Origin of the sequence: Melioribacter sp., from assembly GCF_049325435.1 — a bacterium.
Lineage (GTDB): Bacteria > Bacteroidota > Ignavibacteria > Ignavibacteriales > Melioribacteraceae > Melioribacter > Melioribacter roseus.
This window is the reverse complement of sequence record NZ_JBMOLD010000009.1, coordinates 1-230686: the sequence shown is the minus strand read 5'-3', so window position 1 is coordinate 230686 and position 230686 is coordinate 1. Positions and strand designations below refer to the sequence as shown.

At 41.5% G+C, this 230686-nt stretch carries 190 protein-coding genes and 1 tRNA gene (1 of these 191 cut by a window edge); 152 read left to right on the top strand and 39 right to left on the bottom strand.

Going from position 1 to position 230686, the window contains the following annotated elements; translation table 11 throughout:
* From ACOYVE_RS06495 to ACOYVE_RS06465, 7 genes are all read right to left on the bottom strand, one after another.
* Positions 1-1522: the 5' portion of a cytochrome c3 family protein gene (locus tag ACOYVE_RS06495; RefSeq protein ID WP_422881313.1), read on the bottom strand. It extends 884 nt beyond the left edge of the window; the window shows 1522 of its 2406 coding nt (coding positions 1-1522); the start codon lies at positions 1520-1522; its stop codon lies beyond the left edge, outside the window.
* Positions 1523-1765: 243 nt separating this feature from the next.
* Entirely contained in the window at positions 1766-2908 is a 1143-nt protein-coding gene (locus ACOYVE_RS06490) for a response regulator (protein ID WP_014856237.1), read from the bottom strand.
* Positions 2909-2932: 24 nt separating this feature from the next.
* Complete coding sequence (locus ACOYVE_RS06485) at positions 2933-3751, bottom strand: response regulator (RefSeq protein WP_014856238.1); 819 nt, start codon at positions 3749-3751, stop codon at positions 2933-2935.
* Positions 3744-5636: a sensor histidine kinase gene (locus ACOYVE_RS06480; protein WP_014856239.1), complete on the bottom strand. Its 1893-nt coding sequence runs from the start codon at positions 5634-5636 to the stop codon at positions 3744-3746. Before ACOYVE_RS06480 ends, ACOYVE_RS06485 begins: the two co-directional genes overlap by 8 nt.
* Complete coding sequence (locus ACOYVE_RS06475) at positions 5633-6727, bottom strand: cytochrome c3 family protein (RefSeq protein WP_422881310.1); 1095 nt, start codon at positions 6725-6727, stop codon at positions 5633-5635. Before ACOYVE_RS06475 ends, ACOYVE_RS06480 begins: the two co-directional genes overlap by 4 nt.
* Positions 6727-7962, bottom strand: coding sequence for an NrfD/PsrC family molybdoenzyme membrane anchor subunit (gene nrfD, locus ACOYVE_RS06470; protein WP_014856241.1), 1236 nt, complete (start codon positions 7960-7962; stop codon positions 6727-6729). The genes ACOYVE_RS06475 and nrfD overlap by 1 nt, the downstream gene beginning before the upstream one ends.
* Positions 7962-8864 carry a 4Fe-4S dicluster domain-containing protein gene (locus ACOYVE_RS06465; RefSeq protein WP_014856242.1) on the bottom strand — a complete coding sequence of 301 codons (903 nt, stop codon included), beginning with the start codon at positions 8862-8864 and terminating at the stop codon, positions 7962-7964. The genes nrfD and ACOYVE_RS06465 overlap by 1 nt, the downstream gene beginning before the upstream one ends.
* A 251-nt stretch (positions 8865-9115) precedes the next feature.
* Between ACOYVE_RS06465 and ACOYVE_RS06460 the strand changes: the two genes are divergently transcribed.
* Entirely contained in the window at positions 9116-11152 is a 2037-nt protein-coding gene (locus ACOYVE_RS06460; RefSeq protein ID WP_041356015.1) for a bifunctional 3-deoxy-7-phosphoheptulonate synthase/chorismate mutase, read from the top strand.
* Between the two features lies 1 nt (position 11153).
* On the opposite strand, the gene ACOYVE_RS06455 is transcribed toward ACOYVE_RS06460, so the two are convergent.
* Entirely contained in the window at positions 11154-11684 is a 531-nt protein-coding gene (locus ACOYVE_RS06455; protein ID WP_014856244.1) for a hypothetical protein, read from the bottom strand.
* A gap of 81 nt (positions 11685-11765) precedes the next feature.
* On the opposite strand from ACOYVE_RS06455, the gene ACOYVE_RS06450 reads away from it, so the two are divergent.
* The 14 genes from ACOYVE_RS06450 (at position 11766) to fucP (ending at position 36576) form a co-directional block, all read left to right on the top strand.
* On the top strand, positions 11766-13214 hold the full coding sequence (locus ACOYVE_RS06450) for a PQQ-dependent sugar dehydrogenase (protein ID WP_014856245.1): 1449 nt from the start codon (positions 11766-11768) through the stop codon (positions 13212-13214).
* A gap of 170 nt (positions 13215-13384) precedes the next feature.
* The gene (locus ACOYVE_RS06445; RefSeq protein ID WP_014856246.1) at positions 13385-15781 is read left to right on the top strand and encodes a GH36-type glycosyl hydrolase domain-containing protein; all 2397 of its coding nucleotides are present in this window, start codon (positions 13385-13387) and stop codon (positions 15779-15781) included.
* An 8-nt stretch (positions 15782-15789) separates the two neighbouring features.
* Positions 15790-16749 carry a glycoside hydrolase family 130 protein gene (locus tag ACOYVE_RS06440; protein WP_051015865.1) on the top strand — a complete coding sequence of 320 codons (960 nt, stop codon included), beginning with the start codon at positions 15790-15792 and terminating at the stop codon, positions 16747-16749.
* Positions 16733-17833, top strand: a complete 1101-nt coding sequence (locus tag ACOYVE_RS06435) for a carbohydrate-binding family 9-like protein (RefSeq protein ID WP_157867356.1) — start codon at positions 16733-16735, stop codon at positions 17831-17833. Before ACOYVE_RS06440 ends, ACOYVE_RS06435 begins: the two co-directional genes overlap by 17 nt.
* Entirely contained in the window at positions 17830-19161 is a 1332-nt protein-coding gene (locus ACOYVE_RS06430; RefSeq protein ID WP_014856249.1) for a glycoside hydrolase family 125 protein, read from the top strand. Before ACOYVE_RS06435 ends, ACOYVE_RS06430 begins: the two co-directional genes overlap by 4 nt.
* A gap of 4 nt (positions 19162-19165) precedes the next feature.
* Positions 19166-21748, top strand: a complete 2583-nt coding sequence (locus tag ACOYVE_RS06425; protein ID WP_014856250.1) for a glycoside hydrolase family 3 protein — start codon at positions 19166-19168, stop codon at positions 21746-21748.
* 175 nt (positions 21749-21923) lie between these two features.
* Positions 21924-24887 carry a TonB-dependent receptor gene (locus ACOYVE_RS06420; protein ID WP_014856251.1) on the top strand — a complete coding sequence of 988 codons (2964 nt, stop codon included), beginning with the start codon at positions 21924-21926 and terminating at the stop codon, positions 24885-24887.
* Between the two features lie 54 nt (positions 24888-24941).
* Positions 24942-26720, top strand: a complete 1779-nt coding sequence (locus tag ACOYVE_RS06415) for a T9SS type A sorting domain-containing protein (protein WP_422881305.1) — start codon at positions 24942-24944, stop codon at positions 26718-26720.
* 99 nt (positions 26721-26819) lie between these two features.
* Positions 26820-28010, top strand: a complete 1191-nt coding sequence (locus ACOYVE_RS06410; RefSeq protein ID WP_014856253.1) for an MFS transporter — start codon at positions 26820-26822, stop codon at positions 28008-28010.
* Between the two features lie 26 nt (positions 28011-28036).
* Positions 28037-29146, top strand: a complete 1110-nt coding sequence (locus tag ACOYVE_RS06405; RefSeq protein WP_014856254.1) for an ROK family protein — start codon at positions 28037-28039, stop codon at positions 29144-29146.
* 22 nt (positions 29147-29168) lie between these two features.
* On the top strand, positions 29169-31511 hold the full coding sequence (locus ACOYVE_RS06400) for a glucosamine-6-phosphate deaminase (RefSeq protein WP_422881303.1): 2343 nt from the start codon (positions 29169-29171) through the stop codon (positions 31509-31511).
* A gap of 99 nt (positions 31512-31610) precedes the next feature.
* On the top strand, positions 31611-32990 hold the full coding sequence (locus ACOYVE_RS06395; RefSeq protein ID WP_014856255.1) for a glycoside hydrolase family 47 protein: 1380 nt from the start codon (positions 31611-31613) through the stop codon (positions 32988-32990).
* Positions 32991-33478: 488 nt separating this feature from the next.
* Positions 33479-35272: an L-fucose isomerase gene (locus tag ACOYVE_RS06390; protein ID WP_014856256.1), complete on the top strand. Its 1794-nt coding sequence runs from the start codon at positions 33479-33481 to the stop codon at positions 35270-35272.
* A gap of 5 nt (positions 35273-35277) precedes the next feature.
* Positions 35278-36576, top strand: coding sequence for an L-fucose:H+ symporter permease (gene fucP, locus ACOYVE_RS06385; protein WP_014856257.1), 1299 nt, complete (start codon positions 35278-35280; stop codon positions 36574-36576).
* Here the strand turns inward: fucP and ACOYVE_RS06380 are convergent.
* The 3 genes from ACOYVE_RS06380 to ACOYVE_RS06370 are packed head-to-tail and all read right to left on the bottom strand — an operon-like array spanning position 36563 to position 42450.
* Entirely contained in the window at positions 36563-38770 is a 2208-nt protein-coding gene (locus ACOYVE_RS06380) for an alpha-L-fucosidase (RefSeq protein WP_014856258.1), read from the bottom strand. The two genes, fucP and ACOYVE_RS06380, sit on opposite strands and share 14 nt — an antisense overlap.
* Position 38771: 1 nt before the next feature.
* The gene (locus tag ACOYVE_RS06375) at positions 38772-40196 is read right to left on the bottom strand and encodes an alpha-L-fucosidase (protein ID WP_014856259.1); all 1425 of its coding nucleotides are present in this window, start codon (positions 40194-40196) and stop codon (positions 38772-38774) included.
* A gap of 16 nt (positions 40197-40212) precedes the next feature.
* Positions 40213-42450 carry a family 20 glycosylhydrolase gene (locus ACOYVE_RS06370; protein ID WP_014856260.1) on the bottom strand — a complete coding sequence of 746 codons (2238 nt, stop codon included), beginning with the start codon at positions 42448-42450 and terminating at the stop codon, positions 40213-40215.
* Between the two features lie 223 nt (positions 42451-42673).
* Here ACOYVE_RS06370 and ACOYVE_RS06365 point away from each other — a divergent pair, with 223 nt between their 5' ends.
* From ACOYVE_RS06365 to ACOYVE_RS06335, 7 genes are all read left to right on the top strand, one after another.
* The gene (locus tag ACOYVE_RS06365) at positions 42674-44608 is read left to right on the top strand and encodes a sodium:solute symporter family protein (protein WP_014856261.1); all 1935 of its coding nucleotides are present in this window, start codon (positions 42674-42676) and stop codon (positions 44606-44608) included.
* 15 nt (positions 44609-44623) lie between these two features.
* Positions 44624-47140 carry a prolyl oligopeptidase family serine peptidase gene (locus ACOYVE_RS06360; protein ID WP_422881301.1) on the top strand — a complete coding sequence of 839 codons (2517 nt, stop codon included), beginning with the start codon at positions 44624-44626 and terminating at the stop codon, positions 47138-47140.
* Between the two features lie 8 nt (positions 47141-47148).
* Entirely contained in the window at positions 47149-50088 is a 2940-nt protein-coding gene (locus tag ACOYVE_RS06355) for a GH92 family glycosyl hydrolase (RefSeq protein ID WP_014856263.1), read from the top strand.
* Positions 50089-50148: 60 nt separating this feature from the next.
* Positions 50149-51330 carry an ROK family protein gene (locus tag ACOYVE_RS06350; protein ID WP_422881299.1) on the top strand — a complete coding sequence of 394 codons (1182 nt, stop codon included), beginning with the start codon at positions 50149-50151 and terminating at the stop codon, positions 51328-51330.
* Between the two features lie 9 nt (positions 51331-51339).
* Positions 51340-53235 (top strand): sodium:solute symporter family protein, encoded by a 1896-nt coding sequence (locus ACOYVE_RS06345; RefSeq protein WP_422881298.1) that lies wholly within the window; start codon positions 51340-51342, stop codon positions 53233-53235.
* 70 nt (positions 53236-53305) lie between these two features.
* On the top strand, positions 53306-53554 hold the full coding sequence (locus ACOYVE_RS06340; protein WP_014856266.1) for a glutaredoxin family protein: 249 nt from the start codon (positions 53306-53308) through the stop codon (positions 53552-53554).
* A gap of 13 nt (positions 53555-53567) precedes the next feature.
* Positions 53568-53840: a co-chaperone GroES gene (locus ACOYVE_RS06335; RefSeq protein ID WP_014856267.1), complete on the top strand. Its 273-nt coding sequence runs from the start codon at positions 53568-53570 to the stop codon at positions 53838-53840.
* 63 nt (positions 53841-53903) lie between these two features.
* Here the strand turns inward: ACOYVE_RS06335 and ACOYVE_RS06330 are convergent, their stop codons facing one another.
* The 3 genes from ACOYVE_RS06330 to ACOYVE_RS06320 are packed head-to-tail and all read right to left on the bottom strand — an operon-like array spanning position 53904 to position 56620.
* Positions 53904-54227 carry a cupin domain-containing protein gene (locus ACOYVE_RS06330; protein ID WP_014856268.1) on the bottom strand — a complete coding sequence of 108 codons (324 nt, stop codon included), beginning with the start codon at positions 54225-54227 and terminating at the stop codon, positions 53904-53906.
* Between the two features lie 3 nt (positions 54228-54230).
* Positions 54231-55394 (bottom strand): thiamine pyrophosphate-dependent enzyme, encoded by a 1164-nt coding sequence (locus tag ACOYVE_RS06325; RefSeq protein ID WP_422881296.1) that lies wholly within the window; start codon positions 55392-55394, stop codon positions 54231-54233.
* Positions 55391-56620, bottom strand: a complete 1230-nt coding sequence (locus ACOYVE_RS06320) for a mechanosensitive ion channel family protein (RefSeq protein WP_014856269.1) — start codon at positions 56618-56620, stop codon at positions 55391-55393. The genes ACOYVE_RS06325 and ACOYVE_RS06320 overlap by 4 nt, the downstream gene beginning before the upstream one ends.
* Positions 56621-56719: 99 nt before the next feature.
* Here ACOYVE_RS06320 and ACOYVE_RS06315 point away from each other — a divergent pair, with 99 nt between their 5' ends.
* Entirely contained in the window at positions 56720-57637 is a 918-nt protein-coding gene (locus tag ACOYVE_RS06315) for an EamA family transporter (protein WP_014856270.1), read from the top strand.
* A gap of 20 nt (positions 57638-57657) precedes the next feature.
* On the opposite strand, the gene ACOYVE_RS06310 is transcribed toward ACOYVE_RS06315, so the two are convergent.
* Positions 57658-58449 (bottom strand): alpha/beta fold hydrolase, encoded by a 792-nt coding sequence (locus ACOYVE_RS06310; RefSeq protein ID WP_014856271.1) that lies wholly within the window; start codon positions 58447-58449, stop codon positions 57658-57660.
* A 64-nt stretch (positions 58450-58513) separates the two neighbouring features.
* Between ACOYVE_RS06310 and ACOYVE_RS06305 the strand changes: the two genes are divergently transcribed.
* From ACOYVE_RS06305 to ACOYVE_RS06285, 5 genes are all read left to right on the top strand, one after another.
* Positions 58514-60937, top strand: a complete 2424-nt coding sequence (locus ACOYVE_RS06305) for a sigma 54-interacting transcriptional regulator (RefSeq protein ID WP_422881293.1) — start codon at positions 58514-58516, stop codon at positions 60935-60937.
* A 509-nt stretch (positions 60938-61446) separates the two neighbouring features.
* Positions 61447-62523 carry a hypothetical protein gene (locus ACOYVE_RS06300; RefSeq protein ID WP_014856273.1) on the top strand — a complete coding sequence of 359 codons (1077 nt, stop codon included), beginning with the start codon at positions 61447-61449 and terminating at the stop codon, positions 62521-62523.
* A gap of 81 nt (positions 62524-62604) precedes the next feature.
* The gene (locus ACOYVE_RS06295; RefSeq protein WP_422881291.1) at positions 62605-63492 is read left to right on the top strand and encodes a hypothetical protein; all 888 of its coding nucleotides are present in this window, start codon (positions 62605-62607) and stop codon (positions 63490-63492) included.
* Between the two features lie 91 nt (positions 63493-63583).
* Positions 63584-65443 (top strand): transglutaminase domain-containing protein, encoded by a 1860-nt coding sequence (locus ACOYVE_RS06290; protein ID WP_422881289.1) that lies wholly within the window; start codon positions 63584-63586, stop codon positions 65441-65443.
* Between the two features lie 14 nt (positions 65444-65457).
* Entirely contained in the window at positions 65458-66153 is a 696-nt protein-coding gene (locus ACOYVE_RS06285) for a hypothetical protein (protein ID WP_014856276.1), read from the top strand.
* Here ACOYVE_RS06285 and ACOYVE_RS06280 read toward each other — a convergent pair.
* Complete coding sequence (locus ACOYVE_RS06280; protein WP_014856277.1) at positions 66147-67427, bottom strand: GWxTD domain-containing protein; 1281 nt, start codon at positions 67425-67427, stop codon at positions 66147-66149. The two genes, ACOYVE_RS06285 and ACOYVE_RS06280, sit on opposite strands and share 7 nt — an antisense overlap.
* A gap of 17 nt (positions 67428-67444) precedes the next feature.
* Positions 67445-68734, bottom strand: a complete 1290-nt coding sequence (gene rimO / locus ACOYVE_RS06275) for a 30S ribosomal protein S12 methylthiotransferase RimO (protein ID WP_422881287.1) — start codon at positions 68732-68734, stop codon at positions 67445-67447.
* A gap of 89 nt (positions 68735-68823) precedes the next feature.
* On the opposite strand from rimO, the gene ACOYVE_RS06270 reads away from it, so the two are divergent.
* The 6 genes from ACOYVE_RS06270 to ACOYVE_RS06245 all read left to right on the top strand — a co-directional run bounded on the left by ACOYVE_RS06270 (position 68824) and on the right by ACOYVE_RS06245 (position 74577).
* Complete coding sequence (locus ACOYVE_RS06270) at positions 68824-69597, top strand: MBL fold metallo-hydrolase (RefSeq protein WP_422881285.1); 774 nt, start codon at positions 68824-68826, stop codon at positions 69595-69597.
* Positions 69598-69660: 63 nt separating this feature from the next.
* Complete coding sequence (locus ACOYVE_RS06265; RefSeq protein ID WP_014856280.1) at positions 69661-70770, top strand: sigma-54 interaction domain-containing protein; 1110 nt, start codon at positions 69661-69663, stop codon at positions 70768-70770.
* Positions 70757-71272 (top strand): LPS assembly lipoprotein LptE, encoded by a 516-nt coding sequence (gene lptE / locus ACOYVE_RS06260; protein WP_422881284.1) that lies wholly within the window; start codon positions 70757-70759, stop codon positions 71270-71272. The genes ACOYVE_RS06265 and lptE overlap by 14 nt, the downstream gene beginning before the upstream one ends.
* Positions 71273-71287: 15 nt before the next feature.
* The gene (locus tag ACOYVE_RS06255; protein WP_014856282.1) at positions 71288-72766 is read left to right on the top strand and encodes a cellulose synthase family protein; all 1479 of its coding nucleotides are present in this window, start codon (positions 71288-71290) and stop codon (positions 72764-72766) included.
* Positions 72767-73417 carry a tetratricopeptide repeat protein gene (locus tag ACOYVE_RS06250; RefSeq protein WP_014856283.1) on the top strand — a complete coding sequence of 217 codons (651 nt, stop codon included), beginning with the start codon at positions 72767-72769 and terminating at the stop codon, positions 73415-73417. It begins immediately after the preceding gene.
* 8 nt (positions 73418-73425) lie between these two features.
* A complete protein-coding gene (locus ACOYVE_RS06245; RefSeq protein WP_014856284.1) occupies positions 73426-74577 on the top strand; it encodes a tetratricopeptide repeat protein in 1152 nt (383 codons plus the stop codon).
* On the opposite strand, the gene porQ is transcribed toward ACOYVE_RS06245, so the two are convergent.
* A complete protein-coding gene (gene porQ / locus ACOYVE_RS06240) occupies positions 74578-75504 on the bottom strand; it encodes a type IX secretion system protein PorQ (RefSeq protein WP_157867360.1) in 927 nt (308 codons plus the stop codon).
* 125 nt (positions 75505-75629) lie between these two features.
* Here porQ and htpX point away from each other — a divergent pair, with 125 nt between their 5' ends.
* From htpX to miaB, 11 genes are all read left to right on the top strand, one after another.
* Positions 75630-76481: a zinc metalloprotease HtpX gene (gene htpX, locus ACOYVE_RS06235; RefSeq protein ID WP_422881283.1), complete on the top strand. Its 852-nt coding sequence runs from the start codon at positions 75630-75632 to the stop codon at positions 76479-76481.
* Positions 76481-77059, top strand: coding sequence for a hypothetical protein (locus ACOYVE_RS06230; RefSeq protein WP_422881281.1), 579 nt, complete (start codon positions 76481-76483; stop codon positions 77057-77059). Before htpX ends, ACOYVE_RS06230 begins: the two co-directional genes overlap by 1 nt.
* A gap of 58 nt (positions 77060-77117) precedes the next feature.
* Positions 77118-77873 (top strand): outer membrane protein assembly factor BamD, encoded by a 756-nt coding sequence (locus ACOYVE_RS06225; RefSeq protein ID WP_014856288.1) that lies wholly within the window; start codon positions 77118-77120, stop codon positions 77871-77873.
* Positions 77848-78324, top strand: coding sequence for an acyl-CoA thioesterase (locus ACOYVE_RS06220; RefSeq protein WP_422881280.1), 477 nt, complete (start codon positions 77848-77850; stop codon positions 78322-78324). Before ACOYVE_RS06225 ends, ACOYVE_RS06220 begins: the two co-directional genes overlap by 26 nt.
* Entirely contained in the window at positions 78263-80398 is a 2136-nt protein-coding gene (locus ACOYVE_RS06215; RefSeq protein WP_422881279.1) for an FG-GAP repeat domain-containing protein, read from the top strand. Before ACOYVE_RS06220 ends, ACOYVE_RS06215 begins: the two co-directional genes overlap by 62 nt.
* Positions 80395-82011, top strand: a complete 1617-nt coding sequence (locus tag ACOYVE_RS06210) for an MXAN_6640 family putative metalloprotease (RefSeq protein WP_422881278.1) — start codon at positions 80395-80397, stop codon at positions 82009-82011. The genes ACOYVE_RS06215 and ACOYVE_RS06210 overlap by 4 nt, the downstream gene beginning before the upstream one ends.
* Positions 82004-82645, top strand: coding sequence for an ABC transporter ATP-binding protein (locus ACOYVE_RS06205; protein ID WP_014856292.1), 642 nt, complete (start codon positions 82004-82006; stop codon positions 82643-82645). The genes ACOYVE_RS06210 and ACOYVE_RS06205 overlap by 8 nt, the downstream gene beginning before the upstream one ends.
* A gap of 1 nt (position 82646) precedes the next feature.
* Complete coding sequence (locus ACOYVE_RS06200) at positions 82647-83306, top strand: heme exporter protein CcmB (protein ID WP_014856293.1); 660 nt, start codon at positions 82647-82649, stop codon at positions 83304-83306.
* Between the two features lie 69 nt (positions 83307-83375).
* Positions 83376-84575, top strand: a complete 1200-nt coding sequence (locus ACOYVE_RS06195; RefSeq protein WP_422881276.1) for a pyridoxal phosphate-dependent aminotransferase — start codon at positions 83376-83378, stop codon at positions 84573-84575.
* Positions 84576-84663: 88 nt separating this feature from the next.
* A complete protein-coding gene (gene mfd, locus ACOYVE_RS06190; protein WP_422881275.1) occupies positions 84664-88041 on the top strand; it encodes a transcription-repair coupling factor in 3378 nt (1125 codons plus the stop codon).
* Positions 88042-88111: 70 nt separating this feature from the next.
* Positions 88112-89437, top strand: coding sequence for a tRNA (N6-isopentenyl adenosine(37)-C2)-methylthiotransferase MiaB (miaB, locus tag ACOYVE_RS06185; RefSeq protein ID WP_014856296.1), 1326 nt, complete (start codon positions 88112-88114; stop codon positions 89435-89437).
* Here miaB and ACOYVE_RS06180 read toward each other — a convergent pair.
* A complete protein-coding gene (locus ACOYVE_RS06180) occupies positions 89411-90097 on the bottom strand; it encodes an SPOR domain-containing protein (protein ID WP_014856297.1) in 687 nt (228 codons plus the stop codon). The genes miaB and ACOYVE_RS06180 overlap by 27 nt on opposite strands.
* Positions 90098-90157: 60 nt before the next feature.
* On the opposite strand from ACOYVE_RS06180, the gene ACOYVE_RS06175 reads away from it, so the two are divergent.
* The 3 genes from ACOYVE_RS06175 to ACOYVE_RS06165 are packed head-to-tail and all read left to right on the top strand — an operon-like array spanning position 90158 to position 92281.
* Positions 90158-91114 carry a type II CAAX prenyl endopeptidase Rce1 family protein gene (locus ACOYVE_RS06175; RefSeq protein ID WP_014856298.1) on the top strand — a complete coding sequence of 319 codons (957 nt, stop codon included), beginning with the start codon at positions 90158-90160 and terminating at the stop codon, positions 91112-91114.
* Positions 91111-91467 (top strand): DUF2007 domain-containing protein, encoded by a 357-nt coding sequence (locus ACOYVE_RS06170; protein WP_014856299.1) that lies wholly within the window; start codon positions 91111-91113, stop codon positions 91465-91467. Before ACOYVE_RS06175 ends, ACOYVE_RS06170 begins: the two co-directional genes overlap by 4 nt.
* Positions 91457-92281, top strand: coding sequence for a phosphatidate cytidylyltransferase (locus ACOYVE_RS06165; RefSeq protein ID WP_422881272.1), 825 nt, complete (start codon positions 91457-91459; stop codon positions 92279-92281). Before ACOYVE_RS06170 ends, ACOYVE_RS06165 begins: the two co-directional genes overlap by 11 nt.
* 28 nt (positions 92282-92309) lie before the next feature.
* On the opposite strand, the gene ACOYVE_RS06160 is transcribed toward ACOYVE_RS06165, so the two are convergent.
* Positions 92310-94445, bottom strand: coding sequence for a DUF5916 domain-containing protein (locus ACOYVE_RS06160; protein ID WP_422881270.1), 2136 nt, complete (start codon positions 94443-94445; stop codon positions 92310-92312).
* Between the two features lie 43 nt (positions 94446-94488).
* Here ACOYVE_RS06160 and ACOYVE_RS06155 point away from each other — a divergent pair, with 43 nt between their 5' ends.
* The 16 genes from ACOYVE_RS06155 to ACOYVE_RS06080 all read left to right on the top strand — a co-directional run bounded on the left by ACOYVE_RS06155 (position 94489) and on the right by ACOYVE_RS06080 (position 115388).
* Positions 94489-96579 carry a GWxTD domain-containing protein gene (locus ACOYVE_RS06155; protein WP_422881268.1) on the top strand — a complete coding sequence of 697 codons (2091 nt, stop codon included), beginning with the start codon at positions 94489-94491 and terminating at the stop codon, positions 96577-96579.
* Between the two features lie 81 nt (positions 96580-96660).
* Positions 96661-98886, top strand: a complete 2226-nt coding sequence (gene purL / locus ACOYVE_RS06150) for a phosphoribosylformylglycinamidine synthase subunit PurL (RefSeq protein ID WP_422881266.1) — start codon at positions 96661-96663, stop codon at positions 98884-98886.
* Positions 98887-98895: 9 nt separating this feature from the next.
* Positions 98896-99780: a YihY/virulence factor BrkB family protein gene (locus ACOYVE_RS06145; protein ID WP_422881265.1), complete on the top strand. Its 885-nt coding sequence runs from the start codon at positions 98896-98898 to the stop codon at positions 99778-99780.
* Positions 99764-100204 (top strand): hemerythrin domain-containing protein, encoded by a 441-nt coding sequence (locus tag ACOYVE_RS06140; protein WP_014856305.1) that lies wholly within the window; start codon positions 99764-99766, stop codon positions 100202-100204. The genes ACOYVE_RS06145 and ACOYVE_RS06140 overlap by 17 nt, the downstream gene beginning before the upstream one ends.
* Positions 100205-100208: 4 nt before the next feature.
* Positions 100209-101189 carry an RHS repeat domain-containing protein gene (locus ACOYVE_RS06135; RefSeq protein ID WP_422881264.1) on the top strand — a complete coding sequence of 327 codons (981 nt, stop codon included), beginning with the start codon at positions 100209-100211 and terminating at the stop codon, positions 101187-101189.
* Positions 101189-102553, top strand: coding sequence for an MBL fold metallo-hydrolase (locus ACOYVE_RS06130; RefSeq protein WP_422881262.1), 1365 nt, complete (start codon positions 101189-101191; stop codon positions 102551-102553). The genes ACOYVE_RS06135 and ACOYVE_RS06130 overlap by 1 nt, the downstream gene beginning before the upstream one ends.
* 60 nt (positions 102554-102613) lie before the next feature.
* Complete coding sequence (locus tag ACOYVE_RS06125; RefSeq protein ID WP_014856308.1) at positions 102614-103009, top strand: Ser-Thr-rich GPI-anchored membrane family protein; 396 nt, start codon at positions 102614-102616, stop codon at positions 103007-103009.
* Between the two features lie 60 nt (positions 103010-103069).
* Entirely contained in the window at positions 103070-104884 is a 1815-nt protein-coding gene (locus tag ACOYVE_RS06120) for a carbamoyltransferase (RefSeq protein ID WP_422881260.1), read from the top strand.
* Positions 104871-105296: an SxtJ family membrane protein gene (locus ACOYVE_RS06115; protein WP_422881259.1), complete on the top strand. Its 426-nt coding sequence runs from the start codon at positions 104871-104873 to the stop codon at positions 105294-105296. Before ACOYVE_RS06120 ends, ACOYVE_RS06115 begins: the two co-directional genes overlap by 14 nt.
* Before the next feature lie 8 nt (positions 105297-105304).
* The gene (locus ACOYVE_RS06110; protein WP_014856311.1) at positions 105305-105463 is read left to right on the top strand and encodes a DUF5989 family protein; all 159 of its coding nucleotides are present in this window, start codon (positions 105305-105307) and stop codon (positions 105461-105463) included.
* Positions 105464-105604: 141 nt separating this feature from the next.
* Complete coding sequence (locus ACOYVE_RS06105) at positions 105605-108430, top strand: TIM-barrel domain-containing protein (protein WP_422881257.1); 2826 nt, start codon at positions 105605-105607, stop codon at positions 108428-108430.
* 10 nt (positions 108431-108440) lie between these two features.
* On the top strand, positions 108441-110861 hold the full coding sequence (gene galB, locus ACOYVE_RS06100; protein ID WP_422881333.1) for a beta-galactosidase GalB: 2421 nt from the start codon (positions 108441-108443) through the stop codon (positions 110859-110861).
* A 10-nt stretch (positions 110862-110871) separates the two neighbouring features.
* Entirely contained in the window at positions 110872-112809 is a 1938-nt protein-coding gene (locus tag ACOYVE_RS06095) for a T9SS type A sorting domain-containing protein (protein WP_014856314.1), read from the top strand.
* Positions 112810-112900: 91 nt separating this feature from the next.
* Positions 112901-113950: an HlyD family secretion protein gene (locus ACOYVE_RS06090; protein WP_422881256.1), complete on the top strand. Its 1050-nt coding sequence runs from the start codon at positions 112901-112903 to the stop codon at positions 113948-113950.
* Positions 113951-114691, top strand: a complete 741-nt coding sequence (locus tag ACOYVE_RS06085; RefSeq protein WP_014856317.1) for a polyphosphate polymerase domain-containing protein — start codon at positions 113951-113953, stop codon at positions 114689-114691.
* Position 114692: 1 nt separating this feature from the next.
* Positions 114693-115388: a DUF4956 domain-containing protein gene (locus ACOYVE_RS06080; RefSeq protein WP_014856318.1), complete on the top strand. Its 696-nt coding sequence runs from the start codon at positions 114693-114695 to the stop codon at positions 115386-115388.
* On the opposite strand, the gene ACOYVE_RS06075 is transcribed toward ACOYVE_RS06080, so the two are convergent.
* From ACOYVE_RS06075 to ACOYVE_RS06065, 3 genes are all read right to left on the bottom strand, one after another.
* The gene (locus tag ACOYVE_RS06075) at positions 115385-116935 is read right to left on the bottom strand and encodes a 4Fe-4S dicluster domain-containing protein (RefSeq protein WP_422881254.1); all 1551 of its coding nucleotides are present in this window, start codon (positions 116933-116935) and stop codon (positions 115385-115387) included. The two genes, ACOYVE_RS06080 and ACOYVE_RS06075, sit on opposite strands and share 4 nt — an antisense overlap.
* 16 nt (positions 116936-116951) lie before the next feature.
* A complete protein-coding gene (locus ACOYVE_RS06070; RefSeq protein ID WP_422881252.1) occupies positions 116952-117866 on the bottom strand; it encodes a DUF362 domain-containing protein in 915 nt (304 codons plus the stop codon).
* Positions 117867-117935: 69 nt separating this feature from the next.
* Positions 117936-118574, bottom strand: coding sequence for a glycosyltransferase family 2 protein (locus ACOYVE_RS06065; protein ID WP_422881250.1), 639 nt, complete (start codon positions 118572-118574; stop codon positions 117936-117938).
* 92 nt (positions 118575-118666) lie between these two features.
* On the opposite strand from ACOYVE_RS06065, the gene ACOYVE_RS06060 reads away from it, so the two are divergent.
* The 3 genes from ACOYVE_RS06060 to ACOYVE_RS06050 all read left to right on the top strand — a co-directional run bounded on the left by ACOYVE_RS06060 (position 118667) and on the right by ACOYVE_RS06050 (position 122964).
* On the top strand, positions 118667-118903 hold the full coding sequence (locus tag ACOYVE_RS06060) for a hypothetical protein (protein WP_422881248.1): 237 nt from the start codon (positions 118667-118669) through the stop codon (positions 118901-118903).
* A gap of 25 nt (positions 118904-118928) precedes the next feature.
* On the top strand, positions 118929-121814 hold the full coding sequence (locus ACOYVE_RS06055) for a protein O-mannosyl-transferase family (protein WP_422881246.1): 2886 nt from the start codon (positions 118929-118931) through the stop codon (positions 121812-121814).
* A gap of 79 nt (positions 121815-121893) precedes the next feature.
* Positions 121894-122964 carry a glycosyltransferase family 9 protein gene (locus ACOYVE_RS06050; RefSeq protein WP_422881245.1) on the top strand — a complete coding sequence of 357 codons (1071 nt, stop codon included), beginning with the start codon at positions 121894-121896 and terminating at the stop codon, positions 122962-122964.
* Here ACOYVE_RS06050 and ACOYVE_RS06045 read toward each other — a convergent pair.
* The 3 genes from ACOYVE_RS06045 to ACOYVE_RS06035 are packed head-to-tail and all read right to left on the bottom strand — an operon-like array spanning position 122944 to position 124731.
* Positions 122944-123483 carry an LOG family protein gene (locus ACOYVE_RS06045; protein ID WP_422881244.1) on the bottom strand — a complete coding sequence of 180 codons (540 nt, stop codon included), beginning with the start codon at positions 123481-123483 and terminating at the stop codon, positions 122944-122946. The two genes, ACOYVE_RS06050 and ACOYVE_RS06045, sit on opposite strands and share 21 nt — an antisense overlap.
* Positions 123480-124310: a hypothetical protein gene (locus ACOYVE_RS06040; RefSeq protein ID WP_422881243.1), complete on the bottom strand. Its 831-nt coding sequence runs from the start codon at positions 124308-124310 to the stop codon at positions 123480-123482. The genes ACOYVE_RS06045 and ACOYVE_RS06040 overlap by 4 nt, the downstream gene beginning before the upstream one ends.
* Position 124311: 1 nt before the next feature.
* Entirely contained in the window at positions 124312-124731 is a 420-nt protein-coding gene (locus ACOYVE_RS06035) for a secondary thiamine-phosphate synthase enzyme YjbQ (protein WP_422881241.1), read from the bottom strand.
* Positions 124732-124853: 122 nt separating this feature from the next.
* On the opposite strand from ACOYVE_RS06035, the gene rocD reads away from it, so the two are divergent.
* The gene (rocD, locus tag ACOYVE_RS06030; RefSeq protein ID WP_014856328.1) at positions 124854-126056 is read left to right on the top strand and encodes an ornithine--oxo-acid transaminase; all 1203 of its coding nucleotides are present in this window, start codon (positions 124854-124856) and stop codon (positions 126054-126056) included.
* A gap of 39 nt (positions 126057-126095) precedes the next feature.
* Here rocD and ACOYVE_RS06025 read toward each other — a convergent pair whose 3' ends face one another.
* Positions 126096-128345: an ATP-binding protein gene (locus ACOYVE_RS06025; protein WP_014856329.1), complete on the bottom strand. Its 2250-nt coding sequence runs from the start codon at positions 128343-128345 to the stop codon at positions 126096-126098.
* Positions 128346-128493: 148 nt separating this feature from the next.
* Between ACOYVE_RS06025 and ACOYVE_RS06020 the strand changes: the two genes are divergently transcribed.
* The 11 genes from ACOYVE_RS06020 to ACOYVE_RS05970 all read left to right on the top strand — a co-directional run bounded on the left by ACOYVE_RS06020 (position 128494) and on the right by ACOYVE_RS05970 (position 138538).
* The gene (locus ACOYVE_RS06020) at positions 128494-129057 is read left to right on the top strand and encodes a phosphatase PAP2 family protein (protein ID WP_014856330.1); all 564 of its coding nucleotides are present in this window, start codon (positions 128494-128496) and stop codon (positions 129055-129057) included.
* An 8-nt stretch (positions 129058-129065) separates the two neighbouring features.
* The gene (locus tag ACOYVE_RS06015) at positions 129066-129857 is read left to right on the top strand and encodes an AMP nucleosidase (protein ID WP_014856331.1); all 792 of its coding nucleotides are present in this window, start codon (positions 129066-129068) and stop codon (positions 129855-129857) included.
* 60 nt (positions 129858-129917) lie between these two features.
* Positions 129918-130370 (top strand): hypothetical protein, encoded by a 453-nt coding sequence (locus tag ACOYVE_RS06010; protein WP_422881239.1) that lies wholly within the window; start codon positions 129918-129920, stop codon positions 130368-130370.
* A 73-nt stretch (positions 130371-130443) separates the two neighbouring features.
* Positions 130444-131184 carry an outer membrane lipoprotein-sorting protein gene (locus tag ACOYVE_RS06005; protein ID WP_422881237.1) on the top strand — a complete coding sequence of 247 codons (741 nt, stop codon included), beginning with the start codon at positions 130444-130446 and terminating at the stop codon, positions 131182-131184.
* Complete coding sequence (locus ACOYVE_RS06000; protein ID WP_422881235.1) at positions 131185-132405, top strand: ABC transporter permease; 1221 nt, start codon at positions 131185-131187, stop codon at positions 132403-132405.
* Positions 132406-132420: 15 nt separating this feature from the next.
* Positions 132421-133653: an ABC transporter permease gene (locus ACOYVE_RS05995; RefSeq protein ID WP_014856334.1), complete on the top strand. Its 1233-nt coding sequence runs from the start codon at positions 132421-132423 to the stop codon at positions 133651-133653.
* Between the two features lie 18 nt (positions 133654-133671).
* Positions 133672-134355 (top strand): ABC transporter ATP-binding protein, encoded by a 684-nt coding sequence (locus ACOYVE_RS05990; RefSeq protein WP_014856335.1) that lies wholly within the window; start codon positions 133672-133674, stop codon positions 134353-134355.
* Positions 134352-135488, top strand: a complete 1137-nt coding sequence (locus ACOYVE_RS05985) for a hypothetical protein (protein WP_014856336.1) — start codon at positions 134352-134354, stop codon at positions 135486-135488. The genes ACOYVE_RS05990 and ACOYVE_RS05985 overlap by 4 nt, the downstream gene beginning before the upstream one ends.
* 90 nt (positions 135489-135578) lie before the next feature.
* Positions 135579-136646, top strand: a complete 1068-nt coding sequence (speD, locus tag ACOYVE_RS05980; protein WP_422881233.1) for an adenosylmethionine decarboxylase — start codon at positions 135579-135581, stop codon at positions 136644-136646.
* Positions 136647-136699: 53 nt separating this feature from the next.
* Positions 136700-138004: an NCS2 family permease gene (locus ACOYVE_RS05975; protein WP_014856338.1), complete on the top strand. Its 1305-nt coding sequence runs from the start codon at positions 136700-136702 to the stop codon at positions 138002-138004.
* A 33-nt stretch (positions 138005-138037) separates the two neighbouring features.
* Entirely contained in the window at positions 138038-138538 is a 501-nt protein-coding gene (locus tag ACOYVE_RS05970) for a DinB family protein (RefSeq protein ID WP_014856339.1), read from the top strand.
* Positions 138539-138567: 29 nt separating this feature from the next.
* Here ACOYVE_RS05970 and ACOYVE_RS05965 read toward each other — a convergent pair whose 3' ends face one another.
* From ACOYVE_RS05965 to rfaD, 5 genes are all read right to left on the bottom strand, one after another.
* On the bottom strand, positions 138568-138963 hold the full coding sequence (locus tag ACOYVE_RS05965; RefSeq protein WP_014856340.1) for a phosphoribosyltransferase: 396 nt from the start codon (positions 138961-138963) through the stop codon (positions 138568-138570).
* A 9-nt stretch (positions 138964-138972) separates the two neighbouring features.
* Positions 138973-139497 (bottom strand): hypothetical protein, encoded by a 525-nt coding sequence (locus tag ACOYVE_RS05960; protein ID WP_157867367.1) that lies wholly within the window; start codon positions 139495-139497, stop codon positions 138973-138975.
* Positions 139498-139600: 103 nt separating this feature from the next.
* Positions 139601-140059 carry an NUDIX hydrolase gene (locus ACOYVE_RS05955; RefSeq protein WP_014856342.1) on the bottom strand — a complete coding sequence of 153 codons (459 nt, stop codon included), beginning with the start codon at positions 140057-140059 and terminating at the stop codon, positions 139601-139603.
* 17 nt (positions 140060-140076) lie between these two features.
* Complete coding sequence (locus ACOYVE_RS05950) at positions 140077-140427, bottom strand: four helix bundle protein (RefSeq protein WP_014856343.1); 351 nt, start codon at positions 140425-140427, stop codon at positions 140077-140079.
* 17 nt (positions 140428-140444) lie between these two features.
* Positions 140445-141419, bottom strand: a complete 975-nt coding sequence (gene rfaD / locus ACOYVE_RS05945; protein ID WP_014856344.1) for an ADP-glyceromanno-heptose 6-epimerase — start codon at positions 141417-141419, stop codon at positions 140445-140447.
* A gap of 118 nt (positions 141420-141537) precedes the next feature.
* Between rfaD and metH the strand changes: the two genes are divergently transcribed.
* Genes metH through ACOYVE_RS05915 form a run of 6 tightly spaced genes read left to right on the top strand, consistent with a single transcriptional unit; the run spans position 141538 to position 150286 of the window.
* Positions 141538-145209: a methionine synthase gene (metH, locus tag ACOYVE_RS05940; RefSeq protein WP_422881230.1), complete on the top strand. Its 3672-nt coding sequence runs from the start codon at positions 141538-141540 to the stop codon at positions 145207-145209.
* Between the two features lie 9 nt (positions 145210-145218).
* Positions 145219-146646, top strand: coding sequence for a RapZ C-terminal domain-containing protein (locus ACOYVE_RS05935; protein ID WP_422881228.1), 1428 nt, complete (start codon positions 145219-145221; stop codon positions 146644-146646).
* Positions 146646-147380 (top strand): nucleotidyltransferase family protein, encoded by a 735-nt coding sequence (locus tag ACOYVE_RS05930; RefSeq protein ID WP_014856347.1) that lies wholly within the window; start codon positions 146646-146648, stop codon positions 147378-147380. The genes ACOYVE_RS05935 and ACOYVE_RS05930 overlap by 1 nt, the downstream gene beginning before the upstream one ends.
* Positions 147381-147394: 14 nt before the next feature.
* Positions 147395-149257 carry a CocE/NonD family hydrolase gene (locus tag ACOYVE_RS05925; RefSeq protein ID WP_422881226.1) on the top strand — a complete coding sequence of 621 codons (1863 nt, stop codon included), beginning with the start codon at positions 147395-147397 and terminating at the stop codon, positions 149255-149257.
* A gap of 10 nt (positions 149258-149267) precedes the next feature.
* Positions 149268-149804 (top strand): outer membrane protein, encoded by a 537-nt coding sequence (locus ACOYVE_RS05920; RefSeq protein WP_014856349.1) that lies wholly within the window; start codon positions 149268-149270, stop codon positions 149802-149804.
* Positions 149805-149830: 26 nt separating this feature from the next.
* Positions 149831-150286, top strand: a complete 456-nt coding sequence (locus ACOYVE_RS05915) for a YhcH/YjgK/YiaL family protein (RefSeq protein ID WP_014856350.1) — start codon at positions 149831-149833, stop codon at positions 150284-150286.
* A gap of 41 nt (positions 150287-150327) precedes the next feature.
* On the opposite strand, the gene ACOYVE_RS05910 is transcribed toward ACOYVE_RS05915, so the two are convergent.
* On the bottom strand, positions 150328-151374 hold the full coding sequence (locus tag ACOYVE_RS05910; protein ID WP_014856351.1) for a 1,9-bis(guanidino)-5-aza-nonane synthase: 1047 nt from the start codon (positions 151372-151374) through the stop codon (positions 150328-150330).
* A 249-nt stretch (positions 151375-151623) separates the two neighbouring features.
* Here ACOYVE_RS05910 and rplM point away from each other — a divergent pair, with 249 nt between their 5' ends.
* From rplM to ACOYVE_RS05830, 16 genes are all read left to right on the top strand, one after another.
* Entirely contained in the window at positions 151624-152064 is a 441-nt protein-coding gene (gene rplM, locus ACOYVE_RS05905) for a 50S ribosomal protein L13 (protein ID WP_014856352.1), read from the top strand.
* Positions 152065-152076: 12 nt separating this feature from the next.
* A complete protein-coding gene (gene rpsI, locus ACOYVE_RS05900) occupies positions 152077-152463 on the top strand; it encodes a 30S ribosomal protein S9 (RefSeq protein WP_014856353.1) in 387 nt (128 codons plus the stop codon).
* Positions 152464-152577: 114 nt separating this feature from the next.
* Positions 152578-153489 (top strand): 30S ribosomal protein S2, encoded by a 912-nt coding sequence (gene rpsB / locus ACOYVE_RS05895; protein WP_014856354.1) that lies wholly within the window; start codon positions 152578-152580, stop codon positions 153487-153489.
* A 61-nt stretch (positions 153490-153550) separates the two neighbouring features.
* The gene (gene tsf / locus ACOYVE_RS05890) at positions 153551-154420 is read left to right on the top strand and encodes a translation elongation factor Ts (protein ID WP_014856355.1); all 870 of its coding nucleotides are present in this window, start codon (positions 153551-153553) and stop codon (positions 154418-154420) included.
* A gap of 80 nt (positions 154421-154500) precedes the next feature.
* A complete protein-coding gene (gene pyrH, locus ACOYVE_RS05885) occupies positions 154501-155220 on the top strand; it encodes a UMP kinase (RefSeq protein ID WP_014856356.1) in 720 nt (239 codons plus the stop codon).
* A gap of 24 nt (positions 155221-155244) precedes the next feature.
* Complete coding sequence (gene frr / locus ACOYVE_RS05880; RefSeq protein ID WP_422881222.1) at positions 155245-155805, top strand: ribosome recycling factor; 561 nt, start codon at positions 155245-155247, stop codon at positions 155803-155805.
* A 162-nt stretch (positions 155806-155967) separates the two neighbouring features.
* On the top strand, positions 155968-158220 hold the full coding sequence (gene pta / locus ACOYVE_RS05875) for a phosphate acetyltransferase (protein ID WP_014856358.1): 2253 nt from the start codon (positions 155968-155970) through the stop codon (positions 158218-158220).
* A 52-nt stretch (positions 158221-158272) separates the two neighbouring features.
* Positions 158273-158899, top strand: a complete 627-nt coding sequence (locus ACOYVE_RS05870; RefSeq protein ID WP_014856359.1) for a L,D-transpeptidase family protein — start codon at positions 158273-158275, stop codon at positions 158897-158899.
* 8 nt (positions 158900-158907) lie between these two features.
* Positions 158908-161028 carry a BamA/OMP85 family outer membrane protein gene (locus tag ACOYVE_RS05865; protein WP_162098599.1) on the top strand — a complete coding sequence of 707 codons (2121 nt, stop codon included), beginning with the start codon at positions 158908-158910 and terminating at the stop codon, positions 161026-161028.
* Positions 161029-161173: 145 nt separating this feature from the next.
* A complete protein-coding gene (locus tag ACOYVE_RS05860) occupies positions 161174-163345 on the top strand; it encodes an Ig-like domain-containing protein (RefSeq protein ID WP_051015868.1) in 2172 nt (723 codons plus the stop codon).
* 305 nt (positions 163346-163650) lie between these two features.
* Positions 163651-164526 carry a YicC/YloC family endoribonuclease gene (locus tag ACOYVE_RS05855; protein WP_422881219.1) on the top strand — a complete coding sequence of 292 codons (876 nt, stop codon included), beginning with the start codon at positions 163651-163653 and terminating at the stop codon, positions 164524-164526.
* Positions 164527-164533: 7 nt separating this feature from the next.
* A complete protein-coding gene (gene gmk, locus ACOYVE_RS05850; protein ID WP_041356027.1) occupies positions 164534-165124 on the top strand; it encodes a guanylate kinase in 591 nt (196 codons plus the stop codon).
* Positions 165105-165395, top strand: coding sequence for a DNA-directed RNA polymerase subunit omega (gene rpoZ, locus ACOYVE_RS05845; protein ID WP_014856364.1), 291 nt, complete (start codon positions 165105-165107; stop codon positions 165393-165395). Before gmk ends, rpoZ begins: the two co-directional genes overlap by 20 nt.
* 77 nt (positions 165396-165472) lie before the next feature.
* A complete protein-coding gene (locus ACOYVE_RS05840) occupies positions 165473-166207 on the top strand; it encodes a uracil-DNA glycosylase (RefSeq protein WP_422881216.1) in 735 nt (244 codons plus the stop codon).
* 4 nt (positions 166208-166211) lie between these two features.
* On the top strand, positions 166212-167672 hold the full coding sequence (dnaB, locus tag ACOYVE_RS05835; protein ID WP_014856366.1) for a replicative DNA helicase: 1461 nt from the start codon (positions 166212-166214) through the stop codon (positions 167670-167672).
* Positions 167673-167689: 17 nt separating this feature from the next.
* On the top strand, positions 167690-168544 hold the full coding sequence (locus tag ACOYVE_RS05830) for an N-acetylmuramoyl-L-alanine amidase-like domain-containing protein (RefSeq protein ID WP_014856367.1): 855 nt from the start codon (positions 167690-167692) through the stop codon (positions 168542-168544).
* Between the two features lies 1 nt (position 168545).
* Here the strand turns inward: ACOYVE_RS05830 and ACOYVE_RS05825 are convergent, their stop codons facing one another.
* Positions 168546-169397: a deoxyribonuclease IV gene (locus ACOYVE_RS05825; protein WP_041356473.1), complete on the bottom strand. Its 852-nt coding sequence runs from the start codon at positions 169395-169397 to the stop codon at positions 168546-168548.
* A 73-nt stretch (positions 169398-169470) separates the two neighbouring features.
* On the opposite strand from ACOYVE_RS05825, the gene ACOYVE_RS05820 reads away from it, so the two are divergent.
* Positions 169471-170352, top strand: coding sequence for an SDR family oxidoreductase (locus ACOYVE_RS05820; RefSeq protein WP_014856369.1), 882 nt, complete (start codon positions 169471-169473; stop codon positions 170350-170352).
* A 4-nt stretch (positions 170353-170356) separates the two neighbouring features.
* On the opposite strand, the gene gatB is transcribed toward ACOYVE_RS05820, so the two are convergent.
* A complete protein-coding gene (gatB, locus tag ACOYVE_RS05815; protein ID WP_014856370.1) occupies positions 170357-171799 on the bottom strand; it encodes an Asp-tRNA(Asn)/Glu-tRNA(Gln) amidotransferase subunit GatB in 1443 nt (480 codons plus the stop codon).
* A gap of 113 nt (positions 171800-171912) precedes the next feature.
* Between gatB and bshB1 the strand changes: the two genes are divergently transcribed.
* From bshB1 to ACOYVE_RS05785, 6 genes are read left to right on the top strand one after another with little or no spacing between them, the layout of a single operon-like run.
* Positions 171913-172614 carry a bacillithiol biosynthesis deacetylase BshB1 gene (bshB1, locus tag ACOYVE_RS05810; RefSeq protein ID WP_014856371.1) on the top strand — a complete coding sequence of 234 codons (702 nt, stop codon included), beginning with the start codon at positions 171913-171915 and terminating at the stop codon, positions 172612-172614.
* An 11-nt stretch (positions 172615-172625) separates the two neighbouring features.
* Complete coding sequence (locus ACOYVE_RS05805; RefSeq protein WP_014856372.1) at positions 172626-173486, top strand: NAD(P)-dependent oxidoreductase; 861 nt, start codon at positions 172626-172628, stop codon at positions 173484-173486.
* Positions 173487-173491: 5 nt separating this feature from the next.
* On the top strand, positions 173492-174964 hold the full coding sequence (locus tag ACOYVE_RS05800) for an SLC13 family permease (RefSeq protein WP_014856373.1): 1473 nt from the start codon (positions 173492-173494) through the stop codon (positions 174962-174964).
* 18 nt (positions 174965-174982) lie between these two features.
* The gene (locus ACOYVE_RS05795) at positions 174983-175369 is read left to right on the top strand and encodes a DUF302 domain-containing protein (RefSeq protein ID WP_014856374.1); all 387 of its coding nucleotides are present in this window, start codon (positions 174983-174985) and stop codon (positions 175367-175369) included.
* 57 nt (positions 175370-175426) lie between these two features.
* Positions 175427-176431 carry a J domain-containing protein gene (locus tag ACOYVE_RS05790; protein ID WP_014856375.1) on the top strand — a complete coding sequence of 335 codons (1005 nt, stop codon included), beginning with the start codon at positions 175427-175429 and terminating at the stop codon, positions 176429-176431.
* Positions 176432-176449: 18 nt separating this feature from the next.
* On the top strand, positions 176450-177979 hold the full coding sequence (locus ACOYVE_RS05785; protein WP_014856376.1) for an alpha-N-arabinofuranosidase: 1530 nt from the start codon (positions 176450-176452) through the stop codon (positions 177977-177979).
* Between the two features lie 84 nt (positions 177980-178063).
* Here ACOYVE_RS05785 and ACOYVE_RS05780 read toward each other — a convergent pair whose 3' ends face one another.
* Entirely contained in the window at positions 178064-178762 is a 699-nt protein-coding gene (locus ACOYVE_RS05780) for a hypothetical protein (RefSeq protein WP_014856377.1), read from the bottom strand.
* Positions 178763-178865: 103 nt separating this feature from the next.
* Between ACOYVE_RS05780 and ACOYVE_RS05775 the strand changes: the two genes are divergently transcribed.
* A complete protein-coding gene (locus tag ACOYVE_RS05775; RefSeq protein WP_014856378.1) occupies positions 178866-180035 on the top strand; it encodes a class I SAM-dependent rRNA methyltransferase in 1170 nt (389 codons plus the stop codon).
* Here the strand turns inward: ACOYVE_RS05775 and ACOYVE_RS05770 are convergent.
* A complete protein-coding gene (locus ACOYVE_RS05770) occupies positions 180022-181182 on the bottom strand; it encodes an MFS transporter (protein WP_014856379.1) in 1161 nt (386 codons plus the stop codon). The two genes, ACOYVE_RS05775 and ACOYVE_RS05770, sit on opposite strands and share 14 nt — an antisense overlap.
* Before the next feature lie 441 nt (positions 181183-181623).
* Here ACOYVE_RS05770 and ACOYVE_RS05765 point away from each other — a divergent pair, with 441 nt between their 5' ends.
* Positions 181624-184065 (top strand): GH36-type glycosyl hydrolase domain-containing protein, encoded by a 2442-nt coding sequence (locus ACOYVE_RS05765; protein WP_041356475.1) that lies wholly within the window; start codon positions 181624-181626, stop codon positions 184063-184065.
* A gap of 987 nt (positions 184066-185052) precedes the next feature.
* On the opposite strand, the gene ACOYVE_RS05760 is transcribed toward ACOYVE_RS05765, so the two are convergent.
* Positions 185053-185125, bottom strand: a tRNA-Met gene (locus tag ACOYVE_RS05760).
* A gap of 162 nt (positions 185126-185287) precedes the next feature.
* On the opposite strand from ACOYVE_RS05760, the gene recN reads away from it, so the two are divergent.
* From recN to ACOYVE_RS05550, 42 genes are all read left to right on the top strand, one after another.
* Positions 185288-186994, top strand: a complete 1707-nt coding sequence (recN, locus tag ACOYVE_RS05755; protein WP_014856381.1) for a DNA repair protein RecN — start codon at positions 185288-185290, stop codon at positions 186992-186994.
* A 67-nt stretch (positions 186995-187061) separates the two neighbouring features.
* A complete protein-coding gene (locus ACOYVE_RS05750) occupies positions 187062-188135 on the top strand; it encodes a DUF6588 family protein (protein ID WP_422881209.1) in 1074 nt (357 codons plus the stop codon).
* Positions 188136-188148: 13 nt separating this feature from the next.
* Complete coding sequence (gene hemW, locus ACOYVE_RS05745) at positions 188149-189282, top strand: radical SAM family heme chaperone HemW (protein ID WP_014856383.1); 1134 nt, start codon at positions 188149-188151, stop codon at positions 189280-189282.
* Positions 189283-189366: 84 nt separating this feature from the next.
* A complete protein-coding gene (gene rimP / locus ACOYVE_RS05740) occupies positions 189367-189831 on the top strand; it encodes a ribosome maturation factor RimP (protein WP_014856384.1) in 465 nt (154 codons plus the stop codon).
* 16 nt (positions 189832-189847) lie between these two features.
* Positions 189848-191095 carry a transcription termination factor NusA gene (nusA, locus tag ACOYVE_RS05735; RefSeq protein ID WP_014856385.1) on the top strand — a complete coding sequence of 416 codons (1248 nt, stop codon included), beginning with the start codon at positions 189848-189850 and terminating at the stop codon, positions 191093-191095.
* A gap of 17 nt (positions 191096-191112) precedes the next feature.
* On the top strand, positions 191113-193764 hold the full coding sequence (infB, locus tag ACOYVE_RS05730; protein WP_422881207.1) for a translation initiation factor IF-2: 2652 nt from the start codon (positions 191113-191115) through the stop codon (positions 193762-193764).
* A gap of 1 nt (position 193765) precedes the next feature.
* Positions 193766-194125 carry a 30S ribosome-binding factor RbfA gene (rbfA, locus tag ACOYVE_RS05725; RefSeq protein ID WP_014856387.1) on the top strand — a complete coding sequence of 120 codons (360 nt, stop codon included), beginning with the start codon at positions 193766-193768 and terminating at the stop codon, positions 194123-194125.
* Complete coding sequence (gene truB / locus ACOYVE_RS05720; protein ID WP_041356028.1) at positions 194118-194819, top strand: tRNA pseudouridine(55) synthase TruB; 702 nt, start codon at positions 194118-194120, stop codon at positions 194817-194819. The genes rbfA and truB overlap by 8 nt, the downstream gene beginning before the upstream one ends.
* Positions 194806-195771 carry a bifunctional riboflavin kinase/FAD synthetase gene (locus ACOYVE_RS05715; RefSeq protein WP_422881204.1) on the top strand — a complete coding sequence of 322 codons (966 nt, stop codon included), beginning with the start codon at positions 194806-194808 and terminating at the stop codon, positions 195769-195771. Before truB ends, ACOYVE_RS05715 begins: the two co-directional genes overlap by 14 nt.
* A 91-nt stretch (positions 195772-195862) precedes the next feature.
* Positions 195863-196132, top strand: coding sequence for a 30S ribosomal protein S15 (rpsO, locus tag ACOYVE_RS05710; protein WP_014856390.1), 270 nt, complete (start codon positions 195863-195865; stop codon positions 196130-196132).
* A gap of 10 nt (positions 196133-196142) precedes the next feature.
* A complete protein-coding gene (gene pnp, locus ACOYVE_RS05705) occupies positions 196143-198254 on the top strand; it encodes a polyribonucleotide nucleotidyltransferase (protein ID WP_014856391.1) in 2112 nt (703 codons plus the stop codon).
* A 55-nt stretch (positions 198255-198309) separates the two neighbouring features.
* Positions 198310-199377, top strand: coding sequence for a tRNA dihydrouridine synthase DusB (gene dusB / locus ACOYVE_RS05700; RefSeq protein WP_422881202.1), 1068 nt, complete (start codon positions 198310-198312; stop codon positions 199375-199377).
* A 21-nt stretch (positions 199378-199398) separates the two neighbouring features.
* On the top strand, positions 199399-200949 hold the full coding sequence (locus ACOYVE_RS05695; RefSeq protein WP_422881200.1) for an Rne/Rng family ribonuclease: 1551 nt from the start codon (positions 199399-199401) through the stop codon (positions 200947-200949).
* Between the two features lie 42 nt (positions 200950-200991).
* On the top strand, positions 200992-201639 hold the full coding sequence (gene fsa / locus ACOYVE_RS05690) for a fructose-6-phosphate aldolase (RefSeq protein ID WP_014856394.1): 648 nt from the start codon (positions 200992-200994) through the stop codon (positions 201637-201639).
* Positions 201640-201642: 3 nt separating this feature from the next.
* Positions 201643-202725: a glycine cleavage system aminomethyltransferase GcvT gene (gene gcvT / locus ACOYVE_RS05685; protein WP_014856395.1), complete on the top strand. Its 1083-nt coding sequence runs from the start codon at positions 201643-201645 to the stop codon at positions 202723-202725.
* Position 202726: 1 nt separating this feature from the next.
* Positions 202727-203446: a 2-phosphosulfolactate phosphatase gene (locus ACOYVE_RS05680; RefSeq protein WP_014856396.1), complete on the top strand. Its 720-nt coding sequence runs from the start codon at positions 202727-202729 to the stop codon at positions 203444-203446.
* 25 nt (positions 203447-203471) lie between these two features.
* The gene (locus ACOYVE_RS05675; RefSeq protein WP_014856397.1) at positions 203472-205940 is read left to right on the top strand and encodes a DNA translocase FtsK; all 2469 of its coding nucleotides are present in this window, start codon (positions 203472-203474) and stop codon (positions 205938-205940) included.
* Positions 205940-206515 carry a LolA family protein gene (locus tag ACOYVE_RS05670; protein WP_014856398.1) on the top strand — a complete coding sequence of 192 codons (576 nt, stop codon included), beginning with the start codon at positions 205940-205942 and terminating at the stop codon, positions 206513-206515. The genes ACOYVE_RS05675 and ACOYVE_RS05670 overlap by 1 nt, the downstream gene beginning before the upstream one ends.
* Positions 206502-207566 (top strand): lysylphosphatidylglycerol synthase transmembrane domain-containing protein, encoded by a 1065-nt coding sequence (locus ACOYVE_RS05665; protein WP_422881196.1) that lies wholly within the window; start codon positions 206502-206504, stop codon positions 207564-207566. The genes ACOYVE_RS05670 and ACOYVE_RS05665 overlap by 14 nt, the downstream gene beginning before the upstream one ends.
* Entirely contained in the window at positions 207553-208200 is a 648-nt protein-coding gene (locus ACOYVE_RS05660) for a hypothetical protein (protein WP_422881194.1), read from the top strand. The genes ACOYVE_RS05665 and ACOYVE_RS05660 overlap by 14 nt, the downstream gene beginning before the upstream one ends.
* Before the next feature lie 8 nt (positions 208201-208208).
* Entirely contained in the window at positions 208209-209075 is an 867-nt protein-coding gene (gene uppP / locus ACOYVE_RS05655; protein WP_422881192.1) for an undecaprenyl-diphosphatase UppP, read from the top strand.
* 1 nt (position 209076) lies between these two features.
* Positions 209077-209688: a peptidylprolyl isomerase gene (locus ACOYVE_RS05650; protein WP_422881190.1), complete on the top strand. Its 612-nt coding sequence runs from the start codon at positions 209077-209079 to the stop codon at positions 209686-209688.
* Complete coding sequence (locus ACOYVE_RS05645) at positions 209689-211158, top strand: sodium-dependent transporter (RefSeq protein WP_014856403.1); 1470 nt, start codon at positions 209689-209691, stop codon at positions 211156-211158.
* A gap of 104 nt (positions 211159-211262) precedes the next feature.
* Entirely contained in the window at positions 211263-212273 is a 1011-nt protein-coding gene (holA, locus tag ACOYVE_RS05640) for a DNA polymerase III subunit delta (RefSeq protein ID WP_014856405.1), read from the top strand.
* Between the two features lie 93 nt (positions 212274-212366).
* Positions 212367-212957: a sigma-70 family RNA polymerase sigma factor gene (locus ACOYVE_RS05635; protein ID WP_014856406.1), complete on the top strand. Its 591-nt coding sequence runs from the start codon at positions 212367-212369 to the stop codon at positions 212955-212957.
* A 3-nt stretch (positions 212958-212960) separates the two neighbouring features.
* Positions 212961-213614, top strand: coding sequence for a hypothetical protein (locus ACOYVE_RS05630; protein WP_014856407.1), 654 nt, complete (start codon positions 212961-212963; stop codon positions 213612-213614).
* A 67-nt stretch (positions 213615-213681) separates the two neighbouring features.
* Positions 213682-213888: a 50S ribosomal protein L31 gene (rpmE, locus tag ACOYVE_RS05625; protein ID WP_014856408.1), complete on the top strand. Its 207-nt coding sequence runs from the start codon at positions 213682-213684 to the stop codon at positions 213886-213888.
* Between the two features lie 113 nt (positions 213889-214001).
* A complete protein-coding gene (rsmB, locus tag ACOYVE_RS05620; RefSeq protein ID WP_226990941.1) occupies positions 214002-215348 on the top strand; it encodes a 16S rRNA (cytosine(967)-C(5))-methyltransferase RsmB in 1347 nt (448 codons plus the stop codon).
* A gap of 8 nt (positions 215349-215356) precedes the next feature.
* Positions 215357-216214: a helix-turn-helix domain-containing protein gene (locus ACOYVE_RS05615; protein ID WP_014856410.1), complete on the top strand. Its 858-nt coding sequence runs from the start codon at positions 215357-215359 to the stop codon at positions 216212-216214.
* Positions 216186-218198, top strand: coding sequence for an NAD-dependent DNA ligase LigA (gene ligA / locus ACOYVE_RS05610; protein ID WP_014856411.1), 2013 nt, complete (start codon positions 216186-216188; stop codon positions 218196-218198). Before ACOYVE_RS05615 ends, ligA begins: the two co-directional genes overlap by 29 nt.
* Positions 218199-218202: 4 nt before the next feature.
* Entirely contained in the window at positions 218203-218727 is a 525-nt protein-coding gene (locus tag ACOYVE_RS05605; RefSeq protein WP_041356030.1) for a hypothetical protein, read from the top strand.
* 64 nt (positions 218728-218791) lie between these two features.
* Entirely contained in the window at positions 218792-219151 is a 360-nt protein-coding gene (locus tag ACOYVE_RS05600; RefSeq protein WP_014856412.1) for an STAS domain-containing protein, read from the top strand.
* Between the two features lie 94 nt (positions 219152-219245).
* Positions 219246-220091, top strand: coding sequence for an HAD family hydrolase (locus ACOYVE_RS05595; RefSeq protein ID WP_014856413.1), 846 nt, complete (start codon positions 219246-219248; stop codon positions 220089-220091).
* Entirely contained in the window at positions 220092-222275 is a 2184-nt protein-coding gene (locus ACOYVE_RS05590; RefSeq protein WP_014856414.1) for an HD family phosphohydrolase, read from the top strand. It begins immediately after the preceding gene.
* A gap of 3 nt (positions 222276-222278) precedes the next feature.
* Positions 222279-223169, top strand: a complete 891-nt coding sequence (xerD, locus tag ACOYVE_RS05585; protein ID WP_014856415.1) for a site-specific tyrosine recombinase XerD — start codon at positions 222279-222281, stop codon at positions 223167-223169.
* A gap of 3 nt (positions 223170-223172) precedes the next feature.
* Positions 223173-224384, top strand: coding sequence for a hypothetical protein (locus ACOYVE_RS05580; protein ID WP_014856416.1), 1212 nt, complete (start codon positions 223173-223175; stop codon positions 224382-224384).
* A complete protein-coding gene (locus ACOYVE_RS05575; RefSeq protein ID WP_014856417.1) occupies positions 224381-226243 on the top strand; it encodes an ABC transporter ATP-binding protein in 1863 nt (620 codons plus the stop codon). Before ACOYVE_RS05580 ends, ACOYVE_RS05575 begins: the two co-directional genes overlap by 4 nt.
* Before the next feature lie 2 nt (positions 226244-226245).
* Positions 226246-227001, top strand: coding sequence for a glycosyltransferase family 2 protein (locus ACOYVE_RS05570; protein WP_014856418.1), 756 nt, complete (start codon positions 226246-226248; stop codon positions 226999-227001).
* Positions 226998-227888 carry an NAD(+)/NADH kinase gene (locus ACOYVE_RS05565; RefSeq protein WP_014856419.1) on the top strand — a complete coding sequence of 297 codons (891 nt, stop codon included), beginning with the start codon at positions 226998-227000 and terminating at the stop codon, positions 227886-227888. The genes ACOYVE_RS05570 and ACOYVE_RS05565 overlap by 4 nt, the downstream gene beginning before the upstream one ends.
* Positions 227885-228382, top strand: a complete 498-nt coding sequence (locus ACOYVE_RS05560; protein ID WP_422881182.1) for a thiol reductase thioredoxin — start codon at positions 227885-227887, stop codon at positions 228380-228382. Before ACOYVE_RS05565 ends, ACOYVE_RS05560 begins: the two co-directional genes overlap by 4 nt.
* Before the next feature lie 1008 nt (positions 228383-229390).
* On the top strand, positions 229391-230002 hold the full coding sequence (locus tag ACOYVE_RS05555) for an outer membrane beta-barrel protein (RefSeq protein WP_157867371.1): 612 nt from the start codon (positions 229391-229393) through the stop codon (positions 230000-230002).
* Between the two features lie 53 nt (positions 230003-230055).
* Positions 230056-230589, top strand: coding sequence for a S8 family serine peptidase (locus ACOYVE_RS05550; RefSeq protein WP_041356033.1), 534 nt, complete (start codon positions 230056-230058; stop codon positions 230587-230589).
* Position 230590: 1 nt separating this feature from the next.
* Here the strand turns inward: ACOYVE_RS05550 and ACOYVE_RS05545 are convergent.
* On the bottom strand, positions 230591-230686 hold a 96-nt coding region (locus ACOYVE_RS05545; RefSeq protein ID WP_422881332.1), incomplete at its 5' end, for an IS3 family transposase.

Here is a 230686-nt window from a genome sequence, read left to right as displayed (position 1 = left end):
TAATTTCATATAAGAAGATAAGCAGATTGTGCAATATCATACCGCCGATAACCGATACAATCAGCCAGAAATAAATATCGGTAACAATTTTTTCAACTTTTGCGGCTTCTTCATTTATAGTAACGTGAGAATAACTTTGGGAAAATACGGGGGTCGCTTCCGGATGACATTTTTGACAGGTTTCAGTTACGTTTGAAATATTTACTTTGGATTCCGGATGTTCCTTAGGCAAAATTTTATGAACCCCGTGACAATCGACGCACATAGCGGCGTCTTTATCGCCCCGCATTACCGCTAGCCCGTGATAGCTGTCCTGATACGATCTAGCCTGATTGCCGTTGATTCCGAAACGTTCGGCAATGCGCGGATTTTCGTGGCAAACCATACAGGTTTTTTGCTGTATTTTACGCGTTTCGGCTCTTTTATCGCCGCCTGAAATCGGCGTTATGTCGTGCTCGTTATGGCAGTCGTTGCAAACAGGAGATTCGCGATAGCCTTTTTTAGCGCGAATCCAGTGAATCGATTCCATATATTCTTCGGCTTCTTTTTCGTGGCATTGACCGCATGTTTCAGGCAGATTGAAAGACGATATCTTGGAACCCTGCTGAACTTTGTTTTTTATATCGTGAACGCCGTGGCAGGTTGTGCAAGTGGCTCCTTTATTGCCTTCCTTTACCATCATGCCGTGTACCGAGGCACTGTATTTCAGACCCGGACTTACCAAACCGATATCGTATTTTTTTGCCATCTCCGGATTGTCGTGACACTTACTGCAAGTAGTTCCGATATTAACCGGATTCACAGGACTCGAGGGGTGGTCGACTTTTTTGATATTATGCGAACCGTGACAGTCCCAGCATTTAGCCGCGTCGTCAATGCCTTCGCTCAAAGCTATTCCATGGATGCTTTCTTTGTGCTGAGCGGCAATATCCACATGGCATAGATAGCAGTTCGCAACTTCCGTAATTTTTAGATTTTTCGGGTGTTTAGAAATATTTTGAGCGATATAGCTGTGGCAGTCTGCACACTCGAGCTTGCTGTGAACGGAAGTGGGCAGCGTTAATTTAACGTCTTCCTTTTTGTGACAGCTGAGGCAATTGTCTTTACTTATCTTTTCGGCATGATAACTCGTAAGCAGAGGTTTGGCTTCGTGGCATTTCGAACAGTAGGTTCTCGAATTCGTTGACAATGAATTCGACGGCTTTTTGACATTATGCGAGCCGTGACAGGAAACGCATCCCGGCGCGTTTTTAATTTTCAACCTGTGATGGATGTCGTTTTCGACCGAAGCCATCTTGTCGTCATGGCACATTGTACAATCGACCTTTTCGGCGCCTTTGTCCATATGTTCTTCGTCTACTACATCCTGATGACAATCCTGACATTCGATAGCTTCGAAATGGACGGATTTTTCGATGCTTACTTCGTGACAGTCGAGGCAATTAAAATCTTGAGCATTTAATTCATGGTTAAATAATATAAATAGAGAACACGCAGTAAAAAGAACGGCTTTACGAATCATTTAGTCTCCAGATAATTTATGCGAAAGTAAAAGTAATCAAATATCGTGCTGAAAAAATGAACGGCTTAAAATTCGAAATTCTATCCGATAATCCGTTTTCTTTATTAATAATGAGAATCTATTTTCGTATTAATAAGATAATGGACTTATATATCCTGTCTAAAAATATTTACTGGGGAGGATTAAGTCAATAAAAATTTTGATTAAAAAAATCCCGCAGTTTTTGCTGCGGGATTAATCGAGTTATTTTTCGAAAAAAGAGCCCGCGACCAAATACCAGTCTTTATCTTCCAGATTTTCGATTCCGCTGAATGAGCCCTCTGTGCCGTTTGCGCTTTTGACTTTATCTTTAAAAGTTTCGAGATATCTGTCGATTTCTTCCTGGTAGAAAGCCACCGCGCTTTTGCCGATTTTTAGCTCGGCGAGTTCGGATTCCAAATTGTCCGCATCGAGCGTGCAAATCCAGTGTTTACCGTAAGGAGTAATGTCGAGCAGATCGATGTTTTCTCTCAACTCGTTGTTTATTGCTTTTACCTGTCCGCTTAAGGGCGAGGCAAATTTGATTACCCGGTTTTTTTGAATCAGACTGAACAAAGTCTGTCCTTTTTTAATAGTCATACCGAGATTCGGAAATTCGATATTGTCGATTTTACCGACGATTTTCTTGGCAAAATCGTCGATACCGATTCTGGCGGCACCCTCCTCGGTAATTGCAGCCCAGCAGTGATTTTCCGAAATAAAAACTCCGCCCGGAATCGAGAATTCACCGCGCCCGATTTTTTCGGTCTCCGGCAAATGAGAAATGTGAACCCGGGGCTTGAGCTGTTTTTTGATACGCTCCTGTCTTTTAATGAGGCATTTTTTGGTGAAATCGAGCAACTCGTCTTCTGTAAACGGCTTTTGAACGTAATCCATAGCTCCGTATTTCATACATTCCACGGCCGATTCAACGGTGGCATAACCGGTGATGATTATTACGTCGATATCGGGTCTCAGGTGTTTTATCGTCTTGGTTACCTCTACGCCGTCCATTTCGGGCATCTTCAGATCTGTAAATACGAAATCGTAATGATGACTTTGAACAAGAGTTATTGCTTCGGGACCCGAATTAACGGTGTCGACCGAGTAGCCGTCGAGCACCAATATTTTCCTGAAACTGTCGAGCACCACGTCTTCGTCGTCGACGCAAAGGATTCGGGCTTTGGGATTTTGCACTTCGGCTCTCTTTAAGGTTTTGACTTCTTTGCCGTAATCTACATTCACGACTTCGGCAAGAACGGCTTCTCTTTCCTTGCGGAGTTTTGACTCTTCATATTTTTTGATGAATATTCTGATTAAAACGTCCGCAATTATTAGCACGATTAAAAGTAATACGAATAGCGACATATCTATTTCTCCTGTTGTTAAAAATTATCTGTCGGAACTGCACGGAATTAAATATTCGATTTCATCTTTCATATTCACAGGGATCACTTTATAGAACCATCCTTCGAAATACGGGTCTTTTTCGATTAATCCGGGTTTTTCGAGCAATTTCTCGTTTCGATCGATGATGCGACAACTTGCGGGCATGCTTAAACTGTGTATTAAGCCGTCGCTGTCGGTTATGTAGGCAGCCGCCGAAGCCTGTAAAATTTTGTCGTTAATTTGAAGGAGCTCAATCTTTTGGACGCCTTCTATTAATTTAACGAATAGATCCGTTGCGCCCGTAACGAAACTGCCGTATGAAAATTCTTCGTTTATCATATTGACCGGCAGATCGGGCTTTATCCACGAGCCGTATCCGAAACGATAGTATTTGGAAGGACAGGGCACATAGAGCAAATCGTTCTTGTTTTTAACCGCTTTGCGATTCAGTTTACTAAAGGCCATACCTCTTTTGATAACGGCGGAAAGTTCGTCGATTGTAAAAGGTTTGGGAAGAAAATCGAACGCGCCGAGCTTTATCGACTTTACCGCCATCTCCGGAGTCGTATAACCGGTAATCATTATGACGGGAGAGTCGAATCCGCCAGAGCCGATCGACTTGAGAATTTCAAAACCGTCTTTGTCGGGCAGCATAATGTCGCAAATAACCAGGTTGTATTTGTTTCCTTTGATTTTTTGCATAGCCGCTTCGTAAGTCTCGGCCGAATCAGACGTAAGATTGTTGAGCTTGCATATTTTAATAATGGAATCGATTATGACCGATTCGTCGTCGATTATCAATATGTCGAAATTGTTATTCATAATTTTCAGCCGGAAGTTTGATTGAGAATGTGGTTCCACTGCCCGGTTCGCTTTTAACCGAAATTGAGCCGTCGTGGTTGTCTATTATTCCCCATACTACCGATAGTCCGAGCCCGGTTCCCTTTTGTCCTTTGGTTGTAAAGAACGGTTCGAATATTCGACTTAAATGTTCCTGGGGAATGCCGCATCCGTTATCTGAAATTTCGATCTCGACGAATTTTCTGGCTCCTGCATTGTCGATTCTTTCCCACTTTTGCCAGTCGTCGTTGAACGAAGCGCACATTTCGACGTAGCCTTTTCCGGGAACTTCGAACTTGAAAACGGGTCCGCCGCATACGGGACAATTTGAATTTCGGTCGAGCAATGACACGTCGCATACAGGACAATGAATGCTCGCGTGAGAATTTTTTTCAATCGGAATACCGAAGTAATGTTGCGATCTTCCGTAGATCGGATCGATGAATACCGGACCTTCGTTATCGCCCGATTTTAATTTTACACGGATTGAAGACATCCCGGCAATTTTATTTTCATTATCGATCAAATTGTGATTCTTGGGACAAAGCGCCGCTTTGATATGCGTATATCCTTTGGGCGGCAAGGTGAGTTGTTTGGTCTTTATTACAATTTCTCCTCCTTCATTGCCGATTGCGTCGATTGCATTCAAAATAAGGTTTAACAATACCTGCTGAATTTGATTCTGATCGGCGGCAATTTGCGGCAAGTTGCTGTCGAGTATTTTTGTAAGTTTTATATTGTTGAGAGACAACTGATTATGCACGACCGATTCGGTTCTTTCGATAATTTCGTTGATATTGATTAGATTTTTCTTGGGCGACGATTGTCGGGAAAAATCGAGAAGGCTTCTTACAATATCGCGGCAGCGCATTGTTTCTCTAACGATTACCTGGAGGTCTTCCTGCAATTCGGGATTGTCCTTGGCTCGTTTCATTAAGTAGCTGCTGTATGTGAGTACGCCTGTTAAAGGATTGTTTATTTCGTGCGCCACGCCCGCTGCAAGCTTGCCGAGCGAAGCCATTTTATCCGACTGAAATAATTGTTGTTGCGTTTCGTAAAGTTTTTTGGTCATGTTGTTGAACGATTTGGCGAGGTATCCCAGTTCGTCGTTGCCAATCTCTTTTATTTCGTAAGTTAAATTTCCGGCGGCAATCTGATTGGTAGCTTTAATCAATTCTTTTACCGGGCGGTCTACCCAACGTTTTACGAATATGCTTATGATTATACCGATTGCAAGAATCGATACGATTGTAAAAATCAATTCCTGAATTTCGTTTCGTTTGATTGTGGCGTCGATTTCTTCGAGCGATATTGTAATATCGAGCACTCCGAGAACCGACGCATTCTCGGGATGGGCATGACAATCGGCTTCGTAACACGATTTCTCGTTGTAAATCGGATTTATTATTCCCATAATTCTCGGGTTCTTGTCGCCGAGTTTGAAAATACGCGTCCTTTGTTTTATCGGCAGACGCTCGAGCGGTTTATTCTCTGCATGGCAGGCGTAACAGCTTTCGGCTTTTTTATCGAGCATTTTTCCGAGGTCTTTCGGATTGCTCGAATAAATTATTCTGCCTTCTTTATTGTAAATTCTGATATTGTCGATTGTTTTATCCTGACCGATTGTCTTCACTATTTCGTCAACATATTCTCTTTGGTTGAGCAACATTCCGTAACGAGTGCTGTTCTTTATCGTTTCGCTGAGTTGATTGGCATGACGTTCGACTTCTGCGAGTAGACAATTCGTCTGGAAATTTATTTTGAAATACGCATTGACGCCTATTATCGAGACGACGGTCAAACTTACTATAAGAATTAACTTCAGTCCGATCTTTCTGAAAAATTGTATTTCATTGAGTCCGTTCATCTTTTAATTGCCTCTCCGGGTTTGTCTTTTGGATACGATTTGTCGTCGTGACAATTATCGCAGCTTTTTATCCGGTACGTCGGTTCCTGATGACAATTTTCGCATTCGAATTCAACGTGAACTTCGTCGAGAATCAATCCGGTAGCTTTGTGGTCGAAGTTGTCAACCGTCCAGATGCCGTGGCAGCTTTTGCATTCCTTTTTCAAGCCGGTAAATTTACCTTTTGTAACGTGGCATCTCGAGCATTTCAAATCGGAATGGAATTTGGAAATGTCGAAACCGGCTCGTTGTTTATGATTAAACGGAGGCTTTTCGATCTTCGCATGGCATACGGCGCACGAATTTACATCTTCGGTATCGTGACATTTGCTGCATTTCGAATGAAGTATAACCGGCGATGCTTTCAAAGCCGATTTATTAACGGCATGGCATTTAACGCAGCTCTCGTTTCTATGGCAGTCGCTGCACTTGTATCCGAAAGTTTTGTTGTGCTCTTCGTGATAAAAAGTTACCAGTTTGCCGTCCGTAAAATCAGTAGTATAAACTTTTTTTACCGGCGCTTTAATTTCCGGGTGAATCGATTTTTTCTCTTTAGCTTCATACGACTCATTTTTTTGCGAGCCTGCAGGGGCATGACAGCTTACGCATTCTACTTCGCCGCTCCATTCGCGATGGCATGAAATGCAAAGACGATGATAAGCAGCTTTAAGGTCGGGTTTGCTTATATCGTTTCTCTTGCGCTGAGGGCTATGACATTTGGAACAGCTGATAATATTTCCCGGCGGATTGTAATGATGACAAATTCTGCAGTCGCCCGACATTACCGACATGTCGGAATGGGCATAATGGTCGAAAATTGAGGGTTCGTAAAGATTCTTTTCTTTTATCTTGTCAATCTTTATAATTCGCGGCGCTTCTTCCGGCTTTTGGTCGATTCGTATTAATTCTTCTCTCGGACAATCTATCAGACACGGATTCTCTTTAGTAGGAATATCGCAAGAATGGCATGTTCTACATTCCAAATTTAATTTCGAATGCTGAGCAAACAGAATAAGAGGCGCCGTCAGTAAAATTAAAATTATTTTTTTCATTATTTACCTCTGATAAAAAATTTGGTTTTGGAAGCCACGGGCTGCGGCACCGATACAATCGGGAATATCATCACAAAAGCTCGGAACAGAAGGATTTCGAGGGCTACAAATCCGAGCGTTACGAGTATCTCTCCGATTGAAGGGAAATAAGCGGCGAATTTATACGGCGGATTGTATGCTATAATGAAGTTGTTAATCCTGTTGAGCAATACTCCGAATATAACAAGAGCCGACCCGATAAAAAGTCCTGCGCGTGTTTTTGTGAGTTTGGGCGAAAGAAATATTCTGAGCGGAATTATAATGCCGAAGAAAATTTCAATTAAAAATAGAACGCTTTCGACGCTAAACTCATTTAGATAAACGAAAGTTTGACGAATCACCATATCTCCGAGTTTAAAAGCGAGATAAATCCCCAACAAAGGAGCGACCATAGTGCCGAGATTGGAAAGGACTTTCAGCTCGGGCTTTAAGCCGAAAGACTTCGATGTAATGAGCGATTCGAAAATTACCATCGGAAACCCTACAGAAATAGCCGAGAGGAGAAAGAGCAACGGCAGTATCGGAGTTTGCCAGAGCGGATGCATCTTCGGTCCGGCTATTACCATCAACGTTCCTAACGACGATTGATGCAAACACGAGAGTACAACCCCGGCGATAATAAAAATGAACATTGTTTTGTCGAGAGTTTTATCGAGTATTCTCAGCAGGGAATCGACGGGCTTGTTTAATGCCGAAAGGAACCCCGGCAGATTAACTCTGCCGATAAATCTTTCCGTTACAATCGGTATGAATTCAATATAAAGAACCGTAAGATATGCCATCACGCACATACCGACTTCGAACAATACGGAATTTCCGTTCCACATTATGAGAGGATGCCATATATAATACCAGCGTCCGAGGTCCATAGCAACGCTGAAAGCCACAAAAGTATAGCCGAGCAGCGCCGTAAGAAGAGCCGGACGCACTATAACATGGTATTCTTCTTTATGCATGATATGGCCCAGAGCGGCAGTAGTAAACCCGCCGGCGGCAAGCGCCACTCCGGCTGCAACGTCTATTCCAATCCAGATGCCCCACGGATACTGATTGCTCAAATTGGTTACCGCGCCGAGTCCGAATATTAATCTTGCCAGTAAAAACAAAATACCGACTGTTGCAAAAGCAAAAATGACAATTACGCCGGGAGTGAAATATTTTGTTTTAAGCGGAGTCGGTTTCATATAATCTTCCATTATTCTTCCCCCTCTTCTGATTTTTTGCGATTTTTATTTATCCACATTACGCCGCCCAGCAGAGCATATAATGCTATCGGGGGCAGGAAGTAGGCGAAAATCCCGTGCTGAATTGCTTCGGTAACGCCCGGAGCCGGGCTGTTGCCCAATTTGGGGAATTGCAGGTCTTCGAATTTTCTGCTTGCAAGATAGAGCCATGCAGTGCCGCCAACTTCGGTTTCGCCGTAAATGTGATTAATGTATCTGTCGGGGTAGAGTTCGATTTTACGCCGTGCAATGTCAATCAAATCTTTTCTTCTGCCGTATGTAAGAGCTTCCATAGGGCAAATTTCGACGCATGCCGGCAACTTGCCTTTTGAAGTTCTGCCGAAGCAGAAATCGCATTTTTTAATTTCGGGTTGAATCGCTTTGTGGTATTCAAAGGCGGGAATTTGGAACGGACAGGCAACCATACAATAACGGCAGCCGATGCACTTATTAGTATCCCATATTACGCTGCCGTTTTCTTCTTTCGAAAATGCGCCGACAATACAAGCCGAGACGCATGCGGGATGGTCGCAATGCATGCATTGTACTTTTACGTCGATCGGAAATTTGGGGTAATCATCGAATTCATATTCGTTTACCACCGTCAAAGAAGTGTGGTCGGGTCGCCGCATTTTTTTCATAACATCCCTGTTGTCGTAAGTTTCCAGAGGCGGGGTCGGCATGTTATGAGCCGTTTTGCATGCCCATTCGCATTTTCGGCATCCTACGCATACAGTCGTATCCACCAGTACGCCCATTCTGTCGTCGGACAAAATGTTTTTCGGAGCGGCTTTAGCTTTTTGTGGCAGTCCTGCAATTACAGAGCCTGCAACCGCCGCTGTTTTGATAAAATTCCTTCTTGTTTGCTTCGACATTTTTCCTCCTTTTGAGACAAAGCCGTAGAGCGCGACTTTAAAATTACTAAATGGAGTTTATTATCTTATTCAAAATTAGATTTTAAAAGAAATTAAGTCAATAAAAAAATAATATTAAGGATATTATTGTATTATTATGCTTTTTGGAATTCTGTGAAATCGGTTGTTTTTTGCGGTAATCTGTTAAATTGTCTTTTTTTAAGAATATATTTTTTTTAGATTCGCACCTAAATAAATTATCGGTTGAGGAAATGCCACGTAAATCAAAGTATGATCTTAATACACTAAGAGAGAAAATCAACAGGATTGACGAAAGTATTATTACTTTGCTCGCCGAAAGAAGACAGCTGAGCAAAGAAGTTATTCTTGCCAAAGAAAGCAATAAGGCGCCCATCCGGGATCAAAAGAGGGAAGAAGAACTGTTAAAAAGACTCGTTAAACTCGGCAAGAAAGCCGGCCTGGACGCTAATTACGTTACGAAAGTTTATTACGAAATAATAGAAGATTCGGTGCGACTGCAACAGGCTTACATTCAAAATCTGATAAATAAAGACGACGAACAAAAGAAACTCGTTACGGTTGCGATTCAGGGAATCGAAGGCTCTTACAGTTATCTGGCAGCTCAAAAATTTTTTGCGGGAAGCGGATATAAACTCAATTTCGTATTCAAACGCAGATTCGACGAAGTAGTGGAAGCGGCGGAAAAAGGCGAAGCCGATTTTGCCGCGCTTCCGATCGAAAATACAACCTCAGGCGGAATAAACGAAGTTTACGATCTGTTGCTCCACACGACTCTTTCGATAGTTGGCGAAGAAAAATTCCAGGTGAGGCATTGCTTTGTGGCATTGGAAGACGTGCCGCTTCAGAAAATTAAAAAGGTTTACGCCCATTATCAGGCGGCTGCTCAATGCAGTAAATTTCTGGAACAAATTCCGAATGCGGCTCTGGAATATTTTGACGACACCGCCATGTCGGTTCAAAAAATTAAAGAAGAAGGAAATATTTATCACGCTGCCATCGCCAGCGAGGAAGCCGCCCGCTATTTCAAACTGAAAATCCTGCGAAAAGATATTGCCAACCAATCCGGTAATTATACCAGGTTTTTGATTGCTTCCAGAAAACCCCTTATGGTTGACGAAAGAATACCGTGCAAAACTTCGATTGTATTGGCAACGTCGCACACCCCGGGCTCGCTCGTCGAAGCGCTTAACGTATTCCGGAAATATAATATCAATTTAACCAAACTAGAATCCCGTCCCATACTCGGGAATCCGTGGGAAGAAATGTTTTATCTCGATTTCGAAGGCAATGCCGGCAATGAAACAGTTCAAAAAGCGCTCGACGAATTGGGGCAACACACGCGCTTTATGAAAATATTGGGAACTTATCCTTCTCAGGAGCTCGAGAAAACTCCCTTGAATTTTGCTTTTATCGACAAAGAAGAGAAAAAGAAACTTTCCGAAAAGGCAAGCGCGCCTGCCGTCAAAACGTCCTCGAAAAGTTATCGGCTTGCAAGCCGCGAATACAAAAACGAAGATACTATTATTAAGGTGAAAAACGTAGTTATAGGAGGAGATAATTTTGTCGTTATCGCGGGACCCTGTTCGGTCGAAGGCGAAGAAATGATAATGAAATGCGCTCTCGAAGCAAAAGAATCCGGCGCGCATATTTTACGCGGCGGATGTTTCAAACCTCGTACTTCGCCTTACAGTTTTCAGGGGCTTGGGTATGAAGGTCTTAAACTTCTTGAAGAAGCCGGAAAATACTACGATCTTCCGGTAATAACGGAAGTGATGGATACCGATCAGGTTGAGGAAGTTGCCAAACATTCCGACATACTGCAAATAGGCGCAAGGAATATGCAAAACTTTGCCCTTTTGAAAGAGGTCGGCAAAACTCATAAACCGATAATGCTCAAAAGGGGATTGAGCGCCTCGATTGACGAATGGCTCAACGCCGCCGAGTATATCCTTTCGCAGGGCAACAGGCAGGTTATATTATGCGAACGCGGAATCCGGACATTCGAAACTGCCACCAGAAATACTCTCGACCTGAGCGCTATTCCCGTACTGAAGGAATTGACGCATTTGCCGGTGATTGTAGACCCGTCGCACGCTATCGGCGAAAGGAATAAAGTGATTCCTCTTGCAAAGGCGGCAAAAGTCGTCGGAGCGCACGGCATTATGGTCGAATTTCATCCCGATCCGCCGAATGCGTTAAGCGACCCCGACCAGGCGCTCTATTTCGAGCAGTTCGAATCGCTTATGAAAGATCTCTATAATATCTGATTCAAAATTGATAGGCGTAAGAAAGCAGGAGCGAGTAATAAGTTGCGTTTGTGCGGGTAAGTCCCAATCCGTAATCGATACCGATTGAAAATCGTGAGTGACGCGTCGGTTTAATCCCTGCGTTAATGCCGAATGTTATTCCTGGTTCCCAGTAATCGACATCCGAAAAAGTACGGTCGTTAATTGCAGCAATTCCGATCCCTTCTTCAATGTAAGAAATCCCGTAAAGGTTCTGTTCGGTTACGGCTTTTATAAAAAAAGATTTGATAAAGGGATAATACCTTCCAGTGCGGTTCTCGGGCAGAAAATATTCGGCTTTCCTTGAAAATAGAAAGCCTCCCCGAATGTTGATATAATCGGGGAATAAAATATCGGTGTCTGCAAATAATATGCCGCACAATGCGCCGACCGAAGCCGAATTCCCTTTGATTGTGCCTCCGCCCGCTCCAATTCCAATTTTAGCGATTTGCGCCTCAACATTGATATATGTGCATAACAGGATGCATATTAATAAAAGTTTAATTATTTTCATTCTGTCTTCCCGGAAATCTTGCAGCTCGGTTACTATTGCGAATAAAACCCGTATGGAAAAATTAATAAGAAAGGATGAGATATGAAAAAATGGATTTATTTATTCATCGCAGTATTCTTTATTTTCGGTTGCGACCATAACAAAGCTCAACTGAAAATAGAACTCGCATTTCCGAATATCGAAGTGGATTATCCCGTGGATATTCAAAATGCAGGCGACGGAAGCGACAGGATTTTTGTTGTGTCTCAACCCGGCATTATCTATGCTTTTGAAAATAAAAGGGATGTGAATTCAAAAAAAGTTTTTCTCGACATAAGCGACAAAGTCTTGTTCGGAGGCGAGCAAGGATTGTTGGGTCTTGCGTTTCATCCCGATTTCAAGAGCAACGGGGAATTCTTTGTTAATTATACAACAGACAATCCGAGAAGAACCGTCGTGTCGAGATTCAGAACCGACGATACTCATTCGGAAGCGTTGAAATCGAGCGAAGAAATTCTACTCGAAATTCAGCAGCCGTATTCAAATCATAACGGCGGACAAATTATATTTTGCAGGGACGGTTATCTATATATCTCGACGGGCGACGGAGGTTCGGCAGGCGATCCTCAAAATAACGCTCAGAATTTAAATTCGCTTCTTGGAAAGATACTGCGTATTGACGTCGACAAGAAAGACGAAGGCAAAAATTATTCGATTCCTGAGGACAATCCTTTTGTAAATATTCCCGATGCGCGGGGAGAAATATATGCATACGGACTGCGCAACGTTTGGAGATTCAGTTACGATCCTGAGACTAATTTGCTATGGGCGGCGGATGTGGGGCAGAATAAATGGGAAGAAATCGATCTTATCGAAAAGGGGAAAAATTACGGCTGGCGTATAATGGAGGGATTTCACTGTTATAATCCTTCGAACAATTGCGACACCTCTGGATTGACTATGCCAGTTTGGGAATACGGTCATAATGAAGAGGGAGGATGGTCGATAACGGGCGGATACGTCTACCGGGGTAAGGACGCAGGCGAACTGGAAGGTAAATATATTTATGCCGATTTTGTCTCCGGCAATATCTGGTCGCTAGAATTAAATGACGGTTCTGTGGTTAATAAATTATTGTTCGACACCGACTATGCTATTTCCACTTTCGGTATAGATGAAGGAAGCGAACTCTATTTTGCAAATTATTCCAACGGAAGAATCTACAAATTCAAGGGCTTGCCCGTTTCTGTAGGGGAAAGTAAAATTCCCTTTGATATGCAGCTCAAACAAAACTATCCGAATCCTTTCAACGGCAGTACGATAATTGACTATTATTTGGGAAAAGGTAGTCGCGTTTCGATGAAATTATATAACATAACCGGGAGGGAAATAGCGAAACTCGTTGATGAATATAAAACTGAGGGCTGGCATCGATATGTTTTCGATACGGCAAATTTAGGAAGTAATTTTTCAAGCGGCGTCTATTTTTACAGATTTACAACGCATTTTATGGCAGACGAAATGGTAGGAAAGATGGTTTTTGTAAAATAATATTTTTTATTATAAAAATAACCAGTCCTTTTTTTTTATACAAGCCAGTTAAAACATTGGGTGTTGTGAATTATTATTTGCTTTTAAAGGAATTATAGTCTAATTTACGGTTAGTTATTTTTAGAAAAAAATATACTAAATGATATTATTTCCTTGTGGGGAGTTTCGAAATGAATTACGGTCATTTTTCCGAGGATGGTAAGGAGTATATTATAACAAATGTTAAGACTCCTACGCCGTGGATAAATTATATTTATAACGGCGAATATTTTTCAACTGTCTCAAACAACGCCGGGGGTATCAGCTATATTAAGAGTCCGTTGCACGGAAGAATTACGAGATACAGAATTAATGATGTGCCTTCCGACAGACCGGGAAAATATATTTATGTAAAAGACGAGGAAACGGGAAAATTTTGGACGTTGAGCTGGCAACCCGCCGGCGCTGATCCTGGAGCTTATAAGGTAATTCATGGTTTGGGATATACTGCTATCGAATCGTTAGTGGATGGTATTCATGCGCGCGTAACATATTTCGTGCCCATGAATAATAATCATGAAGTCTGGAATGTTGTTCTTACTAACAAATCGGGAAGAAAACGCCGTCTGTCGATTACCGGTTATGTGGAATTCGCTCTGGGGCACGGGCTTATAGATTTGATTAACCAATGCGACGACCAGCATTTTAACAGAGCTTACTTTGACAAAAATTTAAATGCCCTTTTTGCAACAAAGACTTACTGGGTTACCGAAACCAACGGCACTCAACACCAGGAAAATAAAGAGTGGAACCAGTGGGCGTTTTTTACATCCAATTTACGGATAAATAGATACGAAACTCTTCGGGAAAGATTTCTCGGTTTCTATAACAGCGAAGAAAAACCCGTCGCAATAACAGAAGATAAATTTTCAAATTCGGCTGCGGATTATGGAAATGTTGTGGGCGCAATAAACGTAAATCTGGAATTGGAGAGCGATCAGCGGGAAAATGTAATCTTTTCTTTAGGCGTTCTGCCGAAGGAGCATTTCGACGATAAGAAAAAAGATATTCCTAAAATTGTTCAACCAGAGTATATAGAATTCTCATTCAAAGAAATAGTGAATTATTGGTCTGAATTCCTGGGACACACAAAGGTTGAAACGCCGGATAGAAATGTTAATATATTCATGAATAATTGGGTGCCGTATCAGGCTAAAGTAGCTTTCGATGTCGGCAGAGTGGCGAGTTATTATTACTGGGGAATAAGCAGGGGATACGGTTTCAGAGATACTTCGCAAGATGTAATTGCGGTAACAATTGCGCATCCTGAAAAAGCCAAAGAACGGATTTTGCTCTTATCCCGGCAAATGTTTTCCGACGGCAGAGTTTACCATCACTTTTATGACGACGGGAAAGGGGAATTAACACGTCACTGCGACGACCCGGGCTGGTATATTCTGGCAGTAACGGAATATATTAAAGAAACCGGAGATTATTCAATTCTGAAGGAGAAAGTTTCTTTTGTTGATAGACAAGAAGGCACAGTTCTGGATCATTTGTTGGCGGTGGTTAATTTTATGAAAAATAATCTGGGACGTCACAGCTTGCCCGTATTCGGACGCGGCGATTGGAATGATACGCTCGATTATATCGGCGGCGACGACGGAGGCGAAAGCGTCTGGGGCGCTATGTTTTATGTGGCAATGCTCAATAAATTGATCGAACTTTTCCAATTCCTTAAAGTTGAGAATCTAACAGAGATACTAAAGTTAAGAGATGAGATTAGAAGAAATATTAATCAGCTTTGTTGGGACGGCGACTGGTTTATAAGAGCTTTCGGAAACGGAGGTATGGTCATCGGTTCCAATAAATCGAAAGAAGGGAAAATTTTTGTAAATACGCAAAGCTGGGCTGCAATTTCGAATCTGCCGGATAAATCTAAAATAAGACGGGCGCTCGACAGCGTCAAAAAACACCTCGACAGCGAATATGGCCCGAAAATCTGCGCTCCGGCTTTTAAAGAAATCGACCCCAACATTGGTCTGGTTACACGATGCGTCCCCGGCAAAAAAGAAAACGGCGCCGTATTCTGTCATCCGGTTACATGGCTCATTCAAGCCGAATGTATTATGAGAAACGGCGAGAGAGCTTACGACTATTTCAGCAAACTGTTGCCTAATCGCGTCGACTCGGATATTTACCAAGCCGAACCCTACGTTTATTCTCAATATATTACAAGCGACGAACATGCGTCTCCGGGAAAAGCAAGCCATTCCTGGCAAACCGGCACAGCCGCTTGGATGTATCGTGTCTTTTATGATTATATTGTCGGAATAAGACCCGATTACGACGGTTTAATCGTCGATCCGGTTATACCAACTTCGTGGAATTATATTCGTATAGAACGTATATTCAGAGGCGCTAAATATATTATCGAAGTTGAAAATCCAGACAAAGTTCAATCGGGTATATCTTACATTCTGGTTGACGGAAAAGAAATCGAAGGAAATAAATTGCCTCTAACCGACAAAAAAATTTGTCATGTAAAAGTATTAATGGGCAAAACTATTGAAACCGCCAATAAATAGAGCCAAATATGCTTGTCAGATATGAACGAAATCCTATATTAACAAGAAAGAACATCCCCGCGGTCAATCCGTATTTGGAAGACGTCTCTTCGGTTTTTAATCCTGGCGCAATTAAATTCAATGATAAATATCTTCTTGTCCTCAGAGTTCAAACCAGGGGCAGAGAAACTTATCTTATGAAAGCTTTAAGCGATAACGGAATAGATTTTGAAGTCGAAAATTCCGTTATTGAGTTTGAGGGCATCGATAAAATCAGAGATGAAATCTACCACATTTATGATACAAGAATCACTCAAATCGGCGAACAATACTATCTTATGTTTGCTATGGATATGGTTGCCGGATGCAGACTCGGTTTGGCAAGAACGGAAGATTTTAATAGATATGAATTTTTAGGAATTGTCTCGAAGGACGATTCAAGAAACGGAGTACTATTGCCGGAGAAAATAAACGGAAAATTTTTGCGATTTGAAAGGCCTAACAGCGTTAAGCTAGAAGGCGGTCCTTTAACGGGCAATACAATCTATCTGTCGGAATCGGACGACCTGATTAATTGGAATTATATAGAACCTGTTATGTCGGGAAGATTTCATTATTGGGACGAAAATATCGGTTCGGGTCCCCCGCCAGTTAAAACGAGAGAAGGCTGGCTGCATATTTATCACGGCGTGGCAACACACTTTTCCAGCTCGAATATTTATCAGGCGGGAGTTTCGTTGCATGAGCTCGATAACCCCGCTAAAATTATTGCGCGCGGCAGTTTGAATATCTTAGAACCGAGAGAAATCTACGAAATGGTAGGACAGGTTCAGAATGTTTGTTTCCCGTCGGGTATGATTGTAGAAAAATATGAGGACGGATTCGCCGCTCTTGACAGCAAAGTGCTCGTCTATTACGGCGCCGCCGATACGGTCGTGGCGCTCGCCTTTACAACAATTAAGGAGCTCATTGATGATGCAAAAATATAATCTATACGCTTTTGTTTTTCTTCTAATTCTTAACTCATTGGCGTATTGTCAGACAATCCCTCGTCCGCAGGTAGAATTTAATCCCCGTTATTATATTGTTCATCGCGCCGAAGAAAAGATAACGGTCGACGGAGCCTTAAATGAAAAATCGTGGCGCGCGGCCGAATGGACTGAAGACTTTATTGATATCGAAGGCGATATTCGACCCGCTCCGAGATTCAGAACACGCGCAAAAATGTTGTGGGACGACGAATATTTTTATGTGGCGGCAGAACTTCAAGAACCCGATATCTGGGCGACATTAACGAACCGCGATGATATAATTTTTTATGATAATGATTTTGAAATTTTTATCGATCCCGACGGAGATACTCACCGTTACCTGGAATTCGAAATGAATGCTTTCAATACGGTTTGGGACCTTCTGCTTATTAAACCTTACAGAGATACCGAAAAAGCCGCATTGCACGGCTATGACATTAAAGGACTCAAATCGGGAGTAAGAATTTACGGAACGATAAATAAACCGGGCGATATCGATAGCTGCTGGACTGTGGAAGTCGCTTTCCCCTGGAGCGCTTTCGAAGAAATCACGGATATAAATTTACCGCCTCAAGACGGCGATAAATGGAGAATTAATTTTTCGCGAGTCGAATGGAGAACGACAGTCAAAGATAACAGGTATGCTAAGATTATTAATCCCGAAACCGGAAAGCCTTATCCGGAAGACAATTGGGTCTGGACTCCGCAGGGCGTTGTCAACATGCATTATCCCGAAATGTGGGGTTTTGTTCAATTTACGACGAATACCGCATATAATAAAAATATCGACTTCAAATATGACGATGTAGAAGAAGTTAAATGGTTCCTAAGGCAGCTCTATTATGCCCAAAGAGAGTATTATGAAAGAAACAAACGATACACCGACGACCTCACTCTGCTTGATTTACCCGAAACAAATAAATATGAAACTACGGTTGAAGCTACGGCCAATCTTTATGAAGCTGAAGTTAAAATAAATGAACGCTCTTCTGTGAGAATTACTCAGGATGGATTAATAAAAATTATTAATAGAGACTTATGATTCGTCGTCCGACCTATAATAACCGGTGTTTTCACAGCTCTGCCGTAGATGAATTTATAAAGGATCTTAGCGGCAGAATCGCCGATAAAGAACTATCCGATTTGTTTGTCAATTGTTTCCCGAATACTTTGGATACTACCGTCAGGTTCAATTATAATGACGGTATACCGGATACTTTTATTATTACCGGCGATATCGACGCAATGTGGTTGAGAGATTCAACTGCGCAGGTATGGCATTATTTGCCCCTGGTTAACGAAGATACAAAACTAAAGGAGTTAATACACGGGCTTTTGAACAGACAATTGAAGTCGGTACGGATAGATCCGTATGCAAATGCTTTTAATAATACCGCAAAAGAAAGCGTCTGGAGCGGGGATCTGACAGAGATGAAACCGGAGGTTTACGAACGCAAATGGGAGGTCGATTCTCTTTGTTATGTCATTAGGCTTGCTTACGGATTTTATAAAACGACAAATAACAAAAAATATTTTACGAACGTTTGGAAAGAATCCTTCGATTTGATAATAAAGACTTTCAAGGAACAACAACGGAAAAACGGCAGGGGTACTTACAAATTCGGAAGAATAACTTCTTGGAGCACCGATACCGTTCCGGGAGACGGGTACGGAAATCCGGTTAAACCGAACGGAATGATCGTTTCCATATTCAGACCGTCGGACGATGCGACTATATTTCCGCTTCTTGTGCCGTCGAATTTATTCGCGGTAAAATCTTTGAGGCAGCTCTCCGAAATTTATAATGAAATCTACGATGACAAAACGGCTGCAATTGACGCGACAAATTTGGCGGATGAAATAGAAAACGCTGTTTATAATTACGCCGTTACTGAACACCTCGACTACGGTAAGATTTTCGCTTACGAAATAGACGGATTCGGCAATCGTTTGTTTATGGACGACGCAAATATTCCGAGCTTGCTTTCTTTACCTTATCTGGGAATTATCGAAAACCGAGACGAACTTTATTTGAACACGCGGAAATTTATACTGAGCGAAAATAATCCGTACTATTTTAAAGGGAAAGCGGGAGACGGCGTAGGTAGTCCTCACACTTTGATTGACAGAATATGGCACCTTTCGATTATTGTGAGAGCGTTGACTGGTAATAACGAAGACGAAATCGTTCATTGCCTTAAACTGCTGAAAAACACTCATGCCGATACATGGTTTATGCATGAATCGTTCGACAAAGATAATCCTTATAACTATACGAGGTCTTGGTTTGCCTGGGCTAATTCACTCTTCGGAGAACTTATAGTAAAAATTAATAACGACTATCCCGATTTGTTAAAGAGGATATATTAAAATTATGACGAAATATTTAAGATTATTAATCTTCCTGTCAGTAAATTTGTTTGCGCAGAACATACCTGGTTATTTAAATGTAAATCTTCCTTTTGAAGAAAGAGCCGAAGATCTTTTACAGCGGTTAAGCTTGGACGAAAAAATTTCTTTGATGGTGCATCAATCGCCGGCAATTGAAAGACTTGGCATCCCCGAATATAACTGGTGGAACGAAGCTCTGCACGGGGTTGCAAGAAACGGAAGGGCTACGGTCTTTCCTATGCCGATCGGACTTGCCGCCACATGGGACAGGGATTTGATTTATCGAATTGCGGATGTAATTTCTAATGAAGCTCGAGCAAAATACAATTCGGCATTGAAGAAAAATCAAAGGGGAATTTATCAGGGGATTTCTTTGTGGGCGCCGAACATCAATATTTTTAGGGATCCGCGCTGGGGAAGAGGAATGGAAACCTATGGCGAAGACCCTTATCTAACGGGGGAACTAGCGGTCAGTTTTATTAAGGGGCTTCAGGGACAGGATAAAAAATATTTGAAAACAATTGCTACGCCCAAACATCTTGCCGTTCATAGCGGACCCGAACCGGAAAGGCATCATTTTAATGCATTGGTGAGCAATTACGACCTTAACGAAACTTACCTTCCGCATTTTAAGAAATCTATTATGAAAGGTAAAGCTTATTCCGTTATGTGTGCGTACAATCGTCTCAGGGGAAAAGCCTGCTGCGGGCACGATACTCTTCTGACGGATATCCTGAGGAATAAGTGGGGCTTTGAAGGAATAGTCGTTTCGGACTGCTGGGCTGTCTACGATATATTTAATTCGCATAAAATAGTCGATTCGCCGGAGAAAGCCGCCGCCTTGGCTGTCTCGTCGGGTACAGACCTGGAATGCGGAAACACTTTTTTATCGTTAAAAAATGCATACAGAGATGGATTGATAACGGAGAAGGAAATCGATTCGGCTCTACGCAGAGTGCTCCTGGCTCGTTTTAAGTTGGGAATGTTCGATCCTCCTGAAATAGTGTCGTATTCGCAAATAGACGAGTCTTATCTTGATAATAGTTACAATAGAGAGATTGCGCTGGAAGCCGCAAGAAAGTCGATTGTGTTGCTTAAAAACGATAATAAACTGTTGCCGTTGGATTCAAGTATAAATAAAATTGCAGTCATTGGCCCTAATGCCGATAACCTGGAATCGTTGCTGGGCAATTATCACGGCTTCCCTTCTGAATATATAACTCCTCTTCAAGCTATAAGACGAGTGTTAAAAAATGGCGAGGTATTTTATGAAAAAGGATGTGATTTTGCGCCTGGGGTGCCGGCTTTTGAGTTGATCGATACTGTATACCTTTTTACGGACGGAAATAAAACAGTCGAAGGTCTTAAAGGAGAATATTATAATAATTCCGAACTGAGCGGAAATCCAGTATTAATAAGAACAGATAAAAGTATTAATTTCAGTTGGCTGGATGAATCGCCTTCCTCCGGTATAAATCCGGACAGCTTCAGCGTAAGATGGTCTGGATATATTGCTCCACCGATTTCCGGGCAATATCAAATTGGAGGATACGGTTACAACGATTTTAAAATTTTCATCGAAGATTCTTTAATTGCAAGTTTCAAAGGAGAATTTGATCCCGAAATTACTTATGGAAATTATTTCTTAAAAAAGGGAAATATTTATAAAATAAGAATAGAGTTTGTTAGGAGGGAAAGATACGGTTTTATGCAATTGCTCTGGTCGATTCCGTTTACTGACCTTGAAGACAGGGCATATAAAACCGCGTTGAAATCCGATGCCGTCATTATGTTTATGGGCTTGTGTCCGAGAATGGAGGGGGAAGCTTTGAAAATCAAATTGGACGGATTCAAAGGAGGAGATAGGTTAAAATTATCATTACCCGCTAATCAGCTTAAATTAATTAAAAAGATTCATTCCACGGGAAAGCCTGTAATATTGGTTCTACTTAACGGCGGTCCTATATCTACAGTATGGGAAAGCGAGAATATTCCCGCAATATTGGAAGCATGGTATCCTGGACAGGCTGGAGGAAGAGCAATAACTGACGTAATATGGGGAAAGTATAATCCTTCGGGTAAGTTGCCGGTAACTATTTATAAATCCGAAAACGATCTGCCACCTTTTGAAAACTACGATATGGAGGGCAGAACTTACCGTTATTTCAAAGGTGAGGTTCTCTATCCGTTCGGATGGGGATTGAATTATACCGATATCACTATTTCAAATATTGAACTATCCGCGAACGAAATTAAAGATAACGACACTATTAGAGTAGTTGTAAAGCTAAAGAACAATGGGAATTTAGCAGGCGAAGAAACCGTTCAGCTCTATACAAAAGCATTAAAAGATAATCGTACGATTAAGACACTTAGGGGATTTGAAAAAATCAAGTTGGAACCGGGGACTGAAGGTATGGTGGAATTTTATTTGAGTAAAAGCGATCTGGCCGTCTGGGTGGATGGGCTGGGTTTTGAAACAATGCCCGGAGTATATGAAATTATAGTCGGTTTGTCTTCGCTTGATAATAAATATAAAAATGAGATTAAAGTTAGTTCAAAATAATAAAATCGCTTAAGTTTATTCGTAAGTAAAATTAATTACTTCGATAAGTGCCCGATATACAAAAAAATATGCCCGTTATTATTTTTATTGCATCTTATTTTTTATAGGTTTATTTTTATTACGAAAAAACAAAGAGATAGTAACGGGCTCTGTTCTTAATTAGTTAGAGGTAAATATGAAGATTAAAACACATCTAAACGGGGGATTGCTGATCTTATTAATACTTGCCTTTTCCGGGCTCGCTTTTGCGGCGGGTGGCAGAGTTAAAGGCAAAGTACAGGATGCGCAAACTAAAGAGCCGCTTCCATTCTGTAATGTGATTCTAGTGGGCACAAGTTTTGGAAGCGCTACGGATTTTGACGGTTTATATCAGATAAATGCCGTTCCGCCCGGTAAATACATCCTCAGAGCTTCGTTTATTGGGTATAAACAGGAAGAAGTATCTATTGAAGTTAAAGAAGGGAAGACAACCGAATACAACTTTAATTTGTCGCCAGAATCCGTATACGGCGACACTATAGTTATTACAGCCCAGGCAGAGGGACAGGCGAAAGCAATTAATGAACAGCTCACTTCGGTTACAATTAAAAATGTAGTTTCTTTTGCCAAAATACGGGAGCTCCCGGATGCAAACGCAGCCGAATCGGTAGCGCGATTACCCGGTGTCTCATTGATCAGAACCGGAGGCGAAGGCTCGCGAGTTGTTGTAAGAGGTCTTTCTCCTCAATATAACAGAGTGACAATCGACGGAGTCGAATTGCCTGCTAATGTAACTTCCAACGATCCGAATGAACATAGGTCGGAATTCAAAGCCGGCGACGAACTCTCCCTCAGCGGCGATAGGGCAACCGACCTAAGTATGATTTCGTCGAATATGCTCGGAGGGATTGAAGTGGTTAAAGCCATTACTCCCGATATGGACGCTACGCTGCTTGGAGGCGTAATCAATTTCTCTATGAGAAAAGCTCTGAAAACTACGACGGGAAAACCCTCATTCGAGTTTTTCACTCAAGGCTCTCATAATAATCTGAAAAACACAAACGACGACTATAAATTCGTCGCCTCCTACGAACAAAGATTCTGGAATAATAGGTTCGGAATTTTTGCGCAGGGCTCGGCGGAAGACAGAAATCTCAGCGCTAACGAACTTTCTGCCGATTATAACTTTGCCGGCAAACTGAATGTTACCGACGAAGGAGATCCCGAATTTCGATCTATGACGTTGACGGACGTACTCAGAGACCGTAAACGTTATGGCGCTACTGTCGTTCTAGATTACAAGTATAGCAACGGCAGCATCGGTTTTATGAATTTCTTTAGCAGAAGCAATACGAAAACAATCTCTAGAAACGAATCGTATCATTTGCTGGACGACGACCTTTTCTATTCTGCAACAAATTCCGAAAATACTCTCGACATATTGAGCAATTTGTTAAGCATTTCGCATTCAGTAGCCGGATTTGGAATAGAACTTCGACTATCGCATTCGTATTCCAAAACTACTTATCCTAACGATGTAAGGTTTAATTTTTGGCAAAACGGCGCAGGATATGAAAATAAATTTACTCTTCTAAGATATCAACGTCCTGAAGTTATCGCTTCTAATGTAGTTTATGATCCGGAAGATGCGGTGTTCTTTGATATCTATAATATCGACAATACATCCAAGGACCGAACATATAACGGTACGCTGGATATCAGAAGAGATATTACAATCAGCAAATTAGTAAATGCCAAGATTAAATTTGGAGGAGCCTACCAATATCGCAAGAGATCGTACGATTATAACCAGAGCAGCGGTTCGGTATTTTACGACGACGGCGGTCAGGTTGCTTCTGCCGTCTTAAAAGCCTTCCCGCAATTCGGCACAAGTATTACTTTCTCGGATTTTATTGACTCGTCTTACAGCTACGGAGAATTTTTGAACGGCGATTATCAACTCGGACCTCCATTGAACGTGGACTTGATGATGCAGGTAATAGAAGTAGCAAAGAAAAATCCAGGCGCAGGCAACGGCGGAGGATATAAACCTCATAAGTTGTCTTCAATATTATACGACTATTCCGGGCATGAGGTCAAAAGTGCCGCATATTTTATGACTTCAATTAATCTTGGACAAAAGATTACGTTTATCCCGGGGGTGCGTTATCAGAATTTGACCACAACATACAACGGTATTCGTGGCGAGCAAATTCCGGGCGATATCCAGTATACTGTTGCTGAAGAAACTCAATCTCACGGTTATTGGCTGCCGATGGCGCACCTGAGATACAAGCCGACCGACTGGCTCCAATTTCATTTTGCTTACACGAATACTTTGAATTATCCGGATTATAATTCGATAATACCGAGATACTATATCGGCACCAATTACATCCTTTATAACAACTACAGATTAAAACCCGCGCGCTCCGAAAACTTCGACGCTATCATGTCGATTTATACTAACGAAATCGGACTCTTCTCTGTTGGCGGATTTAAGAAACGTATTAAAGACCTAGTCTTCCCCACAAAGACATATCCGAAAGACTTTAGCGCTTATCCCGAGCTGCAGGAAAAATTGAAAAACAGAAAAGAGAGCTTCGCGCTATATACATACATAAACAACCCGATACCGATTGATGTCTTAGGCGTTGAAGGCGAGTGGCAGGCGCACTTCTGGTATTTACCTGAACCGTTCACCGGACTTGTATTCAATATTAATTATACGCATATCTTTTCCGAAGCCGATTACCCGAAAACTTATTTGATTACAATACTCGATGAAAATTTTATTCAAAAGACAGTTAGCGTCGATACGTTTTATACTGACCGTCTTCTCTTTCAACCTAATGACATAATTAACGTTGCGCTCGGTTACGACTATAAAGGATTTTCTTTCAGAGTTTCAATGCTCTACCAGGACAATATTTTCAAACGTCCGGATTTCTGGTATCAAAACCGCGTTCATTCGGATAAATACGTGAGATTCGATTTGTCGGTAAAACAAGAATTGCCGTGGTACGGCATTCAGTTATACCTGAATATTAACAACCTGACCGGCGAAGACGACGTCGATATCAATCAGAAAACAAAGTACGTAACAAATCAGCAAAGGTACGGTATGACCGCTGATTTCGGAATGCGTGTTAGATTATAGAAAATTTATGCCCGTAAGCGGCTAAAACTATAACACTATAATAGGAGGAATGATATGAAAAAGCTGTACGCTTTCCTGATAGCCATAGGGATAATATCTCTGTTGGCTTTCCCTGCCGAAACTGTGGCGCAATCCACAACCGATACTGTTTATATTCCGGGTTCCCAGTCTTTGGAGATCAGCAACATAATTAATGCGGATACCGCCGTATCGGACTATCGCGTATACGTTCTCGATAGAGGCGCTATCTATTACATCGAAAAAGCTTTTGAAATTAACAGTTCGTGCAAGTTTATTGCAAAGGGGGATGAAACTAAAAGACCGCCGGTTCTTGCGCCCGCAATCAGAGCCGACGGCACTTCAGAAGAATGGTACTTTAAATTTATCAAAAAGGGTATAAAGGTTGAACTTAACGATTTATATCTGTTGTCGATGAGGTCGGACGGTAAAACTTTGGGCTGGAGCCGAGCCATCCATATCGGCGCAGACAGTATTTCGCTAAAATTACGCCGCGTCGTTTTCGACGCCTTTACTGAAGCCGGAATACGCGTTGACGGCGCCAAGTTTGTCAAACTCGATGTGCAGGACTGTCATTTCAGAAACTTTATTCATTCCACTTCTTATTTCGGCGGACAGCCTTTCTTGTCGGGCGGACTGGATCATCCCGACAGCACAATTTTTATTAATAATACTTTCTTTGCCTGCAACTCGTATCTTTATTCAATTCGCGGTTACGATCCTTATTCCGTATTCGAACACAATACGGTTGTATATACTGTAGTTAATCCGTTCTTGATAAGACAGGCTTCCAACTTATATATGAAGAACAATCTGTTTTACGCAGCTCACGCATGGGGCGGCGATCCCGAACAGGTAATTCAGGGCTGGTTCTTCAATTATCCCGATACTGTTTCATCCAGTATTTACAGAATAAGAAAACGTGGAACTTATAATGGATATACTATGACCGGTCCTGAAGCTTATGTCGATTCCGCAAGAGGTATTTACATCGACCTGTTCGATCCCAGCAAGCGCGTCCACGTCGCTCAGAACAACGCTTACTTCAATCCCGAAAAATTGGTTAAGTTCTATAACGACTGGAACGATACCGTTACGGTAGCGGACAGCGTCGTAATGCTCGACGATTCAAAACAATATCTGGTAAGAAAATTGACGATGGCAAGATGGATTAACGACTTGAGTCTCTGGTGTCTCGATTCTCTTACAAATCCGGCTTCATGGGATTATTCGCCATACATTGACGTAAGCAACAATATGGAAGCAGATCCGGGCTTTACAGATCAAGGCGTTGTAAATCATGTCGACAGCTTGGTCGCTTATGTTCGCAGAATAGCTTCGAGAAAACTTGACAATCCGTGGCATTATGAATTGAATTTCCCGCCGAAATGGCCATTGCCCGAAAATCTTGCTTATTCGAATACAATGCTGCAAAATGGCGGTACTGACGGTTTTGCAATCGGCGATTTGAATTGGTTCCCCGAACAGAAAAATCTATGGCTTACAGGAGTTGAAGAAGTTAATCCCGAAATTCCAAATGAATTTACGCTCTCGGAAGCTTATCCGAATCCGTTTAACCCGACGACTAAAATCAATTTCAGCCTTACAAAATCTTCGAATGTGACTTTAAATGTGTATAATATTCTCGGACAAAAAATCAGAACGCTTATTGACCAGAAAATGTCGCCGGGAACATATTCGGCAACATGGAACGGAAGAGACGATTTCGGCAGACAGGTATCGAGCGGCGTTTATTTTATCGGTTTGGAATCCGATTCATTCCGTGCATTCAGAAAAATTGTGTTGATGAAATAGTAGCCTCCTCCACAGAAACAGTAAAGCCAGCCGGTAATATTTCCGGCTGGCTGATTATTATATTTACAAATCAAATGAATCAATAATTTGGATATTACTATGAAATCGAGAGCGCTTCCGGTTTATTTGGCATTCTTGTGTATGGGATTCGGCGACGTCGTCGGTCCGCTCGTCGGACTGGCTAAAGACAGTTTTAGCCTTTCTTACACAATGGCTCAATTAATTCCGTTTACCGGTTTTATTATGTTCGGTATTTTATCGGTGCCAATCGGAATATTCCAGGATAGAAAGGGTAGGAAGTTCGTACTGTTACTCGGTCTTACGGTTGCTTTAATAGGATTATTATTGCCGATATTAAACGGAATGTACGGCTTACCTTTCGATTTATCTTTAGTGGGAAAATTTGACTTTTTAGTTGTATTGGCTTCCATATTATTATTGTGCGCGGGAGCGACAATACTACAGGTGGTGGGGAATCCGATAATGAGGGATGTTTCGCCGGAAGGGGCGTATTCCAGAAATTTATCTCTGGCTCAATCGCTGAAAGCCGTCGGTTCTTCTATGGGCTTTCTTATTCCTCCTTTCGCGGCTTATGTTTTTAAACTTGAGTGGACGATTTTATTTCCGCTCTTCGCTTCCTTGATATTGATTACACTCTTAATAACAATAAAAACCGACATACACGAAAAAGAACAAAAAGACGTGCCGGCTTCAATTAAATCCTGTTTTGAATTATTGAAAAAGCCCTATGTATTGATAATGGTGCTTGCAATTTTCTTTTACGTTGGAGCGGAAGTATCGATGAGTTCGGGCGTGCCGATTTTGCTAAAAGAAAACTTTGGAGTTGCGGGATTCAGTCTGTGGGTCAGTTGGTCGCTATTTTTTCTGCCTATAATGGCGGGAAGATTTTTCGGGTCTCTAATACTCCGGAAAATCGAGGCGCAAAAGTTTCTCAGGTTGACTGTTGTAATTTCGTTTCTCGGTATCGCATTAATGTTTACAAACAGCGCTCTTATAACGTTTGTCGGAATTATTTTAACGGGCTTAGGTTTCTCGAATATTTTCCCGCTTGTCTTTTCGATAACGATTGAAAAGATGCCGGAAAGATCGAATGAATTGTCGGGTTTAATGGTTACGGCAATTGCAGGCGGCGCCGTGGTGCCGTTAATTATGGGAGCGGTAAACGATTTAAGCGACGTTCTTACCGGTTTTATAATTCCGTTGTTATGCGTTATCTATATCGGAATTGCATCCGTATACTCGTCAAAAATTAAATTCGCGGCTGAATAATCCTAAGAATAAAAATAGAGAATACAATGAATTTTGAAAAAGACACCAGAATTATAATGACATTGGACGGAGGGGGGACGAATTTCGTATTCTCCGCATTTCAGTCCGGAAGACAGATAGTCGAAGAATATCGTCTCGACGCCTGTGGAGACGACCTTGATAAATCGATGAACAATATAGTCGAAGGATTCAATTATGTACTAAAACAACTCGATAATACTCCCTCGGCGATAAGTATTGCATTTCCCGGACCGGCAGACTATCCCAACGGTATTATCGGAGATCTGGGCAATCTTCCTGCGTATAGAGGCGGTGTGGCATTGGGTCCTTTTCTTAAAAATAAATTTGGCTTGCCGGTTTTTATCAACAACGACGGCGACCTTTATGCTTATGGTGAAGGGCTTGCCGGTTTCCTTCCGTATATAAATAAATTGTTGAGCGATTCGGGCAATCCGAAAAGATATAAAAATCTGGTCGGCATTACTTTGGGAACAGGATTCGGATGCGGTTTATTCATTAACGGAGAACTCTACAGGGGCGATAATTCGATGGCAGGCGAAATTTGGCTTCTTCGAAATCGGATTTCTCCCGAAGAATTTGCCGAAGAACACGCCAGTATAAGAGGAGTAAGAAGACTCTACGGCGAAGCTGCCGGCATCGGATTTTCGGACGCCCCTTCTCCCAAAGAAATTTATGAAATAGCCATTGGAAAACTCGAGGGAAATAAAAACGCTGCAATTGAAGCTTATAAAAAAATGGCTCGGGTAGTTGGCGACGCTATTGCAAACGTGGTTACAATTATGGATTGTCCGGTTGTAATCGGCGGCGGTTTGGCGGGAGCTTCGCAGCTTTTCATGCCGTTTTTGTTAGACGAAATGAGAAGTTGTTATAGAAAAACTTCTGACGGCGCTCGGGTAAAACGACTAATGGCTCAGATTTATAATCTCGACAATGAAGAAGACCTTAAAAATTTTCTGCACAACGAGACAGTAGAAATAAATGTTTACGGTACAAACGAAAAAGTGAATTACGACGCCTCGAAGAAAATCGCTATTGGCATTTCGCAATTAGGCGCCAGCAAAGCGATAGCTCTTGGCGCTTATGCCTTTGCATTGAATATGATCGATAAACAGTGAACAATAATAATACAGGAGAATCATGGAACCAGGTTCTAAAGTCGAAAGCTTTTTTCTGAAAAAATCAGGTAAAAAATTTATATATAAACCCACTGAAAAAATTCCCGTTATTCAGGTCGGGAATATTCCCGAATTGGGCGAATTGACCGCATTTCGTTTTGTAGAGTGGCTGCAGGCAAATCCGGAAGGAGTCGTATCGCTGCCTACGGGAAAAACGCCCGAGTATTTTATCTACTGGTTTACTCACATAATGAAGAACTGGGATAAACCGGAAATCAGACAAAAATTAAAAAAATACGAACTTGATCCCCAAAAGAAACCGGATATGAAGAAAATAAAGTTCGTCCAGATTGACGAATTTTATCCCATCGACTCGACGCAGCAAAACAGCTTTTATTATTACATAAAAAAATTTTATATAAAAACTTTCGGCATCGATCCCAACAACGCGCTTTTGATCAATGTTAATAAAATCGGAACGGCGGAAAATCTTCCTCTGTCCGTAATATTTCCCGATAATAAGGTTGACCTTAGTTTACGTACGAAACTGCCGGGCAGCCGGGTAGAAAGATTACAAAAAGAAACGATTGAGATAGTAGACGAATTTTGCACTCAATACGAGAAAAAAATACGTGAGATGGGCGGTATCGGATTCTTCCTGGGAGGAATTGGTCCTGACGGACATATCGGGTTCAACGTTCAGGGAAGCGACCACTATTCAACTACAAGATTGACCGCGACTAACTATCAAACGCAAGCCGCCGCCTCAACCGATCTGGGGGGAATCGAAGTCGCTTCGAACAGGCTTGTTATTACTATCGGTCTTAATACAATTACATATAATAAAAACGCCACCGCTATTATTATAGCCGCTGGCGAAGCCAAAGCGAAAATCGTAAAAGACTCTGTCGAGAACGAAGCTTCAAATAAATATCCTGCAACCGTGCTGCAAAAGCTCCGCGATTCGCGCTTTTATCTTACTAACGGAGCCGCGTCGCTCTTATCCGAAAGAATTTATGACGACGTGGAGAAAGAAACAAAATTATCGAGACTTTCTCTGGAAAAGGCTGTGATTAATTTGTCGGTTAATACTGGCAAAGAATTGTTGTCGCTTTCAAAGAGCGACTATTCCGGCGATAAGCTCGCAAATCTTGTTTTGAAGAAATCCGGAAAGACGGTTAAAGAAATCAACGAGCTTATTTATAATGATATAGTCGAACGTTTTAATAAAGGAATGAATACGCCACTTAATCAGACTATCTTACATACAGCCCCGCATCATGACGACATAATGTTGGGATACCTTGCTTTTATTAATCATCTTGTAAGAACACATTTGAATAAACACCATTTTGCTGTTTTTACAAGCGGTTTTACAGCCGTAACAAATTCCTACATGCTCGAATTGACGCTAAAACTGAAAGAATACTTAAATGCCGGAGCTTTCGACGAAAGGTATAAAACGGGTTACTTCGAACCCGACAACGCAGAGGCAAAAGATAGCGATATCAGTCTTTATCTCGACGGCATCGCCGAAAATAATAAAGCCAAAAGAACCGAAGCTACTTCCAGAAGAATGCTCAGAAACATTATAGAAATTTACGAAGAAACAAGCCTTAGATATATAAACGACAGAGTGGACGAGCTGATTAATTATTTCGGAACCCAGTATCCCGGTAAAAAAGACATTCCGCACGTTCAAAAGCTGAAAGGAATGTTGAGAGAATGGGAGGAAGAACTGACCTGGGCATATTACGGCTTCTCTTCGAAAGACGTTTCGCATCTAAGGCTCGGCTTCTATCAGGGAAATATTTTTACTGAAAATCCTGAACTACAAAGAGACGTAATCCCGATACTTGAATTAATTAGAAAAATCAAACCGACTATATTAACCGTGGCATTTGACCCGGAAGGCAGCGGACCGGATACGCATTACAAAGTGCTTCAGGCAGTAAGCGAAGCATTGAAACTTTATGAAAAAGAGGAAGACATCTCGAAGCTGAAAATATGGGGGTACAGAAATGTCTGGTACCGCTTCCATCCTGCGGAAGCAAATATTTATGTGCCTGTCAGTTTGAATTCTATGGCGATTCTCGACAACGTATTTATGAATTGTTACGGTTCTCAAAAAGACGCCAGCTTTCCAAGTTGGGAGTACGACGGACCTTTTTCTCAGCTGGCCAGACAAATTCATGTCGAGCAATATCAGAAAATCAGGAACTGTCTGGGTAAAAAATATTTTCTGAACAATCCTATACCCAGAGCGCGCGCTGCTCACGGCATGTTATTCCTAAAAGAAATGAGCGTAAAGGAATTCTATCAGTATTCAATGGAATTGAGAAAATCAGTTGAATATATTAAATAAGTACGAGGAAAGAAAAAATTTAGAAAATAAAATAGCATTCGGAATTGAGATACATTTGCTGAAAGTTAAACAAAAAAAATAAATACAAGAGGTAAGGATATGAAATATATTATTAACGCCTTAGTTCTGTGCATCGTTGTTATTTTAGCAATGGTTTCTTGTAAAGATGGTGCTAACACAAAACAAAAACAAGTTATTAATTATGAACAATACGCTGATAGTGTTATACAAGATTTTAAGTTTGCTTGGGAAGCCTATAAAAAATATGCGTGGGGTCATGATGCTCTAAAACCGCTTACCAAAACTTACCATGATTGGTATGGTGTATCTTTACTGATGACGCCAGTTGATTCTTATGATACAATGGTGTTAATGGGATTAAATGAGGAGGCGGATGAAGCAAAAAAATTGATATTGGATAGTCTTTCTTTTAATAAAGATATTTATGTGCAACATTTTGAGATTACAATTAGGTTGTTAGGTGGTTTATTATCTGCATACTTATTAGACGGCGACCCAAAATTTTTGGAATTAGCAACAGATTTAGCTAATAGAATGTTGCCCGTGTTTAATTCACCTACGGGTATGCCATATGTGTTTGTTAATCTAAAGACAGGGAAAACTAAGGGGGAAATAAATAATCCTGCAGAAATAGGTACCTTGTTATTAGAATACGGTACTCTATCAAAATTGACGGGAAATCCAATCTATTATGATAAGGCAAAAAAGGCGATAATGGCATTAATGGAGAAAAGTTCTGATATAGGATTAGTAGGCACACTCATTGACGTCAATACAGGTAAATGGATAAATACTGAGTGCCATATTAGTGGTATGATAGATTCGTTCTTTGAGTATTTATTAAAAACATCTTTGCTTTTCAAGGATGAGGAAATTGAAAGCGCCTGGAAAAAAACAATAACGGGAATTAATAATTTCATGAAACACAAGACTGAGAACGGATTATGGTATAGCCATGTAGATATGTTTTCTGGCAAAAGATTAAAAACACAAGTAGGCGCATTGGACGCTTTTTTTCCAGCTGTTTTGTGTCTTGCTGGCAATATTGATGATGCTAGAGAGTTTAATGAAAGTCTTTTTTCGTTATGGGAGAAATATGGAATTATTCCTGAACAGTATGATTATATGAATGATACGATAATTTCAGCGGCATATTATTTAAGACCTGAATGTATTGAAAGTGCCTATTATCTTTATAATTACACAAAAGATGAGAAATATTTAAGAATGGGTGTGAGATATTATTCAAGTATAGTTAAATATTGTAAAACGGGCGAAGCATTTTCTCATCTGGAAAGTGTTGTAACCAAGCAGAAAGAGGATGCAATGGAAAGTTTCTTTTTTGCCGAAACCTTGAAGTATTTATACTTGTTATTTGATCAAGGGAAATCGTTAAAATTTAATGATGTAATTTTTAATACAGAAGCGCACCCGATACTAATTGAAAAAATACAATAATAATATTCTTTGTTGGAGGGGTTATGAATAGATTATTCTTAATTTTTTATGCCCTGCTTTGTGTATAATCAATCTATTGAAAATCATAGCTTTACTATGTTGTTAATCGGATACTTAAAGGCGGAAAATGATGAATTTATTGATGGATATGATATAGCATTAGGCGGGGTTGAGATAGAATATTATACTCCAATGCCTTCGGCGAATAAAGCTTTGATTACGCGTGCTTATAATGGTCAAATGGCTATTCATCTTGCCCCTATCTTGTAGACAGCCAGAAAAGCAGCTATATTTGAATTAAAATAAATATAGGAGTACACTAAGATGGGACAAACAAGAAGATGCCACGACAAAGAGTTTAATAAAATCTACAAATTAGCCTTTTAATAAATGCTATTAATGAAAGTATCTTATATCTAAAAAATTCAGAAGGAATCTATACGGCATACCGAAAGAAATCGGAATAAATTAAATATAACGGAGTAATTATGAACTTCGATAATCATCCGGTATTTCAATTGAGAAAAAAACACGTTAGAGTCGGGATAAGACCTGTAATTGACGGCAGAAGAAAAGGCGTCAGGGAATCGCTCGAAGCCCAAACCATGCAAATGGCTAAGAAAACTGCCGATCTTATACAGAACACTCTACGCTATTCCGACGGTATGCCTGTCGAGTGTGTTATAGCTGATATTTGCATTGGCGGAGCTGCAGAAGCGGCTGCGTGTATGGAAAAATTCAAGGAAAATAACGTAGGCGTTTCTATTACCGTAACTCCCTGCTGGTGCTATGGCACTGAAGTAATGGATATAACGCCTATTATTCCTAAAGCCGTTTGGGGATTCAACGGAACGGAAAGACCCGGAGCGGTTTATCTCGCTGCGGCGCTTGCAGGATATAATCAATTGGGCGTTCCTGCCTTCGGAATCTATGGAAAAGACGTTCAGGAGAGCGACGATTCGTCCATACCGGACGACGTTAAAGAAAAATTACTTTTATTTACTAAGGCTGCCATTGCTGCGATGGAAATGCAGGGCAAATCTTATCTTTCGGTCGGGGCTGTTTCGATGGGTATCGCCGGGTCGGTTGTCGATACGCATTTTATATATGACTATCTCGGTATGAAATCCGAATTTGTCGATATGACTGAAATAATAAGAAGAATTAACGAAAAAATTTACGACAGCGAAGAATTTAATAAAGCTATAAAATGGGTTGCGGCTAACTGCCGGGAAGGAGAAGACCCTAATGATCCGCCTGTATCCGGAGAACAGCGTAAAAGCGAATGGGAAACAGTTGTTAAAATGACGATGATTTTCAGAGACCTTATGGTTGGAAATCCCAAACTTGCAGAATTAGGTTTCGAAGAGGAAGCGCTGGGACACAATGCAATAGCAGCCGGATTTCAGGGACAACGCCAATGGACGGATTTTATGCCTAACGGCGACTTCCTGGAAGCGATTTTAAACTCGTCTTTTGACTGGAACGGTATTCGTGAACCGTACATTGTAGCTACGGAAAACGACAGCCTGAACGGAATTTGCATGCTTTTCGGACTTTTATTAACGAACACGGCTCAAATTTTTTCGGACGTGCGCACGTATTGGAGTCCCGAAGCCGTTCAAAGAGTGGGGGGTAAAAAACTTACCGGATTGGCTGAAGGAGGAATTATCCATCTTATCAACTCGGGCTCGTCTGCTCTCGACGGAACCGGTAAACAGCGTCTGGATGGTAAACCTGCCATTAAACCTTTCTGGGAGATAACTGAGAAGGAAGCAAAAGACTGTCTCGAAGCCACAAGCTGGTGCCCTGCAATAAGGGAGTATTTTAGGGGAGGCGGTTTTTCGTCGCACTTTCTGACGGAAGGCGGCATGCCGGTTACAATGAGCAGAATTAATATAATTCACGGCTTGGGCCCGGCGCTTCAGATTGCCGAAGGTTATACGGTCGAACTCGATCCCGAAATAGACGCGCTGTTACAGAAAAGAACCAACCCCACGTGGCCTACAACATGGTTTGTGCCCAAAATAACCGGTAAAGGAGCATTCAAGGATGTATACTCGGTTATGCTGAATTGGGGCGCCAATCACGCCGCTGTTTCTTACGGTCATATCGGAGATAAATTGATTACGCTTGCATCTATTCTTAGAATACCTGTATACATGCATAACATAGAGAGAGATCGTATTTTCAGACCGGCTGCATGGAATGCCTTTGGCACATCGGATGCGGAGAGCGCCGATTTTGCCGCCTGTAAAAGCTTCGGACCATTATATAGATAATAATTATGAACGGCGAAAGTAAAAGTAAAATCCGTTCTCCCATTGTACAGCGTAAACATTTAATCCCATTTATTCTGATAACCAGCTGTTTTGCCTGGTGGGGACTGGCAAACAATATGACCGACACTTTGCTGGCGGCATTTAAAAGAATTATGAGCCTGTCGGATTTTCAGACTTCCTGGATACAGATAGCATTTTACGGTTCGTATTTTTGTCTGGCTTTGCCGGCTGCAATTTTCATAAAGAAATTCACTTATAAAGCCGGGGTATTGCTCGGATTGGGTTTGTTTATAACAGGCGCCTTGCTTTTTTATCCTGCCAGCAAAACGATGAATTACTTTCACTTTCTGCTGGCGCTCTATATATTAGCCGGAGGGTTATCTATTCTGGAAACCTCAGCCAATCCCTATGTTATAGCTATGGGCGACGCTTCTACAGCCACTCGAAGGTTAAATCTTGCGCAATCGTTTAATCCGATCGGTTCGATTGCCGGAGTAATTATCAGCCAGCTATTTATTCTATCGCATTTGAACAGCGCTACGGATGTCGAGCGTTTGTCCATGGCTCCGGAGCAACTTAAAAAAATCCAATCGGCTGAATTGTCCGCCGTTATGGGTCCCTATGTAGGAGTTGCTATAATACTTTTATTTTTGTGGATTCTTATAGCTTTCACTAAAATGCCGCGAGCAAAGGACGAATCGGGGCATGTGGATGTAAAACAAACTTTAAAAAGATTACTGAGAAATAAGAATTATTTGCTGGGCGTTTCAGCGCAATTCTTCTATGTGGGCGCTCAGATTGGAGTATGGTCTTTTACAATACGTTATGTAATGAAACAATTGGAACTGAACGAAAAAAATGCTGCCACTTACTATCTAATTTCTTTGGCGCTCTTTGCATTATTTCGATTCATCTGTACGGTTTTGATGAAATATATTTCACCGGGGAAATTACTCGCGTATTTATCCGGAATAGCGACTGTTCTCACGATTGCGGTGATCGTTTCCGGAGGATATGCAGGCGTTATTGCCCTCGTATCGATCTCCGCTTGTATGTCCTTGATGTTTCCGACGATATTCGGACTTGCAGTGGAAGGATTAAACAGCGATACTCAAATTGCAAGTTCCGGACTTATTATGGCAATTCTCGGAGGCGCTATATTAACCGCTTTGCAGGGTTTGGTATCCGATTTGACGTCTAATATCAATCTCGCTTATATTATTCCTTTGTTTTGTTTTATAGTTATTTTTTATTACGGACTATATGTCATCAAGCGACATAAGAAAATAGCTATTCAACGGTAATTTCGTCTGCAAATAACCAGGCTTTGGCGCCTTTTCCGACGTGCCATTCGGGACAGACTCCGATATTTTTCGCTTCGATTTTTATATATCTGCAATTAATTCCGTTTGCATTAATGCTGACGGATTGAATTTCAGCGTTATTCTCGTTTGTATCGACAGTTTTTTTACTGCCAAGTTTATTGAAATTTATTCCGTCTTCGGATGTATAAAAAGTAACAGAGTCCGGAAAAAATATATATGCGTTAATATCTTTCAGAAAACCTGCTGATATTTTTCTAATCCTTTTGTATTCCTTTAAATCGAGCACAGCAACAAGGTCGTTGCCGTGATAACCCTGCCAATTACCGTCTTTGAAATAAGAACTTCCTCTAACGCCGTTTACTAGCGCATATTTACCCCCTCCGGAATAAGCTTGGGAATATTTCGTTAAGGAGATTATTTCATATTTCGCTTTGTAATAATCAACGCTAACCGGCAATCCTTTTTTACCGTCGCCGGAGAATGCCACCGCCGTAATTGTCGTTGAGGAGTCGATAATAATTTCCCCGTCGTAAAGAGTAGAATTGCTGTCGGGCAGCGAACCGTCAAGCGTGTAATATATCTTCGAGTCCGGAATGTCGCAATTTATCTTAATCGCAAGCGTATCCCTGAATGTAGTGTCCCCTGGCGAAAAAGAGAGCGACGGGGGAGTGATATACAGACCGAATGAAGACAAAGTGGGATTTGTTCTGCATTGCTCTATGATTATTCTTACCCTTGAAGTAGTAACCGGGTCGAATTTGAAGAGCCTTTTATATCCTATCGTTGTGCCGGTTGCAAACTTTTTCCATTGATTATGTCTCCAGAATTCAAGAGAAAATTTTTCGATCCTTTGACCTTCCAGAATATTCTCCTGCAGCATTGCGCAGTTGAAAGTCCTAATCGTATCAAGTGAAATTTCAATAACCGCTGTTGAATCCGAGCCGTATGTAGTCCAATAAGTTTCGTAGTCGTTATCCAATATTAAAGCCGCGCTGTTGCCTTCTCTTTCGGATGAAACAAATGTAACTTTGCCCGTCGCAAGATTTCGACCGAATGTATTTTCAATCAGGTATTTGAAGCCTATTAAACTCTTTATGTCTTGGTCAACGATTAAACCATCTTTATTAGGCGGAACATTTAAAAGTAATACTCCGTTGAGTCCTACGGAATTAAGATAGATATCAAAGAGTTTTTCGGGGGATTTAACAAAGTTGTCGTCTTCTTTGTGGTAGAACCATCTGGGGCGGATAGACACGTCTATCTCTGCCGGATACCAGATGAGGGATTTTGCTTTCAAAATTTTTTCCCTGCTTCCGAGGTCTTCTTCAGTCAGGTCGCGGGGAATAAATGCATTATCCAATCTTTTTTGCTGTGAAGAAGCGGCTATCAACTCCGTATCCATGATGTTTCCGGGAAGCACGCTCCATTCGGTCTTTCTTCCGTAACCGGATTCTGTGCCCACCCACCTTACATCTGGTCCCATATTGGCAATAATGCAATCCGGCTGGAGTTCTCGAATCAGTTCATAATAAGAATTCCAGTCATAAATTTGCTTTTTGCCGCTCGGGCCTTCTCCGCATGCGCCGTCGAACCATACTTCGGCTATTTCCCCGTAGTTTGTCAATAATTCTTTTAATTGATTTCTGAAATATTCGTTATAAGCATCCGAGCCGTAAGTTTTTTCGTGCATGTCCCACGGAGACAGATATATTCCGAATTTAATTCCTTCTTTCCGGCAGGATTCCGATAATTCTTTTACAATATCCCCCTTGCCGTTTTTATAGGGAGTATTCTCAATGTCGTAATCGGTATACCTGCTTGGCCACAAACAAAATCCGTCGTGGTGTTTGGCGGTAAGGATAATCAGCTTAAAGCCGGCTTCTTTTAAAATTCTTGCCCACTGATCGGTATCGATTCCGGATGGATTGAAAACCGATAAATCAAAGTCTTTTCGTCCCCATTCCAGGTTCATAAATGTATTCATACCGAAATGGATGAACGCTGTAAGCTCCAATTTTTGCCAGTCGTACTGGCGCCATGCAGGGATTACATTTGCCGCTTTACGAATTATCTCCGCGGGCGTATCGTCCGGATCAATAAATACAATGTTGCTTTTTGTTTGTGAAAAAACAATCAAAGGACATAAAAAGGCAAATAAAAATTTCTTTGTCATATTACGTCCTTATTTTCATTGTAAAAGTATATTGATCCTTTTTTACCTTACGCAATTCTTCGGGAATTATAATGATAATTTTTTCTCCGTCGCGTTTGCATTGAAGAATAGCGTCATTCCCCTGAACGGTAATAACCGGTTCGTCTTTTATTTCCGGAATTGTAATATTAATTTCCTTCGGTAATAAATTTTCATCCTCCTTTATTCTGTAGAAGGCGTAGAAGTTGCTTTTATTCCTCGTATAAGAAAGCTGGTTTTGTTTATAAGGAAAAACGGGTTCCGAATCGTAAATTGCTTCTCCGTTTATTTTCATCCACTTTCCGATATCTTTTAATCGTTCATATGCTTCCGGTTCCCAGTCTCCTTCGGGAGTTGGCGCAATGTTCAATAATAAATTGCCCCCCTTCGAAACTATATCGATCAGTAAATGAATTATTTCCCTCGACGATTTATATTTCAATCCCGGTTCGTAAGACCAGGAAGGCGTTATCGGCATACAAGTTTCCCACGGATAGGGGAGAGTGTTTTCCGGGATTTGATTTTCGGGCGTCAGGTAATTTTGATACGGGCCGGGTACTGCTCTATCGACAATTATCAATCCCGGTTGTTTTTCCCTCGCTTTTTTAGCCAGCAAGGGCATTTTTATATCCTGGTTTTGAATTCGATAGATATTGAAATTAGCTTTCTTACGTTCAGCTTCCAATTCTTCTTCCGTGTAACTCCGTACCCAACAGCCGTCGAGCCAAAGTATATCGATGCTTCCGTAGTCCGTCATCAATTCCATAATTTGATTGTGCGTAAACTCTACGAATTTATTCCATCTTTCCGGATATTTCCGAATGTCGTAATTAACGTTTCTGTCGGGAGTGGCAAAACGTCTCCACCAGTAATAGTCGGAATGCCAATCTGGTTTGGAAAAATATGCGCCGATCATAAAATTGCGATGTCTGAAGGAATCAAAAAGCGCTTTTGTAATATTTGCGTTAGGATTGTGCCTGAACGGGCAACGTTCTCCCGTAATTTTGTAATCCGTATAATTGCTGTCGTACATGCAAAAGCCGTCGTGATGCTTGGTTGTAAAAATAAAATATTTCATACCCGCAGCTAGCGCTGCATCCGCCCATTTCTCGGGATTGAATTCAACCGGATTGAAAGTGGTAATAAGATTTTCATAAAGCCTTTTGTATTCGCAGTAATCTTCGATATTTCGTTTACACCACTCCTCATCTTCGGAACACAGAGACCAGGATTCCACAATACCCCATTGGCTCGACGGAGCCCAGTGCATCAACAGCCCGAATTTTAGACTCTGCCATACATTCAATTTTTTAAGCACCCGTTCGTCGGTTTCGGGATAGTAAACTTTTAGAGCTTCGTCAATTTCGACGGCTCCTGCATGCAACGGTTTCTTATCTTCTTTAGCCATCTCATTCCTCTCCGGTTTATTCAACTACGATTTCATCGATAAACAGCCAGGCTTTATGGCCTGCTCCCGGATGCCATTCGGGACATACTTTAATGCTTTCGGCGAATACTTTTATGTAGCGAGCTTTGGATGCGATAAAATCCGCTCCGAATTCTTTTATTATTATTTCGGAATTTTTTTGAGGTACGTCGTTCGCAATAACTTTTTCATCTGAAAATTTACTTCCGTCCTTCGATATGGAAATTACCACTTTTTTAGGAAGGAATACCCAGGAGTTGGAGTTTAATATAAATCGCGGCACTACTCTCGAAATTTCTTTTTCGGAACCTAAATCGATAACCGCTTCGAAATCGACGCCTTGATATCCCTGCCACATACCGTCGTGAAAATCGTCGGTGCCGCGTATGCCGTCTACTAATGAGTTATCTCCGTTAGCTCTGTAATGTAAGCTATATTCATTGATAATTTTGATGTCGCTGCCGACGGCTTTATGAAAAATAAAATCAAAGTTAATTTTTTTATTCAGGAAAAAAGTATCTCTGAAAGCAGCCGCTACGAGCTTGCTGGTGTTGTTGACGACAATCGGTTGGGTATAAATTTCCGATTTGTATGTGGGCGTTGTTCCGTCCAGAGTGTAACGGAGGTTAACGCCTTCCTGATGAATATCGAATGTAACAATATATTGTTGGGGATCTGTGTTGTGTTCGACTTTATATGTGATTAGTTTCGATTCTCTTCCGTATTTGATTCCTAGCGAAGTCAGATCTTCGTATTTGTTTTTGAGGCGACTATAGAATTCATCATAGTCTTTCGATCCCGTTGTCCAGAAAACTTCGGAGAGAGCAAGAATACGCGGGAAGAGTTGAGAGTCTACTTTTTCTTGAGGACAATGTTCAGTCCATAAATTTGCTTCGCTTCCTATGACGTAAACGGCTTCCTCTTCATTCAATTCCACTGGAACCGGTTCGAAAGAGTAGGCTATTTTAAGGTCGAGGTTATCAGGATCGTAATTCAGATAAGTATGGGAAGTAGGGGAACATATTGTATAATGTTTTTGACGAGCCGCCGCAATTGCGCCGTCGTGTCCCTGCCACGATTGAACGATTACTCCGGGAGCGAGTCCTCCCTCGAGAATTTCATCCCAACCAATTGCTGTTTTCCCTTTCGATTCAAGGTAATTGACAATCCGTTTTATGAAATAACTTTGCAGTTCCTTCTCGTCTTTCAAACCTTCCGTCTTGATTCTTTCCTGGCATCTGGGACATTCTTTCCATCTGTCCTTCGGAACTTCGTCGCCTCCTATATGGATGTATTTGCCGGGAAACAAATCGATTACTTCGTCCAGAATGTTTTGAAGAAATATAAAAGTGGAGTCCCTACCGGCGCAGTAAACGTCTTTCATAACGCCCCACATATTCGTAACCTCGAAGGGTCCGCCTGTGCAAGAATTTTCAGGATAAGAAGCCAAGGACGCAAGGCAGTGTCCCGGCATCTCAATTTCGGGGACGATATTGATATACCTGCTTTTTGCGTACTCAACAATTTCTTTTATATCCTCTTGTGAATAATATCCGCCGTAAAGCGAACCGTCTGCTTCTTTGCGCCAGGCGCCGATTTGGGTTAGTTTGGGATATTTCTTTATTTCTATTCTCCAACCCTGGTCGTCGGTAAAATGCCAGTGGAGCGTGTTGAATTTAAAATATGCGAGTATATCGATATACCTTTTTATAAAATCTTTGCTCATAAAATGGCGGCTGCAATCGAGATTTAAGCCTCTCCACTGAAAACGCGGATTGTCTTCTATTTTACATGCAGGTAATACGAACGGCTTTCCGTTCCGGCTCTTTTTTATTTCGGGCGGTATCAACTGGAAGACGGTTTGAATCCCTCTGAATATCCCTTCGTCCGTATTAGCGGAGATAGTAATAGTTGACTGAGTAATCTCGAGATTATACGCTTCCTTGTCGCTTTCGTTTGGCAGCACGCCGGATTCAAAAATTATCGTCTTAATTTTAGCAGAGCTGTCGTTCATCAGTTTAATGCCTGTCAACTCGAATATTTTGTTTTTAAAATAGGAGGCTAATTTGCCGCTTGTTGATTTTACTGTAATTTTGTTATCAAAAGTAAATTTGCCCTCAGATGGAATTATTTTCTCCGGTTTGGGAATTAGAGATTGCAATGTACCGCTCTGAGCATAAAATTTAGGAGCTATGGTGAACAATATTCCAAACAAAAAAACGGCAGAAAATTTCATAAACTGCCTCCGTTGTATTTTTTTATAAAAAATATACCATAGACAATAATATGCAAAAAATGAAAAAAATACTAAAATTATTTTGGCTTTTTAGAAAAAAATGGTTAAAATAGTTTTATTAAATACAGTGTTTATTTTCGTAAAATAAAAACATTCTGGAAATATCGTTCCTTAAATTATAAAAATCTCTTTTTGATCCAAATCTTAAAATACGGTGATTTTTATGGATTTATCCTTCTATGAATGGTTGATAGTTGCAGTAGTAATGAGCTTCTCTTTCTATGGCGTTTATTTGAGCAAAAGACATGTAAAAAGCGTTGCCGACTTCTTATCTGCAGGTCGTTCCGCCGGCAGATATATGATAACCGTTTCTCAGGGAATGACTGCAATCGGAGCAATTACGATTGTGGGTCAATGGGAAATGAATTATGTGGCGGGTTTTGTTCTGCGCTGGTGGGAATTCATTATGGCGGTTGTACTCTTAATTGTAACCGTAACCGGCTGGGTTATCTATCGATTCAGACAGACTCGCGCGCTGACCGTAGCGCAGTTCCTCGAAATGAGGTACAGTCGAAATTTTAGGATTTATGCCGGCATACTGGCGTTTATATCCGGACTTCTGAATTTCGGTATTTTCCCCGCAGTGAGCGCCCGTTTTATAATTTATTTTTGCAGACTGCCTTTGAGCTTTCAGTTTCTCGGCGTTGAAGTTTCCACGTTTCCCGTTACAATGGCTCTCTTATTATTAGTCTCCCTCTACTTTGTGTTTGCGGGCGGGCAAGTCGCAATAATCGTTACGGAATTTATTCAGGGTGTTTTCTTAAATATTACATTTATAGCAATCCTTGTATTTTGCCTTTTCTTCGTCAACTGGGATCAAATAATGCAAGCCGTTAGTACGGTTCCCGAAAATGCATCGTTGATAAATCCATTTAAAGCGAGCGAAGTGCAGGATTTTAACTTCTGGTATTTCTTGATAAATGTTGTCGGAATTATCTACGGCAAAATGTCGTGGCAGGGAGGACAGGGATATTATTCGTCCGCCAAAAGCGCGCATGAAGCTAAAATGGGAGAAGTGCTGGCTAATTTCAGAGATATACCGCGATGGCTCTTTTATGTTTTCGTGCCGGTTGTGGCATTTACGATTTTACACCACGTGGATTTTTCCAATGTCGCCACGGTAGTCGAAAAAACATTGAGCGGTATCGATAACAAAGCCGTTCAAAACCAGTTGCGAGTGCCGCTTGTGCTTTCGGAAATACTGCCATTCTATTTGAGAGGGGCATTGCTTGCCGTAATGATTATGGCGACGGTGGGAACGAACAGTTCGTATATGCATTCATGGGGCAGTATTTTTATTCAGGATGTTGTAATGCCCTTCAGAAAAAAGAAATTTTCACACGAACAACATCTAAGAGTGCTTCGTTATTCAATTCTCGGCGTTTGCGTATTTATTTTCTTCTTCAGTTTGTTTTTCCCGATGACCGATTATATCTTCCTTTACTTTGCTATTACCGCCGCAATTTTTGTAGGCGGTTCGGGCTCTGTCATCATCGGAGGACTTTACTGGAAGTACGGCACTACCGCGGCTGCATGGGTATCGCTTACAATCGGTTCAGCAGTCGCGGTAAGCGGAATAATACTTCAGCAAATTTATCCCGACTTCCCGATAAACGGACAATATTTCTGGGCGATTTCGATGGGAGTTTCGTCGCTCAGTTATATACTTGTTTCATTATTTGGTAATCGTCAGGAATTCAATATGGATAAAATGCTTCACCGCGGTATATATGCTATCAAAGACGAAACCGTTGTCGTTAACGAGGTACCTCTGAAAGGGCTTCGTATGCTTGGTATCGGTAAGGAATTTACAAAAGGAGATAAGCTGATTTATATTGTATCTTATGTATGGACATTTGCATGGGTTGCGGTTTTTATTATCGGAACCATATGGAACCTTTTATACGACGTGCCCGATTCTGTTTGGCTGGCTTTCTGGAGAAAATACGTCGAAATTAATCTTGCAGCGTCGTTCGTAATTATAATTTGGTTCATCCTTGGGGGAACCGTCGATTTTAAGGATATGATGAGCCGATTGAAAACCATGGCAAGAGATTACAACGACGACGGAACAGTCAATAATAACAATAATGAATAGTAAAAAGGGGTTAATATGAAAATCAGAGCTTTTCTTTCCGTCCTAACGTTATTGCTTGCTCTTTTAACAGTGAGCGCACAACAGTCTGACACTATTTTAATCAAAGACGGATTGGCCGTCAGTATGGACTATTCTTACAGAGATAACGTAATTACCCCCGATCCGATTGTCGCGTCAATTGTAACGGGTAGTTGGAAAGAGCCTACAACCGGACAGAAAGTGAAAAAAGGCGATAAGCTAATCGGAGAATGGAAAGAAATTGACTCCGACGAAAACGGCTGGTTCAAAGCTCCGGAACTGCGTAACGGATATGTCTATATGAAATTCAATTCCGACAAAAACAGAATAGTTCTGCTGGAAGCTATGGGACATTCTTTTGTATTTATAAACGGAACAATGAGAAGCGGCAACCCATACAGAACAAAGGATACATATGAATCGTGGGAGCCCAGATTCGATTATTCATTAATACCGGTAGAAATTAAAAAAGGCGTTAATCACCTGGTCTTCAGGTGCAACAGAAGCGGGGCGTTAAAAGTTAAAATTCACCAAAATACCCCGCCAATCCTTTTTAGCAAAGAAGACCTAACCATTCCTGATTTAATTGTAAACAAGCCTGCGTCGTCGTACGGCGCTATTTTGTTGATAAATGCAGGCAAAAGTAAACTGAATAATTTGTACATTAAAACTTATTCGGATAATTCTGCTATTAAAAATATACCCGCCTATTCAAAGTTGCCTGTAATAAATCCGCTTTCTGTATACAAAGCGCCCTTCAAAATCGAACTTCCAGAGGTAAATAAAAAGGAGGCTGTTAGGCTGAATATTGAACTTGTGGAAAAATCTACCGGCGTTGAAAAAACTTTACTTTCAGAACAAATAGAACTAAAAGTTGTGGACGAATACGAAACACGAAGAGAAACATTCGTCAGCAAATTAGACGGCAGCGTGCAGTATTACGCTGTTAACCCGCCAATTGATTTGAAGAACAAACCGGCTCTATTCTTGAGCTTACACGGCGCAGGCGTCGAAGCTATTAATCAGGCGAATTCTTACGGACATAAGAATTGGGGCTATATTGTATCTCCCACCAACAGAAGGCCTTACGGTTTTAATTGGGAAAATTGGGGAAGAGTAGACGCTCTCGAAGTAATGGAAATTGCGTTAAAAAAATTCAACATCGACAGGGAAAGAGTTTATTTGACAGGACATTCAATGGGCGGTCACGGCACCTGGCAGCTTGGAATTAATTATCCGGATCGTTTCGCCGCAATCGGGCCCAGCGCAGGCTGGATTAGCATCTGGTCTTATCGTATAAGAAATTTAATCGATACGTCGGACGTAAAAGAAATGCTGGTTCGTTCATCGAAACAAAGCGATACTTATGAATTTGCAAGGAACCTCGTCAAAAACGGTATCTATGTCATTCACGGCGACGCCGACGACAACGTGCCGATATCTCAAGCCGAATCGATGCTGGAGATAGTTTCCAAATTTCATAAAGATTACGAATTCCATATTGAAAAAGGAGCCGGACATTGGTGGGATAATTCCGATGAAGACGGAGCCGATTGCGTTGACTGGATGCCGATGTTCGATTTTTTTGCGCGACATTCAGCGCCAAAAAAACATATGATTAGAAACGTCGAATTTACAACTGCCAATCCTGCAGTCTCGTCAAAATACTTCTGGATTGAAATTATCAATCAGGAAAAACAACAAAAACTCAGCAAAGTTAATTTTACGCTCGAATACGGAAAGCGAGTTATTAAAGGGAAAACGGAAAATGTAAGTTATCTTGCATTCGACCTTTCCGTATTGAATCCGGGCGCTCCGGTTTCGGTCGAAATAGACGGCCGGAAAATTGAGAATATTCCTATACCTTCCGATTATAAACTATTTCTTTGTAAAAATGACGGCGTATGGGAGATTACGGGTAAACCCGCTGCAGAAAGCAAGAATCCTTTGCGCCTAGGAAATATTAGGGAAGTCTTAAATAACAATGTTTTGTTTGTTTACGGCACGCACGGCTCTAAAGATGAGAACAAGTGGGCGTTTGAAAAAGCGCGGTTTGACGCAGAGTATCTATGGTATCAGGGAAATGCGGCAATCGAAGTAATCGAGGATGACCAATTCGATCCTCTAGTTTATAAAGACAGAAATGTTGTGCTTTACGGCAATGCGGAAACAAATTCCGCATGGAATAAATTATTGAAAGATTCTCCTGTCAATGTGGAAAAAGGAAAAATTAATATCGGGGACAAGATTTTTTACGGCAAAGATTTATCTTGTTTGATGATACGGCCGAGAAGAGACAGCGACATTGCCAGCGTTGCAGTGGTTGCCGGCGCCGGTATTAAAGGAATGAAATTGGCGGAACTCGCTCAATTTTATCATCCGTACTTGAGTTTTCCCGATTTAGTGGTTTATGACAGCAAAATTATCGAGTCGGATGATCAGGGCGTCCGCTTTATCGGGTATTTCGGGAACGACTGGAGTATAGAAAAAGGTGAATTTATAAACAAGTTTTAGGATGGGTTATGAAAGTATTTAAGTTTTTAATTGCTATAATATTCGCGAGCTCTCTTTGCGTTATAGCTCAGAACAAACTTACCGATTTTGTGAATCCGTTTGTCGGTACGGACGGGCACGGTCATACTTATCCTGGCGCTTCGTTGCCTTTCGGAATGGTTCAGCTGAGTCCCGATACGGATACCGAGGGATGGGACTGGTGCTCGGGATATCATTATTCGGATAACTCTCTAATCGGTTTCAGTCACACTCATTTGAGCGGCACAGGCTGCGCGGATTACGGCGATATTTTATTTATGCCAACAACGGGCGAACTGAAATTAGAACCTGGCTCGAAAGACGATCCCGACTCGGGGTATCGATCGCGTTTTAAACATGAATCCGAAAAAGCCTCGCCCGGGTACTATTCCGTATTTTTGGAAGACTATAAAATTAATGTGGAATTGACAGTTACAAAGAGAGCTGGCTATCACAAATATGTTTTTCCGGAATCGGAAAATTCTCATATCCTTATCGATCTTGCGCATGGAATTCAGGACAGAGTAATCGATTCAAAATTAATCGTTGTTAACGATACGACAGTTAAAGGATACAGAAGATCGGCAGGTTGGGCCAAAGATCATACAGTCTATTTCTATGCGGTTTTCTCCAAGCCTTTCGAATCCCGCTCTGTTTTTAAGAACGACAAGCCGGTAAATAATAAAGAAGCTGCGGGTAAAAACGTAAAAGCCGCTTTTCATTTTCGAACCAATCCTAACGAACCGGTATATGTTAAAGTCGGAATTTCACATACGAGTCTGGAAGGGGCGGAAAAAAATCTTAAGTCCGAAATTAATCAAAGGGATTTTGATAGTATAAAAAAACAGGCTGAAGCCGAATGGGAAAATCGACTGTCTTCGATTGTCATTGAAGATTCGGACGCGACTAAAAAAAGAATATTTTATACGGCTCTTTATCATGCTTTCCTGAGCCCGAATATTCTCTCCGACGTCGACGGCAGTTATATCGGTATGGACGGTAAAATTCATCACGAAGAAAATTTTACTCTCTATACGGTTTTTTCTCTATGGGATACTTTCAGAGCGCTTCATCCGTTATTTACGATAATTGCTCCCAAAGAAAATGTCGACATGATAAATTCGATGTTGCGCAAATACGAGGAAAGCGGTCAACTGCCAATCTGGGAACTGGCGTCGAACGAAACCGGAACAATGATAGGTTATCATTCGATACCAGTAATTGCGGATGCCATAATTAAAAATTTGCCGGGCATTAACAATGAGCTTGCCTTAAAAGCTATGAAGCGCTCGGCAATGTCCGACGCAAGAGGACTCAACGCTTACAAAGAGATGGGTTATATTCCTTCAGACCATGAGCACGAAAGCGTATCCAAAACGCTCGAGTATTCGTATGATGACTGGTGTATTGCGCAGGTTGCCAATGTAACGGGGGATAAAGATGCCGTTCGTTATTATCTCGAACGTTCAAAATACTACGTTAATCTTTTTGACCCCGTAACGCGATTTTTCAGACCTAAGAAAAACGGCAAATGGGTTTCTCCCTTTGACCCGTATGTAGTCAGTAGAGATTATACCGAGGCAAATTCATGGCAGTATAGCTTCTTTGCGCCTCACGATGTGAACGGCTTGATTGATCTATTCGGAGGAGATGAAAACTTTGACAAGAGACTTGATGAACTTTTCAATGCTGATACGAAATTAAAAGGACGGCATCAACCGGATATTTCGGGACTAATAGGACAATACGCTCACGGCAACGAACCGAGTCATCATATTGCATATCTTTATAACTATATTGGCAAGCCGTATAAAACCCAGGAAATTGTAAATAGAATCCTCAATACGTTATATACAGATAAACCCGACGGCTTAAGCGGAAATGAAGATTGTGGGCAGATGTCGGCGTGGTATGTTTTGAGCAGTCTCGGATTTTATCCTGTTTGCCCGGGTCAGGATCAATACATAATCGGCAAACCGCACTTTGAAAAAGCCGTAATAAATCTTGAAAACGGAAATTCCTTTGTAATCAAAACCCAAAATCTATCCGACCGAAATATTTATATCGGCTCGGCAAAATTAAACGGTTCGTACCATGCCGCATCGTACATAACACATAAAGACATAATTAATGGAGGAAACATTGTTTTTGAAATGGTAGGCGAGCCTACGAACTGGGGATTTGATAAAGTCGACAGACCGCAATCTTATGTGGACTTGGAATTTATTCCTATTCCGTTTATTAAAAGCGGCGAAAAAGTATTCAAAGGAGAGACGGTTGTTGAATTGGAAAGCATCGACGGAGCGGAAATTTATTATGTCCTCGATAGCAACGATCCTAAAACTAACGGCTTGTTATATAACGAACCGATAATAGTTAATAACTCTACCCTGCTGAAATTTGTTTCGAGTAAAGACGGTATATTTAGTAAAGTAGTAACTTCCGAATTTCACAAAGTGCCGACCAATTGGGATATTCATTATAATACTATGTATGATCCTCCATATACTGGAGGAGGCAAATGGGGGTTGATAGACGGTATAAGAGGAAATGAAAACTTCAATTCGGATGCGTGGCAGGGCTATGAAGGAAAAAATCTGAATGTCGTTATTGATCTGGGAAATGCAGAAAAGATTAATGAATTATCGATAAATTTTCTTCAGAATATCGGTTCGTGGATTTTCCTTCCTGAAAAAGTCGAATTTTATTTGTCGCTCGACGGAAAGAATTTTGTGAAGGTTTATAGTGCGGAATATAAACTGACCGAGTATGATAAGTTTGAAGGGATTAAACATTTCGGTACGAAACTCTTAAATAAAGAAGCCAGGTATATTAAAATTATCGGAAAAAATATAGGAGTGTGTCCCTCGTGGCACCCCGGAGCCGGCGGTAAAGCCTGGATTTTTGTCGACGAAATAAACATTAATTGACGCTTGTATTTGGCGGTAATATGTATTATTTATATAGTTTAATTTAATAGGAACAAAAGAATGAGAAGTAAAAAATTGATTTCGTTCCATGCGAGAGTAGTCAAGGACATTAACGAGCAGCTTGTTCTGAAATTAATTCAGGAAAATGAAATAATTGCCAGTTCCGATCTGGCAAAAATTACCGGCATGAGACCTTCGACCATATTCAATATCTTAAAAGAACTATCGGCTAAATCTTTTGTCCTTTTCTATGGGAAAGGAGATTCGACGAGTAAGGGCGGAAAAAAGCCGTATATGTGGACTCTCAATAAAGACGCCGCTTATGTAATAGGATTAGACATCGAAGTAGGCGAGATGTCTCTGGTTGTTCTCAATTTCAAAGGAGAACTGATTTATAAACGAAATATTAAAATAGATACTGTCAATACTGTCGATGAGTTGGCGGATGGCATCATAACCGCCATAAATCTCGCCATAGATGATAATAAACTCGAACATTCAAAAATACTCGGCGTCGGTATAGCGTTCGCCGGTATTGTCGATTGCCGTAGAGGGGTGGTTGTTATGTCGAGTATTCTACCCGATCTGAACTTTAATCTGCTCGAAAAACTGAATGTATTTCCCTTTAAGATATTACTGGAAAACAATGCAAACGCGGTTGCCGTTGGATACAAATGGAAAAACAACGTTAAAGCAAGAAAAAATTATTTGACAATTCTGATTGAGATCGATAAGCATGTAAGCGGTCTTGGAATTGGGATTGTAATAAACGGCGAATTATACAGAGGCTCGTCGTATTGCGCGGGCGAGCTATATCCGCATCTGCCTACGCTGAAAGAAATATTGGCATCATACAGGAGCCGTTTTCCCGAGGGCAAAATACTGAAAAATTATATGAATTCGTTTGACTCGATTGATATCGAGTTGGTGCTTCAAGCGGCTAAAGAAGGAGATGAAATTGCCAGACTGATCTTCTCGAAAATTGGCAGTATTGTGGGACAAACAATAGCTCCAGCGGTTTCGCTGTTGAATCCTGACATGCTTATACTCACAGGCGTAGTTTCGGAACTAGAGGAAATCATTGTGGACTCCGTTCGAAAAGAGATAGAAATGAGGGTGATCTCTATAACAAGCAATGTGCTCGATATAGTTGTAGACAGGTATCATCAATTCTCAGTAGCCGTGGGAGCTGCATCACTTGTATTGGAGAATTTTTTCAAACTCCCGGTTGTTAAACAATAACGTCAATCGATGCATACTTTAAATATTGCCGACATAGCAATTATTTTGATTTATTTTCTGATAGTATTTTCAATCGCATTTTATTATTCCAGAAAGGCAGGAAAGAATACAGGCGAGTTTTTTCTTTCCGGCAGAAATCTACCGTGGTATATCGCGGGCACGGCAATGGTTGCCACTACCTTTGCAGCCGATACTCCACTGGCCGTTACCGAATTAGTAGCTAAAAACGGTATATCGGGCAACTGGATTTGGTGGAATATGGCTATCGGCAGTATGTTGACCGTCTTCTTTTTTGCTCGCCTGTGGCGTCGCGCGCATATAATGACAGATGTGGAATTTATCGAACTCCGGTATGATGGCAAAGCCGCCGCAGCTCTGAGGGGGTTTAAAGCTCTATACCTCGGATTTTTTATGAATATTATAGTGCTCGGCTGGGTGCATAAAGCGATGGAAAAAATATTTACTGTGGTGTTTCCTCAGTTCGATCCTTTTATACTTGTTTCAGTAGCTGCAATTATTATCGGAATCTACACGGCAGCTTCCGGTTTGTTGGGAACGGCAAGAACGGACAGCTTTCAGTTTGTTTTTGCAATGATCGGATGTATTATATTAGCCGTTATAGTTGTATCGTTGCCTGCGGTAGGCGGTATGTCGGAATTGAAAGAAAAAATCTCGCCGCAAGTAATATCGTTTTTGCCTAAAATCGGTAGCGGTGAAGCGGTAAGCGGCATATTTTCAATTTCCCTCGGATCGTTTTTCGCTTACGTCGGTTTGCAATGGTGGGCTAGCTGGTATCCCGGCGCAGACCCGGGCGGAGGGGGATATATAGCTCAACGTATGATGTCTGCAAAGGATGAAAAGCATAGCCTTTTTGCAACGTTATGGTTCACTATAGCTCATTATGCAATAAGGCCCTGGCCGTGGATTCTGGTTGCTTTGGCGGCATTGGTAATTTTACCTCGTACTGATAATCTGGAAAGCCTGAAAATGCAGAATCCCGAAATTTTCGAGAAAGTCGTTCAGGCATATAATTCGAACGAGAACATAAATTCGCTTCGATTTTCAGAATCTCCCGAATTTATCAACATGTATGAAATTTATGAAAATACGGTAGACCCGGGCATTATGTATCCGAAACTGATGGTTCGATATTTGCCTGCAGGTCTGCTCGGATTGCTCATTGCAGTCTTTCTTGCCGCATATATGTCGACGATTGCTTCCCAGCTTAATTGGGGTACCTCGTATATTATTAATGATTTTTACAGGAGATTTATTGCAAGAGATGCCGGTGAAAAACATTACGTAATAATATCGCGCTTAAGCATTATCATTCTCACTATTTTTTCGCTTCTGCTTACCAAATATTTTATGTCTACAATTTCAGGAGCATGGGAATTCATATTGAATGCAAGCGCAGGAATCGGAGCTGTTCTGATACTGCGTTGGTATTGGTGGAGGGTAAACGCATGGTCGGAAATATCGGCCATGGTAGCTCCGTTATTTATTTATCCGTTTGTTAAATATTACCTTGGGATATCTTCTCCGATGTCGCTTTTCCCGATAGTTTTAATTACAACGATAGTATGGTTGATTGTAACTTATTCTACAAGACCCGTTAATCGCAAAAAGTTATTTGAGTTTTACGAAAAAACCGAGCCGGGCGGAATCGGATGGAAAAAAATTACGGATGAAATGGGAATTAAACAATCGGGCGGAATCTTTGTAAGATTGTTCGTGAATTGGTTGACGGGAATTGCAGTCGTGTATTCGTTTTTATTCGGGACGGGCGCTTTGATCTTCCAGAATTATTTTAAGGGCTTCCTGCTTCTTTTAGTAAGCCTGGGAGGCGCCATAGTAATTTATTATAATCTGAAAAAAATCGGCTTTGAGAAAATTATTAAATAATCCCCACCCTGCCTGAATCCTTTTTATACTTCACGCATCATACCCCAAAACAAAATTGTGATGCTTTATGATGTCTGCGCAACCCAAAGTTATTATTTTCTCTACGCCCACATGCAGTTTTTGCAATGCCGCAAAAAGATATTTCCGCGAAAAAAATATCCGTTTTAAGGATATCGACGTTACTCGGGATCAAGCCGCTGCTCGAGACATGATGAGGCGCACCGGTCAAACCGGCGTACCCGTAATTTTAATTAATAATCGTCCTGTTGTGGGATTCGATAAACCTAAAATAAACCGTTTGTTAAACATAAAAGATTAGGAGTAGTTGTTCTATGAAAGTAAAACCAATGGACGACAGAGTATTGATCGAACCTGTCGAAGAGGAATCCAAAACGCCGTCCGGTATTATTATTCCCGATACGGCGAAAGAAAAACCGATTGTCGGTAAAGTTCTGGCTGTGGGAACCGACGAGGATTTGCGGGAAAATATTAAAGAAGGCGACCGCGTTCTCTTTGCCAAATATGGCGGAGAGGATATTACAGTCGACGGCAAAGACCTGAAAATTATTCAAAGGTCGGACATCCTTGCCATTATAGAAGACTAATAAAATTGCATATGTTCCCTTCCTGATAAAAGCGGTATCGACTCGTCAGTCTTTACCGCTTTTTTAATAAAAAACAGCCAACCAAATTGTTTCGGTTTCTTCCGATGTCCTTTCGACGCGGTGTTTCAAATGAGCGGGTATTATTAAATAGTCTCCCTCTTTCAGATCGATTTTGCTGCCGTCTTCAAAACCGAGCTGCGCCTCCCCTTTTAAAAGGAGTACTAATTCGTTTTCGTCTTGGTCGTACCAGAAATCTTTCTTGCTTTTGTGTCCTTTCGAAATTATTCGTTCAATCCGAAATTTGTCGGCGCGTAAAATATCCTCGAAAATTTCTTCGGGTATTTTACCGGGAATATTTACGTACAAATTTTTTACTCCGGGCGGCATCTTTTATTCGGGATAATTTACAATTATAATTTTCATTTCGTCTGAAGAGGCGGCTTCATTTAAAACATTGTCGATTTCGAAAAGGTCTTCGGTATTACTGATTTGTATTATAAATTTTTCGTAACCGGCGAGAATTCTGAAAAGTATATTTTTGTTGATTAATTGTCCTCCGGTTGCGGAAGCCCTTCTATTATAGAAGATTACTATTTTTAAGGGAATATTTCTTTGAACGGCTTCTATCAATCCCAAATGTCCGGCAGATATAAAAGCGAAATCTCCGGTTAACGCCCATACATTCTTGAAGCCTCCTAAATAAGCGCCCAGTGCAAGAGGAATCGAGCCGCCCATGTAGGTAACAATATCGATTGCATTATAAGGAGGGAATGCAAATGCGCTCGACGAGCCGGTGTCTCCGGTTGTAATGTCTCTTTTTAAGTTTTTGAACACTTCGAAAAACGAAAGGTATTTCGAAGCGCCCGCTTTGACTTTAGGAGTCAAACTTTCCGGCACGACCGGTAAATCGGGACGCGATACCGCTTCGAGGTTTCCCCCTTCTGTCTTTGTAGTTAAAACCTTATACTGAAATTCCGCAAGCAGGGGATGAACAACGTGGAAATAAATATTCCTTTTATATGAAAAATTCTTTTTTAAGTCCGGGCGCGGTTGAAATGCTGTCGATTCGTTAATCGACATTGCGTCAATAAGCAGGGCAGTCGGTAGTTTTGTTTTTTCCGAAAGTTGATAAGCTGCATTTACGTCGTCGTAAATTTTTGTCTTATCGGTTTTAACGACCGGAATTTTTATTGATTTGAGAAACGGATGTATATCGAGAATATTGTCGGAATGTTTTCCCGTATGATCTTCGAACACGAATAAAACCAGACCCGCTGCGGGAGTTGTATAGAGAGAATCGGTTATGCTATTAGCGGCTTTCATAACGCCGTGCGCTTTGCAAAGAATTGCGGCGCGCTTTCCCGTAATTGCCGCGCCGTGCGCAATTGTATATGCCACTTCTTCGTGATAAGAGATTTTGCCTATTCTGCCGGCAATTTCATTATACGATACGAAAGTTTCTGAAGCTCCGTATCCGGGCACAAAAGTGACTACTTCAACGCCGTTGTCGTTGAGCGCTTGTCCGAGAGCTTTATGGATCGGTTGGTTAATCATTTCAATTCTTTTAATGAATTTACCGCTTCTTTAATATCGTGTCCGGTCGGATTTTGAAACACTCTCAGTTCGAATTGAGGGATAACGGCAAGTATGTGATCGAATATATTCGATTGAATTTCTTCGTATTCATTCCAGTTGGTTGTTTTTGTGAAAACATAAATTTCAATCGGCAAACCTTGAGGTCCCGGCGGTAAATGCCTGACAAGGAACGTCATATCTTTATTGATATCTTCTCGTTGAAGAAGATATTCTTTGAGATATGCCCTGAAAGTACCTACGTTAGTCATTCTTCTGCCGTTGACGAGAACCGAATCGTCAATGTTGCGTTCTTCGTTATATTTTTTAATTTCTTCTCGTTTATTCTTTATATAATCTTTCAATAATTGAATACGTTCGAATTTTGCTATCATTTCTTCGGTGCAGAATTTAATGCTCGATTGATCGATATAAACCGATCTTTTAATTCTTCTGCCGCCTGAGAGAGTCATTCCTCTCCAATTCTTAAAGGAATCTTCGATCAATTTATAAGTGGGAATTACCGTAATGGTTTTGTCCCAGTTTTGGATTTTGATCACATTCAGAGAAATATCGATCACATCTCCGTCCGCTCCGTATTTGGGAACTTCAATCCAGTCGCCGACTTTAACAAGGTCGTACGAGGAAATCTGAACGCTTGCAACGAACGAAAGGATTGTGTCTCTGAAAACCAGTACCAGCACCGCAGTTAAAGCGCTCAATCCTCCTAGCAAAGCCCAGGGGGATTCGCCCAGTAATGTGGATATGAAAATTACTCCGCCGAAAATGTATACGATTATTTTGACTACCTGTATATATCCTTTAACGGGCTTTTCTTTGAACTTTTCCATCCGGCTCAATACTTCAGTGAAACCCGTCAAAAATCCGCTTATCGTAAAGATTATTAAGAGTACAATGAGCGCATTAATAACAACGTGAATGAAATTTTCAATCGAAGGAATTGTATACGCGAACAGTTTTATTATTATTAGCGGAGCTATATAAGAAACGTTTTTAAGAACCCGGTCGTGCAGAAGTATATCGTCGAGTTCGGTTTTTGTGTGCCGCACGAATTTTTTAATTAATCTTAGTAGTATGTTTTTGGTCAAAAAGTATGCAATAACCGCAAGCAGAAGAATACCGAGAAATTTTATGTTCTCGGCTACAATTGGATATTCTTCCATCAGTTTTTCTATGCTATCCTTCATATCCGTCTCTTTTTATTACAAAATTAATAAAATAATAGTTTTATTCTGAGATTTGCCGCAATAAAATATTATTTTTGAAATTTAATAATATAATCGACTATGATTTCCGACACAAAAACCAGAGCCTATTTGGCTTGGGCCGCCATCTGCTTGATTTGGGGTACCACATATCTGGCAATCAGAATTGGAGTTGAAGACCTGCCTCCGTTGCTTTTTGCGGGATTCCGGTGGTTTCTTGCAGGACCCATTTTATTCCTATTCCTTATTAAAAAGGGCTGCCGCCTACCCGGCTGGCAGGACATTAAGCGTTCTGCGGTTGTAGGTATTCTGCTGTTGGGATTCGGAAACGGATTTGTTGTCTTTTCGGAACAATGGATACCGAGCGGCTTAGCTGCGCTTCTGATTACCACTGTTCCTTTTTGGATAGTGGGAATAGAATCGTTTTATGTCAGAGGTTCCAATTTGAATATGAAAATTATTATCGGTTTGCTTGCCGGCATGTCGGGCGTAACGCTTATCTTCGGCAGCAATATCATTAGCATATTCGATCCGCATTATATTAAAGGCGTTGCCGGACTTTTCGTTGCCGTAACGAGCTGGTCGGTTGGCACCGTTTATTCAAAGTATAATGCTACGGAAGTTCACCCTTTAATGAGCGCCGCCGTACAGATGACAATTGCCGGTACGTTGATGACTTCGGTTAGTCTTATTATCGGCGAACATAAAAATTTAACTTTTACTCCCGAAAGCGTTGCGGCGTTTTTCTATCTGTTGATTGTAGGTTCGTTGATAGGATACGGCTCTTATATCTATGCAATCGAGCATTTGCCCGTTTCTTTCGTTTCAACGTATGCTTATATCAATCCGGTTATAGCGATATTTTTAGGCTGGCTGGTTTTGGACGAAGTAATTAATCTGGAATTGTTTTTGTCTTCCGCAATAATCTTGTCCGGCGTCTATCTTGTAAAAAGAGGCAGCGTCGAGGCAAGAACGAAATTAAGCAGGACGGACAGATAACCCGCCCTGCTTAATTGTTTCTAGATTCTTCTTTTCAGAAATCCTTTTATTAAATCGTTTACCGCGCCAGGATTTTCGACCGGCGACATATGTCCCGAAAGGGGGATTATTGCAAATTCGGAACCGGGTATTTGTTCGGCCATTTTTCGCATTGTTTGGTGAGGAGTTAATCGGTCGAAAGAACCGCATAATACAAGAGTGGGAATTTTTATTTCGGGCAGAACGTGCGTTGTGTCGGTTCGGCTCATTATCGCCAAAATCGCTCCTTTGACCCCCGTCGGATTATTCCTGTGAGCTTTTTCGAGAGTGGATGAGTAATACTCTTCTTTATCTTTAACAGCCTCTTTGGCAAAGCATGTCGGAACGAATTTATTAATAAATGTTTCGAGTCCCTTGGTATTGATCGTGTCGATATTTGCCGAGCGTTTGATTTTGCCTTCGTTATTGTCGGCTTCGGCTCTTGTATCGCAAAGTATTAGCGCCCTGAATTTATTCTGATTCCTTTCAATTGCTCTGAGAGCTATATATCCGCCCATCGACAATCCGCACAATACCGGTTTGCGAAGTTTCATTTCTTTGACCACCATGAACAAATCGTCAACGTAGAATTCCATGGTATATTGTCCGTCGCCTATATAGCTTTTGCCCAATCCTCTGACGTCGTAGGTTACGCAATAATATTCGTTTTGGAGTTCTTTAACCTGACCTTCCCACATTGTATGGTCGTAAGGAAAACCGTGTACGAATACTATCGGTTTATTTTTCGGATCGCCGTAAGTATAAACCGCTATACCGTTAATATTGGTTTTCATAGCATTTCCTTTATTTATTTTTTCGTAAATTTATTTCCATTAAGAAACCAAAATAATATTTCTGATGGATAAAAACTATTCGACATTATCTAATTTGTTACGATATAGAAAAATCATTCTTCTGTCGCTGATACTTGCCGGGCTTCTTGTCTCGCTGAATCTGGACTCGATTCGCTATCCGATAAACGCCGGGTATGAAAAATTGATGCGTGTGATTGGCGGAGCAAAAGAACCCGACAATTCTATCGTTATTGTTCATATAAATTCGGACGACATCGAACAACTGGGAGGCTGGCCTCTCAAAAGAAGTTATTATGCTTTGTTGATAGACAGACTGAACAAGATTGGCGCCGGAAAAATCGGTTTAGAAGTTATGTTTTCGTCGAGGTTGGCTTTTCAGGAAATTTATAATGATTTGTTGAACGAAGTGTTAAAAAAATCGAATAATGTGGTTTTATCCTCGATTGTTGGGGCTTCCGATACGATTATTTATTCTCAACCCAAATACGATATTCCTTCTCTGAAAACAGGGCATTTGAATTATATTGTTTCGGACGGATACTACGTACCGGAATATATTTCGGTAAACGGACAAATTGAAAAAGCGTTCGCGGTGGAAATTGCGGGCGATAATTTTACCGAAGGAGACGATTTACTGAAAGTTAATTTTTACAATTCATGGCGAAAATTTCAAAATTATTCCTTGATAGAATTTTTTGAAGTAATTGAAAATAATCCGACTGAGTTCAAAAAAAAATTTGTTTTAATCGGAGTAAGCGACCCAACGATTGCCAAGACGGTTTCCACTTTCTACGATAAGGAACTTCCGGGCGTCGGGTTTCACGCTTTTGTTCTCGATAATATAATTACGAGCCGATCGCTGAACTACAAATATTCAAATCTTTTGTCGGTTCTAGCAGTGTTGTCGATCCTTATGTTCGTCTTTCTATTGAGATTCGGCTCTCCGGAAGTGCGTATCGTGATCTATCTGTTTTTCATTCTGATTTCATCATTTGTCCTTTTCAATTATTTCTATGTCGTATTCAATTATACGGCGGCGCTCCTTCCTGCCGTTTTAATCTTTGCTTTCGAGTTATATATCAGGCTGTCCGTAAATAAACGGCAGGCATTGCTGGCTATGAGCGAAAGCGAATTGTTGAAAAGAACTCTCGAAAGTAAAGAAGCTTTGCTCGAAAGCATTTCGAAGCATTCCGAGCAGGCAAAAGGAGAGTTGCTCAATCAAATAGAAAAATTGAAAAGCGAGATAAAACAACTAAAAGAACTCGAGCAGGATTCCGAACCGGCGGAAAAGCACGGCGGCAGACACCAATTCGAAAATATTGTTTATAAAAGCGACGAGATGGATAAGATTATAAAAACAATTGAAAAAGTTGCGCCTACGGACGCAACTGTTCTAGTGGTCGGAGAAAGCGGCAGCGGCAAAGAACTGGTGGCAAGAGCAATTCATAATTTAAGCAATCGAAGAGAAAAGGAATTTATCGCTGTTAACTGCGCGGCTTTGACCGAGAGTTTGCTCGAAAGCGAACTTTTCGGCTATGTCAAAGGAGCCTTTACCAATGCGGTGTCCGACAAAAAAGGCTTGTTCGAAGCTGCCGACGGAGGCACTATATTTCTCGACGAGATCGCCGAAACAAGCGATTCGTTCCAGGCTAAACTTCTGAGAGTCATCCAGTTCGGCGAATTACAAAAAGTCGGCTCAACGCAAATGCAGAAAATAAACGTGCGTATAATCGCTGCTACAAATAAAAACCTGACTCAATTAATAAAAGAAGGCAAATTCAGGGAAGATTTGTATTACAGGCTTAATGTGTTCAACATAGAAATTCCTCCTTTGCGGGAAAGGAAAGAAGACATACCGATACTGGCGGAATATTTTCTGGAATGCGAAGCCGACAATCTGAAATTTTCGAAAGCGGTATTAGACAGTTTGGCGAAGAACGAATGGAAGGGAAACGTTAGAGAACTCGAATCTATTGTAAAAAGAGCGGCTGTTTTTGCAAAAGCCGAAGGACGAGATGTAATTCTATTGTCGGATTTGCCGGACGACTACAGGCATTATCGGAAAGCCGACCTTGAGGATTTTATTCTCGATTCTCTGCGCGCAAAAAAGTTTTCGCACTCTTCCGTAGTGGAAACTGCAAGGGAGATCGGGAACGTAAGCCGTACGGTTGTGGGCGAAATTTTACGGGGACTCTTTTTTAAGAATTATGTTCAGAACGATTATGACTTCGACGCTGCCGTCAGGTCAATTGCAGGGACGGACGAGGAAGAGGTTTTGAACAGATTAAAGTCGAAAGCCGCAAAGTATCTTGAAAATATTGAAAACGATTTGAAGAAAATTAAGACCGTCGATTTTGAAGAAGTCAAAAGAGCTTTCACATCAAAATATAAAAACCTGCCGGTTCGCTATCACGACTATCTCGACGCGGTTATCAGATTTTTGATTTCCCGAACAAAAAATAGCTGAGTTGCGGACTAGCCCCGGTCGCTTCGATACGTTCTTCGGACTACTCAGCGACCGCGAGGTTATTTTTCTTAAAACGATGTCTGAGCAGCTCTTGGGGGTAGTGACCGGAAACATTGCAGAGTTTAGTTTAAATTCACAGAAAATAAAGCATGTCGCTTCGATACGTCCTTCGGACTACTCAGCGACCCTGGATAAAAATTTATACGGTGTCTGAGTAGCCCCGAAGGAGCGTATCGAAGACACCGAAGACACCGAGGACACCCACGTCGCCGGTGACAGTAACATAATGCCTTACATTAAAAATAAAGTCAACCGCTCAACAAACCGTTCTTTCCCGCCGCCCTTAACTGACTGAATTCTTTCTTCCAGGCATTTTCAGCCGGTTTTCCAGGCAATTTTAATTTACAAAAAGTGCGAAATTAAGCCGTTTTCTAGGGAAATCAATTTGGCACGTTATATGTTCTTTCTATGGCGGAATTGTTCATAATCACAAAAATCGGAGGTACAAAATGAAAGTAAGAAGGTCTTATTTGGCAATCCCGGCGGCAATATTATTCTTTGCATTATTGTTTGCGGGATGTAACGACAACAGTTTAATTACCGAACCCGAATCGGGACTTTCGGTTAAAGCCGCGCTTGAAAAAATAACTTATGAAGACGAAGCGGTCAACTCTTTCGAACCCAATTTTAATGAAGAAGACGCAATGAATATTTTGGGGAAAGACCTTGCAAAAACCATCTATCCCTTGAGAGTGGGGCAGGTAATCCACCTTGTAGAGCGCGATCTGCAGATTGAATACGGTCCCGACACTGCTCTGGGCACTCTAACCAAAAGATTCGAAGGGGAATTGTTAATACTCGGCGCTTTAGACGACGGCTCTAACGTACCCGACACTCTTGTAAAGAAACCGTTTACGACGGTTATGACGCGCAAAATCAAATATGAACGCGTCGACAGCACGGGCGATAATCTGGTTGACTGGAAAGTAATCGGAATGTCGTTGCCCGAAGCCGGAACGTCCACCGATAATATTGAAATTACTAAAATCACATTAACGACGCTCGAAGGCAATTCGGTTACGATTACTTCTCCGAATGATTTCTTCTTCGATCTGGGAAGAAGACTTATGACTGGCGAGCAGACAATGACCGGCGGAAATCCCGGTAACGGTCAGTACGGAGGAATGGGAATGTCCGGCAATCAAAATCACGGCAACCGGCAATACGGCAACGGAAATGCATACGGCAGCAGAGGTATGCACGGTATGATTCCTTATATCAGAAAAAGAGAACCGGTTACAATTACCGTGGAAGTAAAAAGTATTTATGAAGAGCCCGATTTCCTTACGGTTACTCACGGCGCTTCTGTAATCAATAAAGGCAACAGGGTCAAAGAACGATTTGAATTAATTGATACTCAATTTGACGGCGCGTACTACATACGCACTTACGAAAAGACAATCGTTACAAATGCAATGCCCGGGTTTATGCATGCCGTAGTCAATATGCTTCCTCAGGGAGTAATTAAAGATACCGATACACCGGTCGAAGAAAAGACGTGGGGAATTCCGTATCTTATTCAATAATTGTTTTATCTTTTAGTTAAATAATTATATTTTATGAGGAGGCGGTTGCCTCCTCGTACAATTAAAGGCAGGTCGAGAGAAATGAAAAAGTTTACAATAATACTTTTGATTATTGTTTTTGTATACGGCTGCGGCGAACCTTTGCCGACCGAGCTGACGGAAGTCGACAATAGTTCGGAAATCGAGTTCGAGGCAGTACCTGCCGAATCGGCTAATTTGGATTACGACAGCACGGGCATTGTCGACCGGAACATCGACAAAAGCGTTGTCGTAAGCGTGGTGGGCGTACGCAATACGAATTTCAGAACGGTTCAAACGGAAGGATATTATTATGCCATTTTTAACGATAAATCGAGTCCTGTTCAGGCGGGCAACGGCCATATGCTGGGATATAAAACCAGACAGATGAACGCCGTATTTTTCAACAATTTTCAGGCGCGGAAAATAGAGCATAAAATCAAATACAGAGTGGGTTCGGTTTATATAGACACTTTGCTCGGCGTTAAATATTTTGCCTCTCAGCATATGATGAACATGATGGGAAGGATGAATCGGTTCCCGTATTCGAGTAAAGTGAGTTTCAAAGCAATGAACGGACATCATCAACAGAATATCGAGTTCGATATACCCACGCCTTCCGAAATTACGGGCAGAGTCAGACTAATCGGCAACAGAGAAGACAGGGATGCGTACTTTGAACTCGAATGGAATCCCGAAGGGCGCGGACGCGTTGAAATAGTTTTTGCCGCAATTAATTCAAACGGTGAAATTAATCCGCTAATGAGAGTAAGAGGAAATGACAACGGCAATATGAGAGTGCCATTAAATGTTTTTAGAAATATTATTACAGAACATAACCGCTCGCTGGTAATCAGTTATATCAGGAAAATCGAAAACATAGATAAATTTATTGATGACTCCTATATCGTTTCGGAAAGTATTCATAATATTCGTATCGATCTGCCTTGAAGCGTTATTTCTGTCTTCGGGGCAGAAAATTTTATACGCTCAACAAAGCGTCGATAATTACGGTTATTTGAATAGCGCGGGTAGATTTCGTATGAACGGATTAGAAAGCAACATATCGAATTTTTCCAATACCGAGGATTTCGAACTGACGGCGTCTTTTTCTTTCCGCAATGACAACCGTTTGAATTCGAATCTCCATTCTCTCTCTTTCTCAAAAACTATAGGCGAACATAATTTCTATTTCCGTTACACTCCCGGTCTTGCTCAAAACTTTATTATAAAAAGCAGCGCGACGATTCAACTGCCCGACACTATTGCCAACTTGAAAACCGAATTAAATTACTCGGAAAAATTCGGCCTGGGGTATTCTTATAAAATTTCTTCGAGCGTTAATTTGGGTTTTTCTTTAAGGTATTTTGAGCAAACTTTCAGGAAGGAATCGCCGGTTCTCTATTATACCGACAGCGTAAATTATATTTCGATTAAAGAAGATGAATCGACCAATAATTACTGGCGCGGAGATATCGGCGCAGATGTTATTTTTAATGACATAATTTCATTCTCGCTTTCCACAATAAATTTATTTATTAGCAGGGAAAGCAATGCGGGGGAAATAAGCCGTCTCTATTCCTTAAAAACAGAAAAGGGAATTCATGCCTCGTTGCAATTGAGTAGCGCATCGGGTTTTATGACAAAGTTAGGATACGAATACGGATTCGATAATTATAAAGCTTTCTATGCCGGTTTAAATTATTCATTCGATTTTGCGGGCGGAAAAATTACATCCGGAGTTCTTTTTATGCACGACAAGTTCAGAAATCCTTTTATTACTGCAGTTATGCCGTCGGTTGCTTTTACAAAAGAGGGATATACTATTTCAGCGGGCGGTGTTAAATATTTTTCGAATAACATTTCAAAGACTACCGAGTCGCTTATAAACGAAGGTATCTACAGCTTGTTTAATAATCCTTATAGCGCCGATAGAGCTTTCGTGAATTTTAATCTGGCGTTGAGTTTCAAAAGCAAACAACTTGTTAAATTCATCGACGTCTCCATTGACTCGGATATTTATCCTACTCTTTCTGAAGTCTATCTGAACAAACCGTTTGCAACCGGAAAGGCTGTTAACTTGTCGAATGAAATAATCGAGGTACGACCGGCGAGTTACATAAAAAACATCAACAACGAACCGATATATTCGCCTTCGGTTAAAATATTGCCGGGCGATACGGTCGATATCGGATTCTATACTATTGTGTCGAACGCCGAGGCCGCCAAAAGAAAAATCGAACAAGCCGATTTTTATCTTTATACGGATAAATCGGAACCGGACGATTATATACGCAAACCCGTTCTGGTGCACGATAAAAACAGCTGGGACGGCAATGTATTCAATCTGATTTATTTCGTCAGAAAAGATTTCGACTTTTCGAATAAGTATTCGAGAGAAATTCTGAATAAATATCCCCGCGAAATGACCGACGGCGTTTTCCGGAAAATTAAAATTCTATACGACGAATATTCGCGCAATCTGGAATATGTATCGGACCCCAGAGCAAGCACGGAACGCGTCCAATTCCCTCACGAAACTATCGAACTCAAAGGCGGCGACTGCGACGATTTGAGCGTCTGCTTTTCTTCGATGCTGGAGAGCATCGGAATTCAAACGGCTTTTGTCGATTACAAAAATCCCGACGGAGTCAGCCATGTCAACTTATTGGCGAACACGGAATTGTCGCCTACGGAATTATTCAAAATAACAAATAACGATAATAAAATTGTTGTGCGAAAAAATGAGGAAGGAGTCGATCAGATTTGGCTCCCAATTGAAACAACTGTATTAACCGGATTCGACGACGCCTGGTCTGCCGGCGCCGATAAATTTAACGCCGAGGCTATTGAAAATTTGGGACTCTCTAAAGGCAGCGTCGTTATTATCGATATTTATTAAGGAGGAAAATTAAAGTGAAGAGATTAATTATTATAATGGCGATTCTTACGCTGCCTCTAATGGCTCAGGTTTTTGAAGTGGAAAAAGTTAGAGGAGACGTAAGAGTACTCGGAGCTTCCGAAGAAGCCTGGAAGCCGGTAAAACCGGGAATGGAACTGAAAGGGACGGATTTAATCGCTACCGGAGAAAACTCGTCCGTCTATTTGAAAAGCGGCGCTTCCGGATTTGTACTGGAAGATAATTCCGCCCTCGGAATAAATAATATTAAGAAAATGACGCTCAACGAGCTTTTGCTGGCTTTGGCGGCGGATGAAATAAAAAATATACGGCCCGGAAAATCCGACGGTAAAACGCGCAATACCGCCGTCTACGGTGAAAAGATCGATAACCGTAAATTAGAAACGCACACAGACGATTCGGTTTTCCTCGGTATAAAAAAACTAAACGGAGCGAAACAACTGGTTAAAAACGGTTATAAAGAGTCCGCGATTTTACTGGCTAAAGAAACCTACAGAAAATATCCCGCAACGAGGGAGCGAATATCTGACCGTCTCTTTTTTGTGGAAATAATGGTCGATATGAATTTGCTTAACGAGGCGGCAGAAGAAATAAACGATATTGCAAAATATAAAATTGATTCCGCCAATTTGAATCGACTCGAAAAAATCAGCCGGCTGTTAAAAGAGAAGATGGCGGACGTTTCTCAGTAACGATAACCAGGCCAGCGGCTGTAGTCGGGATTTAGAAGTCTGTAATCGCCGAATCCGGTTTGGTCTACGAATACGAACGAGCGGTTCAGTTCGTAATAATCCCAAATTTCATACGGTTTGGAATTCGGGTCGAACGGATGACGCTCGACGTAACTGGGAGGCCCGAAAGTAATGTAAATCATGCCCATATCCGTGCGCCAGCCTTCGTTGCCGAATGCCTTGAAATTTTTGTTGGCGTATTCGACTCTTCTGTAGTATTCATTCATAATGGGATTTACCGTCATTTTGGGATTCGGCTTCTTCTTGTCCCAGAATGCGAGGAATCTCGTCAGTCGTTCTTCGTAAGTCTTACCCTCTTTGATATACGCCAGGTCGGCGGGCGACGCAATATAGATCATCTGTTCGATTGCCTTGTCGATGTCCGTTATCGAGTTCGGCAATCCCGTAATCTTCGACAAGACGATCTTTTGGGTCTTAGCGCTGATGTTGCGGTTTACATCTGTTACTGTCATTGTTAACTTGTAGGTGCCGAGAATAAAATTCAATGTGCTTAAAGAATCGTAAACAATGTTCGCTCCGTCGTTAACGCTGATCGTTCTTTTCTCTTCGATTTTGCTTTCGCTGTCGAGGTGTTCGAGCAAATAGGTTATTTCCGCGTCGGCGGCATCGGAAGAATAGATTTCGTAATAAAATCGAAGCGTTGTGTCTTTGTTGGTTACTATTCTGGAGACATTCGGCACAATGACGTCGCCCTTTTCATTCTTCATTATATCCTTAACGAGCAATATTCCGCTTACGGCCAGATCGCTATTGAATTTTTTTACCGATACGTTGTAGGTGTATGAATGTGTTTTTCTTGAGTCGGTATCTTCAAGTATGCATTTGATTTTATAATTCCCCGCCTCCAGAGGAAAAGACTTATATGACATGTTGAAGTTTTTTCTTGAAATTGTCTCGTCAAAGTCGGTTGTGGAAATTCTTTCTTTCCAGATTCGTTCGAAGATTACTTTGTCGGTTTTGGCTTCGTAAAAAACTACGGATAAATTATATTCTGCGTAAAAAGCGTCGCCTCTTTTAACGAATTGAATATTTGCATAAGGCACCTGAAAAAAAACGTCGAGGCGGATTTTAGTTGTGTCGTCGGCTGTTTTGTATTGCACGAAATCGGTATAGAAAACGGGCTCGAATTTGCTGATGTTGACGTCTTCCGAAGATTCCACCTGAGCCGAGATTGCATACGCCAAACAAATAAATAAAAACACGAAGCGTTTCATCTTACATCCAGATAATTTTAAGCTAATTTAGCAAATAAATCATACTCGTTGCAATCATAAATTACGGCATCATAAAAATTGCCTATCTCGAGTTGCCCGTTGGTCTCTACAAAAACTTCGCAATCGACTTCGGGCGCGTCTCTTTCAGTCCTTCCGATATAAACGCCGTTTTCGTAGGCGTCGATTAATACCTTCAGATTCTTCCCGATCAGTTTCTCGTTTTGGCGGTGGGAAATGTCTCTTTGAATTTCCATCAGAAGGTTCTTTCTTTTTTCTTTTACTTCTTCGGAATGCGGATCGCCGAGCAGATAGCTGGGTGTGTTTTCTTCTATCGAGTATGTGAAAACGCCGAACCTTTCGAATTCGAAATCTTTAACAAAATTGACCAACTCTTCGAAATCGGCGTCGGTCTCGGCAGGATACCCGGTTATAAAAGTTGTCCTCAGTGTTAATCCCGGAATCGATTCTCGCAGTTTGTTCAGCAGTTCCAACGTGCGTCGTTTTGTAATTCCGCGTCTCATCGATTTGAGCACATTATCGGAGATATGCTGCAGAGGAATGTCGATATATTTGCAGACTTTCGGATTCGAAGCTATTGTTTCGATTAAGCTCTCCGGAAAATGTGACGGGTAAGCATACATAAGTCGAATCCACTCTATCGATTTTATTTCCGAAAGCTTGTTTATCAGTTCGGCTATATTTCTCCTGCCGTAGAGGTCGATGCCGTAGTCGGTAGTATCCTGCCCGATTAAAATCAATTCTTTGACGCCTTGGCTGCTCAGTTTTTCGGCTTCGGCAATCAAATCTTCCATCGGTTTGGTTTTGTGTTTGCCTCGCATCAACGGAATGGCGCAAAACGAGCAGGGATTGTCGCAGCCTTCGGATATTTTAAGGTATGCAAAATGTTTGGGCGTCGTGAGCAGTCGTTCGCCGAGCAGTTCGTATTTCAGGTTTCCGCCGAATTCCTTTACAACTTCTTCGTAGGCTTCTGTTCCGAAATAAGCGTCGACTTCCGGAATCTCTTTTCTCAAATCGTCCATATATCTTTCGGAAAGGCATCCTGAAACAACCACTTTTTTTAATCTGCCTTTTTTCTTAAGTTCAATGGCGGATAAAATTGTATTTATCGATTCTTCTTTTGCGGCTTCGATAAAACCGCATGTGTTTATAATGACTGAATCCGCATTATCAGGGTTGTCGGTCAGTTCAAAATCGTTTATTTTGAGCTGGTTCATGAGGCGTTCAGAATCCACTGTATTTTTCGAACATCCTAATGTTATAACGGATATTTTTTCTTTCTTTGACATTTCCGGTCTTTCTTTTTGTTTAAGCATAACAAAAATAGCGATTTGTTAGTGCAATTAGAAATTAAGAAAAACAATTAGTCGGTGAAATTATGAAGCTAATATTTCCGGGCACCGGTTCCGGAAAAACGAGCAAAGAACGGTTCCACACTTCGTTATATTTAGAAACCCCGGGTTTCAATCTTCTGATTGACGCCGGCGACGGAGCGGCTAAAGCATTGCTGAATTCTTCCATCGATTTTAATTCGATTAACGGGATCCTTTTTACCCATTATCATGCGGATCATTTTACGGGCATCGGAGCATTGATTACTCAAATGAAAATTACGGGACGCAAGTCGGAACTGACCCTCTTTACTCACAAGAACCTCGTCGAGCCGCTCATTAACCTGCTTTATTATGTCTATATGTTCCCCGAAACTCTGGGATTCAATTTAAAGATTATCGGTTATCGCCTTGCGGAAAAAGTAAATGTGGCTGATGAATTCAGCTTTATTGCCAGACAGAATTCTCATGTTTATCCCAAAGGCGATATTGAATTCTATCCCGAATCGATGTTTGTTTCTTCGAGTTTACTGATAACTATCGGTAAAAAGTCGATAGTATATACTTCGGATGTCGGCGCTCCCGACGACCTTTTCCTTTTTGACAATATAGAACCGGATATTTTTATAACCGAAGCCGCCCATATAGAACCGGAAGATTTGTATCGCGCATTTAACGGCATTAAACCGCGGAAAATGTTCGTTACTCACATAGAAGACGATAAATTGGGTAAATTGGCCGTATGGTACGACAGTCTGGACGACTCCATGAGGGAAAAAATTATTATTTGTCAGGACGGATTAATCGAGAATCTGGGATAAAAAAAAAGAATCACAAGAAAACGGAGCTTTTATTATATTATCAGACTCAAAAATAGTTGAAAAATGCAAATAGAAGAATTTCAGAAGAAATACGGCATAATAGGTAAGTCGAAAGAAATCCGCGACCTGATCGACATTACAATGCAGGTAGCCCAGAGCGATATTACGGTTTTGATAACTGGCGAGAGCGGAGTGGGAAAAGAAGTCTTTGCAAGGGCTATACACGGATTTAGCAAGCGTTCGGACAAACCGCTCGTTAGCGTCAACTGCGGCGCCATTCCCGAAACTCTTCTGGAAAGCGAACTCTTCGGCCACAAAAAGGGGTCTTTTACGGGCGCAACCGACGACCGTAAGGGATATTTCGAAATTGCCGACGGAGGCACTCTATTTCTCGACGAAATTGCCGAGATGGCTCTCACAACGCAGGTTAAATTGTTACGCGTTCTCGAAACGAAGGAATTTATGCCGATAGGCAGCGAAACCGTCACTAAAGTCGACGTAAGAATTATTGCCGCAACCAATAAAGATTTGCAAAAAGAAGTCGACGCCAAGAAATTCAGAAACGATCTTTATTTCAGACTCAAAGCCGTAACGCTTTTTATTCCGCCATTGAGAAAAAGGAAGGAGGATATTCTCGACCTGGCAAATCATTTCCTGAAAAAATTTGCCGAGAATAATCAAATTAAAATTCCTTTGGTTACCAAAGGCGCGGAAGAATTACTTGTAAATTATAACTGGCCGGGAAACATACGCGAACTGAAAAACGTAATCGAAACCGCGGCTGCATTATGCCGCGACGGTATTATAGACGAAGAATTATTAAAGCCGTTGCTCGTTCCCGAAGCCGTGGAAGATTTGACGCCGAGAAATTTGCCGGTTCATTTGAATCGTTCTCCCGAAGCGCTCGACAGGGAGATGATTTACAGAGCTTTGATCGAAATAAAGAAAGACTTAATCGAATTGAAAAACATTGCGCTCAATAACGCCCACGAAAACAATTCCGCCTCGACGACCATAGACCCAGACGAAGTTATACCGTTGGAAGAACTCGAAAAAAGAGCCATTATTAATGCAATTAAATTTACCGGCAACAACAGGCGTAAAGCTGCCAGATTGCTTAAAATAAGCGAAAGAACTCTATATCGGAAACTGAAAGAATATGGCATACAATAAAAAAATATTAAATACGATATTACTGACCGTAGCGCTGATTGCAGGGGGTTGTTCGTATTCTTTTACTGGCGCATCCGTGCCGCCTCATCTTCAAACAATTTCTATTCCGACTATCGAAGACCGGAGCGGAAAAGCGGAACCTAATTTAGGCGAACGGCTTACAACGCTCTTAATCGAAAAATTTACTTACGACAATACGCTTCAGGTTACCAACAGTTCGAATCCCGACTGTATACTCGAAGCGGCCATTACGTCGCTTACGGACGAATTATCTGTCGTAAGCGGAAATGAAACCGCAATGACGCAAAGAATTACGATAAATGTTAAAGTAGTCTATCGCGATTTAATCAAAAAGAAAAAAATATTCGAAAGAAATTTTTCGCAATACAGCGACTACGAAACCGACGGAGCCGATTTGATTGCCGCCCGGAATAATGCAATCGAGCAGGTCCTCGATTTTATAGCGGACGATATTCTGCTGGCGGTGGTATCAAACTGGTAAATCAAGGAGAGGAATATGATACTCGATGAAATAATTTTATACGCTTACATCTTTTCGCTGTCGATACTCCTTTTTTTCGGCAGCTACGGTTTTATTATGATTTATTATCATGAAAAGTATAAGAAAAAAATGCACCGGGCTAAAGACGACTTGCCTCTGGAAACAGTCACGGTTCAACTGCCGATATACAACGAAATGTACGTTGTCGACAGACTGATAAACGCGGTCTGCAGTATGGACTATCCGAAAGACAAGCTAGAAATCCAGGTGCTCGACGATTCTACGGACGAGACTGTTGAAGTGGTTGCAAAACTCGTTGAAGAAAAGCGAAAAGAAGGGTTTGATATCAAGCATATACGAAGAGAATCGCGCGAAGGATTTAAAGCCGGAGCTCTGAAGGAAGGATTGAAAACAGCTAAGGGGAAATTCATTGCTATTTTCGACGCCGACTTCATTCCCAAAAAAGATTTTCTTAAAAACACTCTCCGGTATTTCTACGATGATAAAGTTGGGATGGTGCAAACAAGATGGGAACACCTCAACGAAGACTATTCGCTTCTTACCCGTATACAGGCTTTGGCTCTCGACGGTCATTTCGTAATAGAGCAAACGGTGCGAAACAAAGCCGGATTTTTTATCAATTTCAACGGAACGGGCGGAGTCTGGCGCAAAGACTGTATTGAAGATGCAGGCAACTGGGAAGGCGATACCCTGACCGAGGACCTCGACCTAAGTTACAGGGCTCAGTTAAAAGGCTGGAAATTTATTTATCTGAGAGATTTTACGACCCCGGCGGAATTACCCGCCGAAATGAATGCGTTCAAAGCTCAACAATTCCGATGGACAAAAGGAGCTGTCGAAACGGCTAAAAAAATTCTGCCGCTTGTATGGAAATCCGACATTCCGCTGAGACTTAAACTTCATTCCACTTTTCATCTTACAAACAATATTGTCTTCCCTTTTATTTTGCTTGCGGGTATTTTGAATGTGCCGCTGATTTTTATTAAAAACGCCGGACCTTACTGGAGCTTTTTTAACATAATGGCAATCTTTGTCATAGCGTTCATCGGTTCGTTTCTCTTTTACATGTTTGCTCAAAAAGACGTTTATTCCGACTGGCGCAAAAGGATTGTGTTGTTCCCGCTTTTTATGGCGGGTAGTATGGGGCTCGCTTTGAACAATACGCGAGCGGTCATGGAAGGATTGTTGAATCGTAAAAGCGAGTTTGTTAGAACGCCCAAATTCAAGGTCGTTACAAAAAACGACAATCCGATTAAAAACAAGTATTTTAAATCGACCCGTGTGCAGGCGTCGACTTACGTCGAGTTGATTTTAGCCGTTTATTGTTTGATAGGCGTCGTGGCGTCAATATATTTTATGGAAATTGCGGCCTTGCCGTTTCAGTTGATGTTCTTTACCGGTTTTGCGGGTGTGTCTTTAATGTCTCTGAGACAAGCGTACATAAAGAAACGTCAGTTAAACGATGGGTTATAATTGAACAAAAAAATTACAGAAGATAAAATTAAACTGATTTACGAATTCAATCCCGGATCGCCTCTTTTTGCCCGCGTCGGCAAGATATTGCTCGACGAAGGAAAACCGCATGAGGCGATTGAAATTCTGAACGGGGGATTGGAACAATACCCCGATTATCCTACCGCTTATTACATTAGAGCCGTCGCATATGCTTATTCGGGCAAAATTAAAGAAGCCAAAGAGGATGTTCATAAGGCTTCCTCATTATACGAAAACGCTATGTCCGGAAATTATTATCTTGAGATGATAGAGAAGATAGAGAATGATATTAAATCTCTGGACGAACTGAAAGTGCACGAATTTATCGCTGACGAAAACGGCGGAAAAAATTCCATTGAAGACAAACTGGAAGAATTGGCTGAGGAATTGAGCAAAGCGCGAATCAAATACAATCCTGATGCGGGGGAAGATACTGTAGTTTCCGTACCCGAAATTCCGAAGACAAGAATCGTCACCGAAACAATGGCTAAAATTTACGAAGCTCAGCGGAATTATAAAGATGCAATCGCGGTCTACAAAGACCTTGCGAAATCTAATCCGGAAAAGGCGGATTATTTTAAAAGGAAAATTGAAGAAATAAACAGGATAATCGACACAGGGCTCGTCTGAGAGGCGCCATGAAATATTTCTTTTCACAACTCGTATTATTTATCATATTAACTTTGCCCGTAGCGGCGCAGGATTACGATTGGGCTCGGCACGACTCGCTCGTAAAAGCGGGCATCGATCAGATATACGGGATTCAATTCGAAAAAGCCGAAAATACATTCGACGCGGTAATAAAAGAATATCCTACTCATCCTTCCGGCAAATTTTTTAAAGCTATGATTACCTGGTGGCGTATTCTTCTTAAACTCGAAGACGAAAGTCTGGACGACGAGTTTATGGAGCAGTTGGAAGAAGTTATTGAAATTTGCGATAGAATTCTGGAAAAAAACAAGAACAATAAAGACGCGCTTTTCTTCAAAGGCGGAGCAATCGGATTCAGAGGCAGATTGTTGGGCATTCGCGAAAAATGGCTCAAAGCCGCTCTCGACGGTAAAGAAGGACTCGAGTTGCTCTACCGATTTTATAAAGCCGATCCGCAGAATCCCGATGTTCAATTCGGATTTGGCATTTATCATTATTATGCCGAAGTCATTCCGGAGAAATTTCCCGCGGTCAAACCGCTTATGATTTTTTTTCCAAACGGCGACCGCGAAAAAGGCTTGAGCGAACTCGAATACGTCGCGCTCAAAGGCAGATATGCCCGCATCGAATCGAGATATTTTCTTATGACATTGAATTTTCAGTTCGAGGAAAATATGGACGAAACCCGAAAGTGGGCTTCAATTCTTCTGGCGGATTATCCGAATAATCCCAACTTCCAGAAATATTACGGACTAACTTTTGTTAAAGAAAACAGGTACGATAAAGCCTCGGAAATATTCCGGGATATCTATTCGAAATGCGTAACAGGTATGCCGGGTTACAACAGTTATTATAAGAGGGAAGCGAGTTATTATGTCGGATTGAATTATAAGAATACAAATAATGTCGATTCCGCCATCTACTATTTTACGGTTTCCGAAAAGTTGTCCCGTAAACTCGACAAAGACAAAGAGTCCGGTTTTCTGATCAATACCGTGCTCTATTTGGGAATGTTATACGACTTAAAAGGCGACAGACAGCAGGCAATAAAATATTACCGCGAAACGCTGACTATGAGGGAAAGGAGCAATTCTCATAAACTTGCCGAACAATATTTGAAAAAGCCTTACGGCAAGTAATTATTCGAGATTGGTCGAAATTCCGAATCTGTGAATCGAACCGATAAAACCCATCGACGAAAATCCGTAGTCGAGCGTATAATTCTTTACGTTGAATCCGAAACCGAGGTTGAGGCCCGCCAGCCCGGCGCTCGACCCGATTTTAAGTTCTTTCCTCTTTTCGCTGTCGTATCCGAATCGCAGTCTGAAACTTGCGCCTAATTTAACTTCGGCTCCCAAAGTAAAATTACGAAGCCTGTCGGCTAAACTCTCCTGTTCCCGGTTTAATTTGTTCAGGGAAAAATAGAAACGGAACGGCACGTTTTTTAACTGTTTCGAAACGCCGACGCGTACGTCGAGCGGCAAATCTTCGTCGATTTCTGCGTATGTCGACAATTGACTGCCTATATTCAACACGGAAAATCCGATATTCCACATCGACTCGGAAAATTCGTAATGCAAGCCCAGATCGACTGCTAAAGCGGAAGAACTGTATTCGTCGATGCTGGAATAGATAAATTTCGTGTTTATACCGTAATAGAAATTGTCGTCGAGTTTATTTCCGTAGCCTAAAATAAAAGCGATATCGGCGGCTCCGAAACTGCCCGTTTTTTCGCCTGTGGAAGTAGCTTTTGTGAAGTCGCCGTAGCTAACGTATTTTACCGCCGCGCCAAGTTTTCCGAATCGAAATTCCTTAACTGCCGATAAAGACGCCGAATTGATATCCATAAGGTGATTTACAAAAGAGAATGATACGGGAATTCCCTCGAGTAAGTTAATTCCTGCGGGATTATAGAAAATAACATTCGGGTCGTCGTTTGCGGAAACAAATCCGCCTGCCAATGCCGCCGCGCGCGGACTCGTATCTAGATTTAGGAATTTGTATGTTTGCGGAAAAGCAGTTGAAAAACTAAAAAGTAATATTCCAAATAAAATCGTATTTTTCATGGCGCCATTTTTTTGTTTTGCGATTTTAACTATATTATTATAGAAAGGCAAGCTATTAAAATCTCACCCGGGAACATTGAGCTTTTAGAAAATGTTAGATTCAAAAACAAAACGGAAGGTAATGTATGAACGGATTTAAAACTGCGGCTTTAATGGCGGTCATGATGGTTCTCTTCTTATTCGTTGGCAATCTTTTGGGCGGACAAGCGGGAATGACCATAGCATTTGTCTTCTCGTTACTCCTTAATTTCGGCTCGTACTGGTTTTCCGATAAAATTGTATTATCGATGTACCGCGCAAAAGAGGTCTCCCGCGCCGAATATCCGGTTTTCTACAGAATAGTCGAAAATCTGGCGTCGAAAGCAAATTTGCCGATGCCCAAAGTATATGTTATCGATTCTCAAACTCCGAACGCGTTTGCTACTGGCAGAAATCCCGAACACAGCGCGGTGGCTGTAACTACGGGCATTATGAATATACTCTCTGAAGACGAGCTCGAAGGCGTAATTGCACACGAGTTGACGCATATTAAAAACAGGGACATTCTCGTAGGCACAATTGCCGCTACGCTGGTCGGAACCATTACATTGATTGCGAGGATGGCCGGATGGGCGGCAATGTTCGGCGGAAGCAGAAACGACGACAGAGACGGCAATATTTTCTATGAGCTTGCTCTTATTATTATTGCTCCAATTGCCGCAATGCTAATTCAGTTGGCAATATCGCGCTCGCGCGAATTCATGGCGGACGAAGGCGGCGCTTTGATTTCGGGTAATCCGATGGGACTTGCTTCGGCTCTGGATAAACTTTCTAAAGCCAACGAAGTTATTCCGATGAGAACCGCCAAAGAATCGACGGCGCATATGTTTATCGTAAGCCCGCTTTCGGGTAAATCGTTCGCCAAATTATTCTCGACGCATCCGCCTATCGAAGAGAGAATTAAAAGACTCAAAGAAATTGCCGACGGCAGAAGATAATGTCAAACTTGTGGAAAAAAATATTGATCCTTTTTCTGTTTGCGGGCGCTTCGAATTACAGCTTTTCGCAGGATAAAATAATCGACAAACTGATAGATGCGGCTTTGAAGGAACAAGCTTCGCTTATTTCGACAATGCACGATTATAACTTGATTATTTCTTTGCCCCGTAAATTGGAAGGACTCAGACCGTATCTTCTGGATTATTTTCAGAATAATTTCGATTATGAAAACGTCGGCGGCAAAAATAAAGTTATTCTCGTAATTAACGACGCTTCGGCTTCTTACTCGTTAATTGAACGCGGATTCTTTACGGACGATTTTCTCGAACGTAAATTAAATATGCACGGAATGCTGGTATACCCCAATGAATCCGGTTTCGGAAATTCACTGTTCTCCGGCTCGGTAACCGATACGCTTCTGTACGATGATTATGCCGTTAACGACTTGATGAAATTGCCTGTTGAACAGGGAGAGCTGCCGGATAAAACTAAACTTAAGGATCTACTGCAGCCAGTGTTGATCGTAGCCACTTTGATAACTTCTGTCATTTTGCTCTTTACCGTCAGAAGCAATTAAATTTCTTTAAGTGGCAATCTTTATATATTTTTGTTATTTAAAAATGGAAATTCACTTTATGCCTTATAAGAGATTATTCGCAATTGCCTTGATTGTAACCGCTTGTTCTGGAATGGTAGACACATCTAAATTTAACGCCGAGGAGTATTTTTCTTATGCTATGAAATTGTACGAAGACGGCGACTACGAACAGGCTGTACTGGAATTTAACAGCATATTGCTCCAATTTCCGGGTAGCACGGTAAGCGACGACGCTCAATATTATCTGGCTATGACATATTATAAAAGAGAACAGTTTCTTCTGGCGGCGTACGAATTTAGCAAGTTGATTCAAAATTATGCCACAAGTCCGCATGTGCCCGACGCTCAATTCATGCTTGCCGATTCGTATTATAACCTTTCGCCGCCGTTTCAGTTAGACCAATCGTACACCAAAAAAGCAATCGAAGAATTTCAGGCTTTCATCGATATATTTCCCGCTAATCCGAAAGTGGAAGAAGCCGAAAGAAAAATTGTGGAATTGAACGACAAACTTGCCAGAAAAGAATACGAAAGCGGAATTATTTACGAAAAGATGGAATACGAAAAGGCTGCAATGAAGTATTACGATTTTGTAGTCGATACGTACCACGATACCAGATTCGCTCCGATGGCTTTGTACCGTAAAATTCAAATTGAAATAAGACGCGGAATGACTAACGAGGCGCTCAATGATATAGCGGTCTTTTTGACGAGATATCCTAATGACGAAAGAGCTGACGAAATCGAAAAATTACAAGCGGAATTAAATGGACTCACGGCAAAGGCAAATTAAGAAAGTTAAAGATTCTACGGTAACGATGACCGAATTGGTTCTGCCGAACCATGCCAACCAATTGGGATATTTGCTCGGCGGACAATTGATGCACTGGATTGATATTTGCGCCGCTCTTTCGGCGGCAAAACATTCGAACAGAGTTTGCGTTACTGCTTCCGTAGACAGAATTGATTTCCATCACCCGATTAAAGTCGGGGAAGTGGTAACTTTGGTTGCGTCTGTCAACAGGGCATTTAAAACATCGATGGAGGTCGGCGTCGAAGTTTATGCGGAATCATTTGTGGAAAGAAAAAAAATTCATACAAATTCTGCTTTCTTAACTTTCGTGAGTGTGGACGAAAATGGCAAACCCGTCGAAACCAATGAAATACAACCGGAAACACCTGATGAACAAAAACGCTACGAAGAAGCTCTTCAAAGGCGCAGGCAAAGACTCAATACTGCTTAAACTTCTGCTCGTTTTCCTTTTTTTTGCATCTTCTCTTTCGGCTCAAATTCCCATAAACGGCTTTTGTAAAGTAGACGTTCTCTTTGAGGGTATTAAAGATGATGCGGATTTCCTGCCGGACAATATTATGCCCGCCGATCTCGACAGGGACGGCTCGTATGAATTCATCCTTTTAAGAAATAATAAAAATTTAATGGCGGTTGTCTCCGGAAATAAATACCGCCGGTTCAATTTCGGACAAACGGTTAACGAACTCGAATTCTACAGTTCGTCTAAGAATTCGAATATCTTTTGCTGGCTTTCCAGAAAAAGCAGGAATGTCGGGTTGGCGACAATCTCGAAAAACGGAATATTATCGAAAAATAATATTAAAAAGTTTGACGACGTGCCTTCTCGAATTACCTGCCTCGATCTAAATAGTGACGGCAACAAGGAAATAATTGTCGGCGGTTACGCATTCGAAGGTTTAACTTTGATTAATGCCGGTAAAAAAAATACCTACGCATATTCTCAAATTACGGACAACAGGGTTTTTCCGTTGATTGCCTCCGCCGATTTCGACTACGACGGTTTTAGCGACATAGTTGCCTACGATATCCTTGCAAATCGTCTTGTATTCTTTTATAATAATCAGGAATTATCTTTTTCCGAGTCGAGAAAAATTGAACTCTCCGATTATCCTGAAGATTTGATAGCTTCCGACGTGAATTCGGACGGGTTTACTGACTTGCTGATTTCATACGGCGACCGATTGCGCGTTTTTGTCGGCGATACCGTTTCGTCGTTTCGCAACAGTTTCGATATTGAGCTTCCTGTAAAATCGGATGATTTAATTGTGTCGGATTTGAACGGCGACGGCATTAACGATCTTTTAATGGCAAGTTATTCCGAAGGCGAAGTATATCTGATTTACGGCAAAGCCGGTTCGGAATTTTATGAACCCTTGCTGCTTTATAAAGACAGAAATTTAGCGGATATTTCTGTTTATAAAGAAAAAGGACTCCCGAAACTGGCGCTTCTGTTGAGGGACGGGAAGATAATTGTAATATCGAGGGTAAATAAATTCGGGGATTTTGATTTAACGAGTTTTGGCTCGGATGCGCTTTCATTGGGAATTGTAGCGGGCGAGCGAAATATTCCGGAAGCTTATTTTTATATCGATAAAAATAGAAACGACCTGATTTTAATTACTCTGAATAAAAGATTGATTCCCGATACTCTTTATCGATACCCACTTCAGGACAGCTACAATATAGTCAAAACCGTCAAGCATAAAAATAAAATCGATTTCTATTTTTACAATCCAAACACATCGTTAATTGAGATACTGAGACTCGATTTGTTCCGACCGACTCGAAGAATTCTTTACACCAAAGGAAGAATTAAAGACTTGCTCTTGTTTAACGACCGGTTGGAAGACAGACAAAGAATTTATACCGTTACGGAAAATAAATCGAGATTGCTTCTCGAAACTTACGATTACAGGGATTTCAGGTTTGTGCGCGCTGGAGCGGACAGCGCGGGAAATAACCCGCTGACGGCGGCTTTGGAATATGAAACATACCCGGCGATCTTTTCGTTAATAAATGAAAACGACAGTCTGGTTTTAATAAAAAAAGAAATTAAAAGATTGGCCGCTAAAGAGGACAGCGTTAAATTAGGAGCTTTCTATTTGTCCGATTTGACAAAAATTAACCTCGAATGTTATAAAGACCCGCAATCAAATGAATTGATTACTGCGGTTATACTGACGGAAAGTACACTTACAAAATTTATTCTGCTCGGAAGCGAAACGATAATCGATTTCGAAATTAAAAATATACGGCCTGTGGAATACACTATTCAGTTCAAAAAGAAGGGCAATCGATTGGAAATGTTTTTTGTCGACGCGGCGACCGCAAAATTGAAAAAAATTGTTTTGAAAGAAGATTACAAAACGGTCGAAACCGACACCGTTTTGGATTCTGAAACAGTTAATAATTATATTTCATTTCCGTTTAAAAATAATAGCGACCTGATTCTTTATGCTCCCGGGTCAAATAATAATATAATTAAATTGAGAATTATTAGATGAAGAAATTGTTCTTTCTGCTGACGGTATTTGTGACGATCGATTCTTATGCGCAAAATCTCGATTCGCTTTACAATTTTTTTCTTTCTACCAGAGGACATAGCGATACCGATTTGAAATCCGTTGCCTCTATGTCGGGCGATTACGTAAAATGCGGAACGGGTATCTACAATCAAATCAAAGAAAACTATTCGAACTTCAGCATAAAACAACGGCAGATTTTGTCTTCTTTTTTGTCCAGGCCGCAGACCGATACGAGCATCGTTACTAAATCGGGCTTTTTTCGAATCCATTTTAATAAGTCGGGATTGCACAAACCTGCTTACGATTTGAATCTGTTGTCGGAAGCGCTCGACTCGGTTTATAATTACGAGGTCAATATTCTGGGTTATCCGCCGCCCCCGAAAGATTACGGCGGCGGAGGGGATGACAAGTACGACGTCTACATTCAAAATATGAGCGGCGGTCTCTACGGGGAAACGCGCACCGAAGATTTGATCGGAAAGGAAACTTATACGAGTTATATTGTCATCGACAACGACTTCGACCGTTATTACACTCAAGGTATAAACGGCGCTCGGGTTTCGGTAGCTCACGAATTCCATCATGCAATTCAGGTGGGAAATTATATCTACAGATCGACCGACCAATATTATCACGAGCTTTCTTCCACTGCAATGGAAGAGTTTGTGTTCGACGATATCAACGATTATTATGCGTACATTTATTCGTATTTTGTTAATACCAACCGTTCGTTTTCTCAGAATAGCGGCTACAATCTCGCCGTTTGGAACATCTTTTTGAAAGACAGGTTCGGATTCGATATACTCAAAAGAACCTGGGAGTTAATGAGAGAAGAGCGGGCGCTTTATGCAATAGCCGACGCCATTAAAGAATACGGTTCCGACTTTAAGGCAGAGTTCGCCGAGTTCTCGAACTGGATTTATTTTACGGGATACAGGTCGAAACCGGGCAAGTATTTCGAAGAAGCGGAAAATTATCCCGTTATAAAACCCCTGATGAGTATCGATTTCGACAAACCGGTCGTTTCGGTGGATATTAATACCAGACCGGCTTCGGTTAATTATATCTCTTTTATTTCGCTTGTCGACACTCTCACGGCAATTCTTTCTAACAGCGACGTGACAAACGGAGTGCTAAACCCTTCGTCCGAATTGCCCCTTACATATTTTCTTGCAGACCACGACGACGGAGGCTACAAATGGATTACCGATAAGTATTATTCCAAATTGGTTTGCCAATCTGCATTTCTTATTACTGAAAATTCCGTGTTGAATAATAAATTGATCGATTCCACGACGGTTATAACCGACGAAGAATTTCCGTTCCCGCAGCCGTTCAATTATGCTTCGGATGATTTTATTTGCCTGCCGTCTCCGCGTTCTTTGAGCGGCGCGGCAGACCTGTATGTTTTTTCGGTCGACATGGATTTGATTTATTCCGGCGAGCTCCGGGTATTTGTGTCGGATAAAAATCTGGTTAAATGGGATGTGCGCGACGGCAGCGGCGAGCGACTCTCAACCGGCGTCTATTTTTATGTTATTAAAGCAGACGACGAAACTAAAAAAGGAAAATTTGTGGTGATTAATGAATAGTTACAGCGTAATACTGGAAAATCTTGTAAAGTACTTCGGCAGAAGACTTGTATTCAACGGCATTGATCGCCGTTTCGATTCGGGTAATATTTACGGAGTCGCCGGTCCCAACGGTTCGGGAAAATCGACGATTGTTAAAATTATAGCCAATTTGATTTCTCCTACAAAAGGGAAAGTGATCCATCTTCACGGGGACAAAAAAATAAATTACGAACATCTTCATAATTACATCGGATTTGTTTCGCCCTATCTGTTCCTTTACGACGAATTTACCGCGCGCGAAAACCTTCTCTATTTTTCAAAAATCAGGGGAATTGATTACGATGAAGAGTATGCGAATTTTCTTTTAAGCGAATTGAATATTTATAAAAGAAAAGACGACGTTATCAGAGGTTATTCTTCCGGTATGAAGCAGCGTTTGAAATTTATCTTCGCTTTGATTCACAACCCGTCTCTGGTAATACTCGACGAACCCACGTCGAATCTCGATACTCCCGGCAAGGAAAAGGTTTATGAAATTATCGATAAAAACCGAAACGATAAACTTTTTATAATAGCGTCGAACGAGGAGTCCGACCTCTCGTTGTGCGGCGAAATAATCAATTTGGAAAATTTTAAGAATAACGGCATTTAGAATGAAAGCATATTATCTCTTCAAAAAAGATTGGGAATCCGAGCTAAGAACCCGTTATGCGTTAAACGCCCTTTCGATGTTTATTCTTGTTACCATTAGCGTAATAATGTTTTCGATCGGCAGCGAAAAGATAAGCGAATATCTGACGGGGGGATTGTTGTGGGTGGTAATCTTTTTCTCGGCTATGTCCGGTCTTTCGAGAGCCTTTGTTTCCGAAGAGGAACGAGGCACGACTCTTACTCTCCATTTAATAGCTTCGCCATCTACGATTTTTTCGGGCAAATTGCTTTTCAACCTCATACTTGTATTCCTTATGAATTTTGCGATTACATTTCTCTTTGCAATTCTCTTCGAATCTTTTATTATCAATAATTTGTTGTTGTTCCTGATCGCTTTTTTATTGGGGAATATTGGAATTGCCGTTTCTTCCACGATTATAGCCGCAATCATATCCAAGGCTTCGTCGAAAGGGACGCTCTATCCGGTGCTTTCATTTCCGATTCTTTTGCCTCTGATTTTAATTCTCCTCGAACTAACGAAATTTGCAATGGACGGCAACAGCGTTGCAGATTCGACGACCGAAATACTCGTTCTGGTTTCCTACGATGTAATTATGTTAACGGCTTCGTACCTGCTTTTCGATTTTATCTGGAAAGAATAATTTACAAATACTGTACCGGTTAATTTATTATCTTTGTCAACCGAAAAATAAATTTTAAATGCATTTTTTATGGATTTCGAATTTCCGGAAAGAATAAACCGCGCCGTAGCGTCTCTTACTATGCAGATTGCTCAAAGGGCTATCGAATTACGGGCGCAAGGCGAAGATATTGTGGACTTTAGCGTGGGCGAACCGGATTTTCCGACGCCCGATAACATCAAGAACGCCGCAATTAAAGCCATTGAACTGAATTTAACCAAGTATACCGCGAATACGGGAATTCTCGAACTGCGCAAGGCGATTGCGGACAAACTCGAAAGGGATAACGGACTATCGTATTCTCCCGATGAAATCATTGTATCGAACGGGGCGAAGCAGTGCGTTTATAACGCCATACAAGCTCTTGTGGGAGAGAACGACGACGTCTTGATTCCCGCTCCTTATTACGTGTCGTATCCCGAAATGGTAAAACTGGCGGGAGGAAATCCCGTTTTTATAAATACTTCAGTCGAAACGGGTTTTAAATTGACGCCCGAACTTTTGGAATCTTCTCTTACTCCCAAGACCAAGATGTTGATATTATGCAACCCGTCGAATCCTACCGGAAGCGTCTTTCACGAAAGTGAATTAAACGCGCTGAAGGAAACATTCCGAAAGGGAAATTATTTGATTTTGACCGATGAAATTTACGAGAAGATTATTTACGACGGCATTGGATTCCTAAGCGTGGCGTCTCTCGGCGAGGAGATCAAAAAGAGAACGATTCTTGTAAACGGACATTCGAAAGCTTATTCTATGACCGGGTGGCGTATCGGATATGCTGCGGCAGAACGGGAAATTATTAAAGCAATGGCAAAAGTACAAAGCCATTCCACTTCCAACGCTTCCACCGTTTCACAGTACGCGGCGCTGGAAGCTCTAAAAGGTCCGCAGGAGTCTGTGGAGATTATGCGAAAGGAATTCGAAAAAAGACGCGATTTTCTATTCGAAGAATTAAATTCGATCGAAGGAATTTTTACATCGAAACCTGAAGGAGCATTTTATGTCTTCCCCGACGTTTCTTATTACCTCGGTAAAAAATTCAAAGACAAAATTATTGGCGGCGTATTCGAGTTTTCACTTTTCCTTTTGAACGAAGCGCGCGTAGTTGTTGTTCCGGGAATAGCGTTCGGTAATCAAAATTGTATTAGAATCTCATTTTCCACTTCGATGGATCGGATTGCGGAAGGCATTAAAAGAATTAAGAACGCCCTTGAACTGTTAGTTTGAGTAGAGCCGGATTTGAAAATAATATTTGTAAAGTTGCTTTCCTTCCGAGAAAGAGGGAAAGCGTGCGTCATTTTAAATAAATAACATTATGGATAAACAAATCATAGAAAAATTAACTCCGTATAATAAGCTGCTCGAACCGCTAAAGCGGAAGCAAAAAAAAGTTTTCGTATCTCCTCTGGAAGGCTCATTTAAAAGTCTGTTCGTTCAATCGTTTTATCGCGACGATATGCGGATATTAATATTTGCCGCGTCGCCCCGCGAATTGAAAGAATTGAGCGTCGAGCTTTCACTGCTAGGTTTGTCCGAACACTTGATAGCGCTCGAAAATTTTGAAGGCGACGATATTCAGGAAAAATTAACAGACATTTCGAAACGTAAATCCTTCATACTTGTTTCGACTTATGAATTGCTGAAGGTAAAATTTCCTTCCAGAGATGCGCTGGGCAAAAACACTACAAAAGTTGAAATCGGCGGAGAACTTCCTTACGATCAACTTATTGAATATCTCAACCTGATCAATTACGACCAGGATAAATATGTCGATCAGCCGGGAGAATATGCGCTGCGCGGTTCGATAGTCGATTTCTGGTCGTACAGCGAAAAATTGCCCTGCAGGGTCGAATTCGACGGAGATTTTATTGAATCGATCCGGTATTTCGATCCGGAATCGCAGCGCTCTACTCACAAAGTCGATTTTGTTACGCTAGCGTCCTCCTGCGCTGAAGACGAAATGACATCTGATATTTTCGATTACCTCGAATCGCCGTACGTTTTTGCGTCGGATTACCATCTGACTAATATCGGCGTCGATAAAAACACTAATAGCGCCGACCGCATAGATAGGGACGACCTCGACGAAGAATTGAAATACGAACTTTATGACAATGAAATCGAGAATTACTCCCGTAAAAAAGATGAAGAAAACAACAAAGTTGAATTCCGCATGGAAACTCTTTTCGAAAAAAACGCTTTTTGGATACTTGAAGATCACATCGGAATTCACGACGAAAGAATAAATCTCGGTTTGAGCGAGGCTCCGCATATCAATTCAAATTACGAACTCCTCTTTACGTCCTTGAAAAGATATTCCGCTCAGGAATTCGAAATATTGGTCGCGGTCGAAAACGAACTGCAGAAAAAACGTCTCAATGATTTGTTTGCGGAATACGACGATGAAGTTAGGAAATATTATGAAAGCGGATTAATCAAAATTATCGAGTTGCCGGTAAAATCGGGATTCGCAGTTAAGGAAAACCGGTTTCTGCTGATGACGGATTATGAAATTTTCAATAAACCATACAGAACCCGCCTTTCGGAAGCTCAAAAGAAGGCTAAAAGAACTTCGAAGAAATCGAAGGCTCGCGACCTTTCGAGCCTTAAAATCGGCGACTACGTCGTGCACGAAAATTTCGGCATCGGTCAATACGCGGGTCTGCAGACGATTAAAATAGGCAATGTGGAGCAGGAATCGATTAAGATTTTATATGCGGAAGGCGGCGTTGTATATGTCAATCTTAATTATCTGTCGCTTGTAAAAAAGTATTCCTCCGGAGATAATGCAAAGCCGAATCTATCGGCTCTCGGCTCGGGCGAGTGGAAATCGACCAAGAAAAAAGTAAAAAACAAAATCAAAGAAGCCGCTCGACAGCTCATTACTATCTATGCCAAAAGAAAAATGTCGAAAGGATTTGCTTTCAGTCCCGATACAATTTGGCAAAAGGAACTTGAAGCTTCGTTTATGTATGAAGACACTCCCGACCAGGCGCGCGTTACCGAAGAAGTGAAAACGGATATGGAAAGCGAAATCCCGATGGACAGACTCGTTTGCGGGGATGTCGGATTCGGTAAAACAGAGATTGCCGTAAGAGCTGCTTTTAAAGCCGTAAACGACAATAAACAGGTGGCGGTGCTTGTTCCGACTACAATTTTAGCAGAGCAACATTACAATACTTTCAGGGACAGACTCGCTCAGTTTCCGGTTAGAATTGAAGTCATTTCGAGGTTCCGTTCTGCAAAAGAACAAAAAGAGATTGTAGAAAAACTGGCTCGAGGCGAAATAGATATTATAATAGGAACGCATCGGTTATTGTCGAAGGATATCCGCTTCAGAAACCTTGGACTTTTGATAATCGACGAAGAACACCGATTCGGAGTTATGGCAAAAGAAAAATTAAGGTCTTTGCGAGCCGACGTCGATACGTTGACGCTTACGGCTACGCCGATACCGAGAACTTTGAATCTCTCTTTACTGGGAGCGCGCGACCTTTCGATTATTGCAACTCCGCCGCCCAACAGACAGCCCATCTTTACAAAAGTAGACACATTCGACATCCAAAAGGTGAGGGAATGGGTCCTTACTGAAATCAAAAGAGGCGGACAGGTATATTTTATTCACGACAGGGTGCAGTCGATAGAAAAAATAGCCGCATATATAAAGAAACATATTCCGGAAATTAAAGTAGGAATTGCGCACGGACAGTTAAAACCCGCTCAGCTCGAAAAGGTGATTCACGATTTCCTCGAAAAGAAATACGACATGCTGATATCGACAAAGATTATCGAATCGGGTATCGATATTCCGAGCGTAAATACGATAATAGTGAACCGCGCTGACAGGTTCGGATTGGCCGAGCTGCACCAGTTGCGCGGCAGAGTCGGAAGGAGCGACAGGCAGGCATACGCCTATTTTCTTGTGCCTTCTGTCAATAATATAACGAAAAAAGCGTTCCGCCGTCTCCAGGCAATCGAAGAATATACCGACCTGGGAGAAGGTTTCAGTTTGTCGATGCGAGATCTCGAAATCAGAGGCGCGGGCAATTTGCTCGGCACCGAACAAAGCGGCTTTATCGATTCTGTCGGATTCGACCTCTATCTGAAACTCGTCGACGAAGCGGTGGAAGAGTTGAAAGAAAGCGAGTTCAAAGAAATTTTCAGCGATCTGCCCAAGCAAGTCGAACGCTCCGAACCGACAATCGATACTTATTTTGAAATCGGCATCCCCGCCGATTATATGCCCGACCAGTCCGACAGGCTTGGCTTTTATACGGCTCTGTTTTCCATGGTTAAAATCGACGAAGCCGGGGAAATTGTCGAAGAAATGGAAGACCGTTTCGGCAAAATACCGCGAGTCGTGGAAAATTTAATCGACGTAGCGCGTCTCCGTTTTTATGCTTCGTTTGCTTTGTGGGAAAGAATAGTAATTCAGAAAGAGAAAGTAATAGTAATTCTGCCCAAGGGAACCAGGGAAGAATATTACAAAAGTAAGTTCGTCCCGATACTCGAATATATCAATTCCAATTTCGGCAAAAAGGTTCGCTTCGTTCAGCAAAAGGATCTACTTAAACTGGAGATAACGAATAATTTTAATAATCCCGAAGACATACTTAAATTTATGATCACATTTACCCGAAAAATATCGGAGATGACCGGAGTATACAGTCCTAATGCGGAGGCGCTAAATTAATACCTCTCATCTTGTTAATCAGTCCGAAACTGTTTAATTTTGTAGCTCAAATTCAAAACTACAGGAACGCATGAATAAAAACAACGTATATATCGAAACGTACGGATGTCAGATGAATTTTGCCGATTCCGAATTGGTAATGGGAATCTTGAAAAACAAAGGCTTTGAAGTTACGCGTAATATCGACGAGGCAAACGTAATTCTTTTGAATACGTGCAGCGTAAGAGACAATGCCGAGCAAAAGATATTTCACAGACTCGATCACTTGAAACGCATCAAACGGGAAAATCCGCAGGCGGTCATCGGAATTTTGGGTTGTATGGCTGAACGCCTAAGGAAAAGACTTATCGAAGAAAAAAAGATTGTGGACGTGGTGGTAGGACCCGACGAATACAGGCGACTGCCGGAATATATTGATCACGCTTTCGGAGGCGAAAAAGGTATCGGCGTTAAACTATCGCGCACTGAAACTTACGACGATATTATTCCTTACAGGGAAGACGGCATAAGCGCCTGGATATCGGTTATGAGAGGATGCGATAAGTTTTGTACTTTTTGCGTTGTGCCATTTACAAGGGGAAGGGAACGAAGTCGTTCGCTCGATTCTATTGTCAACGAAGTAAAATCGTTGTCGGAGAGGAATTTCAAAGAAGTAACTCTCCTCGGTCAGAACGTCAATTCTTATAACGACAACGGAAGAGATTTTGCGGATTTACTTTCTGCATGCGCTGATGCGGCGCCGGAAATGAGAATCCGGTTTACTACTTCTCACCCGCAGGATTTATCGGATAAACTTCTCTACGCCATAGCGGAACACGACAATATCTGTAATTATATTCACCTGCCCGTTCAATCGGGTTCTAATCGAATACTGGAATTGATGAACAGAACTTATACTATCGAACATTATCTCAACCTGATTGAAAAAGCGCGCAAAATAATTCCCGGCGTGAGTTTTTCGACAGATATAATTGCCGGTTTCCCGACCGAAACCGAAGAAGACCACCGCATGACTCTCGAAGTTATGAAAGAAGTGAAATACGACGGGGCGTATATGTTCAAGTATTCTCCGCGCGAAGGAACGAAAGCTTACAGTATGACCGATGACGTTCCCGAAGAAATTAAAATCAGAAGATTGAACGAAATAATCGATCTTCAACAGCAGATTTCGTATGAAATCAACCAGTCTTTGATAGGCAAAGAGGAAGTGGTATTGGTTGAAGGAGTCAGTAAAAAATCGGATGAATTTTTGTCCGGCAGAACGGATACGAATAAAGTTGCCGTATTTCCTAAGAGCGACGATATAAAAGTGGGAGATTATGTGAAAATTGAGATTACTCGGGCAACTTCAGCCACTTTGTTCGGCGCCTCACCTGTCCCGGTCGAGGTCGACTAATCGTCCTTTTATATTGAATTTATTCTCGAGCAGTTCGAGCAGCGGGCGGCCGTCGTTCTCATTTTCGAATTTTCCTGCAAGAACTATATTGAAAATGCTGCCTCCTATTTCCCTGTTGATTATTACGCATTCGAATCCATCGGCTTTCAACTGATTTGCCAGACGCTCAGCGTTATCCCTTTTTAAGAATGCTCCGGCCTGTACGGCGTATCGGTATTCGTTTATTTCCTCTTCTTCGTCAGTTGTATCCGGAAGATTTCTGTCTGTAAATTTTAGATAAGGGGAAGAAGGGTATTTCGCCTTAAGCAAATCGAGATAGTACTCCGCTTTGTTATAAGCTCCCACGGAATAGTAATATGTAAAGATTCTGTAAAGGGCCGCATCGGCATAACGGCTCTCAGGGAATTTTTCAAAAATAGTTGTGTATTTATTCAGAGCGCTTTTTCCGTCTTTGGTTAATACGGCGTCGAGAAATAAAATAGACGGATCGGATGTCGAATAATTTTGCTTGAGAAATTCGGCGGCTTTATCTATCTCCCCTTTTTCAATATCGATTAGCGCGTCTTTAATGTCGATTTCCTGCGCAAAAGTTTTTATTATTCCGCCGAAAAAGATTATCAGAAAGAGCGCGCCTGTAAAATATTTGGTATTTCCGGTCATTATTTTTCGTATTCTAATTTATTATATTGTCATTGGCTTATAACAAAAATAGCAAAAATTATGGACGAAGAAAGAAATTCTCTTCCCGAGTTCAAAGACGGCGAAGATAAAGAGCAAAAGATCAAGATAAGCATCACTCCTGCGGGCGCGGCGTTTCTGGGGCTTGCTCTGGTCTTTGTGCTGTACCAATTCGGAGGAGCGCTCCTTACGCTGTTGATATTCGGATTCGAAATCGATAAAGCCGACGTCAATGCGGTAAGATTGCTGACGGCGGGCGGACAAATACTTTTGATTCTTTTGCCTTCGCTTTTGCTTGCTAAATTTATTTATACCGACGTAACTTCCATACTAAAGTTCAAAGTGCCAGATAAAAAGGAAATAGTTCTTTTCGTAATCGGGATGATAATAATTACACCTTTGCTCCAGAATTATCTCTATATTCAGAATTATTTGATCGCGAAAGCGGCGGAAAACTACGGCGCGATTAAATCGATAAAAGAGATTGTAGACCAGCTCGATAAACTGCTCGAAAGCGCATACGGCAGTTTGCTCGTGTCAAATTCGATATTCGAGGCTTCGCTTATAATATTCATTATTGCGGTCGTTCCGGCAATATGCGAGGAAGTCTTTTTCAGGGGTTATGTTCTGTCGAGTTTCCAGCTAAAATTTTCTCCGTTTCTCAGCGCGCTTATTACGGGATTGTTTTTCGGAATCTATCATTTCAATCCGTACGGTTTGATTCCTTTGATAGCGCTCGGAACGTATTTTGGATTTGCCGCATATAAAAGCGAGTCGATATTTGTGCCGATGATTCTCCATTTCCTGAATAATTTTTTCGCCGTTACAGCCTATTTGATTTTGGGAGAACAGGAGTTGATAAGCTCGAATGTTGTGCCTGAAAAGGACGTTTTAGTATACTTTATCAGTCTTGTCGTCTTGATTATTCTCTTTGCCGCCTTTGTATTTTATGTAAACAGGAAGTATAAATTAGAAGAACAAACAAAAGGTGAACTATGATTTGTCCGAAATGCGAGTACGAATATGTTGAAGGAATACAAGAATGTCCCGATTGCGGAGTGCAATTGGTAACCAGAGAAGAATTCGAGGGGCATTTGGTGCACCCCGAAGATTGGGTGGTGGTTTATACGTGTTCCGATAATATCGAGGCGGAAATGTATAAAGCGAATCTGGAAAGCGCGGATATCGAAACTCTCATTTTATCTCAGAAAGACCGGAGCTATCCGACGGTGGGCGATCTGGCAATCGTTAAAATTCTGGTCAGAAAGAACGATGTCGATTCTGCTCTGGAAATTATCCGGGATATCAATAGCCGTACGCAAAATTCGGAGGAAGCGGGGAATGAAGAGTAATCTTACAAAACGAGTAATCGTTGCTCTGTTCGGAATACCCGTAATTTTATTTCTTGCAATCGCCGGCAAAGGTCCGTTTCTGTTCTTTGCTTTGTTCATAGGAATAACGTCCTTTGCGGAATTCGCCGGTATGCTTAAAAGAAGAAAATATTATCCGAATGTTATTCTAGGCTCAATCACTATAATAGCGTTGATATTTAACGCATACTTTTATTTTGTGGAATTTGAAATTCTGGCTTTTTTAATTGTCGCCGTCGCTTTGATGTGGGAAATGTTTCGTAACAAAGAATCGGCGGTTGCCAACATCGGAGCTACGTTAACGGGTATATTTTATATCGGGATGTTTTCTTCTGCGCTTGTCGCAATACGCGAATTTTACAGCGATTCGTTCTTTCTTTATGATAACGGCGGATATTTGATAATTGGAATTTTGGCTTCTATCTGGGTTTGCGATTCCGCCGCTTATTTTATTGGAACAGCATTAGGCAAGCATAAAATTTTTCCGAGAATAAGTCCCAATAAAAGTTGGGAAGGCTCGATCGCCGGATTGGTTTTTGCGGTTGCTACAATGGTTGTTTTTAAATTTTTATTGCTCGATGTTCTTACGCTCAAAGACGGCGTTATTATAGGATTGATTATAGGAGTGTTTGGCCAAATTGGCGATTTTGCCGAAAGTATGTTGAAGAGAGATTCCGGCGTGAAGGATTCCTCTTCGGTAATACCGGGTCACGGCGGAATTTTCGACCGTTTCGATTCCCTGATTTACAGCGCTCCGCTGGTCTATATTTACCTCTATTACTGGACGACTTTTTAGTTAGAGAATTTTTGTAGCGGTAAAGACATCAGAAATAGTATAAGTATTTTATTTTGAAAACGCTGACGGTTTCGATTGAAGCCATGGCGCGCCTGTCGTTCCGTTCGCGTAAATCGTTGATTGCCAGATAAATCCAGCTCTTCGGAAGAAATTGATACGAGAAGAGCGCGCCGACGAATATTCTTTCCATTTGATCCGAAGATCTGAGAAAAAGATTGTCGATATAGATATAGAAATTCAAATCGTTCAGAGGAGTCACGGAAATCCACGGCCGCGTATTGAATGTTATTTCTTCAATCTTATTGTCGGGATTGCCTTCGATCCAGAGGTTTGTAGAAGCGCCGAGGCTAATGAAATTCGTAATATTCCAGCCGAAGCTCGCGCCCGCCCAGCTGTAAAATGCGAGGTATTCTCGGGAAAAATTGTAGGTCTTCGAATACCCGCCCCAGACGTTTCCCCACCACGAAGGATCGGGATTAATCCAGGAGCTGAAATTGATTGAGTAATAATCGTATTTGACCGTGTCGTCTTTTGCTTTTCCGAAATCGGTGTTTATTTCATATCCCCAATGGCTTCTGAACTGCATGTTGAAACCGAATACCCATGCTCTGTCGGTATAAGCGTCCACTTTCTCATAATTGACTGCTGGTCCTGTATAAATTAATATCTGGGATACTGCGCCTTTGTCCATAAACCAAACCGGTCCTGCAAGTCCTACGGCTTCGAAAGTACCGCGCCAGGGAACATAACCCACCTGGTCGATATTGAAATCGTTGCCTACGTAACGGGAGCGAAACATAACAATCCAGTCGTTTGTCATGTTCGTATATCCCATCGAAGCGGCATAATCTCCTTTGGAATTTTGAATCGAACGGGCTAATTGATAAGCAAGTTGCCAATTGGAATTTCTGAAAGCCCCGTCGATATCGAGAACGCCGTCGGCTCCGCCTGCGGTTTGTTTCCCGACGAATAATACGCCGATTTCGGAATTTTCCATAATCTGACGCTTCAGTCTGCCGGATACGAAGAGCGCCGAGGGTTCGATTCTAGTCGAATCGTCTTCTGTATATTCGACTTCCGGAGTTCTTGCAATAAAGCCGCCGTATTGCCACACGCCGATTCTACCGAATGCTTTTGCGCCGAAATTAATCGGCGTTTCTTTGCCGCCCGGCAGCAATTTCCCGATTCTTCTCGAATAGAACAGTTCCATCGGTCTGTAGAATCCCCAATTGCGTTGTTTGCCCGCGGGCATAAAAATTTCATTGCCTTGAATAAAAAACGGTCTCTTTTCGGAGAAGTAGGTTTCGTATCTGGTAATATTGAAATTGTACGGGTCGGCTTCGATTTGTGCAAAATCCGGATTAGCGGTCGCCTGGAATGTCAATTGCGGAGACGGGTTATAAAAAATATCGAGACCGAAATTGGGTTTGAGTTTATTGTCAAGACTGCTGTATTTGCCGTAAGTAGTGGGATAAATTTCAAGATTCAATCCTTTTACCGATGGTTTGAATTGATCGAAGACAAGCTTGCCGAATTTTGAAATGCGCTGTCCTTCGTTTTGTTCGTAAACGCACCAGTATAAATCTTCTTTCAGCTTAGGTATCCAGCGGTCGAAATCCAATCCCCAGAATTGAAGATTTTCGTCGTATTGAAGCGATTTATACGGAATTTCAATTTCGACGACAAAGCCCCAGTTATAGATTTTTGCCGCCGAGAACCAGATACCGTCCCAATTGTAATCCCGATTACGCGCGTCGTCGAGCAGCCGGCAGTCGGCTCTTACGTTGGAGGCTGAAACGGCAAATTTATATGCGGTCTTTCTGTCGCCGAATGTGTCGAGCATTATCGATACGACATCCCCGCTTGCGTCGTCGAGTTTACCGGTATAACGTTGTATGTTTTTCGGATCGTCATAAGAAATAATTAAACAGAATAAAGAGTTCTCCGTGCTCAAAATTTTGGCGACGGTTCTTCTGCTCGGCGCTTGCGAATAATAAGGCGACAATTGAAAAAAATCGTCCGTCGAATCGGCAACGCTCCAAATTTCGTCAATTATCCCGTCGACTTTAATATCCGTATCGATTTTCTTTAACTTCATTACCTTCTCTTCATTGGCGGCATAAATTATCAAAGGCAGCAATAATAACAATACTGATTTTTTCATAATATCTCCGGATGACGTTTATTCCAAATTTATTTAAGTTTATTTGCTCGGTCTTTTAGACGTGGCTTATCGAAAAATGGTTGCATCGGGAAAATTCATATTGCAAATCGCAGCGCTTGTTCTGCTGAATGCGGCAATTTCTTTGTCTCAACAGACAGACAGCAGTGCCTATTACATCAATCTGGCTAGACAATATCTTTTCTCGCGCGATACCCTCACGGCGGAAAAATTGCTCGAAAAATCGGTCGAAAAATTCGAAGAGCCGGAAATATATTATTTGCTTGGAAAACTGAAATCCGTTAAGAAAGATTTCGGCGAAAGAAACAGAGCTTACCGCTTCCTCAGGAAAGCAGCCCTTTTGGAGCCCGGAAATTTAAAATACAGACTTGCATACGCATCGATATTAAAAGACTTTGCGCGCGTTTCGGCTTATTGGGAATACAAAGAAATTCTTAAACTCGATTCCACTTCGATAGAAGCTTATTTGAACCTTGCGGAACTAAAAGACGAGGATTTTACTAATTACAATAATTCTTATCGAAAACTGAGCGACGAGTTTTATGCAAGTTTACAGGAATACGCCAACGAAGATTTTGAGGAAGCTGAGAAATATTATCGCGAGGCACTGTCGATTGATTCCGTAAATTATGAAGCCAATTATAAACTTGCCCTGCTGTATATGAAAGCGGGCGACTATGAAAAAGCTGCCGGCTTATTGCAACGTCTTTATTCATCCGAAAAGAAAGACGCCAAAATAAATTTAGCTCTCGGCCTTTGTTATTATAAATTGCGTAATTTTATGGAAAGCCGCAGGTTTTATACGCGCGCTTTCCGATACATGGCTCCCGAAGAAAGAGAAGAATACGACTACGAATCTGCGGTTAAAATGTTACAGCCCGTGTTTGATGAAGCGATGGGCGACAACGAATATAAAAAAAAGCGCTTTATAAAATTTTATTGGGAAGTAAACGACCCGTTATATTTAACCGAGTACAATGAAAGGCTCCTCGAGCATTATTCAAGGTTAACTTTTGCAAATCTTTTTTTGAATAACGACGAAAAGAAAGGATGGCAAACGGACAGAGGCGAAATAATTTTACGTTACGGCGAACCTTTGAATATTATGAGGATCAGACCTTCGATGGGAGAGGCAGGCTACGAAATGAAAACAGACGTATGGAATTATGACGAATTCAGTTTCGGATTTACGGACATGGCGTTAAACGATAATTTTATTTTCAGCGCGCCGCCCGCCGATAAAGAAAAAGTGATTTCCCAATACGCGTTTAATTCTCACGAATTTATTCAATACCTGAGAAAATCGTATTATTCACGCTACGCGCCGGTTTATGAAGGCAATGAATTCACGATTCCTAAGAAAACATTTTATTTCAGGTCCCTTTCTTATCCTTCCAAAACCGAGATGCACATTGTATTTCGAATACCCGATAGTTTGAAAAAGAAAACCGGCAGTTTGAAAATGGAAACCGGTTTTTTCTTTTTCGATGAATATCACAATCAGCTTGCAAAAATTGTAGAAAATAAAAATTTCGAAACAGCGAAAGCTTTCAATGAATTCGTAGCCGTACTCGAACCGGACAGCGGATATTATTCATTTGAACTGATTGAAAATACGAGCAGAAGCACATGCGTAACAAGAGGCGCGTTGAACGTCCCCGACTTTGGAAAATCGTTATCTATCAGCTCGCTCGTTCTTACCGATTCGGTTTATTTTAACGGCGAAGGTATATTGAAACGCAGACCTTACTCGGTAAATCCGCATACGGAAGACACAGTCGAAGGAAAAATCTTCTTGTATTATGAAATATATAATCTTCTGAAAAAGAAAGACGGCATTGCCGAATTCAGACAAAATATTAAGATCACACGCAGCGAGGACGGAGCGGGATTTATTTCGGCCATAAAAAATCTTTTTTCCAACAGGAATTCGATTACATTAACAAACAAATACAAAACGGACAGGAGCGATATACATCTTTTTATCAGGTTGGATATGAGGGCTTTGGAATCCGGAAAATATGATGTGGTTGTCGAAATTGAGGATTTAAATGCGAAAAAGAGCGTCAATACGAAATTGCAACTCTATTTACTTCAGCGGGCTTCAAATCAATAAAATTTCTTTCCGAAAAATCAAGGGAGTGAAAAAGTTGAAATGTTGTTATATTCGTAATTAAAATTTCCAAAGAGAATGGATATGAAAGAACCCGAAGTAAATTTAGAATTGGCTCTCGAACACGGATTGACCGAAGAAGAATATAAAACAATTTGCGAACGACTCGGCAGGACTCCCACATTTACGGAACTCGGAATATTCAGCGTAATGTGGAGCGAGCATTGCAGTTACAAAAATTCGATTGCGCTCTTAAAAACGCTGCCGCGTTCAGGCGGCAGATTGCTTGTGGGGGCGGGCGAAGAAAATGCCGGCTTGGTAGATATAGGCGACGGAATGGCAGTAGCATTTAAAATCGAAAGCCACAATCATCCCTCCGCCGTCGAGCCGTATCAAGGCGCGGCTACGGGCGTTGGAGGAATTTTGAGGGATATCTTTACGATGGGCGCGCGTCCTATAGCTTGTTTGAATTCCCTCCGCTTCGGCGCTCTCGACGATCCGAGAACACGTTATCTTTTTGAAGGAGTTGTAAAGGGAATTGCCGATTACGGAAACTGTTTCGGAGTTCCTACCGTCGGCGGGGAAGTTTATTTCGACGAGTCGTATAAATACAATCCGCTCGTGAATGCTATGGCGATCGGAATCGTTAATACAAACCGTACCGCTTCGGCAGTAGCCAAAGGGGAAGGCAATCCGGTTATGATTGTCGGTTCTTCGACGGGAAGGGACGGAATTCACGGAGCCACGTTCGCTTCGGAAGAAATCTCCGAAAAGTCCGAATCCAAAAGACCTTCGGTGCAAGTGGGCGACCCGTTTACGGAGAAGCTTCTGCTCGAAGCGACGCTCGAAATTATTAAGGAAGACCTGATTGTGGGCATACAGGATATGGGCGCCGCGGGAATATCGTGCTCTACCTCCGAAATGAGCGCTAAGGGCAAATCGGGAATGGATATTAATCTCGACATGGTTCCTCTGCGCGAAGAGAATATGACGGCATACGAAATTATGCTTTCGGAAAGCCAGGAACGTATGCTGGTGGTCGTGAAAAAAGGAAAAGAAGAGCGAGTAAAAGAAATTTTCGACAAATGGGATTTGAACTGCGAAATTATCGGATACGTTACGGACGAGCCCCTGCTTAAAATTAAACATCACAATGAATTGAAAGCCAGCATTCCTCCGTACGATCTTGTGCTTGGCGGAGGAGCTCCGGTTTATTACCGTGAAGTTAAAGAGCCCGAATATCTGAAAGAAATTACAAAACTCGATTATAATGAAATACCCGAGCCCGAATGTATTTCGGAAGTGTTCGAAAAGATTTTTTCGTCGCCGAACATTGCTTCGAAAAACTGGGTTTACGAACAATATGATTCAATGGTAAGAACAAATACCGTAGTCGGTCCGGGTTCCGATGCGGCGGTTATAAGAATCAAAGACACACAAAAAGCGATTGCCGCCACTACCGATTGCAACGGAAGATATGTCTATTTGAATCCTAAGGAAGGAACGAAAATAGCGGTGGCCGAAGCGGCAAGGAATGTTGTCTGTTCCGGGGCGGTACCTCTGGCTATTACAAATTGCCTGAATTTCGGAAATCCTTATAAACCGGAAATGTACTGGACATTCAAAAAAGCTATTGAAGGCATGGGAGAAGCCTGCCGATTTTTCAATACTCCCGTCACGGGCGGCAACGTAAGCTTTTACAATGAAAGCCCGGACAGAGCCGTCTATCCCACTCCGGTAATCGGAATGGTGGGAATTATCGAAAATATCGACAATGTAACAACGGCGGAATTCAAGGATACCGGCGATTTGATTTACCTGCTCGGCGAAGATTATGAAGAAATAGGCGGAAGCGAATACCTGAAAATCCAGCATAACACGGTTAAAGGCAACATTCCCAGAATCGACCTCCAGACAGAAAAGGACCTTCACAACCTAATACTTGAATTAATCGAAAAGAAAGTCATTAAATCCGCTCACGACATTTCCGAAGGCGGCGTTATGGTAGCGCTCGCCGAATGTTGTATTATTAACAAGGAAAAGCCGGTCGGAGCAAAAGTTCATATCCCCGTTAAATCCAGGGAAGATTTTTCGTTCTTCTCGGAAAGCCAGTCGAGAGTGATTGTCTCAGTGAGTCCGGAAAATAAAGAAGCTTTCGAGCAAATAGCTTCCAAGAGTTTTACTCCTTATACTTTTCTGGGTGAAACGACAGACAAAATCTTTTCTGTAAACGATCAATACCAATTTAAGTTGGAGCATTTGATCAAGCTCTATTATTCTTCAATTTCAGAAAAAATAAATATCGGTTGACCGTAAATAATGAACAAACTTTTTCAAAGAGCTAATAACGTTCTGAAAGTACTGAAATATTACTTGTCGGGATTATACCACAGAATCGAAGAGCACAACCTGTTTCTTTCGGGCGCGGGTATTGCATATTCATTGTTGCTGAGTATGATCCCGCTTATATTGTTAATTTTTTCTCTGCTCGGCAATGTATTCGACACAGCGCGTCTCGAAAGAATAATTAATCAGATTATCCAATTGCTGCTTCCTTACAAGCAATATGCGGATTATGCTAAAGATGTTATCAGCAGAAGGCTGCCGCAGGTAATAGAATACAAAACGCTTGCAGGATATCTGGGCTTGATCGGTTTAATTGTTACGTCAACGTGGATATTCAGCAGTTTAAGGACAATTCTTAATCAAATTTTTCATACGAAAATTGAAAAGCACGCACTAATCGGATTCTTGCGCGATATCGGGATGGTAATTCTCGTCGTTGTGTTTATATCGCTCTCGACGCTTGTATTTCCGATATTAAATATAATTGTGGAAAACGCGCAAAACTCAAATGTAATATCGTATGTGGAAATCGCTAAAGTATGGAATATAGCAGTCTGGATAATATCACTCATAGTTATGTTATTCCTTTTTTTTCTGCTCTATTATCTGATTCCTTATGAACAATTACCGAAAAGAGTTGCGCTCGCGAGCGCTCTTTCCACCACTGTGTTGTGGGAACTTGCCCGGAGTTTGTTCGGTTATTACATTCGTAATTTTCTCAATACAAATCCTTTTTATGGCGCTTTTGTTCTGTTTGTTGTTATATTGCTCTGGATTTTTTATTCGTCGTGCATATTTATTGCCGGAGCGGAAATCGGACAATTGTACAGGGAGAGGTTGAATGAAAAGACATCCTAGTTTGGTAGAACTATCCAAAGAGCACCACGACGGGTTAATACTTGCGCAGATTTTGAAAAAGGACGCTCCCGCTTATCGCGATTTGCCGTCGGATCGGGAAGGGAAAAGAAAATACGCCTTGCAATTTTATCGGGAAGATCTGGTAAAACATTTTTATAAAGAAGAAAAAATTCTTTTGCCGTTCTGTTCGGGTATATCGCCCGAGCTCGACAAACTGTTTCAAAGAATGCTTGAAGAACATAAGCGATTGGAAAAACTGTTTGATAAACTGAAAAATGAAAGCGACTACGAAAACGCGATGCACGAAATAGGAAAGCTCTTGGACGACCATATCAGAATGGAAGAAAGGGAATTATTCGAATCTGTCCAAAAACACCTGGACGAAGAAAAATTATCCTTACTGTCTCAAAAGTTAAAAGGATGAACAAATGAAAAAATTTATGAAAGCGTTGATGATGATGGTTTTTATTCTTGTGCCGCTGATCACAATGTCTTTGATTGTTCAGTGCGGCAATACTCATGAGAATAAAACAGCTGAAATAAAAGATGTAAATGAGAAAAAAGACGCGAAACCGGAAGAGAGAAAAGAGATAAAAGATCAGCCTGCAAAGGAACTTGAAAAAGCCGCGCAGCTAAAAGTGAAAGTGCGCAGGAAAAAAGCGGGTTTTTTCTTGCGAAACGGTCAAAGACCCTCCAAATTAACTCTTATTGAAGAACTCTATTTCAATGAAAAAGGACAAAGAACTAAACTGATAAGATATACAGCCACGGGCGGCACCGATCTGGTTTATCAGTTCGCTTATGACAATAGCGGCAAATTGATTTCTACGGAAGTTTACGACAATTTCGGAAATCTTACAACTCGCAGAGAATTGGAATATGACGACGGCGGAAATGAAATAAACAGGAGAATACTCACCAGCCGGAGCGTCAACGAACAGAAAATTGTCTTCCTGTACGATTCACTAAATCATGTGGTTAACGAACGTGAATACATAGGAGAAAATTTAAATACCGAAAAAAAATATTTTTATGACGGCAACATGCTGGCAAAGGTAATGGGATATAACGCCAAAGGCAATTTGGTAGCGGAAATCGATTATGTTTATAACGAGGAAGGATATCTGATTAAAGAAATTCAAAAAGCGGGTAGCGCGGTTAATGAAGTGGTCTATAACTATGACGAACGGGGTAATTTGATTACGGTCAGAAACAAACAAACCGTTCGTCAAATGAATTACGACAAAAACAACAACCTGATCGAGGACAAACTTTTCCTCTCGGACGGATCGCGTCAATACAGGGTAACGTTTTCATATTATAAAAACGGATTGCAGCACGAAGAAATTCGTTATGCAAACGACGAACGTCCCGCTTATCTGGCGGTTTATGAATACGAATTTTATTGATGATTAAATTCCTCTCGATAGGAGGCGCTCGGGAAGTAGGCGCCAATTCTTATTACCTTCAGATTGACGGAACGGGAATACTGCTCGACTGCGGAATTCACCCGCGCAAGAAAGGACTCGATTCGCTGCCTCTGTTCGACTTGTTGGAAAATTATCCGCTTGATTTTGTGATTATATCACACGCCCATCAGGATCATATCGGCGCTTTGCCGTTTTTGATAAAGAAATTTCCGCACGTAATTATTTACACGACTCCTTATACGAAGGAATTGGTGTCCGTTACCCTTCACAATGCGGTGAATATTCTTAAGAAGGAAACAAACGGAGAAGAAAACATTTCTTTTTTCACTCACGAAGAAATAGATCTTCTCGTAAGAAGCATACGCGATTACGATTATAATGAAGAATTTGAACTGCGGGGTTTGAATTCCTCCGCTCAATTAAAAGGATGTTTCTTCGACGCAGGTCATATACTCGGATCGGCAATGGTGATGATAAAAACGGACGACAAAAAAATTTTGTATACGGGCGACATGAATTTGTCCGATCAATCGATTGAAATTGGAGCGGACCTCGAAGCATTGAACGATGTGGATTTTTTGATAATGGAATCGACTTACGGCGATACCGACACGAAATTGACGGGTAATTGGGAATCGGAACGCAATCGATTCATAAACGAATTGAACAAAATTATTTCAAAAGGCGGGTCTGTTTTGATTCCCGTTTTTGCGCTAGGGAAAATGCAGGAAATGTTAATGCTGATTTATGAAGCCATAAGAAGCGGCAAACTGACAGATGCGGAAGTTTATACCGGAGGAATCGGCAGGGAAATATCAAGCATTTATGACCGGTACCGATACGTGGTCAGAAGAAAAAATCGCGATACGGAGCTCAAACAAATTCCCCAATCGAATTTGTATGAAATTAACGATTATAACCATTACAAAAAAAATCCTGGGTATCTGCTGGCATCCAGCGGAATGATGCTCGAAGGCACTATGTCGTTTCAACTGGCGGAATTCTGGCTCAAACAAAAAGACTTCGCTGTTTTCGGAGTCGGATATATGGACCCCGCAACTCCGGGATATAAAATTATAAATGCAAAAAATAATGACGCGCTGAAATTAAGAGGCGATAGGGAAATTAACGTAGAGTGCGAAATTAATCGTTTCTATTTTTCGGCGCATGCAAACAGGGACGGTCTGATAAATTTCGCAAAGAGTTTGAAACCCGAAACGGTTATTCTGGTTCACGGAGAAGAATCCGCGCAGAACTGGTTGGGTTTTCATTTGCTTGAATCCGATCCCGGCATTAAACTCTTCTCGGCGGAATTGGGAAAAGAAATCATCCTGAGGGACTAACTTTTTCATTTCAATTTTATCCGAATTAATATAACTTATGGTAGAAATTGAAGAATTGAGATGAGAAAGATTTTTTATCTATTATCGCTTGTTTCGATTATTTGCTCGTGCAGAGAGGAGCTTCCCGTCGAAGAAGAGCCGTTTTATCCGTCGTTATTCGTCAAACCCGAAATTTTCTCTCCCGCTGAAGGCGATCTATATTATACGGGAAGTAAAATGGAGATAAAGTGGGAAATGCCAGGCAGCGTCGAAAAGGTTTATATTCGTCTGCTCAGAAAAACTGTGGTCAAAGAGATAATTTCCGCTGAGACCGAAAACGACGGTGAATTCGAATGGAATATCGACGTAAACATTAAACCTTCAATTCACTACAGAATTGAAATAGCGAATCACGACTCGCATTATCCCGTTGTTACGAGCGATTACTTTATAATAAAATCCGGTCTGGCGCCATAACAATCCAATTGTAAAATTGAACAAAAACCCCTAAGTTCAAATTCACAAAAAAATTTCTTCATGTACATACTTGGAGTTTCGGCATATTACCACGACAGCGCAGCCGCATTAATAAAAGACGGCGAAATTGCCGCCGCCGCTCAGGAAGAAAGATTTACGCGCAGGAAGCATGACTTCAGGTTTCCGATTAATGCGGTTAATTTCTGTCTCGACTATGCGGGAATAAAAATTTCCGACGTCTACCTGGTTGTCTATTACGACAAGCCGTTTTTGAAATTCGAGCGCCTCCTGGAAACATATCTTGCTTATGCCCCAAAAGGGATCTCTTCTTTTTTGAAAGCAATGCCGGTATGGATTAAAGAAAAATTATGGATAAAAGAACAAATAAAAGAGAAACTCAATTACGACGGAAACATTCTTTTTCCCGAGCATCATCAATCTCACGCAGCGTCGGCATTTTTCCCGTCGCCGTTTAAGGAAGCCGCCTTCCTTACTATCGACGGCGTCGGCGAATGGACAACCACCAGTTACGGGATTGGTAAAGAAAATAAAATTAAAATACTCGCCGACATTAAATTTCCTCATTCAATCGGTATGCTCTATTCGGCGTTTACTTATTATACGGGATTCAAAGTAAATTCCGGCGAGTATAAAGTAATGGGGCTCGCTCCTTACGGCGTTCCCAAATATGCCGGTCTGATTTATGAGAATCTTATCGATTTGAAAGACGACGGTTCATTCAAGTTAAATATGGAATATTTTAATTACTGCACCGGTCTTACGATGACAAACTCCAGATTCGATAAATTATTCGGAGGTAAACCGAGAAAGCCGGAATCAAAATTAACTCAAAGGGAAATGGACCTTGCCGCTTCGGTTCAGGCAGTTGTTGAAGATGTAATTTTAAGAATGGCTAGGCACATTAGAAATGAAACCGGTATGAAAAAATTATGCCTTGCAGGAGGAGTGGCGTTGAATTGCGTGGCAAACGGAAAATTATTGAGAGAAAATATTTTCGAAGATATATGGATTCAGCCTGCCGCAGGCGATGCGGGAGGGGCTCTCGGCGCGGCTCTCTTCGGATGGCATCAATATCTGAACAATGACAGAACAGCCGATGATAGTGACGATTTCCAAAAAGGCTCGCTGCTCGGTCCCCGTTTCGATAATGATTATATAGAAGAGTTTCTAATAAAAAATAATATCCCGTACGAGAAATTAAACGACGACGAAATTATTAGGAGAACCGCCGGATTGATTGCCGAAGGAAATGTAATCGGCTGGTTCAGAGGGAGAATGGAATACGGACCCAGGGCTCTCGGCGCCAGGTCGATTCTGGGCGACGCCCGCAATCCGTCGATGCAAAAAAATATGAATCTTAAAATTAAGTTCAGGGAAAGCTTCAGACCTTTTGCGCCTTCCGTGCTGGAAGAAAAAGCAGCCGAGTATTTTAATATCGACCGTGAAAGTCCTTATATGTTGCTCGTTGCCGACGTTAGGGAAGAAAAAAGATTGAATCACGCCGCGGATGAAAATCTCTTTGGCATCGATAAATTAAATGTGGTTCGTTCGGTCATTCCCGCGGTTACGCACGTCGATTATTCAGCGCGAATTCAAACGGTGGACGAAAAACGAAATTCTGATTATTATCGTTTGATTTCCAGATTTTATGAATTGACCGGGTGCCCGGTTATTGTAAACACTTCTTTTAATGTAAGAGGCGAACCGATAGTGCGGACTCCGGAAGAGGCTTACAGATGTTTTATGCGTACCAATATCGACTATCTTGTGCTGGAAAATTTTCTCCTCGACAAGAAAAATCAACCGGAATTTCAAGAGCAAAACGACTGGAGAAAAGAATTTGAGCTTGATTAAAAATATAACCGAAGAGGTCAATAACCTGAAGCCGGACAATAAAGCAACCAGGAAATTTCCTCTGCTCTTCGGGATAATATTTTTGTCTATATTTCTTTATTTTCAATTCGCTGCAGGCCGTTCATACACTTTGTTGTTGTTTTTGGCAATGCTTTCCGGGTTGGCCGGTTTCTTACCGGTCAAAACGATATACCCCGTTTATAAAATATGGATGACAATTGCGGTTTTCCTGAGCTACTTTATGTCGAGGTTCATACTTATTGTTTTATTCTATTTTATTATTACTCCTATAGGTTTATTTCTTAGATTATTCGGAAAAGAATTTCTTGAGTTAAGATTTGATAAAGAAAAAAAATCATATTGGAATAAAAGAGAAGAGGGATATGTAAGCGATCCCGAAAAACAATATTAGGAGTCATTATGAGTAAAATATCGATAATGAAAGAATTATGGCAATTCATGAAAGAGCGTAAAAAATGGTGGCTGATGCCGATTGTGGTGATTTTGGTTCTGCTTGGAGCTCTTCTTATTGTAACTCAAGGTTCCGCACTGGCGCCGTTTATTTATGCTCTGTTTTAGCGACGTTCCCGGGATTGAGCGGGAAATTAACGACGGGTCGATTATTTTCTCTTAATGTGTTACCTTTGTAATATATTTAACCGGGCTGTTGCATATTTTTATTTCGGCGAATCAAATAACAGGACAATAAAGAGGGGTAATATGAAATTTATTTTATCCGCCTTATCCTCATTTATTTTTTTATTAGCCGCATTTACTTCGGCGCAAACCGAGAGTAATAATTCATTCCAAATGAAAACCGGTAGCGGCGCCGATACAAAACTTTTAAAAGTCGAATTCATCAATGATTACATTGTGCACGTGGTCGCTTCTCCCGCCGAGCAATTTTCCTTCAGGAAAAGTCTGATTATCGACGAAAACGTGAAACCTTACGGCAATTTCAAGACGGAAGACAAGGGCGATTATATTTTATTGTCCTCATCGGCGCTAAAAGTGATAATCGATAAATCGACCGAGAGGATTTCTTTTTATGACCGGGACGGAAATATTATTTTGCAGGAGCCTGAAAACGTTTGCAGAACTTTCGACGACTCCTATATTATGGGCGAAAATGTCTACAAAATCCGCCAGGTTTTCAAAGCATCTCCCGACGAAGCTTTCTACGGTTTCGGCGCTCACCAAAATGGCATTATGAACTACAGAGACGAAGACGTCGATTTATGGCAGTATAATATCGTCGATATTATACCGTTTATGGTTTCCTCCAAGAACTACGGCATTTTATGGGATAACTATTCCCGAACAAAATTCGGAGATTACAGGGATTATTTATCCGTAAATAAAGTGTTTAAACTGATTGCCAAAGACGACAAATCGAACGGTTTTTCGGCGGAATATTTTGAAGATGAAAAATTTGAAAAATCAGCCGTAAAAAGAATCGAAGAAAGAATCGAGCACGAGTATATCGACAAAAACGACCCTTTCCCGGACGGCTTCGATAAGGTTAAATCCGTCAGATGGGAAGGCTTTATTGAAAGCAATCGAGAAGGACTTCACAAACTGCGGCTCTATTGCTCGGGGTATACTAAATTGTGGATCGACGACTCGCTTCTGGTCGATTCGTGGAGACAAAACTGGCTACCCTGGACTCACATTATAAAGTTGGATCTGAAGAAAGGCGAAAGAAAAAAAATTAAAATCGAGTGGATTCATTCGGGCGGATATATCGGGCTGAAAGCCCTGCCCCCATCCGACGAAAATTTTGAAGGCATAATTTCACTCCAGTCGGAAGTCGCAGACCAAATCGACTATTACTTTGTCTACGGCAAAAACCTCGACGATGTTATTAAAGGCTACCGGTATTTAACCGGAAAAGCCCCGGTAATGCCCAAATGGGCGATGGGGTTCTGGCAGTGCAGGGAAAGATATAAAACGCAAAAAGAACTTCTCGACGTTGTAAGAGAGTACCGCAGAAGAAAAATTCCGATTGATAATATAGTCCAGGATTGGTTCTACTGGAAAGAAGACGACTGGGGAAGTCACGATTTCGACCCGTTGCGATTTCCCGATCCGGATGCTATGGTCGAAGAATTACACGACAGCCTCAATACGCATATAATGATTTCCGTATGGCCAAAATTTTATGTCGGCGCTGCGCATTATGAAGCGTTCAAAGAGAACGGCTGGCTTTATATGAGGAACGTTGAAGTCGGGGAAAAAGACTGGGTGGGACCCGGATACGTATCAACTTTTTATGACCCTTACAGCGAGGGCGCGCGAAAATTGTACTGGAAGCAAATTGAAAATAAATTGTTCTCAAAAGGAATCGACGCATGGTGGCTCGACGCAACCGAACCGGACATCCATTCGAACCTTTCGCCCGAAGAAACTCTCAGAAGAATGGGGCCGACGGCGCTCGGAACCTCGGCTCGTTACAGAAACACTTATTCCCTTATGAATTCGAAAGCCGTTTACGAAGGGCAGAGATTATCGAATCCCAATAAGAGAGTATTTATACTTACTAGGTCTGCATTCGCAGGTCAACAGAAATATAGCGCGGCTACATGGAGCGGAGACGTTGCAGCCAGGTGGTACGACTTAAAGGTTCAAATTCCCGCAGGTCTCAATTTCAGTTTATCGGGCATTCCGTATTGGACTACCGATATCGGCGGTTTTGCAGTCGAACCGAGATACGAAAATCCTTCCGAAAAAGATTTGGATGAATGGCGTGAATTAAATACGCGCTGGTTCCAGTTCGGCGCTTTCTGCCCTCTCTTTCGTTCTCACGGGCAATTCCCGTACAGGGAAATATTTAATATCTCCCCTGAAGGTCATCCCGCATATGAATCGATGGTTTATTACGATAAATTGCGTTATAGACTGATGCCTTATATTTATTCTCTTGCGGGGATGGTTACTTTCGAAGATTATACGATTATGCGCGCTTTGATACTCGACTTCCCGAATGATAATAAGGTCTACGATATTTCCGACCAGTATATGTTCGGTCCCGCCTTTTTAGTTAATCCCGTTACCGACTACAAAGCGCGTTCGAGAAAAGTTTATCTTCCCGAAGGAGCCGAATGGTACGATTTCTATACGGGTAAAAAATATCCGGGTGGAAAAACAATTTCGGCAGAGGCCCCTTACGAACGTATTCCGTTATTCGTAAAAGCGGGCTCCATTGTGCCTTTTGGACCCGGCATTCAATATACCGGACAAAAACAAGCCGACACTCTTACGCTGTTTGTTTATTCGGGCAAAGACGGTTCTTTTGTGCTTTATGAAGACGAAGGAACAAATTATAATTATGAAGAAGGACTTTATTCGACCATCGAATTCAAATACAAAGACTCCGACCGAGAACTGGTTATAGGCGAAAGAAAAGGCGAATTTCCCGGAATGCTTTCCGAAAGAATAATCAATGTAGTTTTTATAAGCCCCGATTCGCCGAGACCGTTTGATTTTAATATCAAGCCTGACCGCGCTGTAAATTATAACGGCAAAGAAGTTAAAATAAAATTGTAAGAGGGTCATGATGAAATTAGGAATCGTCAAATTTTTTATCGTTTTGAGCTTTATGGCGGGAGCGATTTCCGCTCAATCTTTGGAAATTAGACAAGTCGAAAATTTTTGCGAAGACTGGAAATTTCATTTGGGCGACATAACCAACGGCAACGATCCCGCTCTTAACGATTCTAAATGGCGGACGTTAAACTTGCCTCACGATTGGAGCATCGAAGGCAAATTCGACGAAAATAATCCGGCAACCGTCGGAGGCGGAGCTTTGCCCGGAGGCGTCGGCTGGTACAGAAAAAAATTTAGCGTGCCTTCTTCTTATTCGGGCAAACGCGTCTTCGTCGAATTCGACGGAATTTATATGAACAGTCAAGTCTGGATTAACGGAGTTTATCTGGGCAACAGACCGAACGGATATATTTCTTTCAGGTATGAATTAACCGGTTATCTTAAATACGGAGAAAAAAACCTTCTTGCTGTAAAAGTCGACAATTCGAAACAACCTAATTCGAGATGGTACAGCGGATCCGGCATATATCGCAACGCGAGGTTAATTGTTACTAATCCCGTTTATGTCGACCAATGGGGAACATACATAACAACGCCTCTTGTATCCGATTCCGTTTCGGAAATTAATCTTGAAATTTCTCTTCGTAACTCCAATGAAAAAGATGCTTTGGTCAATGTTAAAACCGTAATTTACGACCCCGACATGAAACAAGTTGCAGCCTTGGAATCGAAAACCGAAATTCTTGCCGGCGGAAATAAAAAAGTTGTACAGAAATTAAAAGTAGAAAAACCAATGCTATGGTCGATAGATAATCCGTATTTGTATAAAGCATATACTGCGATATATGAAAACGGAACGGCTCTTGACGATTACATAACTCCGTTCGGAATAAGAACGATTAATTTTGACGCGGAGAAAGGATTCTTTCTCAACGGAGAATATATCAAAATAAAGGGCGTATGTAATCATCACGATTTGGGAGCGCTCGGCGCCGCAGTGAACAAAAGAGCTATCGAAAGACAGCTCGAAATCCTCAAGAGAATGGGAGTAAATGCAATAAGAACATCTCACAACCCGCCGGCTCCCGAACTGCTCGATTTGTGCGACAAAATGGGGTTCCTCGTCATGGACGAAGCCTTCGATATATGGAAAAAAAAGAAAAGCGAATATGACTATGCGCTCTACTGGGACGCATGGCATAAGAAAGACCTTGAAGATATGATATTGAGGGACAGAAATCACCCGAGTATCATTTTGTGGAGCATTGGCAACGAAGTGCTCGAACAGTGGGACCAGGAAGATTCGCTGGGTATCAAAATTACGCAGGAACTCGCATCGATAGTAAAAAAACTCGATACAACGCGTCCGATAACGGCTGCGTGTAACGGTACGTCTCCCGACAACCCGTTATTCCGGAGCGGCGCGCTCGATATTATCGGATTTAATTATCATCACGATGAATATCCGGACTTTCCGAAAAAGTTTCCCGGACAAAAATTCATTGCAACCGAAACTAATTCGGCTTTGGCTACACGCGGTCATTACGATATGCCGTCAGACAGCGTCAGGATATGGCCGGAAAGGTGGGATAAACCCTTTCGCGAAGGCAATCCGGATAATACCTGTTCGGCGTACGACAATTGCAGAACGCCGTGGGGTTCGACTCATCTCGACACGTGGAAAATTGTTAAAAAGTATGATTTCGTATCCGGAATGTTTATCTGGACGGGTTTCGATTATCTCGGGGAACCGACGCCCTACGGCTGGCCTTCAAGGAGCTCGTATTTTGGCGTAATCGACTTAGCGGGATTCCCTAAAGATGCGTACTACTTTTATCAAAGCGAATGGACGGATGATAAAATGTTGCACCTGTTTCCGCACTGGAATTGGAATGAAGGCAAACCCGTGGATGTTTGGTCGTTTACAAATTTATCGGAAGTCGAACTCTTTTTGAACGGCAAGTCGATGGGGAAAAAAATAAAATCCGACGACGGTATGAGATTAATCTGGCCATTGAAATTTGAAAAAGGGGCATTGAAGGCGATAGGTATGTCGCCCGGCGCTGCGCTTGTGAAAAAAAATTACACTGCCGGCGAACCTTATAAACTGAGATTGGAAGCCGACCGAAATGTAATAAGGGCTGACGGTAACGACCTATCTTTTGTAACCGTGAAAGTACTGGATAAAAAAGGAAATTTGATTCCGGATGCGGATTACACAGTTAAATTCGAAATCGAAGGACCGGGGAAAATAGTAGGAGTCGACAACGGCTTGCAAACAAGTCACGAACCGTTCAAGGCTAATTACAGAAAAACATTTAACGGCATGTGTCTGGTTATCGTTCAGTCAGATAAAAATTACGGAAAAATTGAATTGAAAGCTGTTGCGGAAAATTTAATCCCGTCCGAAATGATTATTTATACAAAATAATGGCGAGGGTATGAAAAAACTTTCGGTAATTGCAATATTGTTAACGGCGGTTGTTACTTCAGTAATTGCGCAATCGGATACTAATTGTTTCCTGATCGATTTCGAACCTAAAAAAGCAGTCGTTCCCGAATATATTGATGCGGTCAAACCGGATAAACCCGCTGATGTGGCGGTTACAATTGCAATGACGGACACAATCGGGAAAATATCCAAATATATTTTCGGCAATGCGCTGGCAGTCTGGATTGGCAACGATCCGATTTACGATAATGTTTTCGTTAATCAGGTAAAGAAATTGGCTCCTACTTTGATTCGTTATCCCGGGGGGAGCTGGTCTGATATCTTTTTCTGGAACGGGATTGCCAAGAATGTTCCTCCGACGGTATGGGACGGAACACAAAATAAATGGGTGGAATTTACACCGCAATTGGGGAAAAATAGCTGGCCCACCACAATCGATAATTATTATCGATTAAGGGAAGAAGTTTCTACTCAGGGTTTGATTACAATAAACTACGGTTATGCGCGTTACGGAACGGGAGACGACCCGGTGGCGGAAGCGGCTCATCTTGCAGCCGATTGGGTGCGCTATGATGCAGGGCGCACAAAATTCTGGGAAATCGGAAATGAAAACGGCGGTCCCTGGGAAGCCGGATGGAAAATCGATACAGCTCTGAATAAAGACGGTCAGCCGGAAATCATTTCGGGCGAATTGTACGGAAAACATTTTAAGATTTTTGTCGATTCGATGAAAGCCGCTGCCGCAGAAATAGGTACCGAAATTTATATCGGGGGACAGATTCTTCATTTCGACGGCACAAACAGCTGGAATCCCGTCGACAGAACCTGGAACGCGGGATTTTTCAAAGAAGGCGCCGAAGCGGCGGATTTTTACGTAATCCATAATTATTTCGGACAAACGAAAAATGCAAAATCTTTGCTCGATGTGGCTTCCAGCGAGGTAAAGAAAAATATTGAATTTATATTGAAAGATATACCGGCAAAAAATGCGCCATTTAAACCGGTCGCTTTAACGGAATATAATATGAACAGCGCGGGAGGCGAGCCGGATTTGCCGAAAACATCGATCATTAACGGCATGCAATCGGTAATACTTTTTAATGAGCTGATTAAATATAATTTCGGCATGTCGGCTCGATGGTTGCTTGCAAATTGGGAAAGCGACGGTATGTTCTATCGCGGCAATAATAAAAGTATTCAGGCGTGGAATCCGCGTCCCGATTTTTATTACATCTATTTCTTGAAAAAATTCGTTGGAGACCATTCGATTAAAAACGAAGTAAAAGGGAATTCGCAGGTTTTGGCATATTCCTCTTCATTCGGTTCCGGGCATATAGGCGTTGTTATAGTGAACAAATCCACGGCGGCGCAAACAGTTAAAATATATCCCGCCGAGTACGGAGTAGGCAATAAATATTACGTCTATTCCTTGACAGGCGGAACGGACAACGGCGAATTTTCGCAATATGTCTATGTCAATGGTGAATACGGACCGACGGACAAAGCGCAGGGTCCTCTTGCCGTACTTGATGATATTCCGGCTATGGCTTATGAAGTGGAAGATGAAATAAAAGTGGAATCGCCCGCGCGTTCGGTTCAATTTATTTTGATCGAGCCGGGTAACAAAATCGTTTCGGTCGATGACCCGGCTCCGCTCAATCATGAATTTCAACTTTATCAGAACTTCCCGAATCCGTTTAATCCCACGACAACTATCTCGTTCAGTTTGCCGGGCAATGAAACCGTATCGTTAAAAGTGTACGATATTTTGGGAAGGGAAATTGCCTCGATATTAAATAATGAAAATTTAGCTGCGGGATATCACGAGTACAGCTTCGACGGCGAAAATTTATCTTCCGGCGTATATATCTATAGCCTTCATACCGGAGAAAAAATCCTGAACGGGAAGATGACCCTGATTAAGTAACGAAGTCGTCAATAAATAACAAAGAAAATATGCACTAGAATGAAATAATAAAGAGCTCTAAAAAGTCTAATATTAATAAATTGTTAAATTTATGATTTACAGAAAGAAAAAATATACGTCGTTGGCTGCCGTATTAATTACCGCAACGGTCATATTATTGATATTGAATTTAGCATTACCTTTTGACCTGCGATTGCAAACGATTGCGAAAATAGCGCCTTATAAATCCCTGGATGTAATAAGATACGACAACGGCGAAATTGAAGCCAGGTATTATTATTTCGGCAAAAACTACGGTCTGTTTTCTTTCGTCCCTGAAAGAGGCGACAACTTCGAATTCAAAACCTCTGCTCTCAATTCGAAAAAAATCGGATCAGGCGATACAATCCTTTCGATTTTTTCCGACCGTCTTCAACATGAGATCATAAAACTGGAGGCTGAACTGGCAAATGCTATGTCCGAACTGATAATATCCGAAACGGGAGAAAAACCTCAATTAATTGAGGCGGCGCGTTATAAAGTGCGCCTTGCGGAAAAAATAATTGAACGGCAACTTTTGCAATTTAACAGAGCAGATTCGCTTTACAAGAAAAAATTAATATCATCAGACGAATATGAAACATATAAATATTCGCTCGAACAGAGCAAAATTCAGAAAACTATTTATGAATACGAACTACGGAATCTAATGACCGGCTCTAAAAAAGAACAAATCGATTTCTTGAAATCGAAAATACGCGGACTAAAGAATGAATTGGAAAACTTAAAAAAAAGGAATGATAAACATCGGCTGATCGCTCCATTTGAAGGCGTTGCCTTTCAGAGAGTTAACTCGGATACTCTCTTTTCAGTATTGAATACAGACACACTTATTCTTCGGATTCCCGTAAAAGAAAAAGACAAAGGTTATCTTCAAACCGGAGAGAAATATAATATTAAGCTTGATGACGGTAATGTTATTGCCGGGAAATTGGTTGGCGCCGAGAGCGAAATCAAATACATAGAAAATACAAATGTGATCTTTTGCTCTTTTTCCTTCGAAAATACAAATCACAAATACAATCCCGGAGCATTCTATCCGGTTGAACTGATTCTGGGGAAGACTAACTTGAAAGAATATTTATGGAGGCTGTTCGAATAAATGTCGCGCATTGAAAATAAATATTGGGTCGCCGTGGAAAATTTGGATGAAATGAGAGAACTCGTCTTGAATTATATGAATCACGATTATTATTCCGAAATTATGAAAAATAAATTTTATACGGTAAGAAGCATCTATCTCGACAACGATCAATTCGACGCTTATTATGAAAAAACGGCCGGACTCGAAAAAAGAAGTAAGTACAGGATAAGAGCTTACAATCAGATGAATGCCGGTAAAACTGTCTATTGCGAAATTAAGAGTAAAATTAAAGAATATATTAGCAAAGAAAGATTTCCGATTGCTTTCAACGAAGTTGCGGACTTTCTCGTCTATCCGGATATGTTGAAAATCAAAAATCACTCGGCGGATTATAAATTACGATTGTTTGCCGCGAATAATTTTATATACAGCGTCAAGAAAAAAAATATGAAGCCGGTGGTTAATGTGGTTTACGAAAGGGAGGCTTTCGAGTGCAAATACGGATCGGGACTCAGAATAACTTTCGATATGAACTTGAGGGGCGCCGAAACAAACTCGGTTACTAATCTATTTGACGAGGATTCATTGAGAGAAGTAAAGAGAGGATATTTTATACTCGAAATAAAATACGGTCGTATGTTGCCGTCGTGGGTAATGTCTTTAGTGAATCGTTTTGGCTTGAGAAAAGAAGCGATATCCAAATATGTTTTATGTCTTGAAGAGAGCAAAAGTAATATACCTAAAATAAATCGGATATAAAATGATTGAAAATTTCCAGTCGCTCAATCTTTTTTCGCCGGGCATTGACGAAATAATCGTCAATCTGATAGTGGGACTTATTTGCAGTTTTATGGTATCTATGGTCTATCGTTTTACTTACAAGGGACCGGGCTATTCGGAAAATTTTGTCAATTCGCTTGTGTTTCTTTCGGTGATTACAGCGCTGGTGATTATGGTTATCGGAAATAATCTGGCCAGAGCTTTCGGACTGGTCGGGGCTCTTTCGATTATCAGGTTCCGGACAGCAATAAAAGATACTATCGATATCGTATATATTTTCTTGTCGCTTGCCATCGGAATGGCCGCCGGCGTCGGTTACCATAAAGTTGCCGTAATCGGCACTATTTTTATATCGGGTATTTTAATCCTTTTTATGAAGACCAACGTCGTCAATTTCAGAAGCAATCAATATATACTGACGTTTTCTCTTAAAACGGAAAATTATTCTGCCGAAGATTTTGAGAAGATAGACGCAAAAATAAAATCCGCTATTATCAATTTTTGTAAAAGTATGGAAATGATAAATATGAGGACAAACGAAGCCGGCAAAACAATCGATTATACATTCTATATTATTATCAGTAAAAATAAAAACAGCGGCGAACTTGTCGCAAACCTAAAAAATCTCGAAGGAGTGGTAAACATAAATCTGTTCTTCGACAAACAAAATATTTAGAAAGGAAACTCGGCGCCCGTATCAATTTCCTGATGCTTGTCTTCCGATTCGGGATTGATTTTGGCTGTTTTGTGTACGGCATTGCCTTCCACGTAAATTGCTTTGTAAGGCTTAACCGGGCATGCGTGTTCGCATGCGCCGCATCCGATGCAATAATCTTCCCGTACTTCCGGTATAAACAAATTGTTTTTGTAGGGAATCATGTGAACTGCTTTTGTGGGACAATGCTCGGCGCAGGCTCCGCAATCGGTATTTTGCGTTTTTACAACGCAGTTGTCTTCTATGAACTTTGCTACGCCCAGTTGTGTGAGTTTTTTCTCTTCGACGGTTAGAGGCATAATTGCGCCGGTCGGACATACTTCCCCGCAGGTAACGCAATCGAAATTGCAAAATCCGGCATTGTTGTCTAGACGCGGTTGCAGCATTCCATTTAATCCGTATTCCAGAAACGACGGCTGCAATACTTGAGTCGGGCAGGCGCTTATGCAAAGATGGCAGGCTGTACACGAATTATTGAAACGCTCCAGGCTTTTTGAGCCGGGAGGAGACACGGCGTATTTCCTGAAAACCGGAACCGTGCTCGGTTTGGCGACGACGATCTTCTTTTGTAGCTTTTGCCCGAGGAATGTAAGCGACGAGAAATAAACCGCGCTTTTAATTATAAAATTCCGTTTGCCTTCGTCTGTTTCTGTTTTATTGCTTTTAGATGAATACCCCGTTGAATAAACTATCCCTTTTGTGGGACACGCCGAAATGCAGTTGAAACACATCACGCAGTTTTCATGCTCGACTTTTTTATTTTCGCTGTCGATGCAGTTCCCTTTGCAATCCCTTTCGCACAGACCGCAGCTGAGGCAATCTTCGTTTTTGATTCTTATCTTAAAGAACGAATAACGCGACATCAATCCCAAAAGCGTGCCTACCGGACAGATTAAGTTGCAGTAATGCCTCCCTTTGGTAAATGCCAAATATGCAATAAATACCAGATATAAGAAAGCAACTAAAAAAGGAATGGCATTAAACGCTTTTATCTCGGCAGGATATACAGAATAGACGTCGAAGTAAGATAAAAGGGAAGAGACAAGATTATTGATAAAAATCGCTGCGGGACGCAGGAAATTTCCTGCAATTCTTCCGTAAATGCTGTACGGATCCAAAACGAGAAATCCGGTGGCCGCGCCGGCAATAACGAGCAGGAAAGGAATTGCCGTTAATGTAATTTTAACGATCTTGTTCGGCTTTATAAAACTTAGTTTTCTTTTACGTTTTTTTTTTTTCGCTATATAATTAATAATATCCTGAAGAATTCCGAGCGGGCAAATAGTCGAACAGTATATTCTTCCGAAGAGGACGGTTAAGAGAATAATTATAATAAATCCCGCTGACGTAAATGAAAACAAGAGTATGCTTTTGAGTAAAGAAGGAACAAACTGAAAAAACAGAATCGTATTGAATAAGTGTGAAGAAACGCTGTTTGTGAAATCGATCAGGATATAAGTGACGGGAATAAAAAATAGGATCGCAAGAACAATGCGTATTTTTTTCAAGAGTCCCGCGCCCATACTACATTACGATTCTTTCAATATTGAGCGACTTCAGGTCTTTTACGCCTAAACCCATCGAATCCGCTATAGTTATATAAGGTACGTCTTCGGGTTTAATGCCGAAAAGCAGCGCCGCAGCGGAATCCGCCGCCACCGGATCAGTAGAAATTATCTGGGATTTCATTACCGCTACGTCCGACTTTGATACTCCGCGCGGACCGTTCTTCTTCATTACGTAATAGGCGTCTACGATATTCAAGTCGGGTTTACGGAATGTCCCGAAATCGGCTATGCATTGATGCAGACCCGTTCTGTGCCAGTATCCCCTGTCCCATACAACGCCCATTAAATTTTTGAGGCAAACCGTAATGCGCGCCGAGCCGTGATGTTTTAGAATCGGAATATTAATAAATACGTCCGATTCCAGAATCAACTCATGAACTTTTGCTTGTTTTAATAATTTCCCATTTTTAACGTTAACCTCGTGATAGTAACTTTCGCTGTTGCCCGGCACAATGGTTCCGCCTGCGTCTTTGACGGCTTTTTCAATTCCGCTGTTTGAATAAGCTCTGCGCCAATCGTCGCAAGTATGGTCGAAAACGTAGACTTCTTTAGCGCCCGCTTCGAAACAGCGCTTGACAACGCGGGAGACGAGTTCCGGATTTGTATTTGCCGCTCTTTCCGGCGTAGTATCCCATCCGATGTTCGGCTTTATTACAACTTTCGAATTCGGTTTTACAAATTTCTTGATTCCGCCCATGGAGGCGATTCCTTTGTCGAACATATCGCCGGGAGCGCCGCCTTTAACGGCTACCAGATCGTAATTGCCGCTTCCTGCCGCAAATATTTGTCTTCCTAATCCCGGTATTGACGCGCCTGCGGTAAGTAAGATGCCGCCCTGTAAACTTTTTATTATAAAGTCTCTCCGTTTCATATAGAGCCTCATTTCGTTTATATATAAATATATAAAAAGATGTTAATATATTAAAATATAACCGGAACATTATTCGATTATAGAGCAGATGCTGTCGGGCGTATCTCTGTAATAAATATACGTGGGATAATCGACTTTCAGGATTTTGTATTTTCCTGCGGCTCTTTCATAGAAGTCGGAATCGTCGCTGTATTTAAGATTTCTGAACCCATTGAGCTCGAGAAAGACCTTTTTTTTACCTACGAATGTGCACCCCACAACGCATTCCGCTATATGTATAAGTCTGTTGAGGTCGTTTTTGTCTTTTACAAAAGGAGCCCCGATTACTTCGACTCCGCCGTGGATTAAATCGATATCGGGATTGTCCGAGAGTAATTTCATGCGCAGTTCCAGATGCGCCGGTTTGTATTCGTCGTCGCTTCCGATAAATGTTAGATATTTCCCCGCGGCGGCTAAAATTCCTGCGTTCAATGTGAGAGGGGGTCTCCTGTTGGAGTGTCTCATATAACGAATATTGTCATATCGGGTTAAATACGGATCGATAATCTCGAATGTATTGTCCGTGCTGCCGTCGTCTACAATTATCAGCTCCCATTTATCGTACGTCTGGTTTATTACGGAATTTATTGCTCTCGACAACAGATTTTTTCTGTTGTATGTAGGTAGAATTATTGAAACCTCGGGCGAGTAGTCCTTGTAAACTTGCATAAGAACCTGCGCTTTTTGTCCAAATATAGTTTTTTATTATATGAATTTTTAATTAATTTGGCATATTATTTTCAGATAATCACTTTATAAAGATGAGCTATAGGGAACAGAAAAAATATTTCGAAATATTAAAAAGATACGAGCGGAAATTCGATCCCCGGGAAAGAGAAGACTACAAAATGCTCCTCAAACGACATAAAGACGATGAAGATCTCGACAAACTTTCCTTTGAACGGCTCGAAACTCTTTACATAAAATATCACGTTAACAGAGAAAAAGTAAATCTTGACCATCTTTTTAAGAAACCGGAAGATAAATCGGACGAATAATCAAGAAAAAATTAATATCGGTGGAATGATGAATTATAAACTACTCAACAGAATATTTGCAGGAATTGTATTTACAGTCAGTTTAATTGTTTTTCTAATTACGGTACAGCCGTCGGTTTCGTTCTGGGATTGCGGCGAATTTATTGCCTCGTCTTACGCATTGCAGGTGCCGCATCCTCCGGGAACGCCTTTCTTCTTAATTGTAGGCAGACTCTTTTCGATGATCCCTTTCGCCGAAAATATCGGTTTAAGAGTAAATTTGATATCGGTCTTCTCGAGCGCTTTTACGGTAATGTTCCTCTATTTAATTGCCGTAATGCTTATTAAAAGTTACAGAAAAAAAGAACCGGAAAATCTGTTCGACGCTTTAACGGTTTATATTCCGGCGGCTATAGGAGCCCTTTCGTTGAGTTTCAGCGATACTTTCTGGTTTAATGCCGTAGAAGCCGAAGTATACGCATCTTCAACTTTCTTTATAGCTTTCGTAGTTTGGTTGATGATGAAATGGAACGAAAAAGCCGACCAGCCCGACAACGAAAAATATCTTCTTCTTATTGCCTATTTGATCGGTTTGTCTACGGGCGTGCATCTCATGGCAGTCCTTGCCATTGTGCCGATTGTTATGGTCGTAGTCTTCAGAAAATATATTGACGACGAAGAAACTCTCAAAAAGACTGCTATCATTTTCGTTATACATGCGGCAGTTGTGCTTGTCGTAGCCGCATTGATGTGGGCTGCTCAAACTTCTTCTACTCCGCCGACTCCGGATGAATACAAAGATATCGACAAACGTTTTATCGTCGTACTGGGAGCCATTTCCGTTTTGATAATGGCGGCTTTATATAAAAAAATCTTTACGAAAAATTCCTTCTATATCCCGATGATTCTCGGCGGCATAACTCTGGTTGTAGTTTATCCCGGATTGGTAAAATATGTGCCCAAGTTGATCTCTATTACTGCGGGCAACGATTACGTTATGGACATAATTGTTTCGATATTGCTTTTTGCCGCTGTCGGTTATGCCGTTCATTGGACCGCAAAGAATAATAAGCCGACTCTCAATTTAGTATCGAAAGCGTTCTTACTGGGGCTGGTTGGAATCACGACATACGCAATGATAATTATACGCGCCAACGAAGAACCGCCGATTAACATGAATTCCCCGAAGACGTTTACGGAGCTCGAATCGTATTTGAATCGCGAGCAGTACGGCGATTTCCCGACTTTTAAGAGAAGATTTTCGAACGAACCGCATCAGATGGGAATCTATACGAATTATTCGAGCGACCTCGATTTTCTATGGCGCTATCAAATGGATCACATGTTCAACAGATACTTGTTCTGGAATTACATAGGTCGCGTTTCCACTTACCAGGACAGCGGAGTCGACTGGTCGGATATGTACGGAATTCCTTTCTTCATCGGTTTGTTCGGACTCTTCTATCATTTCAGGCGCGATTGGAAAATGGCTTCGGTGTTTTTGGTTATGTTTATATTTCTCGGATATCTGACCGCTTTTTATCAAAACCAACAACAGCCTCAGCCGCGCGAACGCGATTATTTCTATGTGGGAGCCTTTTTCGTCTACTCGATATGGATTGCGCTCGGTATGAGAGGCATTATAGAGTTGATGGTTGAAAAGTTCGATAAAATTAAAAATCTTAAACCGGCGCTGGGACTTGTAATGGCAGCTGGCATTATTGTCGTCCCCGTCAATATGTTTCATGCAAATTATTTCGAACACGACCGTTCGCGCAATTACGTTCCGTGGGACTACGCTTATAATTTATTGCAGAGCGCTGCTCCAAACGCAATTTTATTTACCAACGGAGATAACGATACGTTCCCGCTGTGGTATCTGCAGGATGTGGAAGGCGTAAGAAGAGACGTGAGAATAGCAAATTTGAGCCTTCTTAATACTCCGTGGTATATCAAACAGTTGAAAAACACTTCGCCGTACGGAGCCGAAAAAGTCGCCATGAGCCTTTCCGACAGAGACATCGACAATCTTACCGTCCAGAGATGGGAACCCGTGGAGATGTCGATTCCCGTTCCGCCGGATGTGATTAAAGAATTCGGCGTTAAAGACAGCGCTATTATTAAGACCGGTAAACTTACTTGGTTAATGAAAAATCCTGTGCAATACGGCAACGTTAAAGCGATTCGTACTCAGGATCTGGTAGTCCTCGACATTATTATGCAAAGCAAATGGAAAAGACCAGTTTACTTTGCCGTAACTTGCTCGGACGACAGTAAATTGGGACTCGACGAGTACTTGCGTATGGAAGGCATGGCTCTTCGCCTTGTGCCCGATAAATCGGACGCAGGTTCAATTGAATATATTAACGAACCGGTTATGCGTAAACAATTGTTCGACGAGCCCGAAGGTTTCTCGAGAGATTACCGTCCCGGATTTAAGTTCCGGGGTCTGAACGACTCGACAATCTTTTTCGACGAAAACCACGAACGGTTGATTCAGAATTATCGCAATACGTTTATGAGACTCGCAGTTCATTATCTCTACAGCCTGAAAGACAGCGCGCGTACCGTAGAAACCCTCGACCTGATGGAACGGAAAATACCGCGCAATATCGTAAGAGTGGACAACAGAATTCTTCACGACATCGCTCGTCTTTACTATGCCGCAGGCGCATACGACAAGTATGAAGAAATTGCCAAAGAGGTAATCGAAACCGCTAAATTGAAATTGAAAAACAATCCGCGGGATTATTCGAGCTGGAATAATCCGTATGATATATTATTGACGCATTACGAAAATCTCAAAATGTATAAAGAAGCCGTCGAAGTTCTTAATCAATTATCAATGTACCTGCCGTACGACGAATCCGTCAAACAATTGCTCAACAGGTACAGACGGCTCGCCGGCGTCGACACACTCGAAGTTAAATAAATTCTTTGGACGATTTGAATTTGCCATATAAGAGTCCGCTTTAATGCGGACTCTTCGTATTAATGACGACTTTAACAATATGAAAAAAATATTAGTAATAGCTTTGTCCGGAATAGGCGATGCATTGATGTTTACTCCCGCGCTTTCGGCTCTGAAGAAAGTCTGTCCCGATTCCGAAATCGACTGCCTTGTTATGTACAAAGGAGTGTCGGATATTTATCAAAACCTGGATGAAATTTCCGAGGTTAAATATTGGGACTTTCTCAACAGATCGAAAATCGAGTCGCTTTCTTTTGTTTTGGGATTGAGAAGGAAATACGATATATCGATTAACGTTTATCCGTCCAACAGAAAAGAATATAATCTGATTAATTTTTTAATCGGAGCCCCGAAAAGAGCGGCCGTAAAATATCTCCGTAAGGATTTTGTTAATCTCGGCTTTTTGAACAACGTGAGGATAGAAGAAAACGACTCGCTTCATAACGTGGAAGAAAATGTTAAATTGATTGAAATGGTAAGCGGCGGTAGCATTGGGAATGTCTCCGGATTGATTTTAAATCTCACTCCGGAAAACGAGAATTATGCGCGTAATTTTTTAATTGAACATAACATAGGCGAAGATGAAACCGTGATTGGTTTTCACCCCGGCTGCTCCACATTGAAAAACCATGCAAACAGAAGATGGAGCGCGAAAAATTTTGCCGAATTAGCCGGCTTGTTTATAAAAAATAGGAACGCTCGCGTTTTGATTTTCGGCGGGCCCGAAGAACGCGAATTAAAAGAAGAAATAATCAAACATTCGGGGAACGAAAATATAATTGCAGTTGAAACCGATTCGTTAATACACACGGCTGCTGTAATGAAAAGATGCAATCTGTTTGTTACCAACGACTCGAGCCTGATGCACGTGGCTTCGGCTCTCCAATTGAAAGTAGTCGCGCTGATCGGTCCCACAAATCCGAATTATATTCGTCCCTGGAAAACTGAACATCGAATTGCTTCGCTCAATTTGGAATGCTCGCCCTGTTTTTATTACTCGCCCAAACCGCTTTCTTGCGGCAGGAATGACGTCAAGTTCAAGTGTATCAAAGAATTACCGGTCGAACTGGTTTATAAACTTTCGGAAGAATTACTCCGTTCCGGAAAGTGAATTTATTATATAACCGGCGCACTTTTCGATATCGGAAAAGCATTTTATCAATCCGGTTTCCCTCTTCTCCTTTTTAATCTGAGATTCCATAAAATTAACAATCTCAGTCCACATTTGTCCGTGGCATGCAACCGGTTTCTTGGGCATCATTTTTTTATTCATAAATTCCCATACAATGGCTAATTCCACCAAGGTCCCGGTTCCGCCCTGTAATATTACATAAGCTTCTCCGATATTAATTAGATTCTCGAGCCTATCGAACAGAGTATGGCATTTTATTTCTTTAGTCAGATATTTGCTCGGAACGGAATTATAAATGTCGAGGGTAACTCCCACGGCTTCGGCGCCGGCTTCGCTCGCTCCTTTCGAAACGGCATCCATAATTCCCTTATATCCGCCCGTGCAAACATTCAAGCCGGATTGTGCAAGCAGCGTTCCGAGCAGGTAAGCGGTTTCGTATTCTTCTTCTCCGGGTTTGGGAACCGAACTTCCGAAAACGGTTACAAATTTATTTTTCATAACGAACTCAAATCAGGTTTTCCGGCTTTGATCCATGCGGTATAAATCATATTTGCCAGCATTGAAGAGGCTTGATTTATTTTTTCGACGGTTAAATGACGTGTTCTGAACCAGAGGAGTTCGTAATACTTATCCTCGTCGTTTTGGCTGAATTTTGTCGCATTTATGCCGGCGCTTAATATAATGTCAACTTCGAAATTCGATTCCGAAATATAGTCGAAAATTATATCCGTAAGAGGAGTTTTTAATTCATGTACTTTTTCAATATTCAGTCCGGCTTCAATTTCATCGAGATAACGGTTGAACATCTCGATTTCATACCTGAAGTGAATTCCCTTCTGGTTTGTTAGTTGTCCGTTATAGTTCAACGTGGCATGAAGTGGTTGATGACCGTCCCCCACATAATGAGCCAGGTCGGAGGCATATAATAATATTTTATCCCGGTCTTTCGCCTTGAATGCCTCCGAAAGCTTGTCGAACGTTTCGGAAGTAGCCCATGGAAGCAGTCCCATTTTGGTAACAATGCTGTCGCCGTAGATTGCAATTAATGTTTCTTTCGACTTTATCATATTTCCGTTCAAGAATTCGCCGTAGAAGTCGATGTCGATAAAATGTCTGACAGGCTCGTCAGGGTAGTCTTTTTTTCTGTAGTCCGGATCCACGGAATGCTCGATAATGTAATTCACTGCGTATTTCGATAGACCGATTTCCGGAGCGATAAGATTCATAGCGTGCGCGGCTATTAATTTGTGTCCTTCATTTCCCCAGGCAAAATTTAGAAGAAACGGTAGGAAAAAGAGAGTCAGTAGAAACTTTGGTTTTATCATTTTATTGTCCTATAAATTGTGTGATTATGTTTCTCCGGCGCGGTCTGTTATCGAAGTCGATTAGTACGATTTGTTGCCAGGTTCCAAGCAATAATTTCGAATTCGTAAAAGGGACGGTTATTGAATTACCCTGCAAAGAGGCTCTCACGTGAGCGTGTCCGTTGGCGTCGTGCCAAGTGTCGTCGTGGTGATAACGCTTGCCGGAAGGAGCAATCTTTTCGAAAAATTCAGGGTAGTCTTTCAATAAACCGGGTTCGAATTCAATCGTCGTGATTCCCGCAGTTGATCCGGGAGCAAAAACCAGTACGTTGCCTTCTTTGAAACCCGTTTCGATCAATTTGTCGTTTACTTCGCCGGTTATGTCGATTATATCGTTGTTTCCCCTTGTGTTTACCGTAAAACTCAATGTTTTAATATCCATTCCTTTACCTCAATCTCAAATTAATAGACAAAAATTAAGAATTTTTGGTGAAATCATCATTCGGAAGTGAAAAACAATTTTAATAATTTAGAGCTACAAATAAAAATAAAAGAGGAATTTCTATGACAACAAAAGAATTTATTGAATTGGAAGAAAGGTACGGGGCGCATAATTACCATCCGCTCGACGTGGTTATCGAAAGAGCGGAGGGTTGTTGGGTGTATGACGTTGAGGGGAATAAATATCTCGATTGTCTTGCCGCATACTCCGCCGTTAACCAGGGTCATTGTCATCCCAGAATAGTAAACGCCCTCAAAAACCAGGCGGAAAAAGTTACATTGACTTCGCGCGCATTCCGTAACGATCAACTCCCGCTGCTTTATAAAGAGCTGAGCGAGCTGACCGGATACGAAATATCGTTGCCGATGAATTCCGGAGCCGAAGCGGTCGAAACGGCGTTGAAAGCGGCAAGAAAATGGGGCTATAAAGTTAAAGGCGTGCCGGAAAATAAAGCGGAAATTATTGCGTGCAAAAATAATTTTGCCGGCAGAACCATTACAATCATCAGCTTTTCGACCGAAGAACAATACCGCGACGGTTTCGGTCCGTTTACTCCGGGATTTAAAATCGTCGAGTACGGCAATGCCGAAGAATTGGAAAAAGCCATTACCGAAAATACGGTAGCCTTTATTGTCGAACCTGTCCAGGGAGAAGGCGGCATTATTGTTCCGCCGGAAGGCTATCTGAAGAAAGCTTATGATATTTGTAAAAAGAATAATGTTCTATTCATAACCGACGAAATCCAGTCGGGACTGGGAAGAACGGGCAAATTATTTGCATTCGAACATGAAGGCGTTCGACCCGACGTGGTTATTATTGGGAAAGCCTTATCGGGCGGATGCTATCCCGTTTCTGCCGTCCTGTCGGATAGGGAGGTTCTCGGCGTTTTCAAACCGGGCGACCACGGTTCGACTTTCGGCGGGAATCCGCTCGGAGCCGCAGTCGCAAGGGAATCGCTCAAAGTGTTGATTGAAGAAAAATTGATAGAAAATTCGGCTGAACTCGGAAAATACTTTATCGACAAATTAAGAGCCATCGAATCGCCTCATGTTAAAGAAGTACGAGGTAAGGGTCTGTTTATCGGCGTCGAGCTAAAACCGGAAGCGGGAGGCGCTCGAAGGTTCTGCGAAGCTCTGATGAAAAGGGGAATACTCTGTAAAGAAACTCACGAAAATGTTATTCGTTTTGCCCCTCCTTTGGTAATAAAGAAAGAGGAAATTGACTGGGCGTTAACTCATATCGAAGAAACTCTCAAGATGGCATAAAAAAATCTGAAGGCTGCGCAGGACGGGCGCAGCCTTCAATTAATCTAAAGGTCTGTTTAACCACTGGTCGATTGTAAGTTTTAAGAATTGAATGTTGATCGGTTTGGCGATATAATCGTTCATTCCGGCTGCCAAACATTTTTCCCTGTCTTTCATGCTCGAATGCGCAGTGACTGCTATGATTGGGATTTTACCCATATCGCCGGGTATGTTTCTGATTTGTTTCGTAGCTGCAATGCCGTCCATATCCGACATCTCAATATCCATCAGTATCAGACTGTATCTGCCTGTTTTTACTGCGTCTATAGCGTCGCTGCCGCTCGACACGGCGTCCACCAGGTATCCTACTTCCCTTAGAATTTTTAATTCGAGGTCCTGACTGATAGGATTGTCTTCGACAAGAAGTAAACGCTTTGCGGATTTCTGTTCTTCAACGACCGTTTTTTCTTCCTCTTCTTGAACTTCGGCTTCCGTCTGCTTGTATAGAGTCGCGGCGCCTGTTACTGCTTCATCGCTTTCCGAAGGCGTAAGTTTGAATTTCACCGTAAAGTAGAATTTACTTCCTGCTCCCGGCTTGCTTTCCACGCTTATGTCGCCGCCCATCAGTTTGACGAATTCTTTGGCAATAACCAGTCCGAGTCCCGTTCCTTCCTTTTGGCTTTTTTTGTCTTTTACCTGAACGTACGGTTCGAAAAGCAGAGGAATTTTGTCGTTCGGTATGCCCGATCCGGTATCTTCAACAGACGTAAGTATCTCAATTGAACTTGTTGTTCTGTTTTTAATTTCAACCGAAATAGTTACGCTGCCTTCGTCGGTATATTTTACGGCGTTGCTGACCAAATTAAGAACCACTTGTCGATAGCGCGTGGCGTCTCCGTAGATTTTATCGGGCAAGTCCGGATCGATTTGCTCTTTTATGTCAATTCCTTTCTGTCGGGCTGTTTGACCGATTATGGAGGATACTTTATGAATTTCGTCGCTTAGATCGAATTCGTTTTCTTCGAGTTCCATTTTGCCCGCTTCGATTTTGGAAATATCGAGTATGTTGTTGATTATATCGAGCAGCGATTCGGCTGCAAGTCGGGCGTCCCGCGCGAATTTTTTCAATTCTTCTTCGCTTTCGAACAGGTCGTTTTCGATCAATGTCAGAAAGCCCATAACGGAATTCATTGGCGTGCGGACTTCGTGACTCATATTTGCAAGGAACTTTGTTTTATAGCTGCTTTCCTGCCGCGCTTTTTGAGCCGCAACGTCGGATTTAATTTTTTCCTGACGCAGAGCTTCAAGAGCTTTCTGCCGCTCGTGTTCGGCAAGAACCTGCTGCGTTATGTCCTGAAGGCTGCCGTCGAAGAATGTGGCGTCTTCTTCTTCGTCGTAGCTCAAGCGAACGTTCATTTTGACGGCGATTTCGCTGCCGTCTTTTTTAAGAAATTGGACTCTGTAATTTTTTACCTTGCCTTGTTTCTCGAGCAATTTATTCAACAAATCCGCGTCAGATTTTCTTTTGAACAGATCGTTGAAGAAATTCAATCTGTTTATTTCTTCTTCCGTAGAATATCCCAGCATTCTTATAAATGCGGGATTTACCGCAGTGAACTTGCCGGCTGGTGTAATCTGAAATACGCCCTCTACAGAATTTTCAAAAATATTTCTGAATTTTTTCTCGGAAAGCGCTACTTCGTAACTTTTTAACAAAGCTTCCCGTCGCAATCTGTAATTTATATAGCTGGCTACTACTGCCATTACGCTTATAATCATAACCAAAACTATCGATTCGAGCAGATGGGGGATATTCTGAGTTTGCGAGCTGTTCGCAATGGCTGACGCTACAAATACAAGATTATAATAAACAGCAACCAAAACCTGATGGCGCACTTCCCAGCTTAGAAACAAAGCCGCTGTAAATATTATAAGACTTATTATATGCGAGTTGAATACGAGAGTTTGGGGTTCCAGATAAATCATCACACCAAAGGAAGCGACTATCGACATTAACAGGATATGTACGAGTAAAACCGGGCGCTCTTTTCCGTACCTTGAATTAGAAATTACTAACAATACGAACGCCACCAGTACGGAAAACAATCGGGACACATAAAGTTCGACACTATGCTCGCTGAAATAGAGCACCTCGAAAATAAGCGCAATACCGCCCGATGCGGCTGAAAAAATGGCTAATGACCGGAACGGCGAAAGGAGTTCTTTTTGCGTCTCCTGTTTAATATATTCATTTACTTTATGTTCCAGCGTCCTGGAAAATTTTTTTGCCGTATTTACTGCTAATCCCACTTGTTATCCGTTAAATTCGATTATGGAAAAATAATTAACTGCCTGTAAGTTGCCATCCATAGGAGTAGACTAATTATTATTTCTACTAAATTAATAAATAAATAATTAATATATTATCGGCATTATTAAAAATTCTTTAGGATGTGATTTGGATTTTTTGTTGAATATCGACATTTCCGTCTTCTATTTTATCAACCACACACTGTCAAATCCGCTCTTCGATAAGTTTTTTCCGTTTATTACCGACCCTAAAAATTGGTTCATAGCTTATACTATTCTTTACTTGGCGCTGATTATTAAAGGCGGCAAAAGAGGACGGATTGCAGCCGTTGTATTGATATTACTTGTTGCCGCTTCGGATCAACTAAGCAGCAATTTGTTGAAGAATTTATTCGAGAGGATAAGACCGTGTAACGCTTTGCCCGACGTGAGGATTCTGGTCGGCTGTACCGGTTCGTATTCTTTTCCTTCATCTCATGCGGTTAATAATTTCTCGGTCGCAGTATTTTTCTCGAGGCTTTATCCGAAGTATAAAATTACATTTATTATAGCGGCTTCTTTGGTGGCGTTATCCAGGCCGTATGTAGGCGTTCACTATCCGTCGGATATATTGGGCGGAGCTTTGATCGGTTCTGCCGTGGGGTACCTCTTCTCGCGGATAGCTCTTGGAATTGAAGAAAAAATAAATAAACGTTTTGTTCGAATCAAATAGGAATTTTTATGGCAAAGAAAAAAGAACTCAAGACGAAACTCGAAATTGCAAAAAACTGGCTGCCCAGATATACGGGCACAAAAATAGACGAATTCGGCGACTATCTTCTGCTAACGAATTTTTATAATTATGTAACTCGGTTTGCGGATCGATTTAATTGCGACGTTAAAGGAATCGGAAAACCGATGCAAACGGCCACCAACAGCAAGGGATTGTCAATAATCAACTTCGGTATCGGTTCGGCCAATGCAGCTACGATTATGGATTTGTTAATAGCCAGGAATCCCAAAGGGGTCCTTTTCCTGGGCAAATGCGGCGGTCTAAAACGTTCGACTGAAATCGGTCATTTCATTCTTCCGATTGCGGCTATCAGAGGCGAAGGCACCAGCAACGACTATTTCCCGCCCGAAGTGCCGGCTTTGCCCTCATTTAAACTCCATAAATTCGTTTCCGATAAAATCGTAGAACGCAAAATGGAATACAGAACGGGCGTCGTTTATACTACCAACAGAAGGCTCTGGGAATGGGACGAAACCTTCAAAGCTTACTTAAAAAAACTCGGCGTAATTGCCATCGATATGGAAACGGCGACTTTGTTTATCGTAGGGCACTCAAATCAAATTGCCCGGGGAGCGCTTTTACTGGTTTCGGATTTGCCGATGTTTCCCGAAGGGATTAAAACTGAAAAGTCCGATAAATACGTAACGAAAAAATATACCGATACGCATCTGGATATCGGAATCGAAGCTATGACCGAGATCGACGCCAAGGGCGAGCCGATCAAACATTTTACTTTTTGACGAAGGAACACTATCTTATTACGGATGTTTAAATTTTGTTTTTAGTTTTGGAGGGGTAATATGAAATCGATCTATAATATTTTACTGACCGTTTTGCTGCTGATTTTGATGTCTGTCTTCGTAATACCGCAAAAAAACAGCGTTCCTCCTCAGGAAGAAAATCAAATACATAATGCAGTAGAGGAACTATTTAAGCTGAGCAAACAAAAAAATTACGAAAAAGCGGCCGCCCTGATTGTTTATAACGGTGAAGATTCGAACAGAAAACTCAAAGCCGTTTTAAATCCGCAAAACGAGGACGAGTTAAACGCAGCCAAAAGAATATGTAAAAAAATTGCCGCTCTTCTGAACGTAAGCGAAAAATATTCGATTAAAGAAATAGTTAACGAAAATAATCAGGAACGCAAAATAACCAAAGTTGAGGTAACGTTTCTGAATGCGGGGCAGGAGCTCTTGATTACTCTCAAATTTGTAAAATTGCCTTCCGGCTATGCATTGTTGGAAATAAATTAATAAATCTCTTGCATTAAATTACCGTATTTGATAATTTAATGACTGACCGCTTAGTCAATAATAAATGAAAATTATGAAGCTATTAAAAATATTTCTTTTGCTTTTGGTATCGACTTCGGTTTATCCGCAAACAGCGTCGGAAATCATTCGAAAATCCGAAGACCTGATTAAAGGAAAGACTGCCCACGGTACTTTCGAAATGATTATTGCTACTCCCGATTACACGCGCACATTGAAGATGGAAAGCTGGTGGGTCGGCAATGAGAAAGCTCTTATCGTGATTAAATATCCCAACAGGGAAGCAGGCAACAAAACTCTCAAAATCGGCAATGAAATGTGGAATTACCTGAAGAACACCGAGACAACAATTAAAATTCCCCCTTCGATGATGCTCCAATCGTGGAACGGTTCCGATTTTACTAACGACGATCTGGTAAGGGAGTCGAATCTTGCCAAAGACTACTATCAAAAGTTAATCGGAGAAGACGAACTTAACGGAGTTAAATGCTGGAAGATCGAATTGATTCCCAAACCGGACGCTCCGGTGGTTTGGGGTAAACTCTATTACTGGGTACGGAAAGACGACTATTTGCCGGCAAAAGTGGAGTATTACGACGAAAAAGGCAAGCTCGTCAGATATATAGAGTATAAAGAGATAAAAAAATTCGGAAAACGCAATATCCCTTCTGTTTGGGTAATGCATAATGTGGCTAAAAAAGGGCATTCCACTACGATTAAAATTATCGATATGGAATTTGATATCAACATAAATAACAGAATATTTACATTCAGGGAACTCGAACGGGGCGATTAAATGCGCTTGTTGTTCAAAATGGCATGGCGTAATATCTGGAGAAATAAGAGGCGTTCAATTCTAACTCTCTTAGCCGTCGGATTTGCAACGCTGGCTTCGATTGCCATGAGAGGAGTGCAGCTCGGCACCTATGAAATAAATATCGTAAACGCCGTCGAAATGCTTACGGGCTATATTCAGATTCAAAGACCTGACTATAAGGAAGACAGATCTGTGAATCAGGCTTTTTACCCGGATGAAAATCTCATTACGCGGCTCTCCGAAATCCCTCATATCGTATCGTTTTCCAGAAGAATCTACGCCGACGGTTTAATAAGCAAAGGCGACAATTCTTTAGGCGCGGCAATAATAGGCGTGGATAAAAATGAAGAACAAAAAGTTTCCAGAATTTTAACGCGCGTTACCGCAGGTAAAGTTTTTGATAATCCTTATGAAATTGTAATCGGTTACAAACTGCTCGATAATTTGAAATCGAAGATCGGAGACGAGGTTGTGGTTCTTGCTCAGGGTGCAGACGGCTCAATGGGAAATCTGAAATTTAAAGTCGTAGGCGCACTAAGAACAGGCTCTCCTCAAATCGACGAAATGGGCGTGATGATGAACCTTGAAACAGCCGACGAGCTCCTCGCTATGTACGGACGAATTCATGCCATTGCTATTAAAGTGGACGAATTGACAAACATACAGGAAGTTAAGGAAAATATCCTCCCGCTATTGAACCGTAAACTCGGGGTTTATGATTGGGGAGAATTGATGCCAGATTTCAAGGAAACGATCGAATTCGATAATATCAGCGGTATTTTTTATCTGCTTATTTTAATTTCCATTGTCGCATTCGGAATATTGAATACCGTACTCATGTCGGTAACCGAAAGGTTCAACGAATTCGGAGTAACGCTCGCCATCGGAATGCCTCAGCTAAAGTTGGTTTTGCTCGTTTTAATCGAAACCATGATGCTCGCGCTTACCGGAATATTAATCGGCAATCTTCTCGGCTGGGGTGTGAATTATTATCTGTTTGTCAATCCGGTGGAGTTCGGCGGAGAAATAAAAGACCTCTATGAGCTCTACGGATTTATGCCGGTTATTAAATCTTCGCTTGAATTTTCGATTTTCTTGAATACTACTCTTACCGTAATGATAATATCGGCGATAGCGGTAATTTATCCTTTATATAAAGTCTATAATCTGGAACCTTTGAAAGGCATCAGGTACACTTGAGCGCCGGGGTATAATATGATATTAAAAATTGCTTGGCGAAATCTTTGGAGAAATAAAAGAAGGTCGATTATTATTCAATCTTCCGTGGTTGTGGGAGTGGCAGCTATAATTTTGCTCGACAGTCTTTCCAACGGAATGCTTGTTCAAATGCTGAACAATCAGATTAACACGAGCGTCGCTCACATTCAAATACACAAGAACGGATTCAAAGACAATAAACTGGTAAAAAATTTTATCGGCGAGCCCGAAAAGGTAAAGAGCGTAATCGACAGGAATTCGCATGTCAAAGCGTATTCGGAAAGAGTGATTTCTTTCGGTTTGATCAGCAGCGCCTCAAATTCATCGGGAGTGTATATTAACGGAATAGACCCGGACCGGGAATCGAAAGTTTCCATTATGAACGCTTTTATCAAAAAGGGAAATTATATAACCAGTAAAGGTAACGACGACAAGATGCTTCGTGAGATAGTAATCGGCGAAAAATTAGCCGATAAACTGAATGTTGATATAGGCGACAAAGTGGTGCTCCTTTCCAATACGCCCGACGGTAGCATCGGTTCCGACCTCTTCAGAGTTAGCGGCATTTTCAAAACATTCAGCTCGGAAATTGACAATTCATTGGTTTATATTCCTCTCAAAAGCGCTCAAGGTCTTCTTGATATCGGAGATAATATTCACGAAATAGCGCTCATTCTCGACGATTACAAACTTGCAGATAATGTTAAAGATGACATCCGAAAAAATCTCAACGACGATTACGAAGTTCTGTCGTATTCCGATAATTTACCTCTTCTGGTTATACAGCTCGATTTCTACAAACAGTCTGCATATATAATTACCGTGATTGTAAGTATTGCGCTAATATTCGGAATTATTAACACTATGCTGATGGCAGTTATGGAGCGGATACGAGAATTCGGAGTGTTGAAATCGATCGGTATGAAAAATTCGAAATTGTTTTTTATGATTCTTACAGAGGCTTTTATACTGGGAGTCTCCGGCACAATTATAGGCGCTCTTCTTGCCGTATTAACTTATTTGCCGTTGTCTCATACGGGTATCGACTTCAGTATTTTTGCCGCCAGTCTGGAATCCTTCGGCGTCGGCGCAATAATTTATCCGGTGCTTTTGTTGGAAAATGTTATCAATACGCTGCTTACAATTCCTTTGGTAGCGGCGCTGGGCGCAATCTATCCTGCCTATCGCGCGATTAAACTGGAGCCTGTCTATGCGCTCAGATATATTTAGTAATAAATGGGTAAAACTATGGAAATAATAAGAACCAAAAATCTGAGTAAAACTTATCAGGACAACGGAGTGCCGGTGGAAGCTCTGAAAGATATAAATCTCTCGATCGACAAAGGAGAGTACGTAGTGATTGCAGGGCCTTCCGGTTCTGGAAAAACAACGCTTTTGAATCTTATCGGAGCGCTCGACGCTCCGACGACGGGAAAAGTCTTTTTTATGGGAGAAAACCTGTCCGACAAATCGAAAAAAGAACTATCCGAATTTCGTCTCAATAATCTCGGATTTATTTTCCAGGCTTATAATTTAATACCGGTTTTGACCGCCCTCGAAAATATCGAATTCAGTATGATGTTGAAAGGAATTCCCGAAAAAGAGCGGAGAGAAAAAGCCCTCGAATTGATGAACGAACTCGGCATCGGCGAGCTTGCAAATAAACGCCCTAACGAAATGAGCGGCGGACAACAACAGCGAGTTGCCGTAGCGCGCGCAATTGTCAATAATCCCGGTCTGGTGCTTGCCGACGAGCCGACCGCAAATCTCGATTCGAACACGGCAAATAATCTGCTCGATTTAATGGAAAAAATGAATCGCGAAAAAAATATTACTTTTATTTTCTCGTCTCATGACCAGAAAGTTATCGACAGAGCCAAACGACTGATCATTCTGAAGGACGGCAGAATTGAAGAGGATTCCGGGAAATGATCTTCAGAATATTAGTCCTGACGCTTCTCTTAAGCGGTACAGCCGTATTCGCACAGTTCGATTTTAATTTCAGAGGTTATGTAACAGACATACCGATTTATCAAAGTATGGACGGCCAATTCGGTTCATTTTACGACGCCCCGAAAAATTCCTTTGTGAATTTAACCCGTCTCCGATTGAAACCAGAATTTTTTATCGGAAACAATCTGAGATTCAATCTGGAATATGAAATATCGGCATATTACGCGGGGAATGTTTCCTCCTCGTTGAACGAACCGGCAAAGACAAACAGACAATTAGTTGACTTAATCTGGAAGCCTGTTTCTGAAGACCATTATAACGTAATTCATTTTATCGACAGGCTCTATTTCAGATACGGTTTCGAATTCGGCAACATAATAGTCGGAAGGCAGAGAATTTCCTGGGGCGCCGGAAGAATCTGGAATCCTGTCGATTTGTTCAATCCCTTGAATCCGATTACTTTTTATAAATTGGAGAAAGACGGCGCGGACGCAATTTCGGCTTTGTTTTATATGGGCGATTTTACTGACCTGAATCTTGTTTTCAATCCTTCGGAAAAAATCGGCGAGAGTAATTTCGGATTCCGTTTCAGAACCAATTACGGCGAATATGATTTTTCTTTGATAGGCGGGCGTTTCGACAATCGAAAAGTTATTGGAGCCGACTTTGCCGGAAATTTGTTCGATGCGGGCGTAAGAGGGGAAGGAATTTATTCTTATCGCGATTCCGGCTATTTGAAATTTATTCTCGGCGCCGATTATCAATTCTCTCCGAAATTATACGGACTCGTCGAATATCATTACAACGGCGAGGGTAAAACCGACAAAGAAAATTATGACTTATTCAGATTGCTCAAAGGAGAAATAATCAATTTGAGCAGGCATTACCTGGCTGTAATGACTTCTTACCAGATTCATCCCCTTACAACAATTTCTTTGACAACAATCCGGAATTTTAACGACAACAGCGGATATATCATGACAAACGGAGTTTACTCCGCGTCGGATAATATGAGTATTTCATTAGGAGCTCTGATAACATATGGAGACTTTCTAAGCGAATTCGGATATTATCCGAAAGCCTTATTTTTGCAAGCGGATTATTATTTCTGATTTTTATTCGCTTGGGGGTGAATTTATTCCATAAATATTTATATTTGCAAACTGAATACTATTTTTCAATCAAAAAACGGGAGAGGTTTATTGAACCCGTTAGGAACCCAGCATATTGCGGAATTTATTGACTGCGATAAAACCTATCTGAATAACGAAAGAAAATTAAAATCATTCCTGAAAAAAGGTATTGAAGATTCGGGACTCCATTCCGTAGGTATAGTAAGCCACAAATTCGATCCTCTCGGCGTTACGGTAATTGCAATTATTAGCGAATCTCACATCGGGATGCATACTTATCCCGAAGCGGGTCATGTCTCCCTCGATGTGTTTACGTGTTCCGACCCGCATAAACACATGAAGTTGATTAATTATCTGCGAAAAGCTCTCAAGCCGAAAAAAGTTCGACTCGGATATTTGAAACGAGGGAATCTGATCGAATTTCACGAACCCGACTGGATCCCGTCGGTTTCAGGCTACGGCTTCGAGGTAAGCTACCATGCCGAAAAAGTGCTCTATTCTAAAAAGTCCAAGTATCAGATGATTGAAATTATTGAGAACGAACATTTCGGCAGAATGCTTTTTCTCGATAACGAGCTGCAGATTTCAGAATACGACGCCGATATCTACAACGCCGCATTGGTCGATCCGATTAGAAAATCGAATCTTAAAATTAAAAATGCGGTAATTTTGGGCGGCGGCGACGGCGGCGTTCTGCATGAATTGCTGAAGATCAAACCGCGCAAAGTTACGCTGGTAGATATCGATCCGAAAGTAATCGAAGCGAGTACGAAATATCTCGGCAAAATTTCTCAGGAATCGTTTGTCGATAAACACGTGGAAATAGTCTACCAGGACGCGTTGCATTATATTAAAAACAACGGCGGGTTCGACGCGGTTATTTACGACCTGACGATGCACCCCGAAGCTTTTTCGAAAGTTCCGCGCGAGGAATTTCTGGATAACTTTTTCGGCGATATCTATAAGAGCATGAATCCCGGCGGAGTAATTACTCTTCAATGCTGCTCGCAGTTCGACGCCGAAACGCGCGAACTTGTGGATTCGATTCTGAAGAAATATTACAAAAAAATTAAGTACTATTCGGTTCTCGTCCCCTCTTTCTGCGAAGAATGGATTTTCGCTTCGGCGCGTAAATAAAATCTGATACGACAGTCGTTTTATTTTCCAGTTATGAACAGAGGGGGATAGCTATGTCTCTTAAAATGTACTTCAATTTCGAACAACTCCGCACGAATTATCGTAATGAAATAATCGGAGGAATTACCACCTTTGTAACGATGGCGTACATTGTCATCGTAAATCCCAAAATTCTCGAAGCCGCCGGCATACCGTTCGGTCCTTCAATGGTTGCTACGGTATTGACTGCGTTTTTCGGCACTTTTATTATGGGAGTTTATGCCAAACGCCCATTTGCTATTGCGCCCTATATGGGCGAAAACGCTTTCATTGCTTATACTGTTGTAAAAGTGCTCGGTTACAGTTGGCAGACCGCATTGGGAGCAATTTTTATTAGCGGCGTTTTATTTACAATTCTGACATTAACCAAAATCAGAAGCTGGCTGGCAAACGAGATCCCCGAGGCGCTTAAAATTTCCTTTGCCGTCGGCATCGGTCTGTTTTTGACGTTTATCGGTCTTAACGATACGGGCATAGTTAGTCTGGGCGCGCCGGGCGCTCCGGTAAAAGTGGGAAATTTATCGGACGTTTCTATTCTGCTGGCTGTGCTGGGTTTTATTATCATCGCCGCTTTGATGATTAAAAAAGTACACGGAGCAATTATTATCGGAATTCTGAGCGTCGCCATAATGGGGTTTATATTAGGCGAGGCTCCGTTGCCTCAAAAAATAATTGATATGCCTCCTTCTATTGAGCCGATATTTATGAAAATCGATTGGATAGGCGCGTTGACATGGGGATTTATAGCTGTTATACTCGTAATATTTATTACGGATTTAATCGATACGCTCGGCACATTGCTCGGACTGGCATATAAAGCCGATATGCTGGATGAAAACGGGAATTTGCCCGATATCGAAAAGCCGATGCTGTGCGACGCCCTGTCGACTGTCGTAGCTTCTCTGCTCGGAACCACAACGGCGGGAGTTTATATCGAATCGGCGGCGGGAATCGAAGCGGGAGGGCGTTCCGGCTTTTCTGCGGTAGTTACCGCGCTCCTTTTCTTGCTGACGCTTTTTCTTTCACCGTTTTTTACTTCCGTTCCTCCGTTTGCATACGGCGCCTCCTTAATAATTGTAGGCTTTCTGATGATGTCGCCGGTTAAGAATATCGATTTCGGTAATCTGCCTGAGGCAATACCGGCTTTCGTTACGATTGTGATGATGTGCTTTACTTATAATCTCGGCGTGGGAATGACCGCCGGTTTTGCGGTCTATCCGATTACTATGACTCTCGGCGGTAAATTCAGGCAAATCTCGACAGGCATGTGGGTATTGTTTGCGTTCTCTCTTTTGTTTTATGTTTTTTATCCGTATTAAATGATGTTTTGATTATTATCGGAAGGAGACAATATGTATCGTAAAGTGAGCGATTTCCTCGAAGATTGGAAATCGGAAACGGATTCTACGCTTAAAGTATTTTCCGGATTAACGGACGAATGCCTCAATAAAAAATTTCACGAGAACGTCAGATCGGCAGGCAGAATTGCATGGCATATGGTTTTGACGATAGTTGAAATGGCTCAATTAATGGGGCTCAAAATCAGCGCGCTCGAAAAGGAAGCTCCGATGCCCGCTACAGTGCGGGAGTTAATCGATAAATTCAATGAAACAGCGTCGGGACTCTATTCCGGGATTGAGAAAAACTGGACGGACGAGACGTTGCTTCGTGAAGACGACCTTTTCGGGGAACTCTGGAAACGCGGTAAAAGCCTTTCCGTTATCATGGCGCATCATATTCATCATCTCGGGCAATTGACTGTAGTTATGAGATTTGCGGGATTGAAAGTTCCTGGCGTATACGGACCCGCAAAAGAAGAATGGGCCGATTACGGAATGGACCCGCAGGAGTAATCAAATTATATTTGGGCGTCCGTTAAAAATTACTTCCAGGGCCAATTTACGCATGCGCCAATTTCCGGAAAAATGACGTAATCGGCTTTCCCTTTGAGCACAAGAGTGTCGGCTTGCGGCAAGTTTAAGTACGACTTGGCTGTTTGCAGGGTTTTGCCTGTTACGGAAACGTCGTCGACTATTAAAATCTTCTTGCCTTCGAGATTTTCATTAATCTCCGATAAAATTTTCGGAACTTCATAAATCGGCCGGTTGTCGTTGTTTCGGTAGTTGATTTTTAATGTAATCAGTTCCGCATTCAACTTATAGGCAATCAGGGATGCGGGAACAATACCTCCTTCGCGTATTCCGACGACAATATCGTAATTCGGGAGTTCGAATAATCTTATCCTTTCCGAGATTTCGCCGAAGCCGAGAGTTATCATCCGGTTTTCTTAATCTTGTTTTCTTCTAATCAGAATAAAATTCAACAAAGTTAAGATAAGAATTCCGGGAAGCGCCGTTGTAACGGAATTTATTAAATAACCGCTCTTTATTTGCAAGCCGATCACCCCGGTAGAAGTAAGAATATAAACGGCAAATATCGAAAGAAGATAACTAAGAGGGGCGACGGCATATTTTACGCGGTTCAAGCGTTTGAGCAGATATGCGGCGGCTACAAACAACGTCAGTTCGAGTGTGATGAGTTGAACGATCTCGAAAGCCGGATTGCCGGCGATAAGATAATTTGCGAGGGGAGCCAACAGGGAAGCGATAAGAGCAGTGTGAAATCTGAAAAATAAAACTGCAATGAAAGGCGCATAAAAAATAGGCAGCGCGTATTTCCCGAGCGGCGTACCGTTAATGTTCGGCAAAAGATGAAAAATAATCGGCAGAATAACTGCCGCGCCGAATACGGCAATTGTTTCTTTGATTTGTAATTTTTCCGCCAAGCCTGCTTTTGCTGTAAGTGTGTTCATAGTCCCCATGAGCGATTCCCCTTTTTTGAAATTGGTACAAATATACGTTATTAGATAAAATTAACAAAGATAAACCGGCGTATGCGGTAGACAAATATAATCATCAATAAAACACCACGGAGTAATCCGCTAGTTTTTTCTCTTTATAGATAAATTTTGCGCTGAAAAATTTTTCCTGAAACAGCCAGGGTATGAAAATCTTATCGCCTTCCCATAAATTTAAATTTCCGAATTCTTCATACGGAATCCATTCGAGACGACCTTCCGGCGAATTTATCAGATCCCCGTTAAACTTATTGGCGGTATAGACAAACACGTACCAATCTTTTATTCCGTCGAATAATGGGAATGTTATAAAACCTTTCAGTTTCGGGGCTGTAATAATCAATCCCGATTCTTCTTTAACTTCTCGTATGACGCAATCTTCCGGAGATTCGCCCGCTTCGAATTTACCTCCCAGTCCGTTCCATTTTCCTTCGTGCATATCGTTTTCTTTTTTGACGCGGTGTAACATTAATATTTTATTTTTGTCGATAACATAGCATAGGGTAGCCAACTGCATCTTTGAATCCCTTTCAATTATTTTTTTATCGAATCGGCCAATATCTTGGAAATATCGTCGAGTTCGTCGAGGAACCATTTTACTTTTTCGGGCTTGGCGCGTTTGCTGTCTCTTACGAGCGCCAACCACAATTTACATTCGTTGGCGTATTTAAGAGAGGCAATGGTGTGGATGTTTATTTCTTTTGTAGATGTCGCCGCGCTGGCTTCGATATAACTGCTTATAACGCTCGTGCCGCTTCCGAAGAGTTCGTCTCCTATTCGCTGGGAAACATTGTCTTTGGGCAACTGGTCGATAAATTCAATCAGTTTCAATGTAAAAAAGTAGAGGCGTTTTCTGAATTCGCCTCTCGAAGGATCTTTTGCCAATTTTTTCTCCGTTCGAATTATAAAGCGAGATATTCTTTTTTCATTAAATAATTTTGCACGTAGTCCTTTACTCCTTCTTCAACGTTCATAATTTCATTTTTGTAGCCGACGGAGCGTATCTTTTTCAGATTTGCCTGCGTAAAATATTGGTATTTGTCTCGTATATTTTCCGGCATATCAATAAATTCAATGTTAACGGGCTTGCCCAGGGCTTTGAATATCGCCGTTACAAGCTCGATCCAGGTTTCCGCTTTCCCCGTGCCTATATTATAAATTCCGTTTTTGTGGCGGTTCTCAAGAAAAAAGAGAGTCATGTCGACCGCGTCTTTGACATAAACAAAATCTCTCTTTTGTTCTCCGTCTTTATATTCGGGATGATACGATTTGAATAATTTTACCTTGCCTTCCGACATAATTTGCTGATACGCTTTATGAACGACGCTCCTCATGTCGCCTTTATGATATTCGTTCGGACCGTAGACATTGAAATATTTCAGACCTACTATTTTGTCGAGCAGTCCGTTTCTTTTGACCCAGAGATCGAACAGGTGTTTCGAGTAGCCGTACATGTTCAAAGGTCTTAATTCTTCCAGGCGGGATTCGTCGTCGTCGTAACCTTTCGATCCGTCGCCGTAAGTGGCGGCCGAGGAAGCGTAGATAAACCGGGCGTCGTTTTCGAGAGCGTATTTTGCCAATTCCTGAGAATAGTGAACGTTGTTGTCCATCAGGTAATCGGCGTCTTTTTCAGTCGTCGAAGAACAAGCGCCGAGGTGAATGATCGCTTCGGTTTCGAAAGGAACGCTGTCGCTGATTATATAATTTATGAAATCTTCTTTATGGTAGAAATCTTCGAACGAAAGACCGTTTAAATTTTTCCATTTGCTTTCGGAGCCGAGTTCGTCGACGATAATGATGTCGTTCCGTCCCGACAGATTTAATTTCCATACTACCGCGCTGCCTATAAAGCCCGCGCCTCCCGTTACAACTATCATAATCTTCCCATTTATTATTATATTTGAAATAAAATTAATTATTCTAAACAATAAATAAAATAAAAGTCGACTTCAAAACTAATAATTTTTCCGTTCATCTTAATACGGGCGTAATTTTATGAATAAATTCAATGTATTGAAAGATATATTAAATCGGCGCATAATGATACTCGACGGCGCAATGGGAACCATGATTCAGCGCCATAAATTGAGCGAAGAAGATTTCAGAGGAGATAAATTCCGTGACCATAAATCCCCGCTGAAAGGCAATAACGATATTCTGGTTATCACCCGGCCGGAAATTATAAAATCGATTCACCGGGAATACCTCGAAGCGGGAGCGGATATTATCGAAACCAACACATTTAATTCCACGTCGATTTCACAAGCCGATTACGGCGCTGAAGCCTACGTTTACGAATTGAATTATCGGGCGGCTCGGATTGCCAGAGAAGCCGCCGATGAGTTTACCGCCAAAACTCCTTCGAAACCGAGATTCGTTGCAGGCGCTTTGGGACCGACAAACAAAACGTTGTCCGTCTCTCCGGACGTAAACGATCCGGGATATCGGGCAATTACATTCGACGAAATGAAAGAGGCATACAAAGAACAGGCAAAAGGCTTGATTGAAGGAGGCGCCGATATTTTGCTTCTCGAGACCGTATTCGATACTCTTAATGCAAAAGCGGCATTGTTCGGAATAATGGAGCTATTCGATGAAATCGGGATCGAACTGCCGATAATGATTTCAGGCACGGTAATCGATATGAGCGGCAGAACATTATCCGGACAAACCACCGAAGCGTTCTGGATTTCGATTTCGCATACTAAAAATCTTTTGAGCGTCGGTTTAAACTGTTCCCTCGGACCGGCGCAAATGCGCCCGTTCATTTCGGAATTATCCGAAATAGCCGACGTATATGTGAGCATCTATCCGAATGCGGGTTTGCCCAACGAATTCGGTCAATACGACGAATCGCCGGAAGCTATGTTGAAAATTTTGGAGGAATACGCAGCGGAAGGATTTTTTAATATTGTCGGAGGATGCTGCGGAACAACGCCCGAGCATATTAAAGCGTTTGCTGAAATAGCCGATAAATATCCGCCCAGAAAAATACCGATTACGAAACCGTACCTCAGCCTGAGCGGACTGGAACCGCTTGTCTTTCGACCCGACACGAATTTTGTAAATATAGGCGAAAGAACAAACGTGGCGGGCTCCAGAAAATTTGCGCGATTAATTAGGGAAGGAAAATATGAAGAAGCTCTTTCGGTAGCCAGAGAACAGGTCGAAAACGGCGCCCAGATTATCGACGTTAATATGGACGAAGCGATGATCAATTCCGAAGAAGCAATGGCTAAATTTTTGAATTTAATTTCTTCGGAGCCTGATATCGCGCGCGTGCCGGTTATGATCGATTCTTCCAAATGGAGCGTCATCGAAGCGGGACTTAAATGCCTTCAGGGAAAAGGCATTGTCAATTCTATTTCTCTCAAAGAAGGCGAAGAGGCGTTCAAAGAACAGGCAAAAAAAATTTTGAAATACGGAGCGGCGGTAATCGTAATGGCTTTCGACGAAGAAGGCCAGGCGGATACTTTTGAAAGAAAAATTTCGATATGCAAAAGAGCTTACGAAATACTTACCAAAGAAGTCGGATTCCCGCCTCAGGATATAATTTTCGATCCGAATATATTTGCGGTTGCCACAGGAATCGAAGAACACAATCAATATGCGCTCGATTATATCGAAGCTGTAAGATGGATTAAAAATAATTTGCCTTTGGCTAAAGTAAGCGGAGGAGTAAGCAATGTTTCGTTTGCTTTTCGCGGGAACGATGCGGTAAGAGAAGCCATGCATTCGGCTTTTCTCTATCATGCCATCGAAGCGGGAATGGATATGGGCATAGTCAATGCGGGACAGCTCGCCGTCTATGAAGAAATCGAACCGCAATTGTTGACACTTGTCGAGGACGTTTTGCTGAACAGAAGACCCGACGCTACCGAGCGACTAATAGAATATGCCAACAGCGTAGATAAAACAAAGCGGAAAGAAGTAAAAGACGAACAGTGGCGAAAAGAATCTGTAGAAGAAAGACTGAAGCATGCTTTGATAAAGGGAATTGTCGAATTTATTGAAGAGGATATTAACGAAGCTCTGAAAATTTATAAACATCCGCTCTCGATTATCGAAGGTCCTTTGATGGAAGGTATGAATGTTGTGGGCGACCTTTTCGGCGCCGGAAAAATGTTTCTGCCTCAGGTGGTTAAAAGCGCAAGAGTGATGAAAAAAGCCGTGGCGCTCTTAATACCGTACATCGAAGCCGATCGGAAAAGCAACGCCCCGAGTAATGCAGGCACAATATTACTTGCTACCGTCAAAGGCGACGTTCACGACATCGGCAAGAATATTGTCGGAGTTGTGCTCGGCTGCAATAATTATAAGATTATTGATCTGGGAGTAATGGTTCCCGCAGATAAAATTATTCAAACGGCAATTGACGAGAAAGCCGATATTATCGGGTTGAGCGGATTGATTACGCCTTCGCTCGACGAAATGGTTCACGTGGCTAAAGAGATGGAAAGAAGAAAAATGAACCTTCCGCTTTTGATCGGGGGCGCCACTACTTCGAGAATTCATACTGCGGTTAAAATAGCTCCCGAATACAGCGGCTCGGTTATTCATGTACTCGACGCTTCGAAAAGCGTTAACGTGGCAAGCAGTCTTCTTTCCGACAAAAATTTCGGCGCCAAAATCAAAAAAGAATACGAAGAATTAAGAAAAAATCACATAAGAAAAATTTCCGAGAAAAACTTTGTTTCGCTACAGGAAGCGCGAAATAACAAATTCCATGCGGATTGGGATAATTACCGTCCCGTCAAACCGAACAAAACGGGAATTACGGTTTTTAATGACTATCCGCTCGAAGAAATTAGCCGTTATATGGACTGGACGCCGTTCTTCCAGGCTTGGGAAATGAAAGGAAAATATCCCGCTATTTTTAAGGATGATCTTTACGGTAAAGAAGCCCGGAAATTATATGAAGATGCATTGAAAATGTTGAAGGAAATAACCGGTAACAAATTGTTGAAGGCAAATGCGGTCGTCGGTTTGTTTCCCGCAAATTCTACGGGCGACGATATCGAACTCTATTGCGATGAATCCTGTTCCGGATTGCTGGCTGTGCTCCATACGCTGAGGCAGCAAATCAAAAAAGTCAAAGGTCAGCCCAATTATGCGCTTGCCGATTTTATTATGCCGAAAGAATTCGGTGAAAACGATTATGCAGGTCTTTTCGCCGTTACCGCCGGAATCGGTATCGAAGATGTGGTAAAGAACTACGAATCGAAAAACGACGACTATAACGCCATTATGGTTAAAGCTCTGGCGGACAGACTTGCCGAAGCTTTCGCCGAACTTTTGCACCAAAAAGTGAGAAAAGAATTGTGGGGCTACGCTTCGGATGAAAATTTTACGAATGAAGAATTAATCTCGGAAAAATACAGGGGAATCCGGCCGGCTCCCGGTTATCCCGCATTGCCCGATCATACCGAAAAAATTACTATCTGGAAAGTACTGAAACCCGATGAAAATGCGGGTATAACTTTGACCGAAAGCATGGCTATGATGCCTGCGGCGTCGGTATCGGGCTGGTATATTGCGCATCCGGACGCTAAATATTTCAACATAGGCAAAATCGGCGTCGACCAGCTGGAAGATTACAGAAAAAGAAAAGGAATGAGCAAATCGGAAGCCGAAAAATGGCTGCGCACTATTCTGAATTACGTTTAAGGATTTCTTATGAGTGCAGAAAAAATATTGAAAGACTTATATGGAAAAGAATTCAATGACAACCGCGTAGAAATTTCTCCGCTGCCCCCATCCGGTTCCGCGAGAAAATATTACAGGTTGAACGACGGTAATAAAACATTAATCGGCGTATATAACGAAGACGTTGCCGAGAATAATGCGTTTTTTTATTTGACCGGAAAATTCAAAAACCTCGGTTTGAACGTACCCGAAATTTATTCCGTCGACAAAAGAAAAAAATATTATTTGCTGGAAGACCTCGGCGATATAACCTTGTATTCTTTATTGAATAAAAAAAGAAAAGGTAAAATTATACCGTCGGATATTATCGATTTATATAAGAGAGCGGTAGAAGAGCTCTCGAAGTTTCAGGTTCTGTCAAAAGATAAAATTGATTTTAATAAATGTTATCCGCGCAAATCGTTCGATGAATTGTCGATGAAATGGGACCTGAACTATTTCAAATACTACTTCCTTAAACCGGTCGGCGTATTATTCGACGAAGATAAACTTGAAAAGGATTTCAATAATTTTGTAGCGTACCTTTCCAAAGCCGGCGGCGATTATTTTATGTACAGAGATTTTAATTCGCGTAATATTATGATAAAGAACGAAGACCTCTGTTTTATCGATTATCAGGGAGGACGGAAAGGCCCGTTGCAATACGATATCGCTTCTCTGCTGTATGATTCAAAAGCCGACTTGAACGATGATTTGAGAACGGAATTGTTAAACCATTATCTCAAATCCGTTAGGAAATTGGAGAATATTAGGCGCGCGGATTTTATGAAATATTATTACGAGTTCGTTCTTTTACGTCTCATCCAAATGTTCGGAGCTTACGGCAACCGCGGATTTTTCGAAGGTAAAGCCCATTTTTTGCAAAGCATTCCCTATGCCGCTAAAAATCTCGAATCGATTTTGAATAAAATTAAAATCTCTCGTAAAATCCCCGAACTGTTCAGGGTTCTCAATGAAATAACACGCGACAAGAAACTGCAAGAATATAAATGGAACGCGGGGCACAAAGACCTGATTGTCCGCGTTTACAGTTTTTCGTACAGATATAAAATGCCCTACGACATAAGCGGCAACGGCGGCGGATTTGTTTTCGACTGCAGAGCTATTCCGAATCCCGGCAAAATTGAAAAGTACAAACATCTTACGGGGCGCAATAAGAAAGTAGCCGACTTTCTGAAGTCGCAGCCGGCGGCAATTAAATTCTTAAACGAATCGATTAATATGGTCGAGCAGATCGTGGAGAATTATATTGAGCGCGGCTGGCGCGATTTGATGGTTTGCTACGGTTGTACGGGCGGTCAGCATCGATCTGTCTTTTGCGCCGAAAGCCTTGCCCGTCATCTGAAAAAAAAATATAAAGTAAAAGTTATTCTTAAACATACACGGTTGCCCTTGTAATGGAAGCGTTTATTTTGGCTGCGGGTCTCGGCACTAGATTGCGCCCGCTTACGGACACAAAACCTAAGGCGCTCGTTGAGATTAAAGGCGTTCCTCTGCTCGATATTGTAATCCGTAAATTGATCAATGCCGGTTTTACCCGAATTGTTATTAATGTACACCATTTTGCGGGACAAATTATCAGCTTCCTTAATTCCAGGAAGAATTACGGCGTTGATATCATAATTTCCGATGAATCGGACAAATTGCTCGACACAGGCGGCGGATTGAAAAAAGCCGCTATTTATTTCACAGGTAAAAATCCCGTGCTCGTCCACAATGTCGACATCCTTTCCGGCGTCGATCTTAAAGAGTTTTACCGGCTTCATATCGAAGAGAATAATTTAATAACGCTTGCGGTTCAAAAGCGAAAGTCGAGCAGGTATTTCCTCTTTGACGAAGAGAAAAATTTATACGGCTGGATGAATGAAAAGACAGGCGAAAAAAAGATTGTTCGTGAGCCTGAAGGCAAAACCGAACGTTTGGCTTTCAACGGTATTCATGTGGTTCATCCTGAAGTTTTTAACTATTTCCCCGAAAGGGAAATCTTCTCGCTTGTTGAATTCTATCTGGAACTCGCATCGCAAAAAAATTTACCCGAAAGAAATAAAATTAGCTATATTGAACATACCGATTCTCTTTTCATGGATCTGGGCAGAATTGAAAACCTGAAGAAAGCGGAGCGCTATTTATAAATCGGGATCATTCTATGAAGAGATTAGCTTTATTCTTATTGTTTATTCTTACCTGCGGCAGCTTTATTTCAGCTCAAGGCAAAGAGTGGATTAAAGAACACTACACAAAAAAAGAATATCGAATACCGATGCGGGACGGTATTAAACTATTTACGGCGGTTTATACTCCGCGGGATACTACCAAAGAGTATCCGATTCTAATGGTGCGGACGCCTTACAGAGCAGCGCCTTACGGAGAGGAAAATTATCCGAATGCGCTCGGTCCCAATAAAGCTTTTGCAGAAGAAGGATATATTTTCGTTTTTCAGGATGTGCGCGGTAAATTTATGAGCGAGGGCGAATTCGTAAATATGCGTCCGTATATACCGGATAAAAAAAGCAAAAACGACGTCGACGAAACAACAGACACTTACGACACGATCGATTGGCTTGTCAAAAATCTAAAGCATAATAACGGCAGAGTAGGAATCTGGGGAATTTCTTACCCGGGATTTTATGCGGCGATGAGTCTCATCGATTCGCATCCGGCTTTGAAAGCCGTGTCGCCTCAGGCTCCGATTGCGGATTGGTTCATAGGAGACGATATGCACCACAACGGCGCCTTTTCGCTTTCGATGTCGTTCAATTTCTTTAAGACTTTCGACCAGCCGAGAGATTCTCTTACCACTACATGGAAAACAATCGAGCCGTACGATTCGCCCGATATGTATACGTTTTTCCTCAATTTGGGACCGCTGAAAAATATTAACGAAAAATTTTTTCACGGCTCTTTGCCTTTCTGGAATCAAATTATGGAACACGGCGCATATGACGAATTCTGGAAAACGCGCAATATTTTGCCTCATTTTAAGAATACAAAACCGGCGGTTTTGATTGTGGGAGGTTGGTACGATTCGGAAGACCTATACGGTCCTTTGAATATTTATAGGTCTATCGAAGAAAAAAATCCTTCCAACGATTGCCGCCTGATTATGGGTCCCTGGAGCCACGGCGGGTGGGCTCGTTCGGACGGAAATTCATTCGGCGATTTTCTGTTTCCCGACAGCACGAGCAAATTTTATAACGACTCGATTATCTTTCCGTTCTTTAATTATTATTTGAAAGATAAAGGTCGTTTGGAATTACCTGAAGTACTGACATACAGAACCGGCAGCGACAAATGGATCGGCTATAAAAAGTTTCCGCCTGACGAGTCCCGATTATCAAGTCTTTATCTTGGTAATAACGGAAGTCTCTTATGGGAAAAGCCGACGGAAGATGTTTTGCTCTACGATGAATTTGTAAGCGACCCTTTTAATCCGGTTCCTTATACTTCCAAATTTTACGATTCGCGCAGAATGTATAACAGAACTTATATGAGCGAGGACCAACGCTTCGCCGACGCGCGCCCCGACGTGCTGACTTATTCGACCGAGCCCCTTGACGAAGATTATACTATTTCCGGTCCGATCGACGTCGACATTTATGTATCAACAAGCGGCACGGACGCTGACTGGGTCGTAAAAATAATCGACGTATATCCGTACGACGAAGAAGACGGGCGTGATTCCGAAATCGAATACGGGGGTTACCAGCGGCTGATCCGTTATGAAATAATGAGAGGAAAATTCAGAAACAGTTACGAAAAGCCCGAACCGTTCGTCCCTAATAAAATAACAAACGTCGGATTTCGACTGAACGATATCGACCATACATTCCGAAAAGGTCACAGGATAATGATTCAAATTCAGAGCAGTTTCTTCCCCTTCTTCGACAGGAATCCGCAGAAATTCGTGGATATCTATAATGCAACCGAAGACGATTTTCAAAAAGCGGTTCACAGAGTTTATTTCGGCAAAAAATATCCGTCGCACATTAAATTTCACACAATAAAATAGCGGAGGCGCCATGCTTCGGAAATTGATCGCACTGTTTTTTGCAGTTGTTATGACGTCCGGAATTTATGCTCAGACCATTGCAATCGGTCCTCAACTCGGTTATCACAAGTCGGAAGACGCTGAAGGCTCGGTTATGCTGGGGGCTGCCGGCAGATTCTATCTTGCGCGTTCGCTGGCTCTCGAAGCTTCTATTAATTACCGTACCGAAGAATACGATGGCGGAGCGCTCAAAACCACCATGTATCCTGTAATGGTTAGCGGCATGCTCTATTTCTTCCCTCTTTTATACGGCACAGTCGGGGCAGGATGGTACAATACTAAAATCGATTATGCCGAGGAATTCAATTTACTGGGACTCCGGGACGAGACCAAGAGCGAGTTCGGTTATCATATCGGCTTAGGCGCCGAATTGGGAATTGGAAATTTGATACTTACTGGCGATGTCAGATACGTTTTTCTCGATTTGAAACTCGACCGGCTGCCCGGTATAAACGAATTTAAAAATAATTTTTATATTATTACTGCTGGAGTTCTTTTCGAACTCTGAGCCTGAAATACTAAAAGGGGAGAGATATGATACTCGATCAAATTAAACACGCAGAACTCTATTACCCGCTGGGAGAAAATTTTCGAAAAGCTTTTGAATTCTTAAAAAGCAGCGATCTTGAAAATATCGATGAAGGCAAATACGATATTGACGGCGAAAATGTGTTTGCAGTCGTGCAAAATTACGACACAAAACCCAGAACGGCAGGCAAATGGGAAGCGCATAAAAGATATGCGGACATACAGTATATTGTTTCCGGAAAAGAAAAAATCGGATTTTCTTTCCCTACAAAAATGATTGTGACGGAAGACTACAATCCTGATAAAGATTTGATGTTTCTGAAAGGCGAGGGCGAGTTCTTGGTTCTCGAAAACGGTCATTTTGCCGTCTTTTTTCCGACCGACATTCATATGCCGGGAATTGCGGTAAATCTTTCGACTCCGGTCAAAAAAGTTGTTGTGAAAGTTAAAGTGAGCGAATAAAAAAAGCCCCTTCTCGCTTACGGAAGGGGCTGCTAATTATTTTATTTAACAGATACGTTTTCTTTGAGGAACAATTTCTGCAATTCTTTCCTCTCTCTGTTTTTCCATACGCCCTTGTGATATGCGTACCCGGCGATAAGAGGCATTGCAAGCGTGGCTTCCGAATAAACCATCTGTTCGTAAGTGGTTTCCACTTTGCCCCAGGAACTTGCTTCTTTGAGAGTCGAACTGGATAGAGCTCCGTCTCTTACGTCGGCTACGGTAATTTGAATCGCGTATTTATGCATCGGGGCGTCTTCCCGAAGAATGTCCGCTGCTACGACGATATCCTGCGTAAAGTTTTTCGGCACTCCGCCGCCAATCATAAATATGCCGGTTTCCTTGCTTTTCAGTTTTATTTGAGTCAATTCGTAAAAGTCCTTTCCCGAATCGAAAGACACGTGATTTTCCGGATTGTTATGCTGATGCATAACAATTCCGAAGCCGGCAGAGCAATCCGAAAACGCCGGTACGAAAATCGGCACATTGTTTTTGTAAGCGGCATAGATAACGCTGTCGTCCACTTTTGGACCGCCGTTGTCTTCCAGATATTTTCCGAAATGCCACAACAACTCGCGGGAAGAATACGGTCGCGGTTCCAGACTGTCGAAAATTTTAGCGGTCGTATCGTCGCAAATTCTGAGTTCGTCTTCGTCGATGAATGTGTCGTATATTCTGTCGATATGAAGCTCGCGCAGTTCGTTGTCGTCTACATACGGAGAACCGATATAGTGTTTGAATCCGAGCGCTTCGAAAAAGTCCTGATCCACCATTATAGCTCCGGTCGACACGATTACGTCGACCATGTTATTTGCAATCAGATCGTGAACAACTTTTTTCAGACCGGCGCTGAACAGACTGCCGGCGAGTGTGAGGATGACGGTACAATCTTTATCGGTAAGCATTTTTTCGTAGATTTTCGCCGCGCGGTTGAGGTCTCTGGCGCTGAATGCCATCGACTCCATTGCTTCTACTAACGGTACGACATTATGTTGCTTAATGTCGATATGTTTGATTATTTCTTTCAAATAATCTTTTTTCTGTGCCATAATTTTCCTTTCCTGTTAAATTTGAACTGGAAATATAATAAATAATTTTCCCTTTTATTTACCAAATCGTCTCAAAAATTTTCGGCTGAATTATCGGGTAATTTCGAGCAAAACGGGCAAGATTTGGCATTTATTGCCCGATTTAGGCACAAGAACTGAAAATTTTAACTAATCTTTTCTTGACATTCTTGGAATATAGAAATATATTTGAAGCCTTTGAAAAATAGCATTTTATGTTCGGAGGATATTTTGAAGCAGGAGAAAATAACAAAATTTATTAAATCCGAGGATGCGGAGAAAAAGTGGTATATAGTCGACGCCAAAGACCAGGTGCTTGGCAGGTTGGCAGCCAAAGTTGCAAGCATTATCCGCGGTAAGCACAAACCGGTATTTACGCCGAATATGGATACCGGCGATTTTGTGATTGTTATTAACGCCGATAAGATTAAGGTGACCGGTAAAAGAGAACAACTCAAGACATATTTTCGCCACTCGTTGTATCCCGGCGGCGCCAAAATTACAAGCTTTTCCGATTTATTGGCAAAGAAACCGGAATATGTTATTGAGCATGCGGTCAAGGGAATGCTCCCAAAAAATCGCCTGGGAAGAAAGCTGGCTAAGAAATTAAAAGTCTATGCCGGCGAAGAGCATCCTCATAAAGCACAAAAACCAGAAGTAATTAGTTTATAATGGAGAGATTTGATGGCAGATAAAATTTTCGTAGGACGCAGAAAAAATTCAGTTGCCAGAGTATTTCTGAGAAGCGGCTCCGGAAAAGTAACGGTTAACGAGAGGGAATTCGAAAATTATTTCCCGCAAAAAGAACACAGAGACAATATCCTCCTTCCGTTTGTTGTGACCGAAACTCTCGGTAAATACGACGTTTTTGCCAATACTAACGGAGGCGGCATTTCAGGACAATCCGAAGCAATCCGTCTGGGAATTGCTCGCGCTCTGGAGGCGATTAATCCCGATTTCAGACCGTTGCTCAAAGCCGAAGGCCTTCTCAAAAGAGACCCCAGAATGGTCGAACGCAAGAAATACGGTCAGAAAAAAGCACGTAAAAGATTTCAATTTTCTAAGAGATAATTTATTAACATTCATACTCCCGTTTTGCTTCCTGTGTCCCGCGCGTCGGGATGAAGAGCAAACTTTCCACGCGAAAAGGAAAGAAGGGAGTAGAAGAAAAACAGGAGAATTACTATGTCTAAGATTGGTCTTACCGATTTAATCGAAGCTGGCGCCCATTTCGGGCACTTAACCCGTCGTTGGAATCCCAAAATGAAACCCTACATCTTCATGGAGAAGAATGGGATTCATATTATCGACCTTAAAAAAACTCAGGAAGCCATAGAACAAGCCAAGCAGGCAATGCTCGATTTGGTCTCCCAGGGTAAAAGAGTTCTTTTTGTGGGCACTAAAAAGCAAGCGAAAGGAATTATTGCCGAAGAAGCAAAAAGATGCGAAGCAAATTGGGTAAGCGAAAGATGGCTCGGCGGTATGCTCACAAACTTTGCCACTATTCGCAAAAGCGTTAAACGCCTTCAGAATATCGACAAAATGGAAAGCGACGGCACGTTCGAAAAAATCACTAAAAAAGAACGTCTTAAACTGTCGCGCGAAAGAGACAAGCTCCGCAAAGTATTGGACGGCGTCGAAACTATGACGCGGCTCCCCGGCGCTCTTTTCGTAGTCGACGTTAAAAAAGAAGACATTGCCGTTAAAGAAGCCAACAGACTCAACATTCCTGTCTTTGCGATAGTGGACACTAATTGCGATCCCGATCCGATCGATTATGTTATTCCGGCTAACGACGACGCATCACGCGCCATCGAAATAATAACAAAAGCAATTGCCGACGCGGTAATTGAAGGCAATGCAAAAGCGAAAGAACTGAAAGCTCAGGAAGCCGCCGAAAAAGAACGCGAAAAGAAAGTTACCGAAACCGAAGAAGAAAAAGACGAAAAACCGAAAAAACCGCGTATCAGAAAAGTAAAATTCGACAATAAAAACGAAAAGAAATCCGATACCGTACAAGCTTCCGATACTCAAAAAGAAGACGAAGCCAAAGAAGAAAAATCTGAAGAATCGTCAAACGAAGAAACCGAAAATTAATGTCCGACGTTTTTCGAGTCGGTCTTTTGTGTAAAATGTTAAATATGGAGGAATGTTTATAATGGCTATTAGCGCTGCACAAGTTAAAGAGTTAAGAGAAAAAACCGGCGCCGGTATGCTCGATTGCAAAAAAGCTCTCGAGGAGTCCAACGGCGATTTTGAAAAGGCTATCGAAATTTTGCGTAAAAAAGGAGCTGCCGTTGCTGCAAAAAGAGCGGAAAGAACAGCCAGCGAAGGTTTGATTCTTACAAAGGTATTCGATAACGGTAAATCCGCCGCTATTCTTGAAGTTAATTGTGAAACCGATTTTGTCGCAAAGAGCGACGATTTTGTAAAATTTGCGGAAAACGCGCTCGAACTTTTGCTCGAGCATAAACCCGAAAACGTAGATGCGTTATTGAATCTTTCGAAAGACGGCAAAACGCTCAAAGACGCGCTTAACGATATTACAGGAAAAATAGGCGAGAAAATCGAAATTTCAAGATTCGATATCGTTAACGTCGAAAACGGTTTGATTGTCGACTATATTCATCACGGCTCGAAATTGGGCGTTTTATTAGCCGCTGAAAATGTTCCTGAAGACAAGAAAGAAGATCTCGCTGTTATTATGAAAGATATTGCTATGCAAATTGCGGCAATGAAACCCTTGACAATTTACCGCGAAGAAGTTGACAAAGACGTAGTAGAAAAGGAACTCGAAATTTACAAAGAAGTGGCTCGTAAAGAAGGCAAACCCGAACAGGTGCTCGAAAAAATTGCAACCGGTAAATTGAATAAATTCTACGAAGAAAACTGCCTCGTAGAGCAGGTCTTTGTTAAAGACAACGCCAAGAAAGTCGGCGCTTTAATCGATGAATTCAACAAAGCCAACGGCTCTCAGGTAAAATTGAAGACTTTCAGAAGATATCACACGAGCGACGAAAAAAAATAATCCGATAAAAAAGGTCTTATTTTCAAATAAGACCTTTTTTTTTATATTGACTTACCCCTTTTAATTAATTCGAGTTTTTGATGGCGGAATTAAAATACAAAAGAATTCTACTCAAGCTCAGCGGCGAATCCCTCATGGGCGCTCATTCATACGGTATCGACCCCGAAATACTAAATTATTTTGCCGATGAAATTATAAAGGTGCATAATCTCGGCGTGCAAATCGGCTTGGTTATAGGCGGAGGCAATATTTACAGAGGTTTGAACGCGTCTTCTCAGGGTATCGACAGAGTTACGGGCGATCAGATGGGGATGCTTGCAACCATTATAAATTCGCTAGCGCTCCAGAATACGCTCGAAAAAAAGGGCGTTTATACGCGACTGATGAGCGCTATTAAAATGGAAGAAATTGCCGAGCCTTATATAAGACGCCGGGCAATTCGTCATCTCGAGAAGGGAAGAATCGTCATTTTCGGAGCCGGCACAGGGCATCCGTATTTCAGCACCGATACCGCCGCTACTCTTCGCGCTGTGGAAATCGAAGCCGACGCAATATTCAAAGGCACTCGTGTCGACGGCGTTTTCGATTCGGACCCCGAAAAAAATCCGAATGCGAATATGTTCGACAAAATATCTTATATGGATGTTCTGCAGAATAATCTGAGAGTAATGGATCTAACCGCCATCAGTTTGTGCAGAGAAAATAATTTGCCTATAATTGTGTTTAATATGGATAAAACCGATAATCTTTACAAGATTATTACCGGCGAACAAATAGGCACTTCTGTCGGAAATTATTAATTTTACAATAAAAACGGGGCTGTTATGAATACACATCCAGTAATTAAAGACGCCAAAAACAGAATGGATAAGAGCATAGAAGCGTTCAGAAGCGAGATAACCAAAATAAGAACGGGCAAAGCTACAACTGCGCTCCTCGACGGCATTAAGGTTGAATATTACGGCTCCATGTCTCCTCTAAACCAGGTGGCTAACGTAACGGTTTTGGACGCGCACACTCTTTCGATTACGCCCTGGGATAAGTCCGTTATCGGAGCCATCGAAAAAGCCATTATGACCGCAGACCTCGGTTTGAATCCCGTTAACGACGGCACCAATATCAAAGTTCCTATTCCTCCTTTAACCGAGGAAAGGAGAAAAGAATTGGTTAAACTCGTTAAAAAATTCGGCGAGGACGCCAAAATAGCTCTTCGAAACGTTAGACGAGACGCTAACGACCATCTGAAAAAAATGGAAAAGAACAAAGAAATTACTGAAGACCAATTAAAAGACCTCGAAAAAGAAGTACAAAAAGTCACCGATGAACATATCGCCAAGGTTGATGAAATGATCAAGCATAAAGAAAAAGAAATTATGCAGGTATAATCACCTCAAAGTCGCCCCGTATAAAATATACGGGGCAAAAATTTTTGCCTTTTCATGTGAATCTTTCCCCGAGTAAAATCGTCAAAATCTCCGAGCACTTTAAAACTATAATCCATATTTTAGTATACAAATAAATAAATCAAACAAGTTTTCGAGGCGTTTATGTCAACACTTAAAGAAGAAGCTCTTCGTTATCACAGCGAGGGCCGAAAAGGCAAAATAGAAGTTGTGCCTACCAAACCGTGCTATACCGCGCGCGAACTTTCGCTGGCTTATACGCCGGGCGTAGCCGAACCGTGCAGAGAAATAGCCAGAAACGACGACGACGTTTATAATTATACCGCCAAGGGTAATCTTGTGGCGGTTGTTTCGAACGGGACGGCTGTTCTGGGACTCGGAGATATCGGCCCGCACGCCGGTAAACCGGTCATGGAAGGTAAGGGAGTATTGTTCAAAAGGTTTGCCGACATCGACGTTTTCGATATCGAAATTAATACCAAAGACCCGAAAGAATTAATCAAAGCAGTACAGCTGCTCGAACCTACCTTCGGAGGCATTAATCTGGAAGATATTAAAGCTCCGGAATGTTTTGAGATCGAAGAAGAATTGATAAGGACAATGAATATTCCCGTCTTTCACGACGACCAGCACGGGACGGCAATAATATCCTGCGCCGCGTTAATCAATGCCGCCGAGATTGCCGGAAAAGAACTGAAGGACTTGAAAATAGTGGTCTCGGGCGCGGGAGCTTCTGCAATATCGTGCTGCAATATGTATATAGCGGCAGGCGCCTCGAGAGAAAATATTTCGATGTTCGATTCCAAAGGGCATATTAATAAGAAGAGAAACGACCTGAACAAGTACAAAGAACAGTTTGCGCAGGAAGTTGTTTATAACGATTTAGCCGATGCTATGAAAGGCGCCGATGTTTTTATCGGTCTGTCGAAAGGGAATGTGGTCAGCAAAGAGATGGTACAATCGATGGCGAAGAATCCTATTGTTTTTGCTATGGCTAATCCCGATCCAGAGATTACTTATGATGATGCAATTGAAGCAAGAAGCGACGTTATTATGGCTACGGGCAGAAGCGATTATCCGAATCAGGTAAATAACGTGCTGGGATTCCCGTTTATTTTCAGAGGCGCTCTCGATGTAAGAGCGCGCAAGATTAATCAGGAAATGAAAATGGCGGCAGTAAAAGCGCTGGCTAAACTGGCGAAGGAAAAAGTGCCCGAAGTCGTATTGCACGCATACGGAGGTAAGGAATTCTCTTTCGGTCCTGAATACATCATTCCAAAACCCTTCGACCCGCGCGTTTTATGGTATGTGGCTCCCGCTGTAGCAAAAGCCGCAATGGATACAGGAGTGGCGCGAAAACCAATTGAAGATTTCGAAGCATATAAAGAACAGTTGCAGGAACGTCTCGGATTCTCGACTGAAATCGTAAGGGTAATGCTCCACAAGGCAAGAAAGAGCCCTAAGAAAATTGTTTATGCCGAAGGGGAAGAAGAAAAAATCATTAGAGCTGCGCATTCTGTCTACGAAGAAAATATCGGCTTGCCAGTTCTGCTCGGAAACGAATCTGTTATTAAAAGTAAAATAAAGGAGCTCGAATACGACGAAAAAATATTTGAAATTATCGATCCGGAAAACTCGAATAAACTCGAGAAATATGCCGAAGCTTTTTACAAAAAACGCCAGCGTAAAGGCGTTACTCCGAGAGACGCCAGACAAATGATGAAACAACCGAATTATTTCGGAGCTATGATGGTCGAAATGGGAGACGCAGACGCGCTGTTGAGCGGATTGACTTCTCACTATCCTCAGACAATTCGTCCCGCTCTTCAGTGTATCGGCGTTAAAGAGGGCTTTAAGATTGTTTCGGGAATGTATATTGTAATTATAAAACGAAAAATCTTTTTCTTTGCCGATACTACGGTAAACGTCGACCCGACTGCCGAGCAATTGGCAGAAATTGCAATAAGCGCCGCGGAAACCGTAAAGGTATTCGATCTGACGCCGAAGATTGCCATGCTCTCCTTCAGTAATTTCGGTAGCGCCCCAAGCCCTCAGTCGCGTAAAGTCGCCGAAGCGGTTCGCATAGTTAAAGAGAAAAGACCGGATTTGTTAATCGACGGAGAAATGCAAGCCGATACGGCCGTTGTTCCCGAACGCCTCGAATCCGAATTTCCCTTTTCGGATTTAAAAGGCGGCGCCAATGTGCTGATATTTCCCAATCTCGATGCGGGCAATATTTCGTATAAATTATTGCAACGTTTGACTGACGCCACCGTCATCGGTCCTATTCTGATGGGTATGAAAAAACCCGTTCACGTTCTTCAAAGAGGCGATACCGTAAGAGATATAATAAATATGACGGCTATAGCGGCTGTCGAAGCTGAAAACAAAAAGTAAGAGATAGGGGCGGTATGACGCCGCCCCTCTTTTTGACCTTAATAATTAACCGATGTTACGTAATATTATTTATATATCCGCAAGTATTGTAATTTTTTTTCTGGGACTTGTTCTCTATGGCGTGTTCCTTAATATGAATCAGGAAAGCCTTGCAGAGATAATGTCGCGTAAAGGATTGAAACAATTAAATAACGTTTCGATTTTAATCGACAGAAAAAATTATAAACTGGAATTATACTCGGAGAATAATTTAATAAAAACTTATAAAGTTGTCTTCGGACAAAACAACGGCAGCGTAAAAAAGTCCGCAAACGATCTTATTACGCCGGCGGGAAAATACTTCGTTTGCGAAATTGACTCGATGCACAAATATTATAAATTCATTCATATTAATTATCCTAATGCTTACGATGCGGCGGAAGCTCTTCGAAAAGGATATATAAACGAAGAGGATTGCGCAAGGATTATCGAAGCCGGCGAAAAAAAAAATTGCCCCCCTGAGGATACGCCCTTAGGTTCGGGAATCGGTATACACGGAATAGGCAAATACGATTATATTTTCAGAAATCTTCCATTTGCGTTTAATTGGACAAACGGTTCTGCCGCTGTCAGCAACAGAGACATCGACGAACTTTGTTCCGTAGTTAAAATCGGCACACCGGTAACCATTATTCATTGACGGAAAAAGTGAAAAGATTTTATATCATATTAAATCTGATTTTAATCGTTTCTTTTGCGTTCGCTCAGCAGGAGAAATACGAACTGACGAAAATCAATTTTGAAGGCAATAATTCTGTCTCCGACGGAGAACTACGCAGAATAATTGTTTCAAGGGAAACTCCGGGCTGGTTCTCGCAATTCTTAAATTCAATCTCGAATTTCGGTAAATCGCCGGTATATTTCGATTCACTGCTAATTTCTGCCGACCTGCAATCAATTAAAGATTATTATCATTCCAACGGCTTTTTTAAAGTAAGAGTTTCTTATGATTACACGTTGTCGGACGGAGAAGCGACGCTCAATTATTACATAAACGAATCCGACCCTGCCATTATTAAAGAACTCAATCTTAAGGGATTGGAATCGATACCCGAATCGTTCAGGGAATTATTGTACAACCGCGTCTCAAAGGATACGGGGCGGATATATCGAGACGATATAATTGAAAACAATAAAAATTACGTAATCGGATTTTTGAGAGACAACGGTTATATGCTGGCATCGAACGAACCGCCTGAAATTCTGGTCGATACGGTCAAAAACACAGTGGTTGCAAATATTACTTTTTCTCCGGGCGACAGATACCGTATAAGCGAAGTCCGCACATCGATTACCGGCGTTGGCAAGGAAAACATAACCGACGAACTTTTGAAACAAATCGTCGGAATTAAACCGGGCGACTATTACAGCAATTATCAGATACAAAGAGGACAGGTGCGCCTTTACAGAACCGAACTTTTTACGTCTGCGATTATTAACAGTGTGATTTCGGATACGGCTAATAATTACGTGCCGCTTGTAATAAGCGCCGACGTCGGTAAATTAAACGAGCTCTCCCCCGAACTGATTATGAATAACGAGGATAATACATTTAATATGGGTTTGGGACTCAGTTTTACGAAAAAGAATTTTCTAGGCGACGCCAGAAAATTTACCGTTTCTTCTTCTGCGGCAGCTCAGAATTTTACCGAATTTATTAAACATCCTTCGTTTGCCGACTCTTCAATCTTCGGTTATTTCGACACGCGTATTGTAATCGAACAGCCTTTTCTCTTCGGTAAACCGATCAATACCAAGTACGAAACTTATTTTACGACTCAAAAAAGGAAAGAGGAATATAATTCGTTTATCTACGGAGCCAAGCTAAGCTTCGATTTCGAATTGCCGCAATACACCTATTTCAATTCGTTGAGCGCATACTTGAACATCGAAAGAGCGGAGTATAAATACAAAGACTTGTATCTGATAAATTTACTCAGTCTTGACTATCAGCGTCTGAATTATCCGAAACAGGAAGCAGATTCGCTTTCCCGGTATTATATCTATAATGTTCTTGGCGGCGAATTGGTGCGCAGCGGAATCAACGCATTAATAGGAGTCTCTTTCGGAACAAATCAAACAAACGACATTTTTTTCCCTACAAGGGGCTACGCTTTGAATTTTCTTCTTGAGGAAGGCAATTCGATACCATATTTACTGAGTCGAGCCTTCGGCAACGGATTCGACAGACCTCTCTTCTTTAAGGCGTCTTTCACTTCCTCGTTCTTTATCCCGGTCTATAATTCGCCTGAAAACTCGCTCGGACTGAAATTAAAAGCCGGCAACATCTTTAATTATTACGGTGACAAAGCGGGTATTTCGATAAATCAACGTTTTTATTCCGGCGGCAGTAATTCGGTAAGAGGTTGGAGTACGAGACAGCTCGTGCCGCCACAGATTTTATTGCCTTTTGAAAAATTGAGTCAGTTGACGCTCGAAGATTTGGAAGCGATACTGGCAAAAGGAGCTCCCACGGGAGGATTTTTCCTGCTGGAAGGTTCGCTCGAAACAAGAAACCGAATAGTCGGGAATTTCGGCGGAGTAGCGTTTATTGATTTCGGAAATACATTGAACGGAGCGGCGGATTTCCGATTCGATCGAATTGCAGTCGCCGCGGGATTCGGGTTTCGCTATTATTCGGAATTCGCTCCTTTGAGAATCGATTTCGGCTTTAAGATTTACGACCCGAACGACAGGCGTAATTTCTTCCGCAAGCAATTGTGGAATGAATTATTGCAATTCCATGTTGGCATTGGCGAAGCTTTCTGATATTAATAAATTTTATTAAAATGATAACTGATCCGTCCGCTTTTTTGTCGGCGAGGCGCTTCTTTTTATTGAAAAATCTATTCTTTTTTATTTGGCATTTATTATGTTAATAATTAGAACAATTATTAAAGATATGAGGGAGAATATGAAAAACAAGTTATCGGTAATTTTGATGTTGTTTGCGCTATATAATTTAGCCTATTCTCAACAAAACAGGATTCGATACAATAATCAAAATTTGTTTTTAAATGGGGCTAATTTGGCATGGCTCAATTTTGCAAACGATATCGGACCGGGCGAAACGGATTTCGAAACATTCGGAAATGTTCTCCTTAAGCTTCACGATAACGGCGGCAATTCCCTAAGATGGTGGCTCCATACGAACGGAGCGAATACGCCGGAATTTGACCAAAACGGATTTGTGATAGGGCCCGGAGAAGGGACTATAGAAGACCTAAAGAAAGCTCTGGATATAGCGTGGGAACGTGAAATCGGAGTTATTCTATGCCTCTGGTCGTTCGACATGCTGCGAACGAGCAACGGCAATACTGTCATCGACAGAAATATGATGCTGCTAACCGATACGGTATACACAAAAGCATACATCGAAAAAGCATTGATTCCTATGGTCGATTCTTTGAAAGGTCATCCCGCTATAATTGCCTGGGAAATTTTTAATGAGCCGGAAGGCATGAGCGACGAGTTCGGTTGGGCGGATATTAAACACGTTCCGATGTCTGCAATCCAAAGATTCGTTAATTTGTGCGCCGGCGCAATTCATCGCGCCGATTCGACAGCGCAGGTGACAAACGGAACCTGGCATATAAAAGCTTTGACTGATGTGCCTACGGCAAAAATGGCAAAAATCGATTACCGACAATTACCCGCAAACCGATTGAAAGAAATTACCGAGGAATTCAATTCCGCTCATCATTTGTCTTTGACCGGCGATCAGATGGCGGACTATCTCAATCGGATTTCGAGTATCATGAATTATAATTATTATGCTGACGACAGATTAATTGAAGCCGGAGGGGATCCCGACGGCATTCTCGATTTTTACACCGTTCACTATTACGATCACGGGGAAGGAACTGCCGTATCGCCGTTTCATAATCCCGCATCCAAATGGGGACTGTCCAAACCCCTTGTAGTTGCGGAATTTCATATGAAAAATACACTTGGCATTGCAACGGAAAACCTCTATAAAACTCTTTTCCAAAACGGATATGCAGGCGCTCTGGCTTGGTCGTGGACCGACAATCAAGTGTCGAAAAAAGAGCAGATACTGGCCGGAATTAAATCGGTTTGGGATTCCTACAGGTCGGAAGTAGACGTTATCGGAATTAGCGGCGATTGGCCGATAGTATCGATAGTGGCTCCGGCAGATAAATCGGTTTTTGACGAAGGCACGGATGTAACCATCGAGGCGGATGCAAGCGATCCCGACGGCGAAGTGGTAAGCGTGGAATTTTTTGCAAACGATACGATGAAAATAGGCGAAGTAAATCAAGCGCCGTATCGAATCATATGGACGAATATCGAACCGGATCATTATAAATTAACGGCTGTTGCCACCGACGACAAAGGCTTAAAGAGAGAATCCGAACCGGTGTATATTACCGTCGGCGAGCCGCCTTTTATTCGCTTGGAAGCGGAAAGAGCTCAACGTTCGGGTACCGGAATGACGATTGTCAGCGACCCGACTGCCAGCGGTTTTGCATACGTCGATATTAAAACAAACGACCAGAATGCAAAGATTATCTGGACATTTCAAAACTATCTTCAAGAAGGCGACTACGAAATCCGCTTTGCCGCAAGATTGGCATACGACACTCCCAAAAGCCAGTTTATCTATGTGAACGACGAGCTGGTAACGGAATACGAATTTACAGGCGGGCAATCCGAATGGAAAGAGTTTCCTCTAACTGTGCCCCTAAAAGAAGGAGAAAATAAGGTCGAAATGAGGATGTCTTGGGGTTGGATGCAGGTCGATTATCTGGCTGTCCCTCGCGACATAGCAACCGATATCGATATGAGACAGGAATTACCGTCCGAGTTTGCGCTTTTGCAGAATTATCCTAATCCGTTTAATCCGACTACGACAATAAGTTACAATATATCGAAGACCGCCAAAGTGCGCATAAGCGTCTACGACGCGCTGGGCAGGGAAGTAAGAGAATTGGTTAACGAATTAAAAACGCCCGGCAGTTATAATGTTGAATTTGACGGGACGGGACTGGCGAGCGGAATCTATTTTTACAGGCTCGAAACCGAAGGTCGGAGCAAAGTAAAAAGTATGCTTTTGATGAAGTAACGGTTCGACTACAAAGGGTGAAAACGGTTCCTTCGGAAATACGGGAACCGTTTCTCTCGATGTCTTTATTCAAAAATTCCAGGGAAACAGTTTCCCGGATACTTATTTGGATAATTACGGTTATTTATTCGGTCGTGTTGTATAATCCCGGAACGAATCCTGCCATTGAGCCAAGTTCTTCATTTCTGATTAATTCCGTGTGCCGATATTACTAAGAAGCCTGAAAAAGAAGGATAAGATGTATTATTTTGTAAAGAGCCAATTTTTTTTCTAAATTTAAAGTCAATTTTTTTCGGAGATTTTAAATGCTCGTCAGTATGACCGGATACGGGAAAAATGAAACCCATTTCGGCAGCTATACAATCGAGACTGAGATAAAAAGTCTTAACAGCAGGTACCTCGATTTATCCGTGAGATTGCCCAAGGCGTTATCGAGTAAAGAACTCGAAATACGCGAGAAGATCAAAAAAAGCATTAAACGCGGAAAAGTTTATTTGAGCGTTTCTCTGAAAAAAGACGGGCTGGAGGATAAATACGGCGAACTCAATACCGAAGCCGTTAAAGACGCTTACAACGTTTTGAAAAAAATACGAAAATCCGCCGGTCTGCGGGATAAAATCAAATTGACTGACTTATTCATTTTTCAGGATGCATTTTTCGACGGCAGCGACGACCGGATTGAAGAAGAAATGAAGTATGTTTTGGCTTCGATCGAAGCCGCCATCAAAGAAATGAACAAGATGAAAAAGGCAGAAGGAAAAGAGCTCGAAAAAGACATTCTTTCCAGAATTAATAAAATAGACGAAGTTCTAACGAAAATTGAAGGAAGAAGAGAGAAGGACCTAAACGAGTATTTTGTAAAATTCAAAGAAAAGGCAACGCAATTGGTCGGCGAATTGATTGACGACCAGCAGAGATTAATTAATGAACTTGCGATATTATCCGAAAGATACAATATTACGGAAGAGTGCACCAGGCTCAGAAGTCATCTCAAATTATTCCTCGATACGATGAAAAATTCCGACGACGCGGGCAGAAAACTCAATTTTATACTTCAGGAAATGAATCGGGAAGCAAATACAATTAACAGCAAATCGGTTTCGGAGCATATATCGCATTTAGGTATCGAAATCAAAGAAGAAATCGAAAAGATTAGAGAACAAATCCAAAATATCGAGTGAGTTTAAAGTGACCAAGCCAAAGCTTTTTGTGTTTTCCGCTCCGAGCGGCGCAGGCAAAACTACTATTGTTAAGGAACTGTTGAAAACTTTTCCCGAACTTAAATATTCGGTTTCAGCCACGACGCGCAAAAAACGCCCCGGCGAAATCGACGGAGTCGATTATTATTTCCTTACAGAGGAAGAATTCAAAAAGAAAATTGAAAACGGCGAATTTGTAGAGTGGGAAAAATTCTACGATTACTATTACGGCACTCTGAAAAAATCTGTTGAAGATAACCTGGCAAATGGGTATAATACGGTTTTCGAGGTGGATGTTAAGGGCGCGTTAAACATTAAAAAGATTTTTCCGGATGCCGTCCTGATTTTTATTGTTCCGCCGGATATCGAAGCTTTGAAAAAAAGGTTGCTGAATCGCAGAACCGAAACTGAAGAGGACTTGAAAAAAAGAATCGAACGAGCCGAAATGGAACTCGGGTACAAAGACAAGTTTGATTATGTCGTGGAAAACAGCGATTTGCAACGCGCAATTGAAGAAGTAAAGAAAATAATAAATAAAGAAATATCGGAGGTAAATTATCATGACACTCAGACCGGTTGATTTAACGAAAATCAAGGCGAAAATTCCGAATCTCTACGAAGCCGTAGTCGTTGCCGCGCGCAGAGCCCGTCAGATTAACGACGAATATAAACTCGAATTCAACACTCTTCTAAATACAATCGTTACGAGCAACGACGAGGAATTCGAAGACAAAGAAAATCCAGAACAACTTAAACTTGCTCTCGAATTCGATAAAAGGGAAAAACCGCAAATTCGCGCTATCAACGAATTGCTAAACGAAGGCATCGAATACCGTTATAAAGAACAGTAAAAAAGATTTCTTTGCCGTTACCGTTTTAAGGCTGTCTTTTCGGCAGTCCGTATTATTTAATTCTCAAAGGTAGATTTATGTCGTCGCTGGAAAAGAATTTAACGGAAGCTTTAAAACTTCAAAAAGAGATTTTCGGCGACGACCTTTTTATTTTAAAAGAGGAAAAAGAAGAAAAAATTCCGGAGCCCGAAATAAAAACTACAGAAAAGATTGAGAAGGATTTGAACAAGAATCTGTTTGAAGAAGGTTTTCAAAAAGCCGAAACTCTCGAAGAACTCGACAGTCTTATTAATACGTGTACAAAGTGCGACTTGTCGAAATCGCGCACCAAATTTGTATTCGGCGTTGGGAATCCGCAGGCGCGCGCCATGTTGATCGGAGAAGCTCCCGGCGCGGACGAAGACAAACAAGGCGAACCTTTCGTCGGCAGAGCCGGTAAATTGTTGAACGATATTTTGAAAGCAATCGATTTGACAAGGGACGACGTCTTCATTGCGAATATTTTGAAATGCCGTCCGCCGGGCAACAGAGACCCTCTGCCCTCGGAAATGGAAACTTGTATGCCGTATCTCTATAAACAAATCGAGCTGATTAATCCGAAAATTGTACTCTGCCTCGGCAGAGTCGCGGCTAACGGTCTTTTGAATAAAAAACTTTCTCTTTCGGCTTTGAGAGGAAATGTCTACGAGTTAAACGGAATCAAAGTGGTCGTTACTTATCATCCGGCGGCTTTGCTCAGAAACCCCGGTTGGAAAAAAGGCTGCTGGGAAGACGTAAAAAAATTCAAAAAATTATACGACGAATTGAACTGAAAAAATGGCGAGAACAAGAAAAGATAATACAAGATTGGAAGACTCGGGTAAATTTTCAAGGGACGGCGCTTTGCGTCAGCCGCCGGCGGCAGTCGAAGTGGAGCGGGCGGTATTGGGAGCGATGTTATTGGACAATAATGCCGTTCCTAAAGCGGTCGAAGTGCTCAAGCCGGACGCTTTTTATGACCCGCGTAATAAAACTATTTTCGAGGTAATGCTCTCGCTTTACGAATCCGACGAGCCGATCGATCTCGTTACGCTTTATGAAGAACTGAAAAAATCGGGTAAATTCGAAAGAGCCGGCGGCGCGGCATATATCAGTCAATTGACTGAAGACACTACGTCAGCCGCCAATATCGATTATCATTCGCGTATTGTGCTCGAAAAATGGATACTGCGACAGTTGATTTCCACTTCCAGCGAAATAGCCGAAATGGCGTTCGAAGGCAAAGAAGACGTCTTCGACTTGCTCGATGAGGCGGAGTCGAAAATCTTCAGAATTTCAGAAGAAGGAATTAAAGAATCATTCACTTCGATGGACAGAGCCGTCAAGGAATCGCTCGAACTGATCGAAGCAATTCATTCCAAAAAGACTTCGTTCAACGCCGTTCCCTCGGGTTATTATGAACTCGACACAATGCTTGGAGGGTTTCAAAAGTCGGATTTAGTTATTATAGCCGCTCGCCCTTCGATGGGCAAAACCGCGTTTGCTATGTCGATTGCGCGTAATGCAGCGGTCGACCATCAGGTGCCGATAGCGGTCTTTTCGCTCGAAATGTCCACCATACAATTAGCCACGCGCTTGATATCAGCCGAGGCGAAAATTAACGCGCATAGTTTGAGAACAGGAAAATTCAAAGCCGAAGATTATGCGCGTATTAGCAGAACCGTGCATAAATTGAGCAAAGCGCCGATTTATATCGATGATACGCCCGGTATTACCGTATTGGAGCTTCGCGCAAAAGCAAGACGGCTTAAGAATGAAAAAAATATCGGAATGATCGTCGTAGATTATCTTCAATTGGTCAATCCGTCTACCATGCTCGAAAGCAGAGAAAGAGAAATATCGACTATTTCCCGGTCGCTGAAAGCTCTTGCAAAAGAATTGAATGTGCCAGTGATAGCTCTTTCGCAGTTAAATCGCGCCGTTGAACAAAGATCGGATAAAAAGCCGATGCTCTCCGACTTGCGCGAATCCGGTTCGATTGAACAGGACGCCGACGTTGTAATATTTTTGTATCGCCCGGAAGTTTACGGCATTACGACTTATACGAACGGAGAAGCCGGGGGCGAAAGCACCGACGGCATCGCGGAAGTTATTATCGGCAAACAGCGTAACGGTCCGATCGGCGAAATTAAATTGAAATTTGTCAAAGAATACGCCCGGTTCGAAAACCTTGAAAAATTCAGACAGGCTTTGCCGGAAGGCGACGTCGAAGCAATGGACGACCAGGAACCGTTCTGATTAACGGAATACCAATTATGAACAAACTAAATTTCCTTTTACTTTTCCTGCTTCTGATAATAATTACTTTTATTACAAACGCGCAGGTCTACAGCCCGGAAGACGTAGCCATATGCCGCAATAAATTAGAGCTGGCATATAAAAACAATCTAAGAAGTGAACCGATTAATAAGATAATCGAGCAGATCGGGTTGAGTTTTATCGGCGCCGATTATAAAGCTCATACTCTCGAGGAGACCGAAGACGAATCGCTGATAATTAATCTCAAAGGTCTCGATTGTTATACGTTTGTGGAAGCGACTGTGGCTTTGGCAAGATGTATAAAAAACAACGATACCTCCTTCAACGCTTTCCTTAAGGAAATTGAAAATCTAAGATATCGAAACGGCGATATGAAAGGCTACGCATCGCGTCTCCACTATTTTTCCGACTGGATTTATGAAATGCAAAAAAGGGGGATCGGAAAAGATATAACCGAAGAAATAGGAGGAATTCCGTACAATAAAAAAATTAATTTTATGTCGTCTCATACAAAAAGCTATAAACAGTTGGCGGACAATCGGAAATTGACGGATTCGATTGCCTTAATTGAAAATGAGATTTCGTCGAGAAAATACTACTACATTCCTCAGAAGATGATTCGACGAATCGAAAGCAAGCTACTCAGCGGCGACATAATCGGGATTACAACCAATATTCCGGGACTTGATATTTCTCATACGGGTATTGCGGTAAAAGGAAGAGACGGCAGGATACATTTACTTCATGCTCCTGATGTCGGTAAAAAAGTGGAAATAACAAAACTACCTTTGGCTGAATATATCGAATCGCATTCGAAACAGACGGGTATAATGGTTCTGCGTATTAATTAGGTTATTTTATTAAGCTCAGAAGCGTTTCGATATTTTTAAGGTCTTCTTTTTGATCTTTCCCTTTGGGAGTTTCCAGAATTTTCGGCACATGTTCAATTTTTTTGTCGTTCATAATATTTGAAAAGCCTTCGAGGCCGATGTATCCTTTGCCGATATGTTCGTGCCTGTCCACTTTGCTTCCCAATTCTTTCTTGCTGTCGTTCATGTGGATGCATTTCAGTAAATCGAGTCCGACAATCTCATCGAATTCCTTCATCACCTTTTTATATTCCTTCGGATCGCGAATATTATAGCCGGCGGCAAATATATGACATGTGTCGATACACACGGTCATTCTTTCCGGTTCGTCTACCATATCGATAATTTTACGCAGATGTTCGAACTTATAACCGAGCGCCGTTCCCTGTCCCGCCGTGGCTTCGAGCATGCTTTTTACTTTGAAACCTTTGGTCTTTTCGTGAGCGTAATTGAGCGATTCAGCGATTAATTTTAGTCCGTCTTCTTCTCCCTGTCCGCCGTGAGCTCCCGGATGAAAATTCAAATGGGGTATTCCGAGCTGTTCGCATCTTTCGAGTTCTTTTACAAAAGCCGCGCGCGACTTTTTTAATCCTTCGGGATTCTTCGAGCACAGATTTATTAAATAAGAGTCGTGCGAAACGACAAACTTGATTCCTGAATTTTTCAATTTTTCTTTGTAATCGTTAATTTCGTCTTCTCTCAAATCGCGTTCGAAATAACGATTGTTGTTTTTGGTGAAGATTTGAATGGCTGTGAATCCCAGCTTCTCGGCGGTTTCAATAGCCGAAGCCGGTCCGCCTTTGACGAATGTATGCGCGCCTATTAATTGTTTCATTTGTCTTCTGTTTAATTGAAAAATAATATTAAATTGTTTTCTAAGTTTAATAATAAATGATATAAAAGAAAATATGAAAATATTCATAACCGGCGGCAGCGGTTTGATCGGCCAATATCTCAATATCTATATTGCGGAAAAACACGATATCTTAACTCAATACTATAGAAATAAAGGCAACTGTAAAGAATACAATTCCGTGCAGCTTCAATTGAACGACTATGATAAACTCAAAGAAATATTTGAAAACTTCAGACCGGATGCGGTTGTTCACGCGGCGGCAATATCGAACAGCGCCAAAGCGGATTCTTTGTCGCGTAGTTACGTCTATGAAATTAACGTTAATGCTACGAAGAAACTTGCGGAATTATCCGAGCGATATAATTCTAAGATTATATATTTATCGACCGATCTTGTGTACGCCGGATACCGAGGTTCGTATCTCAACGAAAATGCAAAACTGATTCCCGTTTCGCTCTACGCCGAAACAAAATTGATGGGCGAACAGAAAATTAAAGAAGCGACGCAAAATTATATCATTCTTAGAGAAGCGCTTATTTACGGTTTCGGATTGAATCATACGACTAATTTCTTTCAGGAGACTTTGAAGAAAATAAAAAATAACGAGCGGGTAAAACTATTTACCGATCAATTCCGTTCGCCTCTTTCATTGAAGGTAGCCGCTCGAATGATCGCGAGGTTGATTGAAATAGAAGACCTTAAAAGCGAAACTCTTAACTTCGGAGGAAATGAAAGATTGTCGAGATACGATTTGATTGACTTTGCATGTAAAATTGCGGGACTAAGAAACGATTTGTTGATAAAGACGACAATGGACGAAGAAAATTATCCGTACAAAGTTTATGACGTCTCGCTGAATATAGACAAATTGAAATCTTATGGAATCGAACCGGATCCGTTGGAGGAATCGATTGCCGATATCTTCCGGCAATAATTCTCTACTTCAGGGTATTCAATTTATTCCGCAGGATTTCATTTACAATTTGCGGATTCGCTTTTCCCTTTGTCTCGCGCATTATTTGTCCCACGAGAAAGCCGAGCACTTTTTCTTTGCCGGAGAGAAATTCTTCCACCTGTTTTTGATTGGCGGACAAAACTTTTTCTACAATCGATTCGATAGCCGATGTATCGGTTATTTGAACGAGATTTTTTTCTTTAACTATCGTTTCCGGGTCTTTGTTGCTCCTCAGCATTTCGGGAAAAACGTCTTTTGCAATTTTGCCGCTTATAGTGTTGTTGTTAATTAATTCGATTAACTTACCGAGATTTTCCGGACTGACCGGAAATGCAGATATATCGATTTTTTCCTCGTTGACTACTTTCAGAACCTCCGTCATTACCCAGTTGCTGGCGGATTTATAATCTTTAGTGACGGTAAGAATTTTTTCGTAGTAGTCTGCAAGTTCGCGGGAAGATGTAAGGATTTCGGCGTCGTAAGCGGGCAATCCGAAATTTTCTATAAAACGGTTTTTCTTTTCGTCCGGCAGCTCAGGCATCCGGCTTTTGATTTCGTCGAGCATTTTATCTTCAATCACTACCGGCATAAGGTCCGGATCGGGGAAATAACGGTAATCGTGCGCTTCTTCTTTCGAACGCATCGGTTGAGCGACGTTGGCGTCGGCGTCCCATAAAAGCGTCTGCTGAACGACTTCCTTTCCGTCTTCGAGCAAGTCGATTTGTCTTTCGATTTCGAAAGCCAGCGCGCGCTCGACGTTGCGGAACGAGTTCATGTTTTTAACTTCTGTCTTTGTGCCGAATTTTGTTTCGCCTTTAAGACGAACCGAGATGTTAGCGTCGCACCTGAGCGAGCCTTCTTCCATATTGCCGTTGCAAATGCCGAGATAAGTTAGTATCTGTTTTAGTTTTGTAAGATACAAATAAGCTTCTTCAGGAGTTCGGATGTCGGGTTCGCTTACGATTTCCATCAAAGGCGTTCCGGTTCTGTTCAAATCGATCAACGTATCGAAATCCTGATCGTGAATCGATTTACCGGCGTCTTCTTCCATGTGGATTCTTGTAATGCCGATTTTTTTCTTCGTTCCGTCTTTAAATTCAATCGTTATATGACCGTGTTCGCATATCGGTTCTTCGTATTGCGAAATCTGATAATTCTTGGGCAGATCGGGATAAAAGTAATGCTTCCTTGCAAAGATCGATTTACGATTTATTCTGCAATTTGTGGCGAGTCCCATCAAAACCGTGTATTCGACAACTTTCTTGTTCAGTACGGGAAGTACGCCTGGTTGTCCCAAACAAACCGGACATACGTTTGTATTCGGGGCGGAACCGAATTTGGTCGAACATCCGCAGAAAATTTTTGTGTCGGTTAATAATTGTGCGTGGACTTCAAGTCCTATTACCGCTTCGTATTTGTCGTTCATAATCAGATTAGAAAAATTTGTTTTACGAATATAATTATTTTCTCGTTTAATGAACTATTTTGCTGTCACAAAAATTTTATACATATTAAACAACAAAATTAAAACGGATAATTATGGAGCTCGATATACTGATATTTGCCGCTCATCCCGACGACGCAGAATTATCAATGGGCGGCGCAATTGCTAAGTTAACAGCAGGAGGTTATAAAGTCGGTCTCGTGGATTTATCCCGCGGAGAACTCGGCACAAGAGGAACTCCGGAATTAAGATTGAAAGAAGCGGAAGAAGCATCCCGAATTTTGAACTTGACGCTCAGAGAAAACCTCGGATTCAATGACGGCAATCTTAAATACAATGAAGAGCATCTGCATGCTTTGATACGCAAGATAAGAGAATTTCGCCCTAAGATACTCTTTGCGCCTTACTTTAACGACCGTCACCCCGACCATATCGGCGTTGGCAATCTTGTTAAAGAAGCGTTCTTTTTTTCCGGACTCCCCAAAATTGTTACGGGGCAGGATGCTTATCGTCCCGGACGTCTTTTCTATTATATGCAAACATATGAATTCAAACCTTCTTTTATAGTTGATATAAGCGAAACGTTCGAAACGAAAATGAACGCAGTCCGCGCATATAAATCTCAATTCTATAATCCCGATAGCAACGAGCCCGAAACGTTTATCAGTCAGCCTAATTTCCTCAAATTTCTCGAAGCTCGGGCAAAAGTTTACGGCTTTAAAATCGGCAAAGATTACGGAGAGCCTTTCTTTTGCGAAGAAGAAATTGAATTTGATATAGTCCAACTAATTAAATAAGGGGTAATTTAATGAAGGTAGCTTTTATCGGTACCGGATTGATGGGAGAACCAATGGCTTTCAGATTGTTGAAAGCGGGATATAATTTATTCGTATTTAATAGAACAAAATCCAAAACGGAACGCCTGAAAAAACATCAGGCTAAAATTTTCGATTCCGCCGCCGATGCGGTTAAAGAAACGCCGGTAATAATTACAATGCTTACGGATTTTAATGCAATAAGCGAAACTTTGTTTTCTGAAAAAATTTCTTTCAAAGGAAAAACGTTGATTCAGATGAGCACCATATCGCCTAATGAAAGCCTTCTGTTGAAAAACCGAATAGAAGAGAACGAGGGAGAATATATTGAAGCTCCGGTTCTGGGAAGCATTCCGCAGGTCGAAGAAGGTCGGCTAGTTGTGATGGTTGGAGCTTCGAAAGAGAATTACAATAAATGGAAAAAGTTATTGAAGAATTTCGGAGACGGCGTCTATCACGTCGGCGATATCGGAAGCGCTTCGGCAATGAAGCTGGCGTTGAATCAGTTGATTGCCTCGCTCACTTCGGTCTTTTCGATGAGTCTCGGCTATATTCTGGCGAGCAATGTGGATGTAAATCAATTCATGGAAATTCTGAGGAAGAGCGCTCTTTACGCTCCTACGTTCGACAAAAAGCTGAACGGAATGCTCAAGAGAGATTTCGACAAAGCGAACTTCCCTTTGAAACACTTATTGAAAGACGTCAATCTTATTCAAGAAGAATTTGCAGGTAAAAAGATTAATACGGAGATAATAGAAAAAGTAAGAAATATATTGCAAAAGGGAATGGAAATGAATATGGCGGATAAAGATTATTCGGCCCTGTTCAATGTGATTTATCCAAAACAAGAATAGTATACATGAAAAAAGCTTTTCCGGGAAAACAAGTTACAATAATCTTGAGCATAGTTTTTTCGGTAGTTGTTTATTTGTTCCTGGATTTAGGCGCCGGGAACGAAAAAGCCGAAATTGTCGCCGCTGCCGCCTTGCTCATGGCGTTGTTATGGATTACTGAATCAATTCCGTTAGCCGCCACTTCGCTTTTGCCGCTTGTTGTTTTCCCATTGACCGGCGCGGTATCGGCCAAATCAATCTCCCAGGCTTACGTTAATTCGACGATCTTTTTGTTTGTCGGCGGTTTCATTATTGCGGTCGCAATGGAAAAGTGGAAACTGCACAAGAGAATTGCGGTTAACATAATCTATTTGCTGGGAAATTCGCCCGGAAAAATTATTTTGGGTTTTATGATAGCTTCGGCGTTTATTTCGATGTGGATTTCGAATACAGCCACGGCGGTAATGCTGCTTCCGATCGGATTGTCTGTAATAAAAAAAGTTGAAGAAGAGAACCAAAATAAAAACGTAAAAAATTTTTCGATAACGTTAATGCTTGCCATTGCGTACTCGTGTTCTATCGGGGGATTGGCCACTCCGATCGGAACCCCGCCGAATCTGGTTTTTCAACGAGTGTTTAAGATTAATTTCCCAAACTACGAACAGATTACTTTTGCCGGATGGATGGCGCTGGTGCTGCCCATTACAATTATACTGCTTGCTTTTGTGTGGTTCCTGCTCAACAAAATAATTTACAGAACTCCATCCGAAATCAATATTGACCGTCAAATAATAAAAAAAGAGAAATTGGAACTCGGCAAATTAAAAAGCGGAGAAAAGTCCGTTCTCTTTGTGTTTATCGCAACTTCTCTGCTCTGGATATTTCGCAGCGATATCAATACGGGCTTGTTTGTAATACCGGGATGGTCGAATCTTATGCCCGCAAGTGATTTTATTGACGACGGTACTGTTGCAATCACAACGGCTCTTTTGCTGTTTATGATTCCGGTTAAGAATTCGAACGGCGGAACCGGATTCGTACTCGAAAGCGACGCGATAAATAAAATACCGTGGGACATTGTGCTTCTCTTCGGAGGCGGATTTGCTCTGGCGTACGGATTCGTCGATTCGGGACTGTCTGAGTTAATCGGTAAACAATTTGTATCCTTAAAAGAACTAAACCCGTTTTATCTTATCTTGTCGATTTGTTTGATTGTTACATTCTTAACGGAGTTAACATCCAATACGGCGACGGCGCAAATTTTATTGCCTATACTTGCGTCTTTGTCGCTCGAATTGAATATTAATCCGATGTTGTTAATGGCGCCGGCTACGTTTTCGGCATCTTGCGCTTTTATGCTGCCCGTAGCCACGCCTCCGAACGCTATTGTGTTCGGCAGCCGTAAACTGAGAATAAAAAAAATGGCTTTACCGGGCGTTATAATTAATTTTACAGGAGCCGCCGTAATTACTATAATTGTAATGATGAATTTTTTATAAAAAACGAAAGGAGGGAAAATGGCTTATTTTAATTCGAAAGTTGTAAATTACTCTTTTGAGGACGCGGAAAATAAAATCAAAGAACTTTTGCAAAAAGAAGGTTTCGGCGTGTTGACTGAAATAAACGTTAAAGATACTTTAAAAAAAAAGCTCGATGTCGATTTTAGAAATTATAAGATATTCGGCGCCTGCAATCCACCTCTTGCTTATAAAGCCCTGCTGATGGAAGAGAATATCGGAGTGCTGCTTCCCTGTAACGTAATACTTCAGGAAAAACACGACGGCACGGTTCAGGTGAGCGCCGTCAATCCGATGGAGTCGATGCAGGCTGTAAAAAATTCCGCTCTGTCGGAAGTGGCGTCCGAAGTGTCAAAAAAGCTGGAAAGATTCCTTTCCTCTTTATAGTAGAATTATTTGCCGGTTTTTGTATACTTGTATTATTAATAATAACCGAATAACCATATGAACATACGTAAGTTGAGAGAAACCGCGGACTTTGTATTCGAACAAAAAAGATACGACGAGGCTTTTTATATCTACGACGCCATTTACAAAAATGTATGGACGGCTATCGGCACTACGCATTCCGCTCTGTCGGGGTTTTCACAGAATTATTTGAATTCCAGCTTCAAAGCCTCTTATGAATTCAAGAATATGTTCGTGCCTCAGGCGGTCGAAAGCGTTTGTAAAAAGTGGTTCGATATGGATACCGACCAAACTCTCAATGAATTAGCCTTTACCACTTACGGTCATCTTCAATGTATCAGCTATTCGCCGGAACTTTCGATAACAATTCCTTCCGACGAAGTTTACAACGAATTTCTTGTTCTTCATACTTTGGTATTGGAAATGGGCTCGGACAGTTGGATAAATTCGCTGTTGAAAATTGTTACGCCTGTTGTAGAAAACAATAAACTGATTAAACTGAGACCCAATTTGAAAATTGACAAAGTAAAGCAAAACATTATAGAAAATTCGGCAAGAATCAAAGACACCGACTGGTATAACGTCAACTTGTTTATGCTCGATTATCTTTTCAATATAGGCGATAACAGTTCGGAACTTTTCACTTCGGTAAATGATATTGTCGGTTTTTATTTCCGGCAAAGGACTCACAGAAAGTCTTCCAGGAAAGAGGAAAGAACTTATACGCAATACGAGAAATATGAAAAGTACGAGAAATACGAACGTTTCGAAAAATACGAAAGAAGGACTTCTTCCGATACTGATGATTTTGATGCTACAAAAGCGACCGACTTTGAAAAAGCCAAATATTACGGTAAATTATTGGGATTGTCGGGGAAAGTAACCAAATCGTATATACGTAAGCGTTATCTCGATTTGATTTCCAAATATCATCCCGACAGAGTGAGCGACCTTGGAGACGAGCTTAAAGCGTTGGCAGAGAAAAAAACGAAACAAATCAATGCAGCCTACGAATGGTTCAAACAAAAATATAAACTGTAACTAAAAAAGGGGGAATGAATGCAACGGGTTATTATCTTCTTCTTAATCCTTTTCGTAAGTCTTAACGCACAAAACAAAATTGTAATCAACGCCGATCTGGGCAAGTACAAAATCGATAAAAATATTTACGGACATTTTTCCGAACATCTGGGCAGATGCATATACGACGGATTTTATGTCGGCGACACAAACAAGATTATTCCCAATACCAGAGGTATAAGAAACGACATTGTGAAAGCTCTCAGAAAAATGAAGGTGCCCGTATTGAGATGGCCCGGCGGATGCTTTGCCGATACTTATCACTGGAAAGACGGTATCGGACCTAGATCCGAAAGACCGACAATTGTCAATACCTGGTGGGGCGGAGTAACGGAGGACAACAGTTTCGGCACGCACGAATTTATGGATCTTTGCGAGCAACTCGGAGCCGAACCGTATATTTCCGGCAATGTGGGAAGCGGTACTGTCCGTGAAATGGCGGAGTGGGTCCAATATACGAATTTCGACGGCAGAAGCCCCATGAGCGACCTCCGCAAGAAAAACGGCAGGGAAAAACCGTGGAACGTAAAATATTGGGGCATCGGTAACGAAACCTGGGGCTGCGGCGGGCATATGAGACCAGAATATTATGCCGATATCTACAGGGCTTTTGCTACATATTTGCCCGGCAATTCCAACGTTAAATTATTCAGAATTGCTTCCGGAGCCGCAGGCGACGATTATAACTGGACTGAAGTATTGCTTAAGAATATTCCTTTGAATCTCATCGAAGGTATCGGAGTTCATCACTATGCCGTGATCGATTGGAACGCTAAAGGCTCGGCTACCGATTTTACTGAAGAACAGTATTTCAAAACAATGCAGCAAGCGCTCAGAATGGAAAAAATTGTAAAAGGTCATATTAATATTATGGATAAATACGACCCGCAGAATCGCGTGGCGCTGGCTGTTGACGAATGGGGCGGCTGGTACGACGTAGAACCCGGCACAAATCCCGGCTTTTTATATCAACAGAATACAATGAGAGATGCATTGCTTGCAGGCGCTACATTAAACATTTTCAACAATTACTGCCGCCGCGTTAAGATGGCAAATCTGGCTCAAACGGTAAACGTCCTGCAGGCCGTTGTTTTGACAAAAGAAGAAAAAATAATTCTTACTCCGACCTATCATGTAATGGAAATGTATAATGTTCATCACGACGCAACTATGCTGCCCGTCGATGTAACTTCCGAAAAATATACGGTCGACGGAAAATCTCTCGATGCAATATCTTGTTCGGCTTCGAAAGATGAGAACGGCAAAATTCATATTTCGCTCGTAAATATCGACATTAACAAAAAACATAATATTGTAATCGACCTCAGGGGAACTGAAGTAAGCAAATGCACGGGTAGAATTCTGACGTCCGAAAAAGTGCAGGATCACAATACTTTCGAGAATCCGGAAAAAATTAAGCCCGCCGCTTTCAATGGATTCAAATTAAACGGGAATAAACTCCGGATTGAACTTCCTGCCACTTCGGTTGTCGTGCTTGAGCTGGAATGATGGAATTGATATTTCTAAATATGCTCACACCCGTCTTAAAACGGGTGTGAGCTTTTCTGAAACGGAATATTCGGTTTCGAATTCTTATAACGTTTTGTGAGTTTTGGCTTCTTCCATTAAAACTTTGTATGAGTATCCGTAACCGAAATCTTTGTCGAGGCTAATTCTGCCTTCGAATGTTACAACTTCGCCCGGATTTACATTCTCGTTTGTTGTTATCGTTAAATCGTAATTCCCGTCTTTGTTTGTGCCGTCCTGGATATGAATCCAGTTCTTACCCATTATTCCGGAATTAACTTTAATTACTTTGCCCCTTATTTTAACCGTTTTGTTTTTGAAAGCGTCGGGTTTGGAATAGAGTTCGGCAATCGTTATACCGCCGGGAACTGGCTCTATCTTAACGTCGAGTTTGTCTATTTTGGGTTTCTGAGGTTTTGTAAGAGTCCCCGCGCCGAGTTGCTTTTCAACATAATCGACGAAGAAGATAGTATCGAATACTTTATCGAGTTCGGAGCTTTTGAAATTATTCATTTCCATGTAATTGTTGAAATAAAGAATTTCTCCTTTATTGAATTCGGCTTTCGGAACCGCTATCCAATATTTATTGCCGTTTTCGTCAACGTTAAGATAAGTGTAACTGCTCACCTGTATTACGTCCTCTACTTTGACCGTATGAGCAAATTCTTTTGATTTGTTCGGCTTTTGTTCGGACTGCTCGTTTTTCCCGCATCCGATTGCAACGACTAACAAAAATGCGATTAATAATAATTTATACGATTTCATAATTTCCTTCCGTTTGTTGTTACGAATATATAAAATCTTACGATAAATTTTGCTTATCTTCACATGCGTAAAATTGTACTATTGTAATATAATTTAGAGAAATATGAACAGCGTAATACTCGGAAAGAACGAAGACAGAAGAATTAAAAAAGGCCATCTCTGGATATTCAGCAATGAAATAAAATCCGTGGAAGGATCTCCGGAAAACGGCGAACTTGTACGGATACTGGATGCAAAAAGGAATTATCTTGGTACTGGCTTTTATAACAAGAACTCGTTGATAAGCGTAAGATTTATATCCAAACAAAAAGAAGTCGATTTAACGCAGCTGTTCAAATCGAGAATCTTGAATGCTTTCGCCTACAGAAAAAAAGTATATCCGAACCGGGAGTCCTTCAGATTGATTTTCAGCGAAAGCGATTTGATTCCCGGATTGATAATCGATAAGTACAATAATTCTTACGCGTTGCAGGTCTATTCCGCGGGCATCGAAAAAAATATAAATGTTATTGTCGATATTTTAAAAAAAGAGCTCGGCGCTAAAAACATATTTACGAAAAACGAAGAATATTTCAGAAGACTGGAAGGTTTGCCGGTTGAAGACTATGTTTATGCGGGCGAAATGGAAAAGGAAATTATTGACGACGGTTCGATAAAATACGAAATCGATTTCTCCGACAGCCATAAAACGGGATTTTATTTTGACCAGTGCGACAACAGGCAATATGCGGGTAGGTTTTGCAACGGATTCGAAGCGCTCGATTGTTTCTGCAATTCGGGCGGATTCGGATTGCACGCGGCTTACAATAAATGTAAAAGCATTACGTTTGTAGATTCTTCCGCACGCGAAATCGAAAGAGCGGAACACAATTTCAAATTAAACTCTTTTGCTGCCGAATCGTCTTTTATAGTTGACGATGTGTTTGATTTCCTTAATAAAAAAATTGAAGAAGGCAAAAAGTACGACGTTGTAATAATCGACCCGCCGGCGTTTGCAAAAAATAAGAAAAATCTGCCCGCCGCAATTAAAGGCTACGAAAAGTTAAACGGACTGGCAATGAACGTATTGAAAGACGGCGGAGTTTTGTTTACTTCTTCGTGTTCTTATCACTTGAGGGATTATGAATTTATCAACGTAATTAACAATGCGGCAAATAAGAACGGGCGTTATGCCAGAATAATTTATTTCAATCATGCCTCGCTCGATCATCCTCGTCTCACTTCGATGGAAGAAACAGTTTATCTGAAATTTGCAGGCGTTATACTTGCTTGATTTTGATTAAAGAGATCGGTATCAATGCCATAAATGCAAGAAAAGCTCCGGCATAAAAAACGGCACGAAGACCGCCTAAGCTAAAAGCAATGCCCATCAATGCCGGTCCGATTGTTTGACCGGTTCTGAGAACCATGCCGTTAAAGGACATAAATGCCGCGCGATACTCGAATGGGGTTATACTGCTTAATAATGTCTGGATTGTAGGTAAATTCAATCCCTGACCTACGCCGTATATAATTACCGATATTATGAGAAGCCATAAAGTATAGCCGAGCGATAAAGCAAGAAGGGCAATTCCGTAAAAAATAAAAGAGAGCGTCATTATTTGTTTATATGATAAAGTAGTTGAGAGCTTTCCCAGCCGGGAAGAAACTATTGCCGTTGTAAAAGACATAACGGACATTACAATGCCGATATGAGCCGAGTTAAACTTATACGTTTTGTTTAATAGAAAAGGAAGGTACGTCAGATACGAACCGTATAAAAGTATAAATGTGACAAGACTTACGGAAAAGAGAATTATTGCATTCAAAGATTTAATGCTTTTTAATGCATTTGCGAGATAATCTTTCAGGGTTTGTGATTTTGAATGTTCAGGATTGTTAAGATATATTATTACAATCATCGCCACAGGGATTGCAAACGCAGGAAGAATAAAGACATAATGCCAGCTTATGCTTGCAAGTAAACCGCCAATGAACGGATACGCCGAAGTGGCAACGCTGAGCACGCTTGCATTGTAACCCATCGCCTCGGCTCTTCGACTTCCTTCAAATAAATATCCGATTAACGTAACATTTAAAGAACCTAACGAAGCCGCTCCGACTCCCTGAAAAAATCTTAATATCAACAGATATTCAAATCCGGCAAGGAAAACACAGGCAAATCCCGCTAAGCCGAATAAAAGCAAAGACGGAACGAGCACTTTATTTCTGCCGTAGCGGTCTGCAAGAATTCCGAGTATCGGAGTAAATATTACTCCGGGCAGCGTAAAGAATACGATAAGCAACCCAATTTCTTTGCCGCTCAAGTTGAAATGTCGGGCTATATCGGGGAAGGCGGGAGTAACGCTGGCGACTCCCATTACGGAAATAAGCGTAATGGCGTATATTATCCGCAGATTTTTATTAAGGAATAACTTCATCCGATAATCGGGTAAATTAAATAACAAACATAATAAAATTGAGGGATTATAGAGAGCCGCCCGTAAATGTCATTATACCAAAGTGAAAAAAGCTCCGAATCGTAAGTCGATAAATTCCCGTTGGAGTTCATACAGCGATTGCGCGTCTACTACTGACGTAATAGTAATGAGAATAAATATAAAACAACGGAGATGATTCATCAGTTCGCTACGAATAAAATTGTTTCCCTATGCGTTAATTCAATTGCATCATTAATGAAATTGCGGTTGAAAATATTAATAAAATAATAGGGTCGATACAAATAAATTCGGAGAAAAATAAAATCAAAAAAAAGAGAGCTATTTATCAAAATGATAAAAGCAATAAAGAAAATTATTTTTATTTTTTGCGGGAATAAATTATCAAACTTTCAGGGCATTAATAATAATCAGGGGATAAAAATGAAATACGGACATTTCGACGATCAAAAAAGAGAATATGTAATAACCCGTCCCGATACTCCTTTACCATGGATTAATTATCTGGGGACAGAGCATTACTTCGGTATAATATCGAATACGGCGGGCGGTTACAGTTTTTATCAGGATGCGCGCCTAAGAAGACTAACCAGATACCGCTACAATAATATTCCGATGGACAGCAACGGCAGGTATCTTTATATCAAGGACGGCGATACTGTTTGGAACCCGATGTGGAAGCCGATGAGAGTTCCGCTAGATAAATACGAATGCCGCCACGGACTCGGTTATACAAAAATTACAGGAGAGAAAAACGGGCTAGAAGTATCCGCGCTTTATTTTGTGCCAATAGGAGCGCGGAATGAAGTATGGCACGTAGAAGTTAAAAATAATTCGAATGATAAGAAAAATATAAGAATGTGGAGCTTTGTCGAATGGTGTCTGTGGGAAGCTTACGACGATATGACGAACTTTCAGAGGAATTATTCAACCGGTCAGGTGGAAATTGAAAACGGAACAATCTTTCATATTACCGAATACAGAGAAAGACGCAATCATTACGGATATTTTGCCTGCAGCGAGAAAGTCTCGGGGTATGATTCCAGCAGGGATGCTTTCGTAGGGCTCCATTACGGACTCGACGCGCCGCGAGCCGTTATTGAAGGAGAATGTAGGAACAGTACTGCATACGGTTGGCTTCCGATAGGCGTTCATCAAATCGATATCGAATTAAAACCCGGCGAGTCGAAAAAAATCAATTTCATCCTTGGCTATGCCGAAAATCCTCCTGAAGAAAAATATCTGCCCGACGGCAAAATTAGAAAAGACGAATTCTTTAATGTAAGAGAAAAATTCCTTTCGTCGGAAAATGTTGAAAAATCTTTCGAAGAACTGAAATCATACTGGGATAAACTTCTTTCGGTTTATCACGCCGAAACTGCAAACGAACACGTTAACAGAATGGTAAACGTCTGGAATCAATATCAATGTATGGTAACGTTTAATATGTCGAGGTCGGCGTCGCTTTACGAATCGGGAATCGGTAGAGGAATGGGATACCGCGACAGTAATCAGGACGTTCTGGGCTTTGTCCATATGATTCCCGAACGGGCGCGACAGAGAATACTCGATATAGCATCTACACAGCTTTCTGACGGAACTTGTTATCATCAATACCAGCCTTTGACTAAGAAAGGGAATGCGGATATCGGAGGAGGATTCAACGACGACCCGCTCTGGCTAATCCTGTCCACTTCCGCTTATATCAGAGAAACTGGCGATACGACAATCCTCGATGAAAAAATCGGATACGCAGATAAACCGGATTCGGATGCCACATTAATGGATCATCTCCATCTCTCTTTGAATTATACATTGAATAACAGAGGTCCTCACGGATTGCCACTGATTGGACACGCTGACTGGAACGATTGTCTCAACTTGAATTGTTTTTCGACCACGCCGGGAGAAAGTTTTCAATTGGCGGGACACATCGAAAACGATCGAATAGCCGAATCGGTTATGATTGCCGGTTTATTCTGCAGGGCATGCGAAGAGATGGCGGGCATTCTTAATTTTATTGGTAAGAAAAACGAAGCCGACGATTATAAAAAGAAAGCGGCGGAAATGAGAGATGTAATTTACAAACACGGATGGGACGGCGAATGGTTCCTGCGCGCTTACGATTCTTACGGAGAAAAAGTCGGTTCGAAAGAAAACAAGGAAGGCAAAATATTTATAGAAAGTCAGGGCTGGTCTATTTTAGGCGGTACAGGGCTGGAAAACGGACACGCCTTGAAAGCGCTCGACAGCGTAAAAGAATATCTCGCCACTCCCAACGGAATAATCCTTCAGCAGCCCGCATATTCAACATACTATCCGCATCTGGGAGAAATTAGTTCGTATCCTCCGGGCTATAAAGAGAACGCCGGAATTTTCACGCATAACAACACGTGGATTCAAATTGCGGAAACAATCGTAGGACGGGGCGACCGCGCATTTGAATATTATCTGAGCATTTGCCCTTCCAAAAAAGAAGAGCAGATCGACATTTATCGTTCCGAGCCTTATGTATACAGCCAGATGACAGCCGGAAAAGACGCCCCTACTTACGGAGAGGCAAAAAATTCGTGGTTAACCGGAACAGCCGCCTGGTCTTTCGTATCTGTTTCTCAATATATTCTGGGCATTCGTCCGGACTTCGACGGATTGGTAATAGACCCATGCATACCGTCTGAATGGAAAGAACTGAAAGTTCAAAGAAAATTTAGGAATGCCGTATATAACATTACGATTAAAAATCCTTCGGGGATCAATAAGGGCGTCAAGAAAATCACTCTGGACGGAAAGGAAATCCAGGGAAATAAATTGCCGGTTCTAAACGACGGAATCGAACACGAAGCGCTGGTCGTGCTGGAAAAGTGATTCGATTATTTCGGGGGAATGATTGCTTCATTCCCTCTTGGCATTTGTATCGGGGAATAAAAAAAGTCCGATTAGCTAGGGCGAACTAATCGGACTTGGTGTGTTTTGAGGGGTGTGTTGTGTTGTGAAAATTCTATACGTTAGACTCCCTTAAAACGAAATAAGTTTCATCGGGGATCAATTTTTCTCCATTATTCGGAACGCAGCTCTCTAAATATACCGGCAGCTTTCCGGAAATTGAACACAATGAACAAGAACATCAATGCTAATATGACTATGAATAAATTCATTTTATCGCCTTTTTTACATTTCAAAATATCACAATCTTACGATAGAATTTGTGTCGAAAATCAACAGAGTGATTTGGAACAACAATAAAATGAAACCATTTATTCGCTCTATTATCGTAAGATTCGTTTATTAGTTTAGATGTAATTTCTAAAATTCAGGAAGCCTTGGAGTTTAATGAGGGCAGGCGGAAATTACCGCATTTGTACATCTTAGACTCTTAACGGAATTCGCATCTATTAAGTTCCCGGATAATTTTATTCTGTGATACGAATTAAAGTTAAACTTAAATAATAACTTCCCCCGAATCCATATTCTTTCGAATCCGGGCGTAATTGAGGCTATTTTCAATAATTACCGAGGGATTAGCAAATCTGCTAAATTCGGTTTTAATGCAATTTTGAGCGTATAACATATCTATCAGTTGGCTAAAGCCAACTGCAACTGAAAAAAATTTTAAAAAGAAAAGCCTCAGCAATACTACTGAGGCTTATTTATTAGTAGCGGGGACAGTCCGTTAGCCAACGGATTGAACCTGCAACCTTCATAGAAAAAATTAAAAAAAAGCCTCAGCAATACTACTGAGGCTTATTTATTAGTAGCGGGGACAGTCCGTTAGCCAACGGATTGAACCTGCAACCTTCATAGAAAAAATTAAAAAGAAAAGCCTCAGCAATACTACTGAGGCTTATTTATTAGTAGCGGGGACAGGACTTGAACCTGCAACCTTCGGGTTATGAGCCCGACGAGCTACCAATTGCTCCACCCCGCGATGTAATCTTGGAGTCGTTTCAAATTTTGGACTCCAAATATAATAAACTCTCGATTAGTTGTCAATTTTAACGAAAAAAATCTCATTTTTGTTCTTTATTTGACTAAATACTTGATAGTTTTGTTTATTGTAATAATTTTAAATTTGATAATCGGGCAAATTATGCTGAAGAGTTTATACATAAAAGATTATGCGCTTATCGAAGAAATCGAAATTGAATTTCACGGCGGATTGAACATTATCACGGGCGAGACAGGCGCGGGAAAATCGATTTTGATCGACGCAATGGGGCTTTTGTTGGGCGACAGAGCTTCTTCCGAAGTGGTTCGAAAAGGAGCCGCTAAGTCGATAGTGGAGGGTATCTTCGATGTCAGTGGTCATCATAAAGTGCTTGACCTGCTTAATGAAAATGATATCGATACTTACGACGATTTGATTGTACGAAGGGAAATTTCCGTCAAAGGCACAAACAGATGTTTTTTGAACGATACGCCGGTTTCGCTTGCTCTGATTAAAGAAGTCGGAAATTTCCTCGTCGACTTGCACGGTCAGCATGAACACCAATCCCTGCTCAGGGTTTCAACTCATATTGAATTGATAGACGAATTTGCCGGCAACGAAGCTTTGCTTAATAATTATAAACAAAAATTAATCCTTCTCAAGCGTGAAATTTCAAGCTACGAAGAACTTGTTTCGAAAGAAGACGCGCTGAAAGAAAAATATGAACTCTACAGTTTTCAATTGAAGGAAATTAACGAAGTAGATCCCGCTCCGGATGAAGAAGAAACGCTGGAAAAAGAATTGAATCTGCTAGAAAACAGCGAACAATTGATTGAGCTCTCCGAAGAGATTTACCATCTGCTCTACGAAGACGAAAATTCGGTACACGACCGTATCAACTATATTAAGAACCGCATTGCCGAACTGACGAGAATCGATTCGTCCGTTAGCGATAAATTGAAAGAAATCGAATCGGCTTCCATTATAATCGGAGAAATTTCGGATTTCTTCAGAGGTTATAAAGATAAAATCGATATCGATCCGGAGAGGCTCGAAGAAGTAAGGCAAAGACTGAGCGCATTTAAATTACTGAAGAAAAAATACGGCGGCTCTATCCATACGGTTTTGGAATACCGGGATAAAATATCAACCGAAATTGAAACTACGGAGAATTTTTCCGCAAAGAAAGAAGAACTTTTGCGAAGAATCGAATCTCTCCGAAAAGATTGCGGCAAGCTGGCGCTCGATTTATCGGAAGCCCGTAAAAAAGTAATTCCCGGAATTAAAAAAGAAATTGAACGGTCGCTCAAATATCTCGGCATAACCAACAGCAATTTTCAGGTCAAACTCGAGAGGGAAAAACCGGAAGATAAAAATGATTATATTTTGATCGATCATGAGAAAGCGGGCTATAACGAAAGAGGTATCGATAAAATAGAATTCTATATATCCACCAATTTGGGCGAGGACCCCAAGCCATTGACTAAAGTCGCTTCCGGAGGCGAAATTTCCCGGATTATGCTGGCGCTTAAATCGATTCTTGCCAGATCGGAACGGCTTCCGATACTCATTTTCGATGAAATCGACACGGGCATCAGCGGTTCGGTTGCGCAAAAAGTAGGACTCGCTCTCAAAGAACTGGCGTCTTCGCACCAGATAATCGCCATAACGCACCTTCCACAAATCGCCGGACTTGCCGATTATCACTACTCCGTCGAAAAGAAAAAATCGGGTAACAGAATTGTAAGCACTATCAGAATTCTGAACGACGAAGAAAAAGTGAGAGAAGTGGCAAAATTAATCAGCGGCGAAGAAATTACCGAAGCGGCTCTCGACGGCGCCAGAGAACTGATGAAAATTAAAAATTGATTTGCCTCACATCGTTAAGAAAGAAATTTTGGTTAAATTGAAATATCAATTAAGAGGAGATAATCAGATGGGTACCCGCACAGGCAAAAATTTATCACTATTTGTTTTGGCGTTAATTATATTCTCAGTTCAAATAAAAGCTCAGTCTCTCAATGAAACTCTATCGAATTTATCTTCGACTGTGGGCGAAGCCTACGTGGCGCCAGTAACGTCGGCTTTCGGTTCGAATTTGAATTCCGGCTGGATTTCGGAGATTCCCGACGCTAAAATACTGGGATTCAACCTGACCTTAAAAGTGGTTGGAATGGGCTCTTTGTTTTCGGACGACGTTAAAAAGTTTTCAGCGACAGGAGACTTTTATTTTAATGACAAACAAGCGGGACAGATACTTGCAAATTCGGGAATCGATCCGACCAATCCGGACTACGAAAATTTAAAGCAGGAAATTAAAAGCAGAAAGTTCAATGTCCAATTCTCAGGCCCGACAATTGTAGGAAGTAAAAACGAATTTCTGAAAGTTAAATTCAACGGCGGCAGCTTTTACGAAGGCCGTTACGAACTTCAGCCGTATGAAATGGCAATCGAGGAAGTTAAGGGGTTTCTGGACGAACTTCCCGCGCTGCCTACAGCGGCGGTTCAATTGAATGTGGGGACAGTTCTCGGGACTAATTTGTCCGTGAGATATTTGCCCGCAGTCGACATCAAGGATTTGGGTAAGTTTACATTCTGGGGATTGGGCGCAATTCACAATCTGAATGTATTCCTGAATAATCCGCTGCCGCTCGATTTATCCGTCGGAGCATTTTATCAGCAATTGAAAGTGGGCGACGTTTTCGAAACTAAAGCCACTCAATTCGGCGTGTTTGCAAGCAAGCAGTTCGGCGTATTGGTCTCGATTACTCCGTATGCAGGCCTAACTTTCGAGTCGTCGAAGACAACGGTAAATTACGATTATCAATCGAACGAAACCGTCAACGGCGTGCCTGTGCCTCCAACGAGAATCTCATTCGACCTGGAAGGCGATAACTCGAGCGCATTTACGGTCGGCTTTAATCTGAACCTTATTATTTTTGACATAGTTGCCGACTATAAAATGGCAAAAACCAATACGGCTACACTGGGATTGGTAATCGGATTTTAAGAGATAATTAGTCGTGAATAAATTAGCGCTCTATGTTCATATCCCTTTTTGCGACCATAAATGTATTTATTGCGATTTTTATTCCATTACGAATTATAAAAACATAGAGGGCTACTTAGAAAGCTTAAAAAGAGAAATCGCACATTACGCAGGTTTTTATTCGAAGGAGTACGAAACAATCTCTGTTTATTTCGGAGGCGGCACTCCTTCTTTCATGACTCCGGAGTATATTTCTGCGATACTTGAAGAAATAAGAAATACATTCCAAATTGCTCGAGATGCAGAAATTACGCTCGAGACTAATCCCGGCACCGTCGATACTGAAAAACTCGATAAATTTCAAAAAGCGGGCATTAACCGATTGAGCGTCGGAATACAATCGTTCGACAAAGACGAACTGAATTTTTTAACCAGGATACACGACGCCGAAACGGCAAAAGAATGCGTGCTGAAAGCCTTTGAATCGGGCTTCGAAAATATTAGCGTCGATTTGATTTTCAATCTACCCGGTCAAAGCAAAGAAAAATGGATTAAAAATCTGAATGAAGCGGTTGAGTTGCCTGTTAAACACATTTCGGCTTACAGTCTTATTCTCGAAAAAGGAACAATCTTAAATAAAATGGTTCTCGACGGCAAAGTTACTCTCCAGGACGAAGATTACGACGCCGACCTTTACGAAATTACAATCGATTTTCTTGAATCGAAAGGATTCCTTCAATATGAAGTCTCCAACTTTGCCAAACCGGGTTACGAATCCGTTCACAACAGGGCGTACTGGCAATACGGCGATTATCTCGGCTTCGGAACCTCGGCTCATTCTTTCGTCAAAAACAGAAGATGGTGGAACTATTCGAGCCTCGAATTTTATAAGAGGGCAGTCGACGAAAGAGACCACGGAGTCGCAGGCAGCGAAATTCTGACTCCGGAAATGATGCTGGAAGAATATGTAATGCTGGCTCTCAGAAGCGGCGGTATCGATATCGAAAATCTAAAAAAACGTTTCGGCGACAAATGGCTTGCCGCTAATCGGTCGATTTTGGAGATATTGAAAACAGACGGTCTTCTGAAAATTGAAAACGGAATTATTCGTCTTACTAAAAAAGGATATCTGCTTTGCGACGAGATTTTGATTAACTTCAAATACTGAATCGAAATTTGCTTATTGCGCCAAATATTTATAGATTTGCATAGTCTTATTCGCCCCTTAGTGGGCGATTTTTATTTGTGTGATATGGAAAAAGAAATATTAAAACAAGAAATCGACAGTATAGTCTCTCAAGAAGGTTTTTTCCTTATAGAATTCATACTGAGAGGAGATAAGAAACAGAGGATTATCGAAGTTTATATCGACGGAAAAGAAGCCGTAACCAGTTCCGTCTGCGCAGAGTTAAGCAGGATAATCAAGGATAAGATCGAATCCGAGCAGTTGATCGATTCGAATTATCGGTTGGATGTTTCTTCTCCCGGAATTGAACGTCCGCTTAAATTTCTCGAACAGTATCATAAGCATATCAACAGAAATTTTGAAGTTCATTATAAGGCTGGGGACGAAAAACGCAAGATTGAAGGTAAGTTGATTCGGATTGACGGCGACAAACTTATTTTCGAGGTTAAGCCGAAATCAGCCAAAGTTCCCGACGAATATGAAATTAATTTTAAGGACATAAACAAAGCCAAAGTATTAATTAGCTTTTGATTTGGAGGAATAATATATGAACCCAGAAATAGTCGAATCGTTTGCCCAAATGGTGCGGGAAAAAAGTCTCGACAAAGACGTTCTCGCAGGCATTATTGAAGAAATATTCGGTCTTCTCGTAAAAAAGAAATTCGGTAACGATGCCAGATACGATGTTGTGGTCAATATGGACAAAGGCGATATCGAAATTTTTCTCGAGCGCACAATCGTCGAAAAAGTCGAAGACCCGTCGACCGAAATAAGTATCGACGAGGTCAATGCGCGCGGAAACGAAGAAGAACTCGAAGTTGGCGACGATTACGTCGAAAAAATCGAATTGTCGCAATTCGGAAGAAGACTTATTAATCTTGCCCGTCAGAATCTGAATCAGAAAATCAGAGAAATCGAAAAAGATATCGTTTATAACGAATACAAGGAAATGATCGGAGAGATCGTAGTCGGCGACATTTATCAGGTTAGAAGAAACGACGTGCTGGTAAATCATAACAAAAATGAATTGATTCTTCCGAGGATTGAGCAGATTCCCCGTGAAAAATATAAAAAAGGCGAAACAATCCGAGCCGTAGTTAAAGAAGTAAAAAAGAATCAGAACGGTCCGGTCATCATCATATCGCGCGCCGACAATATGTTCCTGCGCCGTTTGTTCGAAATTGAAATCCCCGAAATTTATGACGGCGTTATCGAAATTAAAGGAATTGCCAGGGAACCCGGCGAGCGAGCCAAAGTCGCCGTCGAATCCCAGGATTCGCGTATCGACGCCGTGGGCGCATGCGTCGGTATGAAAGGCGTTCGTATTCATGCAATCGTGCGCGAATTGAATAACGAAAACATCGACGTAATAAATTATTCGGACGACCCGGTTGTGTTCATACAAAGATGCCTGGCTCCCGCTAAATTGCGTCAGATCGAAATCGACGAGGAAAATAAAAAATGCACCGTGACGGCAGATACCGACCAGATCTCGTTGATTGTCGGCAGAAACGGCGTCAATATTCGCCTGGCTATGAAATTGACCGGCTACGATATTGAAGTCCTCCGTCAGGAAAAACAACTCGACGAATACGAAGAAGATATCGAACTGCCCGAACTCAGAGAAGAACTCGGCAGCGACATTGTCGATATTCTTATTAGTAATCGTTTCGAAACAGCGGTTGAAGTTCTGAAAGCAGGCGTCGATAAATTGAAAGAGATCGAAGGAATCGGCGAAGAAAAAGCCAAAGAGATAATACAAATTCTCGAAAACCAATTTGAAGAAGAAGAATAAAAAATTTAGGTACTCAAATGCCGGAAGTAAAAAAGAAAAAATTAAGAATTTACAAGTTCGCTTCTGAATATAATCTGCCAACTGAGCAGATAATTGAATTTCTTCAGAAGAAAGGATACGAAGTAAAAAATCATATGTCGATTCTGAGCGACGAAATGGAAAGCGACGTACGCGAACATTTCAAGAAAGATATCGAAAAAGCCGAACAGCATTATAAAAAGATATCCGAATTTCAGAAAAAAAGAAGCGGCGGCGAAGAACCCAAAAGGGAAGAAAAATCCGAAGCGGAAACAAAAGAAGAACCTCGGATTGTAGAGCTGCCGGAAAGTGAAGAAAAGCAGGACAAAACCGATACGGAAGAAGTTCTGGAAACTCAAACTGAAGAAGTGGCTGCCGCGGAAGAAAAGGCAGAACAAGCCGAAACGGTAGAAACCGCCCCAAAAGAAGAAATTCAAACCGAAAGCGATAAATTTAAGACTCCGGCAGAAAGAGAACTCGAAAAAAGGAAAAAAGGCTTAAAAATTGTCGGCAAAATAGAACTCGAAAAAGACAAGAAAAAAGAAAAAGAAGAAAAAGCCCAATCCGAAAAACAAACAGAGCCTCATGTAGTGCTCGAGGACAAAAAACCCAAAACTGCCGACGAGACAGCCGGCGAACCGGCTAAAAAGAAAAAGAAGAAAAAATTAAAAGCCAAGAGTAAAGGAAAAGAAGACAAAGTTGAAGAAGTTGTTTCGAAGAAAAAACGAAAGCTCAAAAAACTTCAGGTTGACAAAAAGGAAGTCGAAGAGGCGATTAAACGAACTATGATGAGTTTGGACGATTCGTCCGTATCGGAACGCGCTTCGCTCAGGAAAAAGAAAAAGAAAGAAAAGCAGGAACAACTCGAAAGAATTATCGAACAGAAAGAGCTCGAACAGAAAAAACTAAAAGTTGCCGAATATATTGCCGTCGGCGAACTGGCAAATTTAATGGGCGTTTCGGTTAACGAAGTGATTCAAAAATGCATCGGACTCGGTCTTATGGTCTCTATTAATCAGCGACTCGATTTCGAGACGATAGAACTGATCGCGTCGGATTTCGGATTCGAAGTGGAACTTGAAGAAGAGTATTTGAGCGATTTAATCGAAGAAGAGGACGATCCGGAAGAATCATTAAAACCGCGTCCGCCGGTCGTTACGATAATGGGACACGTGGATCACGGTAAAACATCGTTGCTCGATTTTATCAGAAGAACAAATGTAGTAGCCGGCGAGGCGGGCGGCATCACTCAGCATATCGGCGCTTACAAAGTAGCTCTGGAAGACGGTAAAGAAATTACATTTCTCGATACTCCCGGTCACGAAGCTTTTACAGCCATGCGCGCAAGAGGAGCTCAAATTACGGATATCGTAGTTTTGGTTGTGGCAGCCGACGATGCGGTTATGCCGCAGACTGTCGAAGCAATTAATCACGCCCTTGCAGCCAACGTTTCGATTATCGTGGCAATAAATAAAATTGACAAACCGAACGCAAATACGGAAAAAATTAAGCAGCAACTTGCCGAAAGAAACGTCCTTGTAGAAGATTGGGGCGGCAAATATCAGTGTGTGGAACTTTCGGCCAAAACGGGCAAAAACGTCGACCTTCTGCTCGAAAAAATATTGCTCGAAGCTGAAATGCTCGACTTGAAAGCAAATCCCGACAGACCTGCTCGAGGCGCGGTTATCGAATCGCAGCTCGATAAAGGAAGAGGAATTACCGCTACAATCCTTGTTCAAAAAGGCACGCTCAGAATTAGCGATCCGTTTGTGGCGGGCACTGCATACGGAAGGGTTCGCGCAATGTTCGACGAAAGAGGAAATAAAGTTAAAGAAGCTCCTCCCTCAACGCCGGTTCTTGTTCTCGGATTCGAATCGACGCCTCAGGCGGGCGATACTTTTGCAGTGGTCGAATCGGAAAGGGAAGCGCGAGAAATCAGCATTAAAAGAATGCAGATTAAGCGGGAGCAGGAGCACCGTCAAGTGCGCCACATGACGCTCGAAGAAATTGCAAATCAAATATCGTCTGGCGGCATAAAAGAATTACCGATTATTGTAAAAGGCGACGTAGACGGTTCGGTCGAAGCTCTTTCGGACGCTCTTATGAAACTTTCTAACGACGAAGTCTCGGTAAAAGTTATCCACAAAGGAGTCGGCGCAATCTCCGAAGGGGACGTGCTGCTGGCGGCGGCTTCGGGCGCCATCATTATCGGTTTCCACGTGCGTCCCAACAGCAATGCGCGTAAGCTGGCAGAAACAGAGAAAGTGGACATCAGGCTTTATAATATTATTTACGATGCTATTAATGCAGTCAAGTCGGCTCTCGAAGGACTCCTGTCGCCGGTGGTATCCGAAGAATTGGTCGGCGCTGCTGAAGTACGACAGGTATTCAAAGTGCCCAAAGTCGGAACGGTTGCCGGTTGTTACGTAACAGACGGTAAAATAACCCGAAACGGCAAAGTAAGACTTTACAGAGACGGTATAGCGATTTACGAAGGTCAACTCGAATCTCTCAAGCGTTTCAAAGACGACGTTAGAGAAGTCGAAAAAGGATTCGAATGCGGTCTAAATATTGCCAACTTTAATGATATTAAAGTGGGCGATGTTGTAGAAGTTTATAAAACTGTCGAAACTAAGAAAACGCTGAGCTGATATGAGTTCTTTCAGGATAGATAAAGTTGCAAGCATGATTAAAGAGGAACTGAGTCTTATCTTTTTGCACAAAATCCAGGACCCGAGTCTCAGTTTGATTACAATTACGAGCGTTAAGTTGAGTCCCGACTTAAAACTCTCGAAAGTATATTTGTCGGTGTATGAAAAAGAGAAAAGGGAAGAAGTACTAACTAAAGTCAATGAATTAAAAGGGTGGATTCGTACGCAATTAGCCGGCAGAATAAGGGTCCGTTTCGTTCCGGAGCTTGAATTCTTTATCGACGATACGCTCGATTACGTAGAGAAAATAGAGACGATATTTAAGAAGATTCATGAGAGTGATAACAAGGAAAATGATTAATGATATTGTGCCGGATTTTCCGAACGGCGAAGCGGTTTTGATAGACAAACCGATTCGCAGAACTTCATTCGATATGGTTCATAGGGTTCGTAAAGCAGTGAATGTTAAAAAGGTAGGTCATGCAGGCACTCTCGATCCGCTGGCTACGGGCTTGCTGATAATATGCACAGGACGCTTTACGAAAAGAATTTCGGAATTCTCGAATTTAAATAAAGTTTATACCGGAATTATATCGCTCGGCAAGACCACGCCGTCATACGACCTCGAAACGGAATTCGACTCGTCAAGAGATATTTCCGGTATCGACGAGGAAATAATTTATAAAACAGCCTCCGGTTTTATAGGAAAATCTTTCCAGCTGCCGCCAATGTATTCGGCTGTTAAAAAAAACGGACGAGCGTTATATAAATATGCGCGCAAAGGCGTTGAAGTCGAACGCAAAGAAAGGGAAATAGAAGTTTTCAGGTTCGATATAAAGAAAATCGATTTGCCCGATATCCATTTCGAAATTGAAGTTACTCCCGGCACGTATATCCGGGTTATTGCGCATGATTTCGGACAAAAATTAGGATGCGGCGCTTATCTTAAATCCTTGAGAAGAACGGCTATCGGTACCTATTCGGTCGAAGATGCATTCGGAATCGAAGAGTTCGAAAATTTTGTAACGAATTTAGCTGATAATGAACATATATAAAGATTCATTCACGTTTGAGAAAAATAGAAAAACCGTTGTTACCGTAGGCAGTTTCGACGGTCTTCACATGGGGCATCATAAAATTTTGTCCCGCTTATTCGAGATTTCGGCGCAATGCGGTTGCGAGTCGGTTCTATTTACTTTTGAACCTCACCCGCGCCTTGTTATCTCAAAAGACTATGAGATTAAATTGCTTACGACATTAAATGAGAAGATTGAAATTCTTAGCAAAACAAAGCTCGATAATCTGGTTATACAAAAATTCAGCCGGGAATTTTCCGAAATGACTTCGGAAGAATTTATTGGCAAAATATTAGTAGAACAGCTGAACCTGTCGCATATTGTTGTGGGACACGACCATAAATTCGGCAGGGATCGAATGGGCGACGCCGATAAACTGAAGCAACTCGGAAATCAGTACGGCTTTGAAGTAACGGCGGTAGATGCAGAAAGATGCAACGGCGAAATAGTAAGCAGCACAAAAATAAGACAAGCGCTTGCCGAAGGCGATATCGACAAAGCAAATTTGTTTTTGGGAAGGAATTATTCCTTCGAAGGAATTGTTGTTAAAGGAGCCCAAAGAGGAAGAACGCTGGGATTTCCTACGGCTAACATTAAACTCGACAACAATCTTAAGGCTCTTCCCGTAAACGGAGTTTATGCCGTCAGATGCTTAATAAACGGCGATTCTTTGTTGGGAATAATGAATATCGGTTTAAGGCCTACTTTTGAAGACAAACCGGAAATTACGATTGAAGTTCATTTGATGAATAACGATTTCGGTAAATACGAAAAAAATATCTACGGCGAACGCCTGAAAGTGGAAGTAATTAAAAGAATAAGAAATGAAATCAAATTCGAAGGCGTTGACAAATTGATCGTACAGATAGAATCCGACAAAAAAACGGCTCTCGAAATTTTGAGCAAATTTGAGGATAAATCGATAAATTAAACTTTATAATTTATTTATTTTATTGAAAATAACTAATTAATTCCGGTTGCGACTGGGATTACATTGTAAAACAAATAAAAGGAGTAGCAAGATGTCAATTTCAAACGAAAGAAAACAGGAGTTAATTAAGAAATTCGGCGCGAACGAAAAAGACAGCGGAAGAGCGGAAGTTCAAATTGCTATCTTAACAGAAAGAATCAATAATCTTACGGCGCACTTCGACCAGCATAAAAAAGACCATGCCTCGCGCAGAGGTCTAATGCAGATAGTAGGTAAAAGAAGAAGATTGCTCGATTACTTGATGAAGAAAGATATTGAAAGATATCGCGCAATAATTAAAGAGTTAAACATTAGAAAGTAGGAAAACAAAAATGGTTTTTACAAAAGAAGTTCAAATAGGCAGACATAAACTAAAATTCGAAACGGGAAAGCTAGCCAAGCAGTCGAACGGCGCGGTAATGGTGAGTTATGGAGACACGATGGTGCTCGTAACGGCGGTAGCCGGAGAAGTACGCGACGACATTGATTTTTTTCCATTGAGCGTCGAGTATCGTGAAAAATCGTTCGCTGCAGGTAAAATTCCGGGAGGCTTTATTAAACGCGAAGGTCGTCCCAGCGACAAAGAAGTTCTCAGCGCTCGATTGATCGATCGACCGATAAGACCTCTTTTCCCCGATAATTATTATAACGACACGCAATTAGCCGCATTCGTTTATTCATTCGACAATGAAAACGACCCCGATGTAATTGCTGCCTGCGGCGCTTCTGCCGCGCTGGTAATTTCGGATATTCCGTTCCTCGAACCGATTGGCGAAGTCAGAGTAGGAAGACTCAACGGTCAGTTCGTAATAAATCCTTCTCTGCAGGAAATTGAAGAAAGCGATATCGAACTGGTTGTCGCAGGAACAGAATCGTCGATTATGATGGTTGAAGGCGAAGCTAAGGAAGTTAGCGAAGAAGATATGCTCAATGCATTGAAATTCGCTCACGATGAAATTAAGAAAATAGTAGCCGCTCAAAAAGAACTCCGCGAACTTTGCGGAAAACCCAAAATGGAAGTGCCTCCGGTTGAATTGGATCAGGCTCTGGTTGACGAGGTAAATCGACTGGCATACGATAAAATGAAAACAATCGTTGCCTCGGTTCTAACCAAAGAGGAACGTTCGCAAAAGAATAAAGAGCTCGAAGAAGAAGTCGTCGAACAGCTTGCCGAAAAATTCCCCGAGCAGGAAAAAGTTATTAAAACAATCCTGCACGATATGGAAAAGGAATTGATGCGCCAGAGAATTCTGAGCGAAGGTTTACGCCTCGACGGCAGAAAAACTACCGACATCCGTCCCATTTCCATCGAGGTCGGACTTCTGCCGCGTCCTCACGGATCGGCTCTTTTTACGCGCGGCGAAACTCAGAGTTTAACCACCTTGACGCTCGGCACAAAACAGGACGAGCAAATCATCGACGGATTGATGACTGAATTCAGAAAACGCTTTATCCTTCACTATAACTTTCCTCCGTTTAGCGTTGGCGAAGTAGGCAGATATTCCGGAGTGGGCAGACGCGAAGTCGGTCACGGTAATCTGGCCGAAAGAGCTCTGAAAAACATGGTGCCCCCCGAAGAGCAGTTCCCGTATATGATCAGACTTAATTCCGATATATTGGAATCCAACGGCTCGTCTTCGATGGCTACTGTGTGCGCGGGTTCGCTGGCATTAATGGACGGCGGCGTTCCGATTAAGAAGGCTGTGGCGGGAATTGCAATGGGATTGATCAAGGAAGGCGACAATTATGCAATCCTTTCCGATATTCTGGGCAACGAAGACCACCTGGGAGATATGGACTTCAAAGTCGCCGGTACCAAAGACGGCATAACGGCTTTCCAGATGGACATAAAAATTCAGGGCATATCGTATGAAATTATGGAAAAAGCCCTCGCCCAGGCAAAGGAAGGCAGAATGCATATTCTAGAAAAAATGAACGAAGTTATTTCCGAACCCCGTCCCACTATTTCGCAATATGCGCCTACGCTCCTGACCACCAAAATTCCGACAGATAAAATCGGTACGGTTATAGGACCGGGAGGAAAAGTAATTCAGAAAATACAGAAAGATTATAATGTGGAAATAGCCATTGACGAAGACGGAACGGTTAATATATCGGGCAACGATTCTAAATTGGCAAAAGAAGCGCGCGAATATATTAAATGGATGACTGCTGACCCTGAAGTCGGCAAAAATTACGACGGCAAAGTGGTTCGTCTTGTTGACTTCGGAGCGTTCGTCGAAATATTGCCCGGCATTCAGGGATTATTGCACATTTCTCAAATTGACAACAAGAGAATCAATAAAGTAAGCGACGTATTAAAGGAAGGCGATATCGTGCGGGTAAAACTCCTGAGTATCGAAGGAAACAAATATTCGCTTTCCAGAAAAGTACTGTTAAAAGAAGAAGAAACTTCTGAAACATCGGAAGCAACCGAAGAATAATTTTACGCCGGTTAAAAAACCGGCGTTGTTTTTTTAAATAAGGAAGAGTGATTAAATGGGAATCGGTAATCTCGATCTGGAAAATCGACTGTTTTTGGCCCCAATGGCAGAGATTACCGACTCGCCGTTCAGAAGAATTGCCAGAGAGCGCGGCGCAGGATTGGTATTTACTCAAATGGTCAGCGCTCTGGGCGTCGTTGAAGGCGACTTCAATACTTTGAGATATCTTGTTTTCGACAGGGCGGAAAAACCAATTGGCGTCCAGATTTTGGGCAACGACCCTTCGATAATCGGCGAAGCGGTTAACGAAATATCACGTTACAAACCCGATCTAATCGATCTGAACTGCGGCTGCCCTGTGGACAAAGTCACCTCCTGCAATATGGGCGCTGCGCTTCTGAACGATCCCAAAAGAATCGGTAAAATTGTCGATTCGATGGCTAAAAATTCGAACGGCATACCGATCTCGGTTAAAATCCGGCTCGGTTATGACGACAGGAATATTGAAATACTCGATATTGTCAGGGCAGTCGAAAACAACGGCGCTTCGTTTATTACCGTTCATGCCAGAACGAAAAAACAAAGATACGATTCGGAGGCTAATTGGGAATGGATCCGGAAAATTATGGAATTCACAAAATTGAAAGTAATTGGCAACGGGTCTTTGTTTACTCCGCAAGACGTAAAGAAGATGATCGAAACGACGGGCTGTTATTCGGCAATGATTGCCCGGGGAGCGCTCGGCAATCCGTTTATTTTCGAAAGATTTAACAAACTCTCTGCAGAAGGCTTCGACCCCGGACATCCGGATGTGGACACGACTGCAGAAGTATTGAAAAAACATTTGAAGTTGCTTGAATATGAATACGGTCCTGTTAATGCATTGGACAAAGGAAAGAAGCAGTTACTTTGGTATTTTAGATTTTTTCCGGAATTGGAATCATTACTCAAAAATGTATTTGGCATACTTGCTTACTCGGACTTATACGAGATTGTGGACGAGCATGCATTGCTAATAAAAAAAGCGAACATTGAAAATTTTACTAACACTGAAATCGATTTTCGATTCAGAAAAAAAGTTTTATATTGGCTCGAAACAGATGAATTCGAAGCTTTAATGTAATAACAAAAAGAGTTTTTATAGATGAAAAAAGAAATTATTATCAGCACTTCGACCACTCAAAACAGAGTGGCGATTACAGAAGACGGAAACCTTGTCGATTTTTTTGTAGATCATCCCGAAAAACAGAGAATGGTCGGCAATATCTATCTCGGTAAGGTTGCCAGAGTTTTACCCGGAATTCGCGCTGCATTTATTGATATCGGATTAAAGCACGACGCTTTCCTTCATTTTTCCGATATCGGAGATAGAACCGAAGCGTTGCAGGGAATTTTTGACGACGACGACCTGGATACCGACGAAAATGATAACGGCGAAGAAAAGCCGAAACCCGAAAAGAAAGAAAAGACTTTTGTGCGCCTTCATAAGGGACAAGAAATTTTAGTCCAGATTTTGAAAGAACCGGTAAAAGACAAAGGCGTGAGAGTTACGTCGTCTATTTCCATCCCGGGCAGATTTTGCGTTCTGCTTCCGATGGACGATAAAATCGGAGTTTCCAAAAAAATTACGGATATTAGGGAAAGAAAACGTCTCAGACGAATTGCCCGAGGTATTCTTCCCGACAACTGCGGACTTATAATAAGAACTGCGGCAAAAGACCAGGACGAGGAAGCTCTTTCGGCAGACTTGAAATATCTGGTCAAAATATGGAAGGATATCGAAGAAGAAGCCAAGAAGCAAAGCCCGCCCGCGCTTCTATATAAAGATTTAAGCACTACCATCAGCGTTATCCGCGATCTTTTTACTGCGGATGTGTCAAAAGTATTTGTCGATTCCAAAAAGCTCTGGAAAGAAATTAGGAATTATGTCCAGTTTGTGCAGCCTTCGTTGCTTGACAGGATAGAGCTTTATAAAGGCGAAGAACCGATATTCTCCACATTTAAAATCGACGAACAAATTAAAATACTGATGGGCAGGCGAATCCCTCTGCCGAGCGGCGGGCATATTGTTATCGAACATACCGAAGCGATGACTGTTATCGACGTTAACAGCGGCAGATACGCAGCCAAAAAAGAACAGGAACTGAATTCCCTTAAAACAGACCTCGAAGCCGCCAGAGAAATTGTGCGCCAGCTCAGATTGCGCGATATCGGCGGACTTATTGTCGTCGATTTTATCGACCTTGAAGACGAAAAAAACAGAAAGAAAATTTACGACGAGCTTAAGAAGGAATTTCGTAAAGACCGAGCCAAAACGGCTCTGTTGCCGATGACCGAATTCGGTTTGATGCAAATTACGCGCCAGCGCGTGCGCGAAAATATTGTCCAGTCGATGACCGAACCGTGTCCGTATTGTAACGGCACCGGTTTATTGACAAAAACATCGAGCGTAATTCACGAAATCGAAAAATGGCTGCAGCGATATCGTCTCGACGGGAAAAACAAATCCTTGATTCTGCAGGTACATCCGATTACGGCGGAGAAAATGCGGGAAGGCTTCATTTCACCTTTGACCAAAATTCAGTTGAAATATTTTATCAGACTTAAGATTAAAGAAGACGAAAAGATGAATCCTCAGATGTTCAAAATTTATTCCAAAAAAACCGGTGAGGATTTAACCGAAGAATTTGCTTAATTTTACGTCAATAAAATTATTCATTAAATAGAAGAGGTGGCAATGAAGTTCTTTATCGATTCTGCCAATATCGACCAAATAAAAGAAGCCGCTTCCTACGGCTTGCTAGACGGCGTTACTACTAATCCGTCGTTGGTGGCAAAAGAAGGAAGAGACTTCATCGAATTGCTCAATGAAATCGTTCAGATTGTAGACGGTCCCATCAGCGCCGAGGTGGTTTCTACCGATTATGAAGGAATACTTAAGGAAGCCCGCGAACTCGCAAAAATTCATAAAAATATTGTGGTTAAAATTCCGCTTATCAAAGAAGGAATCAAAGCCGTCAAAACTCTTTCTTCCGAAGGCATAAAAACAAACGTTACGCTCTGCTTTTCGCCTACTCAGGCTCTCCTGGCGGCAAAAGCCGGCGCTACTTATATTAGCCCTTTTGTCGGAAGACTCGACGACATTAGTCACGTAGGTATGGATTTGATCGAACAGATAGTGCAGATCTACAGAAATTACGATTTCGAAACTCAGGTGCTCGTGGCGAGCATACGCCATCCTCTCCACGTGGTGGAAGCCGCTATGATGGGAGCCGACGTGGCTACTATTCCTTTCGACGTAATCGAAAAATTATTCAAACATCCTCTCACCGATATCGGTCTGGAAAAATTTTTAAGCGACTGGAAAAAACTCGAGAATAAATAACTTATGAAAACCACAAAATTCTATTCCGTTCATCAAAAGCTGAACGCTAAAATCGTCGACTTTGCGGGCTTTAAAATGCCAATTCAATATACTTCTATTATTGAAGAGCATAAAGCCGTTAGGAGCAGCGTTGGTGTTTTTGACGTATCGCACATGGGGGAGATTATAATTAAGGGCGAGAAGGCTCTTGATTTCGTTCAGTATGTTACTACAAACGACGCTTCTGTTCTTACCGACGGACGCGTTCAATATTCGCTGTTGTGTTACGAAGACGGCGGTATTGTGGACGACCTGCTTGTTTACCGTATTAATCAAAACGAATTTATCTTTGTAGTGAATGCGGCAAATAAAGATAAAGATTACGATTGGCTTTTGAAGAACAATAAATTCGATGTCGAAATTAAGGACGAGAGCGACGAATACTCTCTTCTGGCGGTTCAGGGACCAAATTCAAAAGCGGTTCTTCAAAAAATTTGCGACCGCGAACTAAACCTCGAATATTATCACTTTTTCTACGCCAAAATTGCCGGAAACGACGCCTTGATTTCGAGGACCGGCTATACGGGCGAATTGGGGTATGAAATCTATTTCAAGGGCGACGAAGACACGGCTATCAAAATATGGAACTCGATTTTCGAAGCCGGAAAAGAATTCGATATTAAACCGGTTGGACTCGGCGCTAGAGACACTCTCCGTCTCGAAATGGGGTATTGTCTTTATGGCAACGATATCGACAAATCCACAAATCCGCTGGAAGCAAGCCTCGGCTGGGTGGTCAAATTAAAGAAGAACAATTTTATCGGAAAAGAAGCGCTTCTTCGAATAAAAGAAGATGGTTTGAAAAGGAAATTGGCTCCGATGGTATCTCATGAAAAAGCTTTCCCGCGTCACGGTCACGAAGTTACAGCCGACGGAAATATCATCGGTAAAATAACAAGCGGCACAGTGAGTCCGATTATTGAAAAAGCTATTGCGCTCGGATATATCGACATAAACTATGCCTCCGAAGGAACGCAGGTCAATTTTTTGATCAGAGGTAAGGAAATACCGGCTACGGTAACTAAACTGCCATTTATAAAGAACTGAAATGAAAATCAACGTACTCTTCTCGAACATATTTTTGGACGAACTCTATTTTACCGGAAAAACTGTAGTGGTAATCGATGTGCTGCGGGCTACGACGGTAATTACTACCGCGTTGGCAAACGGGGCGCGGGAAGTTATTCCCGTGAGCACACTCGACTTTGCGATGAAAATTTCGGGCGACGCTTTTCGAAGTCAAACTCTCCTTTGCGGCGAAAGAAATACTAAAATGGTGGAAGGCTTTAACCTCGGAAATTCCCCGCTTGAATACCGCCCCGAAGTTGTGGCTGGCAAGTCGATCATTTTTTACACTACGAACGGAAGCAAAAGTATTGTCAAGGCTAAATTCAGCAAAAACCTGTTTGCCTGCTCCTTCAATAATCTGCCTGCAATTGCAAATCATATGACTCTGCTCAATGAGGATTTCGAAATTGTGTGCGCAGGCACAAACGGTATGTTCAATCTGGAAGACGCAGTCTGCGCCGGTATTTTAATAAGTGAAATAAGAAAATTGACGGATAATGTGCAACTCTCGGATTCCGCTAATGCAAGCGTGATTCTTAGCACTAACAATACTAAAAATCTTTTCAACTTTCTCAGCGCAACGGAACACGGCAAGATGTTGATAGAGAACGGTTTCGAAGACGATATTCTGGAATGCGCAAAAATCGGAACCACGGATGTCATTCCGTATTATGTATCGGGAACGATGAAGAGACTTTGAAAAACTTTGATAAGTAAATTGAAAGATGAGTAAAAAGAAATCAAAGAAAAACAGTAACTCCGAGAGAGAGTATTTTATTATTACTCCCAGAAAAAAGAAAAAACTTCTGGGTTTATTCCTAATCGTATTTTCGCTTTTTTTGTTCTTGAGCATTTTATCGTACTCTCGCGCGGACGAAGCCGCTTTTTCTTACACGATCAAAGACCTGCTCGAATTGTTTAGTCCCAGTGCCGAGTTGAGCAAGAATATTTCAAATGCGCATAATTGGTTGGGAATTATTGGCGCTTATCTGGCTTATTTCTTCATCCATTCCACAATCGGCTATTTCTCTCTGGTTTTTCCTGTCGTCATTTTCTTATGGGGCTATACAGTACTGAAAGCCGCCGATTTTAAGCTCTCTATCTACATTACGAACTTTCTAATTGCTACGGGATTAATTCTAGCGGCTTTTTTCGGGGTATTGCAGACCGCGCCCGAAATCGGGTTGTTCCCGGACGTTTACGAATTATCGGGCAACATCGGAAAATTCTTCGGAACGGTTTTGAGCAGGTTATTGGGCGGGCTCGGGAGTATCATATTCTTGTTTGCGCTGTTGGTAGCCACGCTTATTATTTCATTCGACATTAAGCTTAGCGTATTGTACTATAAACTGATACAGTATTTCGAAAATTCGTCGTCCGGAAAGAAAGACGAAGTGGAAGTTAAAATAAAAAAAGAAACCGGGGCGGAAGAAATAGGTAGTAAAAAGAAAGAAAAAGAAAGTCCTTTAAAAACGTTGTTGCGCAAAAAAGATAAAGCGGTTGAAGAGCAGGAATTGGAAACCGAAGAGAGAGCGCCAGAGACTCGCATTAAAATTTTGAAAAAAGAAGAAACGCCCGCAGTCAAAACTGTCGAAGAAATATACGACCAGGTTGAAAAGAAAAAATCGAAAGAAAATAAAGAAGAGGAAATCGAAGAACGGGTCGATTTCACTAAAGAAGCCGATTTGCCCGATCAATGGGAAGAAAAAATTAATTATAAACCGCCTACGCTCGATTTACTGCAGGCTCCCGAAGAAGAAGAAATTAAAGTTCACGAAAGCGAGTTAAAAAGGAACGCCCAGCTGCTGAAAGATAAACTTGCCCTTTTTGATATTCAAATTGAGGATATTACGGTAACGCCGGGTCCCGTAGTCACTCTTTATGAAATAGTTCCGGCTCCGGGCGTTAAGATTAGCAGAATAGTCAGTCTCGAACACGACATAGCTCTGGCGCTGGCTGCAAGGGGGATTCGTATTATTGCGCCTATCCCCGGAAAAAGCGCCATCGGCGTAGAGATACCGAATGCTGAAGCCTCGATAGTACGAGCTTATTCAGTTCTCAGCAAACTGAAAGGCGCCAAAGCGGAATTGCCGTTAGCGTTGGGTAAAACAATTTCAGGCGACGTCTATATCTCAGACCTGGCGACAATGCCCCATCTGCTCATTGCAGGCTCTACTGGCTCGGGTAAGAGCGTCGGCATAAATATGATAATCAACAGTCTCCTCTATTCGAAACATCCTTCGGACATTAAATTTGTAATAATCGACCCGAAAAAAATCGAACTCTCGTTCTACAAAAAATTATCAAAGCATTTTCTTGCCGTATCGCCGGATCTCAATGAGGAAATTATTACCAATCCCTCCAATGCATTGCTCGCTTTGAAAGCCGTTGAATTCGAAATGGAAAAAAGATACGACAAACTTGCCAAAGCCGGCGTGAGAAACATAATGGATTACAATAAAAAAGTTTTGAATCCCAGAACTAAGCCCAAAGATACGGATGAAATGAAACATCATAAGTTGCCGTACATAATCGTTATAATCGACGAATTGGCGGATCTTATGATAACCTCGGGCAAAGAAGTTGAAGAGCCGATAGCTCGTCTGGCGCAGCTGGCTAGGGCGGTCGGCATTCATCTTATACTCGCCACGCAAAGACCTTCGGTTAATGTGATTACCGGCGTTATTAAAGCCAATTTCAGTTCGCGTATCGCATATCAGGTAGCTTCCAAAATCGATTCGCGCACTATTTTGGATATGAACGGCGCAGAACAGTTATTAGGAAGGGGAGATATGCTCTTTTTGCCGACGGGAATGCCGAAACCCATTAGAATTCAAAATGCGTTTATATCTACCGAAGAGGTTGAAAAAGTAGTAAATCATATCTATATCCAGGAAGGTTATTCGAAGAGATATTTCCTGCCGTCGCTGCAGGAAAAACAAAAGTCGGAAATGTACGATATGCTTTCAGACCTCGATCCGATGTTCGAAGAAGCCGCGCGCGTTGTGGTGCGTCATCAGCAAGGCTCGGTTTCTTTATTACAAAGACGATTGAAACTCGGTTATTCGCGGGCCGCCAGAATAATCGACCAGTTGGAACAGGTGGGAATTGTAGGACCCTCCGAGGGGAGTAAAGCCAGGGAAGTGATTGTCGAAAACGAAGAACAACTCGAAACTATTCTGAGGTCGCTCTGATGCTGCGTTTTGTCATACTGATTATCCTTGTTGCTCAATCCGTTCAAACCGACGACGTCTTGAAAAAATTGCAGGATCGGTTTAATTCGATCGACAACTTCACAGCCGACTTTAAATTTACTTCGCCGGCTGCTAATATTAACGGAAAATTTGTTTACAAAAGGCGCAATAAATTTGTTATCGAATCCGAGGCAAGGAAAATCGTATCCGATTCAAAAAGCGTTTGGAATTACGATATTAACGGCAAAAGAGTGATGATCAGCGACATTGGCGACGAACCTTCTTCGTTTTCGATTGAAAGATACTTGTTCGACTTACCTCAAAAATGCAATGTGAGAAATTACAAAGACAAGAAGGGAAAAATTTATCTGGAGTTGCAACCGAAAAGCGAGGAGGATTTTAAAAAAATTATAATTGAAACTTCAGACGACCTATTCAGAAAAATTGAAATAACCGATTTCAACGGTGAGAAACATATTATCGAGTTAAATAATATAAAGACCGACGTAAAATTAAAAGAAGAAATCTTTACATTTGTTCCTCCAAAAGGGATACGGATTATTGATCTTCGATAAAAAAAATAGAAAATTCAGCGGTTATGTTATCTCCGCCGTCTTAACGGTAGCCTTTCTTTATTTGGCATTCAGGGGCATCGACCTTCGTAAAGCCTTCGGTTTAATTGCGGCTACTTCGTATTCATGGCTTGCAATTTATATCCTGATCTTTTTACTGTCTCATTACGTACGCGCATGGCGATGGAAAATAATGATTGAGCCGGTTAAGAGGGACGCATCTTCTTTGAATGTTTTCGGCGCGGTAATGGTAGGCTACGGGGTTAATTGCGTATTGCCCCGAGTAGGCGAACTCTACAGAGGACTCTTCCTTGGTAAGTGGGAAAAAATATCGCGGAGTACAATGATCGGCTCGATTGTGGTGGAGAGAGTTATTGATATTGCCGCATTCGGAATTGCCACTATTTTGAGCGTCTATTTTTATTCCGGAGATTTATACACAAAAATACCTTGGTTAAAACCCGCGCTCAGTATCGGATTGGTTTTTATTATTATCGCCGTGTTGCTTCTCTACGCTCTCGTGAAATATCAATCCCATTTATCCGATAGACTCTTCGGATTCCTTGCAAAAATTAGTCCGGATTTTACTAATAAAATAAAGGTAGGGTTCGAAACTTTTGTTGAAGGTTTTGCCACAATCAAGGGCAAAAAGAACGTTGCCGCAATAATCGGGTTGACGGTAGTAATGTTTTATCTATATGCGCTCAACACATTAATCGGTTTTTATATGTTGGGTATGGAATCCTACGGAGCAATTGATTTTAAGATGGCGTGGGTGTTTATGGCAATCAGCGCATTCGGCACTTTGGTGCCCACTCCCGGCGGCACCGGCTCTTATCATATGATTTCCATCTTCGTATTGACACAGTTGTACAATTTTAATTACGAGTTAAGCGCCGCATACGCCATACTTACGCATTTTATTCAATATGTGGTGTTTGTCGGCGGAACCGCTTTATTGATATTGATGATTAATAAGATAAGAGAGCATAAAGGGGAGCCAAAGGAAAATTTTATTTCTGTATTCAAAAGTACAAACAATGAAAAAATTTAATTTATTTATAATCCTTTTTATGGTCGCTGCGTCGACTGTTTATTCCCAGTGGGATTTAAGCGTTGCTATGGGAGTCGATTTCAAATCGGCGCCGAAGTACAGAGACTATGTAAATGCAGTATATGGTCCTTACGGCAAAAAATTATCGACATTTTCGTCGGCGGGTAATTTCTCGATCGAGTTGGATTATGCCGGCTTAAAAGATTTTCAACCGGGAATCGAGTACAGTTTGTTGATCGATTCCTATAACATTTCGTTACAGGGCGGGGCAAATGAATTATCTTATTTTATTCACCGTCCCTCGTTGTTGGGCTTTTATAAGATTGAAGGAGAAGGTTATAAATTCAAATTTGGCTTGGGCGCGGGATTAAGAATAGTCGAATTTACGGAAAAAATTATTACGGCAACAAGTTACCGCTCAAGCGGATTCGGTATCGTTCTTAAGGCCGAGGGTATTTCCAAAATAGACGGGAAACTTTTTGTGTCGGTCGGTTTCGATTTGAGATACGATTCTTTTGATGAACTGTACAACGAAGAACTCGACAAGAAAATTATCAACTATGCAACAGGCGAAGCCGTGGACCTGAATTCTGTTTCCGCGGGCATTAAGTTGGGTATTGTTTACACATTCTAAAGGTTATTATGAGCGTTATTGAATCGATTGTCCTTGGAGTAATCCAGGGCTTAACGGAATATTTGCCGGTTAGCAGTACGGGACATTTAACCGTGGCGGGCAAATTGATGAACTTGATTTCAATGGACAATCCCGAACGCTGGACTGCGTTCATAGCCGTGATTCAACTCGGCACTTTGATGGCTGTGCTGGTCTATTTCTTCAATGATATAAAGCGGATAGCCGTCGATTTTACGAAAGAAAATGTCGTTTATCCGTTAAAAAATAGATCTAAAATTAGTATTAAGTCCCAGTCCCAAAATTCACTGATGGGGTGGTATCTGATTCTGTCCACGCTTCCGGTTGCAGTTGTCGGTTTGTTGTTCAAGGATTTCATAGAAGGCGTTTTTACGAAGAATCTTTATGTCATAGCTTCCAGTCTGATTTTGCTTGCGCTTATACTTTTTATAGCCGATAAAACCGGTAAGTATAAAAGAAATATGAAAGATATAAAATGGTACGACGCGCTAATCATCGGTCTGGCTCAAACAGTTGCATTGATACCCGGTTCTTCGCGTTCGGGCACCACAATTACAGCGGGTCTTTTTCTGGGATTGAAGAGGGAAACAGCCGCGCGGTTTTCTTTTTTGATGAGTATACCGGCGGTTCTTGCTAGCGGTCTTTATGAGTTATATTCCGCGCTCGAATACATCGACGCGCGCCAAATAATTAGCATGAGCGTAGCTACGATTACTTCGGCAATTGTAGGTTATCTCTCAATCGAATTTCTCCTTCGTTACCTTAAAAAAAATACTACGCTTTTGTTTGTCGTTTATCGTATATGTGCCGGACTAATAATATTTTTATTATTGCATTTGCAACTAATCGGCGGTTGATATGAAAATGAAATACTTCGTAATTCCGATATTGCTCGGAATGTTTGCGTTAGCCGCGTGCGGCTCTAATGAAAAAACGAATATTTACAAACCCGACAGAGCGGATTCTCTTATGACCCTTAATAACAACGAAAAATTGTATGCGATACTCGATACCGATTTCGGGACAGTCGAAGTGGAACTGTTTCCACATGCCGCTCCCAAAACCGTTCGTAATTTTATAAAACTATCCGAAGAAGGTTATTACAACGGAGTGATTTTTCATCGCGTAATTGAAGGATTCATGATTCAAACGGGCGATTCGACCGGGACTGGGATGGGAGGCAGAAGCATATACGGCGGCGCATTCGAAGATGAATTCTCCGCCGATTTGAGACACGATTCTCCCGGAACTGTTTCGATGGCAAACTCGGGCCCGAATACGAACAAAAGCCAATTTTTTATAACCGTTGCGCCTACTCCGTGGCTCGACTTGAAACATACTGTGTTCGGAAAGGTCCGACAAGGCCAGGATGTGGTAGATAAAATCAGCCAGGCGCCGACGGATGAAAACGACAGACCCGTAATACCTGTATCGATTAAAAAAATTACCGTGGAAAAAAGAAAATATTAGATGAATCAAAAAGAGTTTTTCTCTTCGAGGTGGGCTTTAATAATTTCTACGCTCGGTATAGCAGTGGGCACTGGTAATATCTGGCGTTTTCCTCGAATAGTAGCCACAAACGGAGGCGGTTCTTTTTTGATTCCGTGGTTGACTTTTTTATTTTTATGGTCGTTGCCGCTCATTATTTCCGAATTCGCTTTCGGCAAGACTGCCAGAAAATCGCCGTTCTTCGCATTTCGATTTTTCGCAGGTAATAAGTACGGATGGATGGGCGCTTTCGTTGCGTTCGTATCTACTGCCATTATGTTTTATTATTCGGTCGTTTCGGGCTGGGCATTCTATTATTTTTATTCGTCTTTGACTGGAAATCTTTTTGACGCCGCGGATCATCTTACTTACTGGAATAATTTTAGTTCCGGATATCTGCCTTTGCTGTTTCATTTCATGGCAATAGCGCTAAGTTCCGCGGTAATTTATAGGGGGATAACTGCAGGAATCGAGAAAGTAAGCAGGACGCTGGTGACCTCGTTGGTGGCAATCCTTTTCATTCTCTTAGTAAGAGCCGTTACTCTGCCCGGCGCAATAGAAGGTCTGAAATTCTTTTTCACACCCGAAAAAGAATATTTGCTCGATTACCGGGTCTGGTTGAATGCGCTTACACAAAATGCGTGGGATACGGGCGCCGGCTGGGGCTTGATAATGACTTATGCAATTTACATGAAAAAAAGGGAAGACGTTACTCTCAACGGCGCGCTGATTGGGTTCGGTAACAATTCGATTTCATTGTTGGCGGGGATGATTATCTTTTCGACGGTTTTTGCCCTCGGCGGAGATTCTCCGCTTGCAATAATTTCCGAAACCGGTCCCGCCAATACCGGATTGACTTTCATTTATCTGCCTTCATTGTTCGGTAAAATGTCCGATTATATTTGGCTCAACAGGATTTTTGCGACTCTCTTTTTTATGGCGCTTTCGTTTGCTGCGTTGACGTCTTTAATCTCTATGGTAGAGCTGGCTGCCAGAAGTTTGAATGACCTGGGAATCGAACGTAAAAAATCGATACTCATCGTAGGCTTGGCAGGATTCCTGTTCGGTATCCCTTCGGCCTTAAGTATCGATTTTTTTATAAACCAGGATTGGGTCTGGGGCATCGCTCTTTTGATAAGCGGCGCTTTTATTGCTCTGGCTGTTAATAAGTATGGCGTCGATAAATTCAGAAAAAATTTGCTCAATAATCCCGACAGCGACTTGAGAATCGGCGGATGGTTCAATGTATTGATTAAGTTCGTCATACCCGCGGAATTTATAGTTTTGATTTCGTGGTGGTTGTTTTCTTCGACTTCATGGGATCCGCAGTGGTGGCATCCTTTCCATCGCGAAAATCTTGGAACCTGTTTGTTCCAGTGGGGTATTGTAATAATTTTGTTTATTATTTTAAACAGACTATATAACAATTACAAAAAAGCCGGAGATTATTAATTTGTTGACGGTTATCTACGGTATAACAATCATTTTAATTTTGTGGGGAGGCTTTTTGTTCTTTCTGTGGAAAGCATTCGGAAAAGAAAAATCTAAGAGTTACAATGGCAAAAAAGTCGGTTAAATCGGTTAATCAAATTATTTCTGAAATCAAGCAAGGCATTATTCAGCCTGTTTATTATATCTGCGGCAACGACCAGTATTCGCTCGACGCCGCCGTCGATTACCTGCAAAAGCGGTTGGCTCCGCAAATTAATTCCGAATTCGACAGGGAAATTATCTCCGCTGAAAAAGGAGACGATATTAACGGAATAATCGACCTGGCTCTGGCTTTCCCATTCGGAGGCGGCAAGAAATTAATTGTAGTCAAAAATTTTGAAAATATTAACGGCAGAAAAGAAATAAGCGACTATATCGGAAATCCCCCCGATTTCACGATATTGGTAATTCTTCATTATGCCGAAAAAATAGAACTCAGCAGAGAGCCGTTCAAATTATTGAACGAAAAGGGGTATTTGTACGAAGCTCGGGAAGAAACCGGTGATGATCTGACCAACTGGCTTTCAAACCGAATCAGGAAGATGAATCTAAATTTTAATGACGAGCAAATACGCATTTTGATCGAAATTGTAGGCGAAAACAAATCTTTGTTGAATTCCCAGATTGATAAAATAGCCGATTACGTTTCGTCAAAACCGGGCGCGGATTTCGAGGAAATTAAAAAATTAATTAATCCCACCAAAACCTATTCGATCTTCGATTTGCAGGACGCCATAGGCGCGGGTAATGCAGCCAAAGCTCTCGAAATTGCGTACAATCTTCTCGACTCGAACCTGGATATTGTTATGCTGATTAATATGATATCCAAATACATATTGACTATAACTCAAGCGTTGGAATTAATGAGGATGAACTTAAACGACGGAGAAGCCTCGGCAAAATTGGGAGTTAGCTGGTATTATTACATAAATTGCAAAAAGGCAAAATTTCTTTTGAACGAGAATCGCCTGAGAAAAGCTGCAAGAGCTTTGTACGAAGCCGACCTGGCCGTCAAAACGACCCAAACAGATCCCAAAGACATAATTACCCAACTCCTGGCTAAAATTATCAGTTGAAAAATTTTTACCTAATAACTAATATTATTTCACTATTTTTAAGTGATTTACAGAAAAAATTTTTGAAACAAACTTAATAATGGACGGGTATAATTGTCGGACAATCGAAAATTAAATGAACTTACTGACGAAGAATTAATTAAACGGTTTCAGGAAACAAATGATCTGGAAGCGTATCAAATTCTCGTTAAGCGTTACAAGGACCCATTAATGAACTTTGTATATCGGTTTGTTGGCGACCGGGATGTATGCAGCGATATCGTACAGGATACAATGATAAAATTTTACTTAAATAAGGATTCATACAGAGAGTTCGCCAAATTTTCAACGTGGATTTATACTATTGCCGGAAATCTGGCAAAAAACGAACTCAAGAGACGCCGTCGCCGCTCGATTCTCTCGCTTACCAATTCCGACGAGGATAAACAAATTCAAGTGGAAGACAAATCGTTCCTGCCTCCCGACCGGATAACCGACAGCCAGATTAAAAACGACATTATTCAGAAAGCTTTGATGAAAATTAAGCCCGTATACAGACAAATGGTAATTCTCAGAGATATTCAGGGACTCAGTTACGAGGAAATTGCAGAGATTACAAATGTATCGTTAGGAACTGTAAAATCGAGAATTAATCGCGGCAGAAACCAATTACAAAAATTATTAAAAAATATATATAACGAGTAGCCTATGGAAGTAAACCGTTACAATGATGACGAGCAAAAATATTCAAAACTAATTGAAGACCTAAAACGGCTTCCTCGCGTCAATACCGATGACAATTTCGAATACGTTCTTATGACGCGTATTCGGAACGGCAATTTCGGGAATGCAACAGAAAGCGAGAGGGTCCAATTCGGTTTAATTCGTTTCCTTGCTCCTACAGCCGTTGTGGCTACGGTAATTGTCCTTTTTGTGCTTTTCCTGCCCGGCGAGCAGAATTACGAAGACCCGTTAATGTCCGAACCTCAGGTGATTATTAGCGAGCTGAATCACCAGACGGCTTCGGGCGTTCAAGAAAAGGAACCCCCGGTCGAAAAGAGGATACAATCCGAAGAAAATACTTATGCGGATAAAATCGAAGAACCGCAGGGTAATGTCAGAAATTACCCTATTCTGCCCGGCAGGTCTGTTGAATTAGACGATTATATAGCTGGTAAAAATTATAAACGCTCGAATTTGCTGCAGGGCAGCGTGGTAAAAGCGGGCGAAAACGTCCCTGAATTCGACGGATTTTTCGTGCGTCAGAATCCTGACCCGGAAATGATAAGAAAATACAGAAAAATGATCGATTCTCTAAAAAAAGCCGCAGATTCTTCACGGTTGCAAAAGGAAATAAAGTAAGAGAATTTGGTTTTTTCGTTAATCATAGTTAAATTTGTTATCTAAAATTAAATTAATTGGTTTTGAGATGAAAAAAGGAATACATCCTACTTACAGAAAATGTGAAGTGACTTGCGTTTGCGGTAATTCGTTTATTACACGCTCAACTGTAAGCAGTATAAAGCTTGAAATTTGTTCCGAATGCCATCCGTTTTTTACCGGCAAACAGAAAATTGTCGATTCTACAGGTCGCGTAGAGAAATTTAAGAAAAAATACGGCATCAAAGGAGCATAATTTTTTCTCTATGTTTTTAACGGGCTGTAAAACGGCAGCCCTTTTTATTTTTAAAAACCTTCCTGTCATTATATACCTTTTAAATTATGAATGAATCAACTACAATAAATCTTATGGGCTCCAATCTGTACGAAGGTGTAAGAGGACACGCTGTCAAAATTCTTAACCGTGTCGACAGAACGGATGCGTATCTCGATAAATTGCTCGAAATCGAATTGAAAAATTCCAACCTCAGCAGTTTGGATAAAGCGCTCCTTTTCGAAATCGTTCACGGTGTGATGAGATGGATGGGGCGACTCGATTGGATTCTAACAGGATTTTATAAGGGGCAATTCTCTAAATGCGTTCCAAACGTAAAGAATGCTCTGAGAGTGGCTCTATATCAAATCCTTTTCCTCGACAAAGTGCCCGATTACGCCGCCGTCAACGAAGCTGTTGAATTCGTTAAAAAATTGCAAGGGCAAAAATATGCCGATCTGGCGAACGCTCTCTTGAGAAATATTATCAGAAATAAAGACGGGATCAGATATCCCGATCCCGAAGAAGACCTGGTGGCTTATTTGAGCGCATATTATTCTCATCCTTCGTGGATGGTCAAAAGATGGCTTGCGCGATTCGGCAGGGAAAATACGGAAAAATTGCTGGCGGCAAATAACAGTAAACCGGTGCTGGCTTTGCGGGTTAATAATCTCGTGACGACTATGGAGGAATTAAAAAAACTTCTCGACGAAGTCGAATTGAGATATACCGACAGTAAACTGCTGCCTGAATTTATTAGATTGAATAATCTTGTAAACATCACCGACTGGAAGTATTTCAAACTCGGATATTTTACCGTTCAGGATGAAAGTACGGGACTGCCTGTAAAATTACTGAAACCGGAACCTGGAATGCGTGTGCTCGATTTGTGCGCCGCGCCGGGAGGCAAATCCGCTTTTATTGCGGACATGATGAAAAACGAAGGCGAAATTGTGGCGCTCGACCGATTCGATAGCAGACTCAAAATTTTGGAAAAGAATCTCGAAAGACTCAAAGTAACCAACGTACGTACGCATGCAATCGACGCTCTCGAATACGAAGACGACAGGCTTTTCGACCGGGTGCTTGTTGACGCTCCTTGTTCGGGATTGGGAACTCTTACAAAAAAACCCGATCTTAAGTGGAAGAAAGATTTGGGAGATATCAGAAAAATTGTTAATATTCAATACGATTTATTGACTAAAGGTGCGTCGCTGCTAAAACCCGGAGGCAGTCTTGTTTACAGCACGTGCACAATCGAACCGGAAGAAAATTACGAACTGATAATTAAGTTTCTCGAAAAGAATCCGGATTTTCAGTTGGAGCCGGCGGGTGATCTAATTGCAAAGGATTATGTGGACGAAAACGGTTATGTAAGAACGCTTCCGCATATTCACGGAGTTGACGGCTCGTTTGCGGCTAAAATAACAAAAATCAAATAGAGATAACAATGGCTAAAGAAGCCTTGAAAAAATTTGCCGAAGAATTAAAATCCCTTCGTGAAGAAAAAGGCTTTACGCTTCAACAAATCTCAAATCATACCCGCATCGATATCAACTTTCTTAAACAACTCGAAGAAGGCAATTTTGACGTACTGCCTGAAATTTACATAAAAGCGTTTATCAGGGAGTACGCTGATTTTATAGGATTGAATCCCGAAGAAACGGTTAAAAAATACCAAACTGCAAGCAAAGGAAAAGTGGAGGAATTGAAAGAGGAACTGCCGAGCGCCTCGGCTGACGAAAAAAAAGTTTTGCCCGGTTCCGATGAACTTTTTCCCGAGTATAAATCTTCTTCTCCCGACCCGTTTAACAAAAAGTATGTTTATATAGTCATAGCGGTCGCAGCCGTTATTTTTTTGATTTATTTCCTGTTCCTTTCCGATAAAAAATCCGAGCTTTCGATAGTCGAGCCGGAAACTGAGGCGGTGGAATCGCAAAGCGATCGGTTCGAACTCGACTCGTCGGTCGTGCAAAAAGAAGAACAAATTGCCGCGCCTGAAGACGATAGTCTTCATTTATATGTGGAAACTACCGGTACAGTCTGGATTAAAGTGGTATGCGATACGGTAGAAACTCTGCAGAAAATAGTTCCGCAGAATACAAAATTGAATTTCAAAGCGGCGGACAAATTTTATGTGGCGGTTGGCAATGCTGCGTATGTGAAAATGAAATTCAACGACAAACCCGTCGAACCGGCGGGCGAATATGCCGAAGTAAGAAATTATTATATTTCGCTCGATACTATTCGCTCTTATTTAATTCCCGTCAACGAGAAAAATGAAAACGAATCCTCAAAAAAGAATTGAAGAACTGCGCCGTTTAATAAAAGAGCACGATTACCGGTATTACGTGCTGGCTCAGCCTGTCATTTCAGATTACGAATATGACAAATTATATAAAGAGCTCGTGGAGCTCGAAAAGACGTATCCTGAATACGTTACCCCCGATTCGCCTACGCAGCGAGTCGGTTCGGATATTACGAACGAATTCAAGCCGGTCGCTCATCGTATCCCTATGCTTTCTCTTTCGAATACGTATAACGAGGAAGAGCTTTATGATTTCAATCGCAGGGTTAAAGAAGGACTTCCCGAAAACGAAAAAGTTGAATACGTATGCGAATTGAAAATTGACGGAGTCTCCGTATCTGTTATTTATGAAAAAGGAATCCTGGTACGCGCCGCTACAAGGGGCGACGGCACAACCGGAGAGGAAATTACAAATAACGTCAAAACCATAAAATCGCTCCCTCTTTCGGTTAAAACGGAAGTAGAAGGATACAGACTGGAGGACGTGGAAGTACGCGGCGAAATTTATATGGAATTGGACGACTTTGAAAAAATTAACGCCGAACGCGAATTGAACGGCGAAAAAACCTTTGCCAATCCGCGTAATCTCGTTGCCGGCACAATTAAATTGCTCGACCCGAAAGCAGTAGCCAAAAGACCTCTCAAAATATTTGTTTATTATCTCTATTCTCAAAGCGAAGCGCTTGAATCGCAGTATCAAAACTTGAAATTACTCGAAGCAATGGGTCTGCCCGTCAATCCCAATTACAGATTGTGCGGTTCGATCGAGGACGTTATAGAATTTTGCAGGGAATGGGAAGGGAAACGTTACACGCTGCCTTATGAAATTGACGGCGCGGTTATCAAAGTAAATTCGATACGTCAGCAGCAAATGCTCGGCAATATTGCCAAATCGCCCAGATGGGCTGTGGCTTTCAAATTCAAAGCCCGTCAGGAAAAAACAAAATTGAAAAAAATTGTTTGGCAGGTAGGAAGGACGGGTACGCTTACGCCCGTAGCCGAATTGGAACCGGTATTTCTTGCGGGCTCCACTATCAGCCGCGCTACTCTTCATAACATCGATGAAATCAGAAGGAAAGATATAAGAGAAGGCGATACGGTTGTAATCGAGAAAGGCGGCGACGTGATTCCAAAAGTAGTGAGCGTAGATTTAAGTCGTCGTCCCGAAAATTCTGTCGAAGTTAAATTGCCCGACAAATGTCCGGTATGCAACTCTAAACTTTTTAAACCTGAAGGCGAGGTTGCAATCTATTGTGAGAATCCGGCATGCCCCGCTCAAATAAAGGGAAGAATAGCTCATTTTGCATCTCGGGGAGCGATGGACATCAACGGATTGGGCGAATCGTTGATTAATTTGTTCGTCGATCTCGGTTTCCTGAAAGATTATGCCGACGTTTATTCTTTGAAAACGAAACGGGATGAATTGATAAAAATCGAAAGGCTCGGCGAAAAGAGCGTGGATAATCTGCTTAAATCGATTGAAGAAAGCAAAAACCGGAGCTTCGACAAAGTTCTTTTTGCGCTCGGTATTCGTTACGTCGGAGCCGGCGCAGCACAGAAACTTGCCGAGCATTTCGGCTCGATAGACCAATTGATGAAAGCAGACGAAGAAGAAATCGAATCGATTCAGGATATCGGACCCAGCATTAGCAAAAGCATCAAACGATTCTTCTCCGATCCCAAGAACCTCGATATTATTGAAAGATTGCGCAAAGCCGGTCTTAAATTTAAAATGGACGAACAAAAAAAAATATCCGATAAGCTCGGCGGCAAATCATTTGTACTTACGGGCGCGCTCTCGTCCATGTCGCGGGATAAAGCAAAAGAATTGATAATTGCCAACGGCGGCAAGGTTCTGTCTGCAATCAGTAAAAATACGGATTACCTCGTAGCCGGCGAAAAAGCGGGTTCCAAGCTCGATAAGGCTCGCAAACTCGGCGTGAAAATTATAAGCGAAGATGAATTTCTGAACATGATTAAATAATTGCATGCTGGAAAAAATTAAATATAATATCGGCAGATTCCTGCTTAAATTACGATTGAAGAAAAAGCCGGGCGAACAGACCGTTTACAACGGATTGATAACTAAGTCGAAGAGAGTTTTTATAATAATGCCCGAAAAGCTTGCAGGATTTGACGAAGCCATCGATGTTGTCAGGTATTTTACCCTGCACGGCAAAAAAGTGGCGATACTTATAAAAAAGCAACTGTCGGAAAAAGTATCGGACAACGTGGCAAAGATTGAATACGACGAGAACGATATAACTCGTTTGAATCTGCCTTCCAAATCGCTGAATGAAAAATTGAATAAAATCGAATGCGATCTGGTGATCGATTTAAATCGACCGGGAAAACTTTTTTTCGCAGCCGCCTCTAATTCGGTAAAAGGCAAAATCCGCTTTGCTTCGCACAACGGCGAACTGCTGGAATTTTACAATTTTCACTATCATTCGAGCGCAAAAGAACCCGCCGTGTTCTACAGAAGTCTGATAAGTTTTTTTAGCATGTTTTAAGATATTGCTTTTTAATAATTAAATGAATTATTAGATTTGTAATTGGGAAAAGAGAAGAATAAAAATGAATGAAAATATAAATTACGAATTAAAGAAAATCGAAGACATTGCGATATTCAAGCTCAACGAAAAAAGATTCGACACTTCGATAGCAGGCTTTGTTAAAGGCGAGTTCACTATTCTGCTTCATACGGGCGATATACATAAACTTATTATTGACCTTTCGGAAGTGGAATATTGCGACAGCTCCGGATTGAGCGCAATACTTCTGGCATATCGTATTCTTCAAGCTAATGACGGAATTCTTAGATTAGCCGCACCCACAAAGAACGTAAAAACACTAATTCAAATCTCTCAGCTCGACAGAGTGCTCTATATCCATAATACGGTGGACGAAGCTTTGCAAGAGCTTCGGAAAGATTAACCTTTTCCCTAATTTCAATCTCATTGATTTCAATAAATTTGTTGATATATGTCTTCCAAATTCCTATATATAAATACCAAATGTTCCATTAATTATGATTAATCCGGAAATATTAAGAAAAATCAAATTGGTAGTTTTCGATCTCGACGGTACTGCGGTCGACAGCAATGACAGACTGAACGAAGATACGATTAAGCTCGTAAAATTGCTCGAAGAAAAAGGAGTGATGTTTACAATTGCCACTGGACGATTGGCCAAAACCGTTGCGATGCATATTTTGAATCTCGGTATCAATATTCCGATTATTGCTCTCGACGGAACTCATATCGTGAATCCCGTTAACGACGAAGTGCTTTACGAGTCGCATATAAAGGAAAAACATGTTAAAAGAGCTTTGTCGCTGGCTGCCAAATATTCTTTGACTCACGTTCTATGCGGAGCCGACGCGGTTTATTATACTACCAGAAATACGCAGGCTTTGGAACTGCTTGAAAAATACGGAGCTATATTCAAAAAGGTTGACGATTACAATGAATATGTATCGGAAGTGTTGGAAATTGTTATGATGAGCGATTACAGGGATAACATTTCGAGGGCGGCTCATAAAATGAGTTTCCCTTATGTATACGGCGTGCGAAGCAATTATTATAAATCGCACGATCACGGCGGCATCTATTATCTCGAAATCCGAAATATCGGGTCGAGTAAAGGTAAAGGCTTAATTAAACTTTGCCGCAAATTGAAAATAAGCGTTAAGGAAACAGCGGTTATCGGAGATTGGTACAACGATATATCGCTTTTTGAAACGAACGCCGTAAAAATAGCCATGGCAAACGCAATTCCCGAATTAAAAAGATTGGCTGATATGATTACCAAAGGCGACAACAATAACGGCGGTATCAATGAGTTTCTTCATCTGCTCTTAAAAGCCAGGTCGTAAATGAGTTTCTTTAAAAACAAGAATTACAGAACCGATTTCAAGATAAAGCTCCTTACGGCTTTTGTTACCGTATTGCTTATTGTTTTTATGTTTCCGACCGGCGAAACTATTGAGTCCGAAGTAAACGTCGGTTCAATATGGATTCAGGACGACCTGATCGCTTCGAAGACGTTTGAAATTCTCAAAGATGCAGAAACATACAAAAAAGAAAGGCAAGCCGCTGCCGCCAGAGTGCTTCCGGTATTCATAAGAGACGATAACGTCGCCCGGGCAAGCCTCGATTCTCTTAAGAGATACAATAAATTCCTACAGCAAAGATTATCCAAAGAAGAATTCTTCAAATATATTCCGCTAAGTAATTCATCGGCGGAAATATTTTATCGCTTCAAGAGAAACCCGGCGTCGTTTGGCAATTTGCAAATTCGCTCCTTTAGAAACTTGCTTAATTTATCGGAAGAGCTGATAAAAAGAATTTATCAACGGGGACTGATTGACCAGTCCTACCAGGATATTAAAAGGGATAGCATAACGGTTCGCCAGGGGAAATACGAAAGGATATACCCGAAAACTTTTTTCTTCGATATTTCCTCGGTGAGTGAATTTATCGAAAGTTATTTGAGAGCGAACGCCGGCAACAACGACGAATTGGTTTCCGCTCTGACTGAATATATCCTCTATTTCCTAAAACCGAATATTAATTTCAGTTACGACGACACGCAGATGGCTATTCAAATTGCAATGGATCGAGTACCGAAGGTTATCGGAATTGTAAATGAAAACGAGAGGATAGTTGCCAAGCACGACAGGATTACGCCCGAAATAAAACAAAAAATCGATTCATACAGAATTGCCAAAGGCGAAGAGATAACTTATCTGGGTAAGATTACTCAGAGTATCGGCAAATTTCTCCATGTGGGAATTATACTGCTTCCGTTTATTTTGTATATCTATTTGTTCCGAAAGAAAATTTATAACGACAACGTAAGAATACTTCTCATCTCCATAGTATTCCTTTTTGTAAGTTTCTTCGCCTATTTAATATATCAGCTCGACTTACCCGTCGAAGCAGAGCTGCTAGTTCCGGTGGCGGCGTCTTCAATGCTGTTGACTATTATTTTCGATTCGCGGGTCGGATTTTACGGAACGGTTGTAACGGCTTTGATTGTGGCAGGCTTGAGAGGAAACGATTATATCTTTGCCGTTATGAATATAGTCGCGGGCGCGCTTGCGGCATATACCGTAAGGGATATCAAAAATCGGAACCAGATTTTCCGTTCCTTCATTTTTATTCTTATGGGGTATTTTATCAGCATTGTGGCGTTCGGACTCGAAAGATTCGACACTCTGAATCAAATGGGATTCAGTTTAATTTATGCCGCGTCGAATGCGCTGATAAGCCCTGTGCTTACGTACGGATTGATTATTTTTATCGAAAAAATATTTACCATAACAACAGATCTCACGCTGCTGGAGCTGACGGATTTCAATCATCCGTTGCTCAAGGAGCTTGCCAGAAAAGCGCCCGGCACATTCAACCATTCTATGGTAATCGGAACAATGGTGGAATCGGCTGCCGAAGAAATTTCGGCCAATCCGATACTTGCGCGCGTAGGAGCGTATTATCACGACGTCGGTAAATTGGCGGAACCGACCGGGTTTGTAGAAAATCAATCGGGAGCCGAAAATATTCACGATAAATTGAAACCGGAGGAGAGCGTTAAAATTATTATTGACCATGTCGTCAAAGGAATAGAACTGGCGAAGGAATACAATCTGCCTCAGGAAATTATCGATTTCATTCCGATGCATCACGGCACTATGGTAATAAAATACTTTTACGAAAAAGCCAAAGAATTATACGGCGAAGCTAATGTGAAAATCGACGGATACCGTTATAAAGGGCCCAAACCGAATACGAAAGAAACCGCTCTCGTTATGATTGCCGACGCGTGCGAATCGACGGTTCGCGCAATGACGGATCCGACGCCGCAGAAAATTGAAAACGTAATTGACAATATTATTGAAGACCGTATCTCCGACGGACAGCTCGACAATTCTACTCTTACTTTCAGAGATATTAAAAAAATAAGAGAGTCTTTTAAAAATATTCTTATCGGACAGCATCACAAAAGAATACGTTACCCGAAGCAGGACGAAATGGAAAATAATAAAAAAGAAGGGTAGCAGATGGAAGCTTTTCTCAAAGAATATTCGACTCTTCTTTTGTACGAAAAAAATCTTTCCGAAAATACGGTGAACAGTTACCAATCCGATTTGAAAAAGTTTTTCGATTTTCTAAACAGAGAAGGCATCTCCGACCCGGACGAAGTTACGTCCGAAATTATTGCCAAGTATTTTGAGGAAATAAGGCGGATTGGCATCGATTCCTCCACTTCGGCAAGATATATGTCGGCAATCAAAGGCTTCTGGAATTTCCTTGAAAGTATGAACTATGTTTCGTCGAATCCTACCGAAAAACTTTCCGGAGTTCCCAAGTCGAGAAAACTCCCGTCGGTTCTTTCGGTTGAAGAAATCGATTCGATATTGAAATGCGTGGACGTGTCTTCACCGATAGGATTGAGGGATCGAGCCATATTGGAACTCTTCTATTCGTCCGGTTTGCGCGTTTCGGAATTGATAAATTTGAGAATACCCGACTTGCTCTTTGAAGACGAAGTGGTAAGAGTATTGGGCAAAGGCTCTAAGGAAAGATATGTGCCGGTGGGAAGCAGCGCAGTTTACTGGGTTAACGACTATCTTAAAAGAGGCAGACCTTTTTTGAAGAATAAAGTTAAGTCGGAAAATATAGTTTTCCTGAACAGACGCGGCGCCAAATTATCGAGAATGTGGATCTGGAAAATATTCGAACGTTATTCGAATGAAGCGGGCATCGAAAAAGAAATTCATCCGCACACTTTCAGACATTCGTTTGCAACGCATCTGATTGAAGGAGGCGCCGATTTGAGAGCGGTTCAGGAAATGCTCGGTCACGCCGATATTTCGACTACTCAAATATACACCCATATCGACAGGGAATTTGTCAAACAGACGCACCGGGATCATCATCCGCGCGGATAAATAATGAACGGTAAAAAAATCAAAATATTGTTTCTGATTGCCTCGATTTTTGTTCTGATCATACTTTGCACTCCCGAAAAGGAAGTTGAAGTAAGCGACGGCTATACTCTGGTGCTGAAAGAATCGAAAGATTCTTTGAAACTCGTTCAATACGCCGCCGCGCTTGACGACTCCTTGTTGACCGAATATGAGATTAAAAAAAGCCCTCAGGGCGTTTATCTCTTGACGTCGGGGAATTATCCGTCAGTATTCGAAGCGGGTAAAGCCGGATTCGAATTGTTGGCAAAATCCGGATTCGTCAACTACCGGATTTATTACAAAGATAAATTCGTAAAAGATAATTATAGAACATTATTGTTCATAGGAAATTATCACGGCAGGCAGTCGCTCTACAAATACGATCTTGTAAAAAAGAAATCGATTCCGTACTGGAGCCGCTGGGGCAGAAAAGCGCTATCTCTCAGTTATTCCGAAGACAGAAATTATGCGTTTATAATTACCGCTTTGAGCTGGGGAATTAGAGGCGAGTTCCCGTTCGTAAGAGACGCCAGATTATACCATTATCGGACTCAAAGAGACGAACTGAATGAATTGCTTTATTTCGGTAGAGGTTTGCAGATTTATTCTTATTGGGAAAACGAAGATACATTCAAAGTAAATTTTACTAAACCGGATACATTGGATCCGCAAATACTTATTCAATCGATCTATGCATTCGACAAAGAAGGCGCTTACTCAAATTTATACGAGAGAAGATTCGATTTGACAAAGGACGGATTTCCCAAACCGTCGGCTTTGAAACCGATTTCGGTTTCGCCGAATGGAAAATTCCACTTCCGATATATATTTGAGAACGGCGAAAGTTTTATCTACCTGAAAAACCTCGAAGAGAATAAAGAAGTTCTGATTAAGGAGTATGAAGGAGAATTGTCGCACACACAATGGAGCCCCGATGAAAGCTATCTGTTCCTTACTTTTAAGCCAAAGGGAAATAACAGAAAACCCGAATTGATTGTTATCAACAATAATTCTATGAAGATACAACGAACTTTTTACGGACCTTATTACATGAATTTATTAGTTCACGGAAACTTATTATTTTTTGACGAAGAAAATAACGGTATATCCGGCATCGGAATATACGATTATGCAAACGATAAAATATACGATCGCATTAATATTCCCGGAGGATGCGGTCTTAAATTTATGTTATGAAAACATATTTCAGAATAGTCGGTTATCTTAAACCTTATTGGAAACACCTGACGGCTTCCATAGTCTTTACGATATTTTCGGCTTTGCTCGACGGCGCTTCTATTTATTTGTCGATTCCTCTTCTCGATACTTTGTTTCAACAAAAGGGAGTGAGCGAAGGCTCGTCCGCGGTTTTGCAAAAGAGCGGAATAAATTCGGGCGGCGATTTTTGGATTGTGAGGGAAGTGAACAGGCTTTTGAATGAAATACAAACGTTTATTTTTGCGGGCTCCGTTTCCGAAGTATTGATTAAAATATGCGCGCTTATAATTATCGCTTTCCTTGGTAAAAATTTGTTCGGCTATCTGCAGGCTTATTTCCTTGCGTTCGTCGAGCAGGGCGTAATAAAAGATTTGCGGAATCAGGCTTATCGGCATCTTCATAAATTGCCGATGAGCTATTTTAAAAACGAAAAGACGGGCAACTTGATATCGAGAATTATGAACGACGTCAACGCCGTCAATTCGAGCATATCCGCCGTTTTTCTAAACCTGATCAGAGAACCGCTGAAGATAGTGGTTTTTCTGGGAATAGCTATCGCCATAAGCTGGAAACTGACTCTGTTTTCGCTGATTGTGCTTCCCTTTTCGCTAATTGTAATCAGTTATATCGGACTGATTATCAGAAAGCAAAGCGGACTGTTGCAACAGAAAATTGCAGACCTTACAAACCGTCTTCACGAAACGATCACTGGCATAAAGGTCGTTAAGGCTTTTGGGATGGAGGAATATGAAAATCGTAAGTTCGAAGAAGAGACAGTAGGATTTTTCAGACTCTCTTTAAAAATAACGCGTATAAGAAATATATCGAGCCCTACTACGGAATTCCTGAGCGTAATCGTCGGCGTGGTTATTATTTATTTCGGCGCTCAGCTTGTGCTTGTCGATAAATCGATAACGGCAAGTCAGTTCATCGGATTTCTCTTTGCCATATTTCAATTAATGCCGCCAGTAAAAGAACTCAGCAGCGTAAACAACAGAATTCAGGAATCGAGCGCGGCAGCCGACAGAATTTTCGAAATACTCGACACCGAACCTTCTATCAAAGACCCTGAGAATCCAGCGCCGCTCCATGATTTCAATGATAAACTTGAATTCAGAAACGTATCGTTCAAGTATGAAGATTCGGAATCGCTTGTGCTCGATAATATTAATTTTACCGCAAACAAAGGTAAAATAATCGCGATAGTGGGCAGCAGCGGAGCGGGTAAAACCACTCTTGTCGATTTAATACCCAGATTTTACGATCCGGTAGAAGGCGCCATTTTACTCGACGGACTCGATATACGGTCTTTTAAAATTGAAGACCTTAGAAAATTAATGGGAATAGTGACTCAGGAAACGGTATTGTTCAATGATACCGTAAGGAATAATATAGCGTACGGACTTACCGAATGCGACGATCAAAAAATAATCGAAGCGGCAAAAGCCGCCAACGCTCATAAATTTATAATGGAATTGCACCATAAGTACGACACTATAATCGGAGAAAAAGGAACCAAGCTGTCCGGAGGACAACGTCAAAGGATATCGATTGCCCGGGCAATTCTGAAAAATCCTCCGATTATGATTTTAGACGAAGCCACTTCCGCGCTCGACAACGAATCGGAAGTCCTGGTTCAGGAAGCCATCGAAAGATTATTACATAACCGCACAGTATTCGTTATTGCGCACCGCCTGAGCACAATCCGAAACGCAGACAGAATTCTCGTGCTCGAACAAGGCAAAATTGTTCAGGACGGAAAGCATGAGGATTTGATTAAAGACGAAGAAGGGATTTATAAAAAATTATACGAACTTCAATTCAGGGATATTGCCTGATCATGATTAATCTTTCGGCTATTATAATAGCGTGCAACGAAAAAAATAATATCGGCAGGTGTCTGCAAAGTCTGAACGATGTAATCGACGACATTGTGGTTCTGATCGATTCGAAAACTACTGACGGCACGGAAGACATAGTTAAATCTTTTCCGAATGTGAATTATGAAACGGTCGAATGGCGGGGATACGGACCGACTAAAAATTACGCTTTGACAAAAACAAAACACGATTGGGTTTTGTGGATCGACGCCGACGAAGAACTGACCCCAGAATTGAAAGAGGAATTAAGAAACTTCAAAAAGAGTAAACCGCGGCACAATGCATATTACATAAAGCGCAGAGCTTTCTTCCTGGGAAAGTGGATTAAACATTGCGGGTGGTATCCCGGTTACGTCCTACGGCTTTTTAATAAAAACAGAGCTCGTTTCGACTCGAAGAATGTTCACGAAGGTTTACAGGTCGAAGGGAAAAAAGGTTATCTTAAAAATGATTTGAATCACTATACCGATCCGGACGTTAAACATTATTTTGAAAAGTTCAACAACTATACTACTCTGGCTGCCGGAGAATTACATTCCAAAGGTAAAAGAGCGGGCATGAGGGATTTATTGTTGCGTCCGCCGTTTCTGTTTCTAAAAATGTATATATTACGTCTCGGTTTTATGGACGGCCTGCACGGTTTAATACTGTCTGTTTTTTCGTCGCTCTATGTATTTACCAAATACGTTAAATTATGGGAAATGGATAGAAAATGAAATTGGGTTTAATACCGAATATTTCCAAAGAGGATATTGTCAATACAGTAGATCTGCTTGTAAGGCAAATCAGAGAAGCTGGTATCGAATACGCTTTGTCGAATATAATGCTCGGAATGCAGGAAGAGTTTCCCGACCCGGTGAAAAATTCTGATTTTCTTCCGCTCGATGAATTGATCAAATATTCCGATATGGTGGTTTCGATCGGTGGCGACGGCACAATATTGTCTACTGCCTATTCAATCCGAAATACCGAAACGCCCGTTATCGGAGTAAATCTCGGTAAAATGGGTTTCCTCGCGGAATTCGACGTCGATTCGTTTAAAGAATTTTTGGGCGATTTGAAAAATGGAAGCTATATAGTCGAAAAGAGGATGACGTTGAGAGGCAAGATTGAAGGCGTAGACGACGAACTATACGCTATTAACGACATTGTTATCGACAAAGGCTCGTGGGCAAAATTAATTGAGCTTACAATTAAAATAGACGACGACTATGTTTCCACATTCTCCGCCGACGGTCTTATAGTTGCCACGCCGACCGGCAGCACCGGGTATTCGCTTGCCGCTGGCGGACCGATTGTAAATCCGAAAGCAAAAGCAATTACATTGAGCCCCATTGCGCCTCATATACTTACAATGCGACCGCTTGTAATATCGGGCGAACAGAAAATTAGAATCGTTGCGCGTTCGCTCTACGGAAAAGTAAATATCAACTGCGACGGTCAACGTACTATTTCACGCAATACGCCCGTGGCAATCGAAATTACAAAGGGCGGGAACAGTTTTAATCTCGTTCACTCGAACAAATCGAATTATTTTGAAATACTCAGAAACAAACTTTTCTGGGGACTCGACATCCGAAACATAAACATGGAATCGAAATGAAAATTCTTGTATTTTCTTTACTTCTTGCCGGCGCTCTTTTGGCGCAGGAAAAATGCAACTTCACATTCGACGAAAAATCCGGTAAGAATATTTTGATCGGCGAAATAACGAGAGAAAATTTAACCGACAGCTCTTATTCCGTGTGGTTCAAAAAAGAATATGACAATTACGCTCCGGACACGCTAGTAATCGAGCGTCTTAAGAAAAATTTAAAAGAATACGCGATTGAAGTTGTGTTCGGCACATGGTGCAGCGACAGCCGAAGAGAAGTTCCGCGATTCTTAAAAATTCTCGATCTATGCGGATTCTCCGATAAAAATTTAAGACTGATCGCCGTCGACAGAAATAAAAAGGCGGACGATATCGACATAAGCGATAAAGAGATTGCGCTCGTACCCACATTCATCATCTACAAAAACAACGAGGAAAAGGGCAGAATTATAGAAACGCCCGAAGAATCGCTTGAAAAAGATTTATCGAATATTCTCAATTGATTTATTCAGATATTTTCAAATTAATAAATTCCGTTTTTGTCCGGAAATGCTTTGCTGTTAACAAGATTACAAAATTACCGGCATTGCCAAATTCGCGTTTAGGTCCGGGCGCCTGCCTACCGGTGGGCAGGTTCTTCGTGCGGAAGTTAGGGGGGAAAGATAGAGATTCTTCACCCGCAGATGGCGGGTTCAGAAAGACATAAAGTATTAATTTCCCTTTCACCATTGTATTGAATAATGCAAACGCTGTAATTTGTCTTTCTGAGGAGATCCGACGTAGACAGAACGACGAAGAATCTGTATGACTAATTGATTTACTTAACTGACTTGGAGATTCTTCCTCCTCCTGCGGCGGAGTCGGAGTGACCGTGACCTTTGCATCCGTGGCGCGCTTTGCGGTTTAATATGAGTTTGCTTCGTCATTCGCATAAAGCTCACTCCTCGCAAAGACGGGGGCGTTCGGGAGCGCTGAGGTTCAATGTTCTTCGTTAAAAAGAGGCGCATATTATACATCAAAACTATCAGCTATTGTATATCAAAATATAACAAAGAAAAAAGAATTTCTATCTACTAATCCCTAAACCCTGATCCCTAATCCCTAATCGAACAACAAACATTGAACTCCAAAACCGAGAACCCCAGAACGACGAACCCCAAAACCAAGAACCCCAGAACGACGAACCCCAAAACCAAGAACCCCAGCCCCCCTAACCACCAATCCCTAATCCTATGTTAAAAAGTCTTGACTTTTTTTTTGAAATTTAGTAAAATTATCTGAGAATAATTGCAGGGCAGATACTTCCCGATTAGAGTAAGTTCATTTCATTTTACTGAGGGTGAAATTTCAGTCATAAGCTCATCAGCCTCTGGCTGAGATGAAGGCAGTATTAGAAGTATCGTAGATAAATATAATTTCTAAAAACAAATTACATTAAATATAACATGAGATATTACAGGATTACTTATTGTTTACTACCGTTAGCAATTATTTTTTATTCCAATAATTGCATGTCGCAACATAAAGTTATTTATGGAATTAAATCAGGAGTGGGCGTTTGGCAATTTATGTCATTAAAAGGCAACCCTAATTCCGGTGCTCCTTTAAAACGCTCATATCCGTTAGGAATTTCTTTTGGATTTTATGTCGAGAACATTTTGTCGGATAATTTCTCGTTAATTAATGAGTTGACATATGAATACACTAAAGCTGAGATTAATATATATACGGGAATTGAAGGACAGTTGAATCAAAGAGTTACTTCGCAATTCCTTGATATACCTGTTTTGTTAAAGTATAGAACACCAGCATTATGGAATACCTATTGTCTAATTGGTCCCGGTATCGCGATTTTATTGGATGCAAATTATTCGTATTACGACCATATTTATTCTTTTTATAAAGGAGAAGTGAATATTACCAAAGAATTACCGACGGTAAATATTTTCATAAATATAGGTATTGGAAAAGAATTCGGATTGTTAAAGAGTAATTTAATTATTGAATTAGTCGGGAAAATTGGTATAAATAAGAACCAATATAAAGGTAACTTGATTTATTATGATATAGGCGAATGGAAAAATGTGGGCGCATTTATACTCGTAGGTCTTAGATTACGATAATACTGTAAAGTAAATCTTATAATCAAATGTTTCCTGTTCAAAAGGAGGGTAAAATGTATAAAAAATTATTCTTTTTCTGTTTAATAATTCCAATTATATCCATGTATGCTCAAAACGACCCATTAATTCAATACCAGTGGAATCTTAATAAAATTATGGCTCAAAATGCGTGGAATATAACAACTGGTAGTCCATCAATTATAATAGCTATTTTAGATAATGGCATTGATTCAAATCATCCTGATTTACAAAACAAGTTGGTGATAGGTTATGATGTTATTGATAATGATAATACTACAGATCCATATGGAAATTATTGGCATGGGACCGCATGTGCTGGAGCGGCGGCAGCTGGAACTAATAATGGAATTGGCATTGCAAGCATTGGCTATAACTGCAAAATAATGCCTATACAGATAGCACATGATGATAATATAAATAATCCGATAAAATTTGTAACAGGTTTAAATTGGGCGGTTGCACATGGAGCAGATATAATTTGTTTTAGTGGACATACAGATAATAGCCAAGATGTACTTGATGCTATTGATTATGCAATGATCTTTCCCCCAAAAAGTATACAATAAGTTAAGCAACTCTTTCTTTAATTTCTTCCTTATTTTTTTCTTCGAATTCAACCGGAGATAAATAACCCAAAGCTGAATGTAATCTCTGCCTGTTGTA

Coding starts and splice junctions, on each gene's coding strand:
- ACOYVE_RS06490 (WP_014856237.1), bottom strand. CDS start 2,908: ATGTCGCTATTCGTATTACTTTTAATCGTGCTAATAATTGCGGACGTT.
- ACOYVE_RS06485 (WP_014856238.1), bottom strand. CDS start 3,751: ATGAATAACAATTTCGACATATTGATAATCGACGACGAATCGGTCATA.
- ACOYVE_RS06480 (WP_014856239.1), bottom strand. CDS start 5,636: ATGAACGGACTCAATGAAATACAATTTTTCAGAAAGATCGGACTGAAG.
- ACOYVE_RS06475 (WP_422881310.1), bottom strand. CDS start 6,727: ATGAAAAAAATAATTTTAATTTTACTGACGGCGCCTCTTATTCTGTTT.
- nrfD (WP_014856241.1), bottom strand. CDS start 7,962: ATGGAAGATTATATGAAACCGACTCCGCTTAAAACAAAATATTTCACT.
- ACOYVE_RS06465 (WP_014856242.1), bottom strand. CDS start 8,864: ATGTCGAAGCAAACAAGAAGGAATTTTATCAAAACAGCGGCGGTTGCA.
- ACOYVE_RS06460 (WP_041356015.1), top strand. CDS start 9,116: ATGCCACGTAAATCAAAGTATGATCTTAATACACTAAGAGAGAAAATC.
- ACOYVE_RS06455 (WP_014856244.1), bottom strand. CDS start 11,684: ATGAAAATAATTAAACTTTTATTAATATGCATCCTGTTATGCACATAT.
- ACOYVE_RS06450 (WP_014856245.1), top strand. CDS start 11,766: ATGAAAAAATGGATTTATTTATTCATCGCAGTATTCTTTATTTTCGGT.
- ACOYVE_RS06445 (WP_014856246.1), top strand. CDS start 13,385: ATGAATTACGGTCATTTTTCCGAGGATGGTAAGGAGTATATTATAACA.
- ACOYVE_RS06440 (WP_051015865.1), top strand. CDS start 15,790: ATGCTTGTCAGATATGAACGAAATCCTATATTAACAAGAAAGAACATC.
- ACOYVE_RS06435 (WP_157867356.1), top strand. CDS start 16,733: ATGATGCAAAAATATAATCTATACGCTTTTGTTTTTCTTCTAATTCTT.
- ACOYVE_RS06430 (WP_014856249.1), top strand. CDS start 17,830: ATGATTCGTCGTCCGACCTATAATAACCGGTGTTTTCACAGCTCTGCC.
- ACOYVE_RS06425 (WP_014856250.1), top strand. CDS start 19,166: ATGACGAAATATTTAAGATTATTAATCTTCCTGTCAGTAAATTTGTTT.
- ACOYVE_RS06420 (WP_014856251.1), top strand. CDS start 21,924: ATGAAGATTAAAACACATCTAAACGGGGGATTGCTGATCTTATTAATA.
- ACOYVE_RS06415 (WP_422881305.1), top strand. CDS start 24,942: ATGAAAAAGCTGTACGCTTTCCTGATAGCCATAGGGATAATATCTCTG.
- ACOYVE_RS06410 (WP_014856253.1), top strand. CDS start 26,820: ATGAAATCGAGAGCGCTTCCGGTTTATTTGGCATTCTTGTGTATGGGA.
- ACOYVE_RS06405 (WP_014856254.1), top strand. CDS start 28,037: ATGAATTTTGAAAAAGACACCAGAATTATAATGACATTGGACGGAGGG.
- ACOYVE_RS06400 (WP_422881303.1), top strand. CDS start 29,169: ATGGAACCAGGTTCTAAAGTCGAAAGCTTTTTTCTGAAAAAATCAGGT.
- ACOYVE_RS06395 (WP_014856255.1), top strand. CDS start 31,611: ATGAAATATATTATTAACGCCTTAGTTCTGTGCATCGTTGTTATTTTA.
- ACOYVE_RS06390 (WP_014856256.1), top strand. CDS start 33,479: ATGAACTTCGATAATCATCCGGTATTTCAATTGAGAAAAAAACACGTT.
- fucP (WP_014856257.1), top strand. CDS start 35,278: ATGAACGGCGAAAGTAAAAGTAAAATCCGTTCTCCCATTGTACAGCGT.
- ACOYVE_RS06380 (WP_014856258.1), bottom strand. CDS start 38,770: ATGACAAAGAAATTTTTATTTGCCTTTTTATGTCCTTTGATTGTTTTT.
- ACOYVE_RS06375 (WP_014856259.1), bottom strand. CDS start 40,196: ATGGCTAAAGAAGATAAGAAACCGTTGCATGCAGGAGCCGTCGAAATT.
- ACOYVE_RS06370 (WP_014856260.1), bottom strand. CDS start 42,450: ATGAAATTTTCTGCCGTTTTTTTGTTTGGAATATTGTTCACCATAGCT.
- ACOYVE_RS06365 (WP_014856261.1), top strand. CDS start 42,674: ATGGATTTATCCTTCTATGAATGGTTGATAGTTGCAGTAGTAATGAGC.
- ACOYVE_RS06360 (WP_422881301.1), top strand. CDS start 44,624: ATGAAAATCAGAGCTTTTCTTTCCGTCCTAACGTTATTGCTTGCTCTT.
- ACOYVE_RS06355 (WP_014856263.1), top strand. CDS start 47,149: ATGAAAGTATTTAAGTTTTTAATTGCTATAATATTCGCGAGCTCTCTT.
- ACOYVE_RS06350 (WP_422881299.1), top strand. CDS start 50,149: ATGAGAAGTAAAAAATTGATTTCGTTCCATGCGAGAGTAGTCAAGGAC.
- ACOYVE_RS06345 (WP_422881298.1), top strand. CDS start 51,340: ATGCATACTTTAAATATTGCCGACATAGCAATTATTTTGATTTATTTT.
- ACOYVE_RS06340 (WP_014856266.1), top strand. CDS start 53,306: ATGTCTGCGCAACCCAAAGTTATTATTTTCTCTACGCCCACATGCAGT.
- ACOYVE_RS06335 (WP_014856267.1), top strand. CDS start 53,568: ATGAAAGTAAAACCAATGGACGACAGAGTATTGATCGAACCTGTCGAA.
- ACOYVE_RS06330 (WP_014856268.1), bottom strand. CDS start 54,227: ATGCCGCCCGGAGTAAAAAATTTGTACGTAAATATTCCCGGTAAAATA.
- ACOYVE_RS06325 (WP_422881296.1), bottom strand. CDS start 55,394: ATGATTAACCAACCGATCCATAAAGCTCTCGGACAAGCGCTCAACGAC.
- ACOYVE_RS06320 (WP_014856269.1), bottom strand. CDS start 56,620: ATGAAGGATAGCATAGAAAAACTGATGGAAGAATATCCAATTGTAGCC.
- ACOYVE_RS06315 (WP_014856270.1), top strand. CDS start 56,720: ATGATTTCCGACACAAAAACCAGAGCCTATTTGGCTTGGGCCGCCATC.
- ACOYVE_RS06310 (WP_014856271.1), bottom strand. CDS start 58,449: ATGAAAACCAATATTAACGGTATAGCGGTTTATACTTACGGCGATCCG.
- ACOYVE_RS06305 (WP_422881293.1), top strand. CDS start 58,514: ATGGATAAAAACTATTCGACATTATCTAATTTGTTACGATATAGAAAA.
- ACOYVE_RS06300 (WP_014856273.1), top strand. CDS start 61,447: ATGAAAGTAAGAAGGTCTTATTTGGCAATCCCGGCGGCAATATTATTC.
- ACOYVE_RS06295 (WP_422881291.1), top strand. CDS start 62,605: ATGAAAAAGTTTACAATAATACTTTTGATTATTGTTTTTGTATACGGC.
- ACOYVE_RS06290 (WP_422881289.1), top strand. CDS start 63,584: ATGAACGGATTAGAAAGCAACATATCGAATTTTTCCAATACCGAGGAT.
- ACOYVE_RS06280 (WP_014856277.1), bottom strand. CDS start 67,427: ATGAAACGCTTCGTGTTTTTATTTATTTGTTTGGCGTATGCAATCTCG.
- rimO (WP_422881287.1), bottom strand. CDS start 68,734: ATGTCAAAGAAAGAAAAAATATCCGTTATAACATTAGGATGTTCGAAA.
- ACOYVE_RS06270 (WP_422881285.1), top strand. CDS start 68,824: ATGAAGCTAATATTTCCGGGCACCGGTTCCGGAAAAACGAGCAAAGAA.
- ACOYVE_RS06265 (WP_014856280.1), top strand. CDS start 69,661: ATGCAAATAGAAGAATTTCAGAAGAAATACGGCATAATAGGTAAGTCG.
- lptE (WP_422881284.1), top strand. CDS start 70,757: ATGGCATACAATAAAAAAATATTAAATACGATATTACTGACCGTAGCG.
- ACOYVE_RS06255 (WP_014856282.1), top strand. CDS start 71,288: ATGATACTCGATGAAATAATTTTATACGCTTACATCTTTTCGCTGTCG.
- ACOYVE_RS06245 (WP_014856284.1), top strand. CDS start 73,426: ATGAAATATTTCTTTTCACAACTCGTATTATTTATCATATTAACTTTG.
- porQ (WP_157867360.1), bottom strand. CDS start 75,504: ATGAAAAATACGATTTTATTTGGAATATTACTTTTTAGTTTTTCAACT.
- htpX (WP_422881283.1), top strand. CDS start 75,630: ATGAACGGATTTAAAACTGCGGCTTTAATGGCGGTCATGATGGTTCTC.
- ACOYVE_RS06230 (WP_422881281.1), top strand. CDS start 76,481: ATGTCAAACTTGTGGAAAAAAATATTGATCCTTTTTCTGTTTGCGGGC.
- ACOYVE_RS06225 (WP_014856288.1), top strand. CDS start 77,118: ATGCCTTATAAGAGATTATTCGCAATTGCCTTGATTGTAACCGCTTGT.
- ACOYVE_RS06220 (WP_422881280.1), top strand. CDS start 77,848: ATGGACTCACGGCAAAGGCAAATTAAGAAAGTTAAAGATTCTACGGTA.
- ACOYVE_RS06215 (WP_422881279.1), top strand. CDS start 78,263: ATGAACAAAAACGCTACGAAGAAGCTCTTCAAAGGCGCAGGCAAAGAC.
- ACOYVE_RS06210 (WP_422881278.1), top strand. CDS start 80,395: ATGAAGAAATTGTTCTTTCTGCTGACGGTATTTGTGACGATCGATTCT.
- ACOYVE_RS06205 (WP_014856292.1), top strand. CDS start 82,004: ATGAATAGTTACAGCGTAATACTGGAAAATCTTGTAAAGTACTTCGGC.
- ACOYVE_RS06200 (WP_014856293.1), top strand. CDS start 82,647: ATGAAAGCATATTATCTCTTCAAAAAAGATTGGGAATCCGAGCTAAGA.
- ACOYVE_RS06195 (WP_422881276.1), top strand. CDS start 83,376: ATGGATTTCGAATTTCCGGAAAGAATAAACCGCGCCGTAGCGTCTCTT.
- mfd (WP_422881275.1), top strand. CDS start 84,664: ATGGATAAACAAATCATAGAAAAATTAACTCCGTATAATAAGCTGCTC.
- miaB (WP_014856296.1), top strand. CDS start 88,112: ATGAATAAAAACAACGTATATATCGAAACGTACGGATGTCAGATGAAT.
- ACOYVE_RS06180 (WP_014856297.1), bottom strand. CDS start 90,097: ATGACCGGAAATACCAAATATTTTACAGGCGCGCTCTTTCTGATAATC.
- ACOYVE_RS06175 (WP_014856298.1), top strand. CDS start 90,158: ATGGACGAAGAAAGAAATTCTCTTCCCGAGTTCAAAGACGGCGAAGAT.
- ACOYVE_RS06170 (WP_014856299.1), top strand. CDS start 91,111: ATGATTTGTCCGAAATGCGAGTACGAATATGTTGAAGGAATACAAGAA.
- ACOYVE_RS06165 (WP_422881272.1), top strand. CDS start 91,457: ATGAAGAGTAATCTTACAAAACGAGTAATCGTTGCTCTGTTCGGAATA.
- ACOYVE_RS06160 (WP_422881270.1), bottom strand. CDS start 94,445: ATGAAAAAATCAGTATTGTTATTATTGCTGCCTTTGATAATTTATGCC.
- purL (WP_422881266.1), top strand. CDS start 96,661: ATGAAAGAACCCGAAGTAAATTTAGAATTGGCTCTCGAACACGGATTG.
- ACOYVE_RS06145 (WP_422881265.1), top strand. CDS start 98,896: ATGAACAAACTTTTTCAAAGAGCTAATAACGTTCTGAAAGTACTGAAA.
- ACOYVE_RS06140 (WP_014856305.1), top strand. CDS start 99,764: ATGAAAAGACATCCTAGTTTGGTAGAACTATCCAAAGAGCACCACGAC.
- ACOYVE_RS06135 (WP_422881264.1), top strand. CDS start 100,209: ATGAAAAAATTTATGAAAGCGTTGATGATGATGGTTTTTATTCTTGTG.
- ACOYVE_RS06130 (WP_422881262.1), top strand. CDS start 101,189: ATGATTAAATTCCTCTCGATAGGAGGCGCTCGGGAAGTAGGCGCCAAT.
- ACOYVE_RS06125 (WP_014856308.1), top strand. CDS start 102,614: ATGAGAAAGATTTTTTATCTATTATCGCTTGTTTCGATTATTTGCTCG.
- ACOYVE_RS06120 (WP_422881260.1), top strand. CDS start 103,070: ATGTACATACTTGGAGTTTCGGCATATTACCACGACAGCGCAGCCGCA.
- ACOYVE_RS06110 (WP_014856311.1), top strand. CDS start 105,305: ATGAGTAAAATATCGATAATGAAAGAATTATGGCAATTCATGAAAGAG.
- ACOYVE_RS06105 (WP_422881257.1), top strand. CDS start 105,605: ATGAAATTTATTTTATCCGCCTTATCCTCATTTATTTTTTTATTAGCC.
- galB (WP_422881333.1), top strand. CDS start 108,441: ATGAAATTAGGAATCGTCAAATTTTTTATCGTTTTGAGCTTTATGGCG.
- ACOYVE_RS06095 (WP_014856314.1), top strand. CDS start 110,872: ATGAAAAAACTTTCGGTAATTGCAATATTGTTAACGGCGGTTGTTACT.
- ACOYVE_RS06090 (WP_422881256.1), top strand. CDS start 112,901: ATGATTTACAGAAAGAAAAAATATACGTCGTTGGCTGCCGTATTAATT.
- ACOYVE_RS06085 (WP_014856317.1), top strand. CDS start 113,951: ATGTCGCGCATTGAAAATAAATATTGGGTCGCCGTGGAAAATTTGGAT.
- ACOYVE_RS06080 (WP_014856318.1), top strand. CDS start 114,693: ATGATTGAAAATTTCCAGTCGCTCAATCTTTTTTCGCCGGGCATTGAC.
- ACOYVE_RS06070 (WP_422881252.1), bottom strand. CDS start 117,866: ATGAAACGGAGAGACTTTATAATAAAAAGTTTACAGGGCGGCATCTTA.
- ACOYVE_RS06065 (WP_422881250.1), bottom strand. CDS start 118,574: ATGCAAGTTTACAAGGACTACTCGCCCGAGGTTTCAATAATTCTACCT.
- ACOYVE_RS06060 (WP_422881248.1), top strand. CDS start 118,667: ATGAGCTATAGGGAACAGAAAAAATATTTCGAAATATTAAAAAGATAC.
- ACOYVE_RS06055 (WP_422881246.1), top strand. CDS start 118,929: ATGATGAATTATAAACTACTCAACAGAATATTTGCAGGAATTGTATTT.
- ACOYVE_RS06050 (WP_422881245.1), top strand. CDS start 121,894: ATGAAAAAAATATTAGTAATAGCTTTGTCCGGAATAGGCGATGCATTG.
- ACOYVE_RS06045 (WP_422881244.1), bottom strand. CDS start 123,483: ATGAAAAATAAATTTGTAACCGTTTTCGGAAGTTCGGTTCCCAAACCC.
- ACOYVE_RS06040 (WP_422881243.1), bottom strand. CDS start 124,310: ATGATAAAACCAAAGTTTCTACTGACTCTCTTTTTCCTACCGTTTCTT.
- ACOYVE_RS06035 (WP_422881241.1), bottom strand. CDS start 124,731: ATGGATATTAAAACATTGAGTTTTACGGTAAACACAAGGGGAAACAAC.
- rocD (WP_014856328.1), top strand. CDS start 124,854: ATGACAACAAAAGAATTTATTGAATTGGAAGAAAGGTACGGGGCGCAT.
- ACOYVE_RS06015 (WP_014856331.1), top strand. CDS start 129,066: ATGGCAAAGAAAAAAGAACTCAAGACGAAACTCGAAATTGCAAAAAAC.
- ACOYVE_RS06010 (WP_422881239.1), top strand. CDS start 129,918: ATGAAATCGATCTATAATATTTTACTGACCGTTTTGCTGCTGATTTTG.
- ACOYVE_RS06005 (WP_422881237.1), top strand. CDS start 130,444: ATGAAGCTATTAAAAATATTTCTTTTGCTTTTGGTATCGACTTCGGTT.
- ACOYVE_RS06000 (WP_422881235.1), top strand. CDS start 131,185: ATGCGCTTGTTGTTCAAAATGGCATGGCGTAATATCTGGAGAAATAAG.
- ACOYVE_RS05995 (WP_014856334.1), top strand. CDS start 132,421: ATGATATTAAAAATTGCTTGGCGAAATCTTTGGAGAAATAAAAGAAGG.
- ACOYVE_RS05990 (WP_014856335.1), top strand. CDS start 133,672: ATGGAAATAATAAGAACCAAAAATCTGAGTAAAACTTATCAGGACAAC.
- ACOYVE_RS05985 (WP_014856336.1), top strand. CDS start 134,352: ATGATCTTCAGAATATTAGTCCTGACGCTTCTCTTAAGCGGTACAGCC.
- ACOYVE_RS05975 (WP_014856338.1), top strand. CDS start 136,700: ATGTCTCTTAAAATGTACTTCAATTTCGAACAACTCCGCACGAATTAT.
- ACOYVE_RS05970 (WP_014856339.1), top strand. CDS start 138,038: ATGTATCGTAAAGTGAGCGATTTCCTCGAAGATTGGAAATCGGAAACG.
- ACOYVE_RS05965 (WP_014856340.1), bottom strand. CDS start 138,963: ATGATAACTCTCGGCTTCGGCGAAATCTCGGAAAGGATAAGATTATTC.
- ACOYVE_RS05960 (WP_157867367.1), bottom strand. CDS start 139,497: ATGAACACACTTACAGCAAAAGCAGGCTTGGCGGAAAAATTACAAATC.
- ACOYVE_RS05955 (WP_014856342.1), bottom strand. CDS start 140,059: ATGCAGTTGGCTACCCTATGCTATGTTATCGACAAAAATAAAATATTA.
- rfaD (WP_014856344.1), bottom strand. CDS start 141,419: ATGATAGTTGTAACGGGAGGCGCGGGCTTTATAGGCAGCGCGGTAGTA.
- metH (WP_422881230.1), top strand. CDS start 141,538: ATGAATAAATTCAATGTATTGAAAGATATATTAAATCGGCGCATAATG.
- ACOYVE_RS05935 (WP_422881228.1), top strand. CDS start 145,219: ATGAGTGCAGAAAAAATATTGAAAGACTTATATGGAAAAGAATTCAAT.
- ACOYVE_RS05930 (WP_014856347.1), top strand. CDS start 146,646: ATGGAAGCGTTTATTTTGGCTGCGGGTCTCGGCACTAGATTGCGCCCG.
- ACOYVE_RS05925 (WP_422881226.1), top strand. CDS start 147,395: ATGAAGAGATTAGCTTTATTCTTATTGTTTATTCTTACCTGCGGCAGC.
- ACOYVE_RS05920 (WP_014856349.1), top strand. CDS start 149,268: ATGCTTCGGAAATTGATCGCACTGTTTTTTGCAGTTGTTATGACGTCC.
- ACOYVE_RS05915 (WP_014856350.1), top strand. CDS start 149,831: ATGATACTCGATCAAATTAAACACGCAGAACTCTATTACCCGCTGGGA.
- ACOYVE_RS05910 (WP_014856351.1), bottom strand. CDS start 151,374: ATGGCACAGAAAAAAGATTATTTGAAAGAAATAATCAAACATATCGAC.
- rpsI (WP_014856353.1), top strand. CDS start 152,077: ATGGCAGATAAAATTTTCGTAGGACGCAGAAAAAATTCAGTTGCCAGA.
- rpsB (WP_014856354.1), top strand. CDS start 152,578: ATGTCTAAGATTGGTCTTACCGATTTAATCGAAGCTGGCGCCCATTTC.
- tsf (WP_014856355.1), top strand. CDS start 153,551: ATGGCTATTAGCGCTGCACAAGTTAAAGAGTTAAGAGAAAAAACCGGC.
- pyrH (WP_014856356.1), top strand. CDS start 154,501: ATGGCGGAATTAAAATACAAAAGAATTCTACTCAAGCTCAGCGGCGAA.
- frr (WP_422881222.1), top strand. CDS start 155,245: ATGAATACACATCCAGTAATTAAAGACGCCAAAAACAGAATGGATAAG.
- pta (WP_014856358.1), top strand. CDS start 155,968: ATGTCAACACTTAAAGAAGAAGCTCTTCGTTATCACAGCGAGGGCCGA.
- ACOYVE_RS05870 (WP_014856359.1), top strand. CDS start 158,273: ATGTTACGTAATATTATTTATATATCCGCAAGTATTGTAATTTTTTTT.
- ACOYVE_RS05860 (WP_051015868.1), top strand. CDS start 161,174: ATGAAAAACAAGTTATCGGTAATTTTGATGTTGTTTGCGCTATATAAT.
- ACOYVE_RS05855 (WP_422881219.1), top strand. CDS start 163,651: ATGCTCGTCAGTATGACCGGATACGGGAAAAATGAAACCCATTTCGGC.
- rpoZ (WP_014856364.1), top strand. CDS start 165,105: ATGACACTCAGACCGGTTGATTTAACGAAAATCAAGGCGAAAATTCCG.
- ACOYVE_RS05840 (WP_422881216.1), top strand. CDS start 165,473: ATGTCGTCGCTGGAAAAGAATTTAACGGAAGCTTTAAAACTTCAAAAA.
- dnaB (WP_014856366.1), top strand. CDS start 166,212: ATGGCGAGAACAAGAAAAGATAATACAAGATTGGAAGACTCGGGTAAA.
- ACOYVE_RS05830 (WP_014856367.1), top strand. CDS start 167,690: ATGAACAAACTAAATTTCCTTTTACTTTTCCTGCTTCTGATAATAATT.
- ACOYVE_RS05825 (WP_041356473.1), bottom strand. CDS start 169,397: ATGAAACAATTAATAGGCGCGCATACATTCGTCAAAGGCGGACCGGCT.
- ACOYVE_RS05820 (WP_014856369.1), top strand. CDS start 169,471: ATGAAAATATTCATAACCGGCGGCAGCGGTTTGATCGGCCAATATCTC.
- gatB (WP_014856370.1), bottom strand. CDS start 171,799: ATGAACGACAAATACGAAGCGGTAATAGGACTTGAAGTCCACGCACAA.
- bshB1 (WP_014856371.1), top strand. CDS start 171,913: ATGGAGCTCGATATACTGATATTTGCCGCTCATCCCGACGACGCAGAA.
- ACOYVE_RS05805 (WP_014856372.1), top strand. CDS start 172,626: ATGAAGGTAGCTTTTATCGGTACCGGATTGATGGGAGAACCAATGGCT.
- ACOYVE_RS05800 (WP_014856373.1), top strand. CDS start 173,492: ATGAAAAAAGCTTTTCCGGGAAAACAAGTTACAATAATCTTGAGCATA.
- ACOYVE_RS05795 (WP_014856374.1), top strand. CDS start 174,983: ATGGCTTATTTTAATTCGAAAGTTGTAAATTACTCTTTTGAGGACGCG.
- ACOYVE_RS05790 (WP_014856375.1), top strand. CDS start 175,427: ATGAACATACGTAAGTTGAGAGAAACCGCGGACTTTGTATTCGAACAA.
- ACOYVE_RS05785 (WP_014856376.1), top strand. CDS start 176,450: ATGCAACGGGTTATTATCTTCTTCTTAATCCTTTTCGTAAGTCTTAAC.
- ACOYVE_RS05780 (WP_014856377.1), bottom strand. CDS start 178,762: ATGAAATCGTATAAATTATTATTAATCGCATTTTTGTTAGTCGTTGCA.
- ACOYVE_RS05775 (WP_014856378.1), top strand. CDS start 178,866: ATGAACAGCGTAATACTCGGAAAGAACGAAGACAGAAGAATTAAAAAA.
- ACOYVE_RS05770 (WP_014856379.1), bottom strand. CDS start 181,182: ATGAAGTTATTCCTTAATAAAAATCTGCGGATAATATACGCCATTACG.
- ACOYVE_RS05765 (WP_041356475.1), top strand. CDS start 181,624: ATGAAATACGGACATTTCGACGATCAAAAAAGAGAATATGTAATAACC.
- recN (WP_014856381.1), top strand. CDS start 185,288: ATGCTGAAGAGTTTATACATAAAAGATTATGCGCTTATCGAAGAAATC.
- ACOYVE_RS05750 (WP_422881209.1), top strand. CDS start 187,062: ATGGGTACCCGCACAGGCAAAAATTTATCACTATTTGTTTTGGCGTTA.
- rimP (WP_014856384.1), top strand. CDS start 189,367: ATGGAAAAAGAAATATTAAAACAAGAAATCGACAGTATAGTCTCTCAA.
- nusA (WP_014856385.1), top strand. CDS start 189,848: ATGAACCCAGAAATAGTCGAATCGTTTGCCCAAATGGTGCGGGAAAAA.
- infB (WP_422881207.1), top strand. CDS start 191,113: ATGCCGGAAGTAAAAAAGAAAAAATTAAGAATTTACAAGTTCGCTTCT.
- rbfA (WP_014856387.1), top strand. CDS start 193,766: ATGAGTTCTTTCAGGATAGATAAAGTTGCAAGCATGATTAAAGAGGAA.
- truB (WP_041356028.1), top strand. CDS start 194,118: ATGATTAATGATATTGTGCCGGATTTTCCGAACGGCGAAGCGGTTTTG.
- ACOYVE_RS05715 (WP_422881204.1), top strand. CDS start 194,806: ATGAACATATATAAAGATTCATTCACGTTTGAGAAAAATAGAAAAACC.
- rpsO (WP_014856390.1), top strand. CDS start 195,863: ATGTCAATTTCAAACGAAAGAAAACAGGAGTTAATTAAGAAATTCGGC.
- pnp (WP_014856391.1), top strand. CDS start 196,143: ATGGTTTTTACAAAAGAAGTTCAAATAGGCAGACATAAACTAAAATTC.
- dusB (WP_422881202.1), top strand. CDS start 198,310: ATGGGAATCGGTAATCTCGATCTGGAAAATCGACTGTTTTTGGCCCCA.
- ACOYVE_RS05695 (WP_422881200.1), top strand. CDS start 199,399: ATGAAAAAAGAAATTATTATCAGCACTTCGACCACTCAAAACAGAGTG.
- fsa (WP_014856394.1), top strand. CDS start 200,992: ATGAAGTTCTTTATCGATTCTGCCAATATCGACCAAATAAAAGAAGCC.
- gcvT (WP_014856395.1), top strand. CDS start 201,643: ATGAAAACCACAAAATTCTATTCCGTTCATCAAAAGCTGAACGCTAAA.
- ACOYVE_RS05680 (WP_014856396.1), top strand. CDS start 202,727: ATGAAAATCAACGTACTCTTCTCGAACATATTTTTGGACGAACTCTAT.
- ACOYVE_RS05675 (WP_014856397.1), top strand. CDS start 203,472: ATGAGTAAAAAGAAATCAAAGAAAAACAGTAACTCCGAGAGAGAGTAT.
- ACOYVE_RS05670 (WP_014856398.1), top strand. CDS start 205,940: ATGCTGCGTTTTGTCATACTGATTATCCTTGTTGCTCAATCCGTTCAA.
- ACOYVE_RS05660 (WP_422881194.1), top strand. CDS start 207,553: ATGAAAAAATTTAATTTATTTATAATCCTTTTTATGGTCGCTGCGTCG.
- uppP (WP_422881192.1), top strand. CDS start 208,209: ATGAGCGTTATTGAATCGATTGTCCTTGGAGTAATCCAGGGCTTAACG.
- ACOYVE_RS05650 (WP_422881190.1), top strand. CDS start 209,077: ATGAAAATGAAATACTTCGTAATTCCGATATTGCTCGGAATGTTTGCG.
- ACOYVE_RS05645 (WP_014856403.1), top strand. CDS start 209,689: ATGAATCAAAAAGAGTTTTTCTCTTCGAGGTGGGCTTTAATAATTTCT.
- holA (WP_014856405.1), top strand. CDS start 211,263: ATGGCAAAAAAGTCGGTTAAATCGGTTAATCAAATTATTTCTGAAATC.
- ACOYVE_RS05630 (WP_014856407.1), top strand. CDS start 212,961: ATGGAAGTAAACCGTTACAATGATGACGAGCAAAAATATTCAAAACTA.
- rpmE (WP_014856408.1), top strand. CDS start 213,682: ATGAAAAAAGGAATACATCCTACTTACAGAAAATGTGAAGTGACTTGC.
- rsmB (WP_226990941.1), top strand. CDS start 214,002: ATGGGCTCCAATCTGTACGAAGGTGTAAGAGGACACGCTGTCAAAATT.
- ACOYVE_RS05615 (WP_014856410.1), top strand. CDS start 215,357: ATGGCTAAAGAAGCCTTGAAAAAATTTGCCGAAGAATTAAAATCCCTT.
- ligA (WP_014856411.1), top strand. CDS start 216,186: ATGAAAACGAATCCTCAAAAAAGAATTGAAGAACTGCGCCGTTTAATA.
- ACOYVE_RS05605 (WP_041356030.1), top strand. CDS start 218,203: ATGCTGGAAAAAATTAAATATAATATCGGCAGATTCCTGCTTAAATTA.
- ACOYVE_RS05600 (WP_014856412.1), top strand. CDS start 218,792: ATGAATGAAAATATAAATTACGAATTAAAGAAAATCGAAGACATTGCG.
- ACOYVE_RS05595 (WP_014856413.1), top strand. CDS start 219,246: ATGATTAATCCGGAAATATTAAGAAAAATCAAATTGGTAGTTTTCGAT.
- ACOYVE_RS05590 (WP_014856414.1), top strand. CDS start 220,092: ATGAGTTTCTTTAAAAACAAGAATTACAGAACCGATTTCAAGATAAAG.
- xerD (WP_014856415.1), top strand. CDS start 222,279: ATGGAAGCTTTTCTCAAAGAATATTCGACTCTTCTTTTGTACGAAAAA.
- ACOYVE_RS05580 (WP_014856416.1), top strand. CDS start 223,173: ATGAACGGTAAAAAAATCAAAATATTGTTTCTGATTGCCTCGATTTTT.
- ACOYVE_RS05575 (WP_014856417.1), top strand. CDS start 224,381: ATGAAAACATATTTCAGAATAGTCGGTTATCTTAAACCTTATTGGAAA.
- ACOYVE_RS05570 (WP_014856418.1), top strand. CDS start 226,246: ATGATTAATCTTTCGGCTATTATAATAGCGTGCAACGAAAAAAATAAT.
- ACOYVE_RS05565 (WP_014856419.1), top strand. CDS start 226,998: ATGAAATTGGGTTTAATACCGAATATTTCCAAAGAGGATATTGTCAAT.
- ACOYVE_RS05560 (WP_422881182.1), top strand. CDS start 227,885: ATGAAAATTCTTGTATTTTCTTTACTTCTTGCCGGCGCTCTTTTGGCG.
- ACOYVE_RS05555 (WP_157867371.1), top strand. CDS start 229,391: ATGTCGCAACATAAAGTTATTTATGGAATTAAATCAGGAGTGGGCGTT.
- ACOYVE_RS05550 (WP_041356033.1), top strand. CDS start 230,056: ATGTATAAAAAATTATTCTTTTTCTGTTTAATAATTCCAATTATATCC.